General features: G+C 68.2%; 216 protein-coding genes, 2 tRNA genes and 2 riboswitches (2 of these 220 only partly in view). Of the genes, 108 read left to right on the top strand and 110 right to left on the bottom strand.

Annotated elements, in window-relative coordinates:
• The 4 genes from ACFOD9_RS09700 to ACFOD9_RS09685 all read left to right on the top strand — a co-directional run.
• A protein-coding gene (locus ACFOD9_RS09700) for a phosphoenolpyruvate carboxykinase (protein WP_379509880.1) crosses the window boundary here: on the top strand, positions 1–1088 show its 3' portion. The gene continues 529 nt to the left of window position 1, outside the view; only the last 1088 of its 1617 coding nucleotides appear in the window; the start codon falls outside the window, past its left edge; its stop codon occupies positions 1086–1088.
• Positions 1089–1221: 133 nt separating this feature from the next.
• Entirely contained in the window at positions 1222–1581 is a 360-nt protein-coding gene (locus ACFOD9_RS09695; protein WP_379509879.1) for a hypothetical protein, read from the top strand.
• Between the two features lie 19 nt (positions 1582–1600).
• Positions 1601–1801: a hypothetical protein gene (locus ACFOD9_RS09690; protein ID WP_379509878.1), complete on the top strand. Its 201-nt coding sequence runs from the start codon at positions 1601–1603 to the stop codon at positions 1799–1801.
• A gap of 112 nt (positions 1802–1913) precedes the next feature.
• Positions 1914–2435, top strand: a complete 522-nt coding sequence (locus tag ACFOD9_RS09685) for a hypothetical protein (protein ID WP_379509877.1) — start codon at positions 1914–1916, stop codon at positions 2433–2435.
• Positions 2436–2443: 8 nt separating this feature from the next.
• On the opposite strand, the gene ACFOD9_RS09680 is transcribed toward ACFOD9_RS09685, so the two are convergent.
• Positions 2444–3100, bottom strand: coding sequence for an alpha/beta hydrolase (locus ACFOD9_RS09680; RefSeq protein ID WP_379509876.1), 657 nt, complete (start codon positions 3098–3100; stop codon positions 2444–2446).
• 136 nt (positions 3101–3236) lie between these two features.
• On the opposite strand from ACFOD9_RS09680, the gene ACFOD9_RS09675 reads away from it, so the two are divergent.
• From ACFOD9_RS09675 to ACFOD9_RS09665, 3 genes are read left to right on the top strand one after another with little or no spacing between them, the layout of a single operon-like run.
• Positions 3237–4292, top strand: a complete 1056-nt coding sequence (locus tag ACFOD9_RS09675; protein ID WP_379509875.1) for a cysteine desulfurase family protein — start codon at positions 3237–3239, stop codon at positions 4290–4292.
• On the top strand, positions 4289–5362 hold the full coding sequence (locus ACFOD9_RS09670; protein ID WP_379509874.1) for a cysteine desulfurase family protein: 1074 nt from the start codon (positions 4289–4291) through the stop codon (positions 5360–5362). The genes ACFOD9_RS09675 and ACFOD9_RS09670 overlap by 4 nt, the downstream gene beginning before the upstream one ends.
• Before the next feature lie 26 nt (positions 5363–5388).
• On the top strand, positions 5389–5721 hold the full coding sequence (locus ACFOD9_RS09665) for a 2Fe-2S iron-sulfur cluster-binding protein (RefSeq protein ID WP_379509873.1): 333 nt from the start codon (positions 5389–5391) through the stop codon (positions 5719–5721).
• Between the two features lie 8 nt (positions 5722–5729).
• Here the strand turns inward: ACFOD9_RS09665 and ACFOD9_RS09660 are convergent, their stop codons facing one another.
• Positions 5730–6269, bottom strand: a complete 540-nt coding sequence (locus tag ACFOD9_RS09660) for a type 1 glutamine amidotransferase domain-containing protein (RefSeq protein ID WP_379509872.1) — start codon at positions 6267–6269, stop codon at positions 5730–5732.
• Between the two features lie 101 nt (positions 6270–6370).
• On the opposite strand from ACFOD9_RS09660, the gene parC reads away from it, so the two are divergent.
• Entirely contained in the window at positions 6371–8659 is a 2289-nt protein-coding gene (parC, locus tag ACFOD9_RS09655) for a DNA topoisomerase IV subunit A (protein WP_379509871.1), read from the top strand.
• Positions 8660–8671: 12 nt separating this feature from the next.
• Here parC and ACFOD9_RS09650 read toward each other — a convergent pair whose 3' ends face one another.
• From ACFOD9_RS09650 to ACFOD9_RS09630, 5 genes are all read right to left on the bottom strand, one after another.
• A complete protein-coding gene (locus ACFOD9_RS09650; RefSeq protein ID WP_379509870.1) occupies positions 8672–9373 on the bottom strand; it encodes a retropepsin-like aspartic protease family protein in 702 nt (233 codons plus the stop codon).
• A 73-nt stretch (positions 9374–9446) separates the two neighbouring features.
• Positions 9447–10616 (bottom strand): CCA tRNA nucleotidyltransferase, encoded by a 1170-nt coding sequence (locus ACFOD9_RS09645; protein WP_379509869.1) that lies wholly within the window; start codon positions 10614–10616, stop codon positions 9447–9449.
• Between the two features lie 10 nt (positions 10617–10626).
• Entirely contained in the window at positions 10627–11220 is a 594-nt protein-coding gene (locus tag ACFOD9_RS09640) for a CoA pyrophosphatase (protein ID WP_379509868.1), read from the bottom strand.
• Entirely contained in the window at positions 11217–11780 is a 564-nt protein-coding gene (locus ACFOD9_RS09635; protein ID WP_379509867.1) for a DUF1285 domain-containing protein, read from the bottom strand. Before ACFOD9_RS09635 ends, ACFOD9_RS09640 begins: the two co-directional genes overlap by 4 nt.
• An 86-nt stretch (positions 11781–11866) precedes the next feature.
• Positions 11867–12379 (bottom strand): GNAT family N-acetyltransferase, encoded by a 513-nt coding sequence (locus ACFOD9_RS09630; protein WP_379509866.1) that lies wholly within the window; start codon positions 12377–12379, stop codon positions 11867–11869.
• Positions 12380–12528: 149 nt separating this feature from the next.
• On the opposite strand from ACFOD9_RS09630, the gene ACFOD9_RS09625 reads away from it, so the two are divergent.
• Complete coding sequence (locus ACFOD9_RS09625; RefSeq protein ID WP_379509865.1) at positions 12529–13164, top strand: ribonuclease HII; 636 nt, start codon at positions 12529–12531, stop codon at positions 13162–13164.
• A 23-nt stretch (positions 13165–13187) separates the two neighbouring features.
• On the opposite strand, the gene ACFOD9_RS09620 is transcribed toward ACFOD9_RS09625, so the two are convergent.
• Positions 13188–13895 carry a sulfotransferase family protein gene (locus ACFOD9_RS09620; protein WP_379509864.1) on the bottom strand — a complete coding sequence of 236 codons (708 nt, stop codon included), beginning with the start codon at positions 13893–13895 and terminating at the stop codon, positions 13188–13190.
• Between the two features lie 279 nt (positions 13896–14174).
• Here ACFOD9_RS09620 and ACFOD9_RS09615 point away from each other — a divergent pair, with 279 nt between their 5' ends.
• Together ACFOD9_RS09615 and folP are read left to right on the top strand one after the other, a co-directional pair.
• Positions 14175–15332: a site-specific DNA-methyltransferase gene (locus ACFOD9_RS09615; RefSeq protein ID WP_379509863.1), complete on the top strand. Its 1158-nt coding sequence runs from the start codon at positions 14175–14177 to the stop codon at positions 15330–15332.
• A 49-nt stretch (positions 15333–15381) separates the two neighbouring features.
• Positions 15382–16479, top strand: a complete 1098-nt coding sequence (gene folP, locus ACFOD9_RS09610; RefSeq protein WP_379509862.1) for a dihydropteroate synthase — start codon at positions 15382–15384, stop codon at positions 16477–16479.
• Here folP and ACFOD9_RS09605 read toward each other — a convergent pair.
• The 3 genes from ACFOD9_RS09605 to ACFOD9_RS09595 are packed head-to-tail and all read right to left on the bottom strand — an operon-like array spanning position 16476 to position 18387.
• Positions 16476–16679 (bottom strand): hypothetical protein, encoded by a 204-nt coding sequence (locus ACFOD9_RS09605; protein ID WP_379509861.1) that lies wholly within the window; start codon positions 16677–16679, stop codon positions 16476–16478. The genes folP and ACFOD9_RS09605 overlap by 4 nt on opposite strands.
• A gap of 48 nt (positions 16680–16727) precedes the next feature.
• Positions 16728–16964 (bottom strand): hypothetical protein, encoded by a 237-nt coding sequence (locus tag ACFOD9_RS09600; protein ID WP_379509860.1) that lies wholly within the window; start codon positions 16962–16964, stop codon positions 16728–16730.
• 22 nt (positions 16965–16986) lie between these two features.
• Entirely contained in the window at positions 16987–18387 is a 1401-nt protein-coding gene (locus ACFOD9_RS09595) for a sigma-54-dependent transcriptional regulator (protein WP_379509978.1), read from the bottom strand.
• A 234-nt stretch (positions 18388–18621) separates the two neighbouring features.
• On the opposite strand from ACFOD9_RS09595, the gene ACFOD9_RS09590 reads away from it, so the two are divergent.
• The 13 genes from ACFOD9_RS09590 to gcvPB all read left to right on the top strand — a co-directional run bounded on the left by ACFOD9_RS09590 (position 18622) and on the right by gcvPB (position 30184).
• Complete coding sequence (locus ACFOD9_RS09590; RefSeq protein WP_379509859.1) at positions 18622–18747, top strand: aa3-type cytochrome c oxidase subunit IV; 126 nt, start codon at positions 18622–18624, stop codon at positions 18745–18747.
• Positions 18748–18769: 22 nt separating this feature from the next.
• Positions 18770–19885: an NAD(P) transhydrogenase subunit alpha gene (locus ACFOD9_RS09585; protein WP_379509858.1), complete on the top strand. Its 1116-nt coding sequence runs from the start codon at positions 18770–18772 to the stop codon at positions 19883–19885.
• 110 nt (positions 19886–19995) lie between these two features.
• Positions 19996–20415 carry an endonuclease domain-containing protein gene (locus ACFOD9_RS09580; protein WP_379509857.1) on the top strand — a complete coding sequence of 140 codons (420 nt, stop codon included), beginning with the start codon at positions 19996–19998 and terminating at the stop codon, positions 20413–20415.
• A gap of 1 nt (position 20416) precedes the next feature.
• Positions 20417–20701 carry a proton-translocating transhydrogenase family protein gene (locus ACFOD9_RS09575; protein ID WP_379509856.1) on the top strand — a complete coding sequence of 95 codons (285 nt, stop codon included), beginning with the start codon at positions 20417–20419 and terminating at the stop codon, positions 20699–20701.
• A 5-nt stretch (positions 20702–20706) separates the two neighbouring features.
• Positions 20707–22161, top strand: a complete 1455-nt coding sequence (locus ACFOD9_RS09570) for an NAD(P)(+) transhydrogenase (Re/Si-specific) subunit beta (protein ID WP_379509855.1) — start codon at positions 20707–20709, stop codon at positions 22159–22161.
• A 19-nt stretch (positions 22162–22180) separates the two neighbouring features.
• Entirely contained in the window at positions 22181–22477 is a 297-nt protein-coding gene (locus tag ACFOD9_RS09565) for a hypothetical protein (protein WP_379509977.1), read from the top strand.
• 130 nt (positions 22478–22607) lie between these two features.
• Positions 22608–23273: an aspartate/glutamate racemase family protein gene (locus ACFOD9_RS09560; protein ID WP_379509854.1), complete on the top strand. Its 666-nt coding sequence runs from the start codon at positions 22608–22610 to the stop codon at positions 23271–23273.
• Positions 23255–24439, top strand: a complete 1185-nt coding sequence (locus ACFOD9_RS09555; RefSeq protein WP_379509853.1) for a deoxyguanosinetriphosphate triphosphohydrolase — start codon at positions 23255–23257, stop codon at positions 24437–24439. The genes ACFOD9_RS09560 and ACFOD9_RS09555 overlap by 19 nt, the downstream gene beginning before the upstream one ends.
• Positions 24432–25145 (top strand): NAD(P)H-binding protein, encoded by a 714-nt coding sequence (locus ACFOD9_RS09550; protein WP_379509852.1) that lies wholly within the window; start codon positions 24432–24434, stop codon positions 25143–25145. The genes ACFOD9_RS09555 and ACFOD9_RS09550 overlap by 8 nt, the downstream gene beginning before the upstream one ends.
• Before the next feature lie 81 nt (positions 25146–25226).
• Positions 25227–25351: riboswitch (glycine riboswitch) on the top strand.
• A gap of 1 nt (position 25352) precedes the next feature.
• Positions 25353–25477: riboswitch (glycine riboswitch) on the top strand.
• A gap of 100 nt (positions 25478–25577) precedes the next feature.
• Positions 25578–26690 (top strand): glycine cleavage system aminomethyltransferase GcvT, encoded by a 1113-nt coding sequence (gcvT, locus tag ACFOD9_RS09545; protein ID WP_379509976.1) that lies wholly within the window; start codon positions 25578–25580, stop codon positions 26688–26690.
• A 10-nt stretch (positions 26691–26700) separates the two neighbouring features.
• Complete coding sequence (gcvH, locus tag ACFOD9_RS09540) at positions 26701–27072, top strand: glycine cleavage system protein GcvH (protein ID WP_379509851.1); 372 nt, start codon at positions 26701–26703, stop codon at positions 27070–27072.
• A 149-nt stretch (positions 27073–27221) separates the two neighbouring features.
• Positions 27222–28604: an aminomethyl-transferring glycine dehydrogenase subunit GcvPA gene (gene gcvPA / locus ACFOD9_RS09535; protein ID WP_379509850.1), complete on the top strand. Its 1383-nt coding sequence runs from the start codon at positions 27222–27224 to the stop codon at positions 28602–28604.
• Complete coding sequence (gene gcvPB / locus ACFOD9_RS09530) at positions 28601–30184, top strand: aminomethyl-transferring glycine dehydrogenase subunit GcvPB (protein ID WP_379509849.1); 1584 nt, start codon at positions 28601–28603, stop codon at positions 30182–30184. Before gcvPA ends, gcvPB begins: the two co-directional genes overlap by 4 nt.
• A 48-nt stretch (positions 30185–30232) precedes the next feature.
• On the opposite strand, the gene ACFOD9_RS09525 is transcribed toward gcvPB, so the two are convergent.
• The 3 genes from ACFOD9_RS09525 to ACFOD9_RS09515 all read right to left on the bottom strand — a co-directional run bounded on the left by ACFOD9_RS09525 (position 30233) and on the right by ACFOD9_RS09515 (position 33020).
• Positions 30233–30367: an entericidin A/B family lipoprotein gene (locus ACFOD9_RS09525; protein WP_379509848.1), complete on the bottom strand. Its 135-nt coding sequence runs from the start codon at positions 30365–30367 to the stop codon at positions 30233–30235.
• Positions 30368–30453: 86 nt separating this feature from the next.
• The gene (locus ACFOD9_RS09520) at positions 30454–31365 is read right to left on the bottom strand and encodes a DMT family transporter (protein ID WP_379509847.1); all 912 of its coding nucleotides are present in this window, start codon (positions 31363–31365) and stop codon (positions 30454–30456) included.
• A 122-nt stretch (positions 31366–31487) separates the two neighbouring features.
• Positions 31488–33020 carry a CpaF family protein gene (locus ACFOD9_RS09515; protein WP_379509846.1) on the bottom strand — a complete coding sequence of 511 codons (1533 nt, stop codon included), beginning with the start codon at positions 33018–33020 and terminating at the stop codon, positions 31488–31490.
• 240 nt (positions 33021–33260) lie between these two features.
• Between ACFOD9_RS09515 and ACFOD9_RS09510 the strand changes: the two genes are divergently transcribed.
• The 3 genes from ACFOD9_RS09510 (at position 33261) to ACFOD9_RS09500 (ending at position 36237) form a co-directional block, all read left to right on the top strand.
• Positions 33261–34226, top strand: a complete 966-nt coding sequence (locus tag ACFOD9_RS09510) for a DMT family transporter (protein ID WP_379509845.1) — start codon at positions 33261–33263, stop codon at positions 34224–34226.
• A 149-nt stretch (positions 34227–34375) separates the two neighbouring features.
• On the top strand, positions 34376–35725 hold the full coding sequence (locus ACFOD9_RS09505; RefSeq protein WP_379509844.1) for a sulfatase-like hydrolase/transferase: 1350 nt from the start codon (positions 34376–34378) through the stop codon (positions 35723–35725).
• 50 nt (positions 35726–35775) lie between these two features.
• The gene (locus ACFOD9_RS09500) at positions 35776–36237 is read left to right on the top strand and encodes a DUF6265 family protein (protein WP_379509843.1); all 462 of its coding nucleotides are present in this window, start codon (positions 35776–35778) and stop codon (positions 36235–36237) included.
• Here the strand turns inward: ACFOD9_RS09500 and ACFOD9_RS09495 are convergent.
• The 7 genes from ACFOD9_RS09495 to ACFOD9_RS09465 form a co-directional block, all read right to left on the bottom strand.
• Positions 36207–37751 (bottom strand): hypothetical protein, encoded by a 1545-nt coding sequence (locus tag ACFOD9_RS09495; protein ID WP_379509842.1) that lies wholly within the window; start codon positions 37749–37751, stop codon positions 36207–36209. The genes ACFOD9_RS09500 and ACFOD9_RS09495 overlap by 31 nt on opposite strands.
• Before the next feature lie 127 nt (positions 37752–37878).
• Positions 37879–38133, bottom strand: a complete 255-nt coding sequence (locus ACFOD9_RS09490; protein ID WP_379509841.1) for an ATP synthase F1 subunit epsilon — start codon at positions 38131–38133, stop codon at positions 37879–37881.
• 120 nt (positions 38134–38253) lie between these two features.
• Positions 38254–39699, bottom strand: a complete 1446-nt coding sequence (atpD, locus tag ACFOD9_RS09485; RefSeq protein ID WP_379509840.1) for a F0F1 ATP synthase subunit beta — start codon at positions 39697–39699, stop codon at positions 38254–38256.
• A 29-nt stretch (positions 39700–39728) separates the two neighbouring features.
• Positions 39729–40601 carry a F0F1 ATP synthase subunit gamma gene (locus ACFOD9_RS09480; RefSeq protein WP_379509839.1) on the bottom strand — a complete coding sequence of 291 codons (873 nt, stop codon included), beginning with the start codon at positions 40599–40601 and terminating at the stop codon, positions 39729–39731.
• A gap of 58 nt (positions 40602–40659) precedes the next feature.
• Positions 40660–42189, bottom strand: coding sequence for a F0F1 ATP synthase subunit alpha (gene atpA, locus ACFOD9_RS09475; protein WP_379509838.1), 1530 nt, complete (start codon positions 42187–42189; stop codon positions 40660–40662).
• Between the two features lie 12 nt (positions 42190–42201).
• On the bottom strand, positions 42202–42756 hold the full coding sequence (locus tag ACFOD9_RS09470; protein ID WP_379509837.1) for a F0F1 ATP synthase subunit delta: 555 nt from the start codon (positions 42754–42756) through the stop codon (positions 42202–42204).
• Positions 42757–43028: 272 nt separating this feature from the next.
• Positions 43029–44594 carry a S1C family serine protease gene (locus ACFOD9_RS09465; RefSeq protein WP_379509836.1) on the bottom strand — a complete coding sequence of 522 codons (1566 nt, stop codon included), beginning with the start codon at positions 44592–44594 and terminating at the stop codon, positions 43029–43031.
• 97 nt (positions 44595–44691) lie between these two features.
• Here ACFOD9_RS09465 and ACFOD9_RS09460 point away from each other — a divergent pair, with 97 nt between their 5' ends.
• The gene (locus tag ACFOD9_RS09460; RefSeq protein ID WP_379509835.1) at positions 44692–45750 is read left to right on the top strand and encodes a bifunctional transcriptional activator/DNA repair enzyme AdaA; all 1059 of its coding nucleotides are present in this window, start codon (positions 44692–44694) and stop codon (positions 45748–45750) included.
• 19 nt (positions 45751–45769) lie between these two features.
• Here the strand turns inward: ACFOD9_RS09460 and mazG are convergent, their stop codons facing one another.
• From mazG to ACFOD9_RS09410, 10 genes are all read right to left on the bottom strand, one after another.
• On the bottom strand, positions 45770–46531 hold the full coding sequence (mazG, locus tag ACFOD9_RS09455; protein WP_379509975.1) for a nucleoside triphosphate pyrophosphohydrolase: 762 nt from the start codon (positions 46529–46531) through the stop codon (positions 45770–45772).
• 210 nt (positions 46532–46741) lie between these two features.
• On the bottom strand, positions 46742–46963 hold the full coding sequence (locus ACFOD9_RS09450; protein ID WP_379509834.1) for a hypothetical protein: 222 nt from the start codon (positions 46961–46963) through the stop codon (positions 46742–46744).
• Complete coding sequence (locus ACFOD9_RS09445; RefSeq protein WP_379509833.1) at positions 46941–47723, bottom strand: MBL fold metallo-hydrolase; 783 nt, start codon at positions 47721–47723, stop codon at positions 46941–46943. Before ACFOD9_RS09445 ends, ACFOD9_RS09450 begins: the two co-directional genes overlap by 23 nt.
• Positions 47720–48523, bottom strand: a complete 804-nt coding sequence (locus tag ACFOD9_RS09440; protein ID WP_379509832.1) for a TatD family hydrolase — start codon at positions 48521–48523, stop codon at positions 47720–47722. Before ACFOD9_RS09440 ends, ACFOD9_RS09445 begins: the two co-directional genes overlap by 4 nt.
• Positions 48523–50088: a methionine--tRNA ligase gene (gene metG, locus ACFOD9_RS09435; protein WP_379509831.1), complete on the bottom strand. Its 1566-nt coding sequence runs from the start codon at positions 50086–50088 to the stop codon at positions 48523–48525. The genes ACFOD9_RS09440 and metG overlap by 1 nt, the downstream gene beginning before the upstream one ends.
• 19 nt (positions 50089–50107) lie before the next feature.
• The gene (locus tag ACFOD9_RS09430; protein WP_379509830.1) at positions 50108–51076 is read right to left on the bottom strand and encodes an AAA family ATPase; all 969 of its coding nucleotides are present in this window, start codon (positions 51074–51076) and stop codon (positions 50108–50110) included.
• Positions 51073–51714: a dTMP kinase gene (gene tmk / locus ACFOD9_RS09425; RefSeq protein WP_379509829.1), complete on the bottom strand. Its 642-nt coding sequence runs from the start codon at positions 51712–51714 to the stop codon at positions 51073–51075. The genes ACFOD9_RS09430 and tmk overlap by 4 nt, the downstream gene beginning before the upstream one ends.
• Positions 51714–52901, bottom strand: coding sequence for a D-alanyl-D-alanine carboxypeptidase family protein (locus ACFOD9_RS09420; protein WP_379509828.1), 1188 nt, complete (start codon positions 52899–52901; stop codon positions 51714–51716). Before ACFOD9_RS09420 ends, tmk begins: the two co-directional genes overlap by 1 nt.
• 61 nt (positions 52902–52962) lie before the next feature.
• Complete coding sequence (locus ACFOD9_RS09415) at positions 52963–54009, bottom strand: SPOR domain-containing protein (protein ID WP_379509827.1); 1047 nt, start codon at positions 54007–54009, stop codon at positions 52963–52965.
• Positions 53993–55087 (bottom strand): lytic murein transglycosylase, encoded by a 1095-nt coding sequence (locus ACFOD9_RS09410; protein WP_379509826.1) that lies wholly within the window; start codon positions 55085–55087, stop codon positions 53993–53995. The genes ACFOD9_RS09415 and ACFOD9_RS09410 overlap by 17 nt, the downstream gene beginning before the upstream one ends.
• A gap of 131 nt (positions 55088–55218) precedes the next feature.
• Between ACFOD9_RS09410 and ACFOD9_RS09405 the strand changes: the two genes are divergently transcribed.
• From ACFOD9_RS09405 to ACFOD9_RS09395, 3 genes are all read left to right on the top strand, one after another.
• Positions 55219–55308: transfer RNA gene (locus tag ACFOD9_RS09405), tRNA-Ser, on the top strand.
• Positions 55309–55461: 153 nt separating this feature from the next.
• The gene (locus ACFOD9_RS09400; protein ID WP_379509825.1) at positions 55462–56457 is read left to right on the top strand and encodes a sensor histidine kinase; all 996 of its coding nucleotides are present in this window, start codon (positions 55462–55464) and stop codon (positions 56455–56457) included.
• Between the two features lie 59 nt (positions 56458–56516).
• On the top strand, positions 56517–56864 hold the full coding sequence (locus ACFOD9_RS09395; protein WP_379509824.1) for a PilZ domain-containing protein: 348 nt from the start codon (positions 56517–56519) through the stop codon (positions 56862–56864).
• 43 nt (positions 56865–56907) lie between these two features.
• Here ACFOD9_RS09395 and lpdA read toward each other — a convergent pair whose 3' ends face one another.
• The 3 genes from lpdA to ACFOD9_RS09380 are packed head-to-tail and all read right to left on the bottom strand — an operon-like array spanning position 56908 to position 60091.
• A complete protein-coding gene (gene lpdA, locus ACFOD9_RS09390) occupies positions 56908–58323 on the bottom strand; it encodes a dihydrolipoyl dehydrogenase (RefSeq protein WP_379509823.1) in 1416 nt (471 codons plus the stop codon).
• Between the two features lie 24 nt (positions 58324–58347).
• Positions 58348–58710: an acyl-CoA thioesterase gene (locus tag ACFOD9_RS09385; protein WP_379509822.1), complete on the bottom strand. Its 363-nt coding sequence runs from the start codon at positions 58708–58710 to the stop codon at positions 58348–58350.
• A 43-nt stretch (positions 58711–58753) separates the two neighbouring features.
• Positions 58754–60091 (bottom strand): pyruvate dehydrogenase complex dihydrolipoamide acetyltransferase, encoded by a 1338-nt coding sequence (locus ACFOD9_RS09380; RefSeq protein WP_379509821.1) that lies wholly within the window; start codon positions 60089–60091, stop codon positions 58754–58756.
• A gap of 123 nt (positions 60092–60214) precedes the next feature.
• On the opposite strand from ACFOD9_RS09380, the gene ACFOD9_RS09375 reads away from it, so the two are divergent.
• Positions 60215–60670 (top strand): universal stress protein, encoded by a 456-nt coding sequence (locus ACFOD9_RS09375; protein ID WP_379509820.1) that lies wholly within the window; start codon positions 60215–60217, stop codon positions 60668–60670.
• 37 nt (positions 60671–60707) lie between these two features.
• On the opposite strand, the gene ACFOD9_RS09370 is transcribed toward ACFOD9_RS09375, so the two are convergent.
• Positions 60708–63017, bottom strand: coding sequence for a ribonuclease R family protein (locus tag ACFOD9_RS09370; protein WP_379509819.1), 2310 nt, complete (start codon positions 63015–63017; stop codon positions 60708–60710).
• Between the two features lie 64 nt (positions 63018–63081).
• On the opposite strand from ACFOD9_RS09370, the gene ACFOD9_RS09365 reads away from it, so the two are divergent.
• Complete coding sequence (locus ACFOD9_RS09365) at positions 63082–65106, top strand: M3 family metallopeptidase (protein WP_379509818.1); 2025 nt, start codon at positions 63082–63084, stop codon at positions 65104–65106.
• Between the two features lie 36 nt (positions 65107–65142).
• Here ACFOD9_RS09365 and ACFOD9_RS09360 read toward each other — a convergent pair whose 3' ends face one another.
• The 9 genes from ACFOD9_RS09360 to radA all read right to left on the bottom strand — a co-directional run bounded on the left by ACFOD9_RS09360 (position 65143) and on the right by radA (position 74469).
• A complete protein-coding gene (locus ACFOD9_RS09360; RefSeq protein ID WP_379509817.1) occupies positions 65143–66006 on the bottom strand; it encodes a Coq4 family protein in 864 nt (287 codons plus the stop codon).
• A 46-nt stretch (positions 66007–66052) separates the two neighbouring features.
• Complete coding sequence (locus ACFOD9_RS09355) at positions 66053–66916, bottom strand: Coq4 family protein (protein ID WP_379509816.1); 864 nt, start codon at positions 66914–66916, stop codon at positions 66053–66055.
• 117 nt (positions 66917–67033) lie between these two features.
• Entirely contained in the window at positions 67034–68593 is a 1560-nt protein-coding gene (locus ACFOD9_RS09350) for an aminoacyl--tRNA ligase-related protein (protein WP_379509815.1), read from the bottom strand.
• Between the two features lie 66 nt (positions 68594–68659).
• Positions 68660–69247 carry a polyhydroxyalkanoate synthesis repressor PhaR gene (gene phaR, locus ACFOD9_RS09345; RefSeq protein WP_379509814.1) on the bottom strand — a complete coding sequence of 196 codons (588 nt, stop codon included), beginning with the start codon at positions 69245–69247 and terminating at the stop codon, positions 68660–68662.
• Positions 69248–69382: 135 nt separating this feature from the next.
• The gene (gene alr / locus ACFOD9_RS09340; protein ID WP_379509813.1) at positions 69383–70456 is read right to left on the bottom strand and encodes an alanine racemase; all 1074 of its coding nucleotides are present in this window, start codon (positions 70454–70456) and stop codon (positions 69383–69385) included.
• A complete protein-coding gene (locus ACFOD9_RS09335) occupies positions 70446–72080 on the bottom strand; it encodes an MFS transporter (protein WP_379509812.1) in 1635 nt (544 codons plus the stop codon). Before ACFOD9_RS09335 ends, alr begins: the two co-directional genes overlap by 11 nt.
• Positions 72081–72139: 59 nt before the next feature.
• Entirely contained in the window at positions 72140–72559 is a 420-nt protein-coding gene (locus ACFOD9_RS09330) for an iron-sulfur cluster assembly scaffold protein (protein WP_379509811.1), read from the bottom strand.
• The gene (locus ACFOD9_RS09325; protein WP_379509810.1) at positions 72556–73089 is read right to left on the bottom strand and encodes a CvpA family protein; all 534 of its coding nucleotides are present in this window, start codon (positions 73087–73089) and stop codon (positions 72556–72558) included. The genes ACFOD9_RS09330 and ACFOD9_RS09325 overlap by 4 nt, the downstream gene beginning before the upstream one ends.
• Positions 73090–73101: 12 nt before the next feature.
• Positions 73102–74469: a DNA repair protein RadA gene (radA, locus tag ACFOD9_RS09320; RefSeq protein ID WP_379509809.1), complete on the bottom strand. Its 1368-nt coding sequence runs from the start codon at positions 74467–74469 to the stop codon at positions 73102–73104.
• Between the two features lie 70 nt (positions 74470–74539).
• Here radA and ACFOD9_RS09315 point away from each other — a divergent pair, with 70 nt between their 5' ends.
• Positions 74540–76867, top strand: coding sequence for a patatin-like protein (locus tag ACFOD9_RS09315; RefSeq protein WP_379509808.1), 2328 nt, complete (start codon positions 74540–74542; stop codon positions 76865–76867).
• A 60-nt stretch (positions 76868–76927) separates the two neighbouring features.
• On the opposite strand, the gene ACFOD9_RS09310 is transcribed toward ACFOD9_RS09315, so the two are convergent.
• From ACFOD9_RS09310 to dnaK, 3 genes are all read right to left on the bottom strand, one after another.
• Positions 76928–77326, bottom strand: a complete 399-nt coding sequence (locus ACFOD9_RS09310) for a hypothetical protein (RefSeq protein ID WP_379509807.1) — start codon at positions 77324–77326, stop codon at positions 76928–76930.
• Between the two features lie 6 nt (positions 77327–77332).
• On the bottom strand, positions 77333–78457 hold the full coding sequence (dnaJ, locus tag ACFOD9_RS09305) for a molecular chaperone DnaJ (RefSeq protein ID WP_379509806.1): 1125 nt from the start codon (positions 78455–78457) through the stop codon (positions 77333–77335).
• 66 nt (positions 78458–78523) lie between these two features.
• Positions 78524–80446 (bottom strand): molecular chaperone DnaK, encoded by a 1923-nt coding sequence (dnaK, locus tag ACFOD9_RS09300; RefSeq protein ID WP_379509805.1) that lies wholly within the window; start codon positions 80444–80446, stop codon positions 78524–78526.
• A gap of 185 nt (positions 80447–80631) precedes the next feature.
• Between dnaK and ACFOD9_RS09295 the strand changes: the two genes are divergently transcribed.
• Genes ACFOD9_RS09295 through ACFOD9_RS09285 form a run of 3 tightly spaced genes read left to right on the top strand, consistent with a single transcriptional unit; the run spans position 80632 to position 82067 of the window.
• Positions 80632–81126: a copper chaperone PCu(A)C gene (locus tag ACFOD9_RS09295; RefSeq protein ID WP_379509804.1), complete on the top strand. Its 495-nt coding sequence runs from the start codon at positions 80632–80634 to the stop codon at positions 81124–81126.
• A complete protein-coding gene (locus ACFOD9_RS09290; protein WP_379509803.1) occupies positions 81123–81617 on the top strand; it encodes a vgr related protein in 495 nt (164 codons plus the stop codon). Before ACFOD9_RS09295 ends, ACFOD9_RS09290 begins: the two co-directional genes overlap by 4 nt.
• A gap of 24 nt (positions 81618–81641) precedes the next feature.
• On the top strand, positions 81642–82067 hold the full coding sequence (locus ACFOD9_RS09285; protein WP_379509802.1) for a hypothetical protein: 426 nt from the start codon (positions 81642–81644) through the stop codon (positions 82065–82067).
• On the opposite strand, the gene ACFOD9_RS09280 is transcribed toward ACFOD9_RS09285, so the two are convergent.
• Positions 82068–82283, bottom strand: coding sequence for a hypothetical protein (locus ACFOD9_RS09280; RefSeq protein ID WP_379509801.1), 216 nt, complete (start codon positions 82281–82283; stop codon positions 82068–82070).
• A 161-nt stretch (positions 82284–82444) separates the two neighbouring features.
• On the opposite strand from ACFOD9_RS09280, the gene ACFOD9_RS09275 reads away from it, so the two are divergent.
• Positions 82445–82744, top strand: a complete 300-nt coding sequence (locus tag ACFOD9_RS09275) for a GIY-YIG nuclease family protein (protein ID WP_379509800.1) — start codon at positions 82445–82447, stop codon at positions 82742–82744.
• A 154-nt stretch (positions 82745–82898) separates the two neighbouring features.
• Here ACFOD9_RS09275 and ACFOD9_RS09270 read toward each other — a convergent pair whose 3' ends face one another.
• A complete protein-coding gene (locus tag ACFOD9_RS09270; RefSeq protein WP_379509974.1) occupies positions 82899–83399 on the bottom strand; it encodes a nucleotide exchange factor GrpE in 501 nt (166 codons plus the stop codon).
• A gap of 127 nt (positions 83400–83526) precedes the next feature.
• Positions 83527–84588, bottom strand: a complete 1062-nt coding sequence (hrcA, locus tag ACFOD9_RS09265) for a heat-inducible transcriptional repressor HrcA (RefSeq protein ID WP_379509799.1) — start codon at positions 84586–84588, stop codon at positions 83527–83529.
• Positions 84589–84682: 94 nt separating this feature from the next.
• On the opposite strand from hrcA, the gene rph reads away from it, so the two are divergent.
• The 5 genes from rph to ACFOD9_RS09240 all read left to right on the top strand — a co-directional run bounded on the left by rph (position 84683) and on the right by ACFOD9_RS09240 (position 89744).
• Complete coding sequence (gene rph / locus ACFOD9_RS09260; RefSeq protein ID WP_379509798.1) at positions 84683–85399, top strand: ribonuclease PH; 717 nt, start codon at positions 84683–84685, stop codon at positions 85397–85399.
• Between the two features lie 123 nt (positions 85400–85522).
• Entirely contained in the window at positions 85523–86146 is a 624-nt protein-coding gene (gene rdgB, locus ACFOD9_RS09255; protein WP_379509797.1) for an RdgB/HAM1 family non-canonical purine NTP pyrophosphatase, read from the top strand.
• A gap of 9 nt (positions 86147–86155) precedes the next feature.
• Positions 86156–87688: a sulfotransferase gene (locus tag ACFOD9_RS09250; RefSeq protein ID WP_379509796.1), complete on the top strand. Its 1533-nt coding sequence runs from the start codon at positions 86156–86158 to the stop codon at positions 87686–87688.
• Positions 87685–88839 carry a radical SAM family heme chaperone HemW gene (hemW, locus tag ACFOD9_RS09245; RefSeq protein WP_379509795.1) on the top strand — a complete coding sequence of 385 codons (1155 nt, stop codon included), beginning with the start codon at positions 87685–87687 and terminating at the stop codon, positions 88837–88839. Before ACFOD9_RS09250 ends, hemW begins: the two co-directional genes overlap by 4 nt.
• Positions 88836–89744, top strand: coding sequence for a tyrosine recombinase XerC (locus ACFOD9_RS09240; protein WP_379509794.1), 909 nt, complete (start codon positions 88836–88838; stop codon positions 89742–89744). Before hemW ends, ACFOD9_RS09240 begins: the two co-directional genes overlap by 4 nt.
• 4 nt (positions 89745–89748) lie before the next feature.
• On the opposite strand, the gene ACFOD9_RS09235 is transcribed toward ACFOD9_RS09240, so the two are convergent.
• The 4 genes from ACFOD9_RS09235 to rsmI form a co-directional block, all read right to left on the bottom strand.
• Positions 89749–90348 carry a DedA family protein gene (locus tag ACFOD9_RS09235; RefSeq protein WP_379509793.1) on the bottom strand — a complete coding sequence of 200 codons (600 nt, stop codon included), beginning with the start codon at positions 90346–90348 and terminating at the stop codon, positions 89749–89751.
• Between the two features lie 181 nt (positions 90349–90529).
• Positions 90530–91510, bottom strand: coding sequence for a glutathione synthase (gene gshB / locus ACFOD9_RS09230; protein ID WP_379509973.1), 981 nt, complete (start codon positions 91508–91510; stop codon positions 90530–90532).
• Between the two features lie 108 nt (positions 91511–91618).
• A complete protein-coding gene (locus ACFOD9_RS09225; RefSeq protein WP_379509792.1) occupies positions 91619–91969 on the bottom strand; it encodes a YraN family protein in 351 nt (116 codons plus the stop codon).
• A complete protein-coding gene (rsmI, locus tag ACFOD9_RS09220; protein ID WP_379509791.1) occupies positions 91966–92796 on the bottom strand; it encodes a 16S rRNA (cytidine(1402)-2'-O)-methyltransferase in 831 nt (276 codons plus the stop codon). The genes ACFOD9_RS09225 and rsmI overlap by 4 nt, the downstream gene beginning before the upstream one ends.
• Positions 92797–92836: 40 nt before the next feature.
• On the opposite strand from rsmI, the gene ACFOD9_RS09215 reads away from it, so the two are divergent.
• The gene (locus ACFOD9_RS09215; RefSeq protein WP_379509790.1) at positions 92837–94015 is read left to right on the top strand and encodes a penicillin-binding protein activator; all 1179 of its coding nucleotides are present in this window, start codon (positions 92837–92839) and stop codon (positions 94013–94015) included.
• 78 nt (positions 94016–94093) lie between these two features.
• Complete coding sequence (locus tag ACFOD9_RS09210) at positions 94094–96106, top strand: DNA topoisomerase IV subunit B (RefSeq protein WP_379509789.1); 2013 nt, start codon at positions 94094–94096, stop codon at positions 96104–96106.
• 5 nt (positions 96107–96111) lie between these two features.
• Here the strand turns inward: ACFOD9_RS09210 and ACFOD9_RS09205 are convergent, their stop codons facing one another.
• Both ACFOD9_RS09205 and ACFOD9_RS09200 read right to left on the bottom strand, forming a co-directional pair.
• On the bottom strand, positions 96112–96966 hold the full coding sequence (locus ACFOD9_RS09205) for a hypothetical protein (protein ID WP_379509788.1): 855 nt from the start codon (positions 96964–96966) through the stop codon (positions 96112–96114).
• Between the two features lie 13 nt (positions 96967–96979).
• Complete coding sequence (locus ACFOD9_RS09200; protein WP_379509787.1) at positions 96980–97837, bottom strand: sterol desaturase family protein; 858 nt, start codon at positions 97835–97837, stop codon at positions 96980–96982.
• 209 nt (positions 97838–98046) lie between these two features.
• Between ACFOD9_RS09200 and ACFOD9_RS09195 the strand changes: the two genes are divergently transcribed.
• Genes ACFOD9_RS09195 through ACFOD9_RS09185 form a run of 3 tightly spaced genes read left to right on the top strand, consistent with a single transcriptional unit; the run spans position 98047 to position 100901 of the window.
• Positions 98047–98892 (top strand): AAA family ATPase, encoded by an 846-nt coding sequence (locus ACFOD9_RS09195; protein WP_379509786.1) that lies wholly within the window; start codon positions 98047–98049, stop codon positions 98890–98892.
• Between the two features lie 21 nt (positions 98893–98913).
• Positions 98914–100095 carry a vWA domain-containing protein gene (locus ACFOD9_RS09190; protein ID WP_379509785.1) on the top strand — a complete coding sequence of 394 codons (1182 nt, stop codon included), beginning with the start codon at positions 98914–98916 and terminating at the stop codon, positions 100093–100095.
• An 8-nt stretch (positions 100096–100103) separates the two neighbouring features.
• Complete coding sequence (locus ACFOD9_RS09185) at positions 100104–100901, top strand: dioxygenase family protein (protein ID WP_379509784.1); 798 nt, start codon at positions 100104–100106, stop codon at positions 100899–100901.
• 100 nt (positions 100902–101001) lie between these two features.
• Here ACFOD9_RS09185 and ACFOD9_RS09180 read toward each other — a convergent pair whose 3' ends face one another.
• Both ACFOD9_RS09180 and ACFOD9_RS09175 read right to left on the bottom strand, forming a co-directional pair.
• Positions 101002–102204 carry an exo-beta-N-acetylmuramidase NamZ family protein gene (locus ACFOD9_RS09180; protein ID WP_379509783.1) on the bottom strand — a complete coding sequence of 401 codons (1203 nt, stop codon included), beginning with the start codon at positions 102202–102204 and terminating at the stop codon, positions 101002–101004.
• A complete protein-coding gene (locus ACFOD9_RS09175; RefSeq protein WP_379509782.1) occupies positions 102201–102743 on the bottom strand; it encodes a DOMON-like domain-containing protein in 543 nt (180 codons plus the stop codon). Before ACFOD9_RS09175 ends, ACFOD9_RS09180 begins: the two co-directional genes overlap by 4 nt.
• A gap of 45 nt (positions 102744–102788) precedes the next feature.
• Here ACFOD9_RS09175 and tyrS point away from each other — a divergent pair, with 45 nt between their 5' ends.
• From tyrS to ACFOD9_RS09150, 5 genes are all read left to right on the top strand, one after another.
• Positions 102789–104021, top strand: a complete 1233-nt coding sequence (gene tyrS, locus ACFOD9_RS09170; protein ID WP_379509781.1) for a tyrosine--tRNA ligase — start codon at positions 102789–102791, stop codon at positions 104019–104021.
• 103 nt (positions 104022–104124) lie between these two features.
• The gene (locus ACFOD9_RS09165; RefSeq protein ID WP_379509780.1) at positions 104125–104481 is read left to right on the top strand and encodes a PilZ domain-containing protein; all 357 of its coding nucleotides are present in this window, start codon (positions 104125–104127) and stop codon (positions 104479–104481) included.
• A 122-nt stretch (positions 104482–104603) separates the two neighbouring features.
• Positions 104604–105911 (top strand): MFS transporter, encoded by a 1308-nt coding sequence (locus tag ACFOD9_RS09160; protein WP_379509779.1) that lies wholly within the window; start codon positions 104604–104606, stop codon positions 105909–105911.
• Between the two features lie 31 nt (positions 105912–105942).
• Positions 105943–106860, top strand: a complete 918-nt coding sequence (cysK, locus tag ACFOD9_RS09155) for a cysteine synthase A (RefSeq protein WP_379509778.1) — start codon at positions 105943–105945, stop codon at positions 106858–106860.
• On the top strand, positions 106857–107567 hold the full coding sequence (locus tag ACFOD9_RS09150) for a dienelactone hydrolase family protein (protein ID WP_379509777.1): 711 nt from the start codon (positions 106857–106859) through the stop codon (positions 107565–107567). The genes cysK and ACFOD9_RS09150 overlap by 4 nt, the downstream gene beginning before the upstream one ends.
• Here the strand turns inward: ACFOD9_RS09150 and ACFOD9_RS09145 are convergent.
• The 3 genes from ACFOD9_RS09145 to ACFOD9_RS09135 all read right to left on the bottom strand — a co-directional run bounded on the left by ACFOD9_RS09145 (position 107564) and on the right by ACFOD9_RS09135 (position 110952).
• Positions 107564–109366 (bottom strand): acyl-CoA dehydrogenase C-terminal domain-containing protein, encoded by a 1803-nt coding sequence (locus tag ACFOD9_RS09145; RefSeq protein WP_379509776.1) that lies wholly within the window; start codon positions 109364–109366, stop codon positions 107564–107566. The genes ACFOD9_RS09150 and ACFOD9_RS09145 overlap by 4 nt on opposite strands.
• Before the next feature lie 67 nt (positions 109367–109433).
• Positions 109434–109808, bottom strand: a complete 375-nt coding sequence (hisI, locus tag ACFOD9_RS09140) for a phosphoribosyl-AMP cyclohydrolase (protein ID WP_379509775.1) — start codon at positions 109806–109808, stop codon at positions 109434–109436.
• 388 nt (positions 109809–110196) lie between these two features.
• On the bottom strand, positions 110197–110952 hold the full coding sequence (locus ACFOD9_RS09135; protein WP_379509774.1) for a ComF family protein: 756 nt from the start codon (positions 110950–110952) through the stop codon (positions 110197–110199).
• A 79-nt stretch (positions 110953–111031) separates the two neighbouring features.
• On the opposite strand from ACFOD9_RS09135, the gene ACFOD9_RS09130 reads away from it, so the two are divergent.
• Complete coding sequence (locus ACFOD9_RS09130; RefSeq protein WP_379509773.1) at positions 111032–111787, top strand: methyltransferase domain-containing protein; 756 nt, start codon at positions 111032–111034, stop codon at positions 111785–111787.
• Between the two features lie 2 nt (positions 111788–111789).
• Here ACFOD9_RS09130 and ppdK read toward each other — a convergent pair whose 3' ends face one another.
• The 3 genes from ppdK to ACFOD9_RS09115 are packed head-to-tail and all read right to left on the bottom strand — an operon-like array spanning position 111790 to position 117502.
• Positions 111790–114453: a pyruvate, phosphate dikinase gene (gene ppdK / locus ACFOD9_RS09125; RefSeq protein ID WP_379509772.1), complete on the bottom strand. Its 2664-nt coding sequence runs from the start codon at positions 114451–114453 to the stop codon at positions 111790–111792.
• 41 nt (positions 114454–114494) lie between these two features.
• Positions 114495–116588 carry a glycine--tRNA ligase subunit beta gene (glyS, locus tag ACFOD9_RS09120; RefSeq protein ID WP_379509771.1) on the bottom strand — a complete coding sequence of 698 codons (2094 nt, stop codon included), beginning with the start codon at positions 116586–116588 and terminating at the stop codon, positions 114495–114497.
• Entirely contained in the window at positions 116585–117502 is a 918-nt protein-coding gene (locus tag ACFOD9_RS09115) for a glycine--tRNA ligase subunit alpha (protein ID WP_379509770.1), read from the bottom strand. The genes glyS and ACFOD9_RS09115 overlap by 4 nt, the downstream gene beginning before the upstream one ends.
• Positions 117503–117621: 119 nt before the next feature.
• Between ACFOD9_RS09115 and ACFOD9_RS09110 the strand changes: the two genes are divergently transcribed.
• From ACFOD9_RS09110 to pth, 4 genes are all read left to right on the top strand, one after another.
• Positions 117622–118527, top strand: a complete 906-nt coding sequence (locus tag ACFOD9_RS09110; RefSeq protein ID WP_379509769.1) for a TraB/GumN family protein — start codon at positions 117622–117624, stop codon at positions 118525–118527.
• A gap of 10 nt (positions 118528–118537) precedes the next feature.
• The gene (locus ACFOD9_RS09105) at positions 118538–119398 is read left to right on the top strand and encodes a TraB/GumN family protein (protein ID WP_379509768.1); all 861 of its coding nucleotides are present in this window, start codon (positions 118538–118540) and stop codon (positions 119396–119398) included.
• A 118-nt stretch (positions 119399–119516) separates the two neighbouring features.
• On the top strand, positions 119517–120128 hold the full coding sequence (locus ACFOD9_RS09100; RefSeq protein WP_379509767.1) for a 50S ribosomal protein L25/general stress protein Ctc: 612 nt from the start codon (positions 119517–119519) through the stop codon (positions 120126–120128).
• A 125-nt stretch (positions 120129–120253) separates the two neighbouring features.
• Positions 120254–120823 carry an aminoacyl-tRNA hydrolase gene (gene pth / locus ACFOD9_RS09095; protein WP_379509766.1) on the top strand — a complete coding sequence of 190 codons (570 nt, stop codon included), beginning with the start codon at positions 120254–120256 and terminating at the stop codon, positions 120821–120823.
• 254 nt (positions 120824–121077) lie between these two features.
• Here pth and ACFOD9_RS09090 read toward each other — a convergent pair whose 3' ends face one another.
• The gene (locus tag ACFOD9_RS09090; RefSeq protein ID WP_379509765.1) at positions 121078–121566 is read right to left on the bottom strand and encodes an RcnB family protein; all 489 of its coding nucleotides are present in this window, start codon (positions 121564–121566) and stop codon (positions 121078–121080) included.
• A 330-nt stretch (positions 121567–121896) separates the two neighbouring features.
• Here ACFOD9_RS09090 and ychF point away from each other — a divergent pair, with 330 nt between their 5' ends.
• Positions 121897–122997: a redox-regulated ATPase YchF gene (gene ychF / locus ACFOD9_RS09085; protein WP_379509764.1), complete on the top strand. Its 1101-nt coding sequence runs from the start codon at positions 121897–121899 to the stop codon at positions 122995–122997.
• 43 nt (positions 122998–123040) lie between these two features.
• On the opposite strand, the gene mutL is transcribed toward ychF, so the two are convergent.
• Positions 123041–124909: a DNA mismatch repair endonuclease MutL gene (gene mutL / locus ACFOD9_RS09080; protein ID WP_379509763.1), complete on the bottom strand. Its 1869-nt coding sequence runs from the start codon at positions 124907–124909 to the stop codon at positions 123041–123043.
• Positions 124910–125126: 217 nt separating this feature from the next.
• Here mutL and ACFOD9_RS09075 point away from each other — a divergent pair, with 217 nt between their 5' ends.
• The 6 genes from ACFOD9_RS09075 to ACFOD9_RS09050 all read left to right on the top strand — a co-directional run bounded on the left by ACFOD9_RS09075 (position 125127) and on the right by ACFOD9_RS09050 (position 131227).
• A complete protein-coding gene (locus ACFOD9_RS09075; protein WP_379509762.1) occupies positions 125127–126173 on the top strand; it encodes a rod shape-determining protein in 1047 nt (348 codons plus the stop codon).
• Positions 126174–126285: 112 nt separating this feature from the next.
• The gene (gene mreC / locus ACFOD9_RS09070; RefSeq protein ID WP_379509761.1) at positions 126286–127224 is read left to right on the top strand and encodes a rod shape-determining protein MreC; all 939 of its coding nucleotides are present in this window, start codon (positions 126286–126288) and stop codon (positions 127222–127224) included.
• Positions 127224–127775, top strand: a complete 552-nt coding sequence (gene mreD, locus ACFOD9_RS09065; protein WP_379509760.1) for a rod shape-determining protein MreD — start codon at positions 127224–127226, stop codon at positions 127773–127775. Before mreC ends, mreD begins: the two co-directional genes overlap by 1 nt.
• 5 nt (positions 127776–127780) lie before the next feature.
• Positions 127781–129907 carry a penicillin-binding protein 2 gene (gene mrdA, locus ACFOD9_RS09060; protein WP_379509759.1) on the top strand — a complete coding sequence of 709 codons (2127 nt, stop codon included), beginning with the start codon at positions 127781–127783 and terminating at the stop codon, positions 129905–129907.
• Complete coding sequence (gene rodA, locus ACFOD9_RS09055; RefSeq protein WP_379509758.1) at positions 129904–131019, top strand: rod shape-determining protein RodA; 1116 nt, start codon at positions 129904–129906, stop codon at positions 131017–131019. The genes mrdA and rodA overlap by 4 nt, the downstream gene beginning before the upstream one ends.
• Positions 131020–131151: 132 nt before the next feature.
• Positions 131152–131227, top strand: a tRNA-Lys gene (locus ACFOD9_RS09050).
• A gap of 165 nt (positions 131228–131392) precedes the next feature.
• On the opposite strand, the gene ACFOD9_RS09045 is transcribed toward ACFOD9_RS09050, so the two are convergent.
• The 8 genes from ACFOD9_RS09045 to ACFOD9_RS09010 form a co-directional block, all read right to left on the bottom strand.
• Complete coding sequence (locus tag ACFOD9_RS09045; RefSeq protein WP_379509757.1) at positions 131393–132142, bottom strand: SDR family NAD(P)-dependent oxidoreductase; 750 nt, start codon at positions 132140–132142, stop codon at positions 131393–131395.
• Positions 132143–132281: 139 nt separating this feature from the next.
• The gene (locus ACFOD9_RS09040; protein WP_379509756.1) at positions 132282–133346 is read right to left on the bottom strand and encodes a phosphotransferase; all 1065 of its coding nucleotides are present in this window, start codon (positions 133344–133346) and stop codon (positions 132282–132284) included.
• A 10-nt stretch (positions 133347–133356) separates the two neighbouring features.
• Positions 133357–134154 carry an SDR family NAD(P)-dependent oxidoreductase gene (locus ACFOD9_RS09035; RefSeq protein ID WP_379509755.1) on the bottom strand — a complete coding sequence of 266 codons (798 nt, stop codon included), beginning with the start codon at positions 134152–134154 and terminating at the stop codon, positions 133357–133359.
• 26 nt (positions 134155–134180) lie between these two features.
• A complete protein-coding gene (locus tag ACFOD9_RS09030; protein ID WP_379509754.1) occupies positions 134181–135656 on the bottom strand; it encodes an aldehyde dehydrogenase family protein in 1476 nt (491 codons plus the stop codon).
• Between the two features lie 30 nt (positions 135657–135686).
• Positions 135687–136169: a nitroreductase family deazaflavin-dependent oxidoreductase gene (locus ACFOD9_RS09025; protein ID WP_379509753.1), complete on the bottom strand. Its 483-nt coding sequence runs from the start codon at positions 136167–136169 to the stop codon at positions 135687–135689.
• A gap of 133 nt (positions 136170–136302) precedes the next feature.
• A complete protein-coding gene (locus ACFOD9_RS09020; RefSeq protein WP_379509752.1) occupies positions 136303–137595 on the bottom strand; it encodes a cytochrome P450 in 1293 nt (430 codons plus the stop codon).
• Positions 137596–137818: 223 nt separating this feature from the next.
• Complete coding sequence (locus ACFOD9_RS09015; RefSeq protein ID WP_379509751.1) at positions 137819–138580, bottom strand: SDR family NAD(P)-dependent oxidoreductase; 762 nt, start codon at positions 138578–138580, stop codon at positions 137819–137821.
• A 29-nt stretch (positions 138581–138609) separates the two neighbouring features.
• Positions 138610–139521, bottom strand: coding sequence for a LysR substrate-binding domain-containing protein (locus ACFOD9_RS09010; RefSeq protein ID WP_379509750.1), 912 nt, complete (start codon positions 139519–139521; stop codon positions 138610–138612).
• A gap of 227 nt (positions 139522–139748) precedes the next feature.
• On the opposite strand from ACFOD9_RS09010, the gene ACFOD9_RS09005 reads away from it, so the two are divergent.
• Entirely contained in the window at positions 139749–140153 is a 405-nt protein-coding gene (locus ACFOD9_RS09005; RefSeq protein WP_379509749.1) for a Zn-ribbon domain-containing OB-fold protein, read from the top strand.
• Positions 140150–141277 (top strand): thiolase family protein, encoded by a 1128-nt coding sequence (locus ACFOD9_RS09000; protein ID WP_379509748.1) that lies wholly within the window; start codon positions 140150–140152, stop codon positions 141275–141277. The genes ACFOD9_RS09005 and ACFOD9_RS09000 overlap by 4 nt, the downstream gene beginning before the upstream one ends.
• A 16-nt stretch (positions 141278–141293) precedes the next feature.
• On the opposite strand, the gene ACFOD9_RS08995 is transcribed toward ACFOD9_RS09000, so the two are convergent.
• The gene (locus tag ACFOD9_RS08995; RefSeq protein WP_379509747.1) at positions 141294–142478 is read right to left on the bottom strand and encodes an amidohydrolase family protein; all 1185 of its coding nucleotides are present in this window, start codon (positions 142476–142478) and stop codon (positions 141294–141296) included.
• A gap of 261 nt (positions 142479–142739) precedes the next feature.
• On the opposite strand from ACFOD9_RS08995, the gene ACFOD9_RS08990 reads away from it, so the two are divergent.
• The 11 genes from ACFOD9_RS08990 (at position 142740) to ACFOD9_RS08940 (ending at position 155823) form a co-directional block, all read left to right on the top strand.
• Positions 142740–143954 (top strand): CaiB/BaiF CoA transferase family protein, encoded by a 1215-nt coding sequence (locus tag ACFOD9_RS08990; RefSeq protein WP_379509746.1) that lies wholly within the window; start codon positions 142740–142742, stop codon positions 143952–143954.
• 1 nt (position 143955) lies between these two features.
• Positions 143956–144387 (top strand): nuclear transport factor 2 family protein, encoded by a 432-nt coding sequence (locus ACFOD9_RS08985; protein WP_379509745.1) that lies wholly within the window; start codon positions 143956–143958, stop codon positions 144385–144387.
• A 144-nt stretch (positions 144388–144531) separates the two neighbouring features.
• The gene (locus tag ACFOD9_RS08980; protein ID WP_379509744.1) at positions 144532–145485 is read left to right on the top strand and encodes an SDR family NAD(P)-dependent oxidoreductase; all 954 of its coding nucleotides are present in this window, start codon (positions 144532–144534) and stop codon (positions 145483–145485) included.
• Positions 145486–145561: 76 nt separating this feature from the next.
• Entirely contained in the window at positions 145562–146341 is a 780-nt protein-coding gene (locus ACFOD9_RS08975) for an SDR family NAD(P)-dependent oxidoreductase (RefSeq protein WP_379509743.1), read from the top strand.
• A gap of 8 nt (positions 146342–146349) precedes the next feature.
• Positions 146350–147891, top strand: a complete 1542-nt coding sequence (locus ACFOD9_RS08970) for a class I adenylate-forming enzyme family protein (protein ID WP_379509742.1) — start codon at positions 146350–146352, stop codon at positions 147889–147891.
• 69 nt (positions 147892–147960) lie between these two features.
• Entirely contained in the window at positions 147961–149166 is a 1206-nt protein-coding gene (locus ACFOD9_RS08965; RefSeq protein WP_379509741.1) for an amidohydrolase family protein, read from the top strand.
• 256 nt (positions 149167–149422) lie between these two features.
• Entirely contained in the window at positions 149423–151048 is a 1626-nt protein-coding gene (locus ACFOD9_RS08960) for an MFS transporter (RefSeq protein ID WP_379509740.1), read from the top strand.
• A 16-nt stretch (positions 151049–151064) separates the two neighbouring features.
• Positions 151065–152171 carry a phosphotransferase family protein gene (locus ACFOD9_RS08955; RefSeq protein ID WP_379509739.1) on the top strand — a complete coding sequence of 369 codons (1107 nt, stop codon included), beginning with the start codon at positions 151065–151067 and terminating at the stop codon, positions 152169–152171.
• Between the two features lie 106 nt (positions 152172–152277).
• Complete coding sequence (locus tag ACFOD9_RS08950) at positions 152278–153486, top strand: CaiB/BaiF CoA transferase family protein (RefSeq protein ID WP_379509738.1); 1209 nt, start codon at positions 152278–152280, stop codon at positions 153484–153486.
• A gap of 97 nt (positions 153487–153583) precedes the next feature.
• Positions 153584–154555 (top strand): phosphotriesterase family protein, encoded by a 972-nt coding sequence (locus tag ACFOD9_RS08945; protein ID WP_379509737.1) that lies wholly within the window; start codon positions 153584–153586, stop codon positions 154553–154555.
• Positions 154555–155823 carry an MFS transporter gene (locus ACFOD9_RS08940; protein ID WP_379509736.1) on the top strand — a complete coding sequence of 423 codons (1269 nt, stop codon included), beginning with the start codon at positions 154555–154557 and terminating at the stop codon, positions 155821–155823. Before ACFOD9_RS08945 ends, ACFOD9_RS08940 begins: the two co-directional genes overlap by 1 nt.
• A 60-nt stretch (positions 155824–155883) precedes the next feature.
• Here ACFOD9_RS08940 and ACFOD9_RS08935 read toward each other — a convergent pair whose 3' ends face one another.
• The 5 genes from ACFOD9_RS08935 to ACFOD9_RS08915 form a co-directional block, all read right to left on the bottom strand.
• Positions 155884–157395: a class I adenylate-forming enzyme family protein gene (locus ACFOD9_RS08935; protein WP_379509735.1), complete on the bottom strand. Its 1512-nt coding sequence runs from the start codon at positions 157393–157395 to the stop codon at positions 155884–155886.
• Between the two features lie 56 nt (positions 157396–157451).
• A complete protein-coding gene (locus ACFOD9_RS08930) occupies positions 157452–158636 on the bottom strand; it encodes a sulfotransferase family protein (protein WP_379509734.1) in 1185 nt (394 codons plus the stop codon).
• Positions 158629–159348: a glutathione S-transferase family protein gene (locus tag ACFOD9_RS08925; RefSeq protein WP_379509733.1), complete on the bottom strand. Its 720-nt coding sequence runs from the start codon at positions 159346–159348 to the stop codon at positions 158629–158631. The genes ACFOD9_RS08930 and ACFOD9_RS08925 overlap by 8 nt, the downstream gene beginning before the upstream one ends.
• 71 nt (positions 159349–159419) lie before the next feature.
• Positions 159420–159848 (bottom strand): hypothetical protein, encoded by a 429-nt coding sequence (locus ACFOD9_RS08920; protein WP_379509732.1) that lies wholly within the window; start codon positions 159846–159848, stop codon positions 159420–159422.
• Positions 159845–161734, bottom strand: a complete 1890-nt coding sequence (locus tag ACFOD9_RS08915; protein WP_379509731.1) for a phosphotransferase family protein — start codon at positions 161732–161734, stop codon at positions 159845–159847. The genes ACFOD9_RS08920 and ACFOD9_RS08915 overlap by 4 nt, the downstream gene beginning before the upstream one ends.
• Before the next feature lie 197 nt (positions 161735–161931).
• On the opposite strand from ACFOD9_RS08915, the gene ACFOD9_RS08910 reads away from it, so the two are divergent.
• Positions 161932–162327, top strand: a complete 396-nt coding sequence (locus tag ACFOD9_RS08910; protein ID WP_379509730.1) for an MAPEG family protein — start codon at positions 161932–161934, stop codon at positions 162325–162327.
• 15 nt (positions 162328–162342) lie between these two features.
• Here the strand turns inward: ACFOD9_RS08910 and ACFOD9_RS08905 are convergent, their stop codons facing one another.
• The 4 genes from ACFOD9_RS08905 to ACFOD9_RS08890 all read right to left on the bottom strand — a co-directional run bounded on the left by ACFOD9_RS08905 (position 162343) and on the right by ACFOD9_RS08890 (position 167962).
• On the bottom strand, positions 162343–163122 hold the full coding sequence (locus tag ACFOD9_RS08905) for an SDR family NAD(P)-dependent oxidoreductase (RefSeq protein ID WP_379509729.1): 780 nt from the start codon (positions 163120–163122) through the stop codon (positions 162343–162345).
• A 13-nt stretch (positions 163123–163135) separates the two neighbouring features.
• On the bottom strand, positions 163136–164692 hold the full coding sequence (locus ACFOD9_RS08900; protein WP_379509728.1) for an AMP-binding protein: 1557 nt from the start codon (positions 164690–164692) through the stop codon (positions 163136–163138).
• 184 nt (positions 164693–164876) lie between these two features.
• Positions 164877–165698, bottom strand: a complete 822-nt coding sequence (locus ACFOD9_RS08895) for an SDR family oxidoreductase (protein WP_379509727.1) — start codon at positions 165696–165698, stop codon at positions 164877–164879.
• Between the two features lie 128 nt (positions 165699–165826).
• Entirely contained in the window at positions 165827–167962 is a 2136-nt protein-coding gene (locus ACFOD9_RS08890; RefSeq protein WP_379509726.1) for a M13 family metallopeptidase, read from the bottom strand.
• A gap of 329 nt (positions 167963–168291) precedes the next feature.
• Here ACFOD9_RS08890 and ACFOD9_RS08885 point away from each other — a divergent pair, with 329 nt between their 5' ends.
• Together ACFOD9_RS08885 and ACFOD9_RS08880 are read left to right on the top strand one after the other, a co-directional pair.
• Positions 168292–168519, top strand: a complete 228-nt coding sequence (locus ACFOD9_RS08885) for a hypothetical protein (protein ID WP_379509725.1) — start codon at positions 168292–168294, stop codon at positions 168517–168519.
• A gap of 129 nt (positions 168520–168648) precedes the next feature.
• Entirely contained in the window at positions 168649–169341 is a 693-nt protein-coding gene (locus ACFOD9_RS08880) for a MarR family transcriptional regulator (protein ID WP_379509724.1), read from the top strand.
• A gap of 58 nt (positions 169342–169399) precedes the next feature.
• Here ACFOD9_RS08880 and ACFOD9_RS08875 read toward each other — a convergent pair whose 3' ends face one another.
• Both ACFOD9_RS08875 and eno read right to left on the bottom strand, forming a co-directional pair.
• Positions 169400–170578 carry a glycosyltransferase family 4 protein gene (locus ACFOD9_RS08875; RefSeq protein WP_379509723.1) on the bottom strand — a complete coding sequence of 393 codons (1179 nt, stop codon included), beginning with the start codon at positions 170576–170578 and terminating at the stop codon, positions 169400–169402.
• A 91-nt stretch (positions 170579–170669) separates the two neighbouring features.
• A complete protein-coding gene (gene eno / locus ACFOD9_RS08870; protein ID WP_379509722.1) occupies positions 170670–171953 on the bottom strand; it encodes a phosphopyruvate hydratase in 1284 nt (427 codons plus the stop codon).
• Positions 171954–172208: 255 nt separating this feature from the next.
• On the opposite strand from eno, the gene ACFOD9_RS08865 reads away from it, so the two are divergent.
• From ACFOD9_RS08865 to ACFOD9_RS08845, 5 genes are all read left to right on the top strand, one after another.
• Positions 172209–172808 (top strand): hypothetical protein, encoded by a 600-nt coding sequence (locus tag ACFOD9_RS08865; RefSeq protein ID WP_379509721.1) that lies wholly within the window; start codon positions 172209–172211, stop codon positions 172806–172808.
• Between the two features lie 29 nt (positions 172809–172837).
• Positions 172838–173251, top strand: coding sequence for a phage holin family protein (locus tag ACFOD9_RS08860; RefSeq protein WP_379509720.1), 414 nt, complete (start codon positions 172838–172840; stop codon positions 173249–173251).
• A complete protein-coding gene (locus ACFOD9_RS08855) occupies positions 173248–173601 on the top strand; it encodes a hypothetical protein (protein ID WP_379509719.1) in 354 nt (117 codons plus the stop codon). The genes ACFOD9_RS08860 and ACFOD9_RS08855 overlap by 4 nt, the downstream gene beginning before the upstream one ends.
• The gene (locus ACFOD9_RS08850; protein WP_379509718.1) at positions 173598–174125 is read left to right on the top strand and encodes a hypothetical protein; all 528 of its coding nucleotides are present in this window, start codon (positions 173598–173600) and stop codon (positions 174123–174125) included. The genes ACFOD9_RS08855 and ACFOD9_RS08850 overlap by 4 nt, the downstream gene beginning before the upstream one ends.
• Before the next feature lie 65 nt (positions 174126–174190).
• Positions 174191–174415, top strand: a complete 225-nt coding sequence (locus tag ACFOD9_RS08845) for a DUF4170 domain-containing protein (protein WP_379509717.1) — start codon at positions 174191–174193, stop codon at positions 174413–174415.
• Positions 174416–174501: 86 nt separating this feature from the next.
• Here the strand turns inward: ACFOD9_RS08845 and greA are convergent, their stop codons facing one another.
• Both greA and carB read right to left on the bottom strand, forming a co-directional pair.
• Positions 174502–174978 carry a transcription elongation factor GreA gene (gene greA, locus ACFOD9_RS08840; RefSeq protein ID WP_379509716.1) on the bottom strand — a complete coding sequence of 159 codons (477 nt, stop codon included), beginning with the start codon at positions 174976–174978 and terminating at the stop codon, positions 174502–174504.
• A 134-nt stretch (positions 174979–175112) separates the two neighbouring features.
• The gene (gene carB, locus ACFOD9_RS08835) at positions 175113–178463 is read right to left on the bottom strand and encodes a carbamoyl-phosphate synthase large subunit (protein WP_379509715.1); all 3351 of its coding nucleotides are present in this window, start codon (positions 178461–178463) and stop codon (positions 175113–175115) included.
• 81 nt (positions 178464–178544) lie between these two features.
• Here carB and ACFOD9_RS08830 point away from each other — a divergent pair, with 81 nt between their 5' ends.
• Complete coding sequence (locus ACFOD9_RS08830) at positions 178545–178940, top strand: endonuclease domain-containing protein (RefSeq protein ID WP_379509714.1); 396 nt, start codon at positions 178545–178547, stop codon at positions 178938–178940.
• Positions 178941–179008: 68 nt separating this feature from the next.
• On the opposite strand, the gene carA is transcribed toward ACFOD9_RS08830, so the two are convergent.
• The gene (gene carA, locus ACFOD9_RS08825) at positions 179009–180187 is read right to left on the bottom strand and encodes a glutamine-hydrolyzing carbamoyl-phosphate synthase small subunit (RefSeq protein ID WP_379509713.1); all 1179 of its coding nucleotides are present in this window, start codon (positions 180185–180187) and stop codon (positions 179009–179011) included.
• Positions 180188–180346: 159 nt separating this feature from the next.
• Between carA and ACFOD9_RS08820 the strand changes: the two genes are divergently transcribed.
• The 9 genes from ACFOD9_RS08820 (at position 180347) to ACFOD9_RS08780 (ending at position 189223) form a co-directional block, all read left to right on the top strand.
• Positions 180347–180802 (top strand): GatB/YqeY domain-containing protein, encoded by a 456-nt coding sequence (locus ACFOD9_RS08820; protein WP_379509712.1) that lies wholly within the window; start codon positions 180347–180349, stop codon positions 180800–180802.
• Entirely contained in the window at positions 180802–182676 is a 1875-nt protein-coding gene (gene dnaG, locus ACFOD9_RS08815; RefSeq protein WP_379509711.1) for a DNA primase, read from the top strand. Before ACFOD9_RS08820 ends, dnaG begins: the two co-directional genes overlap by 1 nt.
• A gap of 171 nt (positions 182677–182847) precedes the next feature.
• Positions 182848–184866 (top strand): RNA polymerase sigma factor RpoD, encoded by a 2019-nt coding sequence (gene rpoD, locus ACFOD9_RS08810; protein ID WP_379509710.1) that lies wholly within the window; start codon positions 182848–182850, stop codon positions 184864–184866.
• A gap of 258 nt (positions 184867–185124) precedes the next feature.
• Positions 185125–185562: an RpiB/LacA/LacB family sugar-phosphate isomerase gene (locus ACFOD9_RS08805; protein WP_379509709.1), complete on the top strand. Its 438-nt coding sequence runs from the start codon at positions 185125–185127 to the stop codon at positions 185560–185562.
• 16 nt (positions 185563–185578) lie between these two features.
• A complete protein-coding gene (gene glyA / locus ACFOD9_RS08800) occupies positions 185579–186898 on the top strand; it encodes a serine hydroxymethyltransferase (protein ID WP_379509708.1) in 1320 nt (439 codons plus the stop codon).
• Between the two features lie 30 nt (positions 186899–186928).
• Complete coding sequence (gene nrdR, locus ACFOD9_RS08795) at positions 186929–187390, top strand: transcriptional regulator NrdR (protein WP_379509707.1); 462 nt, start codon at positions 186929–186931, stop codon at positions 187388–187390.
• A complete protein-coding gene (locus ACFOD9_RS08790; RefSeq protein ID WP_379509706.1) occupies positions 187390–188118 on the top strand; it encodes an RNA methyltransferase in 729 nt (242 codons plus the stop codon). Before nrdR ends, ACFOD9_RS08790 begins: the two co-directional genes overlap by 1 nt.
• A 153-nt stretch (positions 188119–188271) precedes the next feature.
• On the top strand, positions 188272–188883 hold the full coding sequence (rpsD, locus tag ACFOD9_RS08785) for a 30S ribosomal protein S4 (RefSeq protein WP_379509705.1): 612 nt from the start codon (positions 188272–188274) through the stop codon (positions 188881–188883).
• 157 nt (positions 188884–189040) lie between these two features.
• Positions 189041–189223 (top strand): hypothetical protein, encoded by a 183-nt coding sequence (locus tag ACFOD9_RS08780; protein WP_379509704.1) that lies wholly within the window; start codon positions 189041–189043, stop codon positions 189221–189223.
• A gap of 13 nt (positions 189224–189236) precedes the next feature.
• Here ACFOD9_RS08780 and tgt read toward each other — a convergent pair whose 3' ends face one another.
• Positions 189237–190367: a tRNA guanosine(34) transglycosylase Tgt gene (gene tgt, locus ACFOD9_RS08775; RefSeq protein ID WP_379509703.1), complete on the bottom strand. Its 1131-nt coding sequence runs from the start codon at positions 190365–190367 to the stop codon at positions 189237–189239.
• A gap of 68 nt (positions 190368–190435) precedes the next feature.
• On the opposite strand from tgt, the gene ACFOD9_RS08770 reads away from it, so the two are divergent.
• A complete protein-coding gene (locus tag ACFOD9_RS08770) occupies positions 190436–191164 on the top strand; it encodes a TSUP family transporter (RefSeq protein ID WP_379509702.1) in 729 nt (242 codons plus the stop codon).
• Positions 191165–191258: 94 nt separating this feature from the next.
• Entirely contained in the window at positions 191259–191960 is a 702-nt protein-coding gene (locus ACFOD9_RS08765) for a hypothetical protein (RefSeq protein ID WP_379509701.1), read from the top strand.
• Here ACFOD9_RS08765 and queA read toward each other — a convergent pair.
• The 6 genes from queA to ACFOD9_RS08735 form a co-directional block, all read right to left on the bottom strand.
• Positions 191952–192995 (bottom strand): tRNA preQ1(34) S-adenosylmethionine ribosyltransferase-isomerase QueA, encoded by a 1044-nt coding sequence (gene queA, locus ACFOD9_RS08760; RefSeq protein ID WP_379509700.1) that lies wholly within the window; start codon positions 192993–192995, stop codon positions 191952–191954. The genes ACFOD9_RS08765 and queA overlap by 9 nt on opposite strands.
• Before the next feature lie 12 nt (positions 192996–193007).
• Positions 193008–193754 carry a peptidylprolyl isomerase gene (locus tag ACFOD9_RS08755; protein ID WP_379509699.1) on the bottom strand — a complete coding sequence of 249 codons (747 nt, stop codon included), beginning with the start codon at positions 193752–193754 and terminating at the stop codon, positions 193008–193010.
• 122 nt (positions 193755–193876) lie between these two features.
• Positions 193877–194440 (bottom strand): pantetheine-phosphate adenylyltransferase, encoded by a 564-nt coding sequence (gene coaD / locus ACFOD9_RS08750; protein ID WP_379509698.1) that lies wholly within the window; start codon positions 194438–194440, stop codon positions 193877–193879.
• A gap of 1 nt (position 194441) precedes the next feature.
• Positions 194442–195332: a polyprenyl synthetase family protein gene (locus ACFOD9_RS08745; RefSeq protein WP_379509697.1), complete on the bottom strand. Its 891-nt coding sequence runs from the start codon at positions 195330–195332 to the stop codon at positions 194442–194444.
• A gap of 17 nt (positions 195333–195349) precedes the next feature.
• Positions 195350–195616: an exodeoxyribonuclease VII small subunit gene (locus ACFOD9_RS08740; RefSeq protein ID WP_379509696.1), complete on the bottom strand. Its 267-nt coding sequence runs from the start codon at positions 195614–195616 to the stop codon at positions 195350–195352.
• A 148-nt stretch (positions 195617–195764) separates the two neighbouring features.
• The gene (locus ACFOD9_RS08735; protein WP_379509695.1) at positions 195765–196241 is read right to left on the bottom strand and encodes a YbjN domain-containing protein; all 477 of its coding nucleotides are present in this window, start codon (positions 196239–196241) and stop codon (positions 195765–195767) included.
• 183 nt (positions 196242–196424) lie between these two features.
• Between ACFOD9_RS08735 and purL the strand changes: the two genes are divergently transcribed.
• Together purL and trhO are read left to right on the top strand one after the other, a co-directional pair.
• Positions 196425–198623 (top strand): phosphoribosylformylglycinamidine synthase subunit PurL, encoded by a 2199-nt coding sequence (purL, locus tag ACFOD9_RS08730; protein ID WP_379509694.1) that lies wholly within the window; start codon positions 196425–196427, stop codon positions 198621–198623.
• 19 nt (positions 198624–198642) lie between these two features.
• Positions 198643–199569, top strand: a complete 927-nt coding sequence (gene trhO, locus ACFOD9_RS08725) for an oxygen-dependent tRNA uridine(34) hydroxylase TrhO (protein WP_379509693.1) — start codon at positions 198643–198645, stop codon at positions 199567–199569.
• A gap of 24 nt (positions 199570–199593) precedes the next feature.
• Here trhO and gorA read toward each other — a convergent pair whose 3' ends face one another.
• The 5 genes from gorA to pgi form a co-directional block, all read right to left on the bottom strand.
• Positions 199594–200946, bottom strand: a complete 1353-nt coding sequence (gorA, locus tag ACFOD9_RS08720) for a glutathione-disulfide reductase (RefSeq protein WP_379509692.1) — start codon at positions 200944–200946, stop codon at positions 199594–199596.
• A 69-nt stretch (positions 200947–201015) separates the two neighbouring features.
• A complete protein-coding gene (locus ACFOD9_RS08715; RefSeq protein WP_379509691.1) occupies positions 201016–201459 on the bottom strand; it encodes a TadE/TadG family type IV pilus assembly protein in 444 nt (147 codons plus the stop codon).
• Positions 201456–201923 carry a TadE/TadG family type IV pilus assembly protein gene (locus tag ACFOD9_RS08710; protein ID WP_379509690.1) on the bottom strand — a complete coding sequence of 156 codons (468 nt, stop codon included), beginning with the start codon at positions 201921–201923 and terminating at the stop codon, positions 201456–201458. Before ACFOD9_RS08710 ends, ACFOD9_RS08715 begins: the two co-directional genes overlap by 4 nt.
• Before the next feature lie 4 nt (positions 201924–201927).
• Positions 201928–203208 carry a pilus assembly protein TadG-related protein gene (locus ACFOD9_RS08705; RefSeq protein ID WP_379509689.1) on the bottom strand — a complete coding sequence of 427 codons (1281 nt, stop codon included), beginning with the start codon at positions 203206–203208 and terminating at the stop codon, positions 201928–201930.
• A 160-nt stretch (positions 203209–203368) separates the two neighbouring features.
• Positions 203369–204910 (bottom strand): glucose-6-phosphate isomerase, encoded by a 1542-nt coding sequence (pgi, locus tag ACFOD9_RS08700; RefSeq protein ID WP_379509688.1) that lies wholly within the window; start codon positions 204908–204910, stop codon positions 203369–203371.
• Between the two features lie 324 nt (positions 204911–205234).
• Here pgi and ACFOD9_RS08695 point away from each other — a divergent pair, with 324 nt between their 5' ends.
• The 4 genes from ACFOD9_RS08695 (at position 205235) to era (ending at position 208189) form a co-directional block, all read left to right on the top strand.
• A complete protein-coding gene (locus tag ACFOD9_RS08695) occupies positions 205235–205393 on the top strand; it encodes a hypothetical protein (RefSeq protein WP_379509687.1) in 159 nt (52 codons plus the stop codon).
• 98 nt (positions 205394–205491) lie between these two features.
• Complete coding sequence (lepB, locus tag ACFOD9_RS08690; RefSeq protein ID WP_379509686.1) at positions 205492–206406, top strand: signal peptidase I; 915 nt, start codon at positions 205492–205494, stop codon at positions 206404–206406.
• 1 nt (position 206407) lies between these two features.
• Positions 206408–207097 carry a ribonuclease III gene (gene rnc, locus ACFOD9_RS08685; protein ID WP_379509685.1) on the top strand — a complete coding sequence of 230 codons (690 nt, stop codon included), beginning with the start codon at positions 206408–206410 and terminating at the stop codon, positions 207095–207097.
• A gap of 168 nt (positions 207098–207265) precedes the next feature.
• Positions 207266–208189: a GTPase Era gene (era, locus tag ACFOD9_RS08680; RefSeq protein WP_379509684.1), complete on the top strand. Its 924-nt coding sequence runs from the start codon at positions 207266–207268 to the stop codon at positions 208187–208189.
• 120 nt (positions 208190–208309) lie between these two features.
• On the opposite strand, the gene hflX is transcribed toward era, so the two are convergent.
• The 7 genes from hflX to dusB all read right to left on the bottom strand — a co-directional run bounded on the left by hflX (position 208310) and on the right by dusB (position 217718).
• Entirely contained in the window at positions 208310–209641 is a 1332-nt protein-coding gene (hflX, locus tag ACFOD9_RS08675) for a GTPase HflX (RefSeq protein ID WP_379509972.1), read from the bottom strand.
• On the bottom strand, positions 209641–210210 hold the full coding sequence (gene hfq / locus ACFOD9_RS08670; protein ID WP_379509683.1) for an RNA chaperone Hfq: 570 nt from the start codon (positions 210208–210210) through the stop codon (positions 209641–209643). The genes hflX and hfq overlap by 1 nt, the downstream gene beginning before the upstream one ends.
• A gap of 202 nt (positions 210211–210412) precedes the next feature.
• Positions 210413–211804 (bottom strand): nitrogen assimilation response regulator NtrX, encoded by a 1392-nt coding sequence (ntrX, locus tag ACFOD9_RS08665; RefSeq protein WP_379509682.1) that lies wholly within the window; start codon positions 211802–211804, stop codon positions 210413–210415.
• Positions 211805–211817: 13 nt separating this feature from the next.
• Positions 211818–213992 carry a sensor histidine kinase gene (locus tag ACFOD9_RS08660; RefSeq protein ID WP_379509971.1) on the bottom strand — a complete coding sequence of 725 codons (2175 nt, stop codon included), beginning with the start codon at positions 213990–213992 and terminating at the stop codon, positions 211818–211820.
• A 168-nt stretch (positions 213993–214160) separates the two neighbouring features.
• Positions 214161–215579: a sigma-54-dependent transcriptional regulator gene (locus tag ACFOD9_RS08655; RefSeq protein ID WP_379509681.1), complete on the bottom strand. Its 1419-nt coding sequence runs from the start codon at positions 215577–215579 to the stop codon at positions 214161–214163.
• Positions 215576–216697, bottom strand: coding sequence for a two-component system sensor histidine kinase NtrB (locus ACFOD9_RS08650; RefSeq protein WP_379509680.1), 1122 nt, complete (start codon positions 216695–216697; stop codon positions 215576–215578). The genes ACFOD9_RS08655 and ACFOD9_RS08650 overlap by 4 nt, the downstream gene beginning before the upstream one ends.
• 4 nt (positions 216698–216701) lie before the next feature.
• Entirely contained in the window at positions 216702–217718 is a 1017-nt protein-coding gene (gene dusB, locus ACFOD9_RS08645; protein WP_379509679.1) for a tRNA dihydrouridine synthase DusB, read from the bottom strand.
• A 78-nt stretch (positions 217719–217796) separates the two neighbouring features.
• Between dusB and ACFOD9_RS08640 the strand changes: the two genes are divergently transcribed.
• The 3 genes from ACFOD9_RS08640 to ACFOD9_RS08630 are packed head-to-tail and all read left to right on the top strand — an operon-like array spanning position 217797 to position 220053.
• Entirely contained in the window at positions 217797–218969 is a 1173-nt protein-coding gene (locus ACFOD9_RS08640) for a bifunctional 2-C-methyl-D-erythritol 4-phosphate cytidylyltransferase/2-C-methyl-D-erythritol 2,4-cyclodiphosphate synthase (protein WP_379509678.1), read from the top strand.
• Between the two features lie 23 nt (positions 218970–218992).
• Positions 218993–219541, top strand: coding sequence for a hypothetical protein (locus ACFOD9_RS08635; RefSeq protein ID WP_379509677.1), 549 nt, complete (start codon positions 218993–218995; stop codon positions 219539–219541).
• 5 nt (positions 219542–219546) lie between these two features.
• The gene (locus ACFOD9_RS08630; protein ID WP_379509970.1) at positions 219547–220053 is read left to right on the top strand and encodes a CinA family protein; all 507 of its coding nucleotides are present in this window, start codon (positions 219547–219549) and stop codon (positions 220051–220053) included.
• A 72-nt stretch (positions 220054–220125) separates the two neighbouring features.
• On the opposite strand, the gene ACFOD9_RS08625 is transcribed toward ACFOD9_RS08630, so the two are convergent.
• Both ACFOD9_RS08625 and lipA read right to left on the bottom strand, forming a co-directional pair.
• Positions 220126–220584 carry a type II toxin-antitoxin system RatA family toxin gene (locus ACFOD9_RS08625; protein WP_379509676.1) on the bottom strand — a complete coding sequence of 153 codons (459 nt, stop codon included), beginning with the start codon at positions 220582–220584 and terminating at the stop codon, positions 220126–220128.
• A gap of 7 nt (positions 220585–220591) precedes the next feature.
• Positions 220592–221572: a lipoyl synthase gene (lipA, locus tag ACFOD9_RS08620; RefSeq protein WP_379509675.1), complete on the bottom strand. Its 981-nt coding sequence runs from the start codon at positions 221570–221572 to the stop codon at positions 220592–220594.
• Positions 221573–221637: 65 nt separating this feature from the next.
• On the opposite strand from lipA, the gene ACFOD9_RS08615 reads away from it, so the two are divergent.
• Positions 221638–221967 carry the 5' portion of a carbonic anhydrase gene (locus ACFOD9_RS08615; protein WP_379509674.1) on the top strand. Its footprint extends 324 nt past the window's final position, so the window shows 330 of its 654 coding nt (coding positions 1–330); the start codon lies at positions 221638–221640; its stop codon lies off the right edge, out of view.

Here is a 221967-nt window from a genome sequence, read left to right as displayed (position 1 = left end):
CGGTCATCGCGGTCAACTTCTCGGAGAAGCTGATCCTGATCGGCGGCACCGCCTATGCCGGCGAGATGAAGAAGTCGGTCTTCGGCATCCTGAACTACCTCCTGCCGGTCAAGGGCGTGATGCCGATGCACTGTTCGGCCAACATCGGCCCCGATGGCAAGACCGCGGTGTTCTTCGGCCTTTCCGGCACCGGCAAGACCACGCTCTCGGCCGATGCCAGCCGCACGCTGATCGGCGATGACGAGCATGGTTGGTCGGATACCGCCGTGTTCAACTTCGAGGGCGGCTGCTACGCCAAGATGATCCGCCTCTCGGCCGAGGCCGAGCCTGAGATCTTCGCCACCACCAAGCGCTTCGGCACGGTGCTGGAGAACGTGGTGATCGACGCCGAAACGCGCGAGATCGACTTGGATGATGCCACCCTGGCTGAAAACAGCCGCGGGTCTTACCCGATCGACTTCATCCCGAACTGCTCCGAGCAGAACCTCGGGCCGGTCCCGGCGAACCTGATCTTCCTCACCGCCGATGCTTATGGCGTGCTGCCCCCGATCGCGCGGCTCACGCCGGAACAGGCGATGTATCACTTCCTCTCGGGCTATACCGCGCGTGTCGCCGGCACCGAGATCGGCGTGACCGAGCCGGAAGCCACCTTCTCCACCTGCTTCGGCGGCCCGTTCATGCCGCGCCACCCCTCGGTCTATGGCAACCTGCTCAAGGAGCGGATCGCCAAGGGCGGGGTGAAGTGCTGGCTGGTCAACACCGGCTGGTCGGGCGGCAAGGCCACGATGGAAGGGATCAAGCGGATGCCGATCAAGGCCACCCGCGCCCTGCTCAACGCCGCGCTCGACGGCAGCCTCAACGAGGCCGAATTCCGCAAGGACCCGAACTTCGGCTTCGAGGTTCCGGTCGCGGTCAACGGGGTGGACAGCAAGCTGCTCGATCCGCGCGGCGCCTGGGCCGATCCGGCCGCCTATGACAAGACCGCCGAGGAGCTGGTCCGCAAGTTCGTCGAGAACTTCGCCCAGTTCGAGGCCCATGTCGATGAAGGCGTCCGCCAGGCCGCCCCGGTGGTGACCGTCGCCGCCTGATCTTTTTTCGGAAGACCCGGGCCGTGGACCAGGCCCGGGCCTTCCGGGAAATGGTCTCCATCGAATTTACTTGCGTGAAGACCGGCCGGCAGAAACCCTGCGGGCCGGTCTTTTTCACGCAAGGATGTTGCCGATGAGCCTGCTCGATGGCCTGCTTGGCCAGGTTGCCCAGAATGTCGATGTCGCAGGCCTTGCCGCCAAGGTCGGGCTGGATCCGGCCATGGCCGAAAAGGCCATCGCCGCGCTGGGAGCGGCCCATGCCGCCCCGGAAGACACCATCGGCCTCGCCGCACAGAAGACCGGGCTAGATCCGGCGGTCCTTTCGCAGATCGTCGGCCAGATCGGCGGCGAAGGCTCACTTGGCCAGTTGTCCGGCCTGATCCAGGGCAATCCGGCGCTATCGGGCCTGGCCGGGATGCTCGACCGCAACGGCGACGGCAACCCGCTCGACGATCTGGCCGGGATGGCCAAGGGCTTGTTCGGCAAGGGCTGATCGCGTTAGGGGGCGGGCCATGCAGGAAACCGCCCTCTCGCTCGCCGTGCTCATGGTCATCGCCCTGCCGCTGGGCGCCCTGGCGTTGTGGCGCAGGGGCGGCTCGCGCAAGCAGGCGCTGCTGATGCTGGCGCTGGCCGCGATCCTGGCCGCCAATGTGGCAATCTGGGTGCTGCCCACCCGGGACGGCGCCAGCCTTTCGCAGCAAACCCCGCGCTGATCGCCGCCAGCGGACCTCACCCGAAATAGCCGGCCCGGCCGGCTGCTGCCCGCTTGGCGGATGCCGGTTTCAAATGTAACCTGATACCGGACGATCATGGCGGAGGATGCCGGTGCCCTACGATGCACACGACCAGGCGGTCATGGACCGGATCAACCGCTACATCGACGCGGCCAATGCCCAGTTTCCCGACCGGACCGTGGCCGAAAAGCTGGAATGGTGCTGGTCGCAGAACATCAAGGAGCGCGAGAGCGATTCCCGCAATACCGTTGGCCGGGACGCGGACTACTATTTCGCCTCCCGCCACGTCATCGCCGCCGACAGTTCGGCATTCGCCAAGGCCGCCCACTATGCCGGCGGCTTCGTGGCAACGGTCGGCTACATCGACCTCAAGCTCATCACGACCATTCCCGGGGTTGACCGGATTCCGGGCGTCGATACCTTGATGCGCACCGATCCCGACAAGCCCAATGCCCCGCCGGGCGGCCTGGAGTGGGAACTGCGCGGCGCCAACGACGGCTTCCGCGATACCGGGGCCAACCGGACCGACGTGATCAGGCACCTCTCGGGCGACGGCCCCGCCGCCATGCCGCCGCCGTCACCGGCGGCCGGGCCGGACATGAGCCTGCGCTGAGCCGACGTTCAGCGGATCGTGCACTCGGGGCTGAGCCGGAAGTCGAGATACTTGTCGACCGAGAGCATCATGTCATCGAGCTCGTTCTCGAAGAAATGGTTGGCGCGCGGGATCTCGTCGTGGTGGATGGTGATGTGCTTCTGGGTCCGCAGCTTGTCGACCAGCTTCTGCACCGAATTGGGCGTCACCACCGTATCGGCCGCGCCCTGGACGATGATGCCCGAGGCGGGGCAGGGCGCGAGGAAGCTGAAATCGTACATATTGGCCGGCGGGTTGACCGAGATGAACCCGCGGATCTCGGGGCGGCGCATCAGGAGCTGCATCCCGATCAGCGCGCCGAACGAATAGCCCGCGATCCAGGTCGTGCTGGCTTCGGGGTGGATCGACTGCACCCAATCGAGCGCGGCGGCGGCATCCGAAAGCTCGCCGATGCCGTTGTCGAAGCTGCCCTGGCTGCGGCCCACGCCGCGAAAGTTGAAGCGCAGGGTGGCAAAACCGCGCGCCACGAAGGTCTTGTAGAGCTGCATCGTGATGCGATCGTTCATCGTCCCGCCAGCCTGCGGGTGCGGATGCAGGATCATGGCGACGGGCGCGCGCGGGCGCGAAGCGGGCTGGAAACGCCCTTCCAGGCGGCCTTCGGGTCCGGGAAAGATGACAGATGGCATGGCTGGGCTGGTGCTCGCGAAGTTGAAGCCCTTCCGCTGCGTCCGCCTGCCTGTTTGCAGCCGGAGCGGTCGGGGCTGTGAATGGGAGGAGACCGCTATATAGAAAGCGCCGTCCCGAAAGCAACGCTTGCGCCATATGACCGTCATTTCCTCTGCCGCCATGCCGCTCTACCTCGATCACGCGGCCACCACGCCGCTGCTGGCCGAGGCGCGCGCGGCCCTGCTTGCCGGGTTTGACCGCTGGGCCAATCCGTCCAGCCCCCATGCCCCCGGCCGGGCGGCGCGGGCGCTGCTCGAAGATGCGCGCGGGCGGCTGAAGGCGGCGCTGGGCTGGGCCGGCGAGGTGGTGTTCACCTCGGGCGCGAGCGAGGCCTTGGCCCTGGCGATCCACGGCAGCGCGCTGCCGCTCGCCGCCGTATCCGCGGTGGAGCACGAGGCCGTGCTGCGCCATGCCGGCGCGGCGGCGCGCCTGCCGACCGACGCGTGCGGGCTGGTCCGCCCGGCCGATTGCGCCCTGGTGGGCCTCGTCGCGGTCCAGCAGGCCAACAACGAAACCGGAGTGCTCCAGCCGCTCCACGCCATTGCCGAGGCCGTGCGGGGCGCGGGTGGGCGGCTGCTGGCCGACTGCGCGCAAGGCGCGGGCAAGCTGGCCCTGCCGGATGCCGATCTCATCGCCCTGTCGGCCCACAAGTTCGGTGGCCCGGTCGGCGTGGGCGCGCTGCTGGTGCGCGATTGGGCCATGCTGCGGCCCACCGGCGGGCAGGAGCGCGGCTATCGCGGCGGCACGGAAAACCTGCCGGGCGTTCTCGCCATGGTGGCAGCGCTGGAAGCCGGGGCCGATTGGCTCGATCGGGCCGTGGCCCTGCGTGATCGGCTTGATGCGGGGCTGGTTGCCGCCGGGGGAGAAGTGATCGCGGGAGAAACCGCGCGGGTGCCCACCATCGGCGCCTATCGGATGCCCGGCCGCTCGGCCCGCGCCCAGCTGATCGGGTTCGACGCGCAGGGCATCGCTGTTTCGGCCGGCAGCGCCTGTTCCTCGGGCAGCCTGAAGACCAGCCATGTCCTGGCCGCCATGGGCCTGGAGCCGGCGGCGGCGGGCGAGGTCATCCGCGTCAGCCTGGGCCGGGAGACGAGCGCGGCCGATATCGACCGGTTCGTCGCCGCCTGGGCCGGAATGAAGGACCGCCGATGATCTACCTCGATTACCAGGCGACCACGCCGCTCGCGCCCGAAGCGCGCGAGGCCATGCTGCCGTGGCTGGCCGGGCCGGACAGTTCGGGCTTTGCCAATCCCCACAGCGCCCACCGTCCGGGCCGGCTCGCCGCGGCGGCGGTGGAGATCGCGCGCGAACAGGTCGCCGCCCTGCTGCCGCCGGGCGGGCGGGTGGTCTTCACCAGCGGGGCGACCGAGGCGCTCAACCTTGCCATCTTCGGCTCCGGCGCGACGCGGATCGCGGTGAGCGGGATCGAACACGCCGCCGTGCTGGAAACCGCCCGCGTGGCCGATCCCGGGCTTGCCGTGCTCCCGGTGGACGCGGCGGGGCTGGTCGATCCGGAGGTGCCCCTGCCCGAGGGGGCCGGGCTGGTCGCGGTGATGCAGGTCAACAACGAGATCGGCACGATCCAGCCGATCGCGCGCCTCGCCGCGCGCGCCCGGGCCGCGGGCGCGCTGTTCCTGTGCGATGCGGTGCAGGGCGCGGGCAAGCTGGCCGCGCCCGAAGGCGCGGACCTGATCGCGATTTCCGCCCACAAGCTCCATGGCCCCAAGGGGATCGGCGCGCTGTGGGTGCGCGATGGCGTCCGGCTTGCGCCGCAGGTCCATGGCGGCGGGCAGGAAGGCGGCCTGCGCTCGGGCACGCTCAGCCCTGCGCTGTGCGCCGGATTCGGGGCTGCGGCGAAACTGGCTGTCGCGCGTCGCGTGGTCGATGCCGCCCACGTGGAAGCGCTGTGGCACGCCGCCCGGGCCGGCTTGCCCGGCTTCATCCTCAATGGCGCCGCTGCCCCGCGCTGGCACGGCAATCTCAATGTGCGGCGCGATGGTCTTGATGTTGCCAGATTAATGTCGGATTTGCGGGATATGGCCTTTTCCGCCGGCTCGGCCTGTGCCAGTGGTTCGGGCAAGCCCAGCCATGTGCTGCGGGCAATCGGGCTCAGCGAAAAGGAAGCCCGAAGTTCGATCAGGCTCGGCTTCGGTCGCTACACGGGGATGGCTGAGGTGGCTGAGGCCTGCGCGCGGATTGTCGCGGCGGCTGAAGCGCAGTAGCCTGGTCCACGGGGAACGCACGCAGCATGGTATCGGTCTGTTTCATCACTCCTGAAGGCGAACGGATCAGCCGCGAGGCGGAATCCGGCGCGCGGCTGCTCGAAGTCGGCCAGGCCGCCGGCCTGCCGCTGGAAGGCACCTGCGAAGGCCAGATGGCCTGTTCCACCTGCCACGTCGTGATCGCCGCCCAGTGGTTCGATCGCCTCGCCCCCGCGTCCGAGGAGGAGGAGGATATGCTCGACCTGGCCGCCGGCGTCACTCGCACCAGCCGGCTGTCGTGCCAGATCGTGCTGGACGAGGCGCTTGACGGGATCGAGGTGCACATTCCCGGCGAAGCGCGGGATATGCAGCGCCGCTGACCGCGTTCCTATCCGCCCAGCGCGTCGATCAGGGCGCGGGACAAGGCGGGGATATCCGTTGAATCCCGGCTGGTGATCAGGTTTCCGTCGACCAGCACGCCCTCGTCGAACACCTGGGCTCCGGCGTTTTCCAGGTCGGAACGGATGGATGGCCAAGCGGTCACGCCCCGGCCTTCCACGATATCGGCCTCCGCCAGCAGGCTGGGGCCGTGGCAGATCGCAGCGATCGGCTTGTCGGCCGCGTCGAATTCCTCGATCAGGCAGAGCACCTCGTCCTCCAGCCGCAGGGCATCGGGGTTCATCTGCCCGCCCGGGAGCAGCAGCCCGTCGAAATCCTCGGCCTCCACTTCGCCAAGCGCGGCGTCGACCGCCACGCTCTGGCCCCAGTCATGATGGTGCCAGCCCCGAATCTTGCCTTGCTTGGGGCTGGCGACGACCGTTTCGATCCCGGCGGCCTCCAGGGCTTTTCTCGGCTCCAGCAATTCGCACTGCTCGAAGCCATCGGTGGCCAGGATCAACACGCGCCTGACCGTCCTGCATTCGTTCATTAGGTACTCCCGATGTCACGCCCCTGTGCCCAAATGAGCGGGGGATGGGGATAGTTCCCGGGATTCCCATCGGCCGCTGCCCTTGCTAGGGCTGCCCAACCATGCCGAGCCCAACGATCGATGAGCCCGATCCCTTCGACGCAATCGTCGATGCGCCGTTCGACAGCGCCCTGTCCGAGCGTTACCTGGTCTATGCCCTGTCAACGATTACAGCGCGGTCCCTGCCAGACCTGCGCGATGGTCTGAAGCCGGTCCACCGCCGCCTGTTGTGGGCCATGCGCCAGCTCAAGCTCGATCCCGCCGGCGCCTTCAAGAAATCGGCGCGCGTGGTCGGCGACGTGATCGGCAAGTATCACCCGCATGGCGATGCCAGCGTCTACGATGCGATGGTCCGCCTCGCCCAGGATTTCTCGCTGCGTTACCCGCTGGTCGAAGGCCAGGGCAATTTCGGCAACATCGACGGCGATAATGCCGCCGCCTACCGCTATACCGAAGCCCGCCTGACGAAGACCGCGATCCGCCTGATGGCCGGGCTTGATGAAGGCACGGTCGACTATATCCCCACCTACAACGGCGAGGAGGAAGAGCCGGAGATCTTCCCCGGCCTGTTCCCCAATCTCCTCGCCAATGGCGCCAGTGGCATCGCCGTGGGCATGGCCACCAACATTCCCAGCCACAACGTCGCGGAAATCGTCGACGCCACCCTGCTGCTGATCGACAATCCCCAGGTCGAACACGCGCAACTCATGGAGGTGTTCCACGGCCCCGACCTGCCCACCGGCGGCGTGGTGGTCGATAGCCCGGCCGCGATCAGCGCCGCCTACGAAACCGGCAAGGGCTCGATGCGGGTGCGCGGGCGCTTCTCCACCGGGCGCGACGATGGTGGCGAGTGGGAGGACAGCGGGATCGAGAAGCTGGGCAGCGGCCAGTGGCAACTGGTCGTCTCGGAAATCCCCTACCAGGTCCAGAAGGGCAAGCTGATCGAGCAGGTGGCCCAGCTCATCGCCGACCGCAAGCTGCCGATCCTCGAAGACGTGCGCGATGAAAGCGACGAGCAGCTGCGGATCGTCTTCGTGCCCAAAAGCCGCAACGTCGATCCCGAGCTGCTCAAGGAAAGCCTGTTCCGGCTGACCGATCTGGAAGTGCGCTTCGGGCTCAACCTCAACGTCCTCGATGCCCACCGCACCCCCGGCGTGCTCGGCCTCAAGCTGCTGCTCCAGGAATGGGTGATCGCCCAGATCGACATCCTGATCCGCCGCAGCCGCCACCGCCTCGAGAAGATTTCCGCCCGGCTCGAACTGCTCGAAGGCTACATCGTTGCCTTCCTCAACCTTGACCGGATCATCGAGATCATCCGCACCGAGGATGAGCCCAAGCCGATCATGATGGCCGAATTCGGCCTGACCGACCGCCAGGCCGAGGCCATCCTCAATATGCGCCTGCGCTCGTTGCGGAAGCTGGAGGAAATGGAGCTGCGCCAGGAGCGCGACGAGCTGCTGGCCGAGCAGGAGGAGCTCAACAAGCTGCTCGACAGCCCGGCCCGCCAGCGCACCCGGCTCAAGCGCGATCTCGCCGCCCTTCGCAAGGACTATGGCCCGGAAACCGCGCTTGGCCGCCGCCGCACCACCATCGCCGAAGCCGCGCCCACGCGCGAATTCTCGATGGACGCGATGATCGAGAAGGCTCCGGTCACGGTGATCCTCTCGGCGCGCGGCTGGATCAGGGGCGCCAGCGGCCACGAGCCGCTCGATCGCGAATACAAGTTCAAGGAAGGCGATGGCCCGGCCTTCGCGCTTCACGCGCAGACCACCGACAAGCTGCTGATCGCCTGCGACAATGGCCGGTTCTACACGCTGGGGGCCGACAAGCTGCCCTCGGCGCGCGGGTTTGGCGAGCCGATCCGCACCATGCTCGATATCGATGCCGAGGCGCAGATCGTCGCGCTGGTGGTTCACCGGGCCGGCGCGCAGCTGCTGCTGGCCAGCAATCTGGGGCGCGGGTTCGTCGCGGAATCGGCCGAACTTCTGGCCGAAACCCGCAAGGGCCGCGCCGTGATGACCACCAAGCCCGGCGTGCGCCTGTGCGTGGTGCGCGAGATCCCCGAAAGCCACGATCACATCGCCGTGGTGGGCGATAACCGCAAGCTGGTGGTGTTCAGCCTGTCCGAGATGCCGCTCCTCGCCAAGGGGCAGGGGGTCGCCCTCCAGCGCTACCGCGACGGCGGTATGGCCGATGCGACCACCTTCCGGCTGGATGAAGGCCTGTCGTGGAAGATGGGCGGCGAGACCGGGCGCACCCGCACCGAAAGCGATATGCGGCTGTGGAAGGTGGCGCGGGGCGCTGCCGGCCGGATGCCGCCCAACGGCTTCCCGCGCGACAACCGGTTCTGATCGCGGCGCGGCTCAGCTTTCGCCCGCCGCTCCGCTACCGTGACGCCCGGCGCCCTGATCCCCGTCACCTTGCGGGTGATGCGGCACCAGGATCAGGGTCTGCCCCTCCACCCGCCACGAGGCGAGGCGCGAGAGGAAGTTCATCCCCAGCACGCTGGTCCCCTCCATCCCGGGGGCGACCACGGCATCGAGATCACGCGCCACCACGTTGCCCAGGCTCAGTTCGCCGATCGTCACTACCTGCGCGGGCACGGTGCCGTTGGCCGTCCGCAGCAGCACCGGCTGGCGCAGCGCCTGCGGCTCCAGCCTGGCACTCTCGGCGATGGCCGGGCTGATCGCGGTCAGCGTTGCCCCGGTGTCCACCAGGAAGCGGTGCGGCACCCCGTTGACCCTGGCCTTGATCCAGAAATGCCCGTCACGCGCCAGCGGCACCCGGGTCTCGCTGCCGCTCACCGTCTGCTCGGGTTGGCCTAGTTGCGGCAGGCCCAGTTGCGGAAGGCTCAGCTCGCTGCCGTGGCCGATCCGCACCACCTGCATGATGGTCAGCATCAGCGCACCGAACAGGCCGACATGGCCGATCGCGCGCACCAGTCCGCCGAGCAGCGGCGAAAGGTGGCGCAGCAGTCCGCCCGCCAGCACCAGCGCCATCGCGCCAAGCGCGAGCGCCAGCAGCGGCTGGGCCAAAAGGGCGGAGAGGAGCGCAGCCAGGTCCATGGGCCAGGCCTTCTAGCACGCCAGGCCTTCTAGCACGAATGCCTTGCCGCAGGCTGACTGATCGACCCGGCGCTCAGGAATCGAGCGCCTCGTCGAGCAGCACTTGCACCCGCGCGGCGTCCGGGAAGCCCTCAGCCACCCAGCGCGCTTCCACCGCGCGCAGCACCCGCGCCACCTGTGGCCCCGCGCCCACGCCCCGGGCAACCACGTCGGCCCCCTTGATCGGCAGGCGGGGAATGTCCCAGTTCTCCAGCGCGGCGAGGTCGCGCCCGGCCAGCAACAGGCGGTCGATCGCCTCGGCGCGGCCCAGCCGATAGGCCAGGGCGCGGGCATTGTCGGCCGGATCGCCGGCGCGCGCCGCCGCCGTCGCCAGCCGCTTGCGCTGGGCGGTGGACAGGCGCAGCCGCGCGGCCACCTGCTCGGCCGTGGCCGGATCGGGCGGCAGCAGCGCGGCTAGCCGGCGCATGGGATCGGGCGCCACCCCGGCCGCGCGCTCGGCGCTCACCAGTGCCGCCAGCCGGTCGGGATCGCCTTCCGGCAGGATCACCCCCAGCACGCCAAGATGCGCCATGCGCGCCAGGGTCGGGGCCGGATCGGGCAGGGCCAGCAGGTTGAGCAATTCCATCGCGATCCGTTCGCGCGAGAGGCCTTTGAGCGTGGCCGCCAGTTCCGCGCAGGCGCTCTCGCTTGCCACATCGGCCGGGGCCGAGCCGAACCGCGCCTGGAAGCGGAAGAAGCGCAGGATCCGCAGGTGATCCTCGCGGATGCGCTGGCGGGCATCGCCGATGAACCGCACGTGCCGCCCGGCGAGGTCCGCCAGCCCGCCGAACCAGTCGAACACCTCGCGGCTGACGGGATCGGCATAGAGCGCGTTGATGGTGAAATCGCGCCGCGCCGCATCGTCCTGCCAGTCCTGTGCATAGGCGATGGTCGCCCGGCGCCCGTCGGTCGACACGTCGTGGCGCAGGGTCGTGATCTCCACCGGGCCTTGCGCGAGGATCGCGGTGACCGTGCCATGGGCGATGCCGGTGGGCACCGTGCGGATGCCCGCCGCGGCCAGCCGCTCGACCACCGCTTCGGGGGCGAGCGGCGTCGCCATGTCGATGTCCTTGACCGCCAGGCCCAGCAGGGTGTCGCGCACCGCCCCGCCGACATAGCGGGCATTGTCCGGCCCCAGCGCCGCCACCAGCGCCGCCAGGTCCGCCCGCGCGGTCCACGCCGCCGCCGGGAGGCGCGCGCTCATTGCCGCGCCCTCAGCCATGCCAGCCGAGCCGGCGCGAGAGGTTGACCATCAGTGCGCCCGTCACGCCCCATATGCGGTGTTCCTGCCAGAAGATTTCCCAGAACGTGGCCGAGCCTTTGGGGAAATCGCGCGTGGCGCGCTTCTGGTTGGCCGGGTTGAACACGTGATCGAGCGGCGCCTCGAACCACTGGGCCACCTCGGTGGGGTTGGGCACCAGTTCGAGATCGGCCGGGACCACGCCGATCACCGGGGTGATTGCATAGCCGGTGCGGGTGCGGAACAGGTCGCTTTCGCCCACGATCCGCACGGCCTCGGGCGGAATGCCCAGCTCCTCGTGCGCCTCGCGCAGGGCCGCCTCGACCGGGCTTTCGCCCGGATCCAGCTTGCCGCCGGGAAAGGCTACCTGGCCGGGATGGGCGCGCATATTGGAGGGCCGGTGGATCAGCAGGACGCCGGGTTCCGCGCGCTCGGTGATCGCCACCAGCACCGCCGCATCGCGCAGCACCGTGCCCGCCGGATGCCCATGGTCGCCAGCCAGCTCGATGTCGGTCCGGGCATGGCCGGCCTCATGCAGGTCGAGCAGGCGGGAGAACAGCGCGCTCATGCCGGCACCAGCGAAAAGCGCCGGCCCTGGCTGGTCACGCACCAGTCGTCGCCCTCATCCAGCGCCAGATCGGCCAACTGGGCATAGGTGCTGCGGTTGAGCCGGGCCTCGCAGCCATGGCGGACGGCAAGGTACAGTGCGGGCACCGCAGCATCGCCCGCCGCGCGCAAGGGGTGGTCGGGGCCGGCCAGCACGATGTCGTCGGTGTTGAGCCGGAAGGCGAGGCCGCCTGCCCCCGAACCATCGGCGCGGCGCACCACGTCGGTGGCGATGAAGGCGGCATCGGCCACCGCTATGGCAAGGCGCTGGTGCGGGGTCATCAGCCAGTGCCGTCCGTCCCCGTCGCGCACCAGCAGGCCGGCAAAGGCGCGGATCATGGCCGGGCGGGTGATCTCCCCGCCTTCGTGAAACCACCGGCCATCGGCGCGGATTTCCATGTGGCTCTCGCCCGTTTCGACCGGCGCCCACTGGTCCAGCGGCGGCAGGCGCCGCGCGGCGACCTCGGCGGCGATGTCGGCCAGCGACAGCGCGGCAAGTTCGGGCGGCGGCTCATAGGGCATGGCCCGGCGATGCCATCGCCGGGGCCGGGGTGCAAGGGCGCGTAAGCGAAGATCGGGGGGCGAAGGCGCGAGCGAAGGGGCGCCGCTCAGCGCAGCCAGGGGCCAAGCGTGCCTTCTGGCGGCAGGACCGCCGGATTGTCACAGCGCACCAGCAGGCGGTGCTTCACGTAAGGCCCGGGCAGCGACCAGCCCTGCGTGCCCGCATTGGCGAAACCCCAGCGGCCATAATATTCCGGATCGCCGATCATCACCTGCGGCAAGGGCGCGCGCGGATCGAGCGCGGCGAGGCTCGCGGTCATCAGCGCCTTGCCATAGCCCTGGCTCTGGTGCTCGGGCAGGACCGCCACCGGGCCGACCATGATCATGGGATGGGCGCGCCCGGCGGGATCGGTCAGCGCCACCGGCCAGCACTGGATGGTGCCGACCAGCATCTCGTCCCGGTCCAGCGCGGCGAACGACAGGCCGGGCAGCCACTCGGTTCCCGCGCGCACCTTGTAGGCGGTGCGCTGGTGGCGCTCGGGTTCGAAGGCGCGGTCGAGCAGGGCTTCGACCAGCGCCGGATCGACCGCATCGAGCGGAATGAGATTGGCTGCGGACATAGGGCCGCGCCGATAAGGCCTATCCCCCGGCGGCGCAACGCTTCTCTGCGGCCATTCGCGCAGGCCATCTGCGCTCTGGCGCCCACTTGTCCACGCAGGCGCGGGCAGGGCGGCTTGCCGACCCTTGCCGCCGGCGCGATAGGGGGCGGGTGACCGTGGAATCGCCTTCAGCCCTGCCGTTCCCCCTCGCGCCCGGCGAACGGGTGGTGGCCGGGGTCGACGAGGCGGGCCGGGGGCCGCTGGCCGGCCCGGTGGTCGCCGCCGCCGTGGTCCTGTGCAAGCCGCGCCCGGCCGGGCTCGATGATTCCAAGAAGCTTTCCCGTAGCGCCCGCGCCCTCCTGGAAGAGCGGATCAAGCGCCGCTGCCTGTGGGCCGTGGGCGTTGTCTCGCCCCAGGAGATCGACCGGCTCAACATCTTCGGCGCCACCATGCTGGCCATGACCCTCGCGGTCGAAGGGCTCTGCGCGAAGCTCGGCGGCGACCCCCACGAAGTGCTGGTCGATGGCAATCTCACCCCCCACGGCCGGCGGGCGGAATGGCGCTGGCCGGCGCGGCCGATCGTTGGCGGCGATGCCATCGAGCCGTGCATCTCGGCCGCCTCGATCATTGCCAAGGAACACCGCGACCGCCTGATGCGCGAACACGCCGAGGCCCATCCGCACTATGGCTGGGAACGCAACGCCGGCTACGGCACGCCCGAACACCTCGCCGCCCTGCGCCAGCACGGCCCGACCCCGCTCCACCGCCGCTCCTTCGCGCCGGTGGCCCAACTGGTCCTGCTCTGACCCGGTCCCGATTTTGGGCCGGCTCAGCCCCAGGCCATCCGGTTCATGCTGGCCAGATAGGCCTGGAAGCGTTCTTCCATCGCTTCGGGGGAGGTCGGCAAGGTCCGTTCGCCGCCCGGCTCGCCGCCCTCGGCGGAGCCCTGCATATCCGCCTTGCTGTTGACCCGCGGATAGGGTTCGTCGGGAACCGGAACGCCCAGGAAACGGCACAGCGGCTCCCACCCGTCGGCGGCGCGGTGGACCAGCAGGCGCTCGGGCGGCAGGCCCGCGATCACCTCGTCGCGCCAGCGGTTGAACCAGTCGATCATGAAGTCGCGGTCATCGAGCCGGTCGACGAAGGGGCCGACCACCGCGCCCAGCATGAACTCGCGCACCGGGCTGTTGAGGAAGCCCGCGATGTTGCGGGGCGCGAAGATCGTCTCGCGCACCGAGGCATACCAGCTTTCCGCATCGCGGTCGGACAGGATGATCCGGGCCTCGGGATAGTGCGCCGCAAGCTCGCGCCAGTAGGTGCAGGTGGGATAGTCGACCGTGGCGTGGAAACCCTCGAACACCGCGTCCCAGTCCGGCCTGCCGGCCACCACCTCCAGCCACTGGGGCATCCGCTGCCGCGCGTGGCCCATGATCTCGGTCATGTGGTAGCACGGCCCGAAGCCCAGATGCTCGAGCGCCAGCTTGAGCGATAGCGTGCCGGTCCGACCCAATCCCGCGCCGATTACCTTGAGTGCCATGGTCCTGTCTCCCGGGGGCGCGTTCTGCTGACGCGGCTGTTTGGCCCAACCTGTCTCACCCGGGCCGCGATCACAAATTATTTGCGCGCCGCGTGTCGCGTGGCCCGACCACAGCATCTAGAGTCCCGACCCCACGGCGGGACTCTACCCCTTGTGTGGGACTCGTTCTGTTCCGCCTCGCCATTGGCCGAAAACCCAAGGAATCCCGCCGAGTCGCGACTTGACGGCGAGTCGCGGATGACTCATTCCGACGGTGTTATCCACAAGGGGCACTCACCAATGGCCGAGCTTCTGCTCAAGGAACGGACCGCGAAACCGCGCGAAAAGGCGCGGACCGCCGGCAAGGGTGCGCGCGAGGTGCGCGAGCTGCTGCCGCTGGGCCAGATCATTCCGGGCGATTGCATCGAGGCCATGCGCTCGCTGCCCACGGCCAGCGTCGACCTGGTCTTCGCCGATCCGCCCTACAACCTCCAGCTCGGCGGCGATCTCGCCCGCCCCGATGGCAGCCATGTCGATGCGGTGACCGACGCCTGGGACAAGTTCGACAGTTTCGCCGCCTACGATGCCTTCACCCGCGCCTGGCTGGCCGAGGCGCGCCGCGTGCTCAAGCCCACCGGCTCGCTGTGGGTGATCGGCTCCTACCACAACATCTTCCGCGTCGGCGCGATCCTCCAGGACATGGGCTTCTGGGTGCTCAACGACATCGTCTGGCGCAAGGCCAACCCCATGCCCAACTTCAAGGGCACCCGCTTCACCAATGCCCACGAAACCCTGATCTGGGCCTCCACCGGCGAGAAGGCGAAGTACACCTTCAACTACCGCGCGATGAAGACCCTGAACGACGAACTCCAGATGCGCTCCGACTGGGTCCTGCCGATCTGCTCGGGCCAGGAACGGCTGAAGAAGGGCGGGGCCAAGGTCCACCCCACGCAGAAGCCGGAGGCGCTGCTCTACCGGGTGATGCTGGCCACCTCGAACAAGGGCGACGTGATCCTCGATCCGTTCTTCGGCACCGGCACCACCGGCGCGGTGGCCAAGCGTTTGGGCCGCCAGTGGATCGGCTGCGAGCGCGAGGCCGCCTACCGCGAGGCCGCGCTTGAACGCATCGAGCTGGCCCTCCCGCTCGACGAGAGCGCGATCACCACCATGCAAAGCCCGCGCTCGGCCCCCAAGGTTGCCTTCGGCACCCTGGTGGAAACCGGCTGGATCGCCCCCGGCGCGCAGCTGTCCGATCGCAAGCGCCGCTTCGCCGCCACGGTCCGCGCCGATGGCTCGCTGGCCTGCGGGGCCGAAAGCGGCTCGATCCACGGCCTTGGCGCCAAGCTGCAAGGCGCGCCCTCGTGCAACGGCTGGTCGTTCTGGCACGTGGAGCACGAAGGCGCGTTCAAGCCGCTCGACGATCTGCGCCAGCTCTATCTCCTGGCGACCGAACCGTGATCCTGATCCTCGCCCTGGCCTGGGCCAGGCGGCAGCGCCGGCGCGCGCGATGACCGCCCATTACCTGCGCCCGATCGCGCTCGCCGAAAGCCCCCAGTCCGAACACGGCGCCGCCGTGCGGCTGGCCGGCGGGCTGGTCTTCGCCTGCCGCTTCGCCGTGATCGCGCGGACGGGCGGCAAGGTGGTCTCTCGCGAGGTCTACGGCGCGCGCGACCTTGAAGCCGCGCTCCCCGGCCTGCCGGATGAGATCGCCGCCCAGTGGGCCGATCTCCAGCGCACGACCGCGCCGCTGGCCTGCGGCGCCCGCACGATCCGGCTCGACCAGCCCCAGGTCATGGGCATCCTCAACGTCACGCCCGACAGTTTTTCCGACGGCGGCGAGTTCCTCGACAAGCCCGATGTTGCCCAGGCCCACGGCGCGGCCATGCTCGAAGCCGGCGCGGCGATCGTCGACATCGGCGGCGAATCCACCCGCCCCGGCGCGCCCGGCGTGTGGGAAGGCGATGAACTGAAGCGGGTGATTCCGGTGGTCGAGCGCCTGTCGGCCATGGGCGCCGCGATCAGCGTCGACACCCGCCGCGCCGCGGTGATGGAAGCGGCGCTGGCAGTCGGCGCCCACCTGTTCAACGATGTTTCCGCCCTGCGCCACGATCCCCGCAGCCTCGAACTTGCCGCCCGCTCGGGCGCGCCGGTGGTGCTGATGCACGCGCCGGGCGAGGGCGAGGATCTCCACGCCAATGCCGCCTATGCCGATCCGGTGCTTGATGTGTTCGACTGGCTGCGCGCCCGCCGCGACGAGGCGCTGGCCGCCGGCATTGCGCGCGACCGCATCATCCTCGATCCCGGCCTCGGTTTCGGCAAGTCGCTGGCCGGCAACCTCGCGCTGCTCAATGCCCTGCCGCTGTTCCATGCGCTGGGCCAGCCGCTGCTGGTCGGCGCCAGCCGCAAGCGGATGATCGGCGCGCTATCGGGCGAGGCGCCCGCCGGCCAGCGCCTCGGCGGCTCGATCGCGCTCGCGGTCAAGGCGCTCGATTCCGGGGTGCAACTGCTGCGGGTCCATGACGTGGCGGAAACCGTCCAGGCCTTGCGCGTCTGGCGCGGCCTGCGCGACGCGGCCCTGACCGACTTCGCGCAATTGCCGCTTTAGCGCTTGCGACCCAGGTCCGCTTCCCACCGCGAGGCGGGGACGACACGCGGCGCATTTTCGGCCGGTGCCGGCGCACGGGCAAGGTCCAGCGGGATGTCATCGTCGTTACGGCTGTCGGCGGCGTGGCAATCGCGCGCGGGAACCAGTTTCCAGCCCGTAAGCAGGGTTCCGGCCGGTTCGATGATGCTGTGCAGGCTCATGGGCAAGGGCAAGCTCCCGGAAGGCTCGGCTGACCCTTCCATGCCCGTTCAATCGGCCGCCCGGCGCCCGGTTCCCCCGCTCGTCGCATCGATCAGCGAAACGGCGATGAGCCGCACCAGCCAGACGGCAGCCGCCACCGCCTGCATGGCAAAACCGGCCGAAACGGCCCAGAACAGCGGGCCGTGAACCTGAGGCGTGCCAACCCCAAGCCCCAATGCAAGACAAGAAATCAGCAGGATCAGAAAGGCAAGCGCGGCGGCGGCGGCCGTCGGGATCGGGGTCATTGTTTCGATCTTCTCTTGATTGTCAGGCGGCGGAATCGATACCGAGTTCCGAAAGTTTGCGATAGAGCGTGGAGCGCCCGATCCCCAGCCGGCGGGCCACTTCGGTCATCCGCCCGCGATAGTGGCCGATCGCCAGCCGGATCACGTCCGCCTCGATCTCCTCAAGCGGCCGCAGGTTGCCATCGGGCGTGTAGAGCTGCACCCCGGGCGAGCCGTGAACCGCCTGGTTGCCCGGCGTCACCTGCTGCTCCACCCCCAGCATATTCGACAGCTGGGGGAAATCGGCTGCGGTCAGGGCATCGCCTTCGCAGAACACGCAGGCGCGAAACAGCGTGGCCTGGAGCTGGCGGACATTGCCCGGCCAGTCATAGGCGGCCAGCAGCGAAAGCGCGCCGTCGGTAATGCCCACCCGGCGCAGCCCCGGCTGTTCGCCGATCCGCGCCAGGAAATGGCGGGCGAGGGCCGAAATGTCCTGCGAGCGTTCGCGCAAAGGCGGCAGCATCACGCAAACGGGCGCCAGCAATTCGTGCAGGCCCGGCAGGAAGTGGCCGGTGGCGACAAGGTCGGCTAGCGGATAGTTGCTTGCCGCGATCAGGCGCACGTCCACCCGGAAAGAATGGCGCGCGCCGATCGGGCGAACGTCGCCGCGCTGGATCGATTCGAGCAGCCGATCCTGCACCGAAGCCGGCAGCCGGTCGATCTCGTCGAGCACCAGCGTGCCCCCGTCGCAATGCTGGAGCGCGCCGACCTGGCGATCGAAGGCGCCGGGAAAGGCGCCTTTTTCGTGGCCGAACAGCAGCGATTCGATCGAATTGGCCGGCGTTGCGCCCACGTTGACGATCCGCAGCGGCCCCTTGGCGCGCGGCGAGGCGGCGTGCATCGCGCGCACCACCATTTCCTTGCCGGTGCCGGTCTCGCCTTCGATGAGCACGTGACTGTGGCCGCGCGCGGCCTTGGCCGCCACGGCCAGCGCGGCGCGGAAGGTGGGCGCGGCGCCGATCATCGCATCGAAGCTGGGCGGGCCGGGCATCTTCTCGGTCAGCGGGGCCAGTTCGTCGCGCGGGGTCTCGCGGGTGGTGGCCGCGCGCAGGGCGTGCATCAGCCGCTCGGGCGCCACCGGCTTGATCAGGTAGTCGGTCGCGCCCGCGCGCATGGCTTCCACCGCCAATAGCGGCGATGCGCTGGCGGTCAGCATCAGGATGGGCAGGGCGGGGCGTCGCGCCTTCAGCTCGGCAATGAGATCGCAGGCCTCGTCGCCCGGCACCCACTGGTCGAGGATGATCGCGGAAAGCTGCATCCCCTGGCGCGTGCCCAAGGTGGCGATCGCCGTTTCGGAATCGCGCACAACCAGGGTGCGCCAGCCCTCGCGGGCGGCCAGCGCCGAAACCAGCCGACTCTGGGCCGGCTCGTCGTCGATCAGCATCAGCAGGCGCTGTTCGCTGTCGCCGGACGGGGTGCGCGTAATTGGTTCCACGTCCAATGGCCTAGCAGCGAAGGGTAAAAGGCAGCTTAAGCCTGACCGCGCCCTCCCGACCGCAGCGCCGGGGCCGGATTGGCGGTGCAGGGGGGCTTGGCTGGCGGCGCCGGGCAGGATAGAGCTTGCCCCGCAAGACTATCCCCCCGCCGCGCGCGGCTCACTTCAAGGGTAAGATCAACAATGGCTTCGTCGAACGATATCAAGTCCTCGCAGGAAACCTACACCGGTTTCCTCAGCGCCGCGAAGTGGGGCACGATCGCGGCCGTGCTGGTGGCGGCGCTGGTCGTTTTCCTGATCACCCGCTGATCAACCCGGGCGGGGGGGCGCAATGCGGCTGGCAGTCCTGCGCGAACGCGCGGCGGGCGAAACGCGCGTTGCCGCCACTCCCGAAACGGTGAAGAAATTCATCGCGCTGGGCGCCACCGTCGCGGTTGAACCGGGGGCAGGGGCCAGCGCCGCCATTCCCGATGCCGACTATGCGGCCGCCGGAGCGCAGCTTGTCGCCGATCCCACGGTCGGCGCCGAAATCGTGCTGTGCGTGCAGGGGCCGGAACCCGATCTGCTGGTGGGCCTGGCCCCCGGCGCCTGGATCGTCGGCGGCCTCGATCCTTTTGCAAGGGCCGATCGGGTGGAGGCTTGGGCCACGGCGGGGCTCGAAGCCCTGGCCATGGAATTCATGCCGCGCATCACCCGCGCGCAGTCCATGGACATTCTCTCCAGCCAGTCCAACCTTGCCGGCTACAAGGCCGTGATCGAAGCGGCCAATGCCTATGGCCGCGCCTTTCCGATGATGATGACCGCCGCCGGCACGGTTTCGGCGGCGCGGGTCTTCGTCATGGGCGTCGGCGTCGCGGGCCTCCAGGCCATCGCCACCGCCCGCCGCCTCGGCGCACAGGTTTCGGCCACCGACGTGCGCTCTGCCACGAGGGAGCAGATCCTCAGCCTCGGTGCCAAGCCGATCTTCGTGGAGAACGTGGCGGGGATCGAGGGCGAAGGCGCCGGCGGCTATGCCACCGAGATGAGCGCTGAATACCAGCAGGCCCAGGCCGAACTGGTGAGCGCGCACATCGCCAGACAGGACATCGTGATCACCACGGCCCTGATCCCGGGCCGCGCCGCGCCGCGCCTGATCACCGATGCCCAGATCGCCACGATGAAGCCGGGCAGCGTGATCTTCGATCTCGCCGCCCCGCAAGGCGGCAATGTCGAAGGCTCCGTGGCCGATCAGGTGGTTGAACGCCACGGCGTAAGAATCCTCGGCTTCAGCAACACGCCCGCGCGCCTGCCAGCCGATGCCTCGGCCCTCTACGCCCGCAACCTCTACAACTTCCTCTCCGCCTTCTGGGACAAGGAGGCGCAGCGGCCCGTGCTCGACGAGGAAATCGGCAACGCCGTGCGCCTCACGCAAGCCGGCAAGGTGGTCAGCGAGAGGCTGCTGGGGTGAGGGGAGGGGCCGCCCCCTCAGCCAGCGCTCCGCGCTGCCACGGTCGGTCACCCCAGAATCTCCCCCTCTGGGGGAGGTGGCCCGCCGCAGGCGGGTCGGAGGGGGACTGAATGGAAGACCACACCCCGCAAGCCCTCTCCGCCGCGCGCAGACTGCGCCGGCAGATGTCGTTGCCGGAAGGTCTGCTCTGGCAGCAACTGCGCCAACGGCCGATGGGCCTGAAATTCCGGAGCCAGCATCCGGTTGGCCCGTTCGTCGTCGACTTCTACTGCGCTGCTGCCTGCCTCGTCATCGAGGTGGATGGGGTCGCGCATGACCGGGGGGACCGGCCCGAGCGGGATGCCCGACGCGAAGCGTGGCTGTCCGAGCGCGGCCTTCGCCTGGTTCGCATAGCCGCCAGGGCAGTTCTCCGCGACCCTGCGGCGGTTGCCGATTCCATCGTTTCGCTATGCCTCGCGCCCCCTCCGTCAGCCGCTGGCGCGGCTGCCACCTCCCCCGGAGGGGGAGTCTCTTCCGGAGTTCCTTGCTGACATGGACTTCATTGCGATCCTCTCGATCTTCGTCATGGCCTGCTTCGTGGGCTATTACGTCGTCTGGTCGGTAACCCCGGCGCTGCACACGCCGCTGATGGCGGTGACCAACGCGATCTCCTCGGTGATCATCGTCGGCGCGCTGGTCGCCGGCGCCGCCAAGGGCGCGGCGGCGTCGTCCTGGCTCGGGCTGGCCGCGATCACCCTGGCCTCGATCAACATCTTCGGAGGCTTCGCGGTCACCGCGCGGATGCTGGCGATGTACAAGTCGAAGAGGAAGGGCTGAAGGGAATGGACCACACGATCCTCCCGCCCTGGGCGCTGCTGGCCTATCTCGGCTCCGGCGTGCTGTTCATCCTCGCGCTGCGCGGCCTGTCCTCGCCGGCCACCAGCCGGCTGGGCAACCGTTATGGCATGGTCGGCATGGCGCTGGCCGTCGCCACCACGCTGGCAACGCAAGCCCCGATCCCGCCGGGGGACTGGTGGCCCCGGCCCACGCCCGCCGATCTCGTGATCCTGGCGAAGATCCTCGCCGCCATCGGCCTCGGCGCGGTGATCGGCCTCACCACCGCGCGCCGCATCCAGATGACCGCGATGCCCCAGCTCGTCGCCGCCTTCCACAGCCTGGTGGGCCTTGCCGCCGTGCTGGTGGGCCTGGCCGCCTATCTCAATCCCCACGCCTTCGGCATTCTCCTGCCCTCGGGCGCGATCAACCCGGATAGCCGGGTGGAAATGGGCCTGGGCATTGCCATCGGCGCAATCACCTTTTCCGGCTCGGTCATCGCCTTCGCCAAGCTGAACGGCAACATGAGCGGGGCGCCGATCCTCCTGCCGGCGCGCCACGCGATCAACTTGGGCACCCTGCTGGCGATCCTCTGCCTCGTCGCCTGGTTCACCCACGATGAAAGCCTGTGGGTGGTCGCGGCGATCACCGCGCTCTCGTTCCTGATCGGCTTCCTGCTGATCATTCCCATCGGCGGGGCCGATATGCCGGTGGTCGTCTCGATGCTCAATTCCTATTCGGGCTGGGCGGCCGCCGCGATGGGCTTCACGCTCCACAACACCGCCATGATCATCACCGGGGCGCTGGTCGGCTCCTCGGGCGCGATCCTCTCCTACATCATGTGCAAGGCGATGAACCGCTCGTTCCTCTCGGTCATCGCCGGCGGCTTCGGCGCCGAGGCGGCCGTGGCCGGCGAAGCGCGCGAGCAGCGCCCGTGGAAGCGCGGGAGCGCGGAAGACGCCGCCTTCCTCCTCCAGGAAGCCGAAAACGTCATCATCATCCCTGGCTATGGCATGGCCGTCGCCCAGGCCCAGCACGTGCTGCGCGAGATGGGCGACCTGCTCAAGAAGCAAGGGGTCTCGGTCAAATATGCGATCCACCCGGTCGCCGGCCGGATGCCCGGGCACATGAACGTGCTGCTGGCCGAGGCCAATGTCCCCTATGACGAGGTGTTCGAGCTGGAAGACATCCAGGGCGAATTCGCCCAGTGCGACGTCGCCTTCATCATCGGCGCCAACGACGTGGTGAACCCGGCCGCCAAGACCGACAAGGCCAGCCCGATCTACGGGATGCCGGTGTTCGACGTGGAGAAGGCCAAGACCATCATGTTCATCAAGCGCTCGATGGGCGGGGTGGGCTATGCCGGGGTCGATAACGACGTGTTCTACATGGACCAGACCATGATGCTCCTGGCCGATGCCAAGAAGATGGTCGAGGATATCGTGAAGGCGCTCCAGCATTGAGGAAGCGAACGTGAAGCGGATGGCTTGCAGTGTCGTTGCAGCGGGCTTGCTGCTGTCGGGCTGTGTCGAACGGATCGCGGAAAGCCGGGTGCGCTCGGCGCTCGTCGAATCCGGCCTGTCGGCGGAAACCAGCGCCTGCATGGCCCGCCGCATGGTCGACCGGCTGACCATCGCCCAGCTCCGCAAGCTCCAGGCCCTGCGCGGCCCCAAGCGCTCGCTGGCCGACTATGTCGCCGCCGTCCGCAAGGTGGGCGACCGTGAAGTGCTGGAAGTCACCGCCAGTTCCGCCGCCCTGTGCGCGACCGGCCTTGGCTGATCCGCGACCAGGCGCAACCGACACGCTGGACCAATCGTCCCCGCCTGCCTAAGGGCAGCGGGAACGGGGGTTCACCACCAGTTTTCACGGGGAGATTGCGACCTTGCGCAAGCTTGGCCTCATCGGCGGTATGTCCTGGCTGTCGACACGCACCTATTACGATCACCTCAACCGGCTGGTCCAGGCCCGCAAGGGCCGCCAGTCGAGCGCGCCCCTGCTGATCGAAAGCCTCGATTACACCGATCTCCAGCGCCTCCAGACGGCCGAGGAATGGCGCCGCGCCGCCGGGGTCCTGGCCGATAGCGCCCGCCGCCTCGAAGCGGCCGGCGCCACCGCGCTGGTGATCGGCTCCAACGCCATGCACAAGGTCTATGACGAGGTGGCCGGCGCGGTCTCCGTGCCGGTGCTCCACATCGCCGATTGCGTGGCCGACCGCATGGCCCATGACGGCGCGCGCAAGGCCGCGCTGATCGGCACCCGCAATGTCATGGCCGAAACCTTCTATCGCCAGAAGCTGATCGCCCGCGACATCGAGCTGCTGCCGCCCGAGATGCGCTTCGTCGATGCGCTCGACCGGATCATCTACGACGAGCTGATGCTGGGCAAGGCCACCCGCCAGGCCGAGCGTGAGCTCAAGACCATGATGGTCGAACTCCAGCGCGCCGGCGCCCAGGCCGTGGTCCTGGGCTGCACCGAGCTGGAAATGGTCGTCGATGTCGATGCCAATGTCCTGCCGATCTACGATTGCACCCGCATCCATGCCGAATGCGCGGCGCAATGGATCCTGGGCGACTGATGGAGCAGGCCCGCGCGCCCTATGCCTGCGATCCCGCGCGCAGCCGGGGGCGCGAATTTGCCGCCGACGATACCGTGCCGCGCGGCCCGCGCGGCCCCTACCAGCGCGACCGCGACCGGATCATCCATTCGATCGCCTTCCGCCGCCTGCGTCACAAGACCCAGGTGTTCATCGCGCCCGATGGCGATCACTACCGGGTGCGGCTCACCCACAGCCTCGAAGTCGCCCAGATCGGCCGGACCATCGCCCGCGCGCTCGGCCTTGACGAAGACCTGACCGAAGCCCTGTGCCTCGCCCACGACATCGGCCATCCCCCCTTTGGCCACGCCGGCGAGGAAGCGCTCGACATCGCGCTGGCCGGGCAGGGCGGGTGGGATCACAACGCCCATTGCCTGCGGACGCTGATGCGGCTCGAAAGCCCCTATTGCGAATTCGACGGCCTCAATCTCACCTGGGAACTGCTCGAAGGCCTGGCCAAGCACAATGGCCCAGTTTCGCAGCCCAACTGGGCGCTTGCCGAACTCGATGCGGCCTGGCCGCTGGACCTTGGCGAATGGTCATGCCTCGAAGCCCAGGTCGCCAGCCTGGCCGACGATATCGCCTACGACAACCACGACATCGACGATGGCCTGCGGTCGGGCTTCCTCAAGCTCGACGAACTGCTCGCCCTCGATTTCGTCGCCGACCAGTGGCGCGCGGTGGAACGCCGCTTTCCGGGTGCCGAGCGCGATCGCCAGTTGCGCGAACTGGTGCGCGGCCAGATCGGCCTGATGGTCAACGATCTCATTGCCGAAACGCGCGGCCGCGCCGCGGGGATGGGCCGCGCCGCCGATGTCCGCAAGGCCGGCCGCGCCACCGCCGCCTTCTCGCCCGAACTCGCCGCCCGGGAGGCGCGCCTCAAGTCCTTCCTCTACGAGAAGGTCTACCTCCACGCCGAACAGCTCGCCACGGCGCAGCGGGCGCGCGAAGTTACCGCCACGCTGTTCGCCGCCTATTCCGCCGATCCCGCGCTGATGGGGCCGGGCTGGGCCGAACGGCTCCAGGAGGCCGAACCGGACCGCAGCCGGCACATCGCCGACTATCTCGCGGGCATGACCGACCGTTTCGCCATTTCCGCCTATGCGCGGATCACCGGGATCACGCCGGAAGGCCTGCAGAATGTCTGAGCGGGTGCGGATCTGCCTGGTCGGCGCGAGCGGCCTGGTCGGCTCGGCGCTGATCCGGGCCTGCGTCGGCCGCGCCGATGTGCGCCTGGTTGCCGTGGCCCGGCGCGAGCTTGATCTGCCGCCCGGCGCACGGATGGAAGTCCTGCTGGCCGATCCCGAACACTGGGGCGATGCAATCGCGGCGGCCCGCCCGCACAGCGTGGTCTCGGCCCTTGGCACCACCTGGGCCAGATCGGGCAAGGACGAGGCCGCCTTTCGCGCGGTCGATCAGGACCTGGTGCTTGCCTGCGCCCGCTGGGCGGTGGAGGCGGGCGCCCGTCAGTTCATCGCCATCTCCTCGGTCGGCGCCGATGCCGCGGCGCGCGGGCTTTACCTCAGGGTCAAGGGCGAGATGGAGGATGCCCTCGTCAAGGCGGGCGTGCCCCGGCTCGATATCGTCCGCCCGGGCCTGCTGCGCGGGCCGCGGGCCGAACGGCGCCCGCTCGAACGGCTCGGGCAGATCGTGGCGCCGCTGCTCGATCCGCTGCTGGGCGGCAATCGCGCGCGCTATCGCTCAATCCGGGCCGAAACCCTGGCCGAGGCGATCCTGGCCCTTGCCCACGAAAAGGCGCGCGGCCGGTTCGTCCATGAATGGCCCGCGCTCGATCGCCTGCTCAAGCGCCAGGCCTTCCAGGCCTCGATCCGCCAGCAGATGGTCACCGACTAAGCGGAGCCTGTGGAATAGTTTGCCGGTGCGCCAAGCCGCGCGTTGACTTCGCGCGCCGGCATCTCCAGCAGAAAAGCTGACGCTGACCGCGCGGGAGAGTCCGTTGCGAATCGCCGGCCCTTTCATTCGGGGCCATGGGGTTCGAAACGGCGCCGAAGGAGCAACCGCCCCGGAATCTCTCAGGCATCAGGGACCGCGTGGGGTCGATAGCGTCGCTCTGGAAAGTGCCCGCCCGGTTTCGGACGTGCCGCCGAAGGGGTAACCCGGTTTGCTGGCCCATGCGGGCGGGGAACGGGGGAAAGCTCTCAGGCTTCCGTGACAGAGGGGGCACGTGAACCGTGTGCCAATCCTGTGCGGAGCAGTCCTGTGCCTGATGATGCGGCCTTCGAAGAGGCCAACGACAATCTCGACGAACTTCCGGCCGAACCGGAAATGCTCCCGCTCGATGCCTGGCACCGCGCCCGCGGCGGCCGCATGGTGGATTTCGCCGGCTACTGGATGCCGGTCCAGTATGACGGGGAAGGTGGGGGCATCATCGCCGAACACCTGTGGACCCGCCACCACGCCGGCCTGTTCGACGTGTCGCACATGGGCCAGCTCGCCGTTTCGGGCGAAGGGGCCACCGCTGCGCTCGAAGCGATCCTGCCCGGCGACATTTCGGCGCTAAAGCCCGGCCGCCAGCGCTATTCGCTACTGCTCGACGAGGCCGGGGGCATTCTCGATGATCTCATGGTCACCAATCGCGGCGATCATTATTATCTCGTCGTCAACGGCGCGACCAAGTGGGACGATATTGCCCACCTGCGCGAATATCTGCCCGATGTGATCACCCTCAACCTGCTTGACGAACACGGCCTGCTCGCCCTGCAAGGGCCGGAAGCCGCCTCGGCGCTGGCCGCGCTCGGGCTGAAGCCCGCCTTCGCGGAAATGCCCGAGGTATCGGACCTCAAATTCATGCAGGCCGCCGCCTACCACTGGGGCGAAGTGCCGCTCGGCGTCAGCCGCTCGGGCTATACCGGGGAAGACGGCTACGAGATCTCGGTGCGCGCCGCCGACATCGCGGCGCTAGCCGATGCGCTCTGCGCCCAGCCGCAGGTTCGCCCGATCGGCCTTGGCGCGCGTGACAGCCTGCGCCTCGAAGCCGGCCTGCCGCTCTATGGCCACGATCTTTCGCCCGAAACCGATCCGGTGAGCGCGGGCCTGGCCTTTGCGATCAGCAAGCGCCGCCGGGCCGAGGGCGGGTTCCTGGGGGCCGATCCGGTGCTGGCCGCACTGGCCGCCGGCACGCCCGCGGTCCGCGTCGGCCTGGCCCTCGAAGGCCGTCAGGCGGCCCGCGAAGGCGCGCTGGTTTTTGCCGGGGATCAGGAAGTTGGCCGGCTGACTTCGGGTGGTTTCTCACCCAGCCTCAACCACCCCATCGCCATGGCCTATGTGGCCACCGCCCAGGCCGCGGAAGGCACCGCGCTCACCATCGAGGTGCGGGGCAAGCGCCTGCCCGCCCGCGTGGTCGCCATGCCCTTCGTCCCCCACCGCTATCACCGCTGAGGATCTCGCCATGACCACCTATTACACCAAGGATCACGAGTGGATCGCCGTCGCCGGTGACACCGGGACCGTGGGCATCACCGACTATGCCCAGGGCCAGCTCGGCGACATCACCTTCGTTGAACTGCCCGAGGCCGGCGCCACGGTGAAGCAGGGCGATGCGCCGTGCGTGGTCGACAGCGTCAAGGCCGCGTCCGATGTCTATGCGCCCGTCAGCGGCACGGTGACCGAGGCCAACGAGGCGCTGGCCGATGCCCCCGAACTGGTCAACACCGAGGCCGAGAGCGGCGGCTGGCTGTTCCGCCTGACCCTGGCCGATGCCGGGGAGCTGGCCGGCCTGATGGATCGCGCCGCCTACGACGACTACGTGAAAGGCCTGTAACCAGCCGTTCCTCCCCGCTTGCGGGGAGGGGGACCGCCGGGACGGCGGTGGCGAGTGTTCTGCCGCCACGCCGCGCCATCCGGCAAACCCCCACCACCACCCCGAGGGTGGCCCCCTCCCCACAGGTGGGGAGGATAAAGGAAGAACCGATGCGCTACCTGCCCCTCACACCTGCCGAGCGCGCGGATATGCTCCGCACGATCGGCGCCGGCTCGGTCGATGAGCTGTTCGTCGATGTGCCGCCCGAAGCGCGGCTCGATGGCCCGATCGCCGGCCTGCCCGGCCATGCCAGCGAAATGGCGGTGGAGCGGCACATGGCGCGGCTCGCGGCGGATAACCTGTCGGCCGGCAGCGCGCCGTTCTTCCTGGGCGCGGGCGCCTATCGCCACCATATTCCCGCCTCGGTCGATCACCTGATCCAGCGCGGAGAATTCCTCACCGCCTACACGCCCTACCAGCCCGAAATCGCGCAAGGCACGCTCCAGGTCCTGTTCGAGTTCCAGACCCAGGTCGCCCGCCTGTTCGGGACCGACGTGGCCAATGCCTCGATGTACGATGGCTCGACCGCGTGCTGGGAAGCGGTGGTCATGGCCGGGCGGATCACCCGGCGCAAGAAGGCGGTCCTTTCGGGCGGGCTGCACCCCCACTACGTCTCCACCGCGACGACGATGGCCCGGTTCACCGGCGACACGCTCGACACGCGCCTGCCCGACCTCTCGGCCGGACCGGACGATGCCGCGCTGATCGCCGCGATCGATGGTGAAACCTCCTGCGTCGTGGTCCAGTATCCCGATGTCCTGGGCCGCATTCCCGATCTGGCCGCCATTGCCGAAGCCGCCCATGCCCGGGGCGCCCTGCTGGTGGCGGTGGTGACCGAACCGGTCGCGCTCGGCCTGATCGAGGCGCCGGGCAAGCTGGGCGCCGATATCGTGGTCGGCGAAGGGCAGTCGCTTGGCGTCGGCCTCAATTTCGGCGGGCCTTACCTCGGGCTGTTCGGCTGCCGCGAGAAGTTCGTGCGCCAGATGCCGGGGCGCCTCGCCGGCCAGACGGTCGACGCCGATGGCAAGCGCGGCTTCGTGCTCACCCTCTCCACCCGCGAGCAGCATATCCGGCGCGAAAAGGCGACCAGCAATATCTGCACGAATTCCGGGCTTTGCGCCCTGGCCTTCTCGATCCACATGACCTTGCTGGGCGGGGAAGGGCTGGCCCGGCTCGCCCGGATCAACCACGAGCGCGCCCGCGCCACGGCACAGGCGCTGGCCCGGGTGCCCGGGGTGCAGGTGCTGAACGAGGCCTATGTCAACGAGTTCACCGTGATCCTCCCGCGCGATGCCCGCGAACTCGTGCGCGAACTGGCCGAATATGGCGTGCTGGGCGGGGTATCGCTCGGTCGGCTCTATCCCGAGGCCGAGGGGCTGCATGGCGCCCTGCTGGTCACCGCCACCGAAACCACCACCGATGACGATATCCACGCGCTCGCCACGATCCTGGCCGAGCTGCTGGTCGATACCCACGAAGGAGTGCCGACATGAGCGTCCCCAACGCCGCCGGCTGGCGCCCCGAACCGGGCGAGGCCGGCCAGGGCTCGCCCGTCATGCAGACCGCCAGCGGCGATCGCGGGCTGATGCTGGAAGAGCCGCTGATCTTCGAACTGGGCCGACCCGGCACCTGCGGCGTCGATTTCGACGGCCTGGGTGACGAGCCGACCGGCCAACCGGTGGCGGGCCTCGCCCGGTTCCTGCGCGCCGAGCCGCCGGCGCTCCCCGGGCTGACCGAGCCGGAAGCCGTGCGGCACTACACCCGCCTGTCGCGCCAGAACTATGCGATCGATCTCGGGCCGTTCCCGCTGGGCTCGTGCACGATGAAGCACAACCCGCGCCTCAACGAGAAGATGGCGCGCCTCCCCGGCTTTGCCGATGTCCACCCGCTCCAGCCGCAGCAGACCGTGCGCGGCGCGATCGGGGTGATCGTCGAGCTGGCGCAATGGCTGGTCACGCTCACGGGGATGCATTCTGTGGCGATGACCCCCAAGGCCGGCGCCCATGGCGAGCTGTGCGGCCTGCTGTGCATCCGCGCCGCGCTGGAAGCGCGCGGCGATGCCCGCGAGGTCATCCTTGTGCCCGAAAGCGCCCACGGCACCAATCCCGCCACGGCGGCCTTCGCCGGCTACCGGGTGGAGAACATCCCCGCCACGCCCGATGGCCGGGTCGATCTCGCCGCGCTCAAGTCCCGGCTCGGGCCGGATGTCGCCGCGGTGATGATCACCAACCCCAACACCTGCGGCCTGTTCGAGCGCGACATGAAGACCATCTCCGACGCGGTCCATGCCGTCGGCGCGCTGGTCTATTGCGACGGGGCGAACTTCAACGCCATCGTCGGCCGGGTCCGGCCCGGCGACCTTGGCATCGATGCGATGCACATCAACCTCCACAAGACCTTCTCCACCCCACACGGCGGCGGTGGTCCTGGTTCCGGCCCGGTGGTCCTGTCCGAAGCGCTCACCCCGTTTGCCCCGCTGCCCTTCGCGCAGGCCATGGCCGATGGCACCGTGCGCCTGATCGAGGAGGAGGATGCGCCCACCGATCACCCGCAGACCTTCGGGCGCATGGCCGCCTTCCACGGCCAGATGGGGATGTTCACCCGGGCGCTGACCTATATCCTCAGCCACGGTGCCGACGGCCTGCGCCAGGTGGCCGAAGACGCGGTGCTCAATGCCAACTACGTTCTGCGGAGCCTCGACGACGTGCTCGACGCGCCCTTCGGAAAGTCCGGCCCCTGTATGCACGAAGCCCTGTTCAGCGATGCCGATCATGGCCTTGGCGGGCTGCCGGAAGGCTTCACCACACTTGATATCGCCAAAGGCCTGATCGACGAGGGTTTCCACCCGATGACGGTCTATTTCCCGCTGGTGGTCCACGGCGCCATGCTGGTCGAACCCACCGAAACCGAGAGCAAGGCCGGGCTGGATCGCTTCATCACCGCGATGCGGAGCCTGGCTGCCCGCGCCCGCAATGCCGATCCTTCGCTCAAATCCGCGCCGCACCTCGCGCCGCGCCGCCGGCTTGACGAGACCCAGGCCGCGCGCAAGCCGGTGCTGGCCTGGCAGGGTTGATCCGGGGCGCCCGGCACAAGGGGGAAACCCCCGTGCCGGGCAGCAGCCTTAATGGTGCATGGCGTCCGATCCGGCCTGGCCGACCGACTGGATGTCGCGGCCGACGCCCTTGACGGTGTTGCAGGCGCTGGTGCCAAGTGCCACGCCGGCGATTGCCAGGGCGAGCAGGGTCTTGCGGAACATCGGTTGCTTTCCTCTTGATTGATCCCGGTTTTACCGTTGCCCCGGTTCCCGCCCAAGTCAACGGCGGCGCGGTCAAGGGAGGGTGATCAGTCGGCGTTCGGCGCGGTTTGCGGGTCGATCGCCGGCTGGCGGTGCAGCACCTGTTCGCGCCAGGCGATGACCAGTCCGGCGACGACGACGAAGGGCGCGCCCAGCCAGGTGGTGGCGGGCGGCAACTGGGCGAAGAACAGCCAGCCCCACAGCGTCGCCCAGACCAACTGCGAATAATCCATCACGATCACGCTCGAAACCGTGCCGAAGCGCAGGGCGGCGGTCATCAGCAGTTGGGCGAACAGGCCGGAAAGCCCGATCCCGCCGATCAGCAGCCATGACATCGCATCGTGGCTGGAGCCGCGCAGGACCAGCCCCGGCAGGAGCATCAGTGCGCCCAGCGCGGAAAAGTAGAACACGATCCGGATCGGCTCCTCGGTGCGCCCCAGGTCGCGCAGCTGGATCGAGACCAGCGCGACGAAGAAGGCCGCGCCTAGGCCTGCCGCCACGCCCAGCAAGGGCAGGTGCCCCCGGTCCGGCCCGGCGATGACCACCACCCCCAGCAGCCCCAGCAGCACCGCGCCCCAGCGCCACGGCCCCACGTGCTCGCCCAGAAACAGCGTGGCCAGCAACACCGCGAAGATCGGCGTGGTGAAGCTGAGCACGGTGGCCTCGGCCAGCGGCAGGATCAGCACCACGCCCAGGGTGAGGAACATCCCGCAGGTGCCGATCAGGGCGCGGCGGGCATGGACCAGGAACCGCCCCGTCTTCAGCCGGGCCAGTTCCCCGCGCGCGCCAAGCCAGGCCAGGATCAGGCAGCCGGGAATGAACTGACGCCAGAACATCGTTTCCGGCAGGGCGATCCCGCGCTCGCCGGCCAGCTTGACCAGCAGCAGCAGGGCCGAAAGCATGACCATGGCCATGAGTCGCAGGCCCAGGGCCAGGAAGGGTCGGTTTTGCCGGTGCACGGGCCGGCTTTAGCCCCGGGCGCGGCCGAGGCAAGGGCAGGGCGATCAATCCGCCTGATCAGCGGCCGCTGGCCGGGGCCGCCCCGCGCTCGTCCCGGAGCCGGTCCGGGACGAGGCGATGGTCAGAGGCAGGCTTCCAGATAGGCCTGGTCGAAGCCGAACTGGCGGGCCTTTTCCAGCGTATAGGGACGCAGGCCGGTCGAGCGGAACTCGCCGATGATCTTGCCGTCGTCGCTCTCGTCGAGATATTCGAACTTGAACAGTTCCTGCGTCACGATCACGTCGCCCTCCATCCCGATCACCTCGGTGATGTTGGTCGTGCGGCGGCTGCCGTCGCGCAGGCGCTTGACCTGGACGATGAGATCGACGCTTTCCGCGATCTGGCGGCTGATCGCTTCCTTGGGGATTTTGATGTCGCCCATCAGGATCATGTTTTCCATACGGCCAAGGCATTCGCGTGGGGAATTGGCGTGAAGCGTGCACATCGAGCCATCGTGGCCGGTGTTCATCGCGGCGAGGAGGTCGAAACACTCCGCGCCGCGGATTTCGCCCAGGATGATCCGGTCAGGGCGCATACGCAGCGCGTTCTTGACCAGGTCACCGATGGTGATCGCGCCCTGGCCTTCCAGGTTCGGCGGACGGGTTTCGAGCGGCAGCCAGTGCGGCTGCTGGAGGCGCAATTCGGCCGCGTCCTCGATGGTCAGCACGCGCTCGCCCGGATCGATCATCTTCGACAGGGCGTTGAGCATGGTGGTCTTGCCCGAACCCGTGCCGCCCGAGATGACCACGTTCATCCGGCAGGCGCCGGCGATCTTGAGCGCGGTCGCCATCTTGTCGGACATCGAACCGAAGTCGCGCAGCATATCGATGGTGATCGGCTTCTCGGAGAATTTACGGATCGAGATGGCCGTGCCGCGCAAGCTGAGCGGCGGGACGATGACGTTGACGCGGCTGCCGTCCTTGAGGCGGGCGTCGGCCAGCGGCGTGGTCTGGTCGACCCGGCGGCCAACCTGGTTGACGATGCGCTGGGCGATCTGGAACAGGTGGCTTTCGTCGCGGAAGCGGATCGGGGCAAGCTGAAGCTTGCCCTTCTTTTCGATGTAGGTCTGGTCCGGCCCGTTGACCATGATGTCGGACACGTCCGGATCGTTGAGCAGCTCTTCCAGCGGCCCGAAGCCCAGCAATTCGTCGATCAGCACCTTTTCCAGCGCGAACTGCTCGCGCCGGTTGAGGGTGATCTTCAGCTCGGCCAGCACTTCCAGGATGATCGGGCGGAATTCCTCCGACAGCTCGTCCTTGGACAGGGTCGCGGCCGCTTCGGGGTCGACGCGTTCAAGCAGGCGCGGCAGCACCTGCTCCTTGATCTTGTGAACCGAGGCCTCGAAACCCTCGGCCTCGTACTGGTTGCTGACGACGGTCGTGGCCCGTTCGGCCAGCCGCGACATCGCATCGCCCTTGCCATCCAGCGCGCCCATGCCGCCCATCGGATCGCCGGGGATCTGGGGGATCGGCGGGAAGGCTTCGGAGGGCATCGGCGGGCGCGGGGCGTCCGGCGGCGGCGCGGTCGACGACTTCATCGGCCGTGCCACGCCGAATTGCGGCCGGGCGCCGGGGCTCATCGCACCGATCCCGTTCTTCCGCCCGAATGCACTCATGTCGCCATCGTCCCTGTCTTGAACCCGCGAACCGGATAGTCCCGCGAACCTGCCGAATCCGCGATCTTGCGCCCCCCGCGACAAAACCGTGCCCCGGGCAACTTTCCCACGGTGAATCGGCCAGATGCGGTCGGCTCACTGCGGGTTTTCAGGATATATGGTTGAAACTTTGAAAACTTCCTAAATGCCGCTGCGGGCAATTGCCGGCCACTGGGGCAGAGGGCGGCAAACAGCCCCGCCATGATCTTGAAGCCGAAGGCAAATTCGAAAAGGGGCCGCATCATCACCCGGGAAATCGACCATCGGCGCGGATTGCTGCTCGCGCTCGCCGCCTTTGCCCTGCTCAGTTGCGGCGATGCGGTGATCAAGTCGATGGCCGGCGCCTGGCCGCCGCTGGGAGTCGCGGCCCTGCGCTACAGCTTCGGCATGGTGGGCCTGGGCGCGGTGGTCTACCGGCGCGAGGGGCTGTCGGGCTTCCGCACCCGGCGGCGCGGCTTCCAGGGGCTGCGCGGGGTCGGCATGGCCGGGGCCACCCTGGGCTTTTTCACCGCGATCTTCGTCATGCCGCTGGCCGATGCGGTGGCGATCGGCTTCGTCGGGCCGATGGTCACGGTCCTGCTGGCCGCGCTGTTCCTGGGAGAACCGGTGCGGCGGCGCTCGTGGCTGGCGATCGGCGCGGCCTTTGTCGGCGTGCTGGTCGTGCTGCGGCCCAACCTGCTCGCGCTCGGCCCGGTGGCGCTGCTGCCGCTGTTCGCCGCCGTGTCCAATGCCTTCTACATGATCGGCAACCGGCTGACGATCGGCGATGTCTCGATCCTCGCCCAGCAGTTCTTCGTGGCGGTGATCTGCGCGCCGATCCTGGTCGTGGCGGCGGTGATCGGCCACCTGTCCGGGCACCCGGGCTTCGCGTTGAGCCTTCCGGCCTGGCACGTCGTCGCCCGCTGCGCCCTGGTCGCCCTTTCGGCCAGCACCGCCCACTGGATGATCTTCCGGGCAACCATGCTGGCCGGGGCCGGGCCGATCGCCCCGATGGCCTATGTCCAGATCGTGGTGGTGAGCGCGATCGGCTGGCTGGCCTTCGGATCGACCCCGCAGCCGGCCAGCCTGGTTGGCATCGCAGTGATCGTGGCGGCGGGCCTCGTCCTGTGGCGCGGCGGCCAGGCGCCAGCGCCCCGGCTCGATCCGAAGCCCGATCTGACAGCCTGAGTTGGGCCGACCATGTCGGACGGTCGCACCGGAATATGTGAAAACCCCGGTAACCATGGTAGGCAAAGGCAAGGTAATTAACTTTCGGCAGTATGCCTTCCGAAGCCGGCGACATCTCGTCCGGACAGGGGGAACGTGTCGGTCCAGCCATGAACGAGCCGCTGCTGCAACACTTCCCCTGGCGTTGGGTGCTGTTCTGGCTGATCGCGCCCAATCTGGCCCTGATCCTGGCCTGGCCGATGGGCGGGCCGCCGATGGGCGATATCCTGCTGATCTCGGGCTGCATCGCGCTGATCTGCTCGCAGGCGCCCTGGCTGTGGGTGCGCCGCGTCTGCGCCCTGGCGCTCACGCCGGTCATGCTGACCTATTACATCTCGCGCAATTTCAACATCGACCTCGATCAGATCGCCAACGCGCCCACCTATTTCAGCCAGGCCGCGCCGCTGCGCTCGTCCATGTTCGTGGGAGCGGCCTGCGCGTCGGCGCTCTCGATGGCGATCACCTGGACCCAGATGCCGCGGGTGCCGCGTTTCACCACGCCGATGAACATCCTCCTCGGCTTCCTCGCGGTGACCGGGGTGATGCGCTTCGATGCCTATGCCACGGCCGCCACGCGCGGCAGCTATGATCTTGTCGTCGATGGCGCGGCCTTCTCCTCGGCCGTCACCGCCACGGGCCATGCCGGGGTTCCCGCCGATCGGCGCAACCTGGTGATCGTGCTGGTCGAAGGGCTGGGCCGCCCGGTGTCCCCGGCCGCCTCGGCCCTGTTCGCGGCCGATTGGGATCGCCCGCAATGGCGCGCGCGTTATGCCGTGAGCAGCGGGGCTGTGCCCTATTTCGGCGCCACCACCAGCGGCGAGATGCGCGAACTGTGCGGGCGCTGGAAGCTGGATGAAAGCGTGCCCTTCGCCCCCGGCGAATGCCTGCCGCAACGCTTCCGCGCCGCCGGCTACGAAACCACCGCGTTGCATGGCTTTGCCGGCGCCATGTTCGATCGTCGCCAATGGTGGCCCAGGGCGGGTTTCGATCATGTGGCCTTCGGCGCCGAACTGAAGCAGGCGGGCGCGCGTGCCTGTGGCGGGGTCTTCCCCGGCGCCTGCGATGTCGACGTGCCCGCCCAGATCGCCGCGCGCCTGAAAGCGGCATCCGCGCCGGGCGGACGGCCGCAGCTGGTCTACTGGGTCACGCTCAATTCGCACCTGCCGGTGATCGAGGATGCCAGCATCGGCACGGCCAACTGCCGCTACGGCGGCGAGGCACTGGCCGCCGAATCGCCCCTGCTGTGCCCGCTCTTCGCGGTTCACCACAATCTCGCCGATGCGCTCACCCGCATGGCGATGGACCCAGCCCTGCCGCCCACCGACTTCCTGATCGTGGGCGATCATATGCCGCCGTTCTTCGCCCGCGAGGCCCGGATGCGCTTCGATTCCCATCACGTCCCCTGGATCCTTCTCCAGTCCCGCCAGGGCAGGGCAGCGCAAGGCCGGCCGCCGGCCTGACCGGCGCACAGGCTTGGGGTAGGGCGGCAACTGGGCTAAGGCCGGTGGCCATGCGCCTGATCCCGTTCGCCTGTTCCCTCGCCCTCGCGCTCGCCCCCATCCGGCTTGCCGCCGCCACCGCCCTGCCGGATTGGCTGGCGGGCACCTGGGCGCGCCAGGACGGCGCCGCCTGGGCCGATGAGCTGTGGACCGCCCCGCGCGTGGCCCTGATGCTCGGCCTCGCCCGCGACGGGTTCGGCCCCGAGGTGAACGGGTGGACCTACCAGCGGATCGAACGCGCGCCCGATGGCGCCCTCGCGCTGGTCCTCCAGGACAAGGGCGGCGCGGCGGCGCGCTATCCGCTCGCCGTCGCGAGTGAGGCGGCGATCGAATTCGCCAACCCCGCCCGGCCATTCCCCCAGCGCATCCGCTACTGGCGCGAAGGGCAATTGCTGATGGTCGAGATGTCGCGGATCGATGGCAGCGACGCGCGCCGCTGGAACTACCGCCCGGTCGCCCCCCCGGTCGATTGAGCGCTTGCACAGCCGCTGTAGACCGCTTGCACCTGCGGTCCATTGTGGTCGTAAAGGGTGAAGTGACGCAGGCGGGGGCACTGGGCCACATAGGCCTTCACCAGTGCCACTGTCGCCGCATTGAGCGGGCGGGCGGGCAGCGGTTCCTGCATCACCACCACCTGCGGCGCCCAGGCCAGCACCCGTCGCACCTCGGCCATGGTGTCCAGCCCGCTGCTCGCCGCCTCGGCCTCGTCGAACTGGTGCGGGGCGAACAGCAGGGGCGTTGGCGGCGCCGATCCGGTCAGGGCCAGCAGCCAGGGCGAAAAGTTCCAGGCCAGTACCCGATGGTCCGGCGCCTCGCGCGTCACATAGGCCAGCAGGTCCGCCGAGGCCGCCCGCGACCGCGCCCGCGCGGCAAGGTCGAGTACGCCGGAATGCAGCAGCATGGCGGCCGCCAGCAAGCCCCAGGCCGGCAGGCCCAGGTCGCGCCGCGCGAAGAACGGCGCGGCCATCAGGCACAGCGGGGCAATCAGCGGCAGGGCATAGTGCAGGAACAGCGCCGGATAGGCGAGCAAGCCCAGCGCAGCCAAGGCGAGCCAGCAGGCGCCCAGCGCATAGGCCGGTGGCCAGCGGCGGACCGGCCCCATCGCCAGCGCTCCCATTCCCGCGAACAGCAGCGCCGGTGCCAGCAGCCGCAGCAAGGCACCATAGCGCGCCAGCAGCCCCCCCGCATCGTCATAGACCCGCCCGGCGTTGGACAGCACCAGCGCCTGCCACAGGGCGCCGAAATGGCCGATCGCCAGATACCAGGCACCGGCCAGCACCATCGGCATGGCCCCGGCCAGCCCCATCGCCGCGGCCCGGCCCAACAGCCGGGGCAGGGGAGCGCCTCCCCGCCAGGCGAGGACCAGAGCGGCGAGGCCAAAGCCGATCCCCTCCAGCGCGGCCGATTGCTTCATCGCGATCGCCAGCCCCGCACAGCCCATGCCGCCAATCACCCGGCGCGGGATTTCCCCCCGGGCAAGATCGGGCAGCGAGGCCGCGATGGTCCAGGCACAGGCCACCAGCAGCGGGTTGAACAGGATGGCGGCCTGCCCGCTCGCCCCGCCGAACCCGGTGACCAGCACCACGTAGGCCAGCCCGGCCAGCAGGCTGCCCTGCGCTCCGGCATGGGGCAGGGCGATGCGCTGCACGCCATAGGCAGCCAGCGCCGTGCAGGCCGTCGCGGCCAGCTGCACCGCCAGCATCGGCTGGGGCAGCAGCGCGGCGAGGGCATAGGCAAGGAACAGCGCCGGCGGCTTGCGGTCCCACAGGTCAACGTAAAGCACGGCCCCTTGAGCCAGGCGCTGGCCGGTGAGCAGGTAGAACTGGACGTCGACCTCGTAGTTCCAGTCCCCGAAGGTCGCGCAGCGCGTGGCGAAGGCGGCCAGCGCGAACAGGGCAAGCGCGGCCAAACGATGGCCGGCCACCAAGGCCAGCAGGTCTCCCGGCCTGCTGGCCGGCGCCGCGTCGTTTTCGGGTGATGACGCCATGGCCAAGCCGCTGCCCCTCTCGCGCCAACGGCATAACGCAAGAACGCCCGGCGGCAAGCCGCCAGGCGTTCGTGTTCACCGCAATCTGCGGGAAAACCGGGTGGGAGCCTTGAACGCCCCCGGCAGGTCAGCCCTCGACGTGCTCGGCCAGGACCGTCAGGCCATTGGCGCCGACTTCGGCGAAGCCGCCGGCCACCACGATCTCGTCCGGCGCACCGTTTTCGGTGCGATAGACCTTGAGCACACCGTCCTTGACGGTCGACATGAACGGGGCGTGGCCTTCCAGCACACCGAACTCGCCCTCGCTGCCGGGGACGACCACCATGTGGACGTCCTCGTTGCGGACAAGCCGGGCCGGGGTGACGAGTTCGAAGTGCAGCATCTTGGTCCTCTTCTCCCCTCCCGGAGACGGGAGGGGCCGGGGGTGAGCGAGGGCAGGCACGGCGCAGGTCCGCGGTCCACCCCAAACCCCTCCCGCCTGCGGGAGGGGCTCAGTCAGTCATCAGGCCTCTTCGGCCAGCTTCTTGGCCTTCTCGACCGCCTCGTCGATGCCGCCAACCATGTAGAAGGCCGCTTCGGGCAGGTGGTCGTATTCGCCGTCGACCACAGCCTTGAACGAGCGGACCGTGTCTTCGACCTGGACGAACTTGCCCGAGATGCCGGTGAACACTTCTGCCACGTGGAACGGCTGCGACAGGAAGCGCTGGATCTTGCGGGCGCGGGCGACGGTGAGCTTATCCTCTTCCGACAGTTCGTCCATGCCGAGAATGGCGATGATGTCCTGCAGCGACTTGTACTTCTGCAGCGTCTCCTGGACGCGGCGGGCGGTGTCGTAGTGCTCCTGGCCGACGACGGCCGGGGTCAGCACGCGGCTGGTGGAGTCGAGCGGGTCGACCGCCGGGTAGATGCCAAGCTCCGAGATCGCGCGGTTCAGCGTGGTCGTCGCGTCGAGGTGGGCGAACGAGGTGGCCGGCGCGGGGTCGGTAAGGTCGTCCGCGGGAACGTAAATCGCCTGGACCGAGGTGATCGAGCCCTTGGTGGTCGAGGTGATGCGTTCCTGCAGCGCGCCCATGTCGGTCGACAGGGTCGGCTGGTAGCCCACGGCCGAAGGAATACGACCCAGCAGCGCCGACACTTCCGAACCGGCCTGGGTGAAGCGGAAGATGTTGTCGACGAAGAACAGCACGTCCTGGCCTTCCTGGTCGCGGAAGTACTCGGCCATGGTCAGGCCCGAGAGCGCAACGCGGGCGCGGGCGCCCGGGGGCTCGTTCATCTGGCCGAAAACGAGCGCGACCTTGGAACCATCAGGGGTCGGGTTGCCGTCGGCGTCCTTGGCGATAACGCCGGCGTCGAGGAACTCGTGGTAAAGGTCGTTGCCTTCACGGGTGCGTTCGCCGACGCCCGCGAAGACCGAGACGCCGCCGTGGCCCTTGGCGATGTTGTTGATCAGCTCCTGGATGAGGACGGTCTTGCCGACGCCCGCGCCGCCGAACAGGCCGATCTTGCCGCCGCGCGCATAGGGGGCGAGAAGGTCGATGACCTTGATGCCGGTGACCAGGATGGCCGCTTCGGTCGACTGGTCGACGAATTCCGGAGCCTTGGCGTGAATCGGCGCCTTGAGGTCGCTGCCGACCGGGCCGCGCTCGTCGATCGGCTCGCCGATGACGTTGAGAATGCGCCCAAGGGTCTTGGGGCCGACCGGCACCGAGATCTGCGCGCCGGTGTCGGTCACGGGCTGGCCGCGGGTCAGGCCGTCGGTCGCGTCCATGGCGATGGTGCGAACCGTGTTCTCGCCGAGGTGCTGGGCAACCTCGAGGACCAGGCGGTTGCCGTTGTTGTCGGTCTCGAGGGCCGAGAGGATCGCCGGCAGTTCGCCGTCGAAGGTCACGTCGACGACGGCGCCGATGACCTGGCTGATCTTGCCGGTTGCGGTAGCTGCGGTAGCCATTTTCGTATCCTTGCCTTTAATCAGTCAGCTCAGAGCGCTTCCGCGCCGGCGATGATTTCGATGAGTTCGGTGGTGATCGCGGCCTGGCGGCTGCGGTTGTACTGGATGGTGAGCTTGTTGATCAGCTCGCCCGCATTGCGCGTCGCGTTGTCCATGGCGGTCATCGACGCGCCCTGTTCCGAAGCGTCGCGCTCAAGCAGGGCGCCGAACAGCTGGGTCTTGACGTAGCGCGGCAGCAGGTCCTCGAGGATTTCCTCCTCGCCAGGCTCGTATTCCACGGTGGCGCCAGACGTATCGGCCGCGGCCGGGGCGGGGACGGGCAGGATCTGCACGGTCACCGGATCCTGGGCGAGGGCCGACTTGAACACCGGATAGACCAGGTGCGCGACATCGAACTTGCCGGCATCGAACATCGCCACCAGTTCGCGCGCGATAGCCTCGGCCTCGGCGAAACCGGGGTTACGCACGGTGCTGGTGTCATATCCGGCCGTGATGCCATCGGGGAAATCGCGCTTGAGCGGCGCGCGACCCTTCTTGCCAACCAGGTAGAAGGTCACCTGCTTGCCGGCCGCGATCAGCGCCCGGGCCTGGGTGCGGGCCTCCTTGACGATGTTCGAGTTCAGGCCGCCGCACAGGCCCTTGTCGGTGTTGACCACCACCATCAGGTGGCGGGCATCCGAACCGGTGCCGCGCAGCAGCTTGGGCGCATTGTCCTGGCCAGCCACGCGCGAGGCGAGGCTGCCCATGACCTTGGCCAGCCGCTCGGCATAGGGGCGGGCGGCCTCGGCGGTCGCCTGCGCCTTACGCAGCTTGGCCGCCGCGACCATCTGCTTGGCCTTGGTGATCTTCTGGGTCGACTTGACCGAGTTGATCCGGCCCTTGAGTTCCTTCAGCGAGGCCATGACGGCTCCCTAATAGCTGCCACCCCGGCGGACCGGGGTGGCGCAAGTCTCAAAAAGCTCAGGCGAACTGCTTGGCGAAGGCATCGAGCGCCGCGACGGTCTTGGCCTTGGCTTCGTCGCCGAAGTCCTTGGTGTCGCGGATCAGGCCCAGCACGTCGGCGTGCTTGTCGTGCATGAAGCTGAGCATCTCGGCTTCATACTCGGTCACCCGGTTGACCGCGACGGCGTCGAGGTAGCCGTTGGTGCCGGCGAAGATCGAAACGGTCTGCTCCTCGAAGGCGAGCGGGCTGAACTGCTTCTGCTTGAGCAGCTCGGTCAGGCGCGCGCCGCGGTTCAGCAACTTCTGGGTCGAGGCGTCGAGGTCCGAACCGAACTGGGCGAAGGCCGCCATTTCGCGGTACTGCGCCAGCTCCAGCTTGATCGAGCCGGCCACCTTCTTCATCGCCTTGGTCTGGGCCGCGCCGCCGACGCGGGAGACCGAGAGGCCGACGTTGATCGCCGGGCGGACGCCCTGGTAGAACAGGCCGGTTTCAAGGAAGATCTGGCCGTCGGTGATCGAGATCACGTTGGTCGGAATGTAGGCCGAAACGTCACCGGCCTGGGTCTCGATGACCGGAAGCGCGGTGAGGCTGCCGCCGCCGTTGTCGTCGTTCATCTTCGCGGCGCGCTCGAGGAGGCGGCTGTGGAGATAGAACACGTCGCCCGGATAGGCTTCGCGGCCCGGCGGGCGACGCAGGAGGAGCGACATCTGGCGGTAGGCGACGGCCTGCTTGGAAAGGTCGTCGTAGACGATGACGGCGTGCATTCCGTTGTCGCGGAAGAACTCGCCCATGGTCGCGCCGGTGTAGGGGGCGAGGTACTGGAGCGGAGCCGGTTCCGAAGCGGTCGCGGCCACCACGATGGAGTATTCCATCGCGCCGTTCTCTTCGAGCTGGCGGACGATCTGCGCCACGGTCGAGCGCTTCTGGCCGACGGCGACATAGATGCAGTAGAGCTTCTTGCTCTCATCCGTGCCGGCGTTGGCTTCCTTCTGGTTGATGAAGGTGTCGATCGCGATCGCGGTCTTGCCGGTCTGGCGGTCACCGATGATCAGCTCGCGCTGGCCACGGCCGACGGGCACCAGGGCGTCGATCGCCTTGAGGCCGGTCTGCACCGGTTCGTGCACCGACTTGCGGGGAATGATGCCCGGAGCCTTGACTTCCACGCGCTGGCGCACGGCGTCAACGATCGGACCCTTGCCGTCGATCGGGTTGCCGAGCGCGTCGACGACGCGGCCGAGCAGACCCTTGCCGACCGGCACGTCGACGATGGTCTCGGTGCGCTTGACGGTGTCGCCTTCCTTGATCTCGGCGTCCGAGCCGAAGATCACGACGCCGACGTTGTCGGCTTCGAGGTTGAGGGCCATGCCCTTCACGCCATTGGCGAATTCGACCATTTCACCGGCCTGGACCTTGTCCAGCCCATGGATGCGGGCGATGCCGTCACCGACCGAAAGCACGGTGCCGACTTCCGAGACCTGGGCCTCGGTGCCGAAACTGGCGATCTGGTCCTTGATGACCTTCGAAATTTCTGCGGCGCGGATATCCATGGTATGCCTTTCTTAGCCCTTCATGGCCTGGGCAAGGGAATTGAGACGGGTGCGGATCGAGCTGTCGATCTGGGTGGACCCGATGCGGACGACGAGGCCGCCCAGGAGGTCCGGGTCGACGCTCGCCTTGAGCTTGACGGCGCGGCCTTCGCGCGCCTGCAGCTTGGCAGCAAGGGCGGCCAGCTGATCGTCGGCCAGCGGGTGGGCGCTGGTGACTTCGGCGGTGACTTCACCACGCTCGGCCGCGGCGATCGCGGCGAAGGCGCGAACGATCTCGGGCAGCGCCGCCAGGCGGCGGTTGCCGGCGAGAACGCCGAGGAAGTTCTTCGTGAGGGCCGAGAGCCCGAGCACGCCGGCCACGCCGTCCATCGCCGAGGCGGCGGCTTCGCGGCTGACCTTGGGGTTGCGGATGAGGGCGCCGAAATCCGACGAGGCGACCAGCGCCTGGCCGAGATTGTCGAGATCGCCTTCCACGGCGGCAACAAGGTTCTGCTCCCGCGCGAGCTCGAAGAGCGCCGCGGCGTAGCGCCCTTGTAGGCTGGCAGTAATGCCGCTGGAAGTGTCCACGCGCGTCGTATCCTTCTTTGTCCGTGTGGCTGAACGAACCGGGTGATCGCCAGAAGCGGGCAGCGCGAAAGGCAGCCCCCCTGTCGACGCCGCCGCGCCTAGCAATGAAATCCCGCAGATGCAAGGCATGGGGACGACTTGCCCGAAGCAAGGGAATTCCGGGCATTTTCCGTCCATGCGGCGCGGGCCGCACGGGTGGTTTGCCCGGTTTTCTGCCGAGCTGCCCCTGTTTGGGCCGGCCAACAGATTCGAGCTTGTTGCCCCGGCCGCCCCTATGGCGCTGGATGGCAGTCGAAGATCATCCGCTCGTTGGGCTGCGCCGGCAGCAGGGCGCGCAGGGCGGCCTGGGCATCGCCCAGCTTGCGCGCCTCCGGCTCGCCGGCGCCGCAGGCCGGGGCCGGGTACTTGCCCCGCTCGGCGCGGACCCTGGCCATGGTCTCCATGTCCAGCAGGTAACGATCCTGGCGATAGGTGCGGGTCGCCGGATCGAAGGCGGCGATGGTCACCGAATCCTCGCTGCCCGGGGCCAGCACCTTCGACCAGCCCTCGGCCCCCAGGCCATACTGGGTGCGCCCGTTGACGCAGCCATCCGGGCTCCAGTTCAGCGGCACGTCGGCCGTTTCCGAGACGGTGACCCGGCTGCGCTGGGGATTGAATACGCAGATGTAAGCCGCCTCGGCCGGCGGCGCGGCGCTGGCCCGGGGGGCGGCGGCCTCGCTCGCGGCGGCGACGATCTCGTGCGCGCGTTCGTCGATCCCGGCGATCGATGGCCGGGTGAACCAGGCGATCGGCGACAGGACCAGCAGCAGGGCCGTGGCGACGATCGCGGCCTTGCGCTCGCGCAGGCGGCGCTGCGGCCCCAGCCAGATTGCCGTGGCTCCGGTCGCCAGGGCCAGCAGCAGGGCCAGCCCGGCCAGCGCCAGGTGATTCTCGCGCGAGGCGATCACTTCCATCTCGGCCTGACGGGTGGCCGCCTGGAGCGCCGCGCTTGCCTTTGCGTCGTTGGCGCGCTGCTGCTCTTCCGAAAGCGCCCGCGCCCCGGCCTGGCGCTCGCGCTCGGCGGCGTCGAGATCGGCCAGGCTGCGGCACGGCTCGCCGGTGGCGCGCACGTTGACCCCGGCATTGGTCAGGAAGCGCATGATCTCGCGCATCGAGATGGCGAAGTAAAACTCCGAATCGGCGCTGGTGTCCGACGTGGTGCCGAACGAGTTGGCCCCGATCACCCGTCCGCAGGAATCCAGCAGCGGCCCGCCCGAATTGCCCGAACCGATCGGCGCGGTGTGGAGGATCGTCTCGAAGCCCTTGCTGGTCCGCCCGGCCGAAACCGCCCCGCGAGTCTTGACCGGGGCGACCGGGCTCATCAGGTCGGCCGGGTTCAGCCCCTGGGCCTGGTCGACATTGCCGGGATAGCCCACCGCATAGACGTCCTCGCCATCGGTGACCGCGCCGGTGAACAGGGTGGCCGGAACCAGCGCGCCCTTTTCGGTCAGGCGCAGCAGGGCCAGGTCGTTGCGCGGGGAAAAGGCGACGACCTTGGCGAAATAGCCGCTGCGCCCCTGCGAGGGCACGATCCCCGCGCGCATATTGGAATCCTCGGCCAGCGGCGCCACCACGTGGGCATTGGTCACCACCAGGTCCGGGGCGACGACGAAGCCCGAGCCATGGCCGATCAGCGAAACCCCCGAAGCCGTGCGCGAGATCAGCACTACCCGGACCACCGAGCGCGAGGCCGCGGCGATATCGGTCGGGTCCGCGCCCGCGCGTACCGGCAGGAGTGCCAGGGGCAGGGCCAGCAACAGGGCCAGCAGCAGGGCGGGCAGGGCGACGATCCGCTTCACCCGCGCGGCCTAGCCCATCGGGGCGTTTGACCGCAAGCGGCGGGACGCGCGCCGCCCACCGGCATGGCAGGGCTTCACCGGCGAGCGGAGCCCTGCCATGACTATGCCCATGCCCCTGCCGATCCCTCCCGTTTCCATCGATCCCGACGAGGCCTGGGATGCCGTGCGCGCCCGCGACCGGGCGTTCGACGGGCGGTTCGTGACCGGCGTCCTGTCCACCGGAATCTATTGCCGCCCGTCCTGCGCCGCCCGCCACCCGGCTCGGGCCAACGTCCGCTTCTTTGCCGACGGCGCGGCCGCCCGGGCCGCAGGGCTGCGGCCCTGCCGCCGCTGCCTGCCCGACCAGGTCGCCCGCGACGAGGAGGCGGTCCTCGCGGCCGTGGCGGCGATCAAGGCGGGCGCGCGGCCGGTGCTCGGCCAATTGGCAGCCGCCGCCGGCTATTCCGCCGGCCATTTCCAGCGCCTGTTCACCCGCGCCACCGGGCTTTCCCCGGCCGCCTATGCCCGCGCGCTGGCCGCCGATCGCGCCGCCGGCGCGCTCTCCTGCGAGGCGCGGGTCACCGATGCGATCTACGCCGCCGGCTATTCCGGGCCGTCCCGCTTCTATGCCGGCGCCGGCAGCCGGCTCGGCATGGCGCCATCGGCGTGGAACCGCGGCGGGGAAGGGGTCACGATCCGCTGGGCGGTCGTACCCACCAGCCTTGGCGCCATGCTGGTCGCCGCCACCGACAAGGGCGTCTGCCGCCTCGCCTTCGACGAGACCGGCGAGGACCTCGCCCGCCGCTTCCCGCGCGCCCTGCTGGTTGTGGGCGGGGCCGATTTCGCGCAGATGCTGGGCGAAGTGGTCGCGGCGGTGGAAGTGCCGGGCACGGGGGCTGCGATCCCGCTCGACGTGCGCGGCACCGCCTTCCAGGAAAAGGTCTGGCAAGCCCTGCGCGCGATCCCGCCAGGCGAAACCCGCAGCTATGCCCAGCTTGCCGCCGCCGCTGGCCACCCTGCTGCCGTGCGCGCCGCCGGCTCGGCCAATGGCGCCAACCCGGTCGCCGTGCTGATCCCCTGCCACCGGGTGATCCGCGCCAATGGCGATCCCGGCGGCTATGCCTGGGGCGAGGAGCGCAAGCGCGAGTTGTTGGAGCGGGAGAAGGGCATCAGCTAGGCTCCGCGCCAGTCCGGGTTCAGTCGCGCTCGCCAGCCTTCACCTGTTGCCACAGCGCTTCCTGGCGCCCCAGCGGCAGTTCGGCGAATACCTCGCCTTCAGCCTCAGAAATGGCTTCCATCCTCTTGAAACGACGCTCGAATTTGACATTGGCTGCGCGCAGCGCCTCTTCCGGGGCGATCCCCAGCGCGCGCACCGCGTTGACCGCGGCAAACAGCAGGTCGCCCGCTTCGGCAAACCGCTCCGCGTTCGATCCGGCCTCGGCCAGTTCCTGAAGTTCCTCGCGCACCTTGTCGGCTGGGCCGCTGAAATCGTCCCAGTCGAAGCCGACCCGCGCCGCGCGCTTCTGCAACTTCTCCGCGCGCATCAGCGCGGGCAGGGCCAGGGCCACCCCGTCGAGCGCGCTGGTTGCCCCCTTGGCTGCGCGTTCCTGGGCCTTGAGCTTCTCCCAGCGTGATTCACGGTCCGGTTCGGCTCCCGGAGTATCGCCAAACACGTGGGGATGGCGCGCCTCCATCTTGTCGGCAATCGCGGCGGCGACGTCGGCGAAGGCGAACAGGCCGGATTCCTCGGCCATCCGCGCATGAAACACCACCTGGAGCAGCAGGTCGCCCAGTTCATCCTTCAGCGCTGCCATGTCGTCGCGCTGGATCGCATCGGCCACTTCGTAGGCTTCCTCGATCGTGTAGGGCGCGATCGTGGCGAAGGTCTGGGCCAGGTCCCATTCGCAACCGCGCTGCGGATCACGCAGTCGGGCCATGATCCCCAGCAGGCGCGCCAGCGCCGGCTCATCTCCACCGGACGGCGGTCGCTGGTCACCAGTGGGGGCGAGAGTGGCTGATGGCGCGATCGGCGGATCTGCCGGTGATCCTGCGGGAGGCTCGACGGGGGACTCGGCAGGGGGGCGGTGATTGGCGCTCATCGAAACCGATCCATTGGAGTGATAATATATATTATGTAAAGTCAAGCCATGCCCAAGGCCGGCGCTCCCTCACGGACTTCCCCGGCCCAGAAGTCCGGCCAGACCGGCCACAACGCCGAAGATCACGGCCCAGAGCGCGCCGATCAACCATCGCTGCCGCGTTGTCAGCGCACGCACCCGGACGCTGCCACTGACCAGAACCATGGCCATGACCACTCCGAGCAAGGCAACGATCCGATCCCCATCCATCACGCCGCCCACCATCGCCTCAAGCTTCCAGTACCAGCCCATCGTAACCGACGAGCACGTGCCCGGGAATTTCCCCGCTGACCGTCGCATAGTCCATCGACCGGTCCATGTGGGTCAGCACCGCCAAACTGGCCCGCGAAGCCTCGGCCAATTCGAGCGCCATGGCGAGGTGTGCGTGGGTCGGATGCGGCTCGCGCTTGAGGCAGTCAATCACGAGAATATCGGCGCCGCTGAACAGGTCCACCATGTCGCGGTTGATCGCGCTGAAGTCCGTTGCGTAACCAATTGATTTTCCGTCAGCCTCGAAACGATAAGCGGTGCTCTGCGCCGGCCCGTGCTCCATCTGGCACCAGGCCACGCCAAACCCGGCGCACATCCGCAGCCGGTCCAGCGGCTCGATCGAGCAGATCGTGGAATAGCCGTGCTGCCCGGCAAAGACATAGCCGAAGCGGTTCCGCAGCCGCCGCACAGTTTCCTCGTGCCCATAGCCGGGCAACGGCCCGCCGCGGCCATAGCGCATGGGCCTGAGGTCATCGATGCCGTGGGTGTGATCGGCGTGATCGTGAGTCCAGAAAACGGCGTCGACCTGATAGATGCCGTTGGCCAGCAACTGGCTGCGAAGGTCCGGCGTGGTATCGACCAGCAGACGCGATCCCGCCGCGCTTTCCACCACGATCGACACCCGGCTGCGACGATTGCGCGGCTCGGCCGGATCGCATTCACCCCAGTCGCCGCGCCCGTCCGGCCCGCCGATCCGCGGCACCCCGGTGGAGGTGCCCGAGCCCAGCATGATCAGCTTCACGCCGCCCCCTCCAGGATAGCGCCCTCCAGGCCCGCTTTCTTGAACAGCCGCGCGAAATTGGCCGTGGTCGCCCTGGCCAGCGCTTCGGGGCTGATCCCCCGCAGGTCCGCCACGAACCGGGCCGTATCGGCCACGAAAGCCGGCTCGCACGGGCGCCCGCGATGCGGCACCGGCGCCAGGAATGGCGCATCGGTCTCGACCAGCAAGCGATCCTCCGGGATCACCTTGGCAATCTCCTGCAAGTCCTTGGCATTCTTGAATGTCACGATCCCGGAGAGCGAGATCGTCAGGCCGAGGTCCAGCATGGCCCGGGCAAAATCGGCCGAAGCGGTGAAGCAGTGGATCAAGGCCGGAAAGGCGCCGGCAGCCATCTCCTCGCGCAGGATCCGCGCGGTGTCGTCCTCGGCATCGCGGGTATGGACGATCAGCGGCAGCCCGGTTTCGCGGGCCGCGGCCACATGGACCCGGAACAAGGCCTGCTGCACCTGCCGATCGGAATGGTCGTAGTAGTAGTCGAGCCCGGTTTCTCCGATGGCGATCACCCGGGGATGATCCGCTGCCGCCAGCAGTGCCGCGGCGCCCAGATCGGCATGGTCGTCGGCCTCGTGGGGATGGATGCCCACGCTGGCCCAGACGTCGGCCTCGCGCTCGGCCACGCCGACGACATCGGCCCATTCGCGCTGGCGCGTGGAGATGTTGAGGAAGGCTCCCACCCCTGCCGCGCGCGCCCGTTCGAGCACGCCCTGCTGGTCCTCGACCAGGCCCTTGTAATTGAGGTGGCAGTGCGAATCGACGAGCATCAGGCCGGGTCTTCCTCCGCCGGCAGCTCCAGCCGCGGAAAGGCCGGGACCGGCGTGCCCAGCGGCTCACCCGTGGCCACGCGGCGGGCATACCAGCCCGCGTCCGCCAGCGCCGAAAGATCGCGCTCGTCCGACGGAATACCTAGCTGGTCCAACACCTTGCCCGCTGCCGTTGGCACAACGGGCGAGATTGCGATGGTGAGGTCGCGGATAGCCATGAACAGGGTCAGCAGCACGGCCCCCATCCGTTCCGGATCGGTCTTTTTCAACCCCCAGGGCGCCTGCTCGTCGATATAGGCGTTGCAGGCGAAGACGCCGCGCATCCACGCCTCGATGCCCACCGAGAAATTGAGCGCGGCGAATTCGCGCGGCAGTTCGACCGCGCAGGCATCGCGCACCTGGGTCAGCAGCGCTGCATCGGCATCCACCTGGGTGAACCCGACAAGTTTGCCATCCATGTTCTTGAAGATCATGGAACAAACCCGCTGAACCAGGTTGCCGAAGCTGTTCGCCAGTTCGGCATTGGCGCGGGTCACGATCGCTTCGGGCGAATAGGACCCGTCCTGCCCGAAGGCGACCTCGCGCATCAGGAAATAACGCAGGGTATCAACGCCGAACCGCTCGGCCAGGGCCAGCGGATCGGTGACGTTGCCGAGCGACTTCGATTCCTTCTGGCCCCGGTTGAGCAGGAACCCATGGCCATAGACCTGCTTGGGCAATGCAAGCCCCGCGCTCATCAGGAAGGCTGGCCAGTAGACCGAGTGGAACCGCACGATGTCCTTGCCGATCAGGTGCAGATCGGCCGGCCACCACTTGGCAAAGTGTCCGCCCTCGTCCGGAAAACCAAGCCCGGTCAGGTAGTTGGTCAGCGCATCTACCCACACGTACATGACATGGGCATCGCTGCCGGGAACCTTGATCCCCCAGTCGAAGCTGGTGCGCGACACCGAAAGATCGCGCAGGCCGCCTTCGACGAAGCGCATGATCTCGTTGCGGCGGCTGTCGGGCTGGAGAAATTCGGGATGGTCGCGGTAGAGCGCCAGCAGCGGCTCGGCATAGTTCGACAGGCGGAAGAACCAGCTTTCCTCGACCGTCCATTCCACCGGCGTGCCTTGCGGGGAAAGCTTTTCGCCCCCTTCCCCGGCGACAAGTTCGCTCTCGTCGTAATAGGCCTCGTCGCGGACCGAGTACCAGCCTTCGTAGCGATCGAGATAGAGATCGCCCTTGGCCTCCATCCGCCGCCACAGCTCCTGGGTGGACGCGTGGTGGCGCGGCTCGGTGGTGCGGATGAAGACGTCATAACTGACGTTCAAGGCATCGCACATATCAATGAAATATTGCGACATTTCATCGGCAAGCTGCTGCGGGGAAACGCCCAGGTCGCGGGCCTTCTGGGCCATCTTCAGGCCGTGTTCGTCGGTCCCGGTCTGGAAGCGCACGTCGCGGCCGGACAGGCGCTGGAACCGCGCGATCACATCGGCGGCGATCGCCTCGTAGGCGTGGCCGATATGCGGCTTGCCGTTGGGATAGGAGATCGCGGTGGTAAGATAAAAGGGTTCGGCCATGGTCCGCCAGTCAAGGAAATCAGGCGGCCTCTCTAGGCAGTGCCGCCGAGGCGAGCAACCCGCCGATTTCCATCGCCAGCAAGCCCGCATCATAGTTGTAGGTGGGAACCTGCGCGCTGAGCGTGGCCAGCGCGGCATGGGCATCGATCACGCGAAGGCGCTGCAACGGGCTTGCAACGGCCAGGCGCGCCGCCAGCACGGCCCGCGCCAGGTCCAGCGTGGCGAGCAGGCGGGGCCGATCGGGCCGCGCGCCGATTTCGCTGGCGAGCGCGCCGCGCAGGGTGAACTGGGGATCCCCTTCCCCGACCAGCCGCTCCATCAGGCCATGAACCGGACCAAGCTCCTGTTCGACGAAGCCTAGCGCGGCGCCGGGCGAGCCTTCGGCCGCGGCAACGGCGGCCGCGCGGGTGGCGCTGTCGGCCTGGGGGGCGGCGCCGCTCACCACCCGGGCGACGTCGGCATCGGGCAGCGCGGGGAAGCGCACGGTGCGGCAGCGTGAGCGGATCGTGGGCAGGAGGCGGCCCGGGCGGTGGGCGACCAGCAGGAAGAAGGTTCCGGCCGGCGGTTCCTCCAGGCTCTTGAGCAGGGCGTTGACCGCGCCCTTCTCCATGTCGTCGGCCGGGTCGATGATGATCGCGCGGCGCTCGCCCAGGGTCGGCCGGGTGGTCAGCCGGTGCTGGATGGCGCGCACCTGATCGACCGAGATGTTGCGCTTGGTCTGGTAGGGGCGGCCCTCGTCCTTCTTCTTCTGCTCCTCGTCATTGGCGGGAAGCGGGGCGAGTTCGAGCACGTCGGGGTGATGGTCGGGCTGGGGCACGCCGGCCTCGGCCACCAGTTCGCGCGCGGCGGCCCGGGCGAACAGCGCCTTGCCCAACCCCTGCTTGCCAGCGAGAATCCAGGCATGGTGCATCCGGCCCGAAGCCATGGCCCCGCGCCATTCGCGCCAGGCTTCCCCATGGCCGACAAGATCGTGGCCGAGCAGGGTCATGCCAGGCGCTCCACCGCGGCAAGGATCGCCGCCTGGGTTGCCTCGCGCGGGCCATTGCCGTCGATCACGGCGAAGCGGCCCGGATCCTGCGCGGCCAGGCCGCGGAAGGCCGCGCCGACGCGGGCGTGGTATTCCGCCGGTCGCCCGCCGATGCGATCGGCCTCGTCGCCATCGCGGTGGGCGATCCGGGCGGCAGCTTCCTCGGGGCTGACCTCGATCAGCAGGGTGAGATCGGGCAGCAGGCCAAGACTGCCGACGCGGTGGAGATCCAGCAGGTCGGCATCGGCCAGCCCCCCGCCTCCGCCCTGGTAGGCTCGGCTCGAATCGAGGAACCGGTCGCAGACCACCCATTGCCCCGCCGCCAGGGCCGGGCGGATCAGCCGCTCGACATGGTCGGAGCGGGCCGCCGCGAACAACAGCGCCTCGGCCCGAGGCAACCAGCCCCCGTCTTCCACATTCGGGCCGGCGGTGTCGAGCAGCAGCTTGCGGATCGCCTCGGCCCCCGCCGTGCCACCCGGCTCGCGGGTGACGACGACCTCGCGGCCGGCGGCGCGCAGCGCCTCGGCCAGCAGCCGCGCCTGGGTGGACTTGCCCGCCCCCTCGCCGCCTTCAAAGGCGATGAACCGCCCCTGTTCCATCACGAGACTAGCCCCGCCAGGCCGTTGAGCAGCCGCCGCCAGGGGCCGGCCCTGGCCACGTCGGCCCCGGCCACCAGCGGCACCCGTTCGGGCGCGCCCTGCCCCACCCGGATTTCCAGCGCGGCCACGGCATCGCCCTTGCGGATCGGCGCGGGCAGCGGCCCGTCATAGACGAGCCTGAGCGCGACGGGCTGGCGCAGCCCGCGCGGGCTGGCGGCGGAATAGGCGGCCGGGGCGACCAGCGGCACCGAGCGTGCCTCGCCATCCTGAACCCGGGCGCTGCCCACCGTGGTTCCGGCGGCGAACAGGGGCCGGCTGTCGAAGGCGGCAAAGCCCCAGTCCATCAGGTCGGCGGCGGCGCGGGCGCGATCCTGGTGGCGGTCGGCACCGCCGATCACCATGACGAGCCGCCGCCCGTTGCGGATCGCGGAACCGAGGAAGCCGTAGCCGGCCTGGTTGGTGAAGCCGGTCTTGATCCCGTCGGCCCCTTCCAGCTTGCCCAGGATCGGATCGTGGTTGTGCTGGGTGATCCCGTTCCAGGTGGCGGTCTCGTGGCCGACATAACGATGGTAGAGATCGGGATGGCGGCGGATCATCGCCGCGCCCAGGGTGGCAAGGTCGCGGGCGGTGACATAGGTCTGCCCTTCGTCCATCCAGCCGTTGGGCGTGCCGTAGTGGCTGTTGGTCATGCCAATGCGACGGGCCTCGGCATTCATCAGGGCCACCCAGTTGGCCACGCTTCCGGCCGCCCCTTCGGCCAGGACCACGCAGCCATCGTTGGCCGAAACATTGGCGATGCCCATCAGCAAATCGTGCACCGAAACGTCATGCTCGCGGTCGAGGAACATGGTCGAACCGACCGAATGCCAATGCTTCCAGGCCTCCGCGCTCATCCGGAAGGTTTGCGCCTCGTGCAATTGCCCTCGGGCGATCAGCTCGAAGGCGACATACAGCGTCATCACCTTGGTGATCGACGCGGGCATGAACCGGCGATCTGGCTCCTTGGCATAGAGCGTCTGGCCCGAGCCGAGATCGACCAGCAGGGCCACGGGGATCGGGGCCAGTGCGGCGGGCGGATTGCGCGGATCGGCCAGGGCCGCCTGGTCAACCGCCAGCGGCGCGCTGGCCGAGAGCGGCAGGGCGACGGCCAGGGCGGCACTCGTCAGAATAAACGGCAGGCTTTTCAAGTGCGTCCGGTCCCAACCTCAGGCAGAGGCTGACCAGAGCTTGCGCCGGATGTGGCGTCAGTCAGTCGGCCCGCTGGATTCGGGCATCGCTATAGCCCGCCCCCCGCGCCTTGGCGAGGGCACCGGCGGCCTCGGCCTGCCCGCCCAGCCCGGCGATGCGGACGCGGAACAGCTTGCCCGCCGGGGTGACCGTGCCGCCAACCTGCCGTGCGGCCTTTTCCGCCCTCTCGTGGGTGGAGAAGGCGCCTACCTGGACCACCAGGGCGCCCGGTTTGCCGGGGGCTGGCTTGGCGGCCGGCTGGGCAGTCGGCTTCGGGGCAGGTTGGGGAATCGGCCCAGTCCGGGGCGAGGCCGTAGCCGTGCCAGCGAGCTTCGGGGCGGGCGTGGCGGGCGCCCTGGGAGCGGCCACCGTCGGTTTGGCCGCGACCGCTGGTTGGGCATTCGCCGGCTTCGCGGCGATCGCCGCTGAGGGTGCGGCGGCCACCGGCGTTTCGGGCGGAGCCACCGGCGGCGGCACCAGCGCCGGATCCAGCTTTCGCAGGAGCACGTTCACCAGCGACATCGGCGTATCCATGCGGAGCGGCGCGGTCTGGCGGGCGCGCAGCAGGGCACGCTCCATCTCCGGCGGATTGACCCGGCGCACCCGCACCGGGGTGCGACCATCGGCGCCAAGCTGGACCGCGGCTCCTGCCGACAGCGCCACCAGGTCGTGCCCGGTCATCGGCCCGCGCCGTTCGACCCGGGCGAGGATGGTCCGCCCGGTCCTGAGCGAGGTGACCTCAACGTAGCTGGGCAGCGGCAGGGTGCGGTGGGCCAGCGAAATGCCGGGGCCGGCTTCCGCCCCTGCCCCTGCCCCCGCCCCGGCCTCCGCCACGGCATAGCCGACCTGGTCGTAATTCATCGTATCGGACGGGCTATAGGTCACCCCATCAACCGTGAACGGCGCGCCCAGCACCATCGGATAGTCGGCCGCCGGGCCGCTGGGGGCCAGCGGCGCGGGCGCCGGGGCGCGGGCCAGCAAGGGGGCGGCAAGCGCCCCGATCCCGCCGGCAGCCAGCGCAAGGGCAATCAGGCCGAGCGCGCTCGGACGGTCAACGGGCAATCTCATCTGCAAGCAACCCCACGGACAGTGCGTAGTAGTTCGAGCAGTTATATTCGAGGATGACCCGATAATTCCCGGTTAACAGGTAGGCGGTCTGCCCCGGCCCATCCGGTTCGAGCAGGGTGGCCATGACCGTGTCGCCGATTGGCGCCAGGGTCTGCACGCCGCGCGCGCGCCATTCGGCCACGGTCAGCCAGCGGGCATGGCGGGCATGGACCCGAGGGCAATCGGGCGCGGTCAGCCGCGAGGTCACCGCGCCGCGCGCGAAGCCGGCCGGGACCAGCGCCGGCACGCCCCAGGGCTGCCCGGCCCGCCAGCCGGCATCGCGGAAATAGTTGGCGATCGAGGCCAGGGTATCGGCGCGGCTGTGCCAGATATCACGATCGCCATCGCCATCGCCGTCGACCGCGAGGCGCAGGTACATCGAGGGCAGGAACTGCGGATTGCCGAAAGCCCCGGCCCACGAGCCCTTGAGCCGTTCGCGCGGCGTCCCCTGGTCGGCCATCTTGAGCACGGCGACGAATTCATCGGCGAACAGCTCGCGCCGGCGCCCTTCATAGGCCAGGGTGGCAAGCGAGCGGGCAAGGTCGAAATCGCCGGTATAGCGCCCGTAATTGGTCTCGTGCCCCCAGATCGCCAGGAGGATCGGCACGGGCACGCCGAACCGCGCCTCGATCCCGGGGGCAAGATCGGCGACGGCGGCGCGCATCTGCCGCCCGCCCGCGATGCGCGCCGCATCGACATGGGTGCGGCGATAGGGCGCGAAGGCCGGCGCGGCGGAACTGGTGGCGGACGATCCGGGCTGCGACCGATCGAGTGCGATCACCCGGGGATTGAAGGTCAGCCCGGCGGTCATCGCCGCGATGGTCGATTCGCGCACCCCATCGCCGCGCGCCCGGGCGGCGAGCAACTGGAGATAGCCCTGGAACCCCGCCTCCTCGCCGGGCGCGGCCGTTTCGGCCGGTGCCGCCGGGCCGGGGACACCCGGATCGCGCTCGACCTGGCCCTGCGATGGCCCGGCGACCAGCACCAGCGAGGCAAGCGAGGCACCCAGGAGACGCACGAACCGGAATGATGACTGCATGGCGGCACCTTTGCACAGGGCAAGGGCCATGGGAATCCCGCGCGGGCCATGTTTGCACGGCTCATCCCTGGCGAGCGACAAGGCGTGACAAATCCGCCGTGCGGCGCTAGCGGCGACTTGCCTCGCAGTGCGGACAGGTGGCCGAGTGGTTTAAGGCAGCGGTCTTGAAAACCGCCGTGGGCGCAAGCTCACCGTGGGTTCGAATCCCACCCTGTCCGCCAGCGCGATGGCTTTGGGCGCAGGCTGGACCATGCGCCAACCATGCTCGACAAACCGCTGAAAACCATTACGAAGTCGCGCAGGGACGAACCTGCGCGATCGCGGCCCATCGCGGCGCCGGGCGCGGGTGTCGGCAGGGATTCGGACGGAGCATCGTGCCAGGCATCACGCAAGAACCGCCATCGCGCTGGCGTGATCGCCTCAGCCGCCTGATCCTGCGTCAGCGCAGCCCTGCCCGCAAGCTCGCGCTGACCCTGGCCTGGCTGGCCCTTGCGACGATCGTGCGCTGGGCGCTCGATCAAGGCGCCATGGGCGTGCCGTTCCTCACCTTCTATCCGGTGGTGCTGGTCTCGGCCCTGCTGCTGGGCGGGCGCTATGCCGTGCTGAGCGCGGTGGCCTCGCTGCTCATCGCCCGGTTCCTGTTCTCCATCGACCCGCTGCACATGGCCGAAACGCCGGTGCGGGTGGCGATGTTCCTGCTCTATTGCCTGACGGTGAGCATTGTGGTCGTCGTCGGCGCCTTCGTTCGCCAGCTCCTGCTGGAAAGCGAGGCGCATATCGACCAGGCCGAGGCCTTCAACGCCGAATTGCAGCATCGCGCCCGCAATGCCCGGCAGGTGCTGCGCGCGCTGATCGGGCGCAGGCCGGCCCCCGGCGAGGATGCGGCCACCTACCATGCCAATCTCGTTGGCCGGCTCGAGGCCTATGGCAAGGCCAGCGACCTGCTGCGCCACGGGGCGATTGACAGCGCTGGCCTGGGCGAGCTGGTCGCCACCGCGACCGCCCCCTTCGATGACGGACGCATCCGCCGGTCGGGGCCGGATTGCCGGCTGCACAAGGCCACCGCCATGGCGCTGGTCATGGCCTTGCACGAACTGGCCACCAATGCGGTGAAGTACGGGGCGCTGTCCGCCGCCGCCGGAACGGTGGCGATCACCTGGCAGGTGCTTGGCGCCGGGCTCATCGGGCTTGAATGGCGCGAGGACGGCGGCCCCTCGGTCATCCCGCCCGTAAAGCGCGGGATGGGCTCGCGGCTCCTGCGCCCGCATGGCGGCCTTGCCGAAGTGGCGTTCGACTGGAACCCGGCCGGCCTCGTCTGCCGGATGAAACTCAATGGCGAGACTGCGGCCGCATCGTATACGGCCACTTAACCAGGCCCTGCTAGCAATCCCTTGCCGACAAGGGGAATGGCGGGCGCAGCGTGACCGAGATGGCGGGCAGGACCGGGACCGAACGGCATCGGGTGCGGGCGCGGCGTGCTCCGCTTACCCTCCCCTGCGACATCCGCCAGGGCCAGCGCCCCTGGGCGCGCAGCCGCCTGCTCAACCTGTCGGAAACCGGGTTCTGCATCGTCTGGCTGCCGGCGCTGGACCTGACCCGCGGGATGTGGCTGCGGATCCCCGGCCTGCAAGCGCTCAAGGCCAATATCCGCTGGCGCAGCGGCGCGACGATAGGCTGCGAATTCGAGCAGCGCCTGCATCCGGCCGTGTTCGACCACATCGTGCGCCAGGCCAATTCCGGTCCCGGTGGCCTGCCCGCACAGATGTGGTCGGCGTAATCCGTCGTGTGCGGAAATGGCCGGATGGCCTTTCCGCCCCCGATCAGATGTGGATCGCCCGGCCGTAGGCGGCGAGCACGCTTTCGTGCATCGCTTCCGAGATGGTCGGGTGCGGGAACACGCTCTGCATCAGTTCGGCCTCGGTGGTCTCCAGCGTGCGGCCGACCACGAAGCCCTGGATCATCTCGGTCACTTCCGCGCCGATCATGTGGGCGCCCAGCAGTTCGCCGGTCTTCGCGTCGAACACGGTCTTCACGAAGCCTTCCGGTTCGCCCAGCGCAATGGCCTTGCCGTTGCCGATGAACGGGAAATTGCCGACCTTCACCTCGTGGCCGGCTTCCCTGGCCCTGGCCTCGGTCAGCCCCACGCTGGCAATCTGGGGGTGGCAGTAGGTGCAGCCCGGGATGTTGCCCCGATCGAGCGGGTGCGGGTGAACCTCGGCATTGCCCAGTTCCTGCGCGATCGCCTCGGCGGCGGTGACGCCCTCGTGGCTGGCCTTGTGCGCGAGCCACGGCCCGTCGGTCACGTCGCCGATCGCCCAGACGCCGGGGACATTGGTGCGGCCATAGCCGTCGGTCTTGATGTGGAAGCGCTTGTCCGGCTCGATCCCCAGATCTTCCAGGCCGATGGCCTCGACATTGGGGACGATGCCCACGGCCACGATCACGTGGCTGAAGCTCTCGCTCGTCTCCTTGCCGTCCTTGTCCTTGATCGCCACGGTGACCGCATCGGCCCCGGGGGTGATCGCGCCGACGCTGGCCTTGGTGAGGATGGTCATGCCCTGCTTCTTCAGCGCCTTCTCGAGGAAGGCCGAAACTTCGGCATCTTCCACCGGCACGATCCGGTCCATCATCTCGACCACGGTAACCTGGCTGCCCATGTCGTTGTAGAAACTGGCAAACTCGATCCCGATAGCGCCCGAGCCGATCACCAGAAGCTTCGAGGGCAGTTCGCTCGGCGTCATCGCGTGGCGATAGGTCCAGATGCGCTGGCCATCGGACTTGGCCTTGGGCAATTCGCGGGCGCGGGCGCCGGTGGCGATGATGATGTGCTTGGCCTCAAGCACCTCGGTGCCCTTCTCGCCGGTGACTTCGAGCCGGCCCTTGCCCACCAGCTTGCCGGACCCCATGTGGACCGTGATCCGGTTCTTCTTCATCAGCCCGGTCACGCCCTTGTTGAGCTGGCTGGCCACGCCGCGCGAACGGGCAACGATGGCGGCAAGATCGGCGGTGATGTTGTCGGCGGCCAGGCCGTAGGCCTTGGCGTGCTTCATCTGGTTGAACACTTCGGCCGAACGCAGCAGCGCCTTGGTGGGGATGCAGCCCCAGTTGAGACAGATGCCGCCCAGGTTCTCGCGTTCCACGATCGCCGTCTTCAGCCCGAGCTGCGCCGCGCGGATTGCCGCGACATAGCCACCGGGACCCGAACCGAGAACAATCACGTCGTATGCTTCAGCCACAGACCTACTCCTGAGTGCCGGCGTTCAATCAACCAATCTCGGCCGCCCGTTATCGTCTAATGCCACGAAGGTGAACACCGCTTGCGTCACCTTGTGCTGTTCATCCTCGTAGCGATGCCTGCGCCACGCCTCGACCGCCATGGTGATCGAGGTGCGCCCGACGCGGGTGATCTCGCAATAGACCGACACCTCGTCGCCGACCTTGACCGGCAGGTGGAACTGCATCCCGTCCATCGCCACGGTCGCCACCGGCCCGCGCGCGCGGCGCGCCGCGATCAAGCCGGCCCCCATGTCCATCAGGCTCATCAGCCAGCCGCCAAAGATATCGCCATTGGCATTGGTATCGGCCGGCATGGCGGCGGTGCGGATGGCGGGTTCGCGGGTCATGCCGCAGGCCCGCCCGGCCGGGGGAGCGGCCGGGACGCGCCCATCAGGCCACCAGCCCCAGCGGCTTTTCGCACAGCTCGCGGAAGGCGGCCATCAGGCGCGCACCGTCGGCCCCATCCACCGCGCGGTGATCGAAGCTGCCGGTCACGGTCATGGCCTGGGCCACGCCCAGCGTGCCATCGCCCATGACCCAGGGCCGCTTCTCGCCCGCGCCCACCGCCAGGATGGTCGATTGCGGCGGGTTGATCACGGCGGTGAACTGCCTGATCCCCATCATGCCCATGTTGGAGATGCTGGCGGTTCCGCCCTGATATTCATCGGGCTGGAGCTTGCCCTCCTTGGCCCGCGCGCCCAGGTCCTTCATCGCCGCCGCGATCGAGGACAGGCTGCGCCCGTTGGCGTCCTGCACGATCGGGGTGATCAGGCCGCCGGGGATCGAGACGGCCACCGAAACGTCGGCGCGTTCATAACGGATGATCTCGTTGCCGGCGAAGGTCACGTTGCATTCGGGCACGGCGATCAGCGCCTTGCCCAGCGCCTTGATCAGCATATCGTTGACCGAAAGCTTCACGCCCTCGGCGGCGAGCGCGTCGTTCAGCTCGGCGCGCAGGGCCAGCAGCTTGTCGAGCCGCACGTCGACCGTGAGATAGATGTGCGGCGCTTCCTGCATCGACTGGGCCAGCCGCCGGGCGATGGTCTTCCGCATATTCGACAGGCGCTCCACCCGGTGCGGCACCCGCGCATCGAGCAGGGCCAGCGTTTCGGGTGCGGCGGCCTTGCTTCCGGCGGCAGCAGCAGCCGGCGCGACGGGGCGGGCGACGGGCGCGGCCGGGGCGGCGGGCGCCTTGGGAGCCGTGCCCGGGGCGATCCCTTCAAGGTCGGCGCGGACCACGCGGCCGTTCGGCCCGGTGCCCTTGATCGCCGCGATATCCACCCCGCGTTCCGCCGCGAGCCGGCGGGCCAGCGGACTGGCGACCAGACGCGCGCCAGCGGGAGCCTCGGCCCTGGCGGGGGCGGCCGGTGCGGACGCGGCCGGAGCCGTGGCCGCCGGCGCGGGTTCGGCCTTGGCGACAGCCGCCGGTTTTTCCGGCGCCGGAGCAGGGGCCGCAACCGCAGCGGGAGCAGGCGTTGCCGCTTCGTCGTCGCCGGCCAGCACGGCGATCACCGTGCCCACCTTGACCCCGCCCGTGCCGCCCGGAACGGTGATGGACTGGATCGTGCCCTCGTCCACCGCCTCGAATTCCATGGTCGCCTTGTCGGTCTCGATCTCGGCCAGAACGTCACCGGCGGCAACCCGATCTCCCTCCTTGACCAGCCACTTGGCTAGCGTACCCTCTTCCATGGTGGGCGAGAGTGCGGGCATCTTGATTTCGATCGGCATGGTCCGGCGCGCTCCGACAGGCTTCCTCTTCAAGAAGCGCTGGTGGACCGCCACGTCGGACGCCGCAAGGCGAAATGCCAATTTTTAGCCATATCGGCGATTTAATACGTAAGGCACCGCAAGATGAGAACCTATCTGGTGATCATGGACGAAACCGCCGAGGCCGGCACAGCCCTGCGCTTCGCCTCGCGCCGCGCGGCGAAAACCGGGGGCGACCTGCAACTGCTCGCGCTGGTCCCGCGCCAGCAGTTCGTCGCCTTCGGCGGGGTCCAGGCCACGATCGAGGAGGAAGCCCGCAGCCGCGCCGAGGTGCTGATCACCTCGCTGGCCGGCAACGTCTTTTCCGAAAGCGGCAAGATGCCGGCCATCGCCGTGCGCCAGGGCGATGGGGTCAAGGTCGTGACCGACTACCTGGCCGACCACCCCGAAGTGGCCGCCCTGGTGCTGGGCGCCGCCGCCGAAGGCAGCCCCGGCCCTCTGGTCACCTGGTTTTCAGGCGCCGGCATCGGCACCCTGCCCTGCCCGCTCTACATCGTCCCCGCCTCGCTTGATGAAAGCCGGCTCGACGATCTGAGTTGAACCGCGCGGCCCAACCGCAAGGGCGCGCCTGCGCCGCCTATTTGCGCCGGCGCCCCTGATGACGGATGTTCCCCGGCCGGCCGCGCTGGCCCACCACATGGCCGCCGCGCTTCTTCAGCACCATCGGCCGCCCGCGCTGCTCCACCCGGCCCTCGGCATCGGGCAGCTCGAACTTGAGCGCGCCGGTCAGCGGATTGGCCTCGGCCAGCCTGAGGTCCAGCACCTGGCCCACGGCATAGGTCTTGCGGCTTTCCCCGCCCACCAGCACCTGCGCCTTCTCGTCGAAGTGGAAATGCTCGTCGCCCAGGGTCGAGACCGGAACCAGCCCGTCGCCGCCAAGGCCGACGATCGTGGCGAAGAAGCCGAACTTGCGAACCCCGGTGATCCGGGTCGGGAAGACCTCGCCCACCCGCGCCGAAAGCCAGGCCGCGACATAGCGGTCGATCGTCTCGCGCTCGGCCATCATCGCCCGCCGCTCGGCCGTGCTGATCGCATCGGTCACGCGCGAAAGGTCGTGGCGGTCGCGCTCGGCCAGCCCTGAATGGGCCGGCACGCCGCCACCATCCCTTGGGCCGGCCAACGGCTGCTCCAGCCCGAAGGCATCGACCAGCGCGCGGTGGACCAGCAGGTCGGAATAGCGCCGGATGGGCGAAGTGAAATGCGCGTAGGAACCCAGCGCCAGGCCGAAGTGCCCGGCATTGCGCGGGCCGTAATAGGCCTGGGTCTGGCTGCGGAGCACGGCCTCCATCACCAGCAGCTTTTCGGTATCGTCGCCGATGTCCTTGAGCATCCGGTTGAACAGGCCCGGGGTGATCACCTGCCCCAGCGCCAGCTCGCGGTCGAAGGTGGCCAGATAGTCCTTCAGCGCCACCAGCTTCTCCCGGCTCGGCGGCTCGTGGATGCGGTAGACCACCGGAGCGGTGCGGCTTTCCAGCGCCTTGGCCGCGGCGACATTGGCCGAGATCATGAAATCCTCCACCACCCGGTGGGCATCGAGGCGTTCGCGCACCGCGATCTCGGCGATGCGCCCTTGCGGATCGAGCACCACCCGCCGCTCGGGCAGTTCGAGGTCCAGCGGATCGCGCGCGCCGCGCGCCTTTTCCAGCAGGCGCCAGGCGGCCCACAGGTTGGCAAGATGGGGCTGGGCCTCGCCCGCATCGATCCGCCGCTGGGCTTCCTCGTAGGCGATCACCTCGGCGATCCGCACCAGCGCGCGGGTGAAGCGGAACTCCTGCACCCGGCCATGCTCGTCGATCCGCATATGGCAGGCCATGGCCGCGCGATCCTCGCCCGAACGCAGCGAACAGACGTCGGCCGACAGCACCTCGGGCAGCATCGGCACCACCCGGTCGGGGAAATAGACCGAATTGCCGCGCTTCCTCGCCTCGCGGTCAAGCGCGGTGCCCGGGCGCACATAGAAGCTGACATCGGCAATCGCCACCACGGCCCTGAACCCGCCGGCGCCGTCCGGCTCGGCCCAGATCGCATCGTCATGGTCGCGCGCGTCGGAGGGGTCGATGGCGACGATCGGCAGGTGGCGCAGATCCTCGCGCGCTTCCGGCGCCAGGGCCAGCTGGGCGGCAACCTCGCCCTCCTCCAGCACCTCGCTGGCGAACACGTGGGGGATGCCATGCTTGTGGATGGCGATCAGGCTGAAGGCGCGCGGGGCCAGCGGATCGCCCAGCACGGCGGTGACTTTCACCCCATGCCGGGGCGAGCGCCCGGCCGGCTCGGCCAGGACCAGCTGGCCTTCCTCGGCCCCGCCCAGGTCGGAAATGGGCATGGCATTGCGAACGCGCTTGTCCACCGGGGCGAGCCAGCCTTTCCCCGTGCCGTCCAGTTCAACCACGCCCAGCACCTGCTCGTCATGAGCGGCCAGCTTCTTCATCGGATGGGCGATCAGGCCTTTCCCGGCCTCCTCGGTGCGCGCCAGCACCCGGTCGCCCGGCTTGAGCGCGGCCTCGCGCCGCCCCTTTTCCACCACCCGCAGGCGCGGCGGCGGCGTGGCGTCATCGGGCTGCCAGCTATCGGGAATGGCATAGGCCTCGCCATCCTCGATCTCGACCACGCGCAGCACGGTCACGCGCGGCACGCCGCCCATGCGGTGGAAGGCGCTGCGGTTGCCGTCGATCAGGCCTTCATCGGCCATGTCGCGCAGCAAGGCCTTGAGCTGGATCTTCTCCTGCCCCTTCAGCCCGAAGGCCTTGGCGATCTCGCGCTTGCCGGCCGGCTCGTCGGACTGAGCGATGAAGTCCAGCACCTGCTGGCGACTGGGCAGCCCGGGGGCATGGCGCGCGGGCTTGGGCTTGGGCTTGGGCTTGGGCTTCTTGCTGTGTTCCTTGGACATGGACAAGCCTTGGCCGCAAACCGCACGATTGACAATCGCGCGCCGCGCCCGACAGTTCCGGGCCATGCGAACTTCCTTGCGCGCCGCCCTGCTCCCCACCACCCTGCTGGCCGCCCCCGCTGCCGCCGCGCCTACGCTCGATGCGGTGATGGGGCCGGTCCTCACCCAGCCGGCCGATGCCGCCGCCATCGCCCGGCGCTGCGATTCCTGGATGGCCGCGATCGCCGCCCGCCAGGCCGCGCTCGAGGCCGAAACCGGCCCGGCCACCACGGTCCGCACGCTGCAAGCCTATGACGATATCGCCAACCTCATCGCCTCGGCCGCCGGCGAATTCGGAATGCTGCGCGAGGTCATGGCCGACGACGCCCGCCGCTCGGCCGCCGCCGCCTGCGAAGTGCGCGCCGCCAATGCCCAGACCCGCCTCACCCTTTCGCGCAAGGCCTATGACCGGCTGAAGGCGATCGCCCCGCCCGCCGATCCGGCCACCGCGCTCTATCTTTCCCGCACGCTCGGCACTTTCGAGCGCGCCGGCGTCGCCCTGCCCGAGGCCGATCGCGCCCGCGCCCAGGCGCTTCAGGATCGCATCGCCGAGGTGGGCACGGCCTTCGAGAAAGCCATCGCCGATGGCCGCAAGACCGTTCTGGCCGATCCTGCCGAGCTGGCCGGCCTGCCCGCCGATTTCCTCGCCGCCCACCCGCCGGGGCCGGACGGCAAGGTGGTGATCTCCACCGATTACCCCGACCTGTTCCCGGTCCTCGCCTATGCGACCAGCGAAAGCCTGCGCCGCCGGCTGTTCGAGGCCAATGTCACCCGCGCCTGGCCAGAAAACGATGCCCGGCTGCGCGATCTGCTCAACCTGCGCGATCAATTCGCCCGCCTGCTCGGCCGCAAGGACCACGCCAGCCTCACACTGGAAGACAAGATGCTCGACACCCCGGGCAAGGTCGAAACCCTCCTCGGACAGATGGCCGAGGCCGCCCGCCCGGCCAGCGACCGCGACTATGCCCGCAAGCTCGCCGTCTACCAGCTCGATCACCCCGGCGCGCAGGCCTTCCTGCCCTGGGACAATGCCTGGCTCACCAACCTCGTCCAGAAGCGCGATTTCGCCTATGACCGGCAGGAAGCGCGCCAATACTTCGCCTATGACCAGGTGCGCGACGGCATCCTCGCGCTGACCGCCGACCTGTTCGGGGTGACCATCCGGCCCTGGAAAACCTCGGTGTGGAACCCGCAGGTGGAAGCTTACGAGATGCTCGACCGCTCAGGCCCGCGCGCCGGAAAGGTCATCGGCCGGTTCTATTTCGACAGCCACCCGCGCCCCGGCAAGTACAACCACGCCAACATGATCAACCTGCGCCAGGGCGTCGCCGGCAAGGCGATTCCCGTCGGCGTCCTCGTCATGAACTTGCCGGCCGGCGGTCATGCCACCGGCCTGATGGAACATGGCGACGTCACCACCTTCCTCCACGAATTCGGCCATATGCTGCACCACCTGTTCGGCGGTCAGACCGCGCGCTGGGCCGGGCAAAGCGGGGTCGCCACCGAATGGGACTTCGTGGAAGCGCCCAGCCAGATGCTGGAAGAATGGGTCTACGACTACGATACCCTCGCCCGCTTCGCCAAAAACGCCAAAGGCGAAGCGATCCCGCGCGCGCTGGTCGAAAAGATGAACCGCGCCCGCTATTTCGACCAGGGCATGGCCGATATGCGCCAGCTTGCCCTGTCGAACATCTCGCTGCGCTATCACCAGGGACCGGCCCCGGCCGATCTCGGCGCCCGGATGCGCGAGCTGGACGCCCAGTACAACCCCCTGCCCGCCCCGGCCTTCAGCCAGTTCCAGGACAGCTTCGGCCACCTCAACGGCTATTCGGCGATCTACTACACCTACCGCTGGTCGAAGGTCATCGCCGACGACCTGTTCACCCGGTTCGCAAAGGAAGGCCTGCGAAACCCGGCCACCGCGCGCGACTATCGCCGCAAGGTTCTGGAACCGGGCGGAGCCAGGCCGGCGGCGGCGCTGGTGGCGGATTTCCTGGGGCGGCCGATCAGCCTCGATGCCTACCGGGCCGAGATGACGAAAGACCGGTGAGCGCGGAGCAAGTCCACAGTCCGGACGACCGGGCGCTCACCCGCGCGAGAGGTGATCGAGATCGCGCCAATGGCTGTCGTCGCGGCGGGTGAAACCGAGGTCGGTGGCGATGGCGTCAAGCTGTTGGTCGAGCCGCGCTTCCCAATCCACCATGAACAGCGGCAAGCGCACCGCCTTGCCCAGCGCGATGCCATCGGCCAGCGCATCGTACACATGGGGCATGGCCGCCGGGTAATGGAGCTGCGAGCGCATCAGGCGGGCGGCGCAGATGAAGTTGGGGATCAGGTTGAGGAAGTGGGCCAGAGCCGGCGTGAAATAGCCGGTGTCCGTCGCCCCGGTGGCGGTCGCGAGGGCCAGCTCGCCAAGGTCGTTGGCGCCATAGCCCGTGACGATGTGCTGGATGTCGTGGGTGTGCGCCCGCTGGATCAGGATGTAGTCCACGTCGTTGTCGATCTCGCGCTGGTCGCGGAATTCGATCTTCATGCCCGAGTTGAGCAGGAAATCACGGATCGCCGCGCCCAGCGTGCCAGGAGCATTGTGGGCCATGGCGGCCGGATCGTAGTGCGCGATCCGGCGGGCGCCCAGCCAGTCGCGGAATTCGGGATTGCCGGCCTTCTCGGCCTCCACGGCCTGGCAGAACTCGTCCGGGTCGATCACGTCGTAGACCGCGCGGAACATGGCCGGCTGGCAGTAGTTGAGCGGCAGGTCCGGCCCCATCCGGCGCAGCGAGGTCATCGCCCAGGCATCGCGGAACAGCGGGCTGTTGAGGAATTTGGAGCTCGAGGTCAGCACGCTGGAAACGGCCGGCTGCGTGCCACCGGTGAGATAGGCGGTTTCAGCCTTGCTGAACGGGCGCAGCATCCGTGGCGCGGGCAGCCCCTTGCCGGTCGACGCGGTCATGATTGGCGGCCTTTCCGGGCGGGCGCGCGGTCGATCATCCCCGGATTCACCCCTCGGACAGATCATTGAGGCGAAACCACTCACGATCATCGAAGCGGGTGAAGCCCAGATCAGTGGCGATGTCGTCCAGTTGCTGGTCGAGCCGCGCTCCCCAATCGACCATGAACAGCGGCTGGCGCAATTGCCGGCCGAAGGCGATCCCCGTGGCCATGGCATCATAGAGATGCGGCATCCCGGCTGGATAGTGCAGCTGCGTTCGCATCAGGGTCGAGGCGGCGATGAAGTTGGGGATCATGTTGAGGAAGTGGGCCAGCGCCGGGGTGAAATAGCTGGTGTCGGCCGCGCCGGTGGAAATCGCGAGCGCCACTTCCGACAGGTGGTTCAGCCCGAATCCGCTGACCATGTGCTGGATATCGTGCGTCTGCGCGCGCTGGATCAGGATATAGTCGATGTCGTTCTCGATCTCGCGCTGGTCGCGAAATTCGATCTTCATCCCCGAGTTCAGCAGGAAGTCGCGGATCGCCGCGCCTAGGGAGCCGGGCGCATGGTGGCCCATCTCGGCGGGATCGTAGTGCTCGATCCTGCGGGCGGCCAGCCAGTCGCGGAATTCAGGGTTGCAAGCCTTCTCGGCTTCCACCGCGGCGGCATATTCCTCCGGGTCGGTCACGTCGAACACGGCGTTGAACATGGCCGGCTGGCAATAGTTGAGCGGAACGTCCGGCCCCATCTTGCGAAGCGAGGTCATGGTCCAGGCATCGCGGAACAGCGGGCTGTTGAGAAATTTCGAGCTCGAGGTCAGCACGCTGGACACAGCCGGCTGCTTGCCCCCGGTGAGATAGGCGGTTTCGGCCTTGCTGAAGGGGCGCAGCATCTTGGGCGCCGCCTGGCGCTCCTGGGGAATCGCGGTCACGTTCCTCTCCTTGTCCCCGCAGAGGTCAGGCCCAAGGCCCGCCTTGCGGATTTTCGGAGTGAGCGTAACCGCTGCGGCCGACGAATCCCACCGCGAATTTGCGGCGCCGCCAAGCCCTCAGTAGCTGCGCGCCACGTAGATCGTCTCGACCGCCGGCTCGCCGGTGAACGGGCAAGTTCCGGCCGGCGCCGGCGCCCCCATCGGGGTGTTGCGGATGGTGAGCTTCAGCGCCTTCAGCCTGGCCACGACCGCCTCCAGCGCCTCGCCGGTGGGGCGCGACCAGCCCAGTTCGACCCAGCCGGGATAGCGGTTCTCTTCCGAGAAATAGTCGGCCAGGCCATCGAGGCTGGTGATCCCACGCTGGATCTGGGCATCGCGCCGGGCCGTGGCTTCGGCGTGGAGCGAGGCCTGCACGCTCTCCAGTTCGGCCACCGCATCGGCCAGGAAATCCTCGCGCGACTGGGCGGCGAAGTTCACCTTGCCATCCTCGCGCCACAGCCGGTCGCGGCGGAGGACCGAAACCTGCCCACCGGCCGCATCGCGTCCGCCGATCTCAAGCACCAGCGGCACGCCCTTCTTGACCCAGCCCCAGCGCTTCTGGGTGGCCTTGCCCGGTCGCTTGTCGAGCAGGACGCGCACCTTTTCGCCCAGCGCCACCTGTTTCGCCAGCGCGGCCCGCAGCTCCTCGCAATAGGCGAGCAGCGCCGCATCGCCATCGTCCTCGCGCAGCATGGGCAGGATCACGATCTGGTGCGGGGCGATCGCCGGGGGCACGCGCAGCCCGTCATCGTCGCCATGGGTCATGATCACGCCGCCGATGAGCCGCGTGGAGACGCCCCACGAGGTGGTGTGGCACAGCGCCTGGGAGCCCTCGCGGTTCTGGTACTGGATGCCGGCGGCCTCGGCGAACCCGGTGCCGAGATAGTGGCTGGTGCCGGCCTGGAGCGCCTTGCCATCCTGCATCATCGCCTCGATCGAATAGGTGGCGACCGCGCCGGGGAAGCGCTCGTTTTCCGGCTTCTCGCCGGCGATCACCGGCATGGCCAGCACGTCTTCCGAGAAGCTACGATACATCTCCAGCGCGCGCAGGGTTTCGTCCATCGCATCTGCCCGGTCGGCGTGGGCGGTGTGGCCTTCCTGCCAGAGGAATTCGCTGGTCCGCAGGAACATCCGGGTCCGCATTTCCCAGCGCACCACGTTGGCCCACTGGTTGGTGAGCAGCGGCAGGTCACGCCAGCTCTGCACCCAGCGCGCCATGGCCGCGCCGATCACGGTTTCCGAGGTCGGCCGCACGACCAGCGGCTCTTCCAGCTTCGCTTCGGGATCGGGCACAAGGCCGCCCTTGCCATCGGCCACGAGCCGGTGATGGGTGACGACCGCCATCTCCTTGGCAAAGCCCTCGACGTGCTCGGCTTCCTTGGCGAAGTAGGACAGCGGGATGAACAGCGGGAAGTAGCAGTTGGAAACGCCGGCTTCCTTGATCCGGCCATCCATGATCTGCTGGATGCGCTCCCAGATGCCATAGCCCCAGGGCTTGATCACCATGCAGCCGCGCACGCCGCTTTCCTCGGCCATCTCGGCCTCGGAAATCACTTCCTGGTACCAGGCGGCGAAATCGCCCTCCCGGGTGGTGGCAAGGGCGTGCTTGATGGCGGGCTTCTGAGCGGTCTGGTTCATGGCCGCGCTGTTAGCGGCTGAATGCGCCCCGGCCAAGCGGGTGATTGCCCGCCCGGCGCAAGCCGATCACTTGCCCAGTTCGTCGAGCTTCTTCTGCATCGCGTCCATCTGCGCCTTGATCAGTTCGAGCGGATCGACGCTGGGCGCGGGCGCGGGCTGTTCGGCGACCTTTTCCGCCGGCTTGTCGCCCGCGACGTGTTCGACCCCGGGCATGAAGGCAGCGGCGGCGGCCTTGAACATTTCCATGTTGCGCTGGGCGAGCGCCGCCAGCGGATTGTTGCCGAGGCTTTCCTCGAAGGCCTTCCGCAGCTTGAGCTGGTTCTCGCGGAAATGGTCCATCGAGGCTTCGAGGTAATGCGGCAGGAGCGACTGCATCGAATTGCCATACATGGCGATGAGCTGGCGCAGGAAGTTCACCGGCAGGATCTGCTCACCGCTGGAGGCTTCCTCCTCCATGATGATCTGGGTGAGGATCTGATGGGTGATGTCGGTCCCGGTCTTGGCGTCGACCACCTTGAAGTCGATCCCCTCGCGGGTCATCTTCGCCAGGTGATCGAGCGTGATGTAGCTCGACGAGCGGGTGTTGTAGAGCCGCCGGTTGGCGTACTTCTTGATGATCACGACGTCGCCGTCGTCGCCCGCTTTTCCAGCCATGACCCTCGCCATTGTTCCCGAATATCCGAATCGGCATCATCCTGCTAAGCCGATTTTGTGTGCAACGCAACAATCCCGCTTGTTGCACAGCAAAAGTGCACAAAAACCCGATGGCGCGGCCCGGGTGGAGCGGCGCTAACGTGCGAACCGGCGGCCCAGCGCGGTCAACAGCTCGTATTGCGAAAGGCCGGTCAGTTCGGCCGCTTGCGGCAGGGCATAGTCAAGGCTGACCCAGTCCCCCTCGCGCAGGGCCGGCGCCGCGCCCAGATCGATCACGGTCATGTCCATCGACACCCGCCCCAGCACCGGCAGGACCGCCCCCGCCCCACTGTCGCCGCGCGCCGCGCCCTTGCCCGACCAGCAGCGCAGGAAGCCATCGGCATAGCCCAGCGCGATCACCCCGATCCGCATCGGGCCGGTGGCGGTGAAGGTGGCGTTGTAGCCCACCGTATCGCCCGCCGCGATCTCGCGCACCTGGAGGATCGCGGCCTCCGGGCGGACGACCTGGCGGATATGCGGCGCCAGCGCGGCACAGGGCACCCCGCCGTAAAGCGCAAGGCCCGGGCGGGTGAGATCGCCGTGATAGTCCGCGCCCAGCATGATCCCGGCGCTGTTGGCCAGGCTCGCGCGGCGGTGGGGCAGGCGCTGGCGGGCCGCCATCCAGCGCTCCTGCTGGCGAGCGTTGAGCTCGGTTTCGTCTTCCGCCGCGGCCAGGTGCGAGAGCAGCACGTCGATTTCCAGCGCGGCGAGGCGCGGATCGCCCAGCGCGGCCATGGGCAGGCCAAGCCGGTTCATCCCGGTATCGACCATGACATGGCACGGCCCGCCCCCAGCGGCGAGCCAGCAGTCCACCTGGGTGAGCGAGTTCAGCACCGGTCGCACTCCGGTGGCCCGCGCCCATTGCGCTTCCGCGGCCGTCAGCGGGCCATGCAGCATGGCCAGGGCCGGGGCGGGAACCAGGGCCAGCAGCTCGGCCGCTTCCTGCCAGTGGGCCACGAAGAAATCGCGGCAACCCGCGCCAAGCAGGGCCGGCGCCACTCGCCGCGCGCCCGCGCCATAGGCATCCGCCTTGACCGCCGCCCCGGCGCTGGCCGCGCCCGAAAGCCGGTCCAGCGCGCGCCAGTTGGCGACGAGCGCTTCGAGATCGCAGTGCAGCCGCAGCGGCGCGGGCGGCACCGCTCCGAACGGCAGGTCCGGCTCAGTCGACATCGTCGGCGAAATCCCGCGGGGGGCCGTTCGGCAGACCCCAGGCCGCGACCAGGAAAGCCACCAGCACCACGCCCCAGGTATACCACAGGCCGCTGAAGGGATTGCCGGTCTTGGCCACGATGTAGGTGGAGATCAGCGGCAGGAAACCGCCGAAATAGCCGGTGCCGATATGATAGGGGATCGACATCGAACTGTAGCGCACGCGCGGCGGGAACATTTCGGCCAGCAGCGAGGCCACCGGGCCATAGGTCGCCCCCGAAAGCGCCATCAGCACCAGCAGCGCGCCGATGATCAGGAGCGATTGCCCCAGCCCCGGCGTCACCTTGGGCGCCGAGAACACGGGGCGGCCCGCCGCCTGTTCGATCCCGGCCTTGCGCGCCTTGGCACTGGCCCAGTCGATCCCCGACAGGTCGAGCGCCGCCCCGCCAACCTCCACCGCCAGCGCCGGGCCTTGCTTCAGGGTATAGGCGATGCCCGCCCCCGTGAAATCGCCCATCAGCTTGCCGCAATCGGTCCCCTGGTCCTTGGCGAAGGCATCATAGCCGCAATCGGGGCCGGCGATGGTCCACGGCGCGCTGCCGCCGGCCCGTTCGCCCGAGGCGCCGATCACCCAGTAGGCCGGGAACAGCAGCAGCAGCGTCAGCGCATAGCCGATCACGATCGGCTTCTTGCGGCCCCACTTGTCCGAAAGGTGGCCGAACAGGATGAAGAACCCGGTTCCCAGCAGGGCCGCGATCCCCACCAGGATTTCCGCCTTGGTATCCTCCACGTGCATGGTCGCCTTGATGAAGGCCAGGCCCGAGAACATCGCGGTATACCAGATCACCGTCAGCCCCGCGGCCACGCCGAACAGGGCGACGAGGATGCGCTTGCGGTTGCCGGGATAGGTGAAGCTCTCGACAAAGGGATTGCCGGCGATCTCGCCCTCTTCCTGCATGGCCACGAAGACCGGGCTTTCCGACAGCTTGAGCCGCATCCACAGCGAGATCGCCAGCAGCGCCAGGCTGATCACGAAGGGCACGCGCCAGCCCCAGGCCAGCCAGGTTTCCGGGGCCATCGCCGCCTTGCAGGCCAGGACCACCAGCAGGCTCAGCACGAAGCCGCCCACCACGCCGGCCTGGATGTAGCTGGTGAAATAGCCGCGCCGGGCAAAGGGCGAATGTTCGGCCACGTAGACCGCCGCCCCGCCATATTCGCCGCCCAGCGCCAGCCCCTGGAGCACGCGCAGCACGATCACCAGCCCCGGCGCCCACCAGCCGATCGCATCGGCGGAGGGAACCAGGCCAACCCCGGCCGTCGCCACGCCCATCAGCATGACGGTGACAAGGAAGGTGTACTTGCGCCCGAGCCGGTCGCCCAGGAAGCCGAACAGCACCGCGCCCAGCGGGCGGAAGCCGAAGCCCACCGCGAAGACCAGCCAGAACAGCAGCATCTCCAGCGTGGCATTGCCGGTCGGGAAGAAGGTTTTCGAAAGGATCGCGCCCAGCGTGCCGTAGATGAAGAAATCGTACCATTCGAACACGGTGCCCGCGGTCGAGGCCGCGATGATCAGGCGCATATCCTTGGCGCTGGGTTCAGCGTGAGCGGCGACCTGGCCCGGCGGCTGTGCGATGCTGGCGTTCATGTAATGGTCCCTCCCCCGGCTTTGCGCCCCATAAAACTGCGCCGCGTGTAGCCGGGGTTTCAGCCGGTTGGAAGGGCATCCAGCGCGGCGCGCCACGCCAGCATCACCGCGCCGTGGCGCGCCGGGTAATGACGCGCGGGCGCGATCGCGGCCAGCCCGGGCCAGTCCGGCAGGGGCGCGGCGCCGGCCAGCCAGGCGCAAAGGCCGGCCTCGGCCTCGGCGATGCGGGCGCGGGTCTGGCCGATCGCGCCTGCGGCGAACAGCGCGGCGCTGGCCTGGCCCACGGCGCAGGCTTGCGGGCGCAGGCCCAGCGCGGCGATCCGCCCCTCCTTGTCCAGCCGCAGCGAAATCGCCAGGGTGCTGCCGCAAGAGGCCGAACGCGCCTGTCCGGTGAACGGCATGGCCGGATCGTAGGGATGGCCGGCCAGCGAGGTGGCCAGCGCGAGCACCTCGGGCGTGTAGAGCTTGGCGGCGCTCACTTCTCGCGCAGGCGCTTGTGCTCGGCCGCCACCGCCTCGGCCCGGCGCTCGGCCAGGAGCTTGACCAGGCCATCGCTGCTGGCATTGATGAAGGGATAGGTGCGCGACTGGGTGATCCACTGCGGCCGGCCGTCCACCCCCCAGACCGTATCATAGCCCAGGACCAGGATCGAGAAGCCGACCACCGCGATCAGCATCCCCTTGACCGCACCGAAGCCAAACCCGATCACCCGGTCAACCGGGCCGAGCAGCGAGGCGCGGCTGGCCTGGCCCAAGTGCTTGGCCATGAGCCGCACGATCGCATAGGGCACCAGCAGCAGGGCGGCGAAGGCGAGCACGGGCGCCGCCCCCATCCGGTTGCCGACGAAGCCTTCCATCATGTGGGTCACGGCAGGGTGGGCATAGTGGATCGCCACAAGCGAAACCACCCAGGCGAACAGCGCCAGCACCTCCTGCACGAAGCCGCGCAGAAAGCCGGTGATCGCGCCCGTGGCGACCAGCACCAGTACTCCGATGTCAAATCCCGTCATTCCACACCGAAACTAGGGCTCGCCCACCACGCGGTCAACGAGGCGCGCAAGCATGGTCACCGCGTGTCGCCGCACGTCCGGCACATCCGATCCGCTTTCCAGCGGGGCATAGGCATCCGCGAAGCCCAGCTTGCCCGCCTCGCGCAGGCGGATGCCGGCATGGGCCACGGGCCGCACCTCGCCCGCGAGCGAAACCTCGCCGAACCAGATCGAGCCGGACGGCAGCGGCTTGTCGGCCAGGCCCGAAACGAGCGCGGCGGCCACGGCAAGGTCGGCCGCCGGATCGGCCAGGCGATAGCCTCCGGCCACGTTGAGATAGACTTCGGCGGAGGAGAAGTTCAGCCCGCAGCGCGCCTCCAGCACGGCCAGCAGCATGGCCAGCCGCCCGCTGTCCCAGCCCACCACCGCGCGGCGCGGGGTCGCCCCGCTTTGCAGCCGCACGATCAGCGCCTGGATTTCCACCAGCACCGGCCGCGTGCCCTCCATCGCCGGGAACACCGCGCTGCCCGGCACCGGATCGTCGCGCCCGGAAAGGAACAGGCTGGAGGGATTGCTCACCTCCTCCAGCCCCGCCCCGGCCATGGCGAAGACCCCGATCTCGTCGACCGGGCCGAAGCGGTTCTTCAGGCTCCTGAGGATGCGGTACTGGTGGCTGCGTTCGCCCTCGAAGGCCATGACCACGTCGACCATGTGCTCCAGCACGCGCGGCCCGGCAATGGTCCCGTCCTTGGTGACATGGCCCACCAGGACCAGCGCCGCGCCGCTCTGCTTGGCATAGCGGATCAGCTCGAAGGCGCAGCCACGCACCTGGCTGACCGTGCCGGGCGCCCCCTCGATCTGGTCGGAATGCATGGTCTGAATCGAATCGATCACCACCAGCGCGGGCGGGTCCATCTCGCCCAGCGTGGTGAGGATGTCGCGCACGCTGGTGGCCGAGGCGAGCCGTACCGGCGCCTTGCCCAGGCCCAGCCGCTCGGCCCTCAGGCGCACCTGGCCGGCCGCTTCCTCGCCGCTGATATAGACCACCGCCCCGCCCGCGCCCGCGATCCGCGCCGCGGCCTGGAGCAGCAGGGTGCTCTTCCCGATTCCCGGATCGCCGCCCATCAGGATGGCCGAGCCGGGAACCAGCCCGCCGCCCAGTGCGCGATCGAATTCGGCAAGGCCGGTGGAGCGCCGCTGCAGGACCTCGCCCACCCCATCGAGCGGCTCGAACATGATCGCCCGCCCGCCCGAAGACAGGTCATGCTTGGCGGAAAACACCGTCTGCGGCGCATCTTCCGTCAGCGTGTTCCATTCCCCGCAATCGGCGCACTGGCCCTGCCAGCGGAAGCTGACGGACCCGCAGGCGGAACAGACATAGCGACGCTTGGGCTTGGCCATGGCCCTCCCCTATAAGGAACGTAACAAGAACGCAATTGCCACGCGCACAATTTCTGTCCACACCCGTGCCATGAGGCAGAAAGAACTGCGGATTGCCCTGGTCTGCTACGGCGGGATCAGCCTTGCGGTCTATATGCACGGGGTCACCAAGGAGCTGTGGAAGCTCGTCCGGGCCAGCCGCGCGCTGCATTCGGGCGAGCCCTGCCCCGATGACGCCGCGCCAAGCGATACCGAACAGGTCTACCGCCGCCTCCTCGCCCATGCCGAGGACCACCACGGGATGCGCCTGCGCGTCCTGGCCGATATCGTCGCGGGGGCCAGCGCGGGCGGGATCAACGGGGTGTTCCTGGCCCAGGCGATCCATTCCGGGCAAAGCCTCGAACCGCTGACCGAGCTGTGGCTGGAGCGCGCCGACGTCGACGTGCTGATCGACCCCTCGGCCAAGCCGTGGTGGCGCTTCGCCAAGTTCTGGGCTGCGCCGATCGTCTGGTTCGTGCTTACCCGCCCGGGCAATGTCGTGGCGCAAAGCGTCGCGCCCGAAACCCGCAAGGAAGTGCGCGCCAAGCTGTCGCGGCTGATCCGCTCGCGCTGGTTCGAACCGCCGTTCGGCGGCATCGGCTTCTCCCGCCTGATCGCCGACGCGCTGGAGGCCATGGCCCGCTCGGTGCATTGCCCGCCGCTGCTCCCCGCCGGCTACCCGCTCGACCTGTTCGTCACCGCAACCGACTTCAAGGGCCACGTCGAAACCATCCGCCTCCATTCCCCGCGCGAGGTGGAGGAATCCGAACACCGCCTGTCGATCGGCTTCCAGGCGCTCGTGCCGACCGAGCCGGGCCGCGACCTGGCCGATCCGCTAGAACTGGTTTTCGCCGCCCGCGCCACGGCCAGCTTCCCCGGCGCCTTCCCCGCGCTGCGCTTCGCCGAGATCGACCAGCTCGCCGCCGAGCGTGGCCGCGAATGGCCCACCCGCGCCGCCTTCGCCCGGCGCACCATGCCCGAACACGCGGCCACCGGCGATATCGAGGAAGTCTCGCTGATCGATGGCTCGGTGCTGGTCAATGCCCCCTTTGCCGATGCCATGGCCGTGCTCCGCAACCGCCCGGCCCAGCGCGAGGTCGATCGCCGCTTCGTCTACATCGATCCCCGGCCCGATCGGGTGGGCGGGCTGGAGCGCGGCGATCCGCGCCCGCCGGGCTGGTTCTCGGTGATCTTCGGCTCGCTTTCCTCGATCCCGCGCGAACAGCCGATCCGCGACAACCTCGACGTGCTCTCGGCCCAATCGCGCGAGATGGCCCGCCTGCGCGCGATCGTCGCCGCCCTGCGCCCCGAGGTCGAAACGGCGGTCGAACAGGCGCTGGGCCGCACCCTGTTCCTCGATCGGCCAACCGCGCCGCGCCTCCAGTACTGGCGCGACAAGGCGCATGAGGCCGCCAGGCGCAAGGGCGGCTATGCCTGGCACGCCTATCTCGAGGTCAAGGTTGCCGGCATCGTCGAGACCATCGCCGCCCTGGCCTGCCAGGCCGCGCCCGAACTGGCGCACGAAGCCGTGGTCGAAGCGCTCGAAGGCCATCTCCAGCGCCATGGCCTGGGCCGGCTGGCCTCGCCCGAGGGGCTGGTCAGCCCCGATGCGGTCACCTTTCTCAAGGCCCATGACCTCGCCTTCCGCATCCGCCGCCTGCGCCTGCTCGCCCGCCGCCTCAGCCAGGACTGGGACGGCGATCCCGACGTGACCGACGAGGCCCGCCACCAGGCGCGCGATGCGGTCTACCGCGCCCTGTCGCTCTATTTCGAGCGCGAGCCGCTGCCCCTGCTGGGCGAGGATTTCATCGCCAGCGCCGCCCACGCGCTGACCAACCCGGCGCAACTGCTCGATATCCTCGAAAAGCGCCGCCAGTTGCCCGCCACCGACCTGGTGGTCGATGCCCTGCTGGCCGACGCGCTGGGCAAGATGGTCCCGGCCCTGCGCCGCAAGGTCCTGCTCACCTACCTCGGCTTCCCCTGGTACGATGCCGTCACCCTGCCGCTGCTGCGCGGCGAGGGGCTGACCGAATTCGATCCGGTCAAAGTCGATCGCATCTCGCCCGACGATTGCACCGCGATCCGCCAGGGCGGCGCCCATGCCACCCTGCGCGGCGTGGAATTCTACAATTTCGGCGCCTTCTTCAGCCGCGCCTACCGCGAGAACGACTATCTGTGGGGCCGGCTCCACGGCGCCGAACGGATGATCGACCTGGTCGCCTCGGCCCTCCCCGGCGCCGAACCGCTGACCGCCGATGAACTTCGCCGCTTCAAGCGCGATGCCTTCCTCGCCATCCTCGCCGAGGAGGAAACCAAGCTCAAGGCCGATCCGGGGCTGGTGGCGGGGATCCGGGCTGAAGTGGAACGGGCGATGGCCTAGAAACGTCGTCCCGGGCTCGACCCGGGACTGATGTCAGCCCGATAGTAGCCCGCCCGGCCATCATACCACCATTGACTCCCAGCCAACCGCCGGCGGGTCATTCGCTCCAGCGAAATAGGCCAGAAAAACGGGAATGACCTCCTCCGCCAGGAACATGGATCCGCGCTTTTCGCCAACCTCGAGGAGTTTGGCCCACAGGTCGGAACGGCCCGCTTCATCCGGAAGGAGATTGCGGTTGATGGCGCGAAGGTGCCGGGCGGCAGATCCTTCCCGTTTTTCGACGACAAAGCCACGAATTGTCCGCAAGGTCTGCAGGTAATGCTGGTCGCCGCGCTCGATGATGACGTAGGCCTCTGTCCTCCGGCGGTTCGCTTCGGCGATGGCTTCGGCGATTCTGGCGGCATCGGGCCGCGCCATCTCCCCGGCCCAGCCGGTGATGACCTTGGCCGGTTGCTCCACCTCCCCCTACTCCGTCAGGTCGGTCCAGGCGTCCTTGAGCCGGTCAAAAAAACCGCGGCTCTGCGGGCATTCCTCGCCGGTCTCGGTTGCCTGCAATTCGCGCAACAGTTCCTTCTGGCGGGCAGTGAGCCTGGTGGGCGTTTCCACCTGGATCTCCATCACCATGTCGCCCCGGCCCCGGCCCTGCAATACCGGCATCCCGGCCCCGCGCTGGCGCAATTGCTTGCCCGACTGGATGCCGGCGGGAATCGCGATCTCGTGGCGGGTGCCGTCCAGACCCGGAATTTCGATCGACCCGCCCAGCGCCGCGGTGGTGAAGCTGATCGGCACCCGGGTGAGCAGGGTGGTCCCGTCGCGCTCGAACACCGGGTGGCGCTTCACGTGGATGAAGATGTAGAGATCGCCCGGCGGCGCGCCGAACGGTCCGGCCTCCCCCTTGCCCGAAAGCCGGATGCGGGTGCCGGTGTCGACGCCGGCGGGAATCTGCACGTCCAGTGTCTGGGGCTGGTCCACCCGGCCTTCGCCGCCACAGGCGCGGCACGGCTTCTCGATCACCTCGCCCCGGCCATGGCAGGTCGGACAGGTCCGCTCCACCATGAAGAACCCTTGCTGGGCGCGCACCTTGCCGTGGCCGCCGCACATGGTGCAGCGCCGGGTGCCGGTGCCGGGCGTGGCGCCCGATCCAGCGCAAGGCTCGCAACCGGCCGCCACCTCGATCTCGATCGTGGCGCTCTTGCCGTGGAAGGCCTCGTCGAGGCCGATTTCCATGTCGTAGCGCAGGTCCGCCCCGCGCCGGGCCTGGCGCTGGCCGCCGCCAAAGGCATTGCCGAAGATCGTCTCGAAGATATCGCCGATGTCGGAGAAACCTTCGCCGCCACCCTGAAACCCGCCCGGTCCGCCCTGCTGGAAGGCGGCATGGCCATAGCGATCATAGGCCGCGCGCTTCTGCGGGTCCTTCAGGCACTCGTAGGCGGCATTGATCTGCTTGAACCGGTTTTCCGATTCGCTGCAGCCCGGATTCTTGTCCGGGTGGAACTTCATCGCCAGCTTGCGATAAGCGGTCTTGAGCGTGGCATCGTCCGCGCCGCGCTCCACCTCGAGCAGTTCGTAAAAGTCGATTTCGGCTGACATTGCCCGCCCCTAAACGCATTCCGCCGCCCACGAAACGCGCAGGCGGCGGAAGCTGTGCATGGCCGATCAGGCCTTGTTGTCGTCGACTTCCGAGAACTCGGCGTCGACCACGTCGTCGTCACCGGCCGGCGCCCCATCGTGACCGGCACCGCCCGGCGACCCTTGCGCGGCCTGCTCCTTCTCGTAGATCGCCTGGCCCATCTTCATGGCCTTCTCTGTGAGCGCCTGGGTCTTGGCGGTCATCGCCTCGGTATCGCCGCTCTCGATCGCGGCCTTGGCCTCGGCGATGGCGGCTTCGATTTCGGCCTTCAGCGAAGGCTCGATCTTGTCGCCGTTCTCCTCAAGCTGGCGCTCGGTGGCATGGACCAGGCTGTCGGCGTTGTTGCGCGCCTCGGCCCCTTCGCGCCGCTTCTTGTCTTCCTCGGCGAACTGCTCGGCATCGCGCACCATCTGGTCGATGTCGGCGTCGGAAAGCCCGCCCGAGGCCTGGATGCGGATCTGCTGTTCCTTGCCGGTGCCCTTGTCCTTGGCCGAGACGTTGACGATGCCGTTGGCGTCGATGTCGAAGGTCACCTCGATCTGCGGCACGCCGCGCCGGGCGGGCGGAATGCCCAGCAGGTCGAACTGGCCCAGCAGCTTGTTGTCCTGCGCCATCTCGCGCTCGCCCTGGAACACGCGGATCGTCACCGCCTGCTGGTTGTCCTCGGCGGTGGAGTAGATCTGGCTCTTCTTGGTCGGGATCGTGGTATTGCGGTCGATCATCTTGGTCATGATCCCCCCCAGCGTCTCGATCCCCAGCGACAGCGGGGTGACATCGAGCAGCAGCACGTCCTTGACGTCGCCCTGGAGCACGCCGGCCTGGATCGCGGCGCCCATGGCGACGACTTCATCCGGGTTCACGCCGGTATGGGGTTCCTTGCCGAAGAACTCCTTCACCGCCTCGCGCACCTTGGGCATCCGGGTCATGCCGCCGACCAGCACGACCTCGTCGATGTCGCTGGCCTTCATGCCGGCATCGGCCAGGGCCTTCTGGCACGGCGCGATGGTGCGCTTGATGAGGTCGCCAACCATCTTTTCAAGGTCGGACCGGGTGATCGTTTCCACCAGGTGCAGCGGGGTGGTGCTGCCGCCTTCCATGCGGGCGGTGATGAACGGCAGGTTGATCTCGGTGGTCTGCGCGCTGGACAGCTCGATCTTGGCCTTCTCGGCGGCTTCCTTGAGCCGCTGGAGCGCCAGCTTGTCGGTGCGAAGGTCCATGCCCTCCTTCTTGCGGAACTGCTCGGCCAGGTATTCGACCACCTGGGTGTCGAAGTCCTCGCCGCCAAGGAAGGTGTCGCCGTTGGTGCTCTTCACCTCGAACACGCCGTCGCCGATCTCGAGGATGGACACGTCGAAGGTGCCGCCGCCAAGGTCGTAGACCGCGATGGTCTTGCCGTCGTTCTTTTCCAGGCCATAGGCCAGCGCGGCCGCGGTCGGCTCGTTGATGATCCGCAGCACTTCAAGGCCGGCGATCTGGCCGGCGTCCTTGGTCGCCTGGCGCTGGGCGTCGTTGAAGTAGGCCGGAACCGTGATGACAGCCTGGGTCACCGTCTCGCCAAGGTAGCTCTCGGCGGTTTCCTTCATCTTCTGGAGCGTGAAGGCGGAAATCTGGCTCGGGCTGTAGTCCTGCCCGCCGGCCTGGACCCAGGCATCGCCGTTCTTGCCCTTGACGATGTGGTAGGGGACCAGCTCGGTGTCCTTCTGGGTCACCGGATCGTCATAGCGGCGGCCGATCAGGCGCTTGACCGCGAAAATCGTGTTGTCGCCGTTGGTCACCGCCTGGCGCTTGGCCGGCTGACCGATCAGGCGCTCGCCGTCCTTGGTGAAGGCGACGATCGAAGGCGTGGTGCGCGCGCCTTCCGAATTCTCGATAACCTTGGGCTTCCCGCCGTCCATCACGGCAACGCAGCTGTTGGTGGTGCCGAGGTCAATACCGATGACTTTACCCATTATACCCCATTCCTCAGGTCGAATGTTGACACCGCGCGCAAGGCCTCCCCTATCGGGCAAGGCCGCTCGGCGGCTCTGTGACTGGCGGCGATATAGGTGCGCTTTCGCTTGGCACAAGAGCGCGCGCGCACTAGTTCGACGAGCGCACGCGCCCGAACCCGCAAGCGATCCTGAAAGGCTCACCGATGAACCGGTTTTCGCGACTTTCCCCGCTGCTGCTGCTGGCCGCTGTGGCGGCCTGCGGCTCCAACAGCCCCGAAACGGCACAGCCCGGCGAAGCGGCCACGGCGGCCGCCCCGGAAACGAAGCCGGGCCTTGCGCTTACCGGCGGCCGCCTTGTCCTGCCCGCCGTCAGCGGCAATCCGGGCGCGGCCTATTTCACGCTCGCCAACGGGTCCGCCAAGCCCGTCACCATCGCCGCGGTCGATGTCGCGGGGGCCGGCATGGTCATGCTGCACGAAACGAAACAGGTCGGCGGCCACTCCGAAATGGGCGCCCTGGCCGATCCCACCGCGGGGCCGGGCGAAACCCTCGCCTTCGCGCCCGGCGGCAAGCACGTCATGGTCATGGACCTGCCCGCCGGCCTCAAGCCCGGCGGCACGGTGGAGCTGACCCTGACCTTCGCCGATGGCGACAAGCTCTCCGCCCCGCTGACGATCGAAAGCCCGGGCGGCCAGTGAACCGCGAGGCCTGCCTGCTCCCCGCAGGAGGCGACCGCCCGCTGACCCGGGGCGAGGCGGACCTGGTGCGCGAGGTCTTCGGGCAGGCGGTCGATCCCGCCCCGGTGCGCCTGCGCCGCCGCCGCTGGTTTCCCTTCCAGCCGCGCGGAACGGTCATGGCGCCTTGCGGCCATGTCCATTTCCACCCGCAAGGACCGCACTACAGCGACGATTTCGCCGCAGAAGGCCCGGCCTTGCGCGGCCTGTTCGTCCACGAGATGGTCCACGTGTGGCAGGCGCAAACGCGCGGCCGGCTATGGCTCCCGCTGATGCGCCACCCCTTCTGCCGCTATGACTACACTGTGAAACCGGGCTGGCCGCTGGTGCGCTATGGCATCGAACAGCAGGCCGAGATCGTGCGCCACTGGTATCTGGCAATATCTGGAACGCCGGCGCGCGGGGCTCCGCCACTGGAGGCGCTGCAAACGGTCGTGCCGTTTACGAACAGTTGAGCTTTGGCGAATATTTTCCGGGCCATGGCAAGTCCCTCGCCGGAAAATTCCCTTCACCTGTGGCGCAGTCGCGCCATCGATGCCTTCGCCAGTGCCGAAGCGTCGATCGATCTGCTGCTGCGAAAGGCAAATCTGCCCTCGAAGGGCGACCTGCTGAGCGCAAGAATTGAGCGCCTGCGCAAAGCCAAACCGTCCGCCGGTTGGCCGGAAGAGCGCAAGAACAAGCTCAATCAGATCCTCGTCGAACTGGCCGCGCTGTTGCCGCTTCGCAACGACATTGTTCACGCGCCCATGATCGTGAGAACGGACAGAGATCAGGCCATTGCATGCTTCGCCAATCCGACTTTGCAGTGCGAATTTTCGCGCTTCACACGCGAAGTACCAGCACCACGCCTCCAAGCCTTGGCGGGAAAGGCAAGCTATCTCGCCAAGGCACTGGAAGCCGTCTGATCAGCAGCGCACCTCGTATTCGCGCCCATCGCGCGAAACGCGGTAGCAGCGCCCGTCCTTCTTGATCAGCGAACCCACCGCCGCGCCGGCCGCCGCGCCAACCACCGCGCCGGTCCCGCCGCCCACCAGCGCTCCGCCCAGCCCGCCAACCGCGGCGCCTTCCACGCCGTAATTGCTCGCACAGCCGCTCAGCGCCAGGGCGCCGGCAGCTGCCATGGGAATGAAATACCGTGAAACCATGATCCGTTCTCCATTGCCCTGTTCGCTGAGGAAATGAGCAATGACGCGGGCCAGTTCCCGCCTGCGGCCCCCACTTGAACGAGGCCCTCCCTCACTTCGTCATTGCGAGGAGCGAAGCGACGAAGCAATCCAGAGCCATGCAGCGCGAATTCCAGCCCGCAGTCTACATCATGGCCAACCGGCGCAACGGCACGATCTACGTGGGCGTCACGTCAAACCTGCGCCAGCGGGCATGGCAGCATCGGGAGGGCGCGCTGGACGGCTTCACGAAGGAATTTGGCTGCAAGCTGCTGGTCTGGTTCGAGCTTCACGCCACGATGGAGCACGCCATCCTGCGCGAAAAGCAGCTCAAGGGCGGGTCGCGCAAACGCAAGCTGGCGCTGATCGAAGCGGGGAACCCGACCTGGCGCGACCTGTTCGCAGACATCTGCTCCTGATTCGCGCTGGAACTCGCCGAGCTTTCCATCGTCATTGCGAGGAGGCAAAGCCGACGAAGCAATCCAGGGCGGCGCGAACCGACCCTGGATTGCTTCGCTACGCTCGCAATGACGAAGATGGATGTGCGAGACAGGGCCCGTGCCCCGCCCCCGATCAGTCCGGCTTTTTGGCCACCGCCACCATCGCCGGCCGCAGCAGGCGGTCGCGGATCATGTAGCCGGCCTGCAATTCCTGGAGCACGGTGCCCGGCTCGGCATCGGCCGAGGGAATTTCCAGCATGGCCTGGTGCTGGTTGGGATCGAGCGGCAGGCCCATGGCGGCGATCCGGCTGATGCCGTGGCTGGCGAAAACCTTGTCGATCTCGCGGCCCGTGGCCTCGATCCCGGCCACGAGGTTCCTGAACCGGTCATCCTCGCGCAGGTCGGCCGGGATCGAACCGAGCGCGCGCGCCAGGTTGTCCGAAACCGACAGCACGTCGCGGGCAAAGGCCGTGGCGGCATAGGCCCGGCTGTCGGCTACTTCCTTTTCCATCCGTCGGCGCAGGTTCTGGGTTTCGGCCTTGGCGTAGAGCGTTTCCTGCCGCGAGGCTTCCAGTTCCTCGCGCAGCGCGTCCAGCTCGGCGCCCGAGCCGAGGCCGATGGTTTCCTCGGCCATCTCGGCCCCGCCGAGGTCGAGCACGTTCTCGTTTTCCGCGCCCCCGTTGGCTTCGGCACCATTGGCTTCGTCAACGCCAGAGGCTTGTGCGGTCGTCTCTTCGATCATGATTTCTATGTGTTCCAGCTTATCCGATGAGCTTGCCCATGGCCCCCATGTTGCTGAGGGCCTGCGCGGTGAAGTCCACCATGGGGACGAGCCGCGCATAATTCAATCGAGTCGGACCGATAACCCCCACCACGCCAACCACCCGGCCCTCGCGGTCGCGATAGGGCGAGGCGATCACCGCCGAACCCGAAAGCGCGAACAGCCGGTTTTCCGCGCCGATGAAGATCCGCGTCGCCTCGGCCTCGCGCGCCGCGTCGAGCAGGGCGGCCACCGACTGCTTGTTTTCCAGGTCGTCGAGCAGCGAACGCACCCGTTCCAGGTCGCCCAGCGCGGTCTCGTCGAGCAGGTTGGCCTGGCCGCGCACGATCAGCACCGGCCGCGCCTGGGCATCCTCGCTCCACACCGCCAGCCCGCGCTCCACCAGGTCGCGGCTGGCCGCATCCAGCGCGCTGCGCCCCGCCCCGATCTCCTCACCGATCGCCACGATCGCCTCGCCCAGAGTCCGCCCGGAAAGCCGCGCGGTCAGGTAGTTCGAGGCCTGCTGGAGGCTCGTGGCCGGGGTGCCCGGCGGCAGCGGGATCACCCGGTTCTCGATCCCGCCATCCTCGCTCACCAGCACCGCGAGAGCCTGGCCGGCGCCCAGCGGCACCAGCTGCAACTGCGAAAGCCGCGCTTCCCGGCGCGGCACCATGACCACGCCGGCCGCCGCCGAAAGCTCCGAAAGCACCGCGCTGGTCGCCGCCAGCGCCTGCTCGATCGGTCCCGGCTCGGCCAGCCGCCGCTCGATCGCCGCGCGCTCGTCGGCGGTCGGCTCGGCCACCTGCATCATGCCGTCCACGAACAGGCGCAGGCCCACGTCGGTCGGCATCCGCCCGGCGCTGGTATGGGGCGAGGCCAGCAGGCCCAGGCTTTCCAGGTCGTGCAGGACCGAACGGATCGAGGCCGGCGAAAGGTTGACCGTCGCCGCGCCCGCCAGCGCCTTGGAGCCGACCGGCTGGCCCGACGCGAGATAGCCCTCCACCACGAGACGGAAGATCTCGCGGGCGCGGGAATTGAGTTCGCTGATCGGAAGGCTGGCCATCATTTCTGTGCCCCAATGTAAGCCTCGCTCTTGCAGCCTCAAGCCCGAACCGCCAAACGCCCCCCAGCTTTGATCACCAGACTAAGGAATTCCCATGCGTCCCTCCGGTCGTGCCCCCGATGAAATGCGTGCCCTTTCGTTCGAGCCCCACTTCACCAAGCACGCCGAAGGCTCGGTGCTGGTGTCCTTCGGGCACACCAAGGTGATCTGCACCGCCTCGGTGGAAGAACGCGTGCCGCCGTTCCTGCGCGGCAAGGGCGAAGGCTGGGTCACGGCCGAATATTCGATGCTCCCGCGCGCCACCCACACCCGCGGCAGCCGCGAGGCGGCCAAGGGCAAGCAGTCGGGCCGCACCCAGGAAATCCAGCGCCTCATCGGCCGATCCCTGCGCGCCGTGGTCGATTTCAAGAAGCTGGGCGAACGTCAGATCACCCTGGACTGCGACGTGATCCAGGCCGATGGCGGCACCCGCACCGCCGCGATCTCGGGCGCCTGGGTGGCCCTGCGTATCGCGATCGACAAGCTGATGGCCGCCGGCCAGATCAAGGAAGATCCGCTCACCGCCCGCGTCGCCGCCGTTTCCTGTGGCATCTTCAAGGGCACCCCGGTCCTCGATCTCGATTATGACGAAGACAGCGCGGCCGATGCCGATGCCAATTTCGTCCTGATCGAAGGCGGCAAGATCGCCGAAGTCCAGGCCACGGCCGAAGGCGCGACCTACGACGAGGAAGGCCTCCTGCGCCTCCTGCGCCTCGCCCGGATCGGCTGCGACAACATCTTCGCGGCGCAAGCCACGGCGGCCGGGCGGTAAACCAACGCCGCGCATGAGGCTTCGCCAAGCTCAGCCTGAGCGGACCTGCTTTTTCACAAGTCCCGCTCGGCCTGAGCCTGTCGAAGGCCCACAGCACAACGCCCGAACCATCGGAAACGGCAAATGCCCAAGCTCACCGGCCAACTCGTCATCGCCACCCACAACGCGGGCAAGCTGCGCGAAATCTCGGCGCTGCTCGCCCCCCATGGCGTGGAATGCCTGTCCGCCGGCGATCTCGGCCTGCCGGAACCGGCCGAAACCGGCACCACTTTCGTCGAAAACGCCCTGATCAAGGCCCACGCCGCCGCCAGGGCCGCGAACCTTCCGGCCCTGGCCGACGATTCGGGCCTCTGCGTCCACGCGCTGGGCGGCCGCCCCGGCGTCTACACGGCGGACTGGGCCGAGCGGCAATGGTTCGAGGGCGAGAAGGGCCGCGACTGGTACATGGCCATGGGCAAGGTCGAAGGCCTGCTGTGCGAAATCGGCCCCAAGGTCGATCGTTCGGCCCACTTCGCCTGCGTCCTTGCCCTCGCCTGGCCCGATGGGGGCGAGGCCGTCCACGAAGGCACGGTGCAGGGCAGCCTCACCTGGCCACCGCGTGGGCAGCGCGGCTTCGGCTACGACCCGGTGTTCATCGCCAAGGGCATGGCCGAAACCTTCGCCGAGATCGATCCTGAGGAAAAACACCGCATCAGCCACCGCGCCGATGCCTTCGCCAAGCTGGTCGCCGCCCAGTTCGGCGGCTAGAAGGCCGCGATGACCACCGCAGCCGACCTGCGCCAGCGCGGCGATGCGGCCTTCCGGGCCGGGCGGCTGGGCGAAGCCATCGCGCTGCTGCGCCAGGCCAGCGCTCGCGATCCCGCCGATCCGCGCACCCAGGCGGTGCTGGGCCAAGCGCTCATCCGCGGCGGGCTGCTCCACGAAGGCTGCGCCATCCTCGCCACGGGCGCCGCCGCCCTGCTTGCCGCGAGTGCCGATTTCGCGCCGGTCCTTGCTTTGGCCGCCCTGCTCCAGCAATCGGGCGATCCGGCGCGCGCCCTGCCGCTGGCCGAAGCCGTTCTCGCCCGCCGCCCGGATGACGGCCAGGCTTTGGCCCTTGTCGCCACCACCTGTGCCCAGCTCGGCCACGGCGCCCGGGCGCGCGAGGCCGTGGCCCGGGCCTGCCGCCTCAGCCCCGCCGATCCGGCCCTGTCGGTCCTCGCCGCCTCCATCGCCAGCGACTTCGGCAATCCCGCCTTGGCCCGTGAAAGCCTCGCCGCCCTGCTCGCCGGCCCGCTCCCCCCGCGCGAAGCCTATCGCGCCAGCAAGGAACTGGCCCGCGCGGCTGACCGGCTGGGCGATTGGCCCGCCGTCTTCCCCGCGCTTGAACAGAGCGCAAGGTTCGCCGCCCACCTGCCCGAAGCCGCCGCGCTCGATCCCGGGCGCATCGCCCGCATCCTGGCGGCCGACAGCGCCGCGCTCGATCCCGCCATGCTGCGCCGCTGGCGGGATGACGGCCCGGCCGATGCCGCCACCACCCCGGTGTTCATCACCGGCTTCCTGCGCTCGGGCACCACCCTGCTCCAGGAAGTGTTCGGCGCCCATCCTGGCACCTGCGTGGCCGATGAAGCCCCGCTGATCGCCCTCCTCGCCGCCGAGTTCGAGCGCCGCTTTCCCGGCGCCGACAGCCGCGTGGCCCGGCTCGATCGCCTCGCCCCCGCCGACCGCGCGGCCCTACGCGCCTATTACCGCGCCGCCGCCGCCGCCCGCCTCGGCCCCGAGGCCGCCACCCGGCGCGTGGTCGACAAGTTCGCGCTCAACGTGATCGACCTGCCGCTGATCCTGCGCCTGTTTCCCGAAAGCGCGGTGCTGTTCATGGTCCGCGATCCGCGCGATGCCTGCCTTTCCGCGCTGCTCCAGGTCATGGTCCTCACCCCGGCCACGCTCAACCTGGTCGAGCCAGCTGGCGCAGCCGCCTTCCACGCGCTCATCTGCGGCCACTGGCGCCAGTGGCGCGATGCGGCGGCGGGCGCCCCCCTGGCCGAAGTGCGCTACGAAAGCCTCGTCAGCGATTTCGAACCCACCGTGCGCGCCGCCCTGGCCGTGACCGGGATTGATTGGCACCCGGCCATGCCCGCCTTCCACAAGGGCGCATCGGGCCGCTACATTGCCAGCCCCAGCCGGCTCCAGGTGGCCCAGCCCCTCGGCAACAGCGCGGTCGGCCGGTGGCGTCACCATGCCGCCGACTTTGCGCCGCTCATGCCCCATCTGGCGCCATCGCTCGAAGCGTGGGATTACCCTGAGGCATGAGCGCCCGCGCCCTCTATATCCACTGGCCGTTCTGCCTGAAGAAGTGCCCCTATTGCGACTTCAACAGCCATGTCCGCGATGGGGTCGACATCGCCCTGTGGCGCGAAAGCCTGCTGGCCGACCTGCGCCACGAGGCCGCGCTGACCGCCGGAAACCCTCTGGAATCGGTGTTCTTCGGCGGCGGCACTCCGTCCTTGATGCCGCCCGCGCTGGTCGAAAGCCTGCTGGCCGAGGCCGAACGCCTATGGGGCTTCGCGCCCGGCATCGAGATCACGCTCGAAGCCAATCCGTCCTCGGTCGAAGCCGAAAAGTTTGCCGATCTCGCCCGCGCCGGGGTCAACCGCGTGTCCCTCGGCCTGCAAGCGCTCGACGATGTGGCCCTCGGCTTCCTTGGCCGCCTCCACAACGTGGCCGAAAGCCTCAAGGCGCTGGCCACCGCGCAAGCCCATTTCGGCCGCGTCACCTTCGACCTGATCTACGCCCGGCCCGATCACACCCCCGAAGCCTGGGCCGCCGAGCTCGCCCGCGCCCTCGCCTTCGGCACCGGCCACCTCTCGCTCTACCAGCTCACCATCGAACCCGGCACGCGCTTCGCCACCATGGTCCGGCAAGGAGCCTTCACCCCGCTCGACGACGATCTCGCCGCAGACCTGTTCGCCCTCACCCGCGCAATGACTGCCAGCGCCGGCCTCCCCGCCTACGAGATCAGCAACCACGCCCGCCCGGGCGAGGAAAGCCGCCACAACCTCGCCTACTGGCGCTACCACGATTATGTCGGCGTCGGCCCCGGCGCCCATGGCCGGCGCGGCGGCATGGCCACGGTCCGCCACCGCAAGCCGGAGAACTGGCTCGAGGCCATTGCCAACACGGGCCACGGCCTCTCGGAAGAGCGCCCGCTCGGACGGTCGGAACAGGCCAGCGAAGCCCTCCTGATGGGCCTGCGCCTTGCCGAAGGGATCGACCTTGCGATGCTCTCCGCGCGCTTCGGCCTTGCCGAAACGGAGCTGGTCGATTGCAAGGGCGTTGCAATGTCGTTGCAGCAAGGCCTCGTCTGGCGGGACGGCAGCCGCATTGGGGTGACCGAAGCCGGGATGCCGGTGCTCGATGCCGTGCTGGGCGAAGTGGTCGCCGCCGGCCTGCTCGCTGCATGACCGGCTCGCTCCACACCCGCGCCGACCTGCTCGAAGCCTGGCATTCGCACCTTGCCCAGGGCCGCCGCCGCTCCCCCCACACCGTGCGCGCCTATGTCGCCACCGCCGCCCGCCTGCTCGATGCCCTGCAATTGCAGGACTGGCCGGCCATCGCCCGGCTGGATGCGGCCGATCTCAGGCGCCAGCTCGCCGCGCGCCGCGCCGATGGCCTCGGCAATGTTTCGGCCGCCCGCGAACTGTCTGCACTGAAAGCCTTTCTGGCCTTCGCCCGTGATCAGTCGGGCCAGCCCAACCCGGCCCCGCCTCGCCTGCGCGGCCCCCGGATCAAGAAGGGACTGCCCCGCCCGGTCACTCCGGACGAAGCGGTTCACCTGATGGAAACGGTCAGCGATCTCGCCTCGGACGACTGGATCGGCGCCCGCAACCGCGCGGTTCTGCTCCTGCTCTACGGCGCGGGCCTGCGGATCGCCGAAGCCCTGTCGCTCACCGCCGCCGCCCTGCCGCTGGGCGAGACGCTGGTGGTCACCGGCAAGGGCGGCAAGCAGCGCATGGTGCCCCTGCTCCCGATCGTGCGCGCCGGGGTTGCCGACTATGTTGGCAAGTGCCCGTGGCCGCTGGAAAAAACCGCGCCGCTGTTTCGCGGCGCCAAGGGTGGTCCGCTGTCGCAAGGGCTGGTCCAGAAGGCGATGGCCCGGGCGCGCATCGTGCTGGGCCTGCCCGCCACGGCCACGCCCCACGCCCTGCGCCACTCCTTCGCCACCCACCTGCTGGGCGCCGGGGCCGACCTCAGGAGCCTGCAGGAACTGCTCGGCCACGCCAGCCTCGGCTCGACCCAGATCTACACCAGGGTCGATGCCGCCACCCTGCTCGATGTCTACCGCAGCGCCCATCCGCGCGAACAATAGCCAGCTATTCCCGCGGCTTCCAGGTGATGACGCGCCACAGATACCAGGCCACGAACAGGCCGGTCAGCCCCGCCATGGCCCAGCCCAGCGCGCTGCCGAACCCGGCCAAATAGCGCGCCACCAGACGGCCGCCGTGGATCAGCAGGGTGTTCCACACCGCCGCCCCGGCGAAAGTAAAGACCAGGAACCGCCAGTGCTTCATGTGGGCAAGGCCGGCAGGGAGCGAGATCATCGTTCGCATGAAGGGGGAAAAGCGCATGGCGAAGACCACCCACTGGCCATGCCGGCGGAAGAAGGCCGTGGCTTGTTCCACGTCGTGCCATTCCATCGTCAGCCAGCGCCCCCAGCGGACGACGAAGGGGTGCAAGCGGGCATAGCCGAAGCGGTCGCCCAGCAGGAACCAGCAGTAGTTCCCGAAGGTGGAACCCACCGTGCCGACCAGAAGCAAGGGCCAGAAGGTCATCGAGCCGCGCGCCACGGCCACCCCGCCCAGCCCCATGATCAGCTCGGAGGGGATCGGCGGAAAGATGTTCTCCAGCGCCATCAGGGCCAGGATGCCCCAATAGCCGCCGGCCTCGATCAGGCGGATGATCCAGTCATTCATGGGCGTTCAAACGCATCCTTCGCCAAAGATCCTCCCCGTTTTCGTCCGAAGGACGCAAATGGGGAGGTGGCAGTCGCCGCAGGCGGCTGACGGAGGGGCATGGTCCCGGCCCCTCCCCCACCCGCTACGCGGGCGGTCCCCCTCCCCATTTGTGCCTCCGGCAAAAACAGGGAGGACCTGTTTATCCCCGCAGCATGGCGGCGTGGCGGGCCTCGATCGCGTCCCAGATCAGGCCGCCGGTATCGGTGCCGTTGAAGCGGTCGATCGCGACGATCCCGGTCGGGCTGGTGACGTTGATCTCGGTCAGCCATTCGCCGCCGATCACGTCGATCCCGACGAAGACCAGCCCCCTTTCCTTGAGCACCGGCCCCATGGCGGCGCAGATTTCCTCCTCGCGCGCGGTGAGCGTGGTGGCTTCCGCCGAACCGCCGACCGCAAGGTTCGAGCGGAATTCGCCCGCGCCGGGCCGCCGGTTGATGGCGCCGGCCACTTCGCCATCGACCAGCACGATCCGCTTGTCGCCCCTGGCCACGCCGGGGAGGAAGGGCTGGACCATGAACGGCTCCACCCAGGCATTGTGGAACATCTCGATGAGCGCGCCGAGGTTGCTGCCATCGGCCGGAATGCGGAACACCGCCTTGCCGCCATTGCCATGGAGCGGCTTGATCACCAGGTCGCCACCCATGTCCTTGGCGATCATCCGCGCCTGGAATTCCTTCACGTCCTCGATCCGCCGGGCCACGAGGGTCGGCGGCATGAACCGCGCGAAATCGAGCACCATGACCTTTTCCGGCGCATTGCGGACCGAGGCCGGATCGTTGACCACCAGCGTGGTCCCCGCCAGCCGTTCGAGGATATGGGTGCCGGTGATGTAGCCCAGGTCGAACGGCGGATCCTGGCGCATCAGAACCACGTCGATATCGGCGCCAAGATCGAGCTTGCGATAATCGCCCCGCTGGAAATGATCGCCAACCACGCGTTGCACGGTGACCGGCGCGGCCCAGCAGGTGATCCGGCCCATATCGTAGGCCAGGCTCGCCACGTCGTAGTGCCACAGCTCATGCCCGCGGGCCTGGGCGGCCAGCATCAGGTAGAAACTGGAATCGCCGGCGATATTGATCGTTTCCAGCGGGTCCATCTGGACCGCGACGCGCAGGGTCATGGGCAGGCCTTCGTGGGGTGTCTCGACTTCGCTCGACACGAACGGGTGTGAATTGTCCGTCCTCCTAGCCGGTCGCATCGCGCGAAGTCGAGATGCGTTCGCGCAAGGTCAGCCCAGCGAGGCGTTGGCGATGTGGCGCGGCCAGCGGCCCGGCGCAAGCAGGATCGCATCGATGCGGATATCCTCGCCGGCGTGGGCGAAGCGGGGAACCAGCGCCTCGGCCGCCGCCCTCACCCGCGCCAGCCGCCTGGCATCCAGCGCAAGGGCCAGGTCCGCTTCGGTGCGCCGCCATTTCACTTCCACGAAGGCCACGGTCCGCCCGCGCCGGGCGACAAGGTCAATCTCGCCGCGCGGGGTCTTCACCCGCCGCGCCACGATCCGCCAGCCCTTGAACCGCAGATACCAGGCCGCCAAGGTCTCGCCCTTGCGGCCACGCTGCTCGGCCTCGCGCCGCCTCACTTCAGCTCCAGCGCCCGCGCATAGAGCGCCTTGCGATCCAGCCCGGTGGCCTTGGCCACCTGCGCCGCCGCCTGGCTGGGCTTGTCGGTCGCCAGAGCCGCCAGCAGCATGGCATCGACATCGGCTTCAGCGGGCGGCCCAGCCTCGCCCGGCGGGCCGATCATCAGCACGATTTCGCCCTTCGCCGGATGGGCCGCATAGTGCGCCGCCAGGTCCGCCGCGCTGCCACTGCGGCATTCCTCGAATTTCTTGGTCAGCTCGCGCGCCACGGCCAACTCGCGGCCCGGCAAACCCTCGCCGATCGCGGCCAGGCTGTCGAGCAGGCGGGGCGCGGTCTCGTAGAACACCAGCGTCGCCTTCACCCCGCCCAGTTCCGCCAGCACCTCGCGCCGGGCCTTGTCCTTGCTGGGGAGGAAGCCGGCGAACAGGAACCGGTCGCTCGGCAGGCCGGCGAGCGTGAGCGCCACCACCGCCGCGCTCGGCCCGGGCAGGCTGGTGACGGCAATGCCCCGTTCGCGCGCGGCGCGCACCAGGCGGTAGCCCGGATCGGAGATCAGCGGCGTGCCCGCATCGCTCACCAGCGCCAGCGGCTGCTCGCTGGCGATCTGCAAAAGATGATCGCGGGTCGCCTCGCTGGCGTGATCGTCGTAGCGGATCATCCGCGCACTGATATCGAGGTGATGCAACAGCTTGCCGGTCACCCGCGTATCCTCGCAGGCTATCGCAGCCACGCCACGGAGTATCCCTGTGGCTCGCGGGGTGATATCCCCCAAGTTGCCAATGGGCGTGGCGACAATATAGAGCCCTGGCTCGAGCGGCGTGGTCATGATGGCGTCAATGAACCGGATCAAGGGGAGCTTGCAAGCGATGATCGGCCAAAATTCCGGGCTTTCCCGCCTTGCCCCTCGGTTCGATCGGCGCACGGCGGCGGCCCTGCTGGCCGCCACGCTGATGGCCGGCTGCGCCGCCGTCCCGCAAAAGCCTGCCGGAACCGCGCCCGCGCCCGAGCAACCCAGCGCCGCCGCGCTCCCGGCCGACCAGCAGCGCCACCGCGTGGCCCTGCTGGTGCCCTTGTCCGGTCCCAATGCCGCCGTGGGCCAGAGCCTTGCCAATGCAACGACAATGGCCCTGCTCGATACCAATGCCGAAAGCCTGCGGATCACAACCTACGATACCGCCGCCGGCCCCTCGGCCGCGGCCAACCGCGCGATTGCCGATGGCAACAAGCTGATCCTCGGGCCGCTGATGGGCGATGAAGTCGCCGCCGTTGCCCAGGTCGCCCGGCCGGCGCGGGTGCCGATCATTTCGTTCTCCAACGATGCCTCGGTGGCCGCGCCCGGCGCCTTCGTCATGGGCAGCCTGCCCGGCCAGTCGATCGCGCGCACGGTCCGCTATGCCCGCGCTCACGGCGCCAACCGCTTTGCCGCGCTGATTCCCGAAGGCGAATATGGCCAGCGCGCCGAGGCCGCCTTCAAGGCCGCCGTGGTCGAGGCCGGCGGCGCGATTGCCGGGATCGAAAGCTATGCCCGCACCAACACCTCGGTGATCAGCGCCGCCCGCCGGCTGAAGGTGCGCGGCGGGTTCGATGCGGTGCTGCTGGCCGATGGCGGGCGCATCGCCGGCCTGGCCGCGCCGGCCCTGCGCGGCGGCAAGCCCCCGGTGCGCCTGCTCGGCACCGAATTGTGGAGCGGCGACGGCGCGGTGCCGGCCAGCCCGGCGCTGTCCGGCGCGCTCTATGCCGCCGTGTCCGACGGGCGCTTCCGCCAGTTCGCCGAAAGCTACAAGACCCGCTTCGGCGCCCAGCCCTACCGCATCGCCACTCTGGGCTACGATGCCGTGCTGCTCACCCTGCGCGTGGCGCGCGACTGGAAGCCGGGCGCGGTGTTCCCGATGGCCCGGATCGGCGATCGCGGCGGATTCCTCGGCCTGGATGGCGCGTTCCGCTTCGCCGAGGCCGGCACGGTCCAGCGCGCCTTCGAGGTGAACGAGGTGCGCGCCGGCGGGGTTACCGTGGTCAGCCCGGCCCCGGCGCGGTTCCAGGACTGAAGGCGCCCGCCCCCAACCCTGACGATAACCCCCGCGCCCCGCTTGCGCGGGGAATCCCCCGCTCCCATAACCCGACCCATGTCCGACGATCTCTTCGACAAGCTCCCCGCCGCCGGTTCCGAGGCCTATGACGGCTCCGCCATCGAAGTGCTCGAAGGGCTGGAGCCGGTGCGCCGCCGCCCGGGGATGTATATCGGCGGGACCGACGAGCGCGCGCTTCACCACCTTGCCGCCGAAGTGCTCGACAATGCGATGGACGAGGCCGTGGCCGGCCATGCCAACCGGATCGAGGTCACGCTGGAGGAGGAACCCGGCAGCCCTGGGCGCCTGACCATCGCCGACAATGGCCGAGGCATCCCGGTTGACGAACACCCCAAGTTCCCCGGCAAGTCCGCGCTCGAGGTGATCCTCACCACGCTGCATTCGGGCGGCAAGTTTTCGGGCAAGGCCTATGCCACCAGCGGCGGCCTCCATGGCGTCGGCGTCTCGGTGGTCAACGCGCTGTCCACCCTCACCCGCATCGAGGTGGCCCGCAACAAGGAGCTCTACGCGCAGGAATTCTCGCGCGGGGTGCCCACCGGGCCATTGCGGAAGGTGGGCAATGCCCCCAACCGGCGCGGCACCCAGGTCACCTTCGTTCCCGATGTCGAGATCTTCGGCGCGGAGGCGAAGTTCAAGCCCGCCCGCCTGTTCCGCCTTGTGCGCTCGAAGGCCTATCTGTTTGCCGGCGTGGAAATCCGCTGGAAGTGCGCGCCCGCGCTGGCCAGCGAGGACGTGCCGGCCGAAGCCACCTTCCAGTTCCCGGGAGGCCTCGCCGATCACCTTGCCGAACAGATCGGCACCCGCGAATGCGTCACCACCCAGTTCTTCAAGGGCAGCCAGGATTTTCCGCCAAATCAACAAGGCGAGGGGGAACAGGGCCGGGTCGAATGGGCGATCGCCTGGCCGCTGTGGTCGGATGGCGCCTATTCCTACTACTGCAACACCATCCCCACCCCCGATGGCGGCACTCACGAACAGGGTCTGCGCGCCGCGCTCACCAAGGGCATCCGCGCCTTTGGCGAGCTGACCGGCCAGAAGAAGGCCAAGGACATCGCCCCCGAAGATGTGATCACCGGCAGCGAGGTCATGCTCTCGGTCTTCGTGCGCGATCCCCAGTTCCAGAGCCAGACCAAGGACCGCCTCACCAGCCCGGAAGCCGCCCGCATGGTCGAGAACGCGGTGCGCGATCACTTCGACCATTTCCTGACCGACAACATGGAGCGCGGGCGCGCCCTGCTCGGCCACGTGATGGAGCGGATGGACGAGCGGCTGCGGCGGAAAGCCGAGCGCGAGGTCAAGCGCAAGACCGCGACCAACGCCCGCAAGCTGCGCCTGCCCGGCAAGCTCACCGATTGTTCGGGCGAAGGCAGCGGCGAGACAGAGCTGTTCATCGTCGAAGGCGACAGCGCCGGCGGCAGCGCCAAGATGGCGCGCGATCGCAAGACCCAGGCGATCCTGCCGATCCGCGGCAAGATCCTCAACGTCGCCTCGGCCTCGGCCGACAAGATCCGCGGCAACAGCGAAATCGCCGACCTGCTGCTGGCGCTGGGCTGCGGCAGCCGGAAGGACTGCAACCCCGACAACCTGCGCTACGACCGCATCGTCATCATGACCGACGCCGACGTGGATGGCGCCCACATCGCCACCCTGCTGATGACCTTCTTCTTCCAGGAAATGCCCGAGGTCGTCCGGCGCGGCCACCTTTACCTTGCCCAGCCGCCGCTCTACCGGCTCACCGCCGGCAGCCAGTCGGCCTATGCCCGCGACGAACTGCACCGCGCCGAGCTGGAAGCGACGAAGTTCAAGGGCAAGAAGGTGGAAGTCTCGCGCTTCAAGGGTCTGGGCGAGATGAACCCGCAGCAATTGCGCGAAACCACCATGTCGCCGGCCTCGCGCGGCCTGCTGCGGATCACGCTCCCCGAAGCCCACGAACAGCGCTTCGCCGTGAAGGACCTGGTCGACCGCCTGATGGGCCGCGACCCGGCCCAACGCTTCATGTTCATCCAGAACCGCGCGGGCGAGGTGGACCGGGAAATGATCGACGCCTGAAGCGCTCAGTCCGCGCGGCGCATCACCGCCGAGGCCGTGGTCACCGCCCGGCCGCCGTCGCCGGCATCGACCAGGTCCACCCGCACGCCCAGCTTGCCCTCGCTGCCCGGCCAAGCCTCGCCGGTCAGGCGGAACGGGCCGCGCTTGCCGCGGGCCAGGAACATCACGTGCCAGGATTCCATCTGGAGCCGGTCGGTCCCGGCCAGGCGCGCGGCGAGATCGATGGCGGCGGCTTCCAGCGCGATATGCTGCGGCCCCATGTGCAGCGCCGCATCGGGCGAGGCCATATCGGGCGAGAGTTCGGGCAGGGTCCAGACCCCTGCGCTCTCGCGCTGCGCCCCGAACACCTGCCACAGCGGCGGCAGGTCGGGCGAATCAAGCACCTCCAGCCGGTTCTCCGGCATCTTGCCCAGCCCTTCGGGCGGGCGGCCGATGATCGCGCCCTGCCCCTCCATCAGCGCCAGCACCCGCGCCGGATTGTCGGCATCGACGATCCGTGAGCGGCTGAAGCCCAGCCGGGTGCCCTGCTTGAGGCAGTGCGAGGCCACCACCTCGATCCGCTTCACGCCGATGCCGGGATCGAGGATCTGGCACGAGTGGATCACCGGGTTGGGCACCGATTCCAGATCGGTCTGCCCGCCGCATTCGGGCGCCGAGATCGACAGCGGCGAGACCAGCAGGCCGCCAGCGGCGTTCCGCATATCGCGGCGCAGGGTCACCGTGTTGTCGACCGGCCCTGCGTTGAGCGAGCCGTGGTTGCGGCCGATGTAGCGATAGCTGAGCAGCCCGCTCCACCGCCGTTCCAGTTCCCTGGCATAGGCTGCCTTGTCGTGGGCCAGTTCGCGGATATCCTTGATCATGGCGCGCTCCCGATCAGGCCTGGCCGGGCTTGCCGCCGGTGAATGCCGCCCGCAGCCGCCCGGCCCAGGCCAGGAACGGGGCGACGATGATCCGCCCGACCCCATCGATCCGTTCGCCAGAGATCAGCCCGGTCAGCGGAAACTCGCCGGGCCGGGGGCGATGGTAGCGGCCCAGCACCATGTCGAACACCGGGAAGATATCGGCAAAATTGCAATCGGCGTGCTGCGGTTCGACCGAATGGTGCAGGCGGTGATACTGCGGCGTGGTCAGGATGCCATCGAGCCAGGGCAGTTCGATGCGGATGTTGGAATGGCACAGCGCCGACCACAGGTAGAGGAAGGTCTGCGAATAGATCGCCGCCTCCCCGCCCTCGCGGAAATCCATGTCGATGAACAGGCCCAGCGTCAGCACCGGGAAGAACGCCCGCCAGATCGTCTGCATGAAATTGTCGCGCACGATGGTGAACGGGTTCATCCAGCGATCGGCGTGATGGACCTTGTGCATATCCCACAAGGCCGGGACGAAATGCTCGAGCCGGTGCGAGGCGGCAAACCACAGGTCATAGGCCAGCAGCGGCACGAAGGTCAGCACGAGCACCCGCAGCACCGCGTCCACCCCGGCCACGCCGATGCCGATGTCCGCGGCCCGCACCAGGCTGAAATGGACGCCGGTCCATTGCGAAACCTGCCCCGCCAGCCCGCCGACCACCGCGGCCACCGGGATGAACAGGGCCATCTGCACCAGGCCCGCCGCCAGGTTGATGCCATAGGCCTTGGCCGGGATGTCCGGGTTGACCGGCCAGCGCCGGCCCGCCCAGACCAGCAGCGCCAGCCAGGCCACCACGACAATGGTCAGCACCTTCGGATCCATCGCACATCATCCCCTCTTGTGCCGCCGATTATCGCGCGAAACGCCGCCGCCAGCAAGGTGCCTGGCCGCGCACCGGCAGCGTGACCGAAACTTCGGGACAGCGCACCCGCGCTATCCTTGGCGCCACCCTCGGCCTTGGCCTCGGCCTTGCCCTTGCCCTTGGCCCGGGCGATGTCTAACCGGGGGGCAACAACTTGGCGGAAAGCACCATGCAGCGTTTCGAAGGCACCCAGAACTACGTCGCCACCGATGATCTCAAGGTCGCGGTCAATGCCGCGGTGCTCCTGCGCCGCCCCCTGCTGGTCAAGGGCGAGCCGGGCACCGGCAAGACCGTGCTGGCCCACGAGATCGCCAAGGCCACCGGCGCCCCGCTGATCGAATGGAACGTGAAGTCCACCACCAAGGCCCAGCAGGGGCTTTACGAATACGACGCGGTTGCCCGCCTGCGCGACGGCCAGTTGGGCGACGAGCGGGTGCACGACATTGCCAACTACATCCGCAAGGGCAAGCTGTGGGAGGCCTTCACCGCACCGCAGCTCCCGGTCCTGCTGATCGACGAGATCGACAAGGCCGACATCGAGTTTCCGAACGACCTGTTGCAGGAACTCGACCGGATGAGCTTCGATGTCTACGAAACCGGCGAGCGGATCGAGGCCAGGGAGCGCCCGATCGTGGTCATCACCTCGAATAACGAGAAGGACCTGCCCGACGCCTTCCTGCGCCGCTGCTTCTTCCACTACATCAAGTTCCCCGACCGCGAGACCATGCTCTCGATCATCGACGTGCACTTTCCCGGCATCCAGAAGGTGCTGGTCGCCAAGGCGATGGAGATCTTCTACGCCGTGCGCGACGTGCCCGGCCTCAAGAAGAAGCCCAGCACCTCCGAACTGCTCGACTGGCTCAAGCTGCTGCTGAACGAGGATATGCCGCTCGACGTGCTCCAGTCGAAGGATGCCACCAAGGCGATCCCGCCGCTCCACGGCGCGCTGCTCAAGAACGAACAGGACATCATGATGTTTGAACGCCTCGCCTTCATGGCCCGGCGCGGCAACTGACCCTCGCGGGCGAGGCGACCCATGCTCCTCAACTTCCTCGACGAGTTGCGCGCCGCGGGCATTCCCGCCGGCCTCAAGGAGCATCTCGTCCTGCTCGAGGCGCTTGACCGGCAGGTGATCGAGCAATCGCCCGAAGCCTTCTACTACCTATCCCGCGCCACCTTCGTGAAGGACGAAGGCCTGATCGACCGCTTCGACCAGGTCTTCGCCCGGGTCTTCAAGGGCGTGTTCAGCGACTATGGCCAGGAGAGCGTCGACCTTCCGGAGGAATGGCTGAAGGCCGTGGCCGAGAAGTTCCTCACCCCCGAGGAAATGGAAGCGATCAAGTCGCTCGGCTCGTGGGAGGAGATCATGGAGACGCTGAAGAAGCGTCTGGAGGAACAGCACGATCGCCACCAGGGCGGCAACAAGTGGATCGGCACCGGCGGGACCAGCCCCTTCGGCAACTCCGGCTACAACCCGGAAGGCGTGCGGATCGGCGGGGAATCGAAGCACAGGCGGGCCATCAAGGTGTGGGAGCAGCGCGAGTTCCAGAACCTCGACAGCACGAAGGAGCTTGGCACCCGCAACATCAAGGTGGCGCTCCGCCGCCTGCGCCGCTTCGCCCGCGAAGGGGCCGCCGACGAGCTCGATCTCGATGCCACGATCAGCGGCACGGCCAGGCAGGGCTGGCTCGACATCCGGATGCGGCCCGAGCGGCACAATGCGGTGAAGGTGCTGCTGTTCCTCGATGTCGGCGGCTCGATGGATCCCTATATCCGTATGGTCGAGGAGCTGTTCAGCGCCGCCACCACCGAGTTCAAGAACCTGGAATTCTTCTATTTCCACAACTGCCTCTACGAGAGCGTGTGGAAGGACAACCGCCTGCGCCACAACCAGCGCGAGCAGACCTGGAACGTGCTCCACAAGTTTGGCCATGACTACAAGGTGATCTTCGTCGGCGATGCCGCGATGAGCCCCTACGAGATCACCCAGAAGGGCGGCGCGGTCGATTACTACAACGAGGAGCCGGGCGCGGTCTGGCTCCAGCGGGTGATCAACACCTATCCCGCCACGGTATGGCTCAACCCGGCCAGCCAGAGCACCTGGGAATATACCCAGTCCACCCAGATGATCCGCCGGCTGGTGAACGACCGGATGTATCCCCTCACCCTTGGCGGGCTGGAAAGCGCGATGCGCGAACTCACCCGCAAGCGCGGCTAGGCGAAGCGATGACCGCCCCGCGCCAGCCCGCCCTGTTCATCGGCCACGGCTCGCCGATGACCGTGATCACCGACAATCCCGAGCGCCGCACCCTTGCCGCGCTGGGCCGGCGGCTGGAGCGCCCGCGCGCGATCCTGTGCATCACCGCCCACTGGGAAACCCGCGGCGCCACCCACCTCACCGCCGCCGGCCACCCGGCCACGGTCCACGATTTCCGGGGCTTTCCGCAGGAACTGTTCGATTGGCGCTATCCGGCTGAAAGCCCGCAATGGCTGGTCGATCGCACCGCCGGCCTGATCGGCGAAGTGCAGGTGCGGCGCGATGATGGCTGGGGCTACGATCACGGCGTCTGGGGCGTGCTCGACCTGCTGTTTCCGGGCGAACACCTGCCCACCGTGGCGATGAGCCTCGATCGCGCGCTGGCTCCGGCCGATTATCTCGCGCTGGGTGCGCGCCTTGCGCCCTTGCGCGATGAAGGCGTGATGATCGTGGGCAGCGGCAACGTGATCCACAACCTGGCCCTGTGGCGCCAGAGCCTGGGCACCCGCCCGGACTGGGCCGAGACCTTCCGCCAACGGACAACCACCGCGATGCTGGCCGGCGATCTTGCCACCCTCGCCCGTCTCGAACAGGCGGACGAGGCCGCGGCCCTCGCGGTGAACAGCGGCGAACATTACCTGCCCCTGCTCCCCGTGGCCGGCGCGCGCCTGCCGGGCGACGAGGTGGGCCTGTTCAACGATACCCTGGACGGCGCCCTGTCGATGACCAGCTACCTGGTGGGCGATACGAAGGTGCTGGCAGACTAAGCGTCGTCCCGGACGTGATCCGGGACCGCTGGCCGGCCGGGCGCAAGTTCGAGCCAGAACGACACCGGTCCCGGGTCAAGCCCGGGACGACGGGCGCACGTCAATAGATCAGCAGGTCGCGCGTTTCGGCCAGCCAGCGCGCTTCGTCCGGCCCGGCCACGGCATCGAGATCGCCCGGAGCCGCGCCGGCATCGTCCACCCATTCGCGCAGGGCCGGGCCGCCGTTGATCACGTCGATCGCCAGGCGGTCGAACTCGTATTCGTAAGGAAAATCGCGCCACAGCGGATAGTCGGGCACGAGGGTGCGGATCGCCTTGAAGGCCAGCGCCTGCAAGCGCCACGGGCGGAACGCGTGGTGATCGTAGAACGCCCCCTCGGCGTGGATCATCAGCGCGGAACACAGGCTTTTCGCGTGCTTGTGGAAGGTCGGCTCGAACCAGCATTCGCGCAGGGCGCAACCGGCGAGCCAGTGGGGCGCAAGCCGCACCATCTCGGCCAGCACCGCCTTCGCATCCACGTCGGGCGCGCCGAACAGGACTTCGAGCGGACGGGTCGTGCCGCGCCCTTCCGAAAGCGTGGCGCCCTCCAGCATAACCGTGCCGGCATAGGCCCGCGCCATGTTGAGGTTCCCCGCATTGGGGCTGGGGTTGATCCAGATCCGGCTCTCGGGCCAGCCAAAGCCCGGCCCGGTGTCGGGCGCCCAGCCCTCCATCGCGATCACCCGGTAATCGACGTCGAGCTTGAACTGGCGGATGAACCAGTGGCCCATTTCGCCCAGCGTCAAGCCGTGTCGCATCGGCATCGGCCCGGCGCCGACGAAGCTTTCCTGTCCGGGCAGCAGGATGATCCCTTCCACCGGCCGGCCGGCGGGATTGGGGCGATCCAGCACCCACACCGCCTTGCCGGCCTTCGCAGCCTCTTCCAGCAGATAGAGCAGCGTTGTGACGAAAGTGTAGATCCGGCAGCCCAGGTCCTGGAGGTCGAACAGGAAGACGTCGGCGCTGTCCATCATCCGCGCCGTGGGCCGGCGGACCTCGCCATAGAGGCTGAACACCGGGATGCCGAACTGCGGATCGATCTCGTCCGCGGTTTCCACCATGTTGTCCTGCTTGTCGCCCTTGAGCCCGTGTTGCGGGCCGAAGGCCGCGCTGAGGGAAATGTCGGGGCAGGCTGCCAGCGCGTCGAGCGAATGGACCAGCCGCTCGGTCACCGAGGCGGGATGGGCCACCAGGGCGACGCGTTTGCCGGCCAGTGGCGCGCGCAGGGTGGGGTCCGCCAGCAGGCGGTCGATGCCGAACTTCATGAACCATCCGGTGCCGCAAGCCGCGCGGCGAAGCAAGCCGGCGCGTGGAAATCGGCCTGGCCCGGCCCGTAGCGCAGCGCCCACAACGACCTGGTGCCGCCCTGCTCCTCGATCACCGCGCTGATCCCCACGTCCCACGGCAGCGGCGGCAAGCCGGCCATCGGCACCGAGGCATCGAAGATCAGCACGTTCCCGCCGCGCCGGATGGTCCCGTCCGGGCTGTGCGGCATCGCGCGCTCGGCCATGCCCGCGCGGTAGCCGGAAAAGTCGTAGGCGGCCCATTCCTCCGAGGGCGAGAGGTTCAGCTCGACATAAGCCGCACTGCCCGGTGAGCGCAGGAACAGCTCGAAGCAGGTGCGCTGCCACAGGCCATCGGCGCGCGCCTTGCCCGCGAAGGGCGGCACCACCACGCCGGCGCTGTCCGCCACCCGCCAGCGCACCCGCAGCCAGTTGCGGTCCAGCCCGATCACCGATGCGCTCACCGCGCTGACCCGATCCGGCGCGTGATCGGCGTGGGGGCTCAGGCTCAGCGTTTCCAATCGGGGAACTCCATGCTAACCGCCCCGCTCCACCCGGGAACCGTCATGACCGAATACAAATCCGCCCTCCTGCGCCTGCTTGCCGAACGCGGCTACATCCACCAGTTGACCGACCCCACCGGGCTCGACGAACTGGCCGCCACCCAGGTCATCCCCGGCTATATCGGCTTCGATGCCACCGCGCCATCGCTCCACGTGGGCAGCCTGGTGCAGATCATGATGCTGCGCCGGCTCCAGCAGGCCGGGCACAAGCCGATCGTGGTCATGGGCGGCGGCACCACCAAGGTGGGCGATCCTTCGGGCAAGGACGAAAGCCGCAGGATGCTTGACCAACAGGGCATCCAGGCCAACATCGCCTCGATCCGCACCGTGTTCGAGCGCCTGCTGACCTTCGGCGATGGCCCGACCGACGCGGTGATGGTCGATAACGACGAATGGCTGAGCCAGCTTGGCTACATCGACCTGCTCCGCACGGTCGGCCCGCACTTCACCATCAACCGGATGCTCACTTTCGATTCGGTGAAGCTGCGGCTCGATCGCGAGCAGCCGCTGACCTTCCTCGAATTCAACTACATGATCCTCCAGGCCTACGATTTCCGCGAACTGGCCCTGCGCCACGGCTGCCGCCTGCAGATGGGCGGATCGGACCAGTGGGGCAACATCATCAACGGCATCGAGCTGACCCGGCGGATGGAAGGCCGGGAGCTGTTCGGCCTGACCACGCCGCTGCTCACCACTGCCGATGGCGCCAAGATGGGCAAGACCGCCGCCGGCGCCGTCTGGCTCAACGAGGATGCCCTGCCGGCCTACGATTTCTGGCAATACTGGCGCAATGTCGATGATCGCGACGTCGGCCGCTTCCTCAAGCTGTTCACCGACCTGCCGCTCGATGAGATCGCCCGGCTCGAAGCGTTGCAGGGTAGCGAGATCAACGCCGCGAAGGTGGTGCTCGCCAATGCGGTGACCGCGCTGTGCCGGGGAGAGGATGCGGCCCGCGCCGCCGAAGCCACGGCCACGGCGACCTTCGCCGGCGGCGGCCTGGGCGAGGATCTGCCGGTGCTCGAAGTGCCCGCCGATGGCATGGTCCTGGTTGCCGCGCTCACCGGCATCGGCTTCACCGCCTCCAACGGCGAGGCCAAGCGCAAGGTTGCCGAGGGCGCGGTGCGGATCGATGATGCGCCCGCGACCGACCCGGCCCTGGTCCTCGCGCTTGCCCCCGGCGAAGAACGCAAGCTGAGCCTGGGCAAGAAGCGTCACGGAATCCTGCGCGGCGCCTAGGGATCTTCCCCGGGCGGCAGATTGTTGCCGCCAATTTACGAATTTTTCGGGATTTTCCGGCAATAGGGTGCCGTTCCGCCACAGGAAGGGAGCCTAGCCGGACATGGGTGCAGGTGCACAGCTATCGGTCACCGACTTGCGTCGGTCCACGCGACATCCGGTCAATTTCCGGGTGATCGGCGAACATCGTCAGCTGGGCGACGTCCACCTGCACATCGTCAACCTGTCGGCCCATGGCTTCATGGCCCAGGCCGGCGAAGGCAGCGACGGCCTGTTCGGGCTGGGCCGGGGCGAACGGCTGGTGATTCGCCTGCCCCACGTCGGCCGGATCGAGGCCCACCTGATCTGGACCACCGAGGACCGGGCCGGCTTCCAGTTCGAGCGGATCATCCGCGCCAACGAATTCTCCGCCCTGATCGACGCGCTCCAGCCCAACCCGCGCCTGCGCGCCCGCCGCTGAGGCGCGGGCACTCCCTCCCGCCACGATACCCGCTCCCACACCCCCGACAGCCAAGGGCCGCTTTGCGGGGGCCAAGCAAATCCGTTGTTGGCATGGTTCCGGCGCACTGCCATTCCAGTGGGGTGACTGAACCCTCCCGAGATTCCACGCCGGCCACCGCGCGATCCCCGCTGCACGTTGCCGACTATCGCCGGTTCTGGCTCACCCGCTTCTGCTCGGTGCTGGCCACCACCGGAATCGCGGTGGTCCTGGGCTGGCAGGTCTATGATGTCGCCCGCGCCGCCTATGGAATGAGCCCGGGCCAGGCCGCGTTCCAGCTTGGCATCATCGGCCTCGTCCAGTTCCTGCCGATGTTCGTGCTGGCGCCCTTCGCCGGCCTCATCGCCGACCGGTTCGATCGCCGTAAGGTCGGCGCGCTGGCCGTGGCCGTGGACTTCACCATGGCGCTGGCGCTGGCCGCGCTCACCACCTGGGGCACCCTGACCCTGCCCGCCCTGCTCGCGCTCGGCTCGCTGCACGGGGTGGCGCGAGCCTTCTTCGGCCCGTCGATCAGCGCGATCGGCCCCAGCATCCTGCCCGCCGCGCTGATCCCGCGCTCAGTCAGCCTCAATTCGATGGCCATGCAGATCGGCACGGTGGGCGGCCCGGCGGCCGGCGGCTTCCTCTATTCCGCCGCCCCTTCCGCCCCCTACTGGACCGCCGCCGGACTGCTTGCCGTGGCGATGGTCTGCATCCTGTCGATCAAGCCCTTCGCCAGGCCGGAGATGCGGACCGACCTCCACCCCTTGCGCCAGATCGCCGAGGGTTTCGCCTATGTCCGCCGGGCGCGGCTGCTGCTGGGCTGCATCACGCTCGATCTGTTCGCCGTGCTGCTGGCCGGGGCCACTGCCCTGCTGCCGGTCTATGCCCGCGACATCCTCACCTGGAACGGCCTCCCGGTTGGCCCCACCGGGCTGGGCCAGATGCGCGCAGCCCCCGCGGTCGGCGCCGCCGCTGTCGCCCTGCTGCTCTCGTTCCGCCCGATCGAACGCAACGTGGGCGTGAAGATGCTGTGGGCGGTGGTGGTCTTCGGACTGGTCACGGTGGTCTTCGGCCTTTCGCGCAACTACCTGCTTTCGCTGGCCATGCTGGTCCTGCTTGGCGCGGCCGACATGATCTCGATGTTCGTTCGCAGCGCCCTGGTCCAGCTCAGCACGCCCGATGCCATGCGCGGACGGATCGCCTCGATCTCGGGGCTGGCGATCTCGGCCTCCAACGAACTGGGCGAAATGCAGTCGGGCCTGGCCGCCGCGTTCCTCGGTCCCACGGGAGCGGTTGTCTTCGGCGGCATCGGCGCCATACTGATCACCGCAAGCTGGGCGCTGATCTTCCCGGAGCTGCGCCGGTCACGCAGCTTTGCCACGCATTATTCGGACCGTGCCCCGGCATGATCCGTCCATCCCCCACCAAGGAGCAAGCGACATGAAAGCGGCATCGATCCTCGCCACCATCGGCAATACCCCGCACGTCCGCCTCTCGCGCCTGTTTCCCGATCACGAAGTCTGGGTGAAGTGCGAGCGCGCCAATCCCGGCGGCTCGATCAAGGACCGCATCGCGCTGGCCATGGTCGAGGCGGCCGAGGCCGATGGCAGCCTCAAGCCGGGCGGCACGATCGTCGAACCGACCTCGGGCAACACCGGCATCGGCCTTGCCATGGTGGCCGCGGTCAAGGGCTACAAGCTGGTCCTGGTCATGCCCGATTCGATGTCGATCGAACGGCGCCGGCTGATGCTGGCCTATGGCGCCAGCTTCGATCTCACCCCGCGCGAAAAGGGCATGAAGGGCGCGATCGAGCGGGCAAAGGAGATCCTTGGCCAGGTGCCCGGCTCGTGGATGCCCCAGCAGTTCGAGAATGCCGCCAACATCGCGGTCCACGCCCGCACCACCGCGCAGGAAATCCTGGCCGACTTTGCCGATAGCCCGATCGATGCGGTGATTACCGGGGTCGGCACCGGCGGCCACCTCACCGCCTGCGCCGAAGTGCTCAAGGGCCAGTGGTCGGGGATGAAGGCCTATGCGGTCGAACCCACGCTCTCGCCGGTCATCTCCGGCGGCCAGCCCGGCCCCCACCCGATCCAGGGCATTGGCGCCGGCTTCATCCCCGGCAACCTCCATACCCAGGCGATCGACGGGGTGATCCAGGTCGATCCGGCCGAGGCCAAGGAATGGGCGCGCCGCTCGGCCCGCGAGGAAGGCCTGCTCGTCGGCATTTCCTCGGGCGCGACGCTTGCCGCCATCGCCCAGAAGCTGAAGGATCTGCCTGCCGGCAGCCGCGTGCTTGGCTTCAACTACGATACCGGCGAACGCTACCTCTCGGTGCCGGATTTCCTGCCCGAATGAGCCTGGAACCGGTCGCCTATGCCGATCGCGGCACCGCGCTGACCGGGTGGCTGGCCCGCCCGGCCGGCCCGGCGCGCGCCGCGCTGGTGCTCTTTCCCACCATCGTCAACCACTCGCCCGCTTCCGAACGGCGCGCGGCGATGCTGGCGGCGGAAGGCTTTGTCGTCCTCGTGGCCGACTATTACGGCGCCGCGGTGGACAGCGCGGAAACGGCCGGCGCGCTTTCGGCGGCGCTCAAGGCCGATGTCGATCACTTCCGCGCCCGCCTGTTCGCGGCGGTGGATGCCCTGCGCGCCCATCCCGCCGCCGCCGGCCTGCCGCTGGCGGCCGTGGGCTATTGCCAGGGCGGCCAGGCGGTGCTCGAACTGGCCCGCGCCGGGGCCGACCTCGCCTTCGTCGCCAGCTTCCACGGCCTGCTCTCCACCGGCCGCCGAGCCAGCCCGGCGGCTCCGCACAAGCCGCGCGTTCTCGTCTGCCACGGCGATGCCGATCCCATGGCCCCGCGCGGCGAAGTGCTGGCGCTGTGGGAGGAATTCGATGCCGCCGGCCTGAACTGGCACTTCCACAGCTATGCCGGCGTGCGCCACGGCTTCACCGATCCGGCCAACGCCCGGTCCACCCGCCCGGCCATCGCCTATGATGCCAGCGCCGATCGCCAGTCGTGGGCCGCGCTCCTCGGCTTTGCCGCCGAAGTGCTGCAAACCTAGGCCGTGGCGAAGGCCTCGGGCGGCAGGGCCATCATCGTCTCGGCGCCTGCCTCCAGCTTGCGGCGCAGGGCGCCGGCATCGGGGGTGAAACGCTCGCCGAAATAGCGCGCCGTGGTCAGCTTGGCCTCGTAGAACGCCGCTTCGCCGGCGCCGGCATCCAGCGCCGCGGTGGCCGTGCGGCCCATCCGCAGCCACATCAGGCCCAGGGCAACGATCCCGGTGATGTGCATATAGTGGTGCGCCCCGGCGCCGGCATTGTCCGGCCTGGTCATGGCATTCTGCATCAGCCACATCGTCGCGGCCTTCAGTTCGCCATTGGCCTTCTCCACCCGCCCAGCCAGGTCGGCGAGGCGCGCATCGCCCTTGGCGGCCTCGCACTGGCGATCCACCTTGTTGAAGAACAGCTGGATCGCCCGGCCCATGTTGGCCGGCAGCTTGCGGCCCACCAAGTCCATCGCCTGGACGCCATTGGCGCCCTCGTAGATCATGGTGATCCGGGCATCGCGGACGAATTGCTCCATCCCGTTTTCCACGATGAAGCCATGCCCGCCCCAGACCTGCTGCATGGCGGTGGCCGTGTCATAGCCCTTGTCGGTCCCATAGCCCTTGATCACCGGGGTCAGCAGGCCCAGCAGGTCATCGGCCTCCTGGCGCTCCTCCTCGGTGGGCGCCACCTGGACCAGGTCGGCCAGCAGCCCGCCCCACAGCGCCAAAGCGCGCATCCCCTCGGTGAAGGCCTTGGCGTCCATCAGCATCCGCCGCACGTCGGGGTGAACGAACAGCAGGTCGGCCGGCTGGCCCGGATCGGCCGCGCCGGAAAGCGCCCGGCCCTGCCGCCGCTCCAGCGCATAGGCCACCCCGTTCTGATAGGCGACCTCGGCCTGGGCCAGCCCCTGGATGCCCACGCCCAGGCGCGCCGCGTTCATCATGATGAACATGGCGGCCAGCCCCTTGTTCTCCTCGCCTACGAGAAAGCCCGTGGCCCCATCGTAATTCATCACGCAGGTGGCATTGCCGTGAATGCCCATCTTGTGCTCGATCGCCCCGCACGACACCGCATTGCGCGCGCCAAGCGCGCCATCGGCGCCCACCAGGAACTTGGGCACCACGAACAGCGAGATGCCGCGCGTGCCTTCCGGCGCATCGGGCAGCCGCGCCAGCACGAGGTGGATGATGTTGCCGGTCAGGTCATGCTCGCCGGCCGAGATGAAGATCTTGGTGCCGGTGATCGCGTGGCTGCCATCGCCATTGGGCACGGCCCTGGTGCGGATCAGGCCAAGGTCGGTGCCGCATTGCGGCTCGGTCAGGTTCATCGTGCCCGACCATTCCCCGCTGATCATCTTGGGCAGGTAGGTCTGCTGCAATTCGGCCGAAGCCTTGGCCAGCATCGCCCCCACCGCGCCGGTGGTGAGCTGCGAATACATCGAGAACGACTGGTTGGCGCTGGTCAGGAATTCCTCGAAGGCAAAGCCCAGCACATGGGGCAGCCCCTGCCCGCCAAAGGCCTCCGGCTGCGACAGGGTGCCCCAGCCCGAGGCCACGAACTGATCGTAGGCGGCCTTGAAGCCCGGCGGCGTGGCCACGCTGCCATCGGGGTCGCGCTGGCAGCCCGCCTGGTCGCCCGGCAGGTTCAGCGGCGCGCAGACTTCCGCCGCGAACTTGCCGCTTTCCTCCAGCACGGTGGCCACGAGGTCAGGTGTCGCCGCGGCGAAGCCGGGCAGGTCGACCAGATGGCCGATGTCCAGCACTTCATTGATGATGAAGCGCGCGTCGCGCACCGGGGCCTTGTAGGTCGGCATGGGTTCACTCCCTTGGCTGTCCCGCCAAGGTCGCGCCTGCCGCCCCGAAGGTCAACCGTTCCCGGTTTCAGCCATCAACGCGTTCGAGCCGGTCATCTTCCAGCAGGCGATAGAAGCAGGTCGCCGCGCCCGTGTGGCAGGCCGGACCGGCCGGCGTGCAGCGCAGGACCAGCGCGTCCTGGTCGCAGTCGACCAGGATCTGGTCGACGGTCAGCACATGGCCCGACGTTTCGCCCTTCATCCACAGCCGGCCGCGGCTGCGCGAGTGGAAGTGGGCCTTGCCGGTGCGCCGGGTGGCGGCCAGCGCTTCGGCATCCATGAAGGCCACCATCAGCACCCGGCCGCTGGCCGAATCGACCGCAACCGCGCTCATCAGGCCATTGCCGTCGAACTTCGGCATGAACACGCCGCCCTGTTCGCGCAGGGCATCATCGCTGGACATCGCGGAAAACTATCCTGTTGAGACAATCGTAACCAAGGTTTGTTGCACGATAACCACAACCCGTCACCAAAATCCATGGACGCCGCGCTTGGCTCTTTTCATTCGCGCCGATTCCATGAACACAAGCTGTGCAGACCAGCAATGGGATGCACCGCCAAGCCGGCGGCGCCAAGCAAGAGCGCCATGGTTCAGGGGTGGAAAAAGCAGCAGTGCCAGCCACGTAGCGAGGCACGCCGCACATGAGGGATCGGGCCAGGCGATCGTGGGGGCGATCGCCGAACTGCGCCAAGCAGGGTCCAACGGTTTCGTCACGAGGGCGCCCGGAACTTCGGTTCCGGGCGTTTCCTTTTTCAGCCGAATGGCCCGCCTCGCCCTGGTCCTGTCACCCTCAGGCGTGATCCAGGGCCTCATTCAGAACCCGCGAGAAACAGGCCACCACCACCCGCTTCGCTCCGGCCCGCTTGAGCACGCGCACGCAGGCCTCGGTCGTCGCCCCGCTGGTCAGCACGTCATCCACCAGCACCACATCGGCTCCGCGCAACTGGGCCGCGCGGCGCGGGTTCACCGCGATCGCGCCGGCCAGCGCCCGTTCGCGCGCCCTGGCCCCCAGCCCGCCCAGCACCGGCGTGGCCTTGCGCCGCACCAGCCCATCGACCACCAGCGCCGCGCCCCGTTCGCGCGCGATCGCCGCGCCCAGCAGGGCCGATTGGTTGTAGCCGCGCGCCCACAGCCGCCAGCGATGGAGCGGCACCGGCACCACCAGCCAGCCCGCGCCCGCCTGCGGCAGGCCGGGATGCATCAACCGCGCGGCCATCAGCCGGCCCAGGAACGGCGCGAGCGCCACCCGCCCGCCGCGCTTGAAGGCCAGCACCAGCCGCCGCGCCGGCTCGTTGTAGAGCGTGGCCGCCGCGATCCCGTCGTGAACCGGCGGCTCGGCCAGGCACGGCGCGCAGACCGCGCCTTCCGGCACGCCTTCGCCAAACGGGCGCTGGCACTTGGCGCAGGCCGGATCAGCCGGGATCGCCATCGCCCCCCAGCACTCGGCGCAGAGCCCCACCTGCTCGGCCAGCGGCGCCCCGCACAGCGGACAGCGTGGCGGGAAGAACAGATCGACGACCGGAGCGATGGCGGCAGGCACTTGCATGGGCTCCAGCATACGATTGCCGCCGCCCCCGGCAAGAGAAGCCTTGCCCCGCAGCCGAGTGCCGACCTATCCGGCGCACATGGCTAGCACCCCGCCGCAGATCTTTGCCCCCCAGCGCCGCGCCGCGATCCACCGCCGCATGGCCACGCTGCAACAGGCGCCCGACGCCGCGCGCTACCTCCACGCCGATATCGCCGAAGATACGGTGGAGCGGCTCGGCTTCCTGCGGCACCAACCGGGCCGCGTGCTGGTGCTGGGCGATGCCGGCGGCACTCTTGCCAGCGCGCTTGGCCCGACCGGCGCCGAACTTGTCGCGCCCCCGCCCGCCTTCTCGCTCGAACAGCCCTGGCCGATCGGCGGGTTCGACCTGATCGTCGCCGCGCTGGCCTTAGATACAACCAACGACCTCCCCGGCGCGCTCGTCCACGCGCGCATGGCCCTGGCGCCGGGTGGCCTGCTGCTGGCAACCCTGCTGGGCGCCGGCAGCCTGCCGGCCCTGCGCGCGATCATGCTCGCCGCCGATGCCGACCGGCCCAGCCCCCGCCTTCATCCCCAGATTGATGTTCGCGCCGGGGCGCAATTGCTCCAGCGGGCGGGCCTCGCCGATCCGGTAGCCGACAGCCGCAGCCTGACCGTGCGCTTCTCCAGCTTGCCGCGCCTGGTGGGCGACCTGCGCGAACAGGGGCTGTCCTCGGCCCTCGTGCGCGGCGGCCCGCCACTCACCCGCGCCGCCCACCGCCGCGCGCTCGGCGCCTTCACGGAACGCGCCGAGGCCGATGGCAAGGTGACCGAACGCTTCGAACTGCTCACCCTTTCGGGCTGGCTGCGCGGCTAGGGCTATTTGCCCAAAGCCGCCTGCGCCGCCGCCAACCGCGCGATCGGCACGCGATAGGGCGATGCCGAAACGTAATCGAGCCCCAGCCCCTCGCAGAAGTCGATGCTGGCCGGATCGCCGCCATGTTCGCCGCAGATGCCCAGCTTGAGGTCGCCTCGCGTGGCCCGGCCGCGCTCGGCGCCCAGCCGGATCAACTGGCCCACGCCCTCGATATCGAGGCTGACGAAGGGATCGCGCGGGTAGATCCCCTGCTCCACGTAAGGGGTCAGGAACCGCCCGGCATCGTCGCGGCTCACGCCCAAGGTCGTCTGCGTCAGGTCGTTGGTGCCGAACGAGAAGAACCGCGCCTCCTCGGCGATCTCGCCGGCCATCAGCGCGGCGCGCGGCAGTTCGATCATCGTGCCGACCAGGTAATCGAGCCTGCGGCCCTGTTCCGCGAAAACCTCTCCGGCAACCCGGTCCACCAGTTCGCGCAGGATCTGCAACTCGCGCCGCGTGCCCACCAGCGGGATCATCACCTCGGGCACCACGGCCGCGCCGCTTGCCGTCGAAACCTCGCAGGCCGCCTCGAAGATCGCGCGGGCCTGCATTTCGTAGATCTCGGGATAGGTGATCCCGAGGCGACAGCCGCGATGGCCCAGCATCGGGTTGAACTCGTGCAGTTCCTCGGCCCGGCGGCGCAGGGTATCGGCGCCGATGCCGATCGTGGCGGAAAGCTCGGCAAATTCGGCATCGCTATGCGGCAGAAATTCGTGCAGCGGCGGATCGAGCAAGCGGATGGTCACCGCCAGCCCAGCCATGATCTCGAACAATTCGCGGAAATCGGCGCGCTGTTCGGGCAGCAGCTTGGCCAGGGCGGCACGGCGGCCGCCCTCGTCCTCGGCCAGGATCATCTGGCGCACCGCGCTGATCCGGTCGGCCTGGAAGAACATATGCTCGGTCCGGCACAGGCCCACGCCCTCCGCGCCGAACTGGCGGGCGATCCGGCAGTCCTCCGGGGTCTCGGCATTGGCGCGAACCTTCATCCGGCGATACTTGTCGGCCATGCCCATCAGCACGGCAAAATCGCCGACCAGCTCCGGCTCCACCGTAGGCACGGCCCCGGCGATGATCGCCCCGGTCGATCCATCGAGCGTGATCACGTCGCCTTCCACCAGGTTGCGGTGGCCGATCCGCAGGGTGCGGGCGGCAAGATCGATCGAAACCGCCGAGCAGCCCGAAACGCACGGCCGGCCCATGCCGCGCGCCACCACGGCGGCGTGACTGGTCATGCCCCCGCGCGCGGTCACGATGCCCTTGGCCGCGTGCATCCCGTGGATATCCTCGGGGCTGGTCTCGGTCCGCACGAGGATCACCGCCTCGCCGCGCTCGGCGCGCTTTTCCGCCGTATCCGCATCGAGCACGATCGCGCCCGAAGCCGCGCCGGGGCTGGCCGGCAGGCCATAGGCCAGCACGTCGCGCGGGGCGGCAGGATCAAGCGTGGGGTGGAGCAACTGGTCGAGCGCCATGGGATCGACCCGGCGGATCGCGGTGGCCTCGTCGATCAGCCCCTCGGCCACCATGTCGACCGCCATCTTGAGCGCGGCCTTGGCCGTGCGCTTGCCCGAACGGGTCTGGAGCACGAACAGCCGCCCGCGCTCCACGGTGAACTCGATGTCCTGCATATCGCGGTAATGCCGCTCCAGCAGGTCGAACACCTGGGCCAGCTCGGCATAGACCTGCGGCATCGCCTCTTCCATCGAGGCCAGCTTGGCATTGGCCCGCTCACGCGCGGCGCGAGTCAGGTATTGCGGGGTGCGGATGCCGGCGACCACGTCCTCGCCCTGGGCGTTGATCAGGAACTCGCCGTAATAGGCCCGCTCGCCGGTGGCCGGATCGCGGGTGAAGGCCACGCCCGTGGCGCTGGTCTCGCCCATGTTGCCGAACACCATGGCCTGGACGGTGACCGCCGTGCCCCAGTCCGCCGGAATGGCATTGAGGCGCCGGTAGACCTTGGCCCGCTCCGACTGCCAGGATGCGAACACCGCCGCGATCGCGCCCCACAGCTGGGCCTGCACGTCCTCGGGGAAATCGGCCCCGGTCTCGCGCTTCACGATCTGCTTGTATTCGCTGACCAGTGCCTGCCAATGCTCGGTCGACAGGTCCAGATCGGCGTGGAAGTCATTGTCTTCCTTGACGATCTCCAGCGCATCTTCAAACAGGTGATGCGGCACGCCCAGCACCACGTCGCCATACATCTGGATGAACCGGCGATAGGAATCCCAGGCGAACCGCTCATCGCCCGAACCGGCGGCCAGCCCGACCACGGTCGCATCGTTGAGCCCGAGGTTGAGCACCGTGTCCATCATGCCCGGCATGGAAACCCGCGCGCCCGAACGCACCGAAACCAGCAGCGGATCAGCCGGATCGCCAAAGCGCTTGCCGGTGGCCTGCTCGATCCCGGCCACGGCAGCGGCCACGGCCTCGGCAATGCCGGCGGAGAAGTCGCCCTGGGCCAGGTAGCGCAGGCATTCCTCGGAGGAGATGGTGAAGCCCGGCGGCACCGGCAGCCCGATCGAGGCCATCTCGGCCAGGTTCGCGCCCTTGCCGCCCACCACGGCCTTGTCCCGCGCCCGCGAATCGCTGTTGGCTGCGCCGGCACCGAAACTGAATACGTATGCAATCACGCCCAAGTCCTCCCAATTCCGCGGTTTCACCAGCGGTCAGCTTATCCTTCGATGCGCGAGAAGTCGGCTACGTTGTGCACTGCGGCGCGGAAACGTGCAAGCAAATCCAGACGGAAGGCCCGCTTGTTCGCATCTGCGTCATTGACGGTGACCTGGTCGAAGAAGGCATCGATGGGGCCGCGCAGCGCCGCCAGCGCGGCCATGGCCCCGGCGAAATCCTCGGCCCCGACGGCTGCCTTCGCCGCCGGTTCCGCCCGGTCCAGCGCGGCGACCAGCGCGGCCTCGGCCGGCTCCAGCGCGTGCCCGGCCTGATGCATCAGCGCCCCGCGCGCCGCGGCCACCGCGCGCATATCGGGATCATCGACGTTCGACATCGGATCCTCGTCGCCCGAACGCGGAATTCGGGCCTCCACGCCCTGCCAATCCTCCTTCTTGAGGATATTGGCCGCACGCTTGTAGCCGGCATGGAGATTGGCCCCGTCCTCGGTGGCGACGAACGCCTGCAAGGCATGGACCCGCGCCAGCAGGCGCACCAGATCGTCCTCCCCGCCCAGCGCGAACACCGCGTCGATCAGGTCGTGCCGAACACCGGCTTCCTTTTGCTGGACCTTCAGACGGTCAGCGAAGAAGGCAAGGACATCGCCTTCCCCGATCCCGAACCGCAGGCCATTGGCCATGACGATCTGAATCATCCCCAGCGCCGCGCGGCGCAGGGCGAAGGGATCCTTGGAGCCGGTGGGCTTCTCGTCGATGGCGAAGAAGCTGCGGATCGTATCCAGCTTGTCCGCCAGCGCCACGGCCACGGTCACCGGCGCGGTGGGCACCTCGTCGCCCTGGCCGACCGGCTTGTAGTGATCGCGGATCGCATCGGAAACCGCATCGCCCAGACCTTCGGCGCGGGCATAATAACCACCCATAAGTCCTTGAAGTTCAGGAAATTCCCCAACCATCTCGGTAACCAGGTCGGCCTTGCACAGTTCGGCGGCCTTGCGGGCGAGAGCCGGATCGCAATTCGGCACAATCCCTTCGCTTGCCAGCCACTCGGCCAGCCGGGCCACCCGCTCGACCTTGTCGGCCACGGTACCCAGCTTTTCATGGAAGGTGATCCGGCCCAGCTTTTCGCCATGGACCGAGAGCGCCGTCTTGCGGTCCTGCTGCCAGAAGAACCGGGCATCCGAAAGCCGCGCGGCCAGCACCTTGCGGTTGCCGGCAACGATCCCCGCGCCCCCGTCGCTCGCTGCGATGTTCGCGGTGCAGACAAAGGCATTGGCCAGCTTGCCGGCACTGTCGCGGCAGATGAAATATTTCTGGTTGGTGCGCGCGGTCAGCTGGATCACTTCGGGCGGCACTTCGAGATAGGCCTCGTCGAAGCGGCCCAGCAGCGGCACCGGCCATTCGGTCAGCCCGGCGTTCTCGATCACCAGCCCTTCATCGTCGACCAGCGTGAGGCCCGCCGCCAGGGCCGCGGCCCGCGCCATCTCGCGCACCATGCCTTCGCGCTCCGCATGATCGACCAGCACGTGGCAGGCGCGCAGCTTCTCCACATAGTCGTCCGCGCCACCGATGGTGATCTCGCCGGGATGGTGGAAGCGGTGGCCCAGCGTGGCATAGCCCGAACGGACCCCGCCCACTTCGCAAGGCACCAGTTCCTCGCCCAGGATGGCGACGATGCTGGAAAGCGGGCGCACCCAGCGCAGGCTTTCGGTGGAGAGCGACGCCTTGCCCCAGCGCATGGATTTCGGCCACAGAAAGGCGCGGCAGATGGCGGGAATGGCCTCGGCCAGCACGTCCCTGGTCGCCCGGCCGGGCTTTTCGGTAACGGCAAACAGCACGCCGCCGCGTTCCACCAACTGGTCCTGGGTCAGCCCGGTCTTCCGCAGGAAGCCTTCCAGCGCCTGCGGCGGCGCGCCGACCTTGGGGCCTTTGACTTCCTCCGAGACCGCCGCCGTCGCCTGCGGCAGCCCGCGCGCGATCAGCGCGAGGCGGCGCGGCGTCGAATAGACGGTCAGCTCGCCCAGCGAAACGCCGGCGGCCTGCATCTGCTCGCGGAAAAGCTTTTCAAGGCTGGCCCGCGCGCCGGCCTGCATCCGGGCCGGGATTTCTTCCGAGCGCAGTTCGAGAAGGAAATCGCTCACAGGCTCCACTCCGGATACTTGGCCGCCCAGGCGTCCTTGTTCACCTCGATCCACGATTGGCACGAACCCTTGGCCAGATCGCGCACCCGGCCGATGTAGCTGGCCCGTTCCTGCACCGAGATCACCCCGCGCGCCTGCAGCAGGTTGAACAGGTGGCTGGCCTCGATCGCCTGGTCATAGGCGGCGAGCGGAACATTGGCCGCGATGCAGCGCTGGCACTCGGCCTCGGCCTTGGCGAAACCGTCGAACAGGGCAGTGGTGTCGGCCACCTCGAAATTGTACTTCGACATCTGGCGCTCGTTCTCGAGGAACACCTCGCCATAGGTCGTGCCGGCATTGTTGAACTTGAGGTCGTAGACCCAGTCCACGCCCTGGATGTACATCGCCAGACGCTCCAGCCCGTAGGTCAGCTCGCCCGCCACCGGCTTGCAGTCAAACCCGCCAACCTGCTGGAAATAGGTGAACTGGGTCACCTCCATCCCGTCGCACCAGACTTCCCAGCCCAGCCCCCAGGCGCCCAGCGTCGGGCTTTCCCAGTCGTCCTCCACGAAGCGGATGTCGTGGGCCAGCGGGTCCACGCCGATCGCGGCCAGGCTCTTGAGGTAAAGCTCCTGGAGGTTTTCCGGGTTGGGCTTCAGGATCACCTGGTACTGGTAATAGTGCTGGAGCCGGTTCGGGTTCTCGCCATAGCGCCCATCGGTGGGCCGCCGGCTCGGCTGGACATAGGCCGCGCTCCACGGCTCCGGCCCCAGCGCGCGCAGGGTGGTGGCGGGGTGAAAGGTGCCCGCGCCCATCCGCATATCGTAGGGCTGGAGGATGAGGCAGCCCTGCTCGCTCCAGAAGGCGTGGAGACGCAGGATCATGTCCTGAAAGGACAGGGGGGCGCCGGTCTTGCTGATAGCAGTCTCGCTCATAAGGGCGCCGCTTTGGCCGATGGCCGCGGCCAAATCAACCTCGCGGAACCGCCCGGCGTCCGCTCCCGGCGCGATTTCGTTCATCGAATGGCAGGGAAGCAGCCTATAGGCCGGCGCTCATGACGCGCCTCATCAAGCTCTTCGCCCTCATCCTCGCGCTGCTGGCCGGCTGGACCGTCCCGGCCTTGGCCGAAGTCCCCGCCGCCGCGCCGGCCGCCACCACCCCCGCCAGACCCGCGCTGTGGAAGATCGCCGACGCCGATACCACGATCTGGCTGTTCGGCACGATCCACGCCCTGCCGGCCGGGGTCGAGTGGTTCGAAGGCCCGGTCGCCGCCGCGATCAAGGGCGCCGACCAGCTCGTCACCGAAATCCCCGAAACCCCGCAGGACCAGATGAAGGCCGCCGTCCTCCAGAACGCGCTGCTGCCTGAGGGCAAGAGCCTGCGCGCCCTGCTGGCGCCGGCCACCCGCGCGAAATTCGAGCGCGCGCTCACCAAGTACGGCCTGCCGGTCGAGGCTTTCGACCGGTTCGAGCCGTGGTATGCCGCCGTCGCCCTCACCGCCCTGCCGCTCGCCCAGAGCGGCTATTCACCCGATAACGGCGTGGACGAGCGGATCGGCGCCGAAATGAAGCGCCTTGGCCGCGCCCGCATCGGCCTCGAAACCGCGCAGGACCAGTTCCGGATGTTCGCCGGCCTGCCCATGGCGGTCCAGAAGCGCTACCTTGCCGAGGTGCTCGACGGGATCGGCACCATGAACGAGGAACTCGCCGCGATCGTGCGCGAATGGACCGCCGGCAGCCCCGAACGCCTCGCCGCCCTGCTCAATGCCGACGAGGATGATCCGCACATGGTCAAAGCCCTGCTGACCGATCGCAACAAGACCTGGGCCGCCTGGCTCCAGAAGCGCCTCGCCCAGCCGGGCACGGTGTTCGTCGCGGTTGGCGCGGGGCATCTGGCCGGCAAGGATTCGGTGCAGGATGTCCTCGCCCGCGCCGGGCTGGCCGTCACCCGCGTGCAATGATGGGCCTGCAATGATGGGCCGGCTTGGCGTCATCCTCGCGGCGGCCCTGGCCCTCGCCGGCTGCGCCCGCCCGCTCCCCGCCGATCCGGCGCTGTGGGAGGTGACCGGCCCCCATGGCGAGCGCGCCTGGCTGTTCGGCACGATCCACGCGCTGGCCCGTCCGGTCGCCTGGCAAAGCCCCGGGGTCGCCGCCGCGCTCAACCAGGCCGACAGCCTGACGCTTGAAATCGCCGCGATCGACGATGATAGCCACACCGCGCAGGTCTTTGCCGCCAAGGCCGCCAGCCCCGGCCTGCCGCCGCTCGGCCAGCGCCTTCCGCCCGCGCTGCGCCCCGCCCTCGCCGCCCTGCTCAAGGCGCAAGGCCTGGCCGAAGCGCGCTTCGCCCAGACCGAAACCTGGGCCGTCGCACTCACTCTCGCGCAAGGGCAGATGCGCGGCCTCGATCCGGCCAACGGGGTGGACCGCGCGCTGGTCAGGGCCCGCCCGAACCTGCCCCGCCTCGAACTGGAAGGCGCCGAGGCGCAGCTGGCGATCTTCGATACCCTGCCCGAGGCCGAACAGCGCGATCTCCTCGCCGCTGTGGTCCGCGATGCCGGCCAGCCCGATGACGAGGCCCGGATCGCCGATGCCTGGCGCCAGGGCGACATGGCCGCCATCGCCAGCGCCACCCACCAGGGGCTGCTGGCCGATCCCGAACTGCGCGAAGCGCTCTATGCCGCGCGCAACCGGGCCTGGGCCGGCAAGCTCGAAGCCCTGCTGCGCGGCCGGCGCCACCCCTTCGTCGCGGTCGGCGCGGCGCACCTCGCGGGGGCCGACGGGATCCCCGCCCTCCTCGCCGCGCGCGGCTGGCAGGTCCGGCGGGTCGAATAGGGGCATTTCCCTTGCCTTGCGGGCACAATCCCGCTAACGGCCCGCGCTTCCCGTCATGGTCATCCCTGGAGGCGTGGCGGGAGAAAACGATCATTTCACGCATTCGAAAGGCAAGAGCATGAGCGAAACGCTTACCCTGCCGGCCGAGGCGCGCGATCGGGTTGGCAAGGGAGCCTCCCGCAGTCTGCGCCGCACTGGCCGTGTCCCCGCAGTCGTCTATGGTGAAAACCAGGCGCCGCAGAGCATTCACGTCGAAGAGAAGGAACTGCGTCGCCAGCTCGGCACCGGTCACTTCTTCAACTCGATCGTCGAGATCGTGGTTGGCGGCGAGACCGTTCGCACCCTGCCTAAGGACGTGGCCTTCCACCCCGTTTCGGATCGCCCGCTTCACGCGGACTTCCTGCGTATTTCGGCGGACCACAAGGTTCACGTGAACGTGCCGGTGGTCTTCGCCAACGAAGCAGCCTCGCCGGGCCTGAAGCGTGGCGGCGTGCTCAACATCGTGCTGCACGATCTCGACCTGGTCTGCGCGCCCGATGCGATCCCCGATGAAGTGGTGATCGATGTCACCGGCCTCGAAGTCGGCGCCTCGATCCACCTGCACAACGTCGATCTGCCGGCCGGCGTCACCGCCGCCCACGCCGATCGCGACGATACCATCGCCACCATCGTTGCCCCCTCGGGCCTCCGCAGCGAAGAAGGCGACAACAGCAAGACCGAAGGCGCCTGAGCCTCTTCGGTTGACGGGGGCGGCCAGCCCGCCCCATCAGAAAGCCGGGCCGCAGCGATGTGGCCCGGCTTTTCGTTGCCCGCTTTTCGCGCCAACGGCATTCCCTCACGCAAACGGAGAATGATGTGCAGCTCTGGGTCGGCCTCGGCAATCCCGGCGGGCAGTATGCGCTGCACCGGCACAACGTCGGCTTCATGGCGGTCGATACCATCGCCGAAGTCCACGGCTTCGGCCCGCCGCAGAAGAAGTTCCAAGGCTGGCTCCAGGAAGGCCGGATCGGCACCGAGAAGATCCTCCTGCTGAAACCGGCCACCTTCATGAACGAAAGCGGTCGCGCGGTGGGCGAAGCCCTGCGCTTCTACAAGCTGACACCGACCGATCTCACCGTCTTCCACGATGAACTCGATCTCGCCCCGATGAAGGTCAAGGTCCGCACCGGCGGCGGGCTGGCCGGCCACAATGGCCTGCGCTCGATCGACCAGCATCTCGGCCCCGATTTTCGCCGCGTGCGGATCGGCATCGGCCACCCCGGCCACAAGGACCGCGTGACCGGCCATGTCCTGGGCAACTATGCCAAGAGCGAGATGGACCCGCTGGCCGATATGCTGGGCGCCATCGCCGCCGAGGCACCATGGCTCGCCAAGGGCGACGACGTGCGCTTCATGAGCGACGTGGCCTCGCGCCAGGCGGGCTGATAATATCAGCGCGGTTTACAATTACCGGGTTTGCCACAAGCCGTTGACGATCCGACTTCCAGGTCGTCCGGGCATTTTCGTTCCCGGCTCGACCATGACGTTCGCGTCCAGGCTCACCGGCCCTGCGCTCTCCTCGCCGGCCTGCTCGCCGCCAAGGTGGCCTTGGCCAACACCGTCATCCTCCGCGCCTGCGGCGGGAGGAAACGGGCCGCCCCCACCGGGGAAGCGGCCCTCTTTCATGCCATCGGCGCCGCTTACCAGCCGCGATGATGCCCGCCATCGGCCAGGGCACCGCCGATGATCAGGCCAATGATCCCCGATGCCACGGCGGCCATCACGATGTCGCCATTGCGATCGCGGTAATAGCGATAGCCCGGGCGCGGCGGCGGCAGATCATAGGCACCGTAGTCAAGGATCACGTAGCTGTTGTCGCGCCAATAGGGGTAGCGTTGGCCCGAACGCCAGGCGCCCCGGTAGCCGTCGTAGCCGTAATGGCCGCCATAGTAGCGCCAGCGATGATCGCGATCGCGGTGGCCGCGCCAGTCGCCCCGGCGGTCGTCACGCCGGTCGAACTGGTCCGGGCGGCCATCGCGGTCACGGTCGCGGTTCCACTCGCGCCGGTCGGGCACGCCGTCGCGGTCGCTGTCGCGCCCGCCGTAATACTGGGCCGAAGCCGGAACCGCCGACATCACGCTGGCCACCGCCAGCAGGACGCCCATGCCACCCTTCAGGAACCTGTTCATCGTTCTTCTCCTCGAAGTCTTGAGAACCGATCCCATAATCCTCCCGCGTGCATGGCCACTGCGTGAACAAGAACAGGCCGCGCGCGGCAGACGGTGAGCGGAGCGCGTTGATACGCGGGCAATTTCTGTCGGAAGAGACTGGACTGCCCGGCCGGCTCAGCTGCGCTGCGCGGCCATCGTCCCCGCCGGTCTGGCCCCGGCCATGACGCCTGCAGGATTGAAAATTCGATGAAAACACCCGCCCACCGGGAAGGACCGGCAGGCAACTGGCCAAACCCCGCCCTCCCCGCTATGGCCCGCCCGAATTCAGCTTTATTGTCGGAGTATCAGATGGGTTTCCGTTGCGGGATCGTGGGCCTGCCCAATGTGGGCAAATCGACGCTGTTCAATGCCTTGACCGAAACCCAGGCGGCCCAGGCGGCCAACTATCCGTTCTGCACGATCGAACCCAATGTCGGCAATGTCGGCGTCCCAGACGCCCGGCTTGATCAGTTGGCCCAGATCGCCGGCAGCCAGAAGATCATCCCCACCCAGCTGGGCTTCGTCGACATCGCCGGCCTGGTGCGCGGCGCCTCCAAGGGCGAAGGCCTGGGCAACCAGTTCCTCGGCAACATCCGAGAGGTGGATGCCATCGTCCACGTCCTGCGCTGCTTCGAGAACGACGATATCCAGCACGTCGACAACAAGGTCGATCCGATCTCGGACGCCGATACGGTCGAGACCGAACTGATGCTGGCCGATCTGGAAAGCCTGGAGAAGCGCGTTCCCGCCGCGCAGAAGAAGGCGACCGGGGGCGACAAGGAAGCGAAGATCATGGCCTCGGTGCTCGGCCAGGCGCTCGATCTCCTGCGCGATGGCAAGCCCGCCCGCCTGACCAAGCCCAAGGACATCGAGGAAGCCCGCGTCTTCGCCCAGGCCCAGCTGCTCACCGCCAAGCCGGTGCTCTATGTCTGCAATGTCGAGGAGGAAAGCGCCGCGGATGGCAATGCCTTCTCCGCCCGGGTGTTCGAGAAGGCCAGGGCCGAAGGCGCCAACGCGGTGATCGTCTCGGCCGCGATCGAGGCCGAACTGGTCGGCATGGACGCCGATGAACGGCTCGTTTTCCTTGAGGAAATGGGCCTCCACGAAACCGGCCTCGCCCGCGTGATCCGCTCGGGCTACGACCTCTTGCACCTCATCACCTTCTTCACCGTCGGCCCCAAGGAAGCGCGCGCCTGGACGGTTGAGAAGGGCTCGAAGGCGCCCCAGGCGGCCGGCGCGATCCACTCCGATTTCGAGCGCGGCTTCATCCGCGCCGAAACCATCGCCTACGATGATTACATCGCGCTCGGCGGCGAATCCGGGGCCAAGGATGCCGGCAAGTTGCGCGCGGAAGGCAAGGAATACGTGGTGCAGGACGGCGACGTGCTGCACTTCCGCTTCAACGTCTGAGGCCGATTGCGGCAAGGCCCGGCGGCACCAGACGCCCGCCGGGTCACTTCCGGCCGAACAGTTTCTCGATGTCGGCGTGGGCAAGCTTCACCCAGGTCGGCCGGCCGTGGTTGCACTGGCCCGATCGCGGCGTGGCTTCCATCTCGCGCAGCAGGGCGTTCATCTCCGCGACCGAAAGGGCGCGGCCTGCCCGCACCGATCCGTGGCAGGCCATGGTCGCCAGCACATGATCGAGCCGCTCGCCCAGCAGCAGGGCATCGCCGTGCTGGGCGATATCGTCGGCCACGTCGCGCACCAGCGCCTTGATGTCGCCCCCGGCAAGCGGCGCGGGAACGGCGCGGACCAGCATGGCGTCCGGCCCGAACCGCTCCAGCGCCAGGCCATGTTCGGCCAGGCGCGGCGCGGCTTCCTCCAGCCGGTCGCAATCGGTCTCTTCCAGTTCGACCACTTCGGGGATCAGCAAGGCCTGGGAACTGGCGGCGGCCTGCCCGGCCCCGGCCGCCTTCAGCCGCTCCATCACCAGCCGCTCATGGGCGGCGTGCTGGTCGACGATGACCAGGCCATCGGCAGCCTCGGCCACGATGTAGGTCTGCGCCACCTGGCCGCGCGCCACGCCCAGGGGAAAGTCCTGCGCGCCCGCCACCAGCGGGACGGCCGCCTCGGCCCGGGCGGCCGGGGCCATCACGCCCTGCTCGTAGCCCCGCCACAAAGCACCGGATTCGCCAAGGCGCTGGCCTTGCGGGGCATATTGCCGGGCGAACAGCGAGGTGAGGCCGGGGGATGGGGCACCGGGCGCCTCCCCCGCCCCGCCCGCCGGCGGGAGAGCGGCAAGCGGTTCGGCCTGCCAATTGGCCATGGCGCCGCTCGCCACCGGCTGGGCGCTGCGCCCGGCCGCGCTGTCGAGCGCATGGCGCAGGCCTGATACGATGAAGCCCCGGACAAAGGCCGGATCGCGAAAGCGCACCTCGGTTTTCGCGGGATGCACGTTCACGTCCACCTCCTCGGGCGGCACTTCGAGGAACAGGGCCAGCACGGCATGGCGATCGCGCGCCAGCATATCGGCATAGGCGCCGCGCACTGCGCCGATCAGCAGGCGATCCTTTACCGGCCGGCCATTGACGAACAGATACTGGTGATCGGCCACGCCGCGATTGAAGGTGGGCAGGCCGGCGACCCCGGTGAGCCGGGCCCAAGTCCCGTTATTGGCGCCGCGCTCGGCCTCGATTGCCACGCCCTCGTCGGCCAGTTCGCGGGCGATGAGCTGGGCGACCCGGCGGGCCAGCCCTTCCCCGCCCGGCACCGCCAGCACCCGGCGGCCATCATGCTCCAGGGTGAACCCCACGTCGGGCCGGGCCATGGCCAGCCGGCGCACGACATCGAGGCAGGCGGCATATTCGCTGCGCGCGCTCCGCAGGAACTTGCGCCGCGCCGGCACCCGGCCGAACAGGTCCTCCACCCGGATGCGGGTTCCCGGCGGCAGGGCGGCCGGGCCTTCGGCCACCACCTCGCCATGATCGACCGTGCGCGACCAGCCGTCGGCCCTCCGCTCATCCTGAGCCTGTCGAAGGACCGGCCGGCTCTCGATGGTCAACCGCGCGACGCTCGCGATGGAGGGCAGCGCCTCGCCCCGGAAGCCCAGGGTGGCGACCTGCTCGATCGCTTCATCGGGCAGCTTGGAGGTGGCGTGGCGTTCCAGCGCCAGGGCGATCTCGTCCGGCGCCATGCCGCAACCGTCGTCGGTCACCTCGATTCTGTCGAGCCCGCCATTGGCGAGGCGCACCGCCACATGGCCGGCGCCGGCATCGATCGCATTCTCGACCAGCTCCTTGAGCGCGGAGGCCGGGCGCTCCACCACCTCGCCGGCGGCGATGCGGTTGACGAGGGTATCGGGGAGGCGGCGGATGACGGGCATGAAGGGGGTGTGCAGTCCTCGGGGACGAGAAGGGCCAGACTAGCGACGAACCGCCGGGAATTCGAGACGAGGCGGCGCAGTCTCCCCCGCTTTCGCGACAAATTTTTGGCCATCGGCCCACCCTTGCGCTAAGGAGCCGCATCCCCCACTCCGCTGGGCCGATCGCCGCACCTGCGGCATCGGGCGGCGGCAACCAGAAAACCACGGAATTCCATCGATGTCGTCCATGATGTCCCGATTCTTCAAGCTGGGCTCGCAGAACCTCGCGATCGACCTCGGCACCGCGAATACCCTCGTCTACGCCCAGGATCGTGGCATCGTGCTGAACGAACCCTCGGTCGTCGCGATCGAGACGATCAACGGCATCAAGAAGGTCAAGGCCGTCGGCGACGATGCCAAGATGATGATGGGCAAGACGCCCGACAATATCGAGGCGATCCGCCCCTTGCGCGATGGCGTCATCGCCGACATCGAGATCGCGGAAGAGATGATCAAGCACTTCATCCGCAAGGTGAACGGCAAGCGCTCGATGTTCCGTTATCCGGAAATCGTGATCTGCGTGCCCTCGGGCTCCACTTCGGTCGAACGCCGCGCGATCCGCGATGCGGCCTCCAATGCCGGGGCCAGCCAGGTGTTCCTGATCCTCGAACCGATGGCCGCCGCGATCGGCGCCGATATGCCGGTGACCGAGCCGGTCGGCTCGATGGTGGTCGATATCGGCGGCGGCACCACCGAGGTCGCCGTGCTCTCGCTGCGCGGCCTGGCCTATACCACCTCGGTCCGCGTCGGCGGCGACAAGATGGACGAAGCCATCGTCTCCTATGTGCGGCGCCACCACAACCTCCTGATCGGCGAGGCCACGGCCGAGCGGATCAAGAAGGACTATGGCTGCGCGGTGATCCCGGCCGATGGCGTGGGCGAAACGATCCACATCAAGGGCCGCGACCTGGTGAACGGCGTTCCCAAGGAAATCACCATCACCCAGGCGAACATCGCCGAGGCTCTCTCGGAACCGATCGGCGCCATCGTCGAGGGCGTGCGGATCGCGCTGGAAAACACCGCGCCCGAACTGGCGGCCGATATCGTCGACCAGGGCATCGTGCTGACCGGCGGCGGCGCCCTGATCAAGGGGCTGGACGACTATCTGCGCGAGGAAACCGGCCTGCCGGTGTCCATCGCCGAAGATCCGCTGTCCTGCGTGGCGCTCGGCACCGGCCGGGCCATGGAAGACCCGGTCTATCGCGGCGTCCTGATGACCGCCTGAGGCGGGGCCAGGCAGCAGAATTTCACGCAAGCGGCGTGGCGGGCAGGCTTAAAGGGGGGCTGCCCGGGGGCAGGTCCGCCGCTGAGGCCAGAGGCGAGGTAAGGAGCAGGGCATGGCGCCGCCGAACGCCCGGCGCACCGGCTTTTCCAGGCGGGCGCAATACGGGACCTTCTTCGGCTATCTCGCCGCGATCGCCGGCGCGCTGGCCGGTGCGCTCGTCCTGGTCGTGTCGCTGCTGAACCCCGGTGCCTTTGCCGCCTTGCGCGGAAGCGCGGCCGATGCCGCCGCGCCGGCCGGCCAGGTGGTCGCCGCCGGCCGCTCGGGCGGGCAGACGGTCATGGCCGGCCTGTGGGGCTATCTTTCCTGGGGGCCGCGCCATGCCGCGATGGAGCACGAGCTCCAGATCGCCCGCGTCCAGCTTGCCGAAGCCCGCGCCCTGGCCGATGAAAACCGCCGCCTCAAGGCGCTGGCCGGCCTTGCCCAGGCCGATTCCGGCCCGGTCGCCTTCGCCCGGCTGATCGATTCCACCGCCTCCAGCCCGCGCCGCTTCGCCACCCTTTCGGTCGGGCGCGACAAGGGAGTCACCGTGGGGATGCCGGTGCGCTCGCCGGCCGGCGTGGTTGGCCGGGTGCTCGAAGTCTCGGCGCGCACCGCGCGAATCCTGCTGATCACCGATCCCGAAAGCCTTCTGCCGGTCATGCGCGGGCGCGATGGGGTGCCCGCCTTTGCCCAGGGCCGCGGCGACGGCACGCTCCAGGTCCGGCTCGTCAGCCTCGGGATCAATCCGCTGAAGGTGGGCGATGTCCTTGTCACCTCCGGCTCGGGCGGGCTCTATGCGCCGGGCATGGCGGTTGGCGTGGTGGTTTCGCTCACCCGCGACGGCGCCATCGCCCGCGTGCTCAGCGATCCCACGCAAAGCGCCTTCGTCGCCATCTACCCGCCCTACGCGATCAGCGCGGGGATGCCCGAGGCGCTGGTCCCGGTAGCCCCGGCCACGCCGCCGTCGGGCAAGCCGGCCCACAAGAAGAAGCCGGCCGCGGTGGCGCCCTGATGCCCCGCTCCGGCCTCGATAGCGCGCCGGCCGCCGCGCGCCAGCTCAACCGGGCGCCCTCCCCCCTGCTCGCCCGCTCGGTGCCGTGGGTGGCGGTGATCCTCGGCTCGGTGGCTCAGACCCTGCCGGTAATCGCCTCGGCCCCGGTCATGCCGCCGCTGGGCTTCCTGTTCCTCGTCGGCTGGCGCCAGTTGCATCCCGGGCTGCTCCCGGTCTGGGCCGGCCTGCCGCTGGGCTTCGTCGATGATCTCTACAGCGGCCAGCCGCTGGGCTCGGCCATGCTGCTGTGGTCGGTGGCGATGATCGTGTTCGAAGTGATCGAGCAGCGCTTCCCCTGGCGCTCCTACCTGATGGACTGGCTGGTTGCCGCAGGCGTGATCGCTGCCTATCTCCTGCTCGCCTCCACTCTCGCCCAGGCCGGGCTGACCGGCAACCACATGACGGTACTGGCCCCGCAACTGGTGCTCTCGGTGCTGCTGCTCCCGCTGGTCGAGCGGTTCATCGCGGTGTGTGACCGCCTGCGCCTGTGGCGCTTCCGGTCGCTGGGGTAGCCACCATGTTCCGCTTCCTGCGGCGCGACCGCACCCGCCAGACCCTGGGACGACACATCTCTTCGGGAACCCTGGCCAACAGCTTTGACCGGCGCAGCGTGGTGGTCGGCGCGCTGCAGGGCGGGGTCGGAATGCTGCTCGCCGCGCGGATGGGCTGGATCGCGCTGGTCGAGAGTGACAAGTACCGCACCCTGTCGGAAAGCAACCGGGTCAACCTCTCGCTGATCCCGCCGCGCCGGGGCTGGATACTCGACCGCAACGGCCTGCCCATGGCCACCAACCGGACCGACTTCCGCGTCGATCTCGTGCCCGAACGCCTGCAGGACCCGGACAAGACCCTTGCCGAACTGGCGCAATTGCTCAGCCTGACCCCGGTCCAGCTCCAGGACCTTTCGGACAAGATCAAGCGCAGCCGCGGCTTCCAGCCTGTGGAAGTGGCCACCAAGCTCGGCATGGAGGCCTTTTCCGCCGTCAGCCTGCGCCTGCCCGAATTGCCCGGGGTGATCCCCCAGCGCGGGTTTTCGCGGTTCTATCCCACCGGCCCGGCGGTGGCCCACCTGATCGGCTATGTCGGCCCCGCCTCGGCCGACGACTACGAGAAGGACCGCAATCCCCTGCTCATCACGCCGGGCTACAAGGTTGGCAAGGACGGGCTGGAGAAGGCCTTCGAACCCACCTTGCGCGGCGTCCCCGGCGCGCGCCGCACCGAAGTCACCGCCACGGGCCGCGTGGTGCGCGATCTCGCCATGCGCGAGGATGTGCCGGGCAATCCGATCCGGCTCACCATCGATGGCGCCCTGCAGGACTATGCCGCCCGCCGCATCGGCCTGGAATCGGCCGCGGTCACGGTGATCGATTGCCACACCGGGGGCATTCTGGCCCTCGTTTCCATGCCAGCCTTCGATCCCAACAGCTTCGTGGGCGGGATCGGCCGCCTGCAATGGAAGATGCTGAACGAGGACGATCACGTCCCCCTGCTCAACAAGGCGCTGCGCGGGCTTTACCCGCCCGGATCGACCATGAAGCCGATGGCCACCCTCGCCCTCCAGCAGCACGGGGTCGATCCGGCGGAGCGGGTCAACTGCCCCGGCGGCTACCGGCTCGGCAGCCGGTTCTTCCGGTGCGACGCGGTCCACGGATCGGTCGATATGCGCCAGGCGATCGAGCACAGCTGCAACACCTATTTCTGGTCGATGGCCCACCGGGTCGGCTATGATGCGATCGCGCCGGTCGCCAGGCTGCTCGGGCTGGGCCAGGAATTCGAACTGCCCGGCACCAGGCAGCGCTACGGCACGATCCCCGACGCGGCCTGGAAGATGCGCCGCTACAAGCAGGAGTGGACCGCGGCGGATTCGCTCAACGCCTCGATCGGCCAGGGTTATGTCTCGGTCTCGCCGCTGCAACTCGCGGTGATGACCTCGCGCATCGCCTCGGGGCGCAATCTCAATCCCTCGTTGATGTTCGGCCAGCCCGCCACCCCCGGCCCGGCCCTGCCTTTCACCCCTGAACAGCTCGCCGTCGCCCATGACGGGATGTTCGCCGTGGTCAACGGCTCGGGCACGGGCGTTGGCAGCAAGCTCCAGCTCCCCGGCATCCAGATGGCCGGCAAGACCGGGACCGCTCAGGTCCGCGCGCTGACCAGCCGGGGCCACGTGGGCGACTGGAAATCGCGCGATCACTCACTGTTCATCGGCTATGCGCCGACCGACCGGCCGCGCTACGCGGTCTCGGTGGTGGTCGAACATGGCACTTTCGGCGCCCGCGCCGCCGCGCCGATCGCGCGCGACGTGCTGACCTTCCTGTTCGATCCGGGCCAGGCGTGGGACACGCTGCTCGCCATGGAAAAGACCTGGGGCGGCACCCCGATGGAGCGGATGGACGCGCGCTATCGCGCCTTCGCCGCGCAATATGGCACCACGGCGCCCAAGGTGGGCGACGACCAGGCCGTCCAGGCCGCGATTACCAAGGCCGACAATACCGAAGTGCCCGCCGCCGATGCCGGCACCACGCCCGATACCGCCCGCGAGGAACCCCCCGGGCCTGCCGTTTCGGCACCGGCCAAACCAACCGGTAGCGCCGCCCCGACCACAGCGGGACCAGGCTCGGCACCATCAGCAGGCCAGCCGAAATGAGCCCGAGCATCATCCCCGATCCGGTGGCGCGCCAGCCCTGGCCGGTCATCCTTCCCCTGCTTGCGCTGACCACCTTCGGCGCGACCGTGCTCTATTCGGCCGCCGGCGGCTCGCTGCGTCCCTGGGCGCTCACCCATTTCCTGCGCTTCTTCGTGTTCCTGGCCATGGCCATCGCCATCTCCCGGGTCCGCAAGGAGGTGTTCAAGCAGCTTGCCTATCCGATCTACGGGGTCATCGTGGTCCTACTGGTGCTGGTCGAGCTGGTTGGCGGGATCGGCGGGGGCAGCCAGCGCTGGCTCAACCTCGGATTCATGACCCTCCAGCCCTCGGAGCTGATGAAGCCGGGGATCGTGCTGGTCCTCGCCCGCTTCTACGACGACCTGCCCGCCTCGATGACCGCGAGCTGGCGCGCGCTGATCCCGGCCGCCACCCTGCTCGCCGTGCCCGCCGGCCTGGTCATCATCCAGCCCGATCTCGGCACGGGCCTGGCCATCACTTTCGGGGCGACAGTGGTGGTGTTCCTGGCCGGCGTGCCCTTGTGGTGGTTCATCAGCGCCGGCGCGGCCGTGGCGGTGATCGCGCCGGTCGCCTTCTTCACCGTGCTCCACGATTACCAGCGCCAGCGGGTGTTCGTGTTCCTCGATCCGTCCAAGGATCCGCTCGGCACCGGCTACCACATCCTCCAGTCGACCATCGCGATCGGCTCGGGCGGGTTCTTCGGCAAGGGCTTCGGCAACGGCTCGCAAAGCCACCTCGACTATCTGCCCGAAGCCCACACCGATTTCGTCTTCGCCACCATGGCCGAGGAATGGGGCATGGTCGGCGGCCTGTTCGTGATCGGGGTCTTCGCCTGGGTGCTGAACTGGGCGCTCCGGACCGCGCGCAACGCCAGTGGCCGGTTCGACCAATTGCTCGCCATGGGCATGGCCTTCACCATGTTCTTCTACGTCTGCATCAACCTGATGATGGTCATGGGGCTGGCCCCGGTGGTCGGCATTCCGCTGCCGTTCATGAGCCACGGCGGCTCCTCGATGATGACCAACATGATCTGCATCGGCACGATCATGGCGGTCGCCAACTGGAACCGCGAAGGCCCGCGCAGCCTCTCGTGAAGGGCAGCCAAATTTTTTGCGCCGGGCATGAAGATTGCCCCTTCCCATCCCGGATTTGGCCGCTATAGGGAGCGCTCCCGAGCGGAACTGCCCAAGCGGCGGCGCCTTTCGGAACCCCGGTAAGCCCGGTGTGGACGCATAGCTCAGTTGGTAGAGCAGCTGACTCTTAATCAGCGGGTCCTAGGTTCGAGCCCTAGTGCGTCCACCACTTCCCTTCAGATTTACCGCCGCTCAGGTGCCCCTGTCACATCGCGGAAGCCGTGTGGCCGGCTGCATTACCGCCGTCGCGCGTCCAGGTTGGCCCGGGCCGGCGCCCATCCCTTGCGGATGAACCCGGCTCCGGATCTCGGGTTTGCGCCAGACGAGCCGGCGATCAGAACCGCCCGCCGTTTACCGCAAGCAGCTGCCCCGAGGTGTAGGACGATTCGTCCGAGGCGAAATAGACGACCGCGCCGACCACCTCATCATTGCGCCCGCCGCGCCTGAGCGACACGCGCCGTTCGAACGCGCCCGCGCGCTTGGCGTCCTCCAGCGGATAGGCATCGCCGGTGATGATCGTGCCGGGCTGCACAGCATTGGCACGGATGTTGTCCTTGCCCCATTGCGCCGCCATGTTCTTGGTCAGCCACCACAGGCCGGCCTTGCCCATGCCATAGGCATCATAGCCCGGCGCCGGATCGAACCCGCATGACGAGGTGAAGGTGATGATGCTGGCCCCGCCGGCCGCGACCATCTTCGGGTGCAGGTTTCGCATCAGGCGCAGCAAGCCCCAGGTCTGGGCCTCGAACTGGTCGCGGAAATCGGCTTCCGAGGTCGACAGCAGATCGCCCATGCGCGGATGACTGGGCTGGCTGGAGAACACGACCACGTCGATCCCGCCGAAGGCATCCCAGGCCTCGCTGGCGAGCCGGTCCATGTCTTCGCCCTTGGTGAAATCCGCCGCAACGGTCGCCGCTCGCACGCCCAGCCCGCGGATTTCCTCGGCCAGCGGTGCGAGCTTGGCTGCGGTCCGGGTGGTCAGGATCAGGTCGGCGCCTTCCGAGGCCATCCCGCGGCACAGTTCCGAGCCCAGCAGCCCTCCGGCGCCCGTCATCAGCGCGCGCTTGCCCGTCAGTCTTCCCATGGTCTTGTTCCTGTTATCGTTGCTTCGCGCACCGTCCTGCTTTCCCGACCGGCCGCTTGTCAACTGGCGCCGCCCCGGCCATCGCCCAGACCGTCGGGAACAACCGGACCTTGCGGCACGGCCTGCGCCGGAAAAGCGCTTAGACGCCCAGCAGCCTGTAGCTGTCGTGGCGGGCGACCGAGTGGCTCAGGCGGTTGCTGAAGGTGTTGATGATCTCGCGCTTCACCGTTCGCGTGATCCCCCACAGGAAGAAGCCATAGACCGGGCTGACCCGATACTGCGCCCAGCCTTCCTCGTTGTCCGGCACCTCGCTGCCAAGGCTGCGCGCGGTCTCGAGGTAGTGGTTGACGAGATTGCGCTCTTCCTTCTCGGCCACATCCACCGGCAGGGTCGCGGCGATGTGGTAGGCAACGTCGAGCGCCCAGCCGCCGCGCTGCAACAGCTCGTAATCGATCAACCCCGCGCCGTCCTTCGTCTCGAAGGCATTGCCGGCGTGGCAATCGCCGTGGATCATGAACGGCCGCCGCCTGGCATCCACCGCCGACAGCGCCTTGAGGCCTTCGATCAGGCGCGTCGCGTCCTGCTGCGCCTCGGGAATGCCCGCCGCGCGCTCGTCATGGAGCAGGCCCTGGAGCATCTCGGGCTTCATGATCTGCGCCAACCAGTCGATCTGGCGGCCCATCCAGTCCATCTCCTCGACCGGACCGAGGGCCAGGTAGCTGGCGTGCAGCCGCGCCAGTTGCTCCAGCGTGGCGGCGGTGCGGTTGGCGTCGAACGGTTCGAGCGCGGAGCAGAAATGCACCCCCTGCTCGACCATGTCGCGCATATAGTGGATGGCGTGGCCGGCCTCGCGGTCGCAGGGCATGGCCACCGGGTCGGGGTGGCGGAAGCTCACCTTGTCGGCCAGCTCGGCATAGAACCGGGATTCGCGCACCGCCGTCGCCGTGGGCCGATCCTCTGCCCGGTCGAGATAGCCCTTGAGGCACAGGCCGATCGATTCCCCGCCCTCGAAATGCGCCCTAAAGCGCACAATGGTCGACTTGATGGTCTGGTTGATCTGGAGCGGATCGACCACCCCGACCCGGCTGACCCTGGCCCCCTTGCTGACCGGAACGAGGATCTCGCTCAACCACTCGGGATCAAGCGCGCCATCCAGCGTGCGGGGGATCGGGCGGGTCAGGGCCGGGGGCAAGGTCGTCGTCATCGCATCCATCCTACTTGCCCGCGCCCACGCCGCCATCGACCGGCACCTGGATGCCGGTGATGTTGATCGCCCAGTCTGACGCGAGGAACAGGGCCGCCTTGGCCGGTTCGGACGGATCGATGATGCGGCCCAGCGGCTGGAGCGTGGCCATCCGGTCGAGCATCGCCTGGGGCAGCGGGCCATTGGCGCCGATGCCGAAGCTGGTCGCCATGGTGCCGGGGTTGACGTTGTTGATGCGGATGTTCTTCGGCCCCAGCTCGATCGCCAGGGCGCGGGTCAGGTTGACGATCGCCCCTTTGGTCGCGCCATAGAGCGAGCCGCCCCAGCCGATCATCCCGGCCACCGAGGCGGTGTTGACGATCACCCCGCCCCGCTTGCCGCCATCGGCATCCTGCTTCTCGAACTGGGCGATGGCCGCTTGGCAGCCCAGCAGCACGCCCTTGACGTTGATCGCCAGCAGGCGGTCGATGTCGACATCGCTCGCCTCGAGGAAGCTCTTGGTCGCCCCGGTCGGGTGCATCGGCGAGGACACGCCGGCATTGTTGTACATGACGTCAAGCCGGCCATAGGCCTCCACCGCGGCCGCCACCGCCGCCTCGACATCGGCCCGCTGCGACACGTCGCAGCGCACCGCGATGGCCTCGCCGCCGGCCGCCTTCACCTCGTCGACCGTCCGGGCAACACCCTCTTCGTTGACATCGGCGCAGACCAGGCGCGCGCCATGCTCGGCAAACAGCAGCGCGGCCTGCCTGCCCACGCCCGAACCCGAGCCGGTGATGACGCAGCTCTTGCCGTCCAGAAGCTTCATGCAAACTCTCCCCGTATCCCGTGAATTCAGGCGCTGACGATGCTGAGCACCTGCACCTGCTGGTAGACCCGCACGCCCTCCGGCCCGCGCTCGCGGTTGACCCCGCTCACCCCCCAGCCGCCGCTGGAGGCATAGGCGCTGGTCAGCCCGCCGTTGACGTTGACCGTGCCGGTCCGCAGCCTCCGGGCCACGGCAGTGGCCTCGCGGGCATTGCCATAGACGTGGCCCGAAAGGCCGTAGATCGTGTCGTTGGCCATCTCGACTGCGTGGTCGAGGTCGCGGTAGCCGATCACGCAGACCACCGGGCCGAAGATCTCCTCCTGCGCGGCGGGGTTCTTGTTGTCGGGGACGTCAAGGATGGTCGGCTCGAAGAAGAAGCCGTTGCCCATGCCTTCCGGCCGCTTGCCGCCGGTGACCACCTTGCCACCGGCTTCCACCGCCGCCTTGACGAAATGCTCGCATCGATCTCGCTGCGCGGCGCTGATCACCGGGCCGAAGGTCGTCGTCGGATTGGCCGGATCGCCGATCTTCGCGGCGTGATTCAGCGCGCCGGCCATGGCCTGGAGCGCGGCTTCCTTGTGCTCCTGCGGCACGAAGATGCGGGTGCCCAGCACGCAGCCCTGCCCGGCATGGGCCATGCACACCATCGCCGCCGCACCGGCCGCCTGGGCCAAGGCATCGGGCAGGAAGATCTGCGCCGACTTGCCGCCCAGCTCGAGCTGGAGCTTCTTCATCGTCGGCGCGGCCTGGGCCATCACCGCGCGGCCCACCAACGACGAGCCGGTGAAGGCAATCATGTCGACGTCCTTGTGTTCCGACAGGATCACGCCGCCCTCGGCCCCCTTGTCGGCGATCACGTTGAGCACGCCCCTGGGCAGGCCGGCAGCCGCGGCGGCCTCACCGAAGATCAGCGCCGAAAGCGGGGTCAGGGGGCTGGGCCGCAGCACCACCGTGTTGCCGGCCAGCAGCGCGGGAACCACCTTCCACAGATTGGTATAGAAGGGGAAATTGTAGGCCGAGATCGCGCCGACCACGCCCACCGGGACATAGCTTCGCAGGCTCTGGCCCACCTTGCCCTGGGCGTTGAACCGTTCCGCGATGGGCAGCGGATTGTCCTCGAAGGCCGGGAGCGACTGGAATATCCCGATCACCTGGTAGCCATGCTGGATCGACATATCGACCTGCGCCGGCACCACCGTGCTCACCGGCGCGCCGGCTTCCAGCAAGGCCAGTTCCTTCAGCCGGTCACGGTTGGCGGCGAAGAAATCCATCAGCTTGCGAACCGCGGCCACGCGCTCGGCATCGGGCAGGCCCGACCAGCAGCCACTATCGAAGGCGCGGCGGGCGGCGGCGATCGCCTGCTCCACCTGCCCGGCAGACGCGCCGGGAAATTCGACGAAGGTCTCGCCGTTGCCCGGGTGCTCCACCGGCAGGGCCGTGCCCTCACCGCCGACATAAGCGCCGTCGATGTACATTCGGGTTTCGAGGGCGAACCTGGTCACGATCGGTTCCTTGACTGCGCTCGCCATGGCTCAGCCCTCCACCCGGTCGAACACGACCACCGGGATACGGCGGGTCGTGCGGGTCTGGTAGACGTCGTAGTTCGGCCACTTCTTGCAGGCCTCAGCCCACAGTTCCTCGCGCTCGGGGCTTTCGGCGGTGCGCGCGATGGTCTCGAACACGTCGCCCTTGATCTGCAGGGTGGCGTGGGGATCGGCCTGGAGGTTGAGATACCACAGCGGATGGTCGGGATGGCCACCCTGCGAGCCGATGATGAAGATCTTGCCCTTCGCCTCGGTGAAGATGATCGGGATCGTCCGCTTGAGGCCCGACTTGCGCCCCGTGGTGGTCAGCAGGCAGCAGGTGGCGCCGTTCCACTCATAGCCGGTCTCGCCGTTGGTCTCGCGATAGAGGCGCACGTGCTCGTCGCCGAGCAGGGCCATCGGGGTGCCGATCGCGCTTTTGCCGCCCTGTTCGCGCGCGGCCTTGAGCATCGCTTCATCGGGTTTGACCATGGGAATGTCCTTTCCAAATGTGTTCGGCGGCCGGGGCCGCGAGATGGGCTTGCCGCGCCGAATTGGCCGGCGCGGCGCAAACTGGGGGCAACGCTCTTGGCGCACACCCCGAAAACGGGCCGCGGCGTCGGGCCTATTTCAGCAACACGTGCAGCCCGGAAATGCCGCGCTGTTCCAGTCCGCCGGTCAGGTAGGGGGCGGGCTGGTCGGGATCGATCCGCAGATCGGGGAAATGGTCCATCAGGGCGTTGATCGCGACATACATCTCGCTCTCGGCGACATTGCGCCCCAGGCACATATGGGCGCCCACGCCAAAGCCGATGTGCTGCCTGAACGGGCGGTGGAGGTCATAGACGTCCGGGTTGTCCCAGCGCGGGGGATCGCGGTTGGCGGCGGCGAGGCAGATATCCACCACGCTTCCCGCCGGAATTTCCATGCCGCCGATCTCGGTATCCTGCACCGCAAGGCGGCTGAACATCGGGTTGTTGGGGTTCCAGCGCATCGATTCCTGGATCGCCGGCTCGACCAGGCTGCGGTCCGCCTTGACGTCTTCCCAGCGGCTGCGATCGACCAGCAGGGCATAGAGCACGATCCCCATCTGCCGCCAGGTCGTGCCCCCGCCGGCCAGCAGGAGCAGGCGGCAGAAGGTAACGATCTCCACGTCGTTCAGGGTGCGCGGCCCCTCGTCCGGCAGCTCGATCTCGGCGGCCAGCAGCCAGGAGATGATATCCTCGCCCGGCGCCTTGCGGCGCAGCTCGATCTGCTCGGTCACCATCCGGTCAACCGTGGCCATGCCCTCGGCCTGGGCCGCGCGGCCCGAACGGGTGCCCAGGCTGTTCACCAGCGCCTTGCGGAAGGCCAGCGCCTGTTCGCCGCGCAGGCCCACCGCGGCGGTGATGGTGTGCACCGGCACCCGCGCGCACAGGGTCATGTTGAGTTCGGCGCGGTCCTTCGCCTGGAGATTGCCGACGATGGCGCCCACGATCTCGTTGATCCAGCGATCGCGCCACATCCCCACGGCGCGCGGCTTGATGAACAGCGACTGGGCCGCCTTGCGATGGGCGAAGTGCTCGGGACTGTCCATTTCCAGGATGCCCAGCATTTTGAAATCGCCCGGGTTCATGTGGTAGACCCGGTTCGACAGGCGGACATTGTCGCGGAAAGTCTTCTCGGCCAGGTCATAGCCCAGCACCGCATAGCCCTGCCGGCCCTCCACCGTCATCCGGTGGCGATGGTAGAACGGCAGGCCCAACACCTCGCGCAGGAAGCCCTTGTGCACCGGCGCCCTGTCCCGCGCGGCGTTCATCAGCGGATAGGGATCCATCTCGAGGAAATTGCCGTTCTCGATCGCCTCCGAGCGGACATCGTACAACTCGTCGTAAAGCGAATCGTCTGCGTTCAATACGTCGCCCGGGGCGCCTGACATACCGATCCACTCCCGACAGGATTGCTCATCAACGATGCACGGCGGGGAAAAGCTCCCCCGCGCTCGTCGATCGACTGGCAAATTCGCAATTGCGGCCCGAAGTGTCAAGCCATCGATATGCCAGACAATTAAGAGCGCCGGGTTTCAATTCATTATTCATATGAGCCAATAGGCCTATGATATTTACCGGACGCTCCGAATGCTCTGCGTTTCAGCTTGCCGATCAGGCGTTGAGCCCGCCATTGATGCTGATGACCTGCCCGGTGATCTTCTCCGCCCCGCGCCCGCAGAGGAACAGCACCATCGGCGCGATGTCGCGCGGGGTCGGCAGGCCAAGACCGGCGCGCTTTTCCGCCGTGGCGGCGCGGCCATGCTGGATGAACCGCTCGAAGATCGGGGTATCGGCGACGAAGCTGGGCGAGATGCAGTGGACCCGCACCCTGTCGCGGGCCACCTCCATGGCAAGATTGCGAACGAAGCCCATGATCGCGGCATAGGCGCTCCCGATCATCGACTGGCGCGGCGCGGCGAACTTGCCGGCATCCGACGCGAAGGCGACGATCGTCCCTCCTTGGCGAGTGAGATAGGGCAGCGCGGCATGGCACAGCGCCTGGAAATTGCCGGCCACCGCGCCCAGCAGCCCCGCGTAATGTTCGGGCTGGGTTCCGGCGAACAGCCCCGTGGTCCCCGGCGCGCCGGTGATGGCGCAGGCGATCACCGCATCGAGCCGCCCCGCTTCGCCCGCCAGCTTGTCGACCATGGCCAGGATCGCGCCAGGCTCGGCATAGTCGGCCGGGGCCGCAAGGAACCGCCCGCCCGGAACGCGCGCCGCCAGCCGCTCGATCGCGCCAGCCACGCTGGCCGAGCTCGATCCGTGGACGCCGACCACGGCCCCGCGCTCCGCCGCCTGGGCCGCGATCTCGAAGCCGATCGCCCCGCTCGCGCCGGTTACGAGAATGACCGAGCCCGGTTCGATATCGCTCATGCCTTGAAACTCCCCCTGATGCCCGGCCCTCAAGCCAGATCGAGCAATTGCGGCCGCGCCGCGACATAGTCCTTCGTCACCTGCACGAAGGCCGCGCTCGACGGGTTGAGATGGTCCGGGTTCCAGATCATCGCCAGTTCCCACCGGCGATGGGGCGGATGGTCCGCGATCGGCAGGAAGCGGACATCGGGCGGCGGACGCATGGCGCAGGTGGCGGTGATCACGCTGCACCCCAGCCCCGCCCCGATCAGCCCCAGCATGACGCCGGTCTGGGTCACCTCCTGGACCACATTGGGCACGTGGCCCACGCTGTGGAAGATCGCCAGAGTCTCGGGAATGCCGCGCATCGACTTTTCGGGAGGGCGGATGAACGGCTGGCGCGCAAGCTCGGCCAGGGTGACCGATTCCTGCCGGGCGATGTCCCAGTGCGCCGGCACCGCCGCCACGAACAGCGAGCGCTCCACCACCAGCCGCTCGAAGCTGCCGCTGTATTCGCCGTGGCCCAGCACGAAGGCGATATCCAGGTCGCCCGCCAGCAGACGGTCCACCTGATTGCGCGAGATCATCTCCTCCAGCGTCAGCCGGGTGTCGGGATGGGCCTCGTGGAAGCTCACGATCAGCGACGGCAGGAAATTGTTGAGCGCGGCGCCGACGAAGCTGACCCGCACCTCGGTCGATCCAGACACCGCGCGCCGCGCCATCTTGCCCGCCAGTTCGGCCTGCATCAACGTGCGGCGCGCTTCCACCAGGAAAATCTGGCCGGCCTCGGTCAGTTCCACCCCCCGGCGCGAACGGTTGAACAGGACCACGCCCAGGTCGTCCTCCAGCCGCCGGATCGACTGGCTCACCGGCGGTTGCGCCATGTTCAGGCGGCGCGCGGCGCGCCCGAAATGCAATTCTTCCGCCACGGCCACGAAGTGCCGCATATGCCGCAAGTCCATCAGGTTCTACCCACCTTCCGATCCCGAATAGACTGAGCTCCGGGCCGTTCTTGCCGCCACAATAGGTCCGCTCCGAACGATATGGCAACGGGTGAGCGCATGAGCGTGTCAGCATTCGCCAATCACGACCTTTCCCAATATCAGAACATCGCCGTTTGATATTGGACGCCCCGCCGCCCCGACGCGACAAGTCTTGCCCCGCAACCTCGCGCTGGAAAGCCACGGCCATGGACCGCCCCGCCCCGCCCCTCACCGACCGCACCGCGGCTTATTGGCGATCCGGCGCCGATGGCGTGTTGCGGATCGCCCGGTGCAGCGCCTGCGGCTGGCGCCTTCATCCGCCGCGCCCGGTCTGCCCGCGCTGCCGGGGCCGCGAAATCGCCTTCCAGCCCGTCTCGGGCCGGGGCAAGGTCCACAGCTTCGCGATCAACCGCTACCAGTGGACCCCGGCGATCACCCCACCCTACATCATGGCCGAGGTCGAACTGGCCGAGCAGCCGGGCCTGCTGATCCTCAGCAACATCACCCATTGCGCGCTGGACGAGGTCCGTGTCGACATGGCGGTGACGGTCTGGTTCGAACGGACCGGCGAGGCGTGGATTCCCCTGTTCCGGCCGGAGGCGCGCCGATGATCGAGCAGAGCGCGCGCATCACCGGGCTTGGCATTTCCCGCATTGGCCGCCGGCTCGGGATCGATCCCTGGGTGCTCACCGCCGATGCCTGCCTCGCGGCGATCGCCGATGCCGGCCTCACGCCCGACGACATCGATGGCCTTGCCACCTATCCCGGCGCCTTCTGGTCCACCCCGGGCATCACCGGCGCCGGGGTCGACGACGTGCGCGCCATGCTCGGCATCCGCACCCGCTGGCATACTGGCGGTGGCGAACTGCCCGGCCAGCTCGGCTCGGTGATCAATGCCGTGCTGGCCGTGGCTGGCGGGCTGGCCAGCCATGTCCTGTGCTTCCGCACGGTCTGGGAATCGACCGCGCAGACCCGGATCGGCAGCCGCGCCGCCACGCTCAAGCAGGCTCCGCCGCGCGAGCATACGCAGTGGCTCGATCCCTATGGCGGGGGCTATTCCACCTACGGCGCGCTCCAGATGCAGCGCTATATGCACGAAAGCGGGGCCACCCGCGAGCAGCTCGGCCAGATCGCGGTCACGGCCCGCGCCCATGCCGCGCTCAACCCGCTGGCGGCCTATCGCGAACCGCTGACGCTCGAGGATTACCTCGGCGCACGGATGATCGCCGATCCCCTGTGCCTCTTCGATTGCGACGTGCCGATCGACGGTTCGGTCGCCTTCGTCGTGTCGCGGGCCGACGAAGGCCGGATCGACCTGTCGCGCGCCATCGCCTTCGAGGCGATCGGCTCGGCCGCCGGCTTCGCCGAAAGCGCCGCCATGCTCTGGTCACGCACCGCATTGAAGCCGGGCGACGTCCATCTGGCCGAACTGTACGACGGGTTCTCGATCCTCGCCATCACCTGGATGGAAGCCCTCGGCCTGGTCCCACCGCTTGCGGCGGGCAGGTTCATCGAAGGCGGCGAGGCGATTTCCCGCGGCGGCCCCCTGCCGCTCAACACCGGCGGCGGCCAGCTGTCGGGCGGGCGGCTCCACGGCTATGGCCAGCTCTATCAGGCCTGCCGGCAGTTGCGCGGCGAAGCCGGGGCCATGCAGCTACCCGCGCAGCCCGAGGTCGCCATCGTCAGCAGCGGCGCGTCGAGCTTCACCTCCTGCCTGCTGCTCTCCAGGCGCTGAGGCGAGCCTGCGCCGGTTATCCGGTGACCGCGCTGAGATCGAGATTGTAGACCTTCTGGGCATTGCCGCCGAACACCTTGCGCCGTTCCTCCTCGGTGAAAGCATCGGCGGCGCGGGTCATATAGTCCAGCGCGTCGGGATGGAGGCAGACCGGGTGGGGAAAGTCGGTCTGGAACATCACGTTGTCGATGCCGACATAGCGCGCGTCCTCGACCAGCCGGTTGCGCTCGAACCAGGAACACCCGTATATCTGCCGCCTGAACAGCTCGCGGGGCGGCACGTTCCATTTCACCCCAGCCTCGTGCATCTGGTACTCGATGCTTTCGAGGAAGAACGGAATCCAGCCGATCCCGCTCTCCACCGAAACGATCTTCAGCTTCGGAAACCGCTCCAGCCATAGCGACATGAAGATGTTGGCGAACAGCTTGTAGTTCGAGAAGAACATCATGGTGGAACCGAAGGCCAGCTTCTCGGTCGCGGTCTGGGTCGGCCAGTAGCCTTGCCCGAACCATTCGGTGTTGGAAAAGCCGCCGCCGATGTGGAAGTTCACCGGGATGTCATGGCCCTGGCACCATTCCCACAGCGGGGTCCAGTGCTCGTCGGCCAGCACCGGCAGGCCGTTGTTGTGCGGCTCGCTGTGGGTGTTGACCCCGCGCATCCCCATCAGCCGGCAGCGCTCGGCCTCGGCGAGGCATTCCTTCATGTCCCACCATGGCAGCATGATCATGCCATAGACGCGGTTGTCGGTCGCCGCCTGGAATTCGGCCAGCATATCGTTGTAGATCTTGGTGATCACCAGCCGCAGCTCGGGATCCACCCCCATGCCCTTCTGGTTCCCGAACCCCAGCAGGTTGGGATAGGCGATCTGGGCGGCGATGCCGTTCTGGTCCATGTAGGCGAGGCGCGCCTTGGGCTCGTGCGAGGCCGGATAGGCGTCCTCGAACGTCCAGTTGACCATCTCCATGCTGAAGGCCTTGGACCCGTCATGGCGGATGGTGCAGGTCGGGAAGGCCGGCCCCATCACCTTGTCGTGATCCATCACCCAGACGAGCCGCCCGTCCTTCTCCTTCACCTGCGGCACCCGGTCCCTGAATTTGGCCGGCGCGCGCGAGGTCCACAGGTCATAGGGTTCGGCCAGGTGCGTGTCGGCATCAACCACGGGAATGCCCGTGAATGCACGGGGCTTGACGAAAGCGTCCACCTTTCCAGATCCTTCCAGCTTGTTCTCGGCCACTGCGGCATTTGCCGCAATGTGGAAGCGCTCCGGGGCGTCGTCCAATATGGTTGGGCTGCGATCTGATATGATCGCGCTATGCGACGCGGCCCCGGCCCAACCATATGCCGGGGGTATCTCACCGTAGCGAATTCATATTGGCGCGGCGGCCGCTTTGGCCTGATGCCTGCCCAAAACCGGGCGCCGCGCCGCGCGCGCAGCGCCCCAACGAACGATCGGGAGACCTGGGTGGCCTACAACCTGCTGAGTGACGTCAAGGTCATCGAGCTGTCGATGTATGCCTTTGCCCCGGCCTGCGCGGCGGTCCTGTCGGACTGGGGGGCCGACGTGATCAAGGTCGTCCCCCCCGATTCCGCTGATCCGATGCGCGGCAATTCGATCGCCGGCCTGCCGCCTGTCGAGACCGGCATCTCGTTCATGTGGGAGCAGCTCAACCGCGGCAAGCGCTGTATGTGCATCGACGTGTCGCAGGCCGAGGGCCGCGACCTGCTGCTCAGGATCCTCGCCGATACCGACGTGTTCATCACCAACCTGCTGCCCGGCGCTCGCCGCCGCTTCGGGATCGACGTGGACGATGTCCGCAAGGTCAATCCCGGCATCATCTATGCCCGCGCCAGCGGCCACGGCGATCGCGGGCCGGAGCGCGAGAAAGGCGGGTTCGACCATACCGATTTCTGGGCGCGCACCGGCATCGGCCACGCCGCCTCGATGGCCGTGGGCGAATTCGTGCCCCAGGCCGGCCCGGCCATGGGCGACAGCGCCTCGGGCGCCTTCCTTGCCGGCGCCATCGCCGCCGCGCTCTATCAGCGCAGCCGCACCGGCGAAGGCGCGGAGATCGATGTTTCCCTGCTCTCCGCCGGCGTCTGGATGTTCGGCCCGGCGGTGATTGCCAGCCAGCTCTACGATATCGACACCATCCCCCGCTTCAGCCACGCCGAGCAGAAGAACGCGCTGGTCACCGCCTATGCAACGCGCGATGGCCGGCAGATCTATTTCTCCGGAATCCGCACCGACAAGGGCTTCCAGGAACTGGCCGACCTCATCGGCCATCCCGAACTCACCCACGACCCACGCTTCAACTCCAACCTGGCCCGGGTGGAGAATGTGCGCGATCTCATCGGCAAGCTCGACGAGATCTTCGCCACCCGCGACCTGGCCGATTGGGTGGGCCGGCTCCAGCCCTGCTCCACCCCCTGGGCCGTGGTCCAGAGCGCGCGCGAAGTCGCCACCGATCCGCAGGTCCTGGCCAATTCCTACGTGGTGACCGTGGAAGGCGAGGCCCGCCGCTACCCGGTCACCGGCAGCCCGGCCCAGTTCGACGGCGCCGCTCCCACCCTCACCCGCGCGCCCGATCACGGCGAACATACCGAGCAGATCCTCCTCGATCTCGGCCTGGCGTGGGACGAGGTGGAGCGCCTGAAGGCCGCCCGCGTGGTCAACTGAGATGACCCTCGACGAGCTGCTCGCCCGCGAAGCGATCCGCGATTGCCTGGCCCGGATCAGCCAGGCCGGCGACGCGAAGGACTATGCCACCTACGTCGCCTGCTTCACCCCCGATGGCGAACTGACCTTCGGCGAGGCCACCGCCCGCACCCGCGAGGGCATCCGCGCCCAGATGGAGCGCACCCTCGCCGCCCGCGTGGCACGCGGCGCAACCATGGTCCGCCATAGCGTCACCTCCACCGTGATCCGGCTTGCCGGGCCTGACCGTGCCGAGGTCCACTCCTATTTCCATGTCTACGGGGTCGCCGGCCCTGATCACTTCGGCGAATATGTCGACCAGTTCGCCCGCCACGAGGGCGAATGGCGCCTCGCCCGGCGCCGGATCGGGGTAGACTGGGTTTCGCCGTTCAGCCGCCATTCCCGCACGGGCTGAACCGCACCGCGCGCATCAAGGCAACCGGAGTGCAAAAACAGCTTGTATCGAAAGCCTAACGGTATGACTATTCGTGAATGCGGTTCACCAACCCGGCCTCCCGAGGCCCGACCCGCCCACAGATTTCATTCGAGAGGAGAGAACATGGCAAACAAGGTAGCATTCATCACCGGTGCCAGCCGCGGCATCGGCAAGGTCTGCGCGACCGAGCTGGCCGCCGCCGGCTTCGACGTGGCGATCACCGCGCGCACGGTCAAGGAAGGCGAGGAGCGCGAGCACAGCTCCACCATCAAGCGGTCCGATACCTCGGCCCTCCCCGGCAGCCTTGAGGGCACGATCGAACTGGTCCGCGCCCACGGCGTCCAGGGGCTGACCGTTCAGGCCGACCTGCTCGACCCGGCCTCGCTGGGCGCCGCCGTCACCACCGTGCTCGAACGCTGGGGCCGGATCGACGTCATCGTTCACAACGGCCGCTACATCGGCCCCGGCCACATGGACCGGCTGGCCGACACCCCGATCGAACTGATCCGCAAGCAGATCGAGGCCAATGCCATCGCTCCGCTGATCATCAACCAGCTTGCCCTGCCCTCAATGGTCAGGAACGGCGGCGGCACGATCGTCAACATCTCCTCCTCCTCGGGCTATTCCGATCCGCCGGCGGCGGCGGGCGATGGCGGCTGGGCGCTTGGCTATGGGATGTCGAAGGGCGCGATGCGCCGCATCTCGGGCATCCTCAAGCTCGAATATGCCGGCAAGAACATCAACTTCTTCGACGTCCAGCCTGGCTTCATCTCGACTGAGCGGATCAAGCAGGACATGGCCGGCTTCGGCTTCGACGCCAGCAAGGGCGCGCCCTGCGACGTTCCGGCCCGCGTCGTGCGCTGGCTGGTCACCAACCCCGAAGCGGCCAGGTACAACGGCATGAACATCGAAGGGCAGCAATTCTGCCACGAGATGGGCCTGATGCCCGAATGGCCGGGTCCGGCGCAGACCAGCGGGGTCAAGGCCGGCGCCGGCAACTATGACTGGTCGGGCTGGCGGATGAGCCAGGCGGCCCAGGGCAAGCCCTGGCTGCAGGCCTACGAGGAAAGCCTCTGAACCAACCGGGATCGCCGGGCCGCAAGGTCCGGCGATCCGCCTTTGGGCGCGGCGCAAACCAGCAAGGAAAATGACAATGGCAGGACGTCTGGAAAACAAGGTGATCGTGGTGGCCGGCGCGGGCAACATCGCCTCGGGGCTGGTCCCGCGCTTTGTCGCCGAAGGCGCCAGGGTCGTGCTCGGCGACATCGATCACGAGGCCGCCACCAGCCTTGCCCAGGCCGTCGATCCCTCCGGCGCCACGGTGGTGCCCACCCATCTCGACGGCGCCGACGAAGCCTCGGTCGCCGCCATCGTCGAGCTGGCGATGAGCCGCTTCGGCGCGCTCCACGGCTGCCACGCCAATTTCGCCATCACCCCGGATTCGCGCACCAAGGCGGGCGTGGTCGACCTGCCGATGGAAATCTGGGACGACATGATGCGGGTGAACGCGCGCGGCTATGTCCTGTGCACCCGGCTGGCCGTGCCCGCGATGATCGCCAGCGGCGGCGGCGCCATGCTCTATACCACCTCGGCCGATGCCTTCCGCGGCGCGCCGGTGCGCGTCGCCTACCAGATGAGCAAGGCCGCGATCCTCGCCCTGATGCGCCACACCGCCAGCCGCTATGGCCGCAAGGGCATTCGCGCCAATGCCATCTCGCCGGGCCTCACCCTCAACCCCGATGTGCCCTCGGGGATGTCGGCCGACCTGCTCCAGCGCCTGATGGACGATACCGCCCGGCTGACCGCCTTTCCCGACCGCGTCGGCCGCCCCGCCGACATCGCCTCGGCCGCGGCCTTCCTCCTGTCCGACGAAGGCAGCTACATCACCGGCCAGACCCTTGCCGTGGACGGCGGGCTGACCATGCGGAACTGACCGCGCCCATGCCCAGCCTCGAAACGCTCACCCGCCGCGCGCTCGACCAGGACCCGGCCACCCCCGTGCTCGAATACCAGGGCCGGCACCACACCTGGGGCGAACTGCGCGCGGTGGCCGATGCGGTGGGCGAGGCGCTGGTCGCCGCCGGCCTCGCCCGCGCCGCGCCGGTCGCCTTCGTGCCGCGCAACCGGCCCGCAGCGATCGCCGCCGAGCTGGGCATGGTCGTCCACGGCTTCACCATCCGCATGGTCCATGCCTTCCAGTCCGCCACCGGCATCGCCCGCGACGTCGCCCGCGCCGAAGTCGCCGCCGTGGTCGCCCAGCGCGAGGACTTCACCCCCGAACTGCTCGCCACGGTCCACCAACACGGCCTCGCCGCCGTCGCGCTCGACCTGATGGGGGCCAGCGTGGTCGAAGGGGCCGGGCGGTCCACCGCCAGCCCCCGCCCCAGCCCCGATGGCGAACCCCGGATCGAGGTCCACACCAGTGGCACCACCGGCCCGCCCAAGCACGTCGGCTTCAGCTTCGCCACGATCCAGCGCACGATGGTCGGCCAGAACAACCTGCTCGAAGCCCGCGCCGGCGAGAACGCGCCGCCGGTGTCGATGGCCTTTCCGCTGGGCAATATCTCGGGCGTCTACGGCACCCTCCCGCCGCTGCTCAACGGTTTCACCGCGATCCTCACCGACCGCTTCTCGCTGGACGACTGGCGCGCCTACCAGCGCCGGTTCAAGCCGGCCACCGCCAGCCTCCCGGCCGCGGGAATCCGCATGGTGCTCGACGCCGGCATCCCGAAGGAAGACCTGGCCCACATCAAGGCGATGATCACCGGGGCCGCCCCGCTCGATCCCGCCGTCCACCGCGCATTCGAACAGCACTACGGCATCCCGATCCTGCTGGTCTATGGCGCCACCGAATTCGGCGGCCCGGTCGCCCAGTGGGACCTCGCGCTTCACCGCGAATGGGGCGAGGCCAAGCACGGCAGCGTCGGCCGGCCCTATGGCGGCGCGCGGCTCCGCATCGTCGATCCCGAAACCGGCTCGGAGCTGCCGCCCGATGCGCCCGGCCTGATCGAGGTCGTCTCCCCGCGCGTCGGCGATCACTGGATTCGCACCACCGACATGGGCCGGATCGATGCCGACGGCTTCCTCTACCACCTCGGCCGGGCCGACGGCGCGATCATGCGCGGCGGGTTCAAGCTGGTGCCCGAAGTGATCGAGCGGGCGCTGCTGCTGCATCCGGGCGTGGCGGCGGCCGCGGTCGTCGGCATTCCCGATCCGCGGCTGGGGGAAGTCCCCGTCGCCGCGATCGAACCGGCCCGCGGCCAGCCCGCGCCAAGCCCGGCAGAGCTGGAAGCCCACCTGCGCGAACAGGTCTATGCCACCCATATCCCTGTAGACTGGCGGCTGGTCGACGAGCTCCCGCGCAACCGCTCGGTCAAGACCGACCTTGCCGCCGTGCGCGCGCTGTTCCCGCCGCGCGGCGCGCCGGACATATCCCGCCGGACATATTCCGATAGTATCAATCGGCGGCCAAATAATCTTTGACCCGCCCGGCCCCTTGGCGGATTTCCTCAAGCACCGGCGCGCTGGTGCCGCCCTCTCAAGGATGATCCCGTGGCCACAGTTCACCCGGCAACCGCCCGAGCGGACCAACCGATCGCCTACCGCACGATCTGCGCCGATTCCCACGTCAACCCGCCGCCCACCATGTGGGCCGAATACCTGCCCGCGAAGCTGCGCCAGTTCGCCCCCCAGGTCGAAGAGCGCGACGATGGCGACTACATCCTGTTCGAGGGCCGCGCCCGCAAGCTCAACCTGATCAATGCCCAGGCCGGCCGCGATCATCGCAATTTCAAGATGGAAGGCCGCCAGTCCGACCAGCGGCGCGGCATCTGGCTGGCGCCCGAACGAATCGCCGACATGGACACCGACGGGCTGGATGCCGTGGTCATGTTCGGCGGCGGCCCGCTCGGCACGCTGAACTCCGAACTCTATCACGAAAGCTTCAAGGCCTATAACCGCTGGCTGGCCGATTTCTGCGCCCATGATCGCCGCCGGCTGTGCCCGGTCGGCTATATCCCGATGCGCGATGTCGCGGAATCCATCGCCATGTTGAAAGACTGCGTCGCGCTCGGCTTCACCGCGATCAACATCCCCGCCTTTCCCTCGCCGCGCGAGGCGGTGGTGCCCAAGAATTTCGGCTTCCAGTCCTCGCTGGTTTCTCCGCAGGCCGCCGCGCTCACCGGCAATCCGTTTGGCGAACGCCAGTACGACCAGCCCGAATTCGATCCCTTCTGGCAAGCCGTGGTCGAACACGGCGTGGTGCTGACCATGCACCTGGGCGGCCGCTCGGTCCGCTTCGAGCAGAAGGACAAGATGCTCCCCGACATGATCATGAGCAAGCTGGCCATGGCCGAGCCCGCGGCGATCCTGATCTACGGCGGCGTGTTCATGCGCCACCCCGGCCTCAGGCTGGCCATGGTCGAAAGCGGCTCGGGCTGGATGGCCTTCGCGGCGGAATACATGGACCGCACCTGGGAAAAGCAGCGCTACTGGCTGGCCAGTCCGCTCACCGAGCCGCCCAGCCACTACATGGACCAGAACGTCTACACCTCGTTCATCAACGATCGCACCGCCGTCCTCCTGCGTAACCAGCCGGGCGCCAGGAACATCATGTGGTCGTCCGACTACCCCCATTCGGAGACCACCTTCCCCCGCTCGCACGAGGTCATCGCCCGCGACTTTGACGGCGTGCCCGAGGCCGACCGCCAGATGATCGTCTGCGGCCGCGCCCGCGCGCTGTTTCGCATCGGCGCCTAGGGCCACGGTCCAGCCCGGTTGCGCCCCGAAAAACCAGGCGCCGCGCCGGGGTCCGGGAGGCGATATGATCAGCATATCAGACCGGGTGGCGATCATATTGGACGATCGGCGATACGCCTCGCCATAGGCCCGAACACAGCCTAGTGTCGGCCACCGATACCGTCGCAGAAGCGCGCAATCGCGCCCGACGGCTCGATATGGCAAAGCGGGGAGAGCGCGCGAACATGAAACCGACCATCCGGCCCGGAACCCCGGCATGACCGGGCAGGCCATGCCCAAGGCAGACCATGCGGCGGCAGCCAGCGCGTCGCCGCAATCGCTCACGCCTCCGCCCCAGATCGAGGCCTTCCAGTCGCGGGTCACCCCCTATGCCTGCTGGGCGCTCGCGCTGCTGTTCCTGACCAACCTGTTCAATTACATCGATCGCCATGTCGTCGCCGTGGTCGCCACCAGCATCGCGCGCGACCTGCACCTCAGCGATGCCGATCTCGGCTTCCTGATGGGCACCGCCTTCGCCACGCTCTATGGCATCTTCGGCGTCGGCATGGGCCGGATCGCGGATTCCATCAGCCGCACCCGGCTGCTCGGTTCGGGACTGATCATCTGGTCGGGGATGACCGCGGCCTCCGGCATGGCCTTCAACTTCGTCTCGCTGGCCTCGGCCCGGGTTGGCGTCGGCATTGGCGAGGCCATCGCCAGCCCTTGCTCCCAGTCGCTGATTTCCGACTATTTCCCCGCGCGCAACCGTTCGCTTGCCATGGGCATCTATCTCGCCGCCGCGCCGCTGGGCGGTGCCGCCGCGATGGTCATCGGCGGGGCGATCATGCAGAACTGGGCCACCACCTGCGCCACCCTGCCCGGCACCCTGTGCCGGTTGAGCGACTGGCAGGCCACCTTCCTGGTGATGGGCCTGCCCGGCATCATCCTCGCCGCCATCGTCCTCGCCCTGCGCGAGCCCCGGCCGCGCCGGCAGGTCCTGCCAACCCGCCGGATCGTGATCCGCGAACTGTCGTCCACCGTGCCGCCGCTGACCTTCATCAACCTGTTCACGGCAGGCGGCGCCCAGGCGATCCGCAGGAACCTGGTGCTGATCGCCGGCATCGCCGCCGTGGCCCTGTCCATCGCCGCGCTCACCGGCGATTGGCTGCAATGGATCGCGATCGGCATCGGCGCTGTCTCGCTCGCCTCATGGGGCCAGTTGCTGCGGATGAGCGACCGCCCGCTCTACCGGCTGACCTTCGGCTCACGCACCGCGGTCTATGCGATCATCGGCGCCGCGCTCACCGGCACGTTCAGCGTCACCTTCGGAGCCTGGTCGATGCCCTTCGCCATCCGCGAACTGGGCGCATCGAAGGCCCAGATCGGCGCCTTTCTGGGCTTTGCCGGGCTGGTCGCATCGGTATCGAGCGCGCTGATCGGCGGCATTGTCAACGACAAGTGGAAGCGCCGTGATCCGCGCGCGCCGGTGTGGATGGCGCTGGTCAGCATGATCGGCCCGGTGATCCCGCTGATCGTCATGCTGCAGACGAAAAGCCTGATGACCTTCGCGGTCGGGTTCTTCTTCTTCCAGTTCCTCGCCCTCGCCTGGACCGGCGCCTTCGCCGCCTACATCCAGGATTCGGTCCTTCCCCGGATGCGCGCCACGGCCGCGGCGATCTTCGCGCTGGTCGTGATGCTGGTGTCGCTGGGCATCGGCCCCTATGCAGTCGGCAAGGTCAGCCAGTTGACCGGTTCGCTTACCACCGGGGTCTACAGTCTGCTGGTACTGATCCCGCTCGGCACCCCCTTCCTGATCGCCGCCGCGCGCCGGGTCGGACGCGAGACGCCGGAACTGCGCGCCGCCTGGGCCGTCGAAGCCGGCGAGGACATCTCTACCCTGTGAACCCGAGGAACCCTTCATGAGCGCCACCCCGGCCGCCGCCGCGAACCCGCCCATCGTCGCCCCCAATGTGCGCGATCTCGTCGATCTCGGCCGTGACCTGGCCACCTGGCTGGCCGGCAAGCTGCCCGGGGCCAGCGACATCCGCATCTCGGATCTCAAGTATCCGCTGGGCGCCGGGATGAGCCACGAGACCATCCTGTTCGACGCCGCCTGGCGCGAAGGCGGCGAGGCCCGCCAGCGCGGCATGGTCGTGCGGATCAAGCCGAGCTCGAAATTCGTCTACCAGGACGATATGTTCGTCCAGCAATACCAGCTGATGGAACTGATGCACCGCACCGGCGCCGTGCCGGTCGCCACCCCGCTGTGGTTCGAAAGCGATCCCACCCTGCTCGGCGCGCCGTTCTTCGTGATGGAAAAGGTCCACGGCCGGGTCTGCGTCACCTTCCCGCCCTATTGCCAGGAAGGCTGGCTGTTCGATTCCACCCCCGCCCAGCGCGCGGTGCTGTGGGAAGACAGCGTCCGCAAGCTGGCCGGCATCCAGACCGTGGGCATCGCCGATGCGCCCTTCCTCAACCTGCCGGGCACCTATGCGGAACCCTTCGACCAGGAGGTCGATCGCTTCGTCCGCTATCTCGACTGGGTCGATCCCAAGGGCGAACTGACCCTGCTGCGCCAGGGCTTTGACCGCCTGATGCAGCATCGTCCGGCCAATCGCCCGGAAGGCATCGTCTGGGGGGATTCGCGCCTCGGCAACATGATGGTCGGCGACGATTACAAGGTGGTTGCCGTGATGGACTGGGAACAGCCCTCGGTCGGCGGCGCGCTTCACGATCTGGGCTGGTGGCTCGCGATCGAGGAAATGCAGACCACCATGCGCGGCATCCCCCCGCTCGAAGGCATGGGCTCCACGGCGCAAACCATCCAGCTGTGGGAAGATGTCTGCGGCAAGTCCGCCGCCGATTGGCAGTGGTACGAAGCCTTCGCCGCCTTCAAGCTCGATGCGATCAGCGTCAAGATGATGCTCAACGGCGCGCTGGCGGGCCGCAGCATGGGCGATATCCGCTTTGGCGAACGCACCCGCGATGCCATGGCCAAGCACGGCGATTTCTTCCCCGGAGCCTGACTGCCGGCTTGACCGGCCCCCGCCCTTCCCGCCACCTTCCGCCCAACCGGCCGGAACGGGGGCGGGGCGCCTGCCCCCTTTCGGCCCAGACACAAGGGAGCGGGCCATGTACGATGTGATGGAAGGCGTGCGCGTGGTCGAGGTGGCCGAGCACACCTTCGTGCCGGCCGCGGCCATGCAACTGGCCGATTGGGGCGCCGACGTCATCAAGATCGAACGCACGTCCGGTGGCGGCGATCCGATGCGCTCGCTGGCCATCCCCAATCTCGAGGCCGGCGGCTACAACCCCTTCTTCGAGGCCGGCAATCGCGGCAAGCGCTCGCTCGCGCTTGACCTGCACCAGCCCGCCGGCCGCGAGATTCTCTATCGCCTGGTGAAAGAGGCCGATGTCTTCACCACCAACCTGCGCGCCGATGCGCGGGCCAAGCTGGGGATCGAGCCGGAAGACCTGTTCGCGATCAACCCCCGCCTGATCTACGCCCGGGGCACCGGCTATGGCCGCGAGGGACCGTTCGCCGCCCAGGGCGGGTTCGACAATCCCTCCACCTGGGTACGCGGCGGCCTGTCCTACCTCCACTCCCGCCCCGGCGAGGCGCCACCCTCGGCCGCGACCTCGATCGGCGATCTCACCGGCGGGATCACCACCGCCGGCGCGATCGCCGCGGCCCTGTTCCGGCGCGAGCGCACCGGCAAGGGCGCCGTGGTCGACAATGCGCTCTATGCGGTGGGCACCTACCTCAATTCCCAGATCATCGCGATGTCGAGCATGGGCATCCAGAAGGAACCCCAGAACATCCCGCGCGAGGACAGCTTCAGCCCGCTCGTCCTGATGTACCGCACGAAAGACGACCGCTGGCTCAACCTGTGCCTGCTGATGCCGCACTGGTGGCCCGATTTCTGCCGCCACATCGACCGCGAGGACCTGATCGCCGACGAACGCTTCGCCGATCCCAAGGCGCGCCACGCCAATCGCGGCGCCCTGATCGCCGAACTCGATGCGGTCTTCGCCACGCGCACCCTGGCACAATGGGTGAAGCGGCTGGAGACCATGGAAGGCGTCTGGGCGCCCTGCTTCAGCCCGGCCGAGGTTGCCGCCGATCCCCAGGCGCTGGTCAACGGCTTCGTCGTTCCGGTCGGCCCCGAAGCCGCGCCCGAATACATGGTCGGCTCCACTCCCTGCCAGTTCGACGAACGCCCGGTCGGTGCCCTGCGGCGCGGCCCCGCCTATGGCGAACACAGCGCGGAAATCCTCGCCAGCCTCGGCATCGCCGGCGCGGAACTGGAAAGCCTGCGCGAGGCCGGCGTGGTCCGCTGATCCGGCCAGATCCGACTTGTGCCGCCCCCACCCGGCGGCGCACACTGCGGCATAACACCCACCGCCGAACGACAATGGGGAAGAGGAGCCAATTGCCATGCAGGTCATGAGCGTCACCGGGCCGGTCGCGGCCGAGGACCTGGGGCCAACCCTGGTCCACGAACACATCATCATCGCGCTGCCCGGCGAGGAACTCGATCCCCGCTATGCCCCCAACCGCGAGCTGATCGTCCAGATCGCGGTCGAACGGCTCAAGGAACTCCACGGCCACGGCATCCGCACCCTCGTTGATCCCTGCCCGATCGAACTGGGGCGCGATCCGCAGCTCTATGCCGAAGTGTCGGAGAAGTCGGGCGTGCAGATCATCTTCGCCACCGGCTTCTACTTCGAGGCGCTCGGCATCCCCGGTTACTGGCGCGCGCGCGACACCGAGGAAATCGCCGAGTTCTACATCCACGAGCTGACCCACGGCGTCGGCAAGACCGGCCTCAGGCCCGGCGTCATCAAGGCCGCCACCGGCTTCGAGGTGAGCGACAACGAACGCCGCATCCTCGCCGCCGCCGCCCAGGCCCAGAAGGCGATGGGCTGCGCGATCATCACCCACACCGAGCACAGCCGCCACGGCGACGTCCAGCAGCAGATCTTCGCCGAAAACGGGGCCGATCCGGGCCGCATCCTGATCGGCCACCAGGACGAGCAGACCGCCTGGGAACCGATCCGCGACCTTGCCGCGCGCGGCACCTTCGTCGGCATCGACCGCGTCGGCACCGAAGCCCTCGCCCCCGACAGCCGCCGCGCCGATCATGCCGCCGCGCTCGTCAAGCACGGCTATGCCGGCCACCTGTGCCTCTCGCAGGACCGGGTCTGCACCCTCTCGGCCGCGCGCTTTCCGTTCCGCATCCCCCACGCGGCCAAGCTCGATCCGGTGCAATATATGCAGAACGGCCGCCCGCTCAGCTACGTGTTCACCGAATTCGCCGCGATGCTGCGCGAACGCGGCGTCAGCGATGTCGATCTCGACACCATCTTCCGCGCCAACCCGCGCCGCCTGCTGACCGGGATGCCATGATGACCACGACCTCCCAAGCGCACCACGCCGCATCCGTCGCCGAGGAATGGCGCCGCCACTGGCCGCTCGTTCTCGCCTGCGTCGTGGGCTTTGCCCTGCCCACGGTCGCCGTCAACGCCACCGGCGTGTTCATGGATCCGCTGCACAGGCAATTCGGCTGGAGCCGCACGCAGATCACCGCCGGGCTGACCGTGGCCGGCGTCCTCACCATCCCGCTGTCGCCCTTTGTCGGCTCGCTGATCGATCGCTGGGGCAGCCGCCGCATCGGCCTGCCGGGCCTGGCGCTCACCGCCCTTGCCCTGTCCGCGATCGGACTGGCCAATGGCTCCTTCGGCCAGTGGATGTCGCTCTGGACGGTCTATGGCCTGGTCGCGCTGATGGCCAAGAGCACGGTCTGGACCGCGGCCATTTCCAAGGCCTTCATCGCCGGACGCGGCACGGCCCTTGCCGTCGCCCTGTCCGGATCGACCATCGCGCAGATCGTCACCCCGCCGCTGGCGAACCTGCTGCTGAACGCCTACGGGGTCACCAAGGCCTATATGCTGCTTGGCCTGATCTGGGGCTTGCCCGCCGTCCTGCTGGCCAGCGTCTTCCTGGTCGAGGATGGCCGCGGCACCGCGCGCTCCGGGACGGGCGCGGCCGCGGCAGCGCCCGAATTCTCCGGCCTCACCCCGCGCGAGGCCATGCGCTGCGTACCGCTGCTGCGGATCGGCCTGTCGACCCTGATCGTGCTGATGCTGTCGGCTGGCATCCTCGTTCACAAGGTGCCCCTGCTGATCGAACAGGGGGTGGACCGCAATACCGCCGCCTGGCTCGCCAGCCTGAGCGGCGTGGCCGCAATCGCCGGCAAGTTCATTACCGGCTGGCTGATGGATCGCTTCGACGCCGGCCTGGTCGGTGCCGGAACCCTGATCATCATGGCGCTCGCCTTCGTGCCGATGCTCGAGCCGTTCCGCACACCAACCATGGTCGTCCTGTCGATGATGGCGCTGGGCTACAGCGGCGGCACCAAATTGCAGATCTGCGTGCAGCTCACCGGCATCTACGCCGGCCTGCGCCACTTCGGCGCGATCTTCGGCGTCATGGCCAGCGTGATCGCGCTGGCGGCAGGCCTGGGGCCGATGGTGACCGGCTTCATCTATGACCTGGGCGACAGCTACACGCCGATCATCATCGGCGCGATTCCCGCCTGCCTGGTCTCGGCCCTGCTGCTGGTCCGCCTCGGCGACTATCCCGCGTGGCACCGGCCACGCGCCGTCGCGGCCTGACCGGCACGATCCGGCGACGGCACCACGAACGCATCGTGATGCCGCCGCCGGCCCGCCCTGTCAGTCGTCCCCGGCCGCGAACATGGCGCGCACCGCGGCCAGGTCCTGCTTGTTGGTCGGCGTATAGGGCAGCTCGTCCACCTGCCGGTAGGCGGTTGGCAGGAAGGTCGCGGGCAGATGCGCGCGCATATGGGCCTTGAGTTCATCAAGGCTCGGCGCCGCGACCCCCTTGCGGACGACATAGGCCGCCACCGGCACCTCGCCCAGCCGCCGGTCGGGCGCGCCGGCCACGATCGCGTCGAAGATCGCCGGATGGGTCAGCAGGGCATTGCGAACGGCCACCGGATCGATCTTGAACCCGCCGCGCACGATAGCGCCGTCGTTGCGCCCGACATACCAGAGGAAGCCGTCGGCATCGAGCTTGCACAGGTCGCTCGTCTCCATCCACTCCGGACCCACGCGCGGCACCTGCACGTGCAGCACGCCGGGCGTGTCGGGCGGCAGGTCGGCGCCTGTTTCCGGATCGACGATCTTCAGTTGCACCCCGCCGATCGGCTTGCCCACCGAGAAGCTCTTCTCCCCGCCGAACGCCTCCAGCAATTGCGGCGTGTTCATGGTGATCACCCCGCCAAACTCGGTCGCGCCATAGGCATGGAGGATCTTGACCTCGTAGGTCTCCTCCACCTGGCGCTGGAGGTCGGCGTCCATGGCCGAAGCCCCGGCGGCCATGTAGCGGATGCCCGCGAAAGTTTCCTTTGGCTCGTTCCGGTCGATCAGCTCGCGGAAGCCCGAGGGCGGAATGCCCGCGCTCGCCGGCCGGTAGGTCTTCAAATAGACCAGGTAGTCATCAAGGTTGAACTTGGGCCGCATGATCACCGGCCGGTTGGCCACCACCAGCGGCAGCCACGAATAGAGCCCCGAAATGTTGCCGAAGGCCGAAGCGAACCAGGCCGGCTGCGGCGGCGCCGGCACGCCATAGGGGTGGGTGGCCGATTGCAGGATCATCGAGGTCTTGAGCAGCTCGTAATCGGCGTGGCGCAGCTTGGGCGGGCCGGTGGTGCCGCTGGTCAGCAGGTTGATCCCCCGCCTGGCGCCCGCCACCCGATGCTCGCGCGCGCCATCCACCGCCGTGCCGGGCACGATTTCCTGCCGCTCAAGCCCCAGCGTGATGCCCACCGCGCCGCAGGCCGCGGCGGCCTCGCGCATCGGCGCTTCCCAGGCCTTGTCCTCGGCCAGCACCGCCGCGCAGTTCAGCTCGCGCACCTTCTTCGCCAGCGCCTCGGGCGTCTGGTAGGCATAGATCATCACGATCTCGCGGTTGGCCGCGATCAGCCCCAGCAGGGTCGTGGCGCAGGCCGGGGTATTGGCCGGCGCGATGGCGATGGCCTGGTCCTCGCGCAGGCCCGCCTCGTCCAGCAGAGCCAGAACGCGGTCCGCCGTGCGGCGCATCCACGCCCAGTCATACCAGGTGCCCTCGAACTCCACCGCCCGGGCGCCCTCGCCCCGCGCGAAAGCCGCCGCGATCATCTCCGCCAGTTGCGGAACCTCTTCCACCATCGTCCACTCTCTCACCAATCCCGCGCCGCCAACCTGGCAGACGCACCTTGTCCTTGCCGCCGCCGCCCCGCTCATTCAAACGGGATGGCGAAGGCCTCGTAATAGAACCCGAAGGCCTCGCGCACTTCCGCCACGCTCACCCCCAGCTCGCGGATATCGTAGCGATGGGCACCGAACTTGCCCTTGCGGTTGGCCGCGATGTGGGCCGCCATCGCCGCGCGTGCCTGCGGGGTGAAGGCAATCCCGAAACGCTCGTAGATCCGCCCCACCTCGCCCAGCGGATCGCGCTCCAGATCAAGATAGTGCACGTCGATGAAGCGCGCGTCCACCGCCGGATCCTGGCGCCGCCGGATCAGGTCGCGCGTGGTCGCCACCGCCCCGGCGATCGCGCCCAGCATGAACAGGCGGCCCACCTCCACCGGCGCATTGCCGAACTGCCGACGGTGGGCATGGAGCAGGCCCACCATCGAGGCCAGGCTCTTGACCGGATCGCGATGGTTGACGATCACCCGCGCATCCGGAAACTCGGCGAACAGGTCGCCCAGGATGCCAAGATGCGTGGGGTTCTTGAGCACCCAGCGATCACGCGGGCAGCCATATTGCAGCGCCTGGAGAATCTTGCGCTCGATCCGCAGCCCGGCCCGCGCATCGCCGTGGCTCGCCAGCCACCGGCCATAGCCCGGCACGTTCCAGAAGAACGGGAAGGCCTTGCCGACAAAGCTGTAGTCCGAGATCAGCGTGTCCTCGGCCACCCCGTCCCAGCTATAGTCGTGCCGGGTCCGCACCTCGGGATCGGCCCAGCCCTCGAAATCGATGTAGTGGCGTCCCTGCGCCATCTGCGGCCCGTTGTCGGTATCGGGATGGTTGACCGGCGGCGAAAGCGTCCAGATCTGCCAGTGCCGCGGCGCATGATGGCGCGGATCAGCGGCCAGCAGGGCGTTGAGATAGGAGGTGCCCGATCGCCCGTGCCCGGTGATGAACAGCGGCGCCGCGATCCGCTCCTCGCCTATCGCCGGGAAGCGCTTGCGATCCTCGTAAAGCCGCAGCCGTCCCACCAGCATCTTGCGGATATGGCTGTGCGCCCGGGCCACGCCCTGCGCCGTCAGCCGCGCCTCGGCATTGAGCGAGGCGACGAACTGGCCTAGCGGCTCGCGGAACTCGTCATCCCCCCAATCCGCCAGGCCGGTGACCGCCTCGGCCTCGGCCAGCAATTCGTCGACCGTGAACCACGGCCCCGGCCCCCAGCCCTCAGCCACGCGGACCGGTTCCCGGCATCTGCTCGGCCGCCGCGCCGAACAGGTTGCGCCGGAAGGCCTCCTCGTCGATCGGCCGGTCGACGCGGGCGGCAACCACCTTGTCATAGGCCCGCCTGACCGCCGGCCGCTCGCCCACCGCGCGCCACCAGCGATCCAGCTCTGGCAGATCATCGAAGGTCATGCGGAAACGGTCGGCCATGTTGATCCACGGGAACGCGCCGATATCCGCGATGGAATAGTCGCCCGCGATCCATTCGCGCCCCGCCAGGTGCGTGTCGAGCACGGCCCAGTGCCGCTTCATCTCGCCAATGTAGCGCAGCCGCCCATAGGGCCGCGCCGCTTCCGGCGCATAGCGCAGGAAATGGACCGCCTGCCCGGAAAACGGACTCAATCCCGAACTCTGCCAGAACAGCCACTGCATCACCTGCGTGCGGGCGCGCGGCTCGGTCGGCAGGAAGCGCCCGGTCTTTTCGGCAAGGTAGACCAGGATCGCGCCGGATTCGAACACCGCCAGTGGCTCGCCCCCGTCGGCCGGCGCCGCGTCGACGATCACCGGGATCTTGCCATTGGGCGAAAGCGCGCGAAACTCCGGCTCGTGCTGCATCCCGTGCGAGATCGAAACGTGGCGGCAGCGGTAGTCCAGCCCGCACTCCTCCAGCATGATCGCCGCCTTGAACACGGCGGGCGACCCTTCGACGTAAAGCTCGATCATGGCCACTCTCCTGTGCAAGCGAACCGAGTGATGGGCAGCGATCGGTCAACGACCGCAGGCCGCCCGAAGGCTCAGCGCCGCGCCTCCATTTCCGCCAGCAGCCGCCAGATCCGCTGGTGCATCGCCCCGGCCTCCGGTCCGGCCCGATCCTCAAGCGCCGCGTGCAATTCCACCAGTAGCAGGCGCAGCCGCCCACCCTCCGCATCAAGCTCGCTCAGCCGATAGCCCGGCTCGCGGCCCCGCGCGGCCACGGCCAGCCGATCACCCAGATCGCCGCCAGCCAGCGCCGCGGCCTCGCCAAACAGCGCGCGCATTGCGTCATTGTCGGCAATCCGCACCGCGGCCAGCCCGTCCACCTGCTGTGCCGCCACCTCCAGCGCCGCAGCGGAAAGACGCACCTGCTCGGCGGCAAAGGGATCGTGCGCCAACACCGGCCGCACCCTGTTCTCCAGCGCATCGGCGAGAACCCCCAGCACCATTTCGATGGTCAGGTTGTTCATCCCATCGCCCCCCGCTCGGCCATTCGTCGCAACACTTCATTGCGGTGGATCGGCCCGCTGCGGAAGGCCACCAGCACCAGCACCGGCTCGCGGCTGCGGCCCGACATCAGGCTGGCCTCGGCGGTGATCCAGATCGCGCTGCCCTTCACCGCGGCAAACAGCCGCCACCATTCCAGCGCATCGCGGTCGAGCGCCATCCCCGAGGCCGCCTCCCATTCGGCGATGCCCTGGTCCAGCGGGAGCAGGCGGGTGATCGGCCAGAACTCGTTGATCGCCCAGGCCACGTCCTCCAGCGGATCGCCGATGTGGCACATCTCCCAGTCGAGGATCGCGGTGATCCCCTGCTCGGGCGTGGAAAGGAAATTGCCCTGCCGGTAGTCGCCATGGACCACGGCGGGCCTGGCCGGCTCGGGCGGCGGATTGCGCCGCAGCCAGCGGATCGCCCCGCGCAGGATCGGGTCGATCACGCGCTCGTTCTCATCGAGGATCGCCTCCCAGTGATCCAGCTCGCGCTCCCACAGCCGCCCGGCCGCCTGGCCATTGCGAAGCCCGGCCAGCCCCAGCGCGCGATGATCAAGCCGGGCCAGCCGCCCCAGGATCCGCCAGAATTCGCGCGCAACCGCCTCCCCCCGGCCCGCGAACTGGTCGCCCGGCAGATAGGGATGGGCAGCCGTGCCCGGCAGCAGGTCCATGATGAAGAACGGCCGGTCGAGCCACTGCCCGTCCAGCTCCAGGAAGTGCGCCGCCGGCACCGGCACCCCGCTCCCCTGAAGCGCGCTGTATACGGTGAACTCCAGGTCGCGCTCGGCCACGACCAGCCCCGCCGAAGGCTCGCGCCGCAGGATCAGCCAACGCTCGACCCGCTCCCCGCCATCCACCCAGCAGGCGCGAAAGCGATAGGTCTCCTGGCTCGATCCGCCATGGATGCGGCCAAGCTCGTCCACCGCGATCTCGTCATAGCCGGTGGCCAGCGGCCCCTTGTTGAAGCCATGGCCCCAGTCGGCATGGGTATAGCCCAGCCCGCACAGGTAGAACCGGCGGTGCGATTGCAGCTCCACCCGGTAAAGCCCGCCCGCCTTGTCCCTGCCGGTGATCACCCCGCCCGAAGGCCAGCGCGTGCCCGGCTCCAGCACCGGCTCGATCCGCGCCTCGCGCAGCCGCTCCGGCTCGCCGCCGTCCTTCACCCCCACCAGGCCGACATTCCAGGCATCGCCCTGTTCGTCCTCGTTGATGTAGAAATGCAGCACCCGGTCCTCGAAATGGGCCGGCACCCAGTACCAGTGGAACTGCGCGGGCACCGGCGGCGCGGCGGCCTGCGGATCGCGCAGGCCCACCCCGCGAATGCCCCAACTGCGGTCGCGCGTGCCCAGCGCCTCGCCGTCCGGCTCGCCCGGTCCCACGCGCACCTCGCGCCCCCCGGCCCGCACCCAGCCGGTCCACCGGCCAAGCTGGGTCAGCCGGGTCGTATCCATGAACAGCCGGCTCCCCAGCCAGCGGGTATGGCGCTCCTCCTCCACCGGGAAATGCCGCCCGTCGAACCGCAGGTCGGCGCTGATCCCGTGGGCATTGTCGGCCACCGTCAGGCGCAGGCTCTGCAACGGCTCGATCACCGCGATCGCCAGCGGGCCAACCACCGTGTCGGTGCGGTCATTGGCGAGATGGCGCGAGACGTGGAGGTTGTACTGGCGGTCCTCGATCCGGATGGCGAAGGCGCCGTCCATGATGCCGAGCTGCGGATAGGCGCCCAGCGCCCCGCCGAAGAACACCCGCCCGTCGGGCGTATAGCCGTTGAGGAAATAGCGGTCGTAGAAGTTGCGATCCACGCCCGACCGGGCAATCGGATCAGGCGTCTGGTGAACGAAATACTCGTCGGCCTTGCTCAACATCCCCGCTGTCCCCACCCATTTTTCCGGTTGCCCGGATGAGGCCATGATCCGGGCCTTGCGGCAAGGAACCGGCCCCGTTCCGGCCTGAATAGCGCGGCCGCGATATGGAGGCAAAGGGCCATGGCCATGCGGGGGGCTTGCCATGCCCCGCCGCTTCATGCTCCCTCCCGCCAGGCTCACCCAGGGGAACAAGCACCATGCCCACAGAACTCACCATCCTCGCCTTCGCCATGGTCCTGCTGATGGTCCACGTGTTCGCCGCCGTCCACCTCAAGACCCGGCAATATGGCAAGACCTGGAACATGGGCGCGCGTGACGAAGCCCTGCCCCCGCTCGAACCGGTCGCCGGACGCCTGGTGCGTGCCCAGGCCAATTTCCTCGAAACCCTGCCCGTGGCGATCGTCGCCCTGCTCGGCGTGGTCCTCGCCGGCCGCACCAGCCCCACCACCGCGCTGGGCGGCTGGATCTGGCTGGGCGCGCGGATCGTCTACCTGCCGCTCTACGGCTTCGGCGTGCCCAAGGTCCGCACCCTCGTCTACATGGTCAGCCTGGTCGGCCTCGGCATGGCGCTGTGGCCACTGCTCGCGGCCTGAGCGCCGCCCCGCCGCTCACCCCTGCGCCGCCATCTCGCGCAGGATCTTGACCATGTTGGGCTGGCCGGTATGCGCGGTCAGCCCGCCATCGGCCACCACGATCGATCCGGTCATGTAGGAGGCATCGTCCGAAGCGAGGAAGGCGGCCACCGCGGCCATTTCCTCGGCCGTGCCGCCCCGGCCCAGCGGCGTCGCCTCGGCCCAGGCTTCCTGCGCCCGTGCGCTGATCCGCCCGGTCATCCGGGTGCCCAGGATCAGCCCCGGGCACAGCGCGTTCACCCGGATGTTGTCCTTGCCGTGATCGATCGCCATGGCCCGGGTATACTGGATCACCGCCCCCTTCGAGGCATTGTAGGCGGTATGGCCATAGTCCCCCGCCAGCCCCGAGATCGAGGCGGTGTTGATGATCGCCCCGCCGCCCGCCGCGCGCATATGCGGAATGATCGCGCGCGCCGCATACATCACCGCCGTCACGTTGAGCCGGAACACCCGCTCCCAGTTCTCGTCCTGGATGTCGGGCGTTTCCTCCAGCATCCCGATCCCGGCATTGTTGAACAACAGGTCGATCCGGCCAAATTCGGCCATGACCCCGGCCACCATGGCATCCACCTGCCCCCGGTCGGTCATGTCGCAGACCCGGTTGACCACGGCCGGATGGTCATGGACCAGCGCGGCGGCATCGATGTCCAGCGCCACCACCCTGGCTCCTTCATCGGCCAGCCGCCGAACGATCGCGCCGCCGATCCCCGCCGCCGCCCCGGTAACCAGAGCCACCTTGCCATCAAACCGCGCCATGTCCCTGCTCCTCTCAGGCCGCAACGGCGGCATAGCGCGCCCGCAGCGTCTTCTTGTCGGGCTTGCCGATCGCGGTGACCGGCAAGGCATCCACGAAATCCACCGTCTTGGGCGCTTGCACCGCGCCCTTGCGCTCACGCACCCGGGCGATCAACGTGGCCGGGTCCACCGTCACCCCCGGCTCCAGCACCACCACCGCCTTCACCGCCTCGCCCCACCGGGGATCGGGCACGCCGATCACCGCCGCCTGGCGCACGCCGGGATGCTCGGTCAGCACGTCCTCGACCTCGCGGGCAAACACGTTGAAACCGCCGGTCACGATCATGTCCTTCTTGCGGTCCACGATCCGCAGGAACCCGTCGGGGTTGCGGATCGCCACGTCGCCGGTGTGCAGCCAGTCTCCGGCAAAGGCCGCCGCCGTCTCCTCCGGCTTGTTCAGATACCCGCCGTTCACCAGCGACCCGCGCACGCAGATTTCCCCCGGCGTGCCATCGGGCACCGGCTGGCCGGCATCGTCCAGCAGGGCCACGCGCACCATCGGGGTCGGCCGCCCGCAGCTCGCCATGCGGAGCGGATCACTGGTATCGTGCTCGTCGCGGCGCAGGACCGTGATCGACATCGGCGCCTCGGCCTGGCCATAGAACTGGAAGAAGATCGGCCCCAGCCGGTCGATCGCGTCCTTCAGCCGCGCGGGCGGGAAGCTCGATGCCCCGTAATAGCAGATTTCCAGGCTGGAGAGGTCGAACTCGGCAAAGCGGGGATGATCGATCAGGGTCAGGACCATGGTCGGCACCAGCAGGATCGAGGTGATCCGGTGGTCCTGGATCGCCTGCATCACCGCCACCGGCTCGAATCCGGGGATCACCACCATATGGCCGCCCCGGTGCAGGATCGGCATCAGCATGGCCCCCCCGGCATGGCTCAGCGGCGCACAGATCAGGTGGCGGATCTCGCGCGGCCATTCCCAGCACATCATCTGGGTGAGGAACGAGGTGGCCGAGGCGCCATTGGTGCACAGGATGCCCTTGGGCTTGCCGGTGGTGCCGCCCGAATAAGCAATGCGCGAAACGTGATCCGGATCGCGCAGCGGGGCAACCAGCGGCCCGGGCACGAAGCGCGCCGCCGCCTCAATCAGGTTCCGGCCCGCGCCTTGGCCGCCCATGGCGAAAGCATGGCGAATGCCCGGCGCCCGGGCGATCAGCGCGGCGGCGGTATCCTCGTAATAGGCCGGATCATAGATCAGCAGATCGATCCCGGCGTCTTCCATCACGTAGAGATAGTCTTCCAGGGCGCCCATCGGATGGAGCGCGGTGCCGACGATATCGGCAAAGTCGAGGCCGCTGTTCACCGCCAGGATTTCCAGCCGGTTGCGCGAAAGCACCGCCGCGCGGCGCGGCCGGGGTTCAAGGCTTTCGAACAATTGCTGCATCTGGCTGATCTGCGCGGCCAGTTCCCCCGCCGTCAGCCGCTCGCCGTCCTGCCCGATCGCCACCAGCCGGTCGGGATCGAACGACATCGCCCGGACCATGAAATCGCACCCGCTGACCGGATGGTGGAGCAGATCGCTCATCGTTGGCCTTCTCCCCTCGCGCCGTTCACGCGGCGCCTGTTGCGGGAGCGAAACTGTCGGGCCATTCCCCGGCCTGTCAATGGCCCATGGCCGGCGCGGGCAATGCCTCCGATTCATCGCGCGCGCGATCGCCACCGGAGCGCGATCGCGCCCCGGTCACCGGCGCCCCACCGGCGCGCGCCGGTCAGGGAATGTAGAGATCCCCGGCGGCCCGCACCGTGATGTCGCTGATCGCCACGCCCAGCGGCTGGTTGATCGCATGGATGATGGCATCGGCGATATAGTCCGCCTCGAGCGAGAAGTAGCCGATGCTGTCCGAACCCGGCGGCACCAGCCCTTCCTCGCGGATCCGCGCATAGGTCGCCAGGGCCTCGGGCGCATTGTGCCCGAAGATGCCCATCGCGCTCGCCGCGTTGACCACCGACCCGGCCAGCCCGGTTGAAGAAACGCCCGAAGGCTTGATCACCGTCACCTTGATCTTGCCCTGGCTTTCCTGGCGGACCGCATGGGAAAAATAGTCGACCGCCGCCTTCGTCGCCCCATAGACGGCCGCGCCGCTCAGCGGAAAATTGCCGTAGATCGACGAGAGGTTGATCACATGGCCGGAACCTTGCGCGATCATCTGGTCATGGACCGCCACTGTCCCGTTCATCACCCCCTTGAAGTTGATGTCGATGCAGCGGTTCCACGCCGCCAGCGCCGCCTCGTGATCGGCCAGGAAGGCCAGCGGCATCGTCCCGGCATTGTTGACCATCACGTCCACCCGCCCGAACCGCTCGACCGCAACCGCGATGGCCGCGCGCATATCCTCGATCTGGCTGACGTCGGCACGCACTGCCACGGCCGCCGCGCCGATCCCCTCGGCCACCGCTTGGGCCGAAGCGAGGTCGATGTCGATGCACAGAACCCTGGCCCCCAATGCCGCCGCCTTCTGCGCGGTCAGCCGGCCAAAGCCGCTACCCGCTCCGGTGATCGCGATCACCTTGCCCTCGACATGATTGTGCATTGTCCGTCTCCCTCCCAGCATCCACAGCCGATCCATCGACTGGATTCACCGGCAGGTGGTAGTCCGCCACCCTACGAGCCACAAGCCCGCCGCCCGGACGATGCCGCGCGGCGCCACCCACCTTGCGCTCACCAGATCCGCACCCGCTCCTCGGGCGCAAGATACAGCCGGTCGCCGGGCTGCACGTCGAAGGCGCGATACCAGGCATCGATGTTGCGGACCGTCAGCGCGCGATACTGCCCCGGCGCATGGCCATCGCGCACGATCCGCCCGCGCAAGGCCTCCTCGCGCATCTTGGTCGCCCAGCCCTGGGCAAAGGCGATGAAGAACCGCTGGTCGCCGGTGAACCCGTCGATCACCGGCGGCTCCTTGCCCTTGAGCGAGGCGCGATAGGCATCGTAGGCCGCGGCCAGTCCGGCAAGGTCGGCGATGTTCTCGCCCAGGGTCTGCTTGCCGTTCACGTGCAGCCCCGGAAAGGGCGCATAGGAATCGTATTGCAGGGCCAATGCATGGCCGTTGCGTGTGAAGCGTGCGAGATCGGCCGGCGTCCACCAGTTCCGCAAGCGGCCGCCCGCATCGAAGGCGGCGCCGTTATCATCAAACGAATGGCTGATTTCGTGCCCGATCACCGCCCCGATCGCGCCATAGTTGAACGCCGGGTCCGCCCCCGCATCGAAGAACGGCCGCTGGAGGATCGCGGCGGGAAAATTGAGCGCGTTTTGCACCGGCAGGTTCACCGCGTTGACCGTCTGCGGGTTCATCCACCACTCGCGCCGGTCAAGCGGCTGGCCCAGCTTGGCCAGTTGCTGCGCGAGATGCAGCTTTTCCGCGGCCACGGCATTGGCATAGGCCTGCCCGGGCACCACGGTCAGCGCCGAATAGTCGGTCCACCGGTCGGGATAGCCCACGCCCACCGCGATCGCGGAAATCTTGGCCAGGGCTTCGGCCCGGGTCGGCTCGGCCATCCAATCAAGCGCCTCGATCCGTGCGGCGAAGGCCTGCTTGATCGCGCCCACCATGCCTTCGATCTCGGCCTTGGCCGAGGCCGGGAAATACTGCTCGACGTAAAGCTTGCCCAGCGCATCGCCCAGGGCCGCGTTCAGCGCCTCGATCCCCCGCTTTGCTCGCGGGGTCGGCACGGCGGTGCCATTGAGCACGCCCTCGTAGAAGGCGAAGTGATCCGCATCGAGCCGGCTCGGCAGGACATCGGCATGGGCATTGAGCTGGTGGAAGGCCAGCCAGTCCTTCCAGGCGGGAAGCGGCTCGCTCGCCACCAGCGCCGCCAGCCTAGGGATCGCGGTGGCGTGATAGGCCACGAACCGATCCTGCCGGGCAAGGCCCGCCCCGGCGAGGAAGGCCGCCCAGTCGATCCCCGGCGCCTTGCGGGCGAAATCGGCCTGGGTCCACTCGCTGGCGCCCTGGCGAAAATCGTTGCTCTGGACCAGGCTGGCGTGGGCCGCCGCGATCTTGGCCTCCAGCGCATAGATCCGTCCCGCCATGCCCGCCGCATCGGCAAACCCGGCATCGCCCAGGAAACGCGCGAGGTAGGCGCGATACTTGTCGCGGATCGCCGCCATCCTCGGATCGGGCGAAAGGTAATAGTCGCGCCCCGGCATCCCCAGCCCGCCCTGCAACACATAGGGCATGACCGCGCTGCCGCTCAGCGACTGGGTGACGAACAGGCCCAGCAGGTTCTCGGTCTGCCAGTCGGTCGCGTTGAGCGGATCGACATCGGCGCGCACCTGCTCACCCAGCACCCGCGAAAGCACGGTCCTGTCAGCGATCGCGGCGATCCGGTCGAGGTCGGGCCTGGCCGGCGCCAGCCCCGCCGCGTCGATCGCCCGGGTATCGACGTAGGTCGTGTAGAAGGTCCGGATGCGTCCCGGATCGCTGTCGGGCGCGGCATCGCCCTTGACGATATCGTCAACCAGCCGCCCCAACTGCTTCTGGGTCGCCTCGTCGGCCATGCGAAAGGCGCCGGTGCTGCTCTTGTCCGCCGGGATCGTCGCGGCGCGCATCCATGCCCCATTGGCATAGGCGTAGAAATCGTCGCCCGGCTTGATCGTCTTGTCGAGCGCGTCAAGCGCGATGCCCAGCCCGGTTCCCGGCGAATGGGCCTCGCCCCCGTCCTCGCCCGGCGCGCAGCCGACCGGGCCAAGTGCCAGGAGCCCGCCGGCCAGAGCCAGCGCCGGCAGCAAGGCCTTGGCGCGCGACCAGGAAGCGGGCAGCCACGAAACGAGCGGGCGAAGCAGGCGCTGGAGCAATCGGACCTCTGCTGGAAGGCGACCAGGCGGGTTCCGCTCACGCGGGGCCGTCTCCCGGCGGCCGGCTTGCGGGCCTTCCCTATAGGCGCTCGCGCCTGCTCCCGCCACCCCGCATCTTGCCCCGGCCACGATGGCCGCCCACCGCTCGCCCGGCCTGGCGACGGTGCGCCCGACCCGCGCGCCGATTCGGGTCGTCAACCCCGCCGGGCGACCCTATGAGGGATTTCGCGCAGGTCCGCGGCAAGCAGGCTTCCACAGGTTGCTTCCATAACGGTCCAATGCCCGGCCCGCCCAGCCGGTCGCCAGTCCGGAGCAGCGCAGGAGATGCCATGTCCGAATTCATGCTGATCCTGCCCGGCGCGGGCACGCCGCCGGGCAGCGCCTCCCCCCGCCCCCTTGTGGCCGACGATCCCCAGGCAATCGCCCGCAATCTCGAATCCTGCCTCGCCGCACTGGACCGGATCGAGGCCGGCGTATCCGCTGCCTACCTCTCGATGGCGATCGACCAGTTGCGGATTCAGTTCAACCTGGCACGGGATGGCTCGGGAACGGATTAATCTCCCACCCACACAATCGGTTGCGGGTCTAGGTATCGTGCCGGAAGCCGGCCTGGTGCGTGCCATGGCCAGGCGGCATGATCTGGGGCTCGTTCGGAAATGGTCGGGTATAGCGGGGAAATGGAACCATTGCCGGCCTCGGCAGTCGGCGCGGTTGCGCCGGGCCTTGGCGTAGATGGCGATGGGCGGGGAAACGATGACATCCTGGGCAATGGCCACCGCGCCGGGGGCAGCCTGGGCGCGGGCAATACCGATCCGTCACGCCGCGCCCTGCCTGATCGCCGCCCGCTCGATCGTGCCCCTATCGCGCGCAACCAGGCCCGCCGCCTGATCGCCGCCGCCAATGAATTGCTGGTCCTTGCCGCCGAAATCGAACAGGCCGAATCCGGCCGCCCCGCCGATGGCCCGCTGCCCGGCTTCGCCTTTGCCCCCGATGATGAACGCCGCTGGCTGCGCGATGCCCGGCAGACCTATCGCCGCCGCCGCAGCCGCGCGCTGTTCTTCGAGGATTCGCTGTTCGGCGAACCGGCCTGGGATCTCCTGCTCGACCTGTTCATCGCCGCCAAGGAGCGCAAGCGGGTGCCCGTCACCAGCGCCTGCATCGGCGCCGCAGTGCCCACCACCACCGCGCTGCGCTGGCTCACCATCCTTGAAGAACGCGGCCTGGTCCTGCGCGAAGCCGATCCCACCGATGCCCGCCGCATCTTCGTTCGGCTCACCGCCGAAGCCTATGCCAAGATGGTCAGCTACTTCGCCCGCGCCGCGCTGAGCGATGCCGATGATCAGGGCGACACCAGCCGCGCGCGAACTTCTGCGCCCTGATCACGTCCGCCGCGCACCGGAATTAGGCCCTGTCCGTGCCGGTCCTCGCGCCAGAGAGTCAATCCTCCAGCCGCGCCAGTTCGGCGGCAACCCCGGCGCGGAAATCGGCCCATTGCCAATTGTTCGCCTGGGCGGCGATCTCGGCTGGCCGCAGCCCTCCCGCCTGCTTGCGCGCCACCAGTTCCACGAGCCGCGCGGCCAGTTCGTCTACCGCGCCCACCGCCACGATCGACACCGCCCGCTCGTCCAGCGGCAGGTCGGGCAAACCGGTGTTCTGCGTGCCCACCACGTGGCACCCAGCGGCCAGCGCTTCCAGGTAGACCAGGCCGAAGCCTTCCACGATCGAAGGCATCACGAACACGTCGCTCTCGCCATATAGCCGCGCCAGGTCCGCCGGGCTCTGGTGGGCCAGCACGCGCACTCCGGCCTGCGCGGCCATGGCCGCGATACCAGGGTCGATGCGATAGCAGACCAGGGTCAGCTCGGCGTCCAGCCCGGCCAGCGCGTTCCAGGCCAGCAACAGGTGGTGCAGCCCCTTGCGCTGGATGCCCTGGCCCACGAACAGGAACTGGCAGGTTCCGGCCGGCCGCTCCGCCATCGGGCCACCGGGCGCCGTGAAGCCATAGGGCACCACCGCGATCCGACTTTCCTCGCAGCCGGCATGGACCAGTGAACGGCGGGTCATGCTGCTGGCGCAGATGATCCGGTCGGCCTTGCGCCAGGCGCCGGTCACCCCGGCCCGGTCGCGGTCGCGCCGTTCCGCGGCAAACGAAGCGCGCACCTGCGGAAAGGCCCGCGCATCGCGTTCCAGCAAGGCATAGGTCAGGGCGGGATGGGGATGGAATTCGAAGACCACCAGCTTCGCCTCGCGCCGCATCAGCGCACGCGGCGGCACGTAGCTGCCATAGCACAGCAGGTTCGCGCCCCGCGCCCGGGCCACCCGCGCCGCGGTCAGCCCCAGCAGGAAATCGCTGAGCGGAAACACCCGGTCCATCGGCAGGCGCAGCGCGATCCCCGCCATCTGCATCAGGAACGAAGACACCGACCACCGGGTCCGCTCCCGCGCCAACCCGGGATGAGCCATGCGCGCCAGGCGCCGGGGCAACCACCAGGGAGCCGGGCGCGGCGCATAGAAATCGGCCACGTGGCAATCGAGCAGCCCGGCCTCGACCAGGGCCAGGGGCACCTGGTAATCGTCGCGGTTGCGGTTGAACACCGTCACCCAGCGACGAGGCACCGGTTGTGCCGCACCGCCCGTCCGGTCAGGCACGGCGGCGGGCGGCCGGGGTGTCGCAAGCATCACCCGGTCCGCCCCGCCGGCCGCGTGTTCAGGCCAGCCGGCCGAAGGCCGAAGCCCCGGCATAGCGCGCCGCGCTGCCCAGCTCTTCCTCGATGCGGATGAGCTGGTTGTACTTGGCGAGCCGGTCCGACCGGGCGAGCGAGCCGGTCTTGATCTGGCCGCAGTTGGTGGCCACCGCGAGGTCGGCGATGGTCGCGTCCTCGGTCTCGCCCGAACGGTGCGACATGACCGCGGTATAGCCCGCGCGCTGGGCGATGCTCACCGCTTCCAGCGTCTCGGTGAGCGAGCCGATCTGGTTGACCTTGACCAGCAGCGAATTGGCCAGCCCCTGCTCGATGCCCATGGCAAGGCGCTTGGGATTGGTCACGAACAGGTCGTCGCCCACCAGTTGGACCTTGCTCCCGATCTTGTCGGTCAGCGCCTTCCAGCCCTCGAAGTCGTCCTCGCTCATGCCGTCCTCGATCGAAATGATCGGATAGGCGGCGGCAAGGTCGGCTAGGTAGTCGGCCATCTGCACCGGGGTCAGGCTCAGGCCTTCGCCGCTGATCTCGTACTTGCCGTTCTTGAAGAACTCGGTCGAGGCACAGTCGAGCGCGAGCTTGACCTCGGTGCCGGCCTTGAAGCCCGCCTTCTCGATCGAGGCCATGACGAAATCCAGCGCGGCGCGGGTGGAAGCCAGGTTCGGCGCGAAGCCGCCCTCGTCGCCCACCGCGGTCGCCAGACCCTTCTCGTGCAGACCCTTCTTCAGGGTGTGGAAGATCTCCGCGCCCCAGCGCACGGCCTCGGCCAGCGAGCTGGCGCCGACCGGCATGATCATGAATTCCTGGAAGTCGATCGGGTTGTCGGCGTGCTCGCCGCCATTGATGATGTTCATCATCGGCACCGGCAGAACGTGCGCCGAAACCCCGCCGACATAGGAATAGAGTGGCAGCCCGCGCGCATTGGCGGCCGCCTTGGCCAGCGCCAGGCTGGTGCCGAGGATGGCGTTGGCGCCCAGCCGGCTCTTGTTCTCGGTCCCGTCGAGCGCGATCATGGCGAGGTCCAGGTCGCGCTGGTCCTCGGCGTCCAGGCCCAGCAGGGCATCGGCGATCTCGGTGTTCACCGCGTCGACCGCCTTGAGCACGCCCTTGCCGAGATAGCGGCTCTTGTCGCCGTCGCGCAGTTCCACCGCCTCATGCGCGCCGGTCGAGGCGCCCGAGGGGACCGCGGCGCGGCCGAAGGAGCCGTCGTCGAGCAGCACGTCGACTTCCACCGTAGGGTTGCCGCGGCTGTCGAGGATCTCGCGGCCGTGGATGTCAATGATGGCGGTCATGGCGGGCTGTTCCTCCTGAAGGCACATGGAGTGCGATTGGTCGGTTCCGGCTCCGGATCGCTGCCGGAATGCCGGTTTCGGCAAGCCCCTTGGCGGAAGGAACCTTGGCAGGCAAGCGGCGTTGCCGCATCATGTTGCCCAGAGGGCCCCGGCGCGTGGTTCCGTGTCGTGCCCGAATGGATCGTAGCTGCCGCCCGGCGGCGCCAAGCAGACTGAGCAAGCCTGAACAACTTGCTGATAATAAAGGGAATTCTCATGGTCGAGAACACTGCCACCCCGGACAACGCAAAGCCGGCCCGCAAGCCCCGCGCGCCCAAGGTCGCGCCGCTGGCGGAATCGGTCTCGGCTGCCAGCGATTCGGCCATGGCTGCGGGTGCCAATGCCAAGGCCAAGTTCGCCCAGGCCATCGACGAGGCCCGCGCCGGCGCCCAGGCGCTCGCCACCCAGGCCCAGGACACCGCCGGAGCCTACCGCGAAAGGCTCGCCAGCCAGTCCGACGCCCTGCTCGAGGAAGCCCGCACCATGACCGGACAGGCCAAGGAACGCGCCGGCGCCCTCGCCCAGGATGGCAAGGCCCGCACCGTGGAAGGCATCTCCGCCGCCGCCAGGCTGGTGGCCGACAGCGCCGGGACCATCGATGACAAGCTCGGCGTCAAATATGGCGACTATGCCCGAACCGCCGCCCGCTCGATGGAAGATGCCGCCGCCAGGCTCGATGCCAAGGATCTTGGCGAACTGGCCGAGGATGCGCGCGAAGCGGTCAGAAAGAGCCCGGGCGTCGCGGTCGGCCTTGCCGCGGTCGCCGGCTTCATGCTCTCGCGCCTGTTCAAGGGTTCCGGCAAGTCGGACGATTGACCAGCCCGCGCCGGCCTCGGCCCCGCCCGATGGACCCTACGCCCGATAGCGCCGCCCCGCCGGCCGACGATCCCGCCGAGCCTGCCGGCCCGGACGGGATTTCGGCGCTCATCGCCGATATCCGCCAGCTCGCCAGCGACGCGAAGACCCTGGCCGAGGCCGAACTGGCCTTCCAGGCCTCGCGCGCGAAAGTTGCCGGGACGGCCGCCCGCACCATCGCGATTTGCGGTTTGCTCGCCTTCGTCCTCGCTTTCTTCGCCCTGGGCGGGCTGACCATCGGGCTGCTGCTGGCCCTGACCCCGCTGGTCACGGCCTGGGGCGCCACGGCCATCGTCGTGGGCGGGCTGCTGCTCGCCGCCCTCGCTTGCATCCTGGTGGCGGCCGGCAGCTGGAAGCGGACGCGCCGGGCGCTGGCCGGCAGCGAGTCGGAGCCCTCGCGATGACCGCGCTCGAAAGCCAATTGGCCAAAGATCGCGCGGTCCGTGATGCTGCCCGCGCGGTGTTCGATGCCCGGCTCGGCCAGGTCCGCCGCGCGCTGGGCGAACGATCGATCCCGCAGCGGGTGGTCGATGAAGCCACCGGCCGGGCGATGGCCGCCGCCGATGAAGGCCTGGCCATCGCGAAAGACGGCAAATGGGTGCTGGCCGCCACCGCCCTCGCCCTCCTCGCCTGGGTCCTGCGCCGCCCCCTGCTCAACTCGGCGTGCCAGCTTTACGAACAGCTGCTTAACCCGGAACCGGCCTCGCGGTGGGCGCGTTTGCGGGATTGGACCAAACGCAAGGTGATACCGTGAAAGACGACAACAGGGGCGAGCCCGAAGCGACGGCGACCAAGCGCGCCCGGCTGCGCCGCAAGGTCGGCGAATCGGAGGCTGCGATGGCCCGTTCGCCCCTGCCCGAGCGCGATCCGCCCGATGGCTACACGGCGCTGGCGATGGACTATCCCTTCGCTCTGGTGCTGGGCGGGCTGGCGCTGGGCGCAGTGGCCGGCGCGCTCCTGCCCCGGTCCGCGGGAGGCCGGCTGGTACGCGGCGCCATCGCCGTAGCGGGCGTGGCCGGAGAACTTGGGCTGGCCTATGGCCGCCATGCGCTGGAATCCGCGAGTGAAATGTCCAGCGACGGCCGGCAAAGGATCGGCGCGCTGGGCGGCAAGGCGGCGAGCGTCGCCACCCAGGCGGCTAGCGAGGCCGGAACGGCGGCCACCAAGGCCATCGGCACGGCAGGCGAAGCGGCCGGCGAGATTGCGGGCAACGCGCGCGACACCGGCCTGAAAATCGCGCGCCAGGTCATTAGACTTACGTCACATCTGCGTCACTGACCCTTCCAATTGTGCAAGTGCGAAGGTAGAGAGGGGTCTCACTCTCTCCCCGGGAATACCAGCAGATGCAGAAGCTTCACCTCGTGATGGGCGGTCGGGTTGCCGATCCGCAAGGTCTTGAATTCGTGGACCTCGCCAAGATGGATATGGTTGGCGTCTACAACACCTATGCCGAAGCCGAAGAGGCCTGGCGGGCGCGGGCACAAGGCACGGTCGACGATGCCGAGATGAAATACGTGATCGTCCACCTCCACCGCCTGCTCGAACCCGACATCGAACTGAACCCGTAACCGAAAGGAAAAGGGCGCCGCAACGGGCGCCCTTTTCTTTTATCCGGTTTCCTCTGCCCGACATAGGGGGAGGCCCCCGGCGCGGCTCAGATGAATTCGATCTTCTCGACCACGTAGAACTTGTCGCCCGAAGGAACCGTGACCTCGATCTCGTCCTCCACCCGGCGGCCGATCAGGGCGCGGCCAAGCGGCGAATTGTAGCTGATCCGCCCAACCTTGGCATCGGCCTCGTAGGGGCCGACGATCTGGTAGCGCACCGGCTTGTCGTCGTCGTCCAGCAGGGTCACCGTCGCGCCGAACACGATCTTGTCGCCCGAAAGCGTGGTCGGATCGACCAGTTGCGCGCGGCTGACCTTGTCTTCCAGGTCCGAGATCGAAGCCTCGACCTGGCCCTGCCGCTCCTTGGCGGCGTGATATTCCGCGTTCTCCGAGAGGTCGCCATGCGCGCGGGCTTCCTCAATGGCATCGACGATCTTCGGCCGCTCCTCGCGCAGCGCCTTCAGCTCGGCGATGAGCTTCTCGTAGCCCTCCGCCAGCATCGGCAGCTTCTCGACACTCGCCATAGCCCTGTTCTTCCTCCTGGCCCCACGTTCCGACATGGCCCCCCGCAGCGACGGCTATCCCGTGCCGCGGAGCGCATGAAACGCGCAATACGGCCGAAATTTACCCGACGCGGTGGGGGAGAAACGCGATTGGTTCAGGCATAATAGGCCTGAAGCGACCGCACTTCAAGTTGCGCGCCACGCAAGGCGGCCATGGCTTCCACCGCCGCGGCCGAAGCCGCCGCCGTGGTGAAGTAGGGCACCTTGGCCTTCAACGCCGCCATGCGGATCGATTGCGAATCCTTCAGGCTCTGCCACCCCTCGGTGGTGTTGAAGATCAGCGCGATCTCGCCATCGATGATGCGATCGACGATGTGCGGGCGCCCTTCGGCCACCTTGTTCACCCGCTCGACCGGAACCCCGGCTTCCGTGAGGAACTTCTCGGTCCCGCCCGTGGCGATGACCCGGAAGCCAAGGTCGACCAGCTTCTTCACCGCCGGCAGGATCACCGGCTTGTCACTGTTCTTGACCGAGACGAAGGCCACCCCGCTCGTCGGCAGGAGGGTTCCGGCGCCAAGCTGGCTCTTGGCGAAGGCCGTGGCAAAATCGGTATCAATCCCCATGACTTCGCCGGTAGACTTCATCTCCGGGCTGAGTACAGGATCGACCCCGGGGAAGCGGGCGAAGGGGAACACCGCTTCCTTTACCGCCATGTAGTCGAACTCGCGCTTGATCGGCGGGAAGTTGGTCAGCGGCTCACCGGCCATGACCCGCGCGGCGATCTTGGCCACCGGCTGGCCGATCGCCTTGGCCACGAAGGGCACCGTGCGGCTGGCGCGCGGGTTGACCTCGATGAGATAGACCAGTTGTTCTTCAGTGCCGTCCTCGCGGACGCTGGCTTTCACCGCGAACTGGATGTTCATCAGCCCCTTCACGCCCAGGGCCAGGGCCAGCGCCTCGGCCTGGCGCTCCATCTCGGCGATGATCTCGGGGGCGAGGTTGTAGGGCGGCAGGGTGCAGGCGCTGTCACCCGAATGGATGCCGGCTTCCTCGATGTGCTGCATCACGCCGGCGATCACCACGCGGGTGCCGTCGCACAGGGCATCGACGTCGCATTCGATAGCGTCGCGCAGATACTGGTCGATCAGCACCGGGCTGTCGCCCGAGACCTGCACCGCAGTGGCGATGTAGTCATCGAGCTGGGCCTCGCTGTCGACAATCTCCATCGCCCGGCCGCCCAGCACGTAGGATGGGCGCATCAGCACCGGATAACCGATGCGGGTGGCCACGGCCACGGCCTCGTCACGGCTGCGGGCAATGCCGTTGAGCGGCTGGCGCAGGCCGAGCTTCTCGACCAGGGCGGCGAAGCGCTCACGGTCTTCGGCAAGGTCGATCGCGTCGGGCGAGGTGCCCAGGATCGGGATGCCGGCATCTTCCAGCGCCTGGGCCAGCTTCAGCGGGGTTTGCCCGCCGAACTGGACGATCACGCCGACCAGGTCGCCGGTGGACTGTTCCAGCTTGAGGATTTCCAGCACGTCTTCCGCGGTCAGCGGCTCGAAATAGAGGCGATCCGAGGTGTCGTAGTCGGTGCTCACCGTCTCGGGGTTGCAGTTGACCATGATCGTCTCGTAGCCGGCTTCAGCGAGCGCGAAGCAGGCGTGGACGCAGCAGTAATCGAACTCGATCCCCTGCCCGATCCGGTTCGGCCCGCCGCCCAGGATCACCACCTTCTTGCGGTCCGACGGGCGGGCCTCGCATTCAGGCTCACCAAAGCTGGGCGCCTCATAGGTGGAATACATATAGGGGGTGACGGCCTCGAACTCGGCCGCGCAGCTGTCGATCCGCTTGAACACCGGCTTGACGCCGAGGCGGTGGCGCAGCTCGCGCACTTCGGCCTCGCTGGTCGCGCCAGCCAGGCCCTTCAGGGCATCGTGGAGCAAGCCCGAGCGCCGGGCCTGGGTCTCGCCCAGCCCGCCGGCCACGCCGACCGAGCGGACGGCAAGGGTGGCGAGGCGCTTGTCGGAAAAGCCCATGGCCTTCAGGCGGCGCAGGCCATCGGCCTCGAGCGGCAGGCCATTGGCGACGATGTTGGCTTCCTCGGCCACGATCTCGGCGATCTGGCGCAGGAACCACAGGTCATATTTGGTGACCGCGTGGATATCCTCGATCGTGAAGCCCTCGCGCATGGCCTGGGCGACGTTGAGCAGACGATCCGGCGTCTGGCGCGACAGGGCGGCGGTGATCTCGTCGCGGGTGGCGCCTTCGAGTTCGGGGACGCGGTTGAAGCCATCCAGCCCGGTTTCCAGACCGCGCAGCGCCTTCTGCATCGATTCCTTGAAATTCCGGCCAATTGCCATGACTTCGCCGACGGACTTCATGGCCGTTGAGAGCAGCGGCTCGGCGCCCTTGAACTTCTCGAAGGCAAAGCGCGGGATCTTGGTGACCACGTAATCGATGGTCGGCTCGAAGGCGGCCGGGGTGGCGCCGGTGATCTCGTTGGTGATCTCGTCCAGCGTGTAGCCCACAGCCAGCTTGGCGGCGACGCGGGCGATCGGGAAGCCGGTGGCCTTGGAGGCGAGCGCGGAGGAGCGCGAGACGCGCGGGTTCATCTCGATGACGATCAGCCGCCCGTCCTTCGGGTTGACTGCGAACTGTACGTTGGAACCGCCTGTTTCCACGCCGATTTCCCGCAGGACCGCGATCGATGCGGAGCGCATGATCTGGTATTCCTTGTCGGTCAGCGTGAGCGCCGGGGCCACGGTGATCGAATCGCCGGTGTGGACGCCCATCGGATCGACGTTTTCGATGGAACAGATGATGATGGCATTGTCGTTCCGGTCGCGGACGACTTCCATCTCGTATTCCTTCCAGCCCAGCAGCGATTCCTCGATGAGGACCTCGGTGGTGGGGCTGGCGTCGAGGCCGGAGCGGACGATCGCCTCGAACTCAGCCTTGTTGTAGGCCACGCCGCCGCCGGTGCCGCCCAGCGTGAACGAAGGGCGGATGATCGAGGGCAGGCCGGTGCGTTCCAGCACGTCGAAAGCCTCCTGCACCGTGTGTGCAACGCCGCTGCGCGCGCTTTCCAGCCCGATCTTGTCCATCGCTTCGCGGAACCGCTGGCGATCCTCGGCCTTGTCGATCGCATCGGCATCGGCGCCGATCATCTTGACGCCGAACTTTGCCAGCGTGCCGTCGTTGAACAGGGCCAGCGCGGTGTTGAGCGCGGTCTGCCCGCCCATCGTGGGGAGCACCGCATCGGGCCGCTCCTTCTCGATGATCTTGGCGACGATCTCGGGCGTGATCGGCTCGATATAGGTCGCATCGGCGAACTCGGGATCGGTCATGATCGTGGCGGGGTTGGAGTTGACGAGGACCACGCGGTAGCCCTCCTCCTTCAGCGCCTTGATCGCCTGGGTGCCCGAATAGTCGAACTCGCAGGCCTGGCCGATGATGATCGGGCCGGCGCCGATGACGAGGATCGAGGAGATGTCAGTGCGTTTGGGCATTTTGACTCACGCTGCCATAGTAGCCCTCCCCCTTGAGGGGGAGGGTTGGGTGGGGGTGTAGGAACGATGGCGACAAGGCGTATGACACGCATTGCCCGCAAGCTGCGGCGGGAGCCGACGCTGGCGGAAAGTCGGCTGTGGGAACGGATCAAGGGCTCGCAGCTTGGCGTGCGCTTTACCCGACAATGCCCGATCGGCCCATATGTCGTCGATTTTGCCTGCCGGTCCAAGCGATTGGCCATTGAAGTAGACGGCGGGCAACACGCGGATAGCGCGACCGATGCCTCCCGCACGCGATTGATCGAGGCCCATGGTTGCCGGGTCATTCGCTTCTGGAACAATGACGTCCTGAGCAACGTCGATGGTGTCCTGTTCGCCATAGCCCAGGAACTGGCCCTGGCGAGCAATCGCAGCGACTGGTTCGAGCGCGACGAATTCCCGGAAATTCCGGAACGTGGAACGCCCCTGAAATCCTGATCGCTGGCGTGGTGCCCCCACCCCCAGCCCCTCCCCGACGGGGAGGGGAGTCAAGGCGGTGCCTTGGCTCAACCCAGCATCCCCACGAACTTCTCGAACAGGTAGAAGCTGTCCTGCGGGCCGGGGCTGGCTTCCGGGTGATACTGCACGCCGAAGGCCTTCTTGCCCTTCACCGCGATGCCGCAGTTGGAGCCGTCGAACAGGCTGACGTGGGTTTCCTCGACCGTATCCGGCAGGGCGGAGTTATCGACCGCGAAGCCGTGGTTCATCGAGGTGATTTCCACCCTGCCAGACATTGGGCCATCCCCCTTGCACAGGACCGGGTGGTTCGCGCCGCGGTGGCCCTGGTGCATCTTGGTGGTCTTGGCGCCGGCGGCGAGGCCGAGCATCTGGTGGCCGAGGCAGATGCCGAAGATCGGCACGTCCTTTTCGAGCAGCCCCTGGATGGTCGGCACGGCATAGGCGCCGGTCGCCGCCGGGTCGCCCGGTCCGTTGGAGAGGAACACGCCGGCCGGCTCCAGTGCAAGGATCGCGTCGAGCGAGGTCTGCGCGGGCACCACGGTGACCTGCGCGCCGGCAGCCACCAGGTTGCGGAAGATGTTGTCCTTCGCGCCATAGTCGATGGCGACGACATGGGGGCGCGGCTGGTGCGGGCTGCGGGCATAGCCCTTGCCCAGCGTCCACACGCCGCCTTCCCAGCCTTCCTGGCCCGAGCGCGAGACGACGCGGGCAAGGTCCATGCCTTCCAGCCCGGGCCAGTCAGTCGCGCGCTTCACCAGCGCGGCGATGTCGAACTTGCCGTCGGGGTGGTGGGCGATCACCGCGTTGGGCGCGCCCGACAGGCGGATGCGGCGGGTGAGCGCGCGGGTATCGACGCCGGCAAGGCCGATCTTGCCCTTGGCCTTGAGCCAATCGCCCAGACGTTCGCGCGAGCGGAAGTTGCTCGGCTCGGTGACGTCCTCGCGGACCACGCAGCCGACCGCGCCATCGACCAGCGATTCGAGATCCTCGTCGTTGCAGCCGACGTTGCCGATGTGGGGGAAGGTGAAGGTCACGATCTGCCCGGCATAGGAAGGATCGGTCATCACTTCCTGGTAGCCGGTCATCGCGGTGTTGAAGCAGACTTCCCCCACCGCCTCGCCCACCGCGCCGAAGCCGCGCCCCCAGACGAGGCTGCCATCGGCGAGAACGAGAACGCCGGTCGCGCCTTTGGGCTGTTGCACGTGCGAAGAGGCGGCGTCGGCCATAATGGTGGCGCTCCGTAAGGGGGTTTCCGGCGATAGGTGCTAAGGGGCGGCGGCTAGACCCCAAGTCCCTTCCCGTCAACCTATGAAAATCGGAAAACCCCGGCTAATTGGTATGCAACGGACCGCCGGTGCGGCAATTCTCATGACGACAGGAAATCCATGATCCGCGACACGATCAAGGCCGCGCAGGTGACGGCGATGAAGGCTGGCGACAAGCCCCGGCTGGCGGCGGTCCGCCTGATCCTGGCCAAGCTCAAGGACAAGGACATCGAACTGCGAACCGCCGCCAATGTGCCGGACGACGATACCCTGGTGGTCGACGTGCTCCAGAAGATGGCCAAGCAGCGCCGCGAATCGATCGCGCTTTATGAACAGGGCGGCCGGCAGGAACTGGCCGACGTGGAACAGGGCGAGCTTGCCGTGATCGAGGGCTTCATGCCCGCGCAGATGACCGAGGACGAGGTGAAGGCCGCGATTCTGGCGATCAAGGCCGAAACCGGCGCCGAGGGAATGAAGGACATGGGCAAGGTCGTCGCCGCGCTCAAGGCGAAGCACGGCAGCCAGCTCGACATGGGCAAGGCCAGCGGGCTGGTGAAGGCGGCGCTGGGCGGCTGATGCTCTCCCCCCAATGGCTTGATGAACTGCGTGCGCGGGTGTCGCTGTCCGGCGTGATCGGGCGCACCACCCGGCTGACCAAGGCCGGGCACGAATTCAAGGCCTGCTGCCCGTTCCACAACGAGAAATCGCCCAGCTTCACGGTCAACGACGAGAAGGGGTTCTATCACTGCTTCGGCTGCGGGGCGCATGGCGATGCGATCCGCTGGATGACCGACCAGCGCGGGCTGGCCTTCATGGATGCGGTCAAGGAACTGGCGGCCGAGGCGGGGATGGAAGTCCCCGCCCCCGATCCGCGCGCGGCGCAGGCCGCCGAGAAGCGCGACGGGCTGCATGACGTCATGGCCGCAGCGCAGGAATGGTTCGTGGCCCAGCTTGCCGCGCCCGAGGGTGAGCGGGCGCGGGCCTATCTCGCCACGCGCGGATTCGATCCGCACACCCTCGCCCGCTTCGGCTTCGGCTATGCGCCGGAAGGGCGCCAGGCGATGAAGGCCGCCCTTGCCCGCTTCCCCGAGGACAAGCTGATCGAGGCGGGCCTCAGGATCCTGGTGGACAACAAGGAACCCTATGACCGGTTCCGGGGCCGGCTGATGCTGCCGATCGAGGACGTGCGCGGGCGGGTGATCGCCTTTGGCGGGCGCATCCTCGACAAGACCAAAACTGACGCGCCCAAGTACCTGAACTCCCCCGATACCCCGCTGTTCGACAAGGGCCGCACGCTCTACAACCTGCATCGCGCCGGACCGGCCGCCCGCCAATCCGGTCGGCTGATCGTGGTCGAAGGCTACATGGATGTGATCGCGCTGGCCGCAGCCGGCTTTGCCGAGGCGGTGGCCCCGCTCGGCACGGCGCTGACCGAGCACCAGCTGACCATGATCTGGCGCCTGGTGGAATGCCCGGTGCTGTGCTTCGACGGCGATGCCGCCGGCCAGCGCGCGGCCATGCGGGCGATCGCCCGCGCCCTGCCCCTGCTGCGCCCGGCCCATTCGCTGCGGATCGCGCGGCTGCCGGCCGGCCTCGATCCCGACGATCTCATCAAGCAGCGCGGCGCGGGCGCCCTGGCGGACCTGCTCGACCAGGCCCAGCCGCTGATCGATGCCCTGTGGGAGCATGAGCGCGATGCCCTGCCGCTGGCCACGCCCGAGGACAAGGCGGGGCTGAAAGCGCGGCTGATGGCCCATGTGGAGCTGATCGCCGATGGGGAGATCCGCCAGCTCTACAAGCGTGACCTGTCGGACCGGTTTTCCGCCTTCGCCTATCCGCGCCGCGAAGCGGGCGGCAATTCCGCCTGGTCCCCGGCCCGATCCGGTTCGGCCCAGACCAACTCCGGCCAGCCCCGCCCGGCCCCGCGCCGCGCCGGACCCTGGCGCGAGGCGCCCCCGCCGCCGCCCTCGCCCGAAACCGCCCGCCGCCTCCATCGCGCCACTTCGGGCAGCGGCGAGGCGCTGGCCGCGGCCGTGCTGACCGGGCTGTGCGCCCATCCCCGGGCCATCGCGGCCAATGCCGAACTGCTCGCCCGCATCCAGCCCGCCGATCCCGCGCACGCCCGTCTGCTCGATGTCCTGCTCGATGCCGCGGATGGCGCGCAAACCCTTGAAAACGAGCGCCTTGCCGCCACATTGGCAAGCCACGGCGTCAGTCCGCCGCCACCAGTTGACTATGCCCACATCCGGTTTCCCTTCACCAGCGCCGCGGCCGATCCGGCCGAGGCCTTGGCGGCCTTGGAAACCGCGATCCGCTGGCTGGTCATGGTACCGGAACTCGATGCCGGGATCGCGGCGGCGACCGAACGGTTTGATGTCGAGGAACAGGGCCGCCTGCGGTCCCGCAAGGAAGAACTGGAACGGCAATTGAAGGCCGTGATGCGGGGGTAACGGCCCGCGATGACGGACCCAAGGCGAATGTCGCGCATTGGGCGCAAAGGAAGGCTGGTATTTGGCTTGCGCTTCGGGCAATGGCCCGGATCGGGGTATAATCCAGCATCCTGACAGAATCAGACCTGCGCGCCATGCCCTTCCGGCGGCGCCGCAAGCTTACACGGCGGTATGATGGACGAAGAAATTTCCGGCAATGAGCGCGAGGGTGGCGACGCCCCGCTCATCGATCTCAACGAAGCCTCGATCAAGAAGCTGATCGCCCGCGCCAAGCGCCGCGGCGTGATCACCTACGACGAGCTGAACGAGGCTCTGCCGCAAGACCAGATGTCCTCCGAACAGATCGAGGACATCATGGCCGCGATCTCCGAGATGGGCGTCAACATCGTCGAGAGCGACGAGGATTCGATCGACCCCGAGGAACGCAAGGCCGAGGACGCCGAGGACGAGGAAGCGGTCGACGAGCGGCCCGACCTCGTCAAGAAGAAGGAAACGGTCGAGCGCACCGACGATCCGGTGCGGATGTACCTGCGCGAGATGGGCGCGGTCGAACTGCTCAGCCGCGAGGGCGAAATCGCCATCGCCAAGCGCATCGAGGCCGGGCGCGACACGATGATCCTGGGCCTGTGCGAAAGCCCGATCACCTTCCACGCGATCATCCAGTGGTCCGAAGCGCTCAACGCCGGCGAGATGCAGCTGCGCGAGATCCTCGATCTTGACGCCATGCTCTCGAAGGAGCCTCAGCCCGAGAACCTCACCGAGGACGGCGAGGGCGAGACCGATGGCGAGATCAGCGAAGCCACGGCCGGCCCGACGTTCAAGGACGAGGAAGAGGTCGAAGAGGAACCCGCCGCCGAGGACGAGGACGAGGACGGCATCGAGCGCCGCGCCCGCCGCCCGGTAGAGGAAGAGGAAGAGGACAACACCCTTTCCCTCGCCCAGATGGAAGCGGCGCTCAAGCCCGCCGCGCTGGAACGCTTCGCCGAGATCACCGACCTGTTCCGCCAGTTCGAGACGATCCAGGCCGAGCGGCTCGACGTGCTGGGCGCCGGCGGCGCCTTCCCGGATGCGAAGGAACGGCTCTACCAGCAGCTGCGCGAGGATCTCACCGCCCAGGTCGAGTCCGTGCAGTTCCACGCGACCAAGATCGAATACCTGGTCGACAATCTCTATGCCTTCAACCGGCGGCTGACCACGCTGGGCGGCCAGATGCTGCGCCTGGCCGAGCGCCACAAGGTCAACCGCAAGGACTTCCTCGACGCCTATGTGGGCCGCGAGCTGGATGAAGGCTGGCTCCAGCAGCACGCCGGGCGCGACAAGAAGTGGGCGGCCTTCGTGGAAAACGAGGCCGATTCGGTCGAGCGCATCCGCGCCGAGGTTTCGGACATCGCGTCTGCCACCGGCATGAGCCTGACCGAGTTCCGCCGGATCGTGAACATGGTCCAGAAGGGCGAGCGCGAGGCGCGCATCGCCAAGAAGGAAATGGTCGAGGCGAACCTGCGCCTCGTGATCTCGATCGCCAAGAAGTACACCAACCGCGGGCTGCAGTTCCTGGATCTCATCCAGGAAGGCAACATCGGCCTGATGAAGGCGGTCGACAAGTTCGAGTATCGCCGCGGCTACAAGTTCTCCACCTATGCCACCTGGTGGATCCGGCAGGCGATCACCCGCTCGATCGCGGACCAGGCGCGGACCATCCGCATCCCGGTCCACATGATCGAGACGATCAACAAGCTGGTCCGCACCAGCCGCCAGTTCCTGCACGAGCAGGGCCGCGAGCCGACGCCCGAAGAAATGGCCGAGCGGCTTTCCATGCCGCTCGAGAAGGTCCGCAAGGTGATGAAGATCGCCAAGGAGCCGATCAGCCTCGAAACGCCGATCGGCGACGAGGAAGACAGCCACCTGGGCGATTTCATCGAGGACAAGAACGCGATCATCCCGGTGGATGCCGCGATCCAGGCCAACCTCAAGGAAACGGTCACCCGCGTCCTGGCCAGCCTGACGCCCCGCGAGGAACGCGTGCTGCGGATGCGCTTCGGCATCGGCATGAACACCGATCACACACTGGAGGAAGTGGGCCAGCAGTTCTCGGTGACCCGCGAACGCATCCGGCAGATCGAGGCCAAGGCGCTGAGGAAGCTCAAGCATCCCAGCCGCAGCCGCAAGATGAGGTCTTTCCTCGACCAGTAGCGGAACCGGAGGCGGCAAGCGCCGTTGTCTGGTCAGCACGAACGGAAACACCCGGAGGCCCCATCGATGGGGCGCCTCGGGAAAGCCCCGGTGGAAACACCGGGGCTTTCCTTTTGCGGCATACAGGCGTCGTCCCGGGTCGAGCCCGGGACGACGTTGTCAGGCGAGGCCCCTGCCCTTCCGGGGGCTGGCCTTCCGCGGCCCCCGCGCCTAAGGGGCTTTCACGCCGATTCCCCATTTTGCCGTCGAGTGAAACCCTTGCGTATCGCCATTGCATCCGACCATGCCGCTGTCGACCTGAAGGCCGAGCTGCGTGACTACCTCATCGGGCTCGGCCACGAGGTTGCCGATCTTGGCCCCGAGACGGCCGACCGGGTGGATTATCCCGATTTCGGCTACAAGCTTGCCGCTGTCGTCGCCGATGGCACCGCGCAATTCGGCGTGGCGCTGTGTGGTTCGGGCATCGGGATCTCGATCGCGGTGAACCGCGAGCCGGGCTGCCGTTGCGCGCTGGTTTCAGAACCGCTCTCGGCCGCCCTCGCCCGCGAACACAACGATGCCAACTGCATCGCGATGGGCGCGCGGCTGACCGGGCCGGACATGGCCAAGGCCTGCCTCGACGCCTTCCTCGCCACCGAATTCGGCGGCGGTCGCCATGCCGGCCGTGTCGCCAAGCTGTCCAACCCCGTCATCTGAACAGGGACTTCTTCTCATGAGCACTCTTGCCAAGGCGCCCGTCACCCCCGCCGGCTTCTTCACCGCCGGCCTTGCCGAGACCGACCCCGAGATCGCCGGCTGGATCAACAAGGAGCTGGGCCGCCAGCGCGACAAGATCGAGCTGATCGCCAGCGAGAACATCTGCTCCAAGGCCGTGCTCGAAGCCGCCGGCTCGATCCTGACCAACAAGTACGCCGAAGGCTATCCGGGCAAGCGCTACTACGGCGGCTGCGAATACGTCGACGAGATCGAGACCCTGGCGATCGATCGCGCCAAGGCGCTGTTCGGCGCCGGCTTCGCCAATGTGCAGCCCAATTCGGGCAGCCAGATGAACCAGGCCGTGTTTCTGGCCCTGCTCCAGCCGGGCGACAGCTTCATGGGGCTGGACCTTGCCGCGGGTGGCCACCTGACCCACGGCTCGCCGGTGAACATGAGCGGCAAGTGGTTCAAGCCGGTGCCCTACACCGTCCGCCCCGACGATCACCTGATCGACATGGACGAGGTCGCCCGCATCGCGCGGGAGAACAAGCCCAAGCTGATCATCTGCGGCGCCACGGCCTATTCGCGCGTGTGGGACTTCAAGCGCTTCCGCGAGATCGCCGACGAAGTGGGCGCCTATCTGCTGGCCGACATGAGCCACTTCTCGGGCTTGGTTGCCGGCGGGGTCCACCCCTCGCCCGTGCCGCACGCCCACGTCACCACGACGACGACCCACAAGTCGCTGCGCGGCCCGCGTTCGGGCATCATCCTCAGCAACGACGAGGCCATCGCCAAGAAGATCAACTCCGCGATCTTCCCGGGGATGCAGGGCGGCCCGCTGATGCACATCATCGCGGCCAAGGCGATCGCCTTTGCCGAGGCGATGAAGCCGGAATTCAAGGCCTATGCCCAAGGCGTGGCCGACAATGCCAAGGCGCTGGCCGCCAGCCTCAAGGCCGAAGGGCTGGATATCGTCTCGGGCGGGACCGACAACCACCTGATGCTGGTCGACCTGCGGCCCTACAAGGCCAACGGCAAGAACGCCGAGAAGGCGCTCGATCGCGCGGCGATCACCTGCAACAAGAACGCCATCCCCAACGATCCGGAAAAACCCTTCGTCACCTCGGGCATCCGCCTCGGCACCCCGGCGGGCACGACCCGCGGCTTCGGCACCGAGGAGTTCACCCTCATCGGCAAGCTGATCGCCGAAGTGGTCGATGGCCTCAGGAAGAATGGCGATGCCGGCGATGCCCAGGTCGAAGCCTCGGTCGCCGCGCGGGTGGAGGAGCTTTGCGCGAAGTTCCCGATCTACACGGGCCTCAGCTACGGAGCCTGATGGGTGCCCAAAGGCCGGAGGCCGTTCTGAATGAGGTGTCCCTTCTGCGCCCATGACAATTCGCAGGTGAAGGACAGCCGTCCCACCGAGGACAACACCGCTATCCGCCGCCGTCGCCAGTGCGAGGGCTGCGGGGCGCGGTTCACCACCTTCGAACGTGTGCAGCTGCGCGAGATCATGGTGGTCAAGTCCAACGAGGACCGCGAACCGTTCGATCGCGCCAAGATCGAGCAGTCGGTCACCCTCGCCTGCCGCAAGCGCGGGGTCAGCGAGGAACGGATCGACCAGCTCGTCTCGGGTATCCAGCGCCAGATCGAAACGCGGGGCGACAGCGAAGTGCCGACCAAGGCGATCGGCGAACTGGTGATGGACGGCCTGCGCGCGCTCGATTCGGTCGCCTATATCCGCTTCGCCAGCGTTTACCGCGATTTCTCCGAGGCCAAGGATTTCGAGGACTTCGCCAGCACCGTGCGCGATGCGGGTCAGGGCTGATGGCCGCCAAGCCGGTCATCGTCCTCGTGCGCCCGCAGCTGGGCGAGAACATCGGCAAGGCGGCGCGGGCCATGCTGAACTTCGGCCTGGCCGAGATGCGGCTGGTCGCGCCGCGCGATGGCTGGCCCAATCCGAGCGCCGGCCCGGCCGCCGCTGGGGCTGACCTGGTGCTGGAACAGGCCGAGGTGTTCGAGAGCCTGGCCGATGCGGTGCACGATTGCGCCAATGTCTATGCCACCACGGTCCGCAAGCGCGGGGTGACCAAGCCGGTACTCACGCCCGAGGAGGCCGCGCGCGAGATTCATGCCCAGCCCGGCCGCTCGGCCTTCGTGTTCGGGCCGGAACGCTCGGGGCTGGAGACCGACGACGTGGCCCTTTCGCGCGCCATCGTCACCGTGCCGATCAATCCGGAATTCGGCTCGCTCAATCTTGCCCAGGCGGTGATCCTGTGCGCCTATGAGTGGTCGAAGCAGGCCGACCTGGTCCAGCCGACCACCGAGGATCTCCTCCCCCCGGCCCCGCAGGACGAGCTGGAGGGCATGATCGGCCAGTTCGAGGCCTTGCTAGAGCCGCGCGGCTATTTCCGCCCGCCCAGCCGCGCCGCGGCCACCCGCCGCACCCTTCGCACCATGCTGACCAAGCCCGGCTGGAACCACCTTGAAGTGCGGACCATGCGCGGCGTGCTTTCGGCCCTGAAGCGTAGGCCGGAAGAACCCGAAAAGGGTTGACTTCGGGCCTTCCGCCCGCCAAGGGCGCCCCTTCGCAATTGACCCCGCACGCCCGGTGAAGCGGTGGTCGCATCCTGCCTCTGGCGGGATGGTGCGGCCCCGGGCCATCAAGGCCGGCAATTCCCGCCCGGTCCCGCAAGTTGGAGCACAAGAATGTCGAAGCGTCATGCCTCGAAGTACAAGATTGACCGCCGCCTCGGCGAAAACATCTGGGGCCGCCCGAAGAGCTCGGTCAACCGCCGCAGCTATGGCCCCGGCCAGCACGGCCAGCGCCGCAAGAGCAAGGTTTCCGACTTCGGCATCCAGCTGCGCGCCAAGCAGAAGCTCAAGGGCTACTACGGCGACGTCACCGAAAAGCAGTTCAAGCGCACCTACCAGGAAGCCGCCAAGATGAAGGGCGACACCGGTCAGAACCTGATCGGCCTGCTGGAGCAGCGCCTCGACATGGTGGTCTATCGCTGCAAGTTCGCGCCGACCATCTTCTCGGCCCGCCAGGTCGTTTCGCACGGTCACATCTATGTGAACGGCGTGAAGTGCAACATCGCCTCGCGCCGCGTGCGCCCCGGCGACGTGATCAGCCTGGGCAAGAAGGCCAAGGAAATGGCCCTCATCGCCGAAGCGCAGAGCCTGCCCGAGCGTGAAGTGCCCGACTACGTTTCGGCCGAAGCCGACAAGGCGACCTTCGTGCGCGTCCCCACGCTCGACGAAGTGCCCTATCCGGTGAAGATGGAACCGAACCTCGTGGTCGAGTTCTACTCGCGCTGATCCGCGGGCTTCCTCACGGAATATGCGAAGGGCGGCCCAAGTGGCCGCCCTTTTCATTTGAGGCCGGCGGGCTATCCGCCCGGCGTTGTCGCACGGGTTTCACATTCCGGCGGCACGGGGCGGAACTCCCTCCCGCTCCGGACATTCGACGACCGCCATGCAACGCTATCGCTTCATCACGCCCCACCGCGCAGGCAAATGGTATCCCGATCTCGAGACGGCGCAGCGCCATGCCTGCAAGGTGGGCGCGGGCTTCCTGGCCGAGCGGACGGGCGAATTCTGCGCCTATCGCGAGACGCGGCTGGAAGTGGCAGGCGAACGGCGCGAAGCGGCGGACTGACGTCGTCCCGGGCTCACCGCCCGGCGAAGTAATCCCGCCGGAAGTCCGCCGCGAACACCGCGAAGCGATCTTCGGCGATGGCCGCGCGCATCCCGGCCATGAGTTGCTGGTAGAAGGCCAGGTTGTGTTCGGTCAGCAGCATGGCGCCGAGGATCTCGCCCGACTTGTGGAGATGATGGAGATAGGCGCGGCTGTAATTGGCGCAGACATCGCATGAACAGCGCGGATCGAGCGGGCCGGTATCTTCGGCGTGGCGGGCGTTCCTGAGGTTGATCGGCCCGGCATGGGTGAAGCCCTGCCCGTTGCGGCCCGAGCGGCTGGGCAGGACGCAATCGAACATATCGACCCCGCGCTCCACCGCGCCAACGAGGTCATCCGGCTTGCCCACGCCCATCAGGTAGCGCGGGCGATCCTCGGGCAGCATGGCGGGCGCGAAATCGAGCGTGGCGAACATCGCCGCCTGGCCTTCGCCCACGGCGAGGCCGCCGATGGCATAGCCATCGAATCCGATGTCGCGCAGGGCATCGGCGCTTTCCCGCCGCAGGCCTGCATCGAGCGCGCCCTGCTGGATGCCGAACAGGGCGGCGCTCTCGGCGTGCTCGCCGCCGGAATCGAAGCCGGCGCGGCTGCGGCGCGCCCAGCGCATCGACATTTCCATCGATCGCGCAATGGCATCGCGACCCTGCTCGATCTTCGGACACTCATCGAAGGCCATGACGATGTCGGAGCCAAGCAGGCGCTGGATCTCCATCGAGCGTTCGGGGGTGAGCAGGTGGCGCGAGCCATCGAGGTGGCTGGCGAAGGTGACGCCTTCCTCGGTGATCTTGCGAAGGTCAGAAAGGCTCATCACCTGGTAGCCGCCGCTGTCGGTGAGGATCGGGCGCGGCCAGTTCATGAACTTGTGGAGGCCGCCGAGGCGCGCCACCCGCTCCGCCCCGGGGCGCAGCATCAGGTGGTAGGTGTTGCCCAGGATGATGTCGGCGCCGATCCCGCGCACGGTTTCCGGCTTCATCGCCTTGACCGTGGCCGCCGTGCCCACCGGCATGAAGGCGGGGGTGCGGATATCGCCGCGCTTCATCCGGATCGTGCCGGTGCGGGCCTTCCCGCTGGAGGCGTGAATGGTAAAGGAAAAGCGGTTGGTCATGATTGCTTGCGGCCCTTAGGGGGAAACGCCATGACGCGCAAATGATCGGACCGGAGATCTACGCAGGCTTGACCGCCACCGCCGTGCTGACCGGCTTCATCGACGCGATCGCCGGCGGCGGGGGGCTGATCATGATGCCGGCCCTGCTGTTCGCCGGCCTGCCCCCGCACCTGGCGCTGGGGACCAACAAGGTCCAGTCGATGTGCGGCACCGGCATGGCCACCTTCCGCTATCGCCGCGCCGGGCTGTTCCGCATCGGCCCCAACAAGCCGGCCATTGCCGTGGTCTTCGCCGGAGCGCTGGCCGGGGCCGTGGTGGTCCAGTGGATCGCCTCGCGCGTGCTGGCGCTGATCGTACCGGCACTGCTGCTGGCCGTGGCGGTCTATACCGTGTTCTCGCCGCGCATGGACGATGCCGACAGTCATGACCGGGTAGGCGCGCGGGGCTACTTGCTGGTGGGCGGGGCGATCGGCTTCTACGATGGCTTCTTCGGCCCCGGCACCGGCCAGTTCTTCGCGGTGACCCTGGTGGGCCTGCGCGGGCTGGGGCTGACGCGGGCAACGGGCCTGACCAAGCTGCTCAACGTCACCAGCAATGTCGCCAGCGTGATCGCCTTCGGCCTTGGCGGCAAGATCCTGTGGCTGCTGGGCTTTTCGATGGCCCTGGGTTCGATGACCGGCGGCTGGCTGGGGGCCCACTTCGCCGCCCGCCACGGCGCCAGGCTGATCCGCCCGCTGCTGATCACCGCCAGCCTGGGCTTGACCGGAAAGCTCGTCTGGGGCTGGTTCCGCGGGTGAAGCGGCACTCCTGTTGCCTCTCGCAACAACACCTATTAGGTGTGAGTCAGAAATACGGTCGCCAGTCCTAGAGTCCCATACGAAAGGATGCAGTATGAGCGGCCCGTCGATCTTGGACTTTGCGCGCATGGCGAATGCCGCCTACGATAGCAGCGATCCACTTATTCCAACATATACAAGGATTTATTACGGAGAACTGGCCTCCGGATTCAAGGCCGCGCGCTATACGGCCAATGTCGGCGGCTCCAGCGTGACGATCGTGGCCTTCGCCGGAACCGATTTTGACCGGACCGACGGGCCTGCCGATATCCTGGCCGACGTTGGCTTTGCCGGTCCGGGGATGCTCAGCCTCGTCTCCCAGATCAGCCCCGTGCTGGGCCTAGCCCTGTTCGCGGGTCAACGCCAACTGATGGATCAGGTAGCCGGCGCGCTGGAATTTACCCGGCAGGCCCAGTTCTTCTCTGGCAGCGGAAACCCGATATTCCTTACCGGCCATTCGCTCGGCGGCGGGTTGGCGCAAATCATCGGATCCACGCTCGATGTCAGGGGGGTCTCCTTCAATGCCCCGGCTGTATCGCAGATGGGGTTCTCCATTTCCGATCCCAACCGGTTCTACAACGTCAACCAGGCGCGCGACCCGGTTTCAACCCGGACAGCGGCGATCGGCCATCACCTTGGTACGGTGATCAATATCGATAACGGCACCAATGGCATGGACGCCCATCTGATCGTACCGGTCATCTCCTACCTGGAGTCTGGCCCAGGCGGGCCGACCGGCGCGCGCCAACTATTCTGAACGGGACTCCGGCAGCAACAGGCTGGCATCGCCGTAGGAATAGAACCGGTAGCCCCGCGCGATCGCGTGGGCATAGGCCTGCTGCATCCGCTCCAGCCCCATCAGCGCCGAAACCAGCATGAACAGGGTGCTTTTGGGCAGGTGAAAATTGGTCATCAGCCCGTCGATCGCGCGGAACTGGTAGCCGGGGGTGATGAAGATCGCGGTGTCGCCGGCGAAGGGGCGGATCACCTTGTCTTCCCCGGTGGCGCTTTCCAGCAGGCGCAGCGAGGTGGTGCCCACCGCGATCACGCGATTGCCCCGGGCGCGCACGGCATTGAGGCGATCGGCCGTGGCCGCATCGATCCGGCCCCATTCGGCGTGCATCGCGTGGTCGGCGGTGTCTTCGGCCTTGACTGGCAGGAAGGTGCCGGCGCCGACGTGGAGGGTCAGCGTTTCGTGGCCGATCCCGGCCTCGGCCAGGGCAGCCATCAGGCCGGGGGTGAAATGGAGCGCGGCGGTCGGGGCGGCAACCGCGCCTTCCTCACGCGCGAACATGGTCTGGTAATCGGCCTTGTCGGCCTCGTCGGTGGGGCGCTTGCCGGCGATGTAGGGTGGCAGCGGCATCCGGCCGGCGCGCTCGAGCAGGACTTCGACCGGCTCCTCGCCGGCGAAATGGAGGGTCCAGCTGCCATCGGCGTGGCGCGCCTCGGCCGTGGCGGTCACCCCGGCGGGAAAGGCGATCTCGTCGCCTGCCCGCAGCCGCTTGGCATTGCGGATGAAGGCCTGCCAGCGGCGCAGGTCGATCCGCTTGTGCAAGGTGGCGCCGATCCGCGCTTCGCCGCGGGTGCCTTCGAGCTGGGCCGGGATGACGCGGGTATCGTTGAACACCAGCACATCGCCGGGACTGAGCAGGCCCGGCAGATCGCGCACGACATGATCGGCCAGCGGCCCTTCGCCGGGCACCAGCAGCAGCAGCGCCGAATCGCGCGGGCGCGCCGGGCGCAGCGCGATACGCTCGGGCGGGAGCGCGAAGTCGAACAGGTCAACGCGCATGACGCGGCGGCATCAGCCCTTCCGGCGCGGCTTGACCAGGTTCCTGGGCTTGACCGCCGGCCTGGCGAGTGCGGGGGCCGGCGACGGCGCCAGGCTGGTTGCCGGGGCCGGCGCCGGAGCGGTCAGGCTGGGCGGCGGCGCGACCGGCGCGGGCAGGACCTGGGGCTTGTTCTCGCTGGCCAGCGAGGCCTGGAGGATCTTGGTCGGATGCTCGGGCGGCTCGCCGCGTTCGATCGCGTCGACAAAGCCCATGCCGCCGATCACCCGGCCGAAATTGGTGTAGTGCCGATCGAGCGCGAAGCGCGGGTAGAAGACGATGAAGAACTGGCTGTTGGCCGTATCGGGTTCGTCGGTCCGGGCCATCGAGACGCTGCCGCGCACGTGGGGCATGGCGTTGAATTCGGCCTTGAGATTGGGCAGTTGCGAGCCGCCCTGCCCCGTTCCGGTCGGATCGCCGGTCTGGGCCATGAAGCCTTCGATCACCCGGTGAAAGATGATCCCGTTGTAGAAGCCCTGGCGGGCCAGGGTCTTGATCCGCTCGACATGGCCCGGCGCCCAGGCCGGCATCAGCCGGATCGCCACGCGCCCGCCATTCGACAGGTCGAGATAGAGCACGTCGTCCGGATCATGGCTGGGATCGATATCGACCGCCGCGCTGGGCGTGGGCGCGGCGGGATGCGCCTTCGTCTTCGCCAGGACCGGCGCCGAGATCAGCGCGAGGGCCAGCGGAAGGGCGGAGAGAAGGCTGCGACGCTGCATCGGATTACTCTCGAAAAGCCGCCCCACCACGGGAACGGGCGGACGAACAGTGTGGCGCGTGTAACCGCGAGCGACTGTCATGGCAATGAACGGCGGCGGCCATGGCGCCGACTATTCCCCGATCAGTATTCGCCCAGGCGCCCGAGCCGGTTGACCCGTTCGAGCACGTCTTCGCGCACGGCCGGGCTGACGAACCGGGCGATCTCGCCGCCGAACAGGGCAATTTCCTTGACCAGCTTGGAGGCAATCGGCTGGAGCGAGACGTCGGCCATGAGGAAGACGGTCTCGATCCGCGAATTGATCTGCTGGTTCATCCCGGCCATCTGGTATTCGTATTCGAAGTCGGCCACCGCGCGCAGGCCGCGCACGATCACCGAGGCGCCCTGCACTTCGGCGAATTTCATCAGCAGCGCGTTGAAGCCGACCACCTCCACGTTGGTGATGCCGAGCGCGGCCACTTCCCGCTTCACCATCTCCATCCGTTCGGCCGGAGTGAACATCGGGTTCTTCGATGGATTGGTGGTCACCCCGATGATCAGCCGGTCGACCAGCTTGGCGCCGCGCCGGATGATGTCGGAATGTCCCAGCGTGATGGGATCGAATGTCCCGGGATAGACGCCGATCCGTTCGCCGCCCCGCTCGCCGCCCAGTTCGCCGCCTGTTTCTGGCCCACCCTGTCCCGGCATTTCAGCGATCCCTTTCGATGATATAGCGCGCCAGCGCGCGCAGCAGGTCGGCTTCGGCGCCGTGCTGCGCGAGGTGGGCGATGGCCTGGTCGACCAGCATCCGGGCCTGTTCGCGCGCGCGATCGGCACCGAGCAGGGAGACGAAGGTCTGCTTGCCGGCCGCCGCATCCTTGCGAAGCGCCTTGCCGGCGGCCGCCTCGTCGCCCTCATGGTCGAGCAGGTCGTCGACGATCTGGAAGGCGAGGCCGATGTCGCGGGCATAGCCGCGCAGATGCGTGCGCCCTTCCCCCGGCAGGCGGCCCAGCACCGCGCCCATTTCCACCGCCGCGCCAAGCAGGGCGCCAGTCTTCAATTGCTGGAGACGGGTGACGGTGGGCAGGTCGAATTCGGCCGTTTCGGCGGCCATGTCCATCATCTGCCCGCCGGCCATGCCGCCATGGCCGCTGGCCTGGGCGAGAACGTGGACCAGTTCGGCGCGGGTGAACGGATCGCCCGAAAGCAGCGGATCGGCCAGGACCTCGAAGGCGAAGGCATGGAGTGCATCGCCGGCCAGAACGGCGGTGGCCTCGTCAAAGGCCAGGTGAACGGTGGGCTTGCCGTGGCGCAGGGCGTCATCGTCCATGCACGGCAGATCGTCGTGGATCAGCGAATAGACGTGGATCGCCTCGATCGCCAGGCTCGCCCGAACGGCAGAGGCGCGATCGACCTTGAACAGTTCGGCGGTTGCCGTGAGCAGCAGCGGACGGATCCGCTTGCCGCCGCCGATTGTGGCATAGCGCATGGCCTCGATCAGCCGGGTGCGCGCATCGCCAGGCAAGGGCAGCAGCGCATCGAACCCTGCATCGACATCGGCCTGGATCGCGCCAAGCGCCTGCTTCAGGATCGGGTCCATGGCCTGCCGCCGACCGTTCAGCGGCCGGTTTCGTCGAACGGCTGGGTGCCGGCTGCCTGGCCGTCGGCACCGGCCACGATCCGTTCGATGCGGGCCTGGGCTGCATCGAGCCGGGCCTGGCAAAGCCGGCGCAGCGCCTCGCCGCGTTCATAAAGGGTGATCGAATCGTCAAGCGGCACTTCGCCACTTTCGAGCTGGCGCACCACATCCTCCAGCGCGCGCAGCGCATCCTCGAACGAGAGCGTGGCGATATCGCCGGCGGGGCTGGCTGCGGTCTGGATCATGGCAGGCCTGCTTTGGCCCCCGGCGCGGCAGGGGTCAAGATTGCCCGCAAGGGGGAGGCCCGGCCGACCCCGCCCGGGGCCACCGGCCCGCGCCGCCGTACCCGGCAGCTGCCAAGGCCGCGCCGTTCGATTCCCCGAGCCTGTTCGATCACTTCCGGTTGTAGACGTACTTGCGGTAGCGATCGACCAGCGAGATGAACACCTCGAGGTTGTCCTGGAACAGGGCCGCGCTCATCCCGCCCATGTCGAGATCGAGGTCGTACTCGATCCGGGCGCTGCCACTTTCCGCCTGGTAGGCCCGGCCGAAGCGGTTGTCGTTGTTCCACTTGTTGATCGCCGAAAGCGAGCCGTTGTCCGGGTCCTTGAAGCCGGCGAAGAACTGGACCGTGGTGCAGTTGCGATTGCTCTTGCAGCCATAGAACAGGATCGCGAAGTCCGAGCCCGAGGCCGTGCTGCGGATCATCGGGTCGCCCGAATTGTCCTTGGTCAGCTCGGCGCGGTAGCCCATGTTCTGCATGACACGCACCAGCGATGCCGGATCGTCGGACCGCACTTCGTCGGCCCGGGCCGACGTGCCGATCATCGAGGCCGCCAGCGCAGCCGAGAGAACCAATTTCTTCAACATCTTGCCCCCTGTACCCGAAACGACTTTCCGGATTCGTGCATCGATTGAAACCCGCGTTCATTGATACTGGGCAAAGGCGCCGAGTAAACACCCTGTTTCGCCGCGCCTTCCCCGGGCACAAACCGCATGGCACACCGGCAAGGAGTCTGGCCAGCCGCGCGGCGCGGCGCTAAGGGCACGGCCATGCCAGACTCCACGCCCCAGATCACCCCCCCCCAGATCACCCCCGATGTCGTCGCCGCCCATGGCCTGTCCGAGGAGGAATACGCCCGCGTGCTCCACGCGCTCGGCCGCGAGCCAAACATGGTGGAACTGGGCATCTTCTCGGTCATGTGGTCGGAGCATTGCTCCTACAAGTCGAGCAAGCTCCACCTGATGAAGCTGCCCACCAAGGCGCCCTGGGTGATCTGCGGCCCCGGCGAGAACGCCGGCGTGATCGACATCGGCGATGGCCAGGCGGCGATCTTCAAGATGGAGAGCCACAACCACCCCTCCTACATCGAGCCCTACCAGGGCGCGGCCACGGGCGTTGGCGGCATCCTGCGCGACGTGTTCACCATGGGCGCGCGGCCCGTGGCCAACATGAACGCGCTGCGCTTCGGCCGACCCGATCATCCCAAGATGAAGCACCTGGTCCAGGGCGTGGTCGCCGGCATCGGCGGCTACGGCAATTGCGTGGGCGTGCCCACGGTTGGCGGCGAGACCAATTTCCACCAGGCCTATGACGGCAACATCCTGGTCAACGCGATGACCGTGGGCGTGGCCGATACCAACAAGATCTTCTACTGCGCGGCCACGGGCCTGGGCAATCCGATCGTCTACGTCGGCTCCAAGACCGGGCGCGACGGCATCCACGGCGCGACCATGGCCAGCGCGGACTTCGACGAGAAGAGCGAAGAAAAGCGCCCCACCGTGCAGGTGGGCGATCCCTTCACCGAGAAGCTTCTGATCGAGGCCTGTCTCGAACTGATGGCGACCGATGCGATTGTCGCCATCCAGGACATGGGCGCGGCCGGCCTCACCTCCTCCTCGGTCGAAATGGCCAGCAAGGGCGGCGCGGGCATCCGCCTCAACATGAACGCAGTGCCCTGCCGCGAGGAGGGCATGACGCCTTATGAAATGATGCTGAGCGAGAGCCAGGAGCGGATGCTCATGGTCCTCAAGCCCGGCAAGGAGCCAATGGCCGAGGCGATCTTCCGCAAGTGGGAGCTGGACTTCGCGGTGATCGGCGAAGTGACCGACACCGGCCACATGGTGCTGGAATTCGACGGCGAGGTGGTCTGCGACATTCCGCTCGATCCGCTGGCCGACGATGCCCCGCTCTATGACCGCCCCCACGTGGCCACGCCCAGGCCGGCCCCGCTGGCGAACGTGCCGGCCAGTGCCGACATCGCGGCCGATCTGGTCACGCTGATCGGCTGCCCCGACCTTGCCAGCCGCAAGTGGATCTGGGAGCAGTACGACAGCCAGGTGGGCGCCGACACCATCCAGAAGTCGGGCGGCGATGCCGCGCTGGTGCGCGTCCATGGCAGCGGCAAGGCGCTGGCCATCACGACCGACTGCACCCCGCGCTATTGCTATGCCGATCCGTTCGAGGGCGGCAAGCAGGCCGTGGCGGAAACCTACCGCAACATCTGCGCGGTGGGCGCGACGCCGCTGGCGATCACCAACTGCCTCAACTTCGCCAACCCGCAGCGCCCGGAAATCATGGGCCAGATCGTGGGCTGTCTCGAAGGCATGGGCGAGGCCTGCCGCGCGCTCGACTATCCGATCGTTTCAGGCAACGTCAGCCTCTACAACGAGAGCAAGGCCACCGGCGGCGGCTCGGCGATCCTGCCCACCCCGGCGATCGGCGGCGTTGGCCTCACCACCGACTGGACGAAGAACGCCACCATCGCCTTCAAGGCCGAGGGCGATGCGATCTGGCTGGTGGGCGGTGCGGGCACGCACCTGGGCCAGTCGCTGTGGCTGCGCGAACTGCACGGCCGCGAGGAAGGCCCGCCCCCGCCGGTCGATCTCAAGCAGGAACGCGCCAACGGCTTCGCCGTGCGCCAGTGGATCGAACAGGGCAAGGCCACCGCGGTGCACGACCTGTCGGACGGCGGCCTGCTCGTGGGCCTTGCCGAAATGGCCATGGCCGGAGATCTGGGCGCCACGCTGGACGTGACGCTCGATGCCGCGACGGCCTTCGGCGAGGACCAGGGCCGCTATCTCGTCACCACCGCGCCGGGCGTGGTTCTGGAGGGTGCGGAGCGGATCGGCACGGTGGGCGGCGACAGCCTCGCCGGCGTGAAGGTCAGCGCGCTCAGGGCCGAGAACGAACGCTTCTTCCGCGAATGGATGGAAGGCTCGCTCGACGTGAGCGACATCAGCGGGAACTGACGCCTTCGGGGGCGCTGCCATGTCGGTCACCGTCGCCGCGCTCTATCGCTTCGCGCCCTTCCCCGATCCGGCAGCGCTGCGCGGGCCGCTCGAAGCGCTGTGCCGCGAACAGGGTCTGCGCGGCACCCTGCTGCTGGCGGGTGAAGGGATCAACGGCACGATCGCCGGCAGCGCGCCAGCCATCGACGCGGTGCTGGCCCACATCCGCGCCCTGCCCGATTGCGCCGCGCTGGACGTCAAGTTCTCGGCGGCGGACGAGATGCCGTTCCACCGGATGAAGGTGCGCCTCAAGCGCGAGATCGTCACCCTGGGCGTGGACGGGATCGATCCGCGCGCCACGGTGGGCACCTATGTCGAGCCGGAAGACTGGAACGCCCTGATCGCCGATCCCGATACCCTGGTGATCGATACCCGCAACGATTACGAGGTGGGAATCGGCACTTTCGCCGGCGCGATCGATCCCGAAACCCCCACCTTCCGCGATTTTCCCGCCTGGTTCCGCAAGGTCCGCGCGCAACTGCTGGGCGACCGGCCCCGCAAGGTCGCCATGTTCTGCACCGGCGGGATCCGCTGCGAGAAGAGCACCGCCTTCCTCAAGGCCGAAGGGGTGGACGAGGTCTATCACCTCAAGGGCGGCATCCTCAAATATCTGGAAACCGTGCCGCCGGACCAAAGCCTGTGGCGCGGCGAATGCTTCGTGTTCGATGAACGGGTGGCCGTCGGCCATGGCCTGGCGCCGGGCACTCACGGTCTGTGCCGCGCCTGCCGCCGCCCGGTCAGCCCGGCTGACCGCGCCTCGCCGCTGTTCGAAGACGGAGCCAGTTGCCCGGCCTGCCGCAGCGAGCGCACCGAAGCCCAGCGCGCCGCCGCGCGCGAACGCAACCGCCAGGAACACCTGGCCGCGGCGCGCGGGGTGGCCCATGTCGGCGCGCGGCTGGAGGCCTGATCGCGCCGACAAGGGCTGCTTTGCCTAACGCATCAGCACCAGTTCCTCGGCCATGCTGGGATGGAGCGCCACCGTGGCATCGAAATCGGCCTTGGTCAGCCCCGCGCGCACCGCGATGGCGGCTGCCTGGAGGATTTCCGGGCTGTCCGGCCCGATCATGTGGACGCCCAGAACCTTGCCCGTCTCGGCATGGGTGACCAGCTTGTAGAGCCCGCGCTCGATCCGGCCGGCGAAGACGTTCTTCATCGGGCGGAAATCCGAGGTGTAGACCTTGATGTTGCCGTGCCGCTCGCGCGCCTGGCCTTCGGTGAGCCCAACGCCAGCCAGCGGCGGCTGCGAGAACACGGCGGTGGGAATGCAGGAATAGTCCACCGCCTGGCGATGGGCGCCAAACAGGCCATCGGCCACGGCATGGCCCTCGCGGATGGCCACCGGGGTGAGCTGCACCCGGTCGGTCACGTCGCCCACGGCATGGATGCTGGGACAAACGGTCTGGCTGAATTCGTTGACCGGAATCTCGCCCTTCTCGCCCAGTTCGATGCCGGCGTTTTCCAGACCCAGCCCATCGGTCTTGGGGCGGCGGCCGGTGGCGATCAGCACGGCATCGGCCTCGATCGGATCGTGCTTGCCGATGGAAACGGCCAGGCAGCCGTTGTCCTTCTTCTCCACCCGCGCAATCGGGCAGTTGAAGCGATAGACGATGCCGCGCGCCATGGTGATCTGGAGCAGGCGATCGCGCAGGCTCTCATCATAGCCGCGCAGGATCTGGTCGCTGCGGTTGACCACCGTGACCTCGCAGCCCAGCGCGTTGAAGATGCCGGCGAATTCCATCGCGATATAGCCCGCGCCCTGGATCACGATGCGGCGGGGCAAGGTGGGCAGATGGAACACCTCGTTCGAGGTGATGCAGTGCTCCACCCCATCGAACCCCGGCAGGACCGGCCAGGCGCCCACGGCGACAAGGATGTGCCGCGCGCTGATTTCGCGCCCCGAGACCAGGCGCACCGCGTTCGGCCCGGCAATGGTGGCGCGTTCAAGGAAGCGTTCGACCCCGTTGTTCTCCAGGGTCTGGGTGTAATTGGCATTGAGCCGATCGACATCGCGCAGCACCGCATCGCGCAGGGTGCCCCAGTCGAAGCGCATCCCTTCAACGGTCCAGCCATAATGGGCCGCGTCCTGCAGTTCCTCGGCGAAGTGCGAGCCATAGACCAGCAGCTTCTTGGGCACGCAGCCGCGGATCACGCAGGTGCCGCCGATCCGGTATTCCTCGGCCACGGCCACCCGCGCGCCATGCGAGGCCGCGATCCGGCTTGCACGCACGCCGCCGGAGCCCGCGCCGATCACGAAAAGGTCGTAGTCGTAGTCCTGCTCAGCCATCTGCGCGCTCCATCGTGAGCGCGCGGATATGCCGCCTCCCCCGCCCGCTGGCCAGCCCCTTCCGGGCCATCAGAGCTGATAGGCGCGGCGGGTGTAGGACAGGTTGAAGGCCGGCGTGGTGAAGACCACGAACTTGAAGGTCACCGGATAGGTGGCCGAAACGTCCACGTAGCATTCGCCGGTGGTCGCATCCTTGGCCGAAGCCGTGGCCGCCGGAACCAACGAAGCGGTGTCGATGCCGAAGGCCTTGGAGGTGACCATGGCCCTGATCTGGTCGGAGGTCGGATAGCCCTTGCTGCCGCACGGATTGGTGGTGTTCACCGCGCTGGAATAGACCGTGGCATAGCGCGCGCCGGCTTCCACCGCGTTACGCAGGCCGGCATTGGCAAGGAAGGCGATGCCAAGCTGCATCACGCCAACCGTCACCAGGACCAGCGCCGGCAGGGTCATGGCGAAATCGACCGAGGGCGAGCCGCGCCGATCGGTCAGAAGGGAGCGCAGGAGAGCGGTCATTGGATCCTCACTTCGGCATAGCCCTTGAGCGGCACCGAATAGGGCTGGTTGTTCCACGCCGGGATGACCTGCTCGAACATCCAGTTGTAGGTCGAGGTGATGGTCACCGAGGCGAAGCGCGCCGGCGAACTGCCCGAACACGAGCCGTTGTAGTCCGTCTGCCGGGTGCCGTCGCATTCGAGCCACAGATCGATCGCGACATTGCCCGAAGGAACGCCGGCGGCCGTGGCGCCTTCGGACTGGAGCGTGCTGGTCATGCTGCTCTTGAACCCGGCGGCGATCGCCAGTTCCATGGTCCGCGCGGCGGCCTGCTGGAGCTTGAGCCCCTGAGCATAGCACAGCGCCAGATCGGTCGCGCCGCAGCCCAGCATGACCAGAACCGGCAGGATCAGGCTCATCTCGATCAGGCTGGTGCCGCGCTGGTCGCGGAGCAGGCGGGCGAAGAAGGCGGGGATCGGGCGCATCGGCTCAGTCCACCAGCCGGATCTGGATGCCGGCGATGGCCTTCGAGTTCGAATTGGTCGGGCACACGTTCTGGATATAGTTGCTGCCGGTGAAGGTGACCGTGCGGGCCACGATCTGCAGGCACTTGGAATTCATCGAAGAATTGCCGGTGAACTGCACTTCCTGGCTGGGAAAATAGACCGCGCCCTGGAAGAAGGAATTGCTGTCGCCGGTGATGAAATTGGTCGTGCCCGAGATGGCCCGGCGATCCTGGTACATCATGATCCCGGCATAGGTGCCGGTTTCCGGCGCCGAGACGTTCCAGGTGGAATTGCCGTTCATCCTCGCCGTGGCGATCGTGGTCATGTCGTTGCTGGTCGTCGTGAAGATGAAGGTGCAGCCGGTGCAGTTGACCACCGCGCCCGCGCCCACGTTCAGCCCGTTCCCGGTGCTGCCATCGATGATGTAGGTGCCCGGATCGAAGGTGACAGCGCCCTTGAGATCCATGCCGCGATAGCACTGGATGCCATTGCCGTTGTTCTGGACGCGGGTGGTCTGGTTGCCGTTGCCGTTGCTCGGCTGGACGTTGAGCTGGTTGGAGCAGTTGTAACCGGTCGGCAGGCCTACGGCGGAATAAGGATCGGGCTGCGAGATCGAATAGGAATTGAGCGTGGTGCCGCTGGCATAGTTGTTCGAGGCCGGCACCACGCCCACGGCCGAAACCGGCGAGGCCGAAATCGTGGAACTGCCGCCGGCGTTGACCGCGGTGGTGCCTTGCGAATTGGTGGAAACGCCGCAACCAAGCGTCACGTTGGAGCTGCCCGAGAAGTTGACCCCGGTGGCGGTCGTGCTTTCCAGCGAAATCACGCAATAGGTGCCAAAGCCCACGGCGGCCGCGGTTGCGGTGGCCTGAAGGCTCGGCGTGTTGCTCATGAACATACTTGAAAAGGGCAGCGCCTTGTTGGCGTTGAGCGTGACCCGCACCGCCTTGCCATTGCCGCTGTAGGAACCGGAACCCGGCGGCGTCTCGATGTTGGTGTTGCTGAGCGTCAGCAGGCTGTAGCGGCCCAGTTCGGTCGAGGCAGCGGAGCTGGCGCTGCTGCCCTTGGCCGCCGCGAAGGCGCCCGCCAGCGCGCCCGAATCGGCCATGCGCTGCAGCTGGCGCTTGGTCAGCGCCCACTGGATCGTATCGGTGGCAAGGCCTGCCCCGCCGATCAGGCTCAGGATCGAAAACGCCACCACGACCGTCGCATTCGCGGATCGGTCCCAGAATATCCGGCGCACCAGCCGCGGCATCCGCATCATGGGAAATTCTCCGAAGAATCAGGGCGAACCATTGGCCTTTGGAGTGTTTTCACACCCGCAAGGTTGCGGTTTCCCTCCGGAGTTCGCTTAATCCCACGGTAAGGTTGCCAAACCCTTTAGATCACGGAGATCTCCTGAGGAATTCCCCTGATGGGATCGGTCATGCGCCGATCCCGGCTGCTGCCAGCAGCGCCTCGGTCGAAGCATCGAAGCGCACCCCGCCCCGCTCGATCTCGCCGGCAATCTGCTTGCCCAGTTCCACGCCGAACTGGTCGAACGGATTGATCTCCATCAGCACGGCATTGGCGAAGGTGCGGTGTTCGTGGAAGGCGATCAGCGCGCCCAGGGTGGCGGCGTTGAGTTCCTCCATAAGGATCGTGGCCGAAGGCCGGTCGCCGGGATAGGCGCGCGCCGGATCGTCGGCCGCCTTGCCGGCCATCAGCGCGGCCCCCTGGGCGAAGCAGTTGCTCAGCAGGATGCGGTGATGCGCGGGGTCCAACGTATCGCCCGGCTGGATCGCGGCGATGAAGTCCACCGGCGCCAGGACCGTGCCCTGGTGCAGGAGCTGGAACACCGCGTGCTGCGCGTCGGTCCCCACTCCGCCCCAGGTGATCGGCGCGGTCGGCCCGGAAACCGGCTCGCCGGACGTGGTCACGCGCTTGCCGTTGGATTCCATCTCCAGCTGCTGGAGATAGGCCGGAAACAGGGCTAGGCGCTGGTCATAGGCGAAGACCGCGCGGGTCTGGCAGCCGCGCAGGCGGGCATAGAGCTGGTCGGCGAAGGCGGCGCGCAAAGGGAGGTTGGCCGCCCCGTCGGCTTCCAGGAAATGCCGGTCCATCGCGGCGGCGCCATCGAGCAGGTCGGCGAATTCCTCCCAGCCGGTGGCCAGCGCCACCGGGAAGCCGATCGAGGACCACAGCGAATAGCGCCCCCCCACGCTTTCCGCGAAGGGCAGGATGCGGGTCTCGTCCACCCCCCATTCCAGCGCCTTGTCGGGCGCGGCGGTGAGCGCGACCACCCGGCCATAGGGATCGCCCACCCCGTTCTGGCCCAGCCAGTCGAGCGCGGAGGCGGCGTTGGTCATGGTCTCGATCGTGGTGAAGGTCTTGGAGGCCACCGCGATCATGGTGGTCTGCGGATCGCAGGCGGCGAAGGCCTGTTCCAGCGCAACCCCGTCGATATTCGAGACGACGTGGACATCGACCAGCGGATTGTCGCCGGCCAGGGCATCGATCGCCAGGGCCGGGCCAAGCGCGGAGCCGCCGATGCCGATGTGGATCAGGTGGCGCACCTCGCCCAGGGCGCCGCCGTGGATCGCCTCCACCAGCATATGCATCCGGGCGTGGAGCATGGCCGCCGCCTCGACGCTGGCCTCGGCCCCCACCCCGCGCTGGGCCATGTGCTCGGCCGCGCGGCCCTCGCTGGCGTTGACCGGCTCGCCGGCGAACAGCGCCCGGCGCCGCTCGGCAAAGCCGGCCGAATCGGCCAGTTGCTCGAACTGGGCCAGATGCGCGGGATCGAGATGGGTCTTCGACCAGTCGAACCGGACCGGACCGCCGGGAAGATCCAGCGTGGCGCACAGCCGGGCCAACCGGTCGTCGCCCCCCTCATCACCGGCGAACAGGTCGGCCAGGGTGGGACGCGGCAGGGCCGCCAGGGCCGACCAGGCAGCCGCAACCGGGCCAATCGCGCGTTCCGTCATTCACAATGCTCCATCGATTCGTTCGGGCTGCGGAAACCCGTCTTCAGGTGCTGGCTAGACGACTGGCCGCAGGGTGCAAGCATCAGCTTCACGCAATTCCGCCACGTGCAAACCATTGCAATATCGTAAATAAAATGAATCTATTAACCTGTTGAATTTATGTAAAACCATAGGAAGATGCTCCCGGCTCCGCAACGAATTGGGGGATGCTGCCAAGCCGGGGCTGGTCCGGATTGCCCGCTGTCGAAACAATCGCCGCGGAGCACTTTCAGCCCATGCCCCGGTGCCGACGTTCGTCTCGAAGTCCCACAGCGTGAGAACACCGTGTCCCTCAACTATCGCCATATGCTGCTCATCGCAGCCTTGTTCATGGGTTCACTCGCCGTGATGACCGCGGTCCAGGGCTATTTCGAGCACAGCCCGGTCATCGTCATCTTCCAGTTCCTCGCCTCGGCGCTGCTGTTGTACTGGGCCTTGGCCTGAGGCGCATTTCGCGCCGCGGGACTTTCCCTTGACGGGCCGGTGGACTATGTCGCGGGCGGCGACCCCGCGCGCTATCGCGGGTCCACGGAAAGTGCTGAATGACCGATACCACGCCCGGCGCGGCCCCCTCCTCGCCGCAGGATACCCCAACCGATCGCCCGGACGCCGGCGGCCCACCGCCCCGTGACGGCAAGGCCGGCAAGCAGGCCGGCGGGAAGGAAGAGAACTTTTTCCTCTTCCTGGTCAAGCTGGTGCTGGTCGTGCTCGCCTTCCGCAGCTTCCTGTTCGCGCCGTTCAACATCCCCAGTGAATCGATGCTGCCCCGCCTGGAGAATGGCGACTACCTGCTCGCCTCCAAGTGGTCCTATGGCTATTCACGCTTCTCGCTGCCGCTCTCGGTTCCGCTGATCCCCGGGCGCATCTTCGGCCGCGAGCCTGCGCGCGGCGACGTGGTGATCTTCAAGGCTCCCCCCTTCGACGACACCGACTATATCAAGCGCGTGATCGGCCTGCCGGGCGACCAGATCCAGATGATCGGCGGCGTTCTGCACATCAACGGGGTGGCCGTGCCCAAGGTGCGCGTGGCCGATGCGGTGATCCCGGAAAGCGGCAACACCCGCTGCTATCATCCGGCCTTCGTGCGGTTCCTGCCCGATGGCTCGTCGGTCTGCCGCTATCCGCGCTACCGCGAGACGTTGCCCAACGGCGTCAGCTACGACGTGCTCGATTTCGGCCCCTATGCCTATCGTCCCGATCCCACCTTCGATCCCGACAACACCGGGGTCTACATCGTCCCCGAGGGCCACTTCTTCGCCATGGGCGACAACCGCGACAATTCGATGGACAGCCGCTTTCCGGCCACTCCGGGCGGCGGGATCGGCATCGTTCCCCAGGCCAACCTGGTGGGCAAGGCCACGGTGATGATGTTCTCCACCAATGGTTCGGCCTCGTGGTTCAAGCCGTGGACCTGGTTCACCGCCACCCGCTGGAACCGGATCGGGGGCACCTTCTGACGTGAGCCTTGCCCCGAATTCCCCCCTGCCCGAACCCACCCGGACCTACCTCGAACAGCTCATCGGCGCGCCGCTGGCCCAGCCGGCCCTGTGGCACGAGGCCCTGACCCACGGGTCGACCGGTGAGCCGCGCAATTACGAACGGCTCGAATTCCTCGGTGATCGGGTGCTCGGCCTGGTCATCGCCGAATGGCTGCACGAACGCGGCACCGGCAACGAGGGCAAGCTCTCGCAGCGTCTCAACGCCCTCGTCAGCCGCGACAGCAATGCCAAGGTAGCCCGCGCGATCGGGCTGGCGCCCCATATCCGCCTCGGCAAGCAGGCCCGCGACGATGGCGGCGCCGAGAGCGACAATATCCTGGGCGACGTGGTCGAGGCCTTGCTCGGCGCCAGCTTCCTCACCCGTGGCTTCGATGCCACCCGCACGCTGGTCCGCAGGCTGTGGGCCGATGCCGTCGAAGGGCGCGTGGGGCAGTCCAAGCACCCCAAGTCGGCCTTGCAGGAATGGGCCGCCGGCAATCGCCGCCGGGTTCCCGAATACCGCCTGGTCGAACGCTCCGGCCCGGATCACGCGGCGCACTTCCGGGTTTCGGTGACCATCCACGGCGTCGGCGAGGCCGAGGCCGAAGGCTCCAGCAAGCAGGAAGCGGAAACCGCCGCGGCAGCCGAATTCCTGCGACGGTTCGGGTGAGGCGGCGCAGGCTTGCGCGGGCGGGCTTTGGCCAGCCTGCCCCAAGCGAAGGCGAAAGGGTCAGCCCCGGCGGGCCAATGTGCTACAAGGCTTGCCGGCCCGGCCCGGGTTACCCATTGCAAATCAGCGACAAGGCCGCTCGGCCTGAGCTTGTCGAAGGCCCATGAGATGACAGACGAACCCACTCCCCAGACCCGCTGCGGCCTTGTTGCCGTGATCGGCGCCCCCAATGCCGGCAAGTCCACGCTGGTGAACGCGCTGGTCGGCCAGAAGGTCGCCATCGTCTCGGCCAAGGCGCAGACCACGCGGGCGCGGCTGATGGGCATTGCCCTGGCCGAAACGCCCGGTGCCGCCGTGCAGATCATCCTGGCCGACACCCCCGGCATCTTCGAGCCGCGCCGCCGGCTCGACCGGGCAATGGTCAGCGCCGCCTGGGAAGGCGCGCAGGAAGCCGATGCGATCCTGCTGGTGATCGATGCCCGCAAGAAGAAGCTCGACAAGCTCGAACCCATTCTCGACAGCCTGAAGGACCGGCCCGAGCGCAAGATCCTGGTGCTCAACAAGGTGGACCAGTGCGTCAAGGAACCACTGCTCAAGCTCGCCGAGGAGCTGACCGGCCGGGTGGGCTTCGACGAGGTGTTCTTCGTCTCCGCGCTCAGCGGCGACGGCGTGCCCGAACTCAAGGCCCGCCTCGCCGCGCTGATGCCGGATGGGCCGTGGCACTATCCCGAAGACCAGGTGTCCGATGCCAGCGAACGCCTGCTCGCCGCCGAGATCACCCGCGAACAGCTCTACCGCCAGCTCCACGACGAACTGCCCTATGACAGCACGGTGCGCCCCGAGAGCTATACCCACCGCAAGGACGGCTCGATCGAGATCCACCAGCAGATCGTCATCGCGCGCGATAGCCAGAAGGGCATCGTGCTGGGCAAGAACGGCTCGAAGCTGAAGGCGATCGGCGAGGCCTCGCGCAAGGAGCTGGCCGAGCTGCTGGGCTGCAAGGTCCACCTGTTCCTCCACGTCCGGGTCGAGGAAAACTGGGCGGAGAGCAAGGAAATCTACGAGGAAATCGGCCTCGACTGGGTGCGCTGAGCGCAGCGTCGTCCCGGACTTGATCCGGGACCGGTTTCGGTTGCGAAGCTGTGAGGCCCCCTGCAGGAACCCGTGCGCCTAAAGACAGACACCGGTCCCGGGTCGAGCCCGGGACGACGTCTACAGCCGCGAAAACCGCCCCAGGTCCTTGGCGGTCAGGCGCACGGTCAGGCGGCGCCGTGGGCCTTCCGCGCCATCGCCGGCATCCTCATCGGACAGGACTTCACCGTGCGCGTGGAGCCAGGCGATCTGCTGGCCGGCGCCAGCAGGCAGCACGAAGACGTGCGGCCGCGCGTCCGAGGTCAGCAGGTCCGAAAGCATCGCCAGCAGGTCGTCGCAGCCGGCCCCGGTCAGCGCCGAAAGGGTGACGATCCGCTCATCCGGGCGCCGCGCCGCCTCCTCGGCCAGTTCGGCCGCGTGGTCGGGCGAAAGCAGGTCGGCCTTGTTCCACACCTCGACGATCGGGATGCGCGGCTCACCTTCCCCGGCCTGGGGTTCCGGCAGAACGCCCAGATCGGCCAGCACTTCCAGCACCTGCTTCTTCTGCGCCTTGGTATCGGGATTGGCGATATCGCGCACGTGCACGATCACGTCGGCGGCGGTCACCTCCTCCAGCGTGGCGCGGAAGGCGGCGACCAATTGCGTGGGCAGGTCGGAGATGAAGCCCACCGTGTCCGACAGGATCGCCTTGTCGATCCCCGGCAGGCGAATGGCGCGCATCGTGGGATCGAGCGTGGCGAACAGCAGGTTCTCGGCCATGACATCCGCCCCGGTCAGGCGGTTGAACAGGGTCGACTTGCCTGCATTGGTATAGCCCACCAGCGCGATCACCGGCCAGGGCGCGCGGCCCCGGCGCTGGCGATGGAGGCCGCGCGTGCGGCGCACCTGCTCCAGCTCGCGACGCAGGCGGGCCATGCGGTCGCGGATCATCCGGCGGTCGGCCTCGATCTGGGTCTCGCCCGGGCCACCGAGGAAGCCAAAGCCGCCGCGCTGGCGTTCGAGATGGGTCCACGAACGCACCAGCCGCCCGGCCTGGTAATCGAGATGGGCCAGTTCCACCTGGAGCCGCCCTTCGGCCGTGGCCGCGCGCTCCCCGAAGATTTCGAGGATCAGCCCGGTCCGGTCGATCACCTTGCGCTTGAGCTTTTCCTCGAGGTTGCGCTGCTGGATCGCGGTCAGCGCGCCATCGACGATGACCAGTTCCGCTTCCTCGCGGTTGCAGGCCACCGCGATATTCTCGATCTGGCCCTCGCCGAACAGGGTGCTGGCGCGGGCCTCGCGGATGGGCACCGCGAAGGCCTCGGTGACGACGATGCCGATGGCCAGCGCCAGCCCCTTCGCCTCTTCCAGGCGCGAGTCCACGTCAACCGCGGCGCGCTGGCGCATCGCCGGATAGACGATGACGGCCCTGGCCCCGCGGCTGACCTCTCCCTTGAGGTCTTCGTTATCGATCAGTCGTCATCCTCTTCGTCGTCGAACTCGCCGCCGGTCAGGTCCACCGGGGTCACCGGCTGGATCGTGGAGACGGCGTGCTTGTAGGCCAGTTGCACGTAGCCTTCGCGCTCCAGCAACATACAGAACAGGTCATAGGCGGCCACCCGGCCCTGGAGCATGACCCCGTTGACCAGGAACATGGTCACCTGCACGCCCGCGGCACGGATGCTGGAAAGGAATACGTCCTGCAGCAGGCGCACCTTCTTGTTGCCCGCTTCGGCACCGGCGCCAAAAATGCGCGAATCGATCGGCATAGACGGCATGATGGTGGAGATGGCGTGCTTGTAGACCAGTTGCGACTGACCGTCGCGGCGCAGCAGGATCGAGAAGTTGTCAAACCAGGTGACGATGCCCTGGAGCTTGACCCCCTTCACCAGGAACATGGTGACCGGCACCTTGTTCTTGCGAAGCAGGTTGAGGAACTGGTCCTGGAGGTTCTGATTGCCCTTGCCGGTCAGCGGCGCCGGCGGCGGAGCCGGCTCGGGCTTGGGCGGCACAGGGCGGGCGGAAAGAGTGCGTCCGGTCACCAGGTAAGCTCCTTTTTTCTTGGCGGCCATGTGTCACGGTCCGCGATCTGGCTGGTCGGCCCTCATGAAAGGTCCGGTTCAACCGCAATCAGCTTCTGGAATACCGGGTTCCGCTCCCGCAGTAAATCGCCAAAGCGGACGGCGGCCGCCCCCTCGCAAACGAATTCAGGCAGATGCCACGGCGCGCCGGGCGCCCGCCCGGTCAGGCGTCGGCCGCCTCGTCGCTCCCGCGCTCGGCCATGCCGAGCAGCTTGAGCTTGCGGTGCAGGGCCGAGCGTTCCATCCCGATGAAGGTCGCCGTCTTAGAGATGTTGCCGGAGAACCGGCGGATCTGGACCTTCAGGTACTCGCGCTCGAAATGCTCGCGCGCCTCGCGCAGCGGCACTCCCATCAGCGTGCCGATCGGCGATTCCCCGCCGCCGGCGCCGCCGGCCAGCTCGTCGGGCAGCATATCGGCCTCGATCCGCGCCAGCTTCTCGCGCGGGGTGAGGATGATCGTACGCTCGACCACGTTGCGAAGCTGGCGCACGTTGCCCGGCCAGTCATAGGCCTGGAAGGCCGCCATGGCCTCGGGCGAGACTTCGGGCGGGACCACGCCCTGGTCGGAGGCGAAGCGGGCGAAGAAATGATCGACCAGCGCGGGAATATCCTCGCGCCGGTCGGCCAGGGCCGGAACCTGCACCGGCACCACGTTGAGGCGATAGAACAGGTCCTCGCGGAACCGGCGCTCGGCGATCTCGCGTTCGAGGTCGCGCGAGGTGGAGGAAACCACCCGCACGTCCACCCGGATCTGCCGCGCGCCCCCCACCCGCACGAAGGCCTGCTCGGTCAGCACCCGCAGGATGCGCGCCTGGGTGGACAGCGGCATATCGGCCACCTCGTCGAGGTAGAGCGTGCCGCCATCGGCCATTTCCAGCAGGCCCGGGCGCACCAGGTTGCCGTCCTGCTCCTCGCCGAACAACTCGTGCTCGAAGCGCTCCGGCGTGATCCGCGCGGAGTTGACCGAGACGAAGGCGCCATCGGCCCGCCCGCTCCACGAATGGAGCAGCCGCGCGGCCACTTCCTTGCCTGCCCCGGCCGGCCCGGAGATCAGCAGGCGGCTGCCGGTATTGGCCACCCGCTTCAAGGTGGCGCGCACCTGGTTGATCGCCGCGCTGTTGCCGGTGAACTCGAAACTGTCGGCCACCACGTGCTGGCGCAGCTGGGCATTCTGGCGGCGCAATTGCTCGGTCTCGGTGGCGCGGGCGACGAGGTGGAGCAGGCGCTCGGCCTCGAACGGCTTCTCGATGAAATCGACCGCGCCCCGGCTGATCGCGGAAACTGCGGTATCGATGTTGCCGTGCCCGGAGAAGATGATCACCGGCAGTTCCGGCTCGCGCGCCTTGATCGCGTCGAGCACTTCCAGCCCGTCCATCGGCGAACCGTGGAGCCACACGTCGAGCAGGACCAGGCTGGGCCGGCGCTGGTCGATCGCGTCGAGTGCCGAGGTGCTGTCACCGGCCGTGCGGCATTCATAGCCCTCGTCGCTGAGCACGCCGGCCACGAGCTCGCGGATGTCGCGTTCGTCGTCGACGATCAGGATTTCGAGGGCCATCGTGCCACCTTTCTCATTCGGCTGCTTCGGACGCGCGCTGGCCGCGGGCAAGCGGATCGCGCGCAAAACTCAGGGTCACCACGGTGCCGCCCTCCTCCACCGAGGCGAAGGTCATCTCGCCGCCGTGCTCCTCGACGATCTTCTTGACGATCGCGAGCCCCAGGCCCGTGCCCTTCTCCCGCGTGGTCACGTAAGGCTCGGTGATCCGCTCGCGGTCCTGCGGCAGGCCGATGCCATTGTCGGCGATGGCCACGCTGATGCTGTCGCGCTCGCCACGCATGGTGACGGAAACCTGGCCGCGATAGTCGATCGGCGCGGTGCGGGCGCGGGCCTCGATCGCCTCGAGCGCGTTCTTGAGCACGTTGGTCATCGCCTGGCCCAGCTGGTGGCGATCGCACAGCACCCGTTCCTGCGCGCTGGCATCGGCGGAGAACGTGAAGTTCACTTCCGGCCGCGCCACCTCCTGGAGGAACAGCGCCTGGCGAACCAGGTCGACCGGATCCTCGGCCCGGAACACCGGCTTGGGCAGGCGGGCGAAGGAGGAAAACTCGTCGACCATCTTTCGCAGTTCGCCGACCTGGCGGATGATCGTGCTGGTCAATTCCTCGAACAGCTGCGGATCGTTCTCGATCTGCTTGCCGTAGCGGCGCTTCAGGCGCTCGGTGGCAAGCTGGATCGGGGTCAGCGGGTTCTTGATCTCGTGGGCGATGCGTCGCGCCACGTCGGACCAGGCAGCCTGGCGCTGGTCGAGCAGCTGGCGGGTGATGTCCTCGAAGGTGATCACGTGGCCGGTCCGGTCGCGGGCGATGCGGACGGCAAGCGTGAGCAGGTCGCCCCCCTTGCCATGCTGGATCACCGCGCTGTCCTGCCCGGCATCGACCAGCGCGGCGAGCGACGGCGCGATCGCGCCCAGCAATTCGCCCACCGGCGGCTCCGTTCCCAGCCCGAACAAGAGCTTCTGGGCCGAGGAATTGATCAACTGCACCCGCCCATCGCCGTCGACCGAGATCACCCCGGCGCCGACCGATTCCAGCACCGCCTCGATGAAGGCGCGGCGTTCATGGAGCTGCTGGTTGGCGCCAACCAAAGCCTGGGTTTGCCGCTCGATCTGCGCGGTCATCCGGTTGAAGGCGCGGTTGAGCTGGCCAATCTCGTCCGGCCCGGTGCGCCCTTCCACGCGCAGGGCATAGTTGCCGCTGCCCACCCGCTTGGCCGCCCCCACCAGATCATAGAGCGGCTTCACCTGGCGATCGGCAAAGCGCAGCGCGAACCACACCGACAGGCCCACCAGCGCAAGGCTGGCGACGAACAGCGCCACGTTGAAGCGCAATTGCAGGGTCCGCGCCCGCCGGGTCAGCACCTCGTAGGCGCGCACGATGTTCTGCGCGCGCTGGCCCTGGCTGAAGGCGAGCAGGTCGGACGAGCGCGCGGCATAGAGATACAGTCCGGTCGCACGGTCGATCGGAGCCACGGCATCGATCCGGTTGGCGCTGGCCGAAACCACCACCGGCTCGCCCTGCTCCAGCCGGCTGACCACGTCGGCGGTCAGCCGTTCGCGGGTGGAATTCTTCTCCGGGTCGACGATCGCGGCGGTCAGCATCTTGCCGTCCGGCGCCTTCTGGATGATCGCGCTCTCGTTCAGCTTGCGGCTCACCACCTGGTAGGAATAGCCTTCCGCGAACTGCGGACTGGTGATGCGCGTTTGCGACAGGTATTCGCGCAGGTCCGTGGCCATGGCGATGGTCTCGTTGCCCACATCGCGCAGGTTCTGCTCGTAGTAGCCGCGCGCCAGCTTGTTGGCGTTTTCCAGCATCCCGCGCGAGCTGTCGGAAAACCAGAACTCCACGCCCGACTGGAACAGGTAGGAGGCGAAGACCACCACCAGCAGGGTCGGGATCGCCGAGATCAGCGAGAAGAAGAACACCAGCTGGGTGTGCAGGCGCCCGGTCCCGCCCAGGGTTTGCGCCGCTCGGCGCAGCGCCATCCGCCGGCCCAGCAGGACCAGCAGCGCCATGGCCGGGACCAGGGTGCCGACCAGCAGGGTCGCGGTGATGTCGGAGGGCATCAGCTCGCGGTCCGACTGCCCGCGGATCGTGGCGAAGGTGACGATCGTCATCGAGACGAAGGCGAAGGCCGCCGCCGCCTCGATCAGCGCATAGACATTGGCCCGCCGCGCCGAAACCGCCATGCGCCGCCACCAGCGCGGCCAGCGGCTGGCGCGCCCCGGTTCCACCGGTTGTGGCAATGCTGGTACAGGCTGGTCGGCCATAGTTGCACGGTTACAACACCGGGCACCGCCCCATTGCAAGCGATTTTCGGCGAAGGCGGCCCGGCCCGGCGCGGGCCACCGGCGCAATCAGCCCGGCCGGCCGAACCCTTCCGGATCCAGCGCCAGGTCGGACAGGCGTTTTCGCAAGGTATTGCGGTTGATCCCCAGGATCTGCGCGGCGCGCAACTGGTTGCCGCCGGTCTTGCGGAGAACCTCGGCGAACAGCGGACGCTCGAAGGCGGCCAGGGCTTCGTCATAGACGCTGCCCGCTTCCGGCTCGGCCCGGGCCAGCCAGCGGGCGACGGCGGCATCCAGCCCCGGCTCGGCATCGCGCTCACCCTCCTCGCCGCGCTGGGTGGAGATCAGCAGCGGCTGAAGCGCGGCGGCATCGACCACATCCTCGCGCGCCAGCAGGGCCAGGCGGAAGATGAAGTTCTTCAGTTCCCGCACGTTGCCGCGCCACGGCTGGCGGGCCAGCAGGTCGGAGGCATCGCGGGTGAGCTGCCGGCGCGGCAGGCCTTCGGCGGCGGCGGCCTTGAGGAAATGCTGGGCCAGGGCGTCGATGTCGTCGGGCCGGTCACGCAGCGCGGGCATATGGATCGGCACCACGTTGAGCCGGTAATAGAGGTCCTCGCGGAACAGGCCGGCGGCGATCAGCGGCTCCAGGTCCTTGTTGGTCGCCGCCACGATGCGGGTGTCGATCGCGATTTCCTCGCGCCCGCCCACCCGGCGGATCGAACCCGATTGCAGCGCGCGCAGCAGGCGGGTCTGGGCCTGCATCGGCATATCGCCGATCTCGTCGAGGAACAGGGTGCCGCCGGCGGCCTGCTCGAACTTGCCGATGTGGCGCGCCACGGCCCCGGTAAAGGCGCCCTTTTCGTGGCCGAACAGCTCGCTCTCGATCAGCTCGGCCGGGATCGCCGCCGTGTTGACCGCCACGAACGGCCCGGTGCGGCGCTGGCCCAACTGGTGGATCGCCTCGGCCACCAGTTCCTTGCCGGTGCCGCTTTCGCCCAGGATCAGCACGGTGAGATCGTTTCGCAGGACCCGGGTGATCATCCGGAACACCGCCTGCATCGGCGCGCTGCGGCCGACCAGCGGGAGGCCGTCGTTCCCGCCGTCGTCCAGCCCCTCGGCCCGGCCAGCCGCGCTGCTGCCCACCGCCTGGCGCACGGTGCGGGCCAGTTCGTCGATATCGAAGGGCTTGGGGAAATATTCGAAGGCGCCGGTATCGCTCGCCCGCACCGCCGTATCGAGGGTATTCTGCGCCGAAAGGATGATCACCGGCATATCCGGGTGCAGCGCGCGCACGGCAGGCAGGCTCTCGATCCCGTCGCCGTCGGTCAGCATCACATCGGTGACCAGTGCCTCATAGGCATGGCCGGCCAGCAGGCGGTCGCGCTCGGCCACCGAATCGCAGCACGTCACGCCGAAGCCCTCGGCCTCCAGTGCGGCGGTGATGACAATGGCGATCGAGGCGTCGTCCTCGACCAGAAGAATGCTCATGCCGCCTTGCTCCTGCCGGCCCTGCGCGGCTCCTGGGCGAGCGGCAGGTGGATGCGGAAATGGGTCCAGCCGCCGCCGACCGCCCGGGGCAGGTCCTCGCGCTCGTGGGTGATGCGCCCGTTCATGTCATGGACCAGCTTGCGAACCAGCGCGAGGCCAAGCCCCTGCCCGCTCTTCTTGCTGGTAACGAACGGCTCGAAGATATGATCGCGCATGGCCGGGTCCACGCCCGGCCCGTTGTCCGACACGCGCAGCTCGATCGGCAGGCGCACCGGCTTGCCGTCGCCCAGGGCATGGAGCTGCAAGCCACTGGAAAAGCGCGTTCGCACCACGATCCTGGGATCGGGCCGCGCGCCGCAGGCCTCGGCGGCGTTGGACAGCAGGTTGATCAGCACCTGGACCAGCGCATCGGCGCTGCCCAGCACCGGCGGAAGCGAGGGATCGAACTCCTCCTCGATCCGCGGCGCCTTTCCCGCCGCGTCGATCACCGCGCGGGCGCGGCGCACGGCCTCGTGGAGGTTGCACGGGGCCACCGGCGCGGCGGTGCGACGCGAGAGTGTCTGCATCTCGTCGATCAGCTTGGCGATCCGGTCTACCTCGTCAGCGATCAGGCTGGTGAGTGCGCGGTCCTTCTCGCCCACCTTGCGGCCCAGCAACTGGGCGGCGCCGCGAATGCCCGCGAGCGGGTTCTTGATCTCGTGGGCCAGGATCTCGGGCGCGCGCAGCACCGCATCGTCGGCGCTGCCCCGGTCCTCGCCCAGCGCCTCGGCCGCGCTGGCATCCTGGATGGTGACGACCTGCCATTCGGGCGCGTCGATCACCGGCCCCATGGTCACGTCCAGGCGCCGCCGGCCAACCCCCGGAATGGTTGCCCAGGCATCGCGGGCAGAAAGCGGACTTTCGGTATCGCCGGCGCGGTCCACCAGGCGCGGTTCGTCGAAGCGGACCAGGTCGAACAGGCGGCGCCCGTTGATCCGGCGCAGGCTCTGGCCGAAAAACTGCTCGGCCGCCGGATTGGCCCCGGCGATCTTGCGCCCGGGACCGACCAGCAGCACCGCCACGGTCAGGCTCGCGAGCTGGCGCCAGGCATCGGGAGTGGCGGCCGCGCTGTCGGCCACGGGATCAGGCGGCCTGCCGGGCAAGGAACGGCGCGTAGAAGGCCTTGAGGCTGCGGATCACCGCATCGGGATCATCAACGAAATTGACCGTGTTGCGGAATTCGGCCGATCCGGGCAGCCCCTTGGTATACCAGCCCAGGTGCTTGCGGGCCATCTTCACGCCCGTCTCGCGGCCATAGAGCGCCAGCATGGCCTCGTAATGCTCCATCAGGGTCTCGAATTTGCAGTCGATCGACGGATCGGGCAGCGCCCCGCCGGTCTGCCACCAGTGCATGACCTGGGCCAGCAGCCACGGCTTCCCATAGGCGCCGCGCCCGATCATCACGCCATCGGCGCCCGATTGCTCCAGCGCATTGGCCGCATCCTCGATCCCGCAGATGTCGCCGTTGACGATCACCGGGATCGACACGGCGTCCTTCACCCGGCGCACGAAGCCCCAGTCGGCGCTGCCCTTGTACATCTGGTTGCGGGTGCGGCCGTGGACGGTGATCATCCTGGCCCCGAGATCCTCGGCGATGCGCGCCAGTTCAGGGGCGTTGAGGCTGTCGTGGCACCAGCCCATCCGCATCTTGACCGTGACCGGCACCGAAACGGCCTTCACCGTCGCCTCGATCAGCCGGGTCGCCAGCGGAATGTCGCGCATCAGGGCGGAACCCGCATCGCCGTTGACCACCTTGCGGACCGGGCAGCCCATGTTGATGTCGATGATCGCGGCGCCGCGATCCTCCTGCAACTTCGCCGCCTCGCCCATCTGTGCCGGCTCGCAGCCGACCAGCTGCATCGAGACCGGATCCTCGATCGGATCCCACTCGGCCTTCTGGAGCGACTGGCGGGTTTCGCGGATCGCGGCCGGGCTGGCGATCATCTCGGTGACGTTGAGGCCCGAGCCGAAGCGCCGCACCAGCCGGCGGAACGGCAGGTCGGACACGCCGGTCATCGGCGCGAGCACCACCGGACAGGCGATGCTGACCGGGCCGATCTGGATGGGCCGCAAGGGCGGCGGAGGCGGAAGCGCGGACATCGGACGATAACTGCCTAAAAAACAGGCAGCGCATAGTGGATTGTCCTCGGCCCCGCAAGCGATTACCGGCGCGGTCCTATGGCCGAACGATCGCCCCCTGCCCCCGGAACCGCCCCCGGAACCGCCGCCGTGGTCGTCGCGGCCGGCGCGGGCCTGCGCGCGGGCCAGCCACTGCCCAAGCAGTTCGCGCCGTGGCGGGGCAAGCCGGTGGTGCGCCATTCGGTCGAGGCGCTGCTGGCGGCGGGCTGCGCGCCGGTGGTTGTCTGCATCCCGCAAGGGGCCGAAGCCGTGGCGGCCGAGGCTCTGGCGGGCCTTGCCGTGCGGCTGGTCACCGGCGGCGCCACACGGCAGCTTTCGGTGCTGGCGGGCTTGGAAGCCCTGGCGCAAGCGGCCCCCGCCCGCGTCCTGATCCACGATGCCGCCCGGCCGATCCTGCCGCGCGCGGTGGTCGACCGGCTGGTGGCCGCGCTGGAAACCGCGCCCGGCGCGATCCCGGTCCTCCCCGTGGTCGACAGCCTGTGCCAGGCCGAGGCGACGCTGATGGGCGCCCCGGCCGATCGCGCGACCCTGCGCCGGGTCCAGACCCCGCAGGCCTTCCGCTTCGCCGAAATCCTCGCCGCCCATCGCGGCTGGACTGGCGCGGCCGAGGCCGGCGATGACGCGCAGGTGGCCCGGTCCGCCGGGCTGGCGGTCGCCCTGGTCGAAGGGGACGAGGCCTTGCACAAGCTGACCTTTGCCAGCGATTTTGCCAGCAATCCTGCAAGCGCCCTGCAACCGTTCCGCATCGGCACCGGTTACGACGTGCACCGCCTGAGCGAGGGCGAGGAACTGTGGCTGGGCGGGATCAGGATGGAACACAGCCATGGCCTGGCCGGACATTCCGATGCCGACGTGGCGATTCACGCCCTGGTCGATGCCCTGCTCGGCGCGATCGCCGCCCGGGATATCGGCGCGCACTTTCCCCCGTCCGATCCCCAGTGGAAGGGCGCCGCCTCGGGCCGGTTCCTCGCCCATGCCGCCGCCCTGGTCTGCCAGGCGGGCTATGCGATCGGCAACGTGGACCTGACCATCATCTGCGAGGCGCCTAAGATCGGGCCGCACCGCGAGGCCATGCGCCGGCAACTTGCCGGGCTGATGGGCGTTGACATGAGCGTGGTGAGCGTCAAGGCGACCACGACCGAGGGACTCGGCTCCACCGGCCGCCGCGAGGGCATTGCCGCCCAAGCGGTGGCCCTGGTGGTTCGCGCCTGATCCCCGCACCGGACGAATCAGCTATGCCCCGCTTCCGCGCTCAGCCCCACCTCCTTGCTCCCCTGGCCGCCGCGCTCCTCGCAGCGCCGCAGTTGGCCGCCGCGGCCGAGCCGGTCTGCCTGACCCCGCGCGAATTCACCGCGCTGTCGACCTATGCCCTGCCCAGCGTGATCGGCGGCACCGCCCGGGCCTGCACCGCGCAATTGCCCGAAAACGCGTTCCTGCGCCGCAATGGCGACGAGCTGGCCTCGCGCTATGCCCAGGGCAAGGGCCGCGCCTGGCCCGAAGCGCGCGCCGCCTTCCTCAAGATGAGCGGCAGCAAGGATCCCGCCGCCGCCCAGATGTTTACCGCCATGCCCGACGATGCGCTCCAGCAGGTGGCCGATGCCGCGCTGACCGGGATCGTCGCCGGCCAGGTCAAGCCCGGCTCCTGCGCCGCGATCGATCGCGTGGTCGCCCTGCTTTCCCCGCTCCCGGCCGAAAACACCGCCGAACTGATTGCGCTGGCCGCCGGGCTTGGCGCAAGGACCGGCGAGGCTCGCCTCGGCCGGTTCGCCCTTTGCAAGGCCTGATGACCATGACCGAATCCTATCTTCCCGCCGAACTGGTCGCCCTCGCCCGCCGCGTGGTCGAAGAGAATGCCGCGCTGGGCCGCAAGGTGGCGGTCGCGGAAAGCTGCACCGGCGGCCTCGTCGCCGCGGCGCTGACCGAGATCCCCGGCTCCTCGGTGGTGGTCGATCGCGGCTTCGTGACCTATTCCAACGAAGCCAAGCAGGAACTGCTGGGCGTTGCCAGCGACATCATCGACACCTTCGGCGCGGTCTCCATCGCCTGTGCCTGGGCCATGGCCGAAGGCGCGCTCAAGCGCAGCCGGGCCGATGTCGCCGTGGCGATCAGCGGGGTGGCGGGGCCGGCCGGCGGATCGGACCAGAAGCCGGTGGGCACGGTGGTCTTCGCCCGGGCCATGCGCGATCCGACCGACCCGGAAGCGGGCGACGCCGAGGAACGCCTGTTCCCCGACAACGGCCGCCCCGGCGTGCGCCTCCAGGCGGCGATCTGCGCGCTGGAGCTGCTGCTGCCGTAAGCGGCGGCAGCGATCGGAATCCGGCGCAACACCTTCGCGCCTTCGCGCCTTCGCGCGAAAAATCGACCGTCCTCAGGCTGCGTCGTTAGCGCTCGATGCGCGGCCGTAGACCTGTTCGGCCCGCCCCTCGAAGGCGGCGACCATCTTGCGGAAGGCCTTGTCGAGATACTGGTTCGCCAGCTTCTGGAACAGGGCGTTGCGGAAGGTGAAGCTCACCTCGAACTCGATCTCGCACGCACCCGGGCCAACGTCGCGGAAGGTCCAGCGGTTGTCGAGATCGCGCAAGGGGCCATCGACATAGTGGACGATGATCTCTTCCGGGCGGCGCTTTTCCACCCGCGAGGTGAATTTCTCGCGCAGGGCCGAGAAGCCTACCAGCATATCGGCGACCAGCTCGGTCTCGCTGCTGGAGCGGACCCGGGTTGCCACGACCCAGGGCAGGAATTCGCCATAGCGGCCGACATCGGCCACCAGGTCGAACATCTGGGCGGCGCTCCACGGCAGGCGCCGGACTTCGTGAATCGCGGCCATCGGGAACTCAGGCCTTCGCGGCCTGCCTGGCCAGCAGCGCTTCGCGCGCGGCGCGCATGGCCACGAAATCCTCGCCGGCATGGTAGCTGGACCGGGTCAGCGGGCTGGAGGCGACCTGGAGGAAGCCCTTGGCCCGGGCAATCGCACCAAAGGCGGCGAAGGCCTGGGGGGTGACGAAGTCCTTCACTTCCGCGTGCCTGGGCGTGGGCCGCAGATATTGGCCCATGGTGAGGAAATCGATCCCGGCAGACCGCATATCGTCCATCACCTGGTGGACTTCGAGGCGCTCCTCGCCAAGGCCCAGCATGATCCCGCTCTTGGTGAAGATCATCGGGTTGTGGGCCTTGACCTCCTCGAGCAGGCGCAGCGAGGCATAGTAGCGCGCGCCGGGGCGGATCGTGGGATAGAGCCGGGGGACGGTTTCCAGGTTGTGGTTGTAGACGTCCGGCCCGGCGGCCACGATCGCCTCCACCGCCGCGCGCATCTTGCCGCGGAAATCGGGGGTGAGAATCTCGATCGTCGTATTGGGCGTGCGCGCGCGCAGTTCGCGGATCACCTTGACGAACTGGCCGGCACCGCCATCGGGCAGGTCGTCGCGATCGACCGAGGTGATGACGATGTGTTCGAGGCCCATCTGCGCGGCGGCTTCGGCCACGTGGGCCGGCTCGTCATGATCGACCGCGCGGGGCATCCCGGTCTTGACGTTGCAGAAGGCGCAGGCCCGCGTGCAGACATCGCCCAGGATCATCACGGTGGCGTGCTTCTTGGTCCAGCACTCGCCGATGTTCGGACAGGCCGCTTCCTCACACACGGTGTTGAGCTTCAAGGAGCGCATCAGCTCGCGGGTTTCGCCAAAGGCGCGGCTGGTGGGCGCCTTGACCCGGATCCAATCGGGCTTGCGCTGGCGCGCGGGCGCCGGAGCGCTGGAATCGCTGGAGGAAAGATCGAGTTCTAGGGCGGAGTCGACGCCCTTGGCAAGCTGGCTCATGGGGCGCAGATAGGCGCATCATCGCCCCCTTGCCAGAGGCAATCGCGCGCGCCATGAGACCGCTCATGGCCGATAACACCTCTCCCCAGCTCGACCGCCTCATCGAAGGCTACCGCCGCTTCCGCCAGTCCGGGTGGACCCCCAACCGTGAGCGCTGGGCCACCCTGCGCGAAGGGCAGGAGCCCGAGGTCATGGTGATCGCCTGCTCCGACAGCCGGGTCGATCCCTCGCAGATCTTCGACATGGCTCCGGGCGAGGCCTTCGTGGTCCGCAATGTCGCGGCCATGGTCCCCCCCTTCGAGACCAACCCCGGCCACCACGGCGTTTCGGCAGCGCTGGAATTCGCGGTGCAGGTGCTCAAGGTGAAGGAAATCGTGGTCATGGGCCACGGGATG

It is taken from the genome of Novosphingobium bradum (genome assembly GCF_042646485.1).
Lineage (GTDB): Bacteria > Pseudomonadota > Alphaproteobacteria > Sphingomonadales > Sphingomonadaceae > Novosphingobium > Novosphingobium bradum.
The sequence above is the reverse complement of the archived record's forward strand: the minus strand, read 5'-3'. Positions and strand labels throughout refer to the sequence as shown.

What these genes read in the sequence shown, in the direction of transcription:
- ACFOD9_RS08985 (WP_379509745.1), top strand. Translation starts at nt 143,956, where the DNA reads ATGACCCTCGACGAGCTGCTCGCCCGCGAAGCGATCCGCGATTGCCTG.
- ACFOD9_RS09105 (WP_379509768.1), top strand. Translation starts at nt 118,538, where the DNA reads ATGATGGGCCGGCTTGGCGTCATCCTCGCGGCGGCCCTGGCCCTCGCC.
- ACFOD9_RS08955 (WP_379509739.1), top strand. Translation starts at nt 151,065, where the DNA reads ATGAGCGCCACCCCGGCCGCCGCCGCGAACCCGCCCATCGTCGCCCCC.
- ACFOD9_RS08735 (WP_379509695.1), bottom strand. Translation starts at nt 196,241, where the DNA reads ATGTTGAAGAAATTGGTTCTCTCGGCTGCGCTGGCGGCCTCGATGATC.
- ACFOD9_RS08635 (WP_379509677.1), top strand. Translation starts at nt 218,993, where the DNA reads ATGCCCCGCTTCCGCGCTCAGCCCCACCTCCTTGCTCCCCTGGCCGCC.
- ACFOD9_RS08865 (WP_379509721.1), top strand. Translation starts at nt 172,209, where the DNA reads ATGGTCGAGAACACTGCCACCCCGGACAACGCAAAGCCGGCCCGCAAG.
- ACFOD9_RS08885 (WP_379509725.1), top strand. Translation starts at nt 168,292, where the DNA reads ATGTCCGAATTCATGCTGATCCTGCCCGGCGCGGGCACGCCGCCGGGC.
- ACFOD9_RS09335 (WP_379509812.1), bottom strand. Translation starts at nt 72,080, where the DNA reads ATGAACGCCAGCATCGCACAGCCGCCGGGCCAGGTCGCCGCTCACGCT.
- rdgB (WP_379509797.1), top strand. Translation starts at nt 85,523, where the DNA reads ATGCCCAAGCTCACCGGCCAACTCGTCATCGCCACCCACAACGCGGGC.
- ACFOD9_RS09075 (WP_379509762.1), top strand. Translation starts at nt 125,127, where the DNA reads ATGTCGTCCATGATGTCCCGATTCTTCAAGCTGGGCTCGCAGAACCTC.
- ACFOD9_RS09460 (WP_379509835.1), top strand. Translation starts at nt 44,692, where the DNA reads ATGACTATGCCCATGCCCCTGCCGATCCCTCCCGTTTCCATCGATCCC.
- ACFOD9_RS09675 (WP_379509875.1), top strand. Translation starts at nt 3,237, where the DNA reads ATGACCGTCATTTCCTCTGCCGCCATGCCGCTCTACCTCGATCACGCG.
- gcvPB (WP_379509849.1), top strand. Translation starts at nt 28,601, where the DNA reads ATGAGCGTCCCCAACGCCGCCGGCTGGCGCCCCGAACCGGGCGAGGCC.
- ACFOD9_RS09190 (WP_379509785.1), top strand. Translation starts at nt 98,914, where the DNA reads ATGCTCCTCAACTTCCTCGACGAGTTGCGCGCCGCGGGCATTCCCGCC.
- glyA (WP_379509708.1), top strand. Translation starts at nt 185,579, where the DNA reads ATGAGCACTCTTGCCAAGGCGCCCGTCACCCCCGCCGGCTTCTTCACC.
- ACFOD9_RS09525 (WP_379509848.1), bottom strand. Translation starts at nt 30,367, where the DNA reads ATGTTCCGCAAGACCCTGCTCGCCCTGGCAATCGCCGGCGTGGCACTT.
- mrdA (WP_379509759.1), top strand. Translation starts at nt 127,781, where the DNA reads ATGTTCCGCTTCCTGCGGCGCGACCGCACCCGCCAGACCCTGGGACGA.
- dusB (WP_379509679.1), bottom strand. Translation starts at nt 217,718, where the DNA reads ATGTCCGCGCTTCCGCCTCCGCCGCCCTTGCGGCCCATCCAGATCGGC.
- ACFOD9_RS09430 (WP_379509830.1), bottom strand. Translation starts at nt 51,076, where the DNA reads ATGACCCTGCTCGGCCACGATCTTGTCGGCCATGGGGAAGCCTGGCGC.
- ACFOD9_RS08960 (WP_379509740.1), top strand. Translation starts at nt 149,423, where the DNA reads ATGACCGGGCAGGCCATGCCCAAGGCAGACCATGCGGCGGCAGCCAGC.
- ACFOD9_RS09015 (WP_379509751.1), bottom strand. Translation starts at nt 138,580, where the DNA reads ATGAGCGATATCGAACCGGGCTCGGTCATTCTCGTAACCGGCGCGAGC.
- ACFOD9_RS08745 (WP_379509697.1), bottom strand. Translation starts at nt 195,332, where the DNA reads ATGGACCCGATCCTGAAGCAGGCGCTTGGCGCGATCCAGGCCGATGTC.
- ACFOD9_RS08710 (WP_379509690.1), bottom strand. Translation starts at nt 201,923, where the DNA reads ATGCGCCCGATCCCCGCCTTCTTCGCCCGCCTGCTCCGCGACCAGCGC.
- ACFOD9_RS09670 (WP_379509874.1), top strand. Translation starts at nt 4,289, where the DNA reads ATGATCTACCTCGATTACCAGGCGACCACGCCGCTCGCGCCCGAAGCG.
- ACFOD9_RS09640 (WP_379509868.1), bottom strand. Translation starts at nt 11,220, where the DNA reads ATGAGCGCGCTGTTCTCCCGCCTGCTCGACCTGCATGAGGCCGGCCAT.
- ACFOD9_RS09275 (WP_379509800.1), top strand. Translation starts at nt 82,445, where the DNA reads ATGCAGCGCGAATTCCAGCCCGCAGTCTACATCATGGCCAACCGGCGC.
- ACFOD9_RS09590 (WP_379509859.1), top strand. Translation starts at nt 18,622, where the DNA reads ATGGCTTCGTCGAACGATATCAAGTCCTCGCAGGAAACCTACACCGGT.
- ACFOD9_RS09360 (WP_379509817.1), bottom strand. Translation starts at nt 66,006, where the DNA reads ATGACCGCGTCGACCGGCAAGGGGCTGCCCGCGCCACGGATGCTGCGC.
- atpA (WP_379509838.1), bottom strand. Translation starts at nt 42,189, where the DNA reads ATGGATATCCGCGCCGCAGAAATTTCGAAGGTCATCAAGGACCAGATC.
- ACFOD9_RS08705 (WP_379509689.1), bottom strand. Translation starts at nt 203,208, where the DNA reads ATGATGCGGATGCCGCGGCTGGTGCGCCGGATATTCTGGGACCGATCC.
- ACFOD9_RS08780 (WP_379509704.1), top strand. Translation starts at nt 189,041, where the DNA reads ATGCAACGCTATCGCTTCATCACGCCCCACCGCGCAGGCAAATGGTAT.
- ACFOD9_RS08860 (WP_379509720.1), top strand. Translation starts at nt 172,838, where the DNA reads ATGGACCCTACGCCCGATAGCGCCGCCCCGCCGGCCGACGATCCCGCC.
- ACFOD9_RS09180 (WP_379509783.1), bottom strand. Translation starts at nt 102,204, where the DNA reads ATGAAGTTCGGCATCGACCGCCTGCTGGCGGACCCCACCCTGCGCGCG.
- gorA (WP_379509692.1), bottom strand. Translation starts at nt 200,946, where the DNA reads ATGGCTGAGCAGGACTACGACTACGACCTTTTCGTGATCGGCGCGGGC.
- carA (WP_379509713.1), bottom strand. Translation starts at nt 180,187, where the DNA reads ATGGCCGACGCCGCCTCTTCGCACGTGCAACAGCCCAAAGGCGCGACC.
- mreC (WP_379509761.1), top strand. Translation starts at nt 126,286, where the DNA reads ATGGCGCCGCCGAACGCCCGGCGCACCGGCTTTTCCAGGCGGGCGCAA.
- ACFOD9_RS09365 (WP_379509818.1), top strand. Translation starts at nt 63,082, where the DNA reads ATGCGAACTTCCTTGCGCGCCGCCCTGCTCCCCACCACCCTGCTGGCC.
- ACFOD9_RS08855 (WP_379509719.1), top strand. Translation starts at nt 173,248, where the DNA reads ATGACCGCGCTCGAAAGCCAATTGGCCAAAGATCGCGCGGTCCGTGAT.
- ACFOD9_RS08640 (WP_379509678.1), top strand. Translation starts at nt 217,797, where the DNA reads ATGGCCGAACGATCGCCCCCTGCCCCCGGAACCGCCCCCGGAACCGCC.
- ACFOD9_RS09555 (WP_379509853.1), top strand. Translation starts at nt 23,255, where the DNA reads ATGGATCCTGGGCGACTGATGGAGCAGGCCCGCGCGCCCTATGCCTGC.
- ACFOD9_RS09145 (WP_379509776.1), bottom strand. Translation starts at nt 109,366, where the DNA reads ATGCCGACCTACAAGGCCCCGGTGCGCGACGCGCGCTTCATCATCAAT.
- ACFOD9_RS08630 (WP_379509970.1), top strand. Translation starts at nt 219,547, where the DNA reads ATGACCGAATCCTATCTTCCCGCCGAACTGGTCGCCCTCGCCCGCCGC.
- mutL (WP_379509763.1), bottom strand. Translation starts at nt 124,909, where the DNA reads ATGCCCGTCATCCGCCGCCTCCCCGATACCCTCGTCAACCGCATCGCC.
- ACFOD9_RS09370 (WP_379509819.1), bottom strand. Translation starts at nt 63,017, where the DNA reads ATGTCCAAGGAACACAGCAAGAAGCCCAAGCCCAAGCCCAAGCCCAAG.
- era (WP_379509684.1), top strand. Translation starts at nt 207,266, where the DNA reads ATGACAGACGAACCCACTCCCCAGACCCGCTGCGGCCTTGTTGCCGTG.
- lipA (WP_379509675.1), bottom strand. Translation starts at nt 221,572, where the DNA reads ATGAGCCAGCTTGCCAAGGGCGTCGACTCCGCCCTAGAACTCGATCTT.
- ACFOD9_RS09665 (WP_379509873.1), top strand. Translation starts at nt 5,389, where the DNA reads ATGGTATCGGTCTGTTTCATCACTCCTGAAGGCGAACGGATCAGCCGC.
- ACFOD9_RS09285 (WP_379509802.1), top strand. Translation starts at nt 81,642, where the DNA reads ATGGCAAGTCCCTCGCCGGAAAATTCCCTTCACCTGTGGCGCAGTCGC.
- ntrX (WP_379509682.1), bottom strand. Translation starts at nt 211,804, where the DNA reads ATGGCCCTCGAAATCCTGATCGTCGACGACGAACGCGACATCCGCGAG.
- rsmI (WP_379509791.1), bottom strand. Translation starts at nt 92,796, where the DNA reads ATGACCACGCCGCTCGAGCCAGGGCTCTATATTGTCGCCACGCCCATT.
- pgi (WP_379509688.1), bottom strand. Translation starts at nt 204,910, where the DNA reads ATGACGGAACGCGCGATTGGCCCGGTTGCGGCTGCCTGGTCGGCCCTG.
- ACFOD9_RS08970 (WP_379509742.1), top strand. Translation starts at nt 146,350, where the DNA reads ATGCCCAGCCTCGAAACGCTCACCCGCCGCGCGCTCGACCAGGACCCG.
- ACFOD9_RS09500 (WP_379509843.1), top strand. Translation starts at nt 35,776, where the DNA reads ATGCGCCTGATCCCGTTCGCCTGTTCCCTCGCCCTCGCGCTCGCCCCC.
- lepB (WP_379509686.1), top strand. Translation starts at nt 205,492, where the DNA reads ATGACCGATACCACGCCCGGCGCGGCCCCCTCCTCGCCGCAGGATACC.
- ACFOD9_RS09380 (WP_379509821.1), bottom strand. Translation starts at nt 60,091, where the DNA reads ATGCCGATCGAAATCAAGATGCCCGCACTCTCGCCCACCATGGAAGAG.
- dnaG (WP_379509711.1), top strand. Translation starts at nt 180,802, where the DNA reads ATGCTCTCCCCCCAATGGCTTGATGAACTGCGTGCGCGGGTGTCGCTG.
- ACFOD9_RS08845 (WP_379509717.1), top strand. Translation starts at nt 174,191, where the DNA reads ATGCAGAAGCTTCACCTCGTGATGGGCGGTCGGGTTGCCGATCCGCAA.
- ACFOD9_RS09150 (WP_379509777.1), top strand. Translation starts at nt 106,857, where the DNA reads ATGAGCCTGGAACCGGTCGCCTATGCCGATCGCGGCACCGCGCTGACC.
- alr (WP_379509813.1), bottom strand. Translation starts at nt 70,456, where the DNA reads ATGTCGACTGAGCCGGACCTGCCGTTCGGAGCGGTGCCGCCCGCGCCG.
- rpoD (WP_379509710.1), top strand. Translation starts at nt 182,848, where the DNA reads ATGATGGACGAAGAAATTTCCGGCAATGAGCGCGAGGGTGGCGACGCC.
- ACFOD9_RS09010 (WP_379509750.1), bottom strand. Translation starts at nt 139,521, where the DNA reads ATGGACTTGCGGCATATGCGGCACTTCGTGGCCGTGGCGGAAGAATTG.
- rodA (WP_379509758.1), top strand. Translation starts at nt 129,904, where the DNA reads ATGAGCCCGAGCATCATCCCCGATCCGGTGGCGCGCCAGCCCTGGCCG.
- ACFOD9_RS09630 (WP_379509866.1), bottom strand. Translation starts at nt 12,379, where the DNA reads ATGTCCGCAGCCAATCTCATTCCGCTCGATGCGGTCGATCCGGCGCTG.
- ACFOD9_RS09215 (WP_379509790.1), top strand. Translation starts at nt 92,837, where the DNA reads ATGATCGGCCAAAATTCCGGGCTTTCCCGCCTTGCCCCTCGGTTCGAT.
- ACFOD9_RS09350 (WP_379509815.1), bottom strand. Translation starts at nt 68,593, where the DNA reads ATGAACCAGACCGCTCAGAAGCCCGCCATCAAGCACGCCCTTGCCACC.
- ACFOD9_RS09235 (WP_379509793.1), bottom strand. Translation starts at nt 90,348, where the DNA reads ATGAATGACTGGATCATCCGCCTGATCGAGGCCGGCGGCTATTGGGGC.
- phaR (WP_379509814.1), bottom strand. Translation starts at nt 69,247, where the DNA reads ATGGCTGGAAAAGCGGGCGACGACGGCGACGTCGTGATCATCAAGAAG.
- ACFOD9_RS09650 (WP_379509870.1), bottom strand. Translation starts at nt 9,373, where the DNA reads ATGGACCTGGCTGCGCTCCTCTCCGCCCTTTTGGCCCAGCCGCTGCTG.
- gshB (WP_379509973.1), bottom strand. Translation starts at nt 91,510, where the DNA reads ATGACCCTGCGCGTCGCGGTCCAGATGGACCCGCTGGAAACGATCAAT.
- ACFOD9_RS09205 (WP_379509788.1), bottom strand. Translation starts at nt 96,966, where the DNA reads ATGATCAAGGATATCCGCGAACTGGCCCACGACAAGGCAGCCTATGCC.
- ACFOD9_RS09375 (WP_379509820.1), top strand. Translation starts at nt 60,215, where the DNA reads ATGAGAACCTATCTGGTGATCATGGACGAAACCGCCGAGGCCGGCACA.
- ACFOD9_RS09575 (WP_379509856.1), top strand. Translation starts at nt 20,417, where the DNA reads ATGGACTTCATTGCGATCCTCTCGATCTTCGTCATGGCCTGCTTCGTG.
- ACFOD9_RS09005 (WP_379509749.1), top strand. Translation starts at nt 139,749, where the DNA reads ATGGACCGCCCCGCCCCGCCCCTCACCGACCGCACCGCGGCTTATTGG.
- gcvPA (WP_379509850.1), top strand. Translation starts at nt 27,222, where the DNA reads ATGCGCTACCTGCCCCTCACACCTGCCGAGCGCGCGGATATGCTCCGC.
- ACFOD9_RS09020 (WP_379509752.1), bottom strand. Translation starts at nt 137,595, where the DNA reads ATGTCAGGCGCCCCGGGCGACGTATTGAACGCAGACGATTCGCTTTAC.
- ACFOD9_RS08910 (WP_379509730.1), top strand. Translation starts at nt 161,932, where the DNA reads ATGCCCACAGAACTCACCATCCTCGCCTTCGCCATGGTCCTGCTGATG.
- ACFOD9_RS08980 (WP_379509744.1), top strand. Translation starts at nt 144,532, where the DNA reads ATGGCAAACAAGGTAGCATTCATCACCGGTGCCAGCCGCGGCATCGGC.
- ACFOD9_RS09600 (WP_379509860.1), bottom strand. Translation starts at nt 16,964, where the DNA reads ATGACCCCGATCCCGACGGCCGCCGCCGCCGCGCTTGCCTTTCTGATC.
- ACFOD9_RS09515 (WP_379509846.1), bottom strand. Translation starts at nt 33,020, where the DNA reads ATGAGTGCATTCGGGCGGAAGAACGGGATCGGTGCGATGAGCCCCGGC.
- ACFOD9_RS09580 (WP_379509857.1), top strand. Translation starts at nt 19,996, where the DNA reads ATGGAAGACCACACCCCGCAAGCCCTCTCCGCCGCGCGCAGACTGCGC.
- ACFOD9_RS08905 (WP_379509729.1), bottom strand. Translation starts at nt 163,122, where the DNA reads ATGGCGCGGTTTGATGGCAAGGTGGCTCTGGTTACCGGGGCGGCGGCG.
- ACFOD9_RS08655 (WP_379509681.1), bottom strand. Translation starts at nt 215,579, where the DNA reads ATGAGCATTCTTCTGGTCGAGGACGACGCCTCGATCGCCATTGTCATC.
- trhO (WP_379509693.1), top strand. Translation starts at nt 198,643, where the DNA reads ATGTCGGTCACCGTCGCCGCGCTCTATCGCTTCGCGCCCTTCCCCGAT.
- coaD (WP_379509698.1), bottom strand. Translation starts at nt 194,440, where the DNA reads ATGCCGGGACAGGGTGGGCCAGAAACAGGCGGCGAACTGGGCGGCGAG.
- ACFOD9_RS09585 (WP_379509858.1), top strand. Translation starts at nt 18,770, where the DNA reads ATGCGGCTGGCAGTCCTGCGCGAACGCGCGGCGGGCGAAACGCGCGTT.
- ACFOD9_RS09635 (WP_379509867.1), bottom strand. Translation starts at nt 11,780, where the DNA reads ATGCCCTATGAGCCGCCGCCCGAACTTGCCGCGCTGTCGCTGGCCGAC.
- parC (WP_379509871.1), top strand. Translation starts at nt 6,371, where the DNA reads ATGCCGAGCCCAACGATCGATGAGCCCGATCCCTTCGACGCAATCGTC.
- ACFOD9_RS08915 (WP_379509731.1), bottom strand. Translation starts at nt 161,734, where the DNA reads ATGTTGAGCAAGGCCGACGAGTATTTCGTTCACCAGACGCCTGATCCG.
- ACFOD9_RS09045 (WP_379509757.1), bottom strand. Translation starts at nt 132,142, where the DNA reads ATGGGAAGACTGACGGGCAAGCGCGCGCTGATGACGGGCGCCGGAGGG.
- ACFOD9_RS09440 (WP_379509832.1), bottom strand. Translation starts at nt 48,523, where the DNA reads ATGCTCGTCGATTCGCACTGCCACCTCAATTACAAGGGCCTGGTCGAG.
- ACFOD9_RS08660 (WP_379509971.1), bottom strand. Translation starts at nt 213,992, where the DNA reads ATGGCGGTTTCGGCGCGGCGGGCCAATGTCTATGCGCTGATCGAGGCG.
- rpsD (WP_379509705.1), top strand. Translation starts at nt 188,272, where the DNA reads ATGTCGAAGCGTCATGCCTCGAAGTACAAGATTGACCGCCGCCTCGGC.
- folP (WP_379509862.1), top strand. Translation starts at nt 15,382, where the DNA reads ATGACCGCCCATTACCTGCGCCCGATCGCGCTCGCCGAAAGCCCCCAG.
- ACFOD9_RS08975 (WP_379509743.1), top strand. Translation starts at nt 145,562, where the DNA reads ATGGCAGGACGTCTGGAAAACAAGGTGATCGTGGTGGCCGGCGCGGGC.
- ACFOD9_RS08820 (WP_379509712.1), top strand. Translation starts at nt 180,347, where the DNA reads ATGATCCGCGACACGATCAAGGCCGCGCAGGTGACGGCGATGAAGGCT.
- ACFOD9_RS09250 (WP_379509796.1), top strand. Translation starts at nt 86,156, where the DNA reads ATGACCACCGCAGCCGACCTGCGCCAGCGCGGCGATGCGGCCTTCCGG.
- nrdR (WP_379509707.1), top strand. Translation starts at nt 186,929, where the DNA reads ATGAGGTGTCCCTTCTGCGCCCATGACAATTCGCAGGTGAAGGACAGC.
- ACFOD9_RS09495 (WP_379509842.1), bottom strand. Translation starts at nt 37,751, where the DNA reads ATGGCGTCATCACCCGAAAACGACGCGGCGCCGGCCAGCAGGCCGGGA.
- ACFOD9_RS09450 (WP_379509834.1), bottom strand. Translation starts at nt 46,963, where the DNA reads ATGGGCTGGTACTGGAAGCTTGAGGCGATGGTGGGCGGCGTGATGGAT.
- ACFOD9_RS09395 (WP_379509824.1), top strand. Translation starts at nt 56,517, where the DNA reads ATGGCGGGCAGGACCGGGACCGAACGGCATCGGGTGCGGGCGCGGCGT.
- ACFOD9_RS09560 (WP_379509854.1), top strand. Translation starts at nt 22,608, where the DNA reads ATGTCCTGGCTGTCGACACGCACCTATTACGATCACCTCAACCGGCTG.
- ACFOD9_RS09690 (WP_379509878.1), top strand. Translation starts at nt 1,601, where the DNA reads ATGCAGGAAACCGCCCTCTCGCTCGCCGTGCTCATGGTCATCGCCCTG.
- eno (WP_379509722.1), bottom strand. Translation starts at nt 171,953, where the DNA reads ATGACCGCCATCATTGACATCCACGGCCGCGAGATCCTCGACAGCCGC.
- ACFOD9_RS08740 (WP_379509696.1), bottom strand. Translation starts at nt 195,616, where the DNA reads ATGATCCAGACCGCAGCCAGCCCCGCCGGCGATATCGCCACGCTCTCG.
- ACFOD9_RS09110 (WP_379509769.1), top strand. Translation starts at nt 117,622, where the DNA reads ATGACGCGCCTCATCAAGCTCTTCGCCCTCATCCTCGCGCTGCTGGCC.
- hisI (WP_379509775.1), bottom strand. Translation starts at nt 109,808, where the DNA reads ATGTCCAGCGATGATGCCCTGCGCGAACAGGGCGGCGTGTTCATGCCG.
- ACFOD9_RS08945 (WP_379509737.1), top strand. Translation starts at nt 153,584, where the DNA reads ATGCAGGTCATGAGCGTCACCGGGCCGGTCGCGGCCGAGGACCTGGGG.
- cysK (WP_379509778.1), top strand. Translation starts at nt 105,943, where the DNA reads ATGAAAGCGGCATCGATCCTCGCCACCATCGGCAATACCCCGCACGTC.
- ACFOD9_RS09325 (WP_379509810.1), bottom strand. Translation starts at nt 73,089, where the DNA reads ATGACGGGATTTGACATCGGAGTACTGGTGCTGGTCGCCACGGGCGCG.
- ACFOD9_RS09210 (WP_379509789.1), top strand. Translation starts at nt 94,094, where the DNA reads ATGTCCGACGATCTCTTCGACAAGCTCCCCGCCGCCGGTTCCGAGGCC.
- ACFOD9_RS09565 (WP_379509977.1), top strand. Translation starts at nt 22,181, where the DNA reads ATGGCTTGCAGTGTCGTTGCAGCGGGCTTGCTGCTGTCGGGCTGTGTC.
- hemW (WP_379509795.1), top strand. Translation starts at nt 87,685, where the DNA reads ATGAGCGCCCGCGCCCTCTATATCCACTGGCCGTTCTGCCTGAAGAAG.
- tyrS (WP_379509781.1), top strand. Translation starts at nt 102,789, where the DNA reads ATGACCGAATACAAATCCGCCCTCCTGCGCCTGCTTGCCGAACGCGGC.
- radA (WP_379509809.1), bottom strand. Translation starts at nt 74,469, where the DNA reads ATGGCCAAGCCCAAGCGTCGCTATGTCTGTTCCGCCTGCGGGTCCGTC.
- ACFOD9_RS09115 (WP_379509770.1), bottom strand. Translation starts at nt 117,502, where the DNA reads ATGAGCGAGACTGCTATCAGCAAGACCGGCGCCCCCCTGTCCTTTCAG.
- ACFOD9_RS09090 (WP_379509765.1), bottom strand. Translation starts at nt 121,566, where the DNA reads ATGAACAGGTTCCTGAAGGGTGGCATGGGCGTCCTGCTGGCGGTGGCC.
- ACFOD9_RS09385 (WP_379509822.1), bottom strand. Translation starts at nt 58,710, where the DNA reads ATGACCCGCGAACCCGCCATCCGCACCGCCGCCATGCCGGCCGATACC.
- ACFOD9_RS09295 (WP_379509804.1), top strand. Translation starts at nt 80,632, where the DNA reads ATGAACCGGTTTTCGCGACTTTCCCCGCTGCTGCTGCTGGCCGCTGTG.
- ACFOD9_RS09040 (WP_379509756.1), bottom strand. Translation starts at nt 133,346, where the DNA reads ATGACGACGACCTTGCCCCCGGCCCTGACCCGCCCGATCCCCCGCACG.
- ACFOD9_RS08625 (WP_379509676.1), bottom strand. Translation starts at nt 220,584, where the DNA reads ATGGCCGCGATTCACGAAGTCCGGCGCCTGCCGTGGAGCGCCGCCCAG.
- ACFOD9_RS08925 (WP_379509733.1), bottom strand. Translation starts at nt 159,348, where the DNA reads ATGATCGAGCTTTACGTCGAAGGGTCGCCCGCCGTGTTCAAGGCGGCG.
- ACFOD9_RS09195 (WP_379509786.1), top strand. Translation starts at nt 98,047, where the DNA reads ATGCAGCGTTTCGAAGGCACCCAGAACTACGTCGCCACCGATGATCTC.
- rph (WP_379509798.1), top strand. Translation starts at nt 84,683, where the DNA reads ATGCGTCCCTCCGGTCGTGCCCCCGATGAAATGCGTGCCCTTTCGTTC.
- ACFOD9_RS09240 (WP_379509794.1), top strand. Translation starts at nt 88,836, where the DNA reads ATGACCGGCTCGCTCCACACCCGCGCCGACCTGCTCGAAGCCTGGCAT.
- tgt (WP_379509703.1), bottom strand. Translation starts at nt 190,367, where the DNA reads ATGACCAACCGCTTTTCCTTTACCATTCACGCCTCCAGCGGGAAGGCC.
- tmk (WP_379509829.1), bottom strand. Translation starts at nt 51,714, where the DNA reads ATGGAACAGGGGCGGTTCATCGCCTTTGAAGGCGGCGAGGGGGCGGGC.
- ACFOD9_RS09605 (WP_379509861.1), bottom strand. Translation starts at nt 16,679, where the DNA reads ATGAGCCTGCACAGCATCATCGAACCGGCCGGAACCCTGCTTACGGGC.
- ACFOD9_RS09135 (WP_379509774.1), bottom strand. Translation starts at nt 110,952, where the DNA reads ATGCAAGTGCCTGCCGCCATCGCTCCGGTCGTCGATCTGTTCTTCCCG.
- ACFOD9_RS09480 (WP_379509839.1), bottom strand. Translation starts at nt 40,601, where the DNA reads ATGGCCTCGCTGAAGGAACTCAAGGGCCGGATCAACTCGGTCAAGTCG.
- ACFOD9_RS09615 (WP_379509863.1), top strand. Translation starts at nt 14,175, where the DNA reads ATGGCCGAGCTTCTGCTCAAGGAACGGACCGCGAAACCGCGCGAAAAG.
- ACFOD9_RS08830 (WP_379509714.1), top strand. Translation starts at nt 178,545, where the DNA reads ATGACACGCATTGCCCGCAAGCTGCGGCGGGAGCCGACGCTGGCGGAA.
- ACFOD9_RS09490 (WP_379509841.1), bottom strand. Translation starts at nt 38,133, where the DNA reads ATGCTGCACTTCGAACTCGTCACCCCGGCCCGGCTTGTCCGCAACGAG.
- ACFOD9_RS08790 (WP_379509706.1), top strand. Translation starts at nt 187,390, where the DNA reads ATGGCCGCCAAGCCGGTCATCGTCCTCGTGCGCCCGCAGCTGGGCGAG.
- ACFOD9_RS08765 (WP_379509701.1), top strand. Translation starts at nt 191,259, where the DNA reads ATGAGCGGCCCGTCGATCTTGGACTTTGCGCGCATGGCGAATGCCGCC.
- ACFOD9_RS09410 (WP_379509826.1), bottom strand. Translation starts at nt 55,087, where the DNA reads ATGCAGTCATCATTCCGGTTCGTGCGTCTCCTGGGTGCCTCGCTTGCC.
- ACFOD9_RS09695 (WP_379509879.1), top strand. Translation starts at nt 1,222, where the DNA reads ATGAGCCTGCTCGATGGCCTGCTTGGCCAGGTTGCCCAGAATGTCGAT.
- ychF (WP_379509764.1), top strand. Translation starts at nt 121,897, where the DNA reads ATGGGTTTCCGTTGCGGGATCGTGGGCCTGCCCAATGTGGGCAAATCG.
- ACFOD9_RS09100 (WP_379509767.1), top strand. Translation starts at nt 119,517, where the DNA reads ATGAGCGAAACGCTTACCCTGCCGGCCGAGGCGCGCGATCGGGTTGGC.
- ACFOD9_RS09645 (WP_379509869.1), bottom strand. Translation starts at nt 10,616, where the DNA reads ATGAGCGCGCGCCTCCCGGCGGCGGCGTGGACCGCGCGGGCGGACCTG.
- ACFOD9_RS09415 (WP_379509827.1), bottom strand. Translation starts at nt 54,009, where the DNA reads ATGAGATTGCCCGTTGACCGTCCGAGCGCGCTCGGCCTGATTGCCCTT.
- mreD (WP_379509760.1), top strand. Translation starts at nt 127,224, where the DNA reads ATGCCCCGCTCCGGCCTCGATAGCGCGCCGGCCGCCGCGCGCCAGCTC.
- ACFOD9_RS08900 (WP_379509728.1), bottom strand. Translation starts at nt 164,692, where the DNA reads ATGAGCGATCTGCTCCACCATCCGGTCAGCGGGTGCGATTTCATGGTC.
- ACFOD9_RS09680 (WP_379509876.1), bottom strand. Translation starts at nt 3,100, where the DNA reads ATGCCATCTGTCATCTTTCCCGGACCCGAAGGCCGCCTGGAAGGGCGT.
- ACFOD9_RS08715 (WP_379509691.1), bottom strand. Translation starts at nt 201,459, where the DNA reads ATGACCGCTCTCCTGCGCTCCCTTCTGACCGATCGGCGCGGCTCGCCC.
- carB (WP_379509715.1), bottom strand. Translation starts at nt 178,463, where the DNA reads ATGCCCAAACGCACTGACATCTCCTCGATCCTCGTCATCGGCGCCGGC.
- ACFOD9_RS09505 (WP_379509844.1), top strand. Translation starts at nt 34,376, where the DNA reads ATGAACGAGCCGCTGCTGCAACACTTCCCCTGGCGTTGGGTGCTGTTC.
- ACFOD9_RS09270 (WP_379509974.1), bottom strand. Translation starts at nt 83,399, where the DNA reads ATGGCCGAGGAAACCATCGGCCTCGGCTCGGGCGCCGAGCTGGACGCG.
- ACFOD9_RS08920 (WP_379509732.1), bottom strand. Translation starts at nt 159,848, where the DNA reads ATGAACAACCTGACCATCGAAATGGTGCTGGGGGTTCTCGCCGATGCG.
- ACFOD9_RS09130 (WP_379509773.1), top strand. Translation starts at nt 111,032, where the DNA reads ATGGCTAGCACCCCGCCGCAGATCTTTGCCCCCCAGCGCCGCGCCGCG.
- ACFOD9_RS09595 (WP_379509978.1), bottom strand. Translation starts at nt 18,387, where the DNA reads ATGCTGATCGACGACGAGCCGGCCCAGAGTCGGCTGGTTTCGGCGCTG.
- ACFOD9_RS09620 (WP_379509864.1), bottom strand. Translation starts at nt 13,895, where the DNA reads ATGGCACTCAAGGTAATCGGCGCGGGATTGGGTCGGACCGGCACGCTA.
- ACFOD9_RS09550 (WP_379509852.1), top strand. Translation starts at nt 24,432, where the DNA reads ATGTCTGAGCGGGTGCGGATCTGCCTGGTCGGCGCGAGCGGCCTGGTC.
- ACFOD9_RS08950 (WP_379509738.1), top strand. Translation starts at nt 152,278, where the DNA reads ATGTACGATGTGATGGAAGGCGTGCGCGTGGTCGAGGTGGCCGAGCAC.
- ACFOD9_RS09165 (WP_379509780.1), top strand. Translation starts at nt 104,125, where the DNA reads ATGGGTGCAGGTGCACAGCTATCGGTCACCGACTTGCGTCGGTCCACG.
- ACFOD9_RS08755 (WP_379509699.1), bottom strand. Translation starts at nt 193,754, where the DNA reads ATGCAGCGTCGCAGCCTTCTCTCCGCCCTTCCGCTGGCCCTCGCGCTG.
- dnaJ (WP_379509806.1), bottom strand. Translation starts at nt 78,457, where the DNA reads ATGTCAGCCGAAATCGACTTTTACGAACTGCTCGAGGTGGAGCGCGGC.
- ACFOD9_RS09185 (WP_379509784.1), top strand. Translation starts at nt 100,104, where the DNA reads ATGACCGCCCCGCGCCAGCCCGCCCTGTTCATCGGCCACGGCTCGCCG.
- metG (WP_379509831.1), bottom strand. Translation starts at nt 50,088, where the DNA reads ATGGCCGAACCCTTTTATCTTACCACCGCGATCTCCTATCCCAACGGC.
- ACFOD9_RS08940 (WP_379509736.1), top strand. Translation starts at nt 154,555, where the DNA reads ATGACCACGACCTCCCAAGCGCACCACGCCGCATCCGTCGCCGAGGAA.
- ACFOD9_RS09570 (WP_379509855.1), top strand. Translation starts at nt 20,707, where the DNA reads ATGGACCACACGATCCTCCCGCCCTGGGCGCTGCTGGCCTATCTCGGC.
- ACFOD9_RS09510 (WP_379509845.1), top strand. Translation starts at nt 33,261, where the DNA reads ATGATCTTGAAGCCGAAGGCAAATTCGAAAAGGGGCCGCATCATCACC.
- dnaK (WP_379509805.1), bottom strand. Translation starts at nt 80,446, where the DNA reads ATGGGTAAAGTCATCGGTATTGACCTCGGCACCACCAACAGCTGCGTT.
- queA (WP_379509700.1), bottom strand. Translation starts at nt 192,995, where the DNA reads ATGCGCGTTGACCTGTTCGACTTCGCGCTCCCGCCCGAGCGTATCGCG.
- ACFOD9_RS09660 (WP_379509872.1), bottom strand. Translation starts at nt 6,269, where the DNA reads ATGAACGAATGCAGGACGGTCAGGCGCGTGTTGATCCTGGCCACCGAT.
- gcvH (WP_379509851.1), top strand. Translation starts at nt 26,701, where the DNA reads ATGACCACCTATTACACCAAGGATCACGAGTGGATCGCCGTCGCCGGT.
- ACFOD9_RS09035 (WP_379509755.1), bottom strand. Translation starts at nt 134,154, where the DNA reads ATGAAGCTTCTGGACGGCAAGAGCTGCGTCATCACCGGCTCGGGTTCG.
- ACFOD9_RS09315 (WP_379509808.1), top strand. Translation starts at nt 74,540, where the DNA reads ATGAGGCAGAAAGAACTGCGGATTGCCCTGGTCTGCTACGGCGGGATC.
- ACFOD9_RS09200 (WP_379509787.1), bottom strand. Translation starts at nt 97,837, where the DNA reads ATGGATCCGAAGGTGCTGACCATTGTCGTGGTGGCCTGGCTGGCGCTG.
- gcvT (WP_379509976.1), top strand. Translation starts at nt 25,578, where the DNA reads ATGCTCCCGCTCGATGCCTGGCACCGCGCCCGCGGCGGCCGCATGGTG.
- ACFOD9_RS09025 (WP_379509753.1), bottom strand. Translation starts at nt 136,169, where the DNA reads ATGGTCAAACCCGATGAAGCGATGCTCAAGGCCGCGCGCGAACAGGGC.
- greA (WP_379509716.1), bottom strand. Translation starts at nt 174,978, where the DNA reads ATGGCGAGTGTCGAGAAGCTGCCGATGCTGGCGGAGGGCTACGAGAAG.
- ACFOD9_RS09280 (WP_379509801.1), bottom strand. Translation starts at nt 82,283, where the DNA reads ATGGCAGCTGCCGGCGCCCTGGCGCTGAGCGGCTGTGCGAGCAATTAC.
- ACFOD9_RS09000 (WP_379509748.1), top strand. Translation starts at nt 140,150, where the DNA reads ATGATCGAGCAGAGCGCGCGCATCACCGGGCTTGGCATTTCCCGCATT.
- purL (WP_379509694.1), top strand. Translation starts at nt 196,425, where the DNA reads ATGCCAGACTCCACGCCCCAGATCACCCCCCCCCAGATCACCCCCGAT.
- ACFOD9_RS08895 (WP_379509727.1), bottom strand. Translation starts at nt 165,698, where the DNA reads ATGCACAATCATGTCGAGGGCAAGGTGATCGCGATCACCGGAGCGGGT.
- atpD (WP_379509840.1), bottom strand. Translation starts at nt 39,699, where the DNA reads ATGGCTACCGCAGCTACCGCAACCGGCAAGATCAGCCAGGTCATCGGC.
- hrcA (WP_379509799.1), bottom strand. Translation starts at nt 84,588, where the DNA reads ATGGCCAGCCTTCCGATCAGCGAACTCAATTCCCGCGCCCGCGAGATC.